This is a genomic window from Bacillus sp. FSL M7-1345, from assembly GCF_038006985.1.
GTDB classification, from domain to species: domain Bacteria; phylum Bacillota; class Bacilli; order Bacillales; family Bacillaceae_G; genus Bacillus_A; species Bacillus_A cereus_U.
Map to the genome: position 1 here is coordinate 4,686,396 of NZ_JBBOWG010000001.1, position 230,686 is coordinate 4,917,081.

A 230,686-nucleotide genomic window follows, 5' to 3' on the forward strand; every position below is an offset into this window, starting at 1 on the left:
CTTCACGCTCAATAAACCCAAATCCCTTTTCTGCATTGAACCACTTTACTCGTCCTTGCATGTTCATTCCATTCCCTTCACTCTTAAAATCAGGGCATCCGCCCCATATTTTGACTATAACGAATGACAAGACTGTAAGTCAAAGAAGATCTGTCGTCTTTTTATTATTCCTTTCGACATTCACATATTAACCTCTACAAAGCGTCAAACAAGAAACTTCTCTCGCTCCTCGATCATACAAAAGGCTTCCAATTTGCCTAACAGTAATTCCTGTCGTATACACATCATCCACGATTAAAACATGTTGCTCATGAAACATCTCTTCTCCCTGAAAATAAAAAGGATTAACCCCCGATATCCTTTCTTTACGTTTCTTCTTACTTTGTTTTTCTGTTTCTATTCTTCTTAATGATGTACAAAACATTTTGATAGGCAAACAAGAAGCTAGTAACTCCGCTTGATTAAAACCACGCTCGTATTCCCGCTCTTCACTAAGAGGGACCGGAATGGCAACTGAAACATTCGCAAAATATTTTTGAAAAAGACTTCGAAAAGGCTGATGAAAAATATGCACTAATTCAGCATCTCCTCGAAATTTAAACTGTGCTAATATTTCTTTCATCCCTTCATCATACACATACAACGAACGATTTATGAGCGGTGGAAACCTCTGCTCGTTCGTCCACCTTATGCAATCCATGCAAATATCCCCGTTTTTATATTCAGCTGGTACAAGTTCTAAAGGCCGACCACACTCCTTGCAAATATCCCCTATAATATAGGAAAGTTTTTGTTCACATCTATCACATATATACTTTTTATGAAGCTTAACAAAAAAAGTGTACCAACTAATCGCATATGAAATATACTCATCACAAAGTAGACAATGCATCAATCTATCAATCCTTGTTCTTTAGCATTCTTATTCATACTTTGAATATGTTTTTTCGCACGCACCATCGCCTCTGTCTTTCCATAATGAAAATAGATGACATCTCCATTCGGTTCATCAGAGCTTCTGCCAGCACGCCCTGCAATTTGAACGAGAGCACTTTCTGAAAATATTTCTTCCTCAGCTCCTAAAACTGCCACTTGTAAATTTTTCACAGTTACTCCTCGTTCCAAAATTGTCGTTGTAACTAATAAAGGGATTTCTCCCTTTCTGAAAGCTGCTACCTTCTCTTTTCTCGCCGGATCTTCTGCATGCACACCGTCAATTTGATTGTTTAATGATTTTAATAACTGACTAATTTCTTCTACATATCGCACATGAGGAACAAATAGAAAAATGGGGTATCGTTTAGATAAGTACATATTTAACCATTGTAATAAAGCACGAGGAATTTTTTTACGCATAAGACCCTTTTTCCAATTTCCGCACCACCGAAATATCGGGACTGGCAATGGATGACGATGATAACGTCCTGAAATAATAACCCCTTTTTGCTTACCATTCCGCAATTTACGCTTCCACTTTTCATCTGGAGTTGCAGTTAAATAAATACGTGCTGCCTCCTCTTTCATCGCTTCGTTTACTGCATAATGCAACATCTTATCCGCATGATACGGAAAAGCATCTATCTCATCTACAATCATGACATGGAACGCCCTATAATAACGTAACAATTGATGTGTAGTTGCAACGATTAACGCCGCATCTTTTTCTCGGTCTAAACTCCCTCCGTATAAAGCAGCTACATTTATATTTGGAAACACTTCTTGTAACCTTGGTGCTAATTCAAGTACAACGTCCGTTCTCGGCGTTGCAATACAAACTCTCTCTCCCTTTTGTAGTGCCTCTGCAATTCCGCGAAACAACATTTCTGTTTTTCCAGCCCCGCACACCGCCCAAATAAAAAATGATTCTTTCTGCTTAACAGCGTCAACGACACTTTGCGCCGCTAACTCCTGACCAGCAGACAAAACACCTTCCCACTGTAACGGATTCAAATAATTTTCTCCGCTTATTTCAGCAATCCCGCGAACAAGTACAGCACATTCACTTACCCTGCCCATCGTTATGCACTTCCGGCAAAAGGTGCATACTTTACTGCACCTTTTGCATAGAAACGATGCAAATAGTCTCTGCTCTATATTTCCGCAGCGCTGGCACATATATTTTGAAGATTTCTTAATTACCCCTTGTACACAAACGACGTCTCGATTCTCTTTCAAATGATCCAATTTATCCTGTAACTCTGAAGAAAGTTCTTCTAACAATAACTGTCTACCAGCTAACATCATCAATAGCCACCTCCAGCACTACTATAAATCCTTCTCTTTATCTCGTAAAAACACAAAAAAGCCGATAACCTACTTATAAAATAGTAAGCTATCGACTTTATACACGTTTTTTATTCAATTATAAATCCTATAATCGACCGTAACCTAAGAAATGTTTTTGGTTGTAGCTACTGCTTAAGCTAGAGTAAGCAATCCCTTTATCACCAGCATGAATCATTTGGTCGTTACCAACGTAAATACCGATGTGAGATGGACCTGCTTTATAAGTACCTTGGAAGAATACTAAATCTCCAGGTTGTGGGCTACTTACTCTAGAAACTGAGTTCCAGTAACCTGCAACGTCTTGACGACCTACACCATAAATGTAAGAAATGAATCCACTACAGTCAAAACCACCGTTTGATGGAGATGCACTTCCCCAAACATATGGCATACCTAAATATTTTTGTGCTTTACCAATTACGCCACCCGCATTTGAAGCTGGTGCTGGTGCTGGTGCTGGCTTTTCTTTTTTAGGTGCTTCTTTTTTAGGCTCTTCTTTTTGAGCTTGTCCAGCATTGTTCGCTGGAGCAGCTTGCTGTGCAGGCGCTTGCGCTGGTGCTGGCGCAGCTTGTTGAGCTTGCGCTTCTTTAGCAGCTTGTTCTGCTTGTTTTTGAGCAGCAGCTTCTTGTGCAGCTTTTTCTTGCGCTTCTTTTTCAGCGATTTGTTGTAATTTTAATGCCTGTTGTTCAAGCTCTTTCAATTGACCTTCCGTACTTGTCATTGTAGTTACAACTGTATCCATTTTACCACTTAAATCGTTTACCGCTGTTGCTTTTTTCTCTTTTTCAGCGTCAAGTTCTTTCTTAGCAGTTTCAATTTGAGATTGTGCTTCTTTTAATTCTTTTTGTTTTTCTTTTACTGTCTCAACATCTTTTTTCACGTTCACTTGATCTTCTTGTTGTGTTTTCATGATATCTTCGTCAGATTCCATAATTTTAGACACAGAAGCTAAACGATCAACTAAATCTGCAACGTTTTTAGAGTTTACAAGAACTTCTGTTACAATGTTCGTGTTCGGTTGTTCTTGTAGTGCAACTAAACGTTTTCTTAATAACTCTTCACGTTTTGCAATCTTTGTTTGTAGTTCTGCAATATCTTTATTTTTATTTTCAATTAATTGCTCAGTATCAGAAACTTTTTTTGTTGTTTCATCAAGTTTTGAAGCGTTCTCTTGAACAGACTTATCCAATCCTTGGATTGTTTTGTTTAAGTCATTCATTTGTTTTTGTAATTCATCACGTTCTTGTTGTTGTTTATGTAAAGTATCATTTTGTGTGTTAATTTGTGATTTCACGTCAGAAATTTTATCTTCTGCAAATACATTTGGTGTTAGCCCTGAAAACATTAACCCTGCAACTAGTGCGCAAGATGCCATTTTTAGCTTTTTCATTTTATTTTTTACACCGCTTTCTTTTTTCGTTTTCCGTATATAACCTATTAAAATTTATACCATAATTCGGGAGTTTTTTTGCTAATGTTACGGTTTTGTAAAATAAATGTAATATTACATTTATCTCTATAGCAAAGTATATCTAAATTTGTATATATATGTAGAATTTCAAGAGCCTTATGCCGTTTTTTATAGAATTGAAAAAAACGTAAGGGAATCCCTTACGTTTTGAAAATACTCCAATATGAACGAGATAGAAACGTTACTTCATCCATTTCTCAGCCCAATTTTGGACCTCATCCATAACACTTTCCAACGCTTTCCCTTTATCAGTTAAACCGTACTCGATTCTAACTGGTACTTCTGGGTAAACACTACGAACTACAATACCTTCACCTTCTAATTCCTTTAAACGTTCTGACAACATACGATCGCTCATATTCGGTATAATATCTGCGATTTCTCTGAAACGTTTCGGCTCTTCAAGCAAAGATTTAATAATTAAGCCAGTCCATTTCTTACTAAGCATTGTAAAAGCTGACTCAAACTTTGGACATAAACAAGAATTATGCTCCATATGTTTCACCTCTCTTCTATTATAAGATAGTTTCTTGTAAAAAGTAAGTAATAAAACTTTCCTCATTATTTAATTTTACGTACATTTTACCATTTCCAGATATTAACTTGTCAAATCCCCGTAAAATATCCGTAAAAAAACCCTCTTCAAGTAAGAGAGCTTTTATATCTTTATCATTTCGTATACCAACCTAAACCAAGCGCACCTTCACCTAAATGCGTCCCAATTACAGCTCCGAAATAACTCGTGCGAATTGTAACATGAGGATATATCTCTTCTAATTCTTGTTTCCATTCATTAGCTTCCTCTTCACGATTCGCATGAATAATAACAGCTTCCATAGGTACACCTTTATTTGCCTGCTCATCAAAGATTTCAACGATACGCTTTAACGCTTTTTTACGCGTACGAATTTTTTCGAATGGAATAATTACTTTATCTCTAAAGTATAATACTGGTTTTACTTGTAACAAACTACCGATGAAAGCTTGTGCGCTATTTAATCTTCCACCACGTTGTAAATGATGTAAATCATCCACTACAAAATAAGCATCCATCGTTTGCTTCATTTCATCAAAGCGAGCGATAATCTCTTCTGGGGCTTTCCCTTCACTTACTAATTTCGCCCCTTCACGCACGTAAAATCCTTGTACTTCACAACTAATTTCAGAGTCGTACGTATATACATCAATACCATCTACCATCTGTCCAGCTGTCGTTGCTGTTTGGTATGTACCACTAATTCCACTGGAAAGGTGAATGCTAATAACTGCATCATATTCTTTAGATAACTCTTCATATAGCTCTAAAAACTTTCCAATTGCTGGTTGCGAAGTTTTCGGAAGATCTTCTTGTTCACGTACTTTTACATAAAAATCATTCGCTGAAACTTCAGCCTCTTCTTGATAAGATTCCGTTCCAAACACAACGTTTAATGGAATCATATATATATTGAGTTCATCACGAATATGCTTCGGTATATATGCTGTACTATCGGTAACAATAGCTGTTTTCATTTTCGTACCTGCCTTATAAAAAATTTTTATCCCCTAATTTTACACGAAAACTAGAAAAGGTGCATCCATACATAAAAATGCCGGTTAGAAACTACAATCACCCGCTCGACAAATTACAACAAAAAAATAAAATACTCACCAAAAATTTCAACATATTTATAAAAAATGTTTGAATATAAAAACAACCGCTTTTAAAATGTAAAGTACTAGTTATTTTGAAAGATAGGGGCGTATACCATTGTTATTACAATATTTAACAATCAAAGGCTACGGTGAGCACGAAATCATCATTCAAAAATCAAGATTCATTTGCTATGTGAGTCGCGCCACAACGGAAGAGGAAGCTCAAGCATTTATACAAAAAATAAAAAAACAGCATTGGAATGCAACACATAATTGTTCCGCATATTTAATCGGCGAACAAGATCAAATTCAAAAAGCGAACGATGACGGTGAACCGAGCGGCACAGCTGGTGTACCTATGTTAGAGGTATTAAAAAAACGAGGTCTAAAAGATACTGTCGTCGTCGTTACGCGCTATTTTGGCGGCATTAAACTTGGTGCTGGCGGATTAATTCGCGCATATGGAAAATGTACAAGTGAAGGTCTTAACCATGTAGGCGTTGTTGAACGAAAACTAATGCGCGTTATGCAAACAGAAATTGATTACACTTTGCTTGGTAAAGTTGAAAATGAATTACGCAATTCAGAATATGCCATTAAAGATATACATTATCTAGAAAATGTCACATTTGATACGTATGTAGAAGAGGACAAAAAACAACCATTCACAGATTGGATGATTGAATTAACAAACGGGAAGTGTACAATTACAGAAGGAGATATGTTGTACTTAGAACAAGACTTTATCTAAGAATAGCTAACGTATCGCCTTTAAAGATTAATGTAGTGAATTAATTCCCTACAAATGAACTAAGGAGATTATATATGGAAGAGCGTTATAATCATCTCCAAAATAGCAGAATAAAAAAGAAACGTAGAAGAAAGTTTTTCTTCTTTCTTATTTTCGCATTTTTATTTGGTAGCGTAGGACTTTATATGTTAAATTCCTACACTTCTCTCATGGGGATGTACAGTGGATTTGCTCGTGAAAAATCGGATTTAAGAACCGAAGATGTAAAAATTACAAAGGAACCATTTACAATCCTCATTATGGGAATAGAGGATTATGCAACAGACGGTCAAAATGGTCGTACAGACTCATTAATGTTTGCGACAGTCAATCCGAAAACTCAAAAGGTTTCGCTTATGAGTATTCCTCGTGATACTCGCGTTCCAATCGTTGGAAAGAACAAAGAAGACAAAATTAACGCTGCGCATGCTTACGGTGGAGAAAAAATGGCAATCAAAACTGTCGAAGGTTTTCTAAAAGTTCCTGTAGACCATTATATTAAAATCGATTTCCAAGGCTTTAAAGGTATCGTTGATGCTGTTGGCGGTGTTACCGTTGATGTCCCTTTCGATTTCTGGGAACGTTCTGACGTGGATTACTACAAAAAAATCCAATTTAAGCAGGGACAGCAAAACTTAAACGGTGAAGAAGCACTCGCTTACGTCCGTATGCGAAAGCAGGATCCAAACGGCGATTATGGTCGGGCCGCTAGACAAAGACAATTACTAGCCGCTGTCGCTCAAAAATTAAATTCCGCCTCTACTGTATTTAAAATTAAAGATTTAACGACTGTCGTTGGAAAATATATAAAAACCGACATTCCTATTTCAGACGGACTTGCTCTTTACAATAAAATATCTGGATTTGATCCTTCTACCATACAAACGTTAAAACTTGAAGGAGAAGACAAAAAAATAGGTGGTATTTATTACTTCCTTCCAGATCCAATCAGTGTAGAGACGGTACGTAAGGAAATTGAAAAAGAAATAGGGGAAAAAGAACAAGCCCCAACAGAGACTACGAAAAATGAGAATACAAATTCCGATTCAAATTCTAACTCCAGCGCAAAAGCAAAGAAGGAACCGAGCGAGAACAAAACACCTCCTCCTCCCCCTCCTTCTACAAATGCTCATGCAGAGTGGATTATGAGAAATCAGCAATAAAAAAGAGCCAAATCGCATCACATACGATTTGGCTCTTTTTATTTCCCGCAATTGTTGTGGGCCAATAATAAACGGAAGATACAAACCCCATTTATTAAAGTTTCACTCTACTTGTTGAAGTGTTGTAAAATCGCTTCTACAATACGCTCTGATGCACGACCATCGCCGTAAGGGTTAGATGCTTTCGTCATCTTATCATGAGCTTCTTTATCAGATAACAACTCATCAGCAAGACCAAAGATTGTCTCTTCATCTGTTCCTGCTAATTTCAGCGTACCTGCTTCGATACCTTCTGGGCGTTCCGTCGTGTCACGAAGGACAAGAACTGGCACACCTAGTGATGGTGCTTCCTCTTGTACACCACCAGAATCAGTTAACATTAAGTATGAACGAGCTGCAACGTTATGGAAATCGATTACATCTAGCGGCTCAATTAAATGAATGCGGCTATGCTCGCCTAAAATATCATTCGCTATTTCGCGAACAACAGGATTCATATGAACAGGGTATACAACTTGTACATCTTCGTGCTTATCAACAAGACGCTTAATTGCACGGAACATATTGCGCATTGGTTCTCCTAAATTTTCACGACGGTGTGCTGTCATAAGTACAAGACGATCATTTCCAAGTTTCTCTAACACCGAATGGCTATAAGTTTCTTTTACAGTTGTCTTCAGTGCATCGATCGCTGTATTTCCTGTTATGAAAATGCGTGACTCATCTTTATTTTCTTTTTGTAAGTTCGTTGCTGATTTTGTTGTAGGTGAGAAATGAAGATCCGCCATTACACCTGTTAGTTGGCGATTCATCTCTTCTGGATATGGAGAATACTTATCCCATGTACGAAGTCCTGCTTCAACATGTCCTACTGGAATTTGATTATAGAAAGCAGCTAAGCTTGCAATAAATGTCGTCGTTGTATCACCATGCACAAGTACGATATCAGGCTTCGCTTCTTTCATTACTTTATCTAAGCCTTCTAAACCACGTGTTGTAATATCAATTAACGTTTGACGATCTTTCATGATATTCAAATCGAAATCTGGCGTAATTCCAAAGATATTTAATACTTGATCTAACATTTGACGGTGTTGTGCTGTTACAGTCACAATTGATTCAATCTTTTCTGGGTGCTTTTGCAACTCTAATACAAGAGGTGCCATTTTAATTGCTTCTGGTCGTGTCCCGAAAATTGTCATTACTTTTAAGCGTTCAGTCATTTCATTGCCTCTTTTCTTTCACTAGTTAAAACTTCTATTATCGCATATAAAAATATGCATGTAAAAATACACTTTTTAACGCGCCTGAGAAACATTACTATTACAGACGTCTTTTCGCCCAACTGAGTAATAATTTAATCCATGCTCCTCGGCATCCTCATTAGTATAACAATTTCTCCCATCAAATAGAATAGGTTCCCTCATAAGCTGTGCATACTTTTCTAGCGGATAATTTCGAATTGATTCCCATTCTGTTACGATAAAAACTGCATGTGCCTCTCTAATCGATTCATCTATACACTCAGCGTATCGTATCGTATTTCCAAATAGACTTCTTACATTTTGAATAGCTTGCGGGTCATATAAAACCACATCCGCACCTATATTAATTAATTCTTCTATTATAATAAGAGATGGCGCTTCCCTAATATCGTCAGTATTCGGTTTGAATGCTGCACCAAGAACCGCAATTTGCTTCTTCTTCATATCTATAATTTTCTTCGCTTTTTCAACTAACAACAACTGTTGTTTATTATTCACTTCAATGACTGCTTTCAACAAGCGAAAATCATGAGAAACATTCCCTGCAATTTGCACCAGTGCTTTCGTATCTTTTGGAAAACAAGATCCTCCATATCCGATGCCTGCATTTAAAAAAGATGCACCAATTCTCTTATCCATCCCCATCCCTGTAGCTACATCTAATATATCCGCACCCACTTGCTCACATATATTAGAAATTTCATTAATAAAGCTAATCTTCGTAGCTAAAAAAGCATTAGATGCATATTTAATCATCTCAGCACTTCGAATATCTGTAATATACGTTTGTAAGCTTAATTTGCTGTACAAATTCTCTACTTTCCTTGCAGCTTCTTCACTACATGCTCCAATTACGATACGATCACCATGAAAAAAATCATAAATACCAGAACCTTCTCTTAAAAACTCTGGATTCGATACAATACATAATTCATGTCTACCTTGTAGTTTCTCCTCAATCCATTCTCTCATTACATCATTTGTCCCTACAGGAACCGTACTTTTCGTAACAACAATAATATCGTTATTCACATATGTTCCAATATCATCACAAGCACTACGAATATACGTTAAATCTGCTGTTCCATCTAATAAAGATGGCGTTCCAACTGCAATAAATATAAACTCTACATTATTAAATGCCGTTGATTTACTTGCTGTAAAAGTTAAATGATTATTCTCGTATGCTTCATTTATTAATTCACTTAATCCACATTCATAAATAGGTAACTCGCCTTGTTTAATCCGTTCAATTTTTTCACTATTTATATCGAAACATGTGACTGAATGTCCCAATCTCGCCAATCCTACTCCCGTAATCAATCCAACATATCCGGTACCTATTATCGTAATTTTCATTTTCCTTTCGCACAGGAATATACATAAGAAAATATACGAATACACAGAATTCTCCCTGTGCTTCCCCCTCTCACACTAAAAATGAGAAAACTCTTTCACTTCTTTATTATATGAATTGTTTTTTTATTCTTTTTTAAGATTTTGTAAAGTTAAATGATGCAATATATACAAAATGTAAATTCCCACATTTTAACACGGAACTTACTCAATTTTACGTGCAACACTTATAATACTGAAACAAAAGTCATCGCTATATGAGAGGGAAGTACAATGTCACATTACAAGCCACAATATGAGATCAACCTTCTCAAAGGACACAACATTCCATATCCAATTGTCATATATTCTATTCACTCCCCTTTACAGCCAAAAGAAAAAAAGATTGAATTCTAATCTTTTTGTGATACCATATGTTATGAGCCTGTAAATAAACATCATAATTTTCAGATAAATACAATTAGAAAAATTACGTTAAACTATAAAGGGTGGGGTATTAATGGACTCACAAGTGATTTATGCCATTTTGGCATCTTTCATCACTGTACTCGTCGTTACTCCTTTAGTTATTAAATTAGCTTTCAAAATAGGAGCAACAGACAAGCCAAATGCGCGTAAAGTACACCAAAAAATTATGCCTCGTCTTGGCGGGTTAGCAATTTTCATCGGTGTAGCCGTAGGATTTGTTGTCGGTGGATTGTACGAACAAAGAATGTTATCGATAACTTTAGGTGCTATCATCATTGTTATCATCGGGATTTTAGATGATATGTACGAACTATCTGCGAAGGTAAAATTCGGTGGACAACTATTAGTTGCCATCATGATTGTAAAAAGTGGATTATTAGTGCAAGTATTATATATTCCAATTCTCGGAGATACTGAACTCGGATGGCTTGCTTATCCAATTACTGTATTTTGGATTGTAGGTATTACAAATGCCATCAACTTAATTGATGGATTAGATGGATTATCCGCAGGGATTTCATCTATCGTACTTGCAACGCTAGCATATATGGCCTTCACTAGCCCATGGGGTACTGGAGCAGCTATTATATTACCTCTAGCACTGATTACATTAGCAAGTACAATTGGATTTTTATTCTACAACTTCCATCCAGCAAAAATTTTCATGGGAGATACAGGAGCACTATTTTTAGGATACTGTATTTCTGTTATATCGTTACTTGGATTATACAAAAGCGTAACGTTATTCAGTTTTATCGTTCCAATCATTATTTTAGGTGTACCTATATTTGATACGACGTTTGCAATCATCCGCCGTATCGTAAATAAAAAGCCTATTTCAGCACCTGATAAATCGCATTTACATCACCGTTTGCTTGCAATGGGATTCTCTCATCGTAAAACGGTACTAATTATTTACGCATTGGGTATTTTCTTTAGTGTAAATGCAATTATTTTCAGTAGTGCAACATTATGGTTATCCATTATTCTTCTTTTCATTTTAATCTTCTTTACAGAAATCATTGCTGAAGTAATCGGTCTTGTACACGAACGTTACAAACCAATTATTTCCTTCTATAAAAAAGTGAAAAAACGCGAAGACTAATTGTAGTATAGCCTTTACTATTATGAAATATTCAAATAGCACCCTCTTCCAAGGAAGAGGGTGCTATTTTTTGTTTTTTATTCCTTATTTCCTATTTCCAAAATATAGATTGTTTGAGAGTGCCTCTATTGGAGAAAGATATACGTATATCGAAGGTAACGAAAAAAGTATCAAATTTTCATTTTTACATCTTGATTGTCAAACTGAGGGTGAATGTTATGCTCAAGCGATTACTTCAATGTATAATTTTATTTTTAACTATTACTATGTACGCATCATCTAATACAAAAGCAACTACAGACATTCAAGCAGAAGATTACCAAAGCACTCAAACTACCTCTCCTACAAAAAAAATTGCGTACTTAACATTTGATGACGGACCAAATAAATACACACCACAAATTTTAAATATTTTAAAAGCGAAGAACGGAAAAGCAACTTTCTTCGTTATTGGTGGAAAAGTGCCACATTATAAAAAAACGATGGAGCGATTGATTAAAGATGGACATTATATCGGTCTCCATAGTATGTCACATGATGTAAAACGTCTTTATACTGGCGATCCATCTGTTTTAATTGCAGAAATGGAGCAAACCCAAAACATCGTCCAGCAAGTTACACATTTAAATACACATCTCGTTCGTGTCCCATACGGTAGCATGCCTTACTTAAAAAAGAATTACCGCGACGCACTCGTATCCGCCCAGTATAAAATGTGGGATTGGACAATTGATACATATGACTGGAAAAGCTATGATAATCCTTCCGCAATACTAGAAAGAGTACGAAATCAAAGCGATGAACAAGTAGAGGTTATTTTAATGCATGATTCTAGTGTCACAGTGCAAATACTCCCAAAAGTAATTGATTATTTGCAATCACAAGGATATAAGCTACTTCCCTACAATCCATCTTCCCATCTCGAAGTGAATTTTTGGAAAGACACAAGATTGTAACAGCTTTAGTGCCTATGTACTAAAGCTGTTTTATCCCGCTATTTGCGGGCAGTAAGACTCCCACCTCAAAATTCAGTTGGAACAAAGAAGTTAGGTGGGAGATCAACTGCCCGTAAACGCCCGATTGGTGAAGGCTAATAATCAGTGGGGATGAACAAAAACCCCACTGATTAAAGTTTCACTTTATTTTTCTCTTCCCACACTTCCCATTTTTGTGTAAAATTTTAAATAGTGATGAAGTTTCGAGGTGAATAGAAATGAAACGAATAGATCTCATTTTTAACGCAATACAAAAAGGGAATTATACAGAAGGTGTAACAGCATCAGAACTCGCTACACTTCTACAGTTAGACCGTGCAAATGTTAGTAGCGATTTAAACAAGCTTGTGAAAGATAATCGTTTATTAAAAACGAGTACACGCCCTGTCCGTTTTTATATAGAAACGAACACTTCATTGGAAACGCATTCAACAAAGGGCACTTCATTAGATACATTTGCTATTGAAAATACAAGCCTAAAAATTGCAATTGAAAAAGCAAAAGCTTCTATTCTCTATCCTCCAAACGGTATGCATACTTTACTACTTGGAGAAACAGGTGTCGGAAAATCGATGTTCGCTTCTTTAATGCACGAATACGCAATTGAAGTGGAACAACTTCCAAAAGATGCACCTTTTATCGTCTTTAACTGTGCTGATTATGCAAACAATCCACAACTACTACTTGGACAGTTATTTGGGATAAAAAAAGGAGCTTACACAGGTGCCAGTGATCAAAAAGGATTAATTGAAAAAGCACATGAAGGAATTCTTTTCTTAGATGAAGTACATCGCCTTCCTCCAGAGGGACAAGAAATGCTTTTCACCTTTATTGACCGCGGGGTATACCGCCGCCTTGGAGAAACAGAAAATGAACGTAAGGCACGAGTGTTGATTATTACTGCAACAACCGAAGAACCAAATTCATTTTTACTAAAAACATTTACAAGACGTATTCCGATGACCGTTACGCTTCCACCACTTCGTGAGCGAACACATAAAGAACGGTTTGCCTTACTACAGCTATTTTTCACAAATGAAGCAATTCGTCTAAGGAAAGAGATTCATGTTAGTCCAAATACAATGCGCGCTTTCGTCTTTTACAATTGTCCAAATAACATCGGCCAATTGAAAACGGACGTACAAATTGCCTGTGCGAAAGCTTATTCTGATTTCGTAACAAAAAAACGTGATTCTGTCTGTGTTTCAAGTACAGATTTACCTTGGTATATGAAAGAAGGATTATTTATTGAAAGAAAGAGCCGTCATCTATATCAAATACCAAATGAAACATTTGTATTTACAGGTGATGAAGGTTGGAGTAAGCATACAGTAGAACCCGAAGGAAGTCGCTCTTCTATTTACGATTATATTGATTATAAATATGAGGAACTTCAAGCACGAGGCATTGAAGAGGAAGAATTAGAATTATTAATAGAAAATGATATTCAAAGCTTTTTCGTCCAATACTTTAACCAAATATCTAAAAAAACAAGTCATGAAAATGTTTTTAAAATTGTGGATCGTAATATCGTTTCCGTATGTGAAAAAATTGCGGAACTAGCTGAAAAATATTTATCTAAAACTTTCGATGAAAAAGTGTTTCTCGCTTTAAGTTTACATGTACAGACAACTCTACAACGTTTGCAGGGCGGGAAACAAATTCACCACCCACAATTAAATCAAATTCGTACGAAATATAAAGAAGCTTTTTCCGTAGCTATGCAATGTATTCAGCTATTAGAAGAAGAATTACAAATAACAATGCCTATTGATGAAGCTGGCTTTTTAACAATGTTCTTCGTTGTTGATCCAATTCCTGCCTCACAAACAGAAGTAAAAGTATTAATATTAGCACACGGTAATGGCATCGCAACAGAAATGGCAAACGTTTCAAACGAACTTCTCGGTATCGATGAAGTAACTGGTATCGATATGCCCTTGCATGAATCACCAAAAGACTTCTTAGAGCGTGTTAAAGTGTATATGAACACACTTCAAAATGTAAACGGGCTTCTCTTACTTGTTGATATGGGATCTCTCGCTTATATTGGTGATATATTAGAAACTGAATTCAAAATCCCTGTCCGTGTTCTTTCAATGACGAGTACACCACACGCACTAGAAGCAGCTCGAAAAGCTCAGCTTGGCTATTCACTAGATGCACTATACGAAACAGTGAAGAACTTAACGCCGTTCTATTTAAACGTACAGGAAGAAAAGAAAAAGCCACTATCGCCAATGAAATCCGTGATTTTAACAGCTTGTTTAACTGGCGAAGGAAGTGCTTTAGCAATTCAAAAAATGTTAGAGAACTATTTACGCTTTGATAAAGACTTAATTGAAATTATTCCGATTAGCATCGTTCATGAAAAAGATTTAACGAAAATGATCGAGAACATAAAAAAAGAGCGTAATATCATTTGTATCGTCACGAATTTCGATGTGCAAGTACCTTGCTTAACATATCATTTCCAAGACATTGTGAACTACACAGCTATTCAACCAATTCAAGAATTGATTACGTATGAAGAAACATATGCGAAAATGGCTGATATTCTTGAACAACAAATGCAGCGTAACGATGGGGCATTACTTATTAAAACAATTCGTTATGCATTAAATACAATTCAGGAATTGATTTCTTTACAGCTAACTCCCGACAGTTTAATGGGTGTGATTTTGCATATGAGCTGCATGGTTGACCGTCTTCAAAAAGGCGAAAGTCTCCTCCCTCATCCTGATAAAGAGAAACGAAGACAAGATGAGTACTGGATGTATATGAAAGTGAAAAAAGCACTGCAGCCTATCGAAAATACATTTGAAATACAAATACCAGATGACGAAGTATTTTATATAATGGACTTCTTCATCAAAAATCAACCTGTAAAAAATTAAACTAGGCAATATTTTAGAGTAGTACCTAATACGTAGTAAGTGAAATTATATCGGCGATTCGACATAGGCTATCGACTTACCGACAATAATTGATAAACATGGCACCCATTATAATTAGAAAAGGCTGTTCCAAAATGTTTTTTGGACAGCCTTTTCGCTTACTTCTTTACTTCCCTCATTCTACCCCTTATTTCTCCCTTTTTATTAGATTTCGTATTAACATTTACATATACATTTGCTTGCATTATCTCTTGAAACAAGCTGTCAAATGCTCTCCCCTGTAAAGGCCCTTCAAAATCCTCCACTTTAGCTACACCAGTAACGACTCCTTCATTCACACTAATTCCTTGCTCTAATGGACCAAACAAGCTTAAAACAACTGGACCAATTTGATTCGCTTTCCCTAAATGAATTTGGCATGACGTGATTTTTTTTATGTTTTTTAATATGACCCGATATTGCAACTTCTTTAAATCTTCACTAAAAATGAGCTCTGTTACACCGTAAGCTTCTGTATTTACAGGAGGTACTTCCCTCTTTCCTGTTAACCTAGCAAAGAAATGTGTTGTCATACGGGCATTCTCCTCATATAAATTTCCCAGCACTACTTCTACTACTTTATGGTTTAGACATAATCATTTATGACTTTTTCAAATTTTAATTACGAAGAAAAGATTCACACAATCTTTACATTAAAATCGTTTCTTTTGCTTTACTCCCTCTTGTATAATGCATTTAGAAAAACAGTCTAGGAGGAAATTTTGAAAAATAATAACTACTCTTTCCAATCATTAATAGAGATTTTCCTCGTATCATTTAAATTAGGACTTACTTCATTTGGTGGTCCCGTCGCCCATCTTGGTTATTTCCACCACGAATACGTGCAAAAAAGAAAATGGATGGATGAACGAAGTTACGGAGACTTAGTAGCGCTATGTCAATTCCTTCCTGGCCCCGCTAGCAGCCAAGTCGGTATGGGAGTTGGGTTATTACGCGGCGGATTATTAGGAGCAATTATTTCATGGATTGGATTCACTCTACCATCTGTGCTCGTTTTAGTTTTCTTCGCTTCCTTCCTTAACCAGTTCGAACTTGGAAGTACAGGCTGGATTCATGGACTGAAACTTGTAGCGGTCGCAATTGTCGCTCATGCAATATGGGGAATGGCTCAAAAGTTAACACCGGACCGAAACCGTGCAACAATCGCAATTGCAACTGCCGCAATCGCCCTATTATGGCCAAGTAGCTGGACACAAGTCATTCTCATTATAGTATCTGGCTTTATCGGCTGGTTTTTATATCGCGACCAACCCGTTAGCCAAGCAAATAAAATAAACGTACCTATTTCAAAAATGGTAGCCATGTCTTGTCTCATCTTATTCTTCGGGCTATTAATACTGCTACCAATGTTACGACCGTACTCTTATTTCATCTCTTTATTTGACAGCTTCTATCGCTCTGGTGCACTTGTATTCGGAGGAGGGCACGTCGTACTTCCTCTTCTTGAAAGTGAGTTTGTACAAAACGGGATGATGACAAAAGAACAATTTCTAGCTGGATACGGATTAACACAAGCAGTTCCAGGGCCACTATTTACATTCGCTTCTTATATAGGAGCAGTGCTAAATGGAACCGCCGGAGCAGTTATTGCAACGATCGCTATCTTTCTTCCTGCCTTCCTGCTCGTTGTTGGCGTTTTACCGTTTTGGGACAGTGTAAGGAGAGTATCTTACATACAAGGTGCACTACTTGGAGTAAACGCAACCGTTGTCGGCATTTTACTTGCAGCTTTTTATGATCCAATTTGGACGAGTACAATTATGAATTCTGTAGATTTCATTTTTGCTTCTCTTCTATTTTGCTTACTCGCTTTTTGGAAAACACCACCTTGGGTTATCGTTATACTCGGAGCCTTCGGTGGATATGTTCTATCCATTTTGTAAGCACAAAAAACGACGGCCCCATTTAGCCGTCGTTTTCCTATTAAAACTTCACAAGCTCTATTCCCTCAGGCAATTCGCTCTCCGTTAAAATACGCAACTCTTTCACGCGATCCATTACGTAAGAAGAACGTTTCATAAGCTCTGGGTCAATATAAGCTGGATGCACCATAATTTCTACCGTTTGCTCGTCCTGCACTCTTTCCTTTAACTTCACAAAATAATCTTCCGTCACACCGTCAGCGTAAAAATCACTGTAAAACACATCTGAAAATGGGTGCACCGCTCGCTCTTCTTCACAACGACGAATTGGAACATTATATTTACTTGCTAAGCTCTCAAGAACGTCGTGTAAAAGCGGTAATCCATGCACGTGATGATGACTATCTAAATGAGTTGGTGTTAAACCGTAAGACAAAAATTTCTCAATTTGAGCCGTCCACTCTCTTTCAACCTCTTCTGGATTTATATTGCCTTCCCATACAACACTTTGTTTATGAAACAATCCATCGCTACTCACAAGTGATGGAACGTCTTTAAGAAGCGGTTCTCCTGCCGTTAATACGAGATGCACTCCTACTCCTAACGTTTTATACTCTTTCGCCAAACGTACGGCATGCTCTGTCCCTGGCATATTCATCATCATCGTTGTTGAATTTACAAGCCCGTTTTTATGTCCATCAATAATTCCGTAATTCGTACCTTCTGTAAGACCGAAATCATCTGCATTTACAATTAGCTTAATCATCGCAATACCTCCTACTAGAATAAAAAAAAGCGGGCTAAATAGCGCCGCTTTATTTCTCTATCTTCTTAAAAAATTGTGGAAGATGTTCTTTATGTGCTTCCAACATTTCATCTAAAATTTGTTTTGCAACTTTATCTGATGGTACAAGTGGGTTAATTGTCATAGCAAGCAGCGCCTTATGATAATCCCCTGTAATAGCAGCTTCAATTGTTGTGCGCTCAAATGATTTAATTTGCTGTACTAAACCGCGAACTGGTACCGGTAAGTCTCCTACCGCAATTGGTTTTGGACCTTCTTTCGTAATAATACAGTTCACTTCAACAGCCGAATCATGTGGCAAGCTTGCAATTGTTCCGTTGTTTCGTGTATTAACAGGCTGGATATCACCTTTATTATTATAAATAGACGTAATTAAGCTACATGCTGCGTCACTATAATAAGCTCCGCCACGTTTTTCTAATTGTGGTGGTTTAATATCTAAATTCGGGTCTTTATATAACTCGAATAAATCATTTTCTAATTGTTTTACTACTTCTGCACGTGTACCTTTTTCAATCGAAGCTTCTTTCTCTTCTTCTAACATTTCACGTGTTTTATAGTAGTAACGATGGTATGGACATGGAATAGCGCGAAGACCACGAATGAAATCTGGCTCCCAGTTAAGCGCAGCGATGTTTTCCATCGTAATTTGCTTTTCTGGATCTGTTACAAGTTCTAATACACGATCCATTACGCTTACGCCATCCAAGTATACATCTAATCCGTATACCATATGGTTTAAACCAGCGAAATCAACATGGACACGGCTTGCATCTACTTCAAGTAATCTTGCAAGACCCATGCGAATTCCAATTGGAACGTTACATAAGCCAACTACTCTTTGGATATTCGTGTAGCGGAGTACAGCTTCCGTTACCATACCTGCTGGATTTGCGAAGTTAATAAGCCATGCATTTGGACATAGTTCCTCCATGTCCTTACAAATATCTAAAATAACAGGAATCGTTCTCAGCGCTTTGAACAAACCACCAGGACCGTTCGTTTCCTGACCAATTACATCATATTTTAATGGAATTGCTTCATCTTTTGCACGTGCTTCTAATAAACCAACGCGAAGCTGTGTTGTTACGAAGTCAGCATCTTTTAATGCCTCACGGCGATCAAGTGTTAAATGGATATCAATTGGTAAACCTGATTTTTTCACCATACGTTTCGCTAAGTTACCAACGATTTCTAACTTTTCTTTTCCTGCCTCAATATCTACTAACCAAATTTCACGAACAGGAAGCTCGTCATAACGTTTAATAAATCCTTCAATTAACTCTGGTGTATAACTAGAGCCACCGCCGATTGTAGCAATTTTAATTCCAGTCATGCTTTATTCCCCTTTCGCTTCTAGCTTTTTATAAAGGTCAATAAATTCTGCTGCTAATTCTTTTACTGTAATAGAATTCATTAAATGATCTTGTGCATGAATTAAAAGAACACTAATCTCTGTTTTTTCCCCTCTTGCTTCTGATTGTATGAGCTCTGTTTGGAAATGATGCGCTTCATTAATCGCTTCTTTCGCCTTTACCATCGCTTCATCTGCTTCCGCCATTTTCCCCTGTTTGGCAAATTGAAGTGCCTCCATTGCAAAGCTTCGTGCATTACCACTATTTAAAATCAATTGGAATGGAATTTGTTCTGCTGTAGTCATCATAATTACCGCCCTCTCTATTATGGTTCAACCGATTTAAATACCCCTTCAGTTTGAACATGTCTATTAAATTATTATTTTATTAATGATTGTTTGGTGTTCTTGTAGATGGGTCTCATCTTTTTGAACATGATATAAAGGTAATTGTTCTCACAGATAATGTTATCTGTGAGAACAATCTCTATGTTACATAGGTACAGAGTTGTTATTTCCTTGCGCTGCTGCTTTTTCAGTACGAACAACTGAACGGTCAGATAACACAACGAATGGATAATAGATTACCATTGCAATTACAAAGTTGAATAACTGTAGAATCGCACCAGAAATATGTCCACCTGTTACAAGATAACCACTAATAATTGGTGGTGTTGCCCATGGAATCATCACAACTGTTTTTGGTACCCAACCAATAGATATAGCTGTATAAGAAGTAATTACTAATACAATTGGTGTTAGGATAAACGGTAAGAATAAAATTGGATTTAAAATAATTGGTGTACCAAAGATTACTGGTTCGTTAATGTTGAATGCACCTGGACCAATTGATAGACGAGATACACCACGTAGTTGTGCACTTTTCGCTACAAGTAATACAACTACTAAGAACGCTAATGTTGCACCAGAACCACCAAGATATACGAAAGTATCAAAGAATGGTTTTGTAACAATGTTTGGAACATCAAATGCAGATGTGCCACCTTTGAATAAATTAATATTTTTCTCTAATGCTGGTAAGTATAATGGCTCAATAATACCACCAACGATATTTGGACCATGTAAACCGAAGAACCAAAGAAGATGAACAAGGAATACAATGACAATTGCACTTGGTAATGTCCCTGCTAAACTTTGCAATGGTAATTGAATCGTATTAAAGATAAATTCATGAACACTTGTACCAGCTAATTTCACTGCTAATTGAATACCTGCAACTGCTGTTAAGATAACAAATGCAGGAACTAAAGCTGCGAAAGATCTTAAAACTGCCGGTGGTACTCCATCAGGCATTTTAAATGTAATTTCTCTTTGTACAAAGAAACGGAATACTTCAGTAACAAGGAGTGCCACGATAATTGCTACGAATAACCCTTGTGCACCTGTCCAAGCTAAGTTCAATCCGCCTTCTTTCGGTGTTGTTGGCGTAAGAATAATTAACGCACCAAATGAAATAATACCTGCTGACAAACCATCAACGCCGTAAGATTTTGCTAAATTATAACTTGTTGTAAATGCTATGATGAGTGCTAGAATTGCGAAAGAACCAGTCCACATTCCACCGCCAACTTGTTTCCACGTTTCGCCAAACAAACCTTTCATGAAATCTTGGAAAGCTTCAGATGGAAAACCATTAATTAGTGATGCCAGTGCACCAACTAAAATAAGTGGCATAACTGCAATAAATCCATCACGGATCGCAGCTAAGTGACGTTGCGATCCGATTTTACCAGCGACAGGAACAATATACTTCTCCATAAATGCAATAAATTTTTGCATTTCGCTTCCCCCCTAATTATTTTTTAAGTGTTAACGCGTGATCTAAAACTGCTTCTCCATTCATCATGCCGTAGTGCATTGGATTAATAACATCGACTCCAACGTTTTTCTCATCGGCAAGCGTTTTCATTGTAGAAAGCATGTAACGAACTTGTGGTCCTAATAATAGTACATCTGCTTGATCAATATTGTTTTTTACTGCATCCCCAGATACAGCCCAAATCTTACCTTCTAGACCACGAGCTTTTGCAGCCGCTTCCATTTTTGTAACTAGTAAACTTGTAGACATCCCTGCTGAACAACATAATAAAATATTCATTTATAAATCCCCCTTGTGTGGTATAAAAAATTTATGTTTTTTATTTTTCTTTACGCTATTTATTAATGCAATTAGCGTGCCAACTTTTTAAAACGCCTAAAATCAGCGTTTTTTCGAACAATTCATTTGTGTGTTACCGCTTTCAAACAGTGTGTCACCCGAAAAACACACAGTGTGTTATAAAACAACACGCTTTTAACACATAACTGTATGAAAATAGATTAGTGTTTAGTTGTCTAGTTGTATTTAAAACAAAAAACACTAAATTTTTTTAAAGCGTGAAAAATATAATAACGAAAAATATAATATTTCGACTCAAATCAAAAACAAATACCTATTCAAGACACTCGTCTACCTATTGTCCAGTCAAACTCTATTAAATTACATAGAATAGAATAAAATAAAGTATTTCGAAAGGGGATTCCAATGCCAAAGCATAGAAAAAAGAATAGAATGAAAATTTATAGAATACAGTTTCAAAATAAATGGTATAAACATGAGGAGGGTTCTGAACTAGATTCAAACACGTATAAACTAGACAAACAGGACACTGAAGATACGCAAGACAAACAAGATAAACAGGACAAACAAGACAAACCAGGTAAACAAGACAAACAAGATAAGCAAGACAAGCAAGATAAACAAGACAAGCAAGATAAACAAGACAAGCAAGATAAACAAGACAAGCAAGATAAACAGGACAAACAAGATAAGCAAGACAAACCAGATAAACAGGACAAACCAGGTAAACAAGACAAACAAGACAAACAAGATAAGCAAGACAAACAAGATAAACAAGACAAACCAGGTAAACCAGGTAAACAAGACAAACAAGACAAACAAGATAAGCAAGATAAACAAGACAAACCAGGTAAACCAGGTAAACAAGACAAACAAGATAAACAAGAAAAACAAGATAAACAAGACAAACAAGATAAACAAGACAAGCAAGATAAACAAGACAAGCAAGATAAACAAGACAAGCAAGATAAACAAGACAAGCAAGATAAACAAGACAAGCAAGATAAACAAGACAAGCAAGACAAACCAGATAAACAAGATAAACAAGACAAACCAGATAAACAAGACAAGCAGGACAAACCAGATAAACAAGACAAGCAAGACAAGCAGGACAAACCAGATAAACACGATAAGCAAGATAAACAGGACGAAGACGAGGATGAAGACGAGGACGAAGACGATAAGCAAGTACAATCGGAAAATGTAATAATAGTACCAACAGATTCGCACAGCTTAGATATATGGGATGAAATTTCACTAAAAGAAATACAAGCTGGCGAACATACAAGTTTATTTGAAGAAAAAAGCAATTATCAAAACATTAACTTACTCCAAGTAAGCGATATTCGTCTATATTTGGATAAACAGCTACAATTTAGTTCCGTCGATGAGCAAATCTATCATGAGGCACTAGTTCATCCGATTATGTCAAAGGTAATAGATCCAAAGCGTGTTCTCATATTAGGCGGTGGCGATGGTCTTGCTTTAAGAGAGGTTTTAAAATATGAAACTGTTATCCATGTAGACCTCGTTGACTTAGACGAAGAAATGATTAAGATGGCTCGCAATGTTCCAGAATTAGTTTCTTTAAACCAACAGGCATTTTTTGATGATCGTGCAAATGTACATGTATGTGACGCAAAAGAATTTCTGAAATCTCCTTCCTCTTTATACGATGTAATTATTATTGATTTTCCGGATCCAGCGACAGAGTTATTAAGCACTTTATATACAAGTGAAATTTTTGCTCGTATAGCTACGTTCCTAACAGAGGATGGCGCATTTGTCTGCCAATCTAATTCGCCTGCTGATGCACCTCTTGTATATTGGGGTATCGGTAACACAATTGAACATGCCGGATTAATTGTAAAAAGCTATCATATAATTGTTCCTTCTTTCGGAACTGACTGGGGATTTCATATTGCTGCTAACTCCTCGTTTGTACTTGATCAAATTGAACAATTATACGTAGTACCAGTTCCTCGAACATTACCTTCTCTTCTTGCTCCTTTATTTCAATTTAAAGAAGAACATTTAGAGCACCGCAATAATGCCGTTTTAAATTCAGAATCGGACCTTACTCTACATCATTGCTATCAACAAGAAATGAAGTTCTAATAATATTTTGACAAGGAAGGGAAAGTATATGGAATATTCTACGTTTGGGCGTCATATAATAGTAGATTTATGGGGCGTAGATTTTTCTCTATTAAATGATATTCATTTTTTAGAGCATCATTTAGTTGCCGCTGCGAATCGCTCTGGTGCCCATGTTTTAAATGTAAGTAACAAGGAATTCCACCCATATGGAGTTACGGTATTAATTTTATTGTCAGAAAGCCATCTCTCTATTCACACTTATCCTGAAAAGAAATTCGCAGCAATTGATTGTTATACTTGCGGCATATCTGTTGATCCTCAAAAAGCCATTGATTCTATAATAAGCGTATTAAAACCAGAACGTATGCATATAAAAAAATTAATTCGTGGTGTAGGAGAATTTGTTACTATCGATTAGTTATCATCCCCATTTATCCATGAAGAAGGAGGCTTGTTAATATAAAAATACCATCAGTGGAACTTATAACACTCCACTGATGGTAAGCACACATACATAGTCTATTCACCCCGCATTAACGGGCAGTAAAACTCCCACCTCAAAATTCGGCTGGAGCAAAGAAGTTAGGTGGGAGATCCACTGCCCGTAAACGCCCGATTGGTTCAACTAATAATCAGTGGGGGATGAACAAAACCCCCACTGATTAAAGTTTCACTTTATCTTAATTGATGATTGAATTTTGCTATTTTTCGTTTCCAATATAAAGTCAGCATAAACCTGGAAATATTAAATACAATCATCCATAGGTGGCCCTCTTTTCGTCATAACTGTCTCTTTTAAAAACATAAAAAAACCTTGCATACGCAAGGTTCATTCAGCTACTCACATCTTCCTATATAATTCTACAAACTCACTCGCCAATTCCTTCACTGTAATTGCATTCATTAAATGATCTTGCGCATGTACCATCAGCAGGGTAACTTCTGTCTTTTCCCCGCCAGCTTCTTTCTGTATGAGCTCTGTTTGTAAGCGGTGCGCCTCTTGCAATTCATTTAAAGCTTCTTGTAGTTTAGCTTCCGCTTCCTGAAATTCACCGCGCTTTGCGCAATCAATTGCTTCCATTGAACAGCTTCTCGCATTTCCCCCATGCAAAATTAAATGAAAAGCTTTCGTCTCTATCGTATCCATTTTAGTTCTTTACTCCCCCTTTTCTTCCGCTACTTTTTGTTTATCCCATATTTTTAAGAATGGCAAGTAAATAAAGAATGCAAGCGCAAAGTTAACGAGTTGCAAAACAACCCCTGAAATTTTCCCGCCTGACCCTAAATATCCACTAAAAAGAATAGGTGTAGTCCAAGGTACAGCAGCTCCACTCGGACGTGCAACCCATCCCCATTCCATTGCGAAATAAGAAACAACCGTTAATACGACTGGCACCAATATAAATGGAATAAGTAAAAGTGGGTTCATTACAATCGGCATTCCGAAAGTCACCATTTCATTAATATTAAAAATACCAGGTGCAATCGACAATCGTCCTAAACTTTTCAATTGCTGACTTCGCGCAAATAATAACATTCCTACAACTAAAGCAAGTGTTGCACCAGAACCGCCCATATAAATCCATAAGTCAAAGAACTGCGCAGTAATCGTATTCGGTACATCTTGCCCAGCCTGAAAAGCAATTCGGTTTTGGTCCATTAACGACAACCAAATCGGGCTCATTACACCACCAACAATTGCAGCGCCATGAATTCCACACGCCCAAAGTACATGGACAATAATAACGGCTATTACCGCGCCCCAAAGACTGGCACCAAGTGCACTAAGTGGTTCTTGTAAAATTTTCCCCACAATATTATGGATGCTGCCGAAAGAAGTATTTTCTATCATTAAGCGCAAGATCCAAATAACAGTTACAACAATAAATCCTGGAACGAGTGCTGCAAATGAACGTGTCACAGCTGGCGGTACTGTTTCTGGCATTTTTATAATCAGCTTTTTTTGTACAATAAATCTATAAAGTTCAGTAGATATAAGTGCTATAATCATCGCAACGAATAACCCTTGGCTTCCCATTAAAACAGCTGGTATAGCCCCTTCTATAAGTACACTTTCCTTCGTACTTGGTATTATATATGCAACTTGAAATGGAGTTGCAAGTAAGAATGTCACAAGTGATAACGCCCCTGCCGCTAATGCATCGACCTTATAGTATCCTCCAAGTCTGTAAGCGATTCCAAAAGTGGCTATTAAAGACATTATATTAAATGTTGCGCTAACTGGATACCCCAAAGCCTTTTGCCAACTCTCCCCAAACAATCCTGCCATAAAATCATTATACCCTGGTATGGGTAAAGCGCTAATAATTAGAAAAAAAGATCCGATAATCAAGAAAGGCATCGTCAAAATAATCCCATCACGAATCGCTTGCAAATGTCTCTGCTCTGCAACCTTTCCTGCTACTGGCATCACATATTTCTCTAAAAACTTTATCATCTATCCCACTCTCCTCATGGTTTCATTGACAAAGCTGCTTGTAAGATAGCTTCTCCATTACAAAGCCCATAATGGACAGATTGAATGACATCAACAGGTATTCCTTTCTCCTTACATAATTCTTTCATTTTCGGTAATAAATAACGTACTTGCGGTCCAAGTAAAAGTACATCTGCATCATCGATATGATTTCGCACTTCTGAACCTGATACAGCCCAAATCTTTACCTCTATCCCCCTTGCCTGTGCCGCTTTCTCCATTTTTGCAACTATCAAACTGGAAGACATTCCCGCTGCACAGCAAAGCAAAATATTCATCCTGTTTCCCTCCCTCTTTTTCTAAACCTAAGGTATGATACAGCCCTTTCCACCACTAGGTTACAAATATATATGTCTAGATTTCTAACTGTATGCCGAGCTTAAAAACAAAAATTTCTCGGTTTTCACGCTATTCCATCTATCCGTATTTTCCTAGTAAAGAAGTCTCTAACTCGCTATAATGATTCAGTATGATTTTTTATAATCGATAGGAGGGTATATTTATGAAGGCATATCGCTTTCCGCTTATTTTATTATCTTCTATCCTAATTGGTGGTTTCATTGGTTATTTCATGGGTGCCGATGCAGTTGCTTTAAAGCCGCTTGGTGACATTTTCTTAAACTTAATGTTTACGATTGTTGTACCGTTAGTGTTCTTTAGCATCGCGTCATCTATTGCTAATATGGATGGATTAAAACGTTTCGGTAAAATTATGTCTAGTATGGCTGGAACTTTCTTATTTACAAGTATTTTAGCTGCTATTTTTATGATTATTATTGTGAAAGTATTCCCGCCAGCACAAGGTGTTGTATTAGAACTAACACAGCCTGATAAAGCTGAAAAGGCAGTTAGTGTTGCTGATCAAATTGTCGGTATCCTAACAGTATCAGACTTTTCAAAGTTACTATCTCGTGAGAACATGCTAGCTCTTATTTTCTTCTCTATCTTAATGGGGGTTGCAACTTCAGCAGTTGGTGAAAAAGGGAAACCATTCGCTACATTCTTACAAGCTGGTGCAGAAATTTCAATGAAAGTTGTATCTTTCATTATGTACTACGCTCCAATCGGACTAGCTGCCTACTTCGCAGCATTAGTTGGTGAATTCGGACCACAACTTCTTGGAACTTACTTCCGAGCAGCAATGGTATACTATCCGGCTTCTCTTATTTACTTCTTTGTATTCTTTACATTCTATGCGTACCTTGCAGGTCGCAAACAAGGTGTACAAGTATTTTGGAAGAACATGGTCTCTCCTACAGTTACATCACTTGCAACTTGTAGTAGTGCCGCAAGTATTCCAGCGAACTTAGAAGCAACGAAGAAAATGGGTATTTCTTCTGACGTTCGTGAAACAGTTGTCCTTCTTGGATCTACACTTCATAAAGACGGATCTGTTTTAGGCGGGGTATTAAAAATTTCTTTCTTATTCGGTATTTTCAACATGGAATTCGAAGGACCGAAAACATTAGCAATTGCACTTGTTGTTTCTCTATTAGTAGGAACAGTAATGGGTGCTATTCCGGGCGGAGGTATGATTGGTGAAATGTTAATCGTTTCTCTATACGGATTCCCACCAGAAGCATTGCCAATTATCGCCGCAATTAGTACAATCATCGATCCTCCTGCAACAGTGTTAAACGTAACAGGAGATAACGCTTGTGCCGTAATGACAGCTCGTCTTGTAGAAGGTAAAAACTGGATCAAAAATAAATTTGCTTAATATATGGAAAGAGGATGCTCGTTGGAGCATCCTCTTTTTGGTGTTATTTTTCAGTGAATCGATATATCTGAAAAATCGTTGATATATTTGAATTTGTGATAGATATATTAGCAAAACCGTTAATATAATTCCATCCCGCCACAAATTTGTTATAATCTTCACAAATATTCCACACCTTTCATCCTTTCTCCGTACTATAATCATGTATGGAAAAGGAGATGTACACGATGACACAAAGCGCACCAGAATTTAAAGTTTTGCAAAGCATTGCATTTCTTGCTGTCGTTTTGCAAAGTTCCTTATTATATACAATGAATCAAGGAAATGTCTTACTCGAGCAATCCCTCATTATGGGCATGCTATTTAATCTTGCAAAATTTTCAGCACCTGCATTCATATTTATCGTCGGCTTCCATTTAATTCGGCAATATACGAAGCAACTCGTTTACAAAGAATATATTTATGAAAAAGCCACACATTTACTCATCCCTTATTTCTTCTGGTCTATTCTTTATCTAGTAACAACAAACGATGTCATTACACTACAAGGCGGAATAAAAAGTTTATTACTCGGAACAGCTGCACCTCATCTTTGGTACGTTATTATGATGTTCCAAATTCACTTATTGTTCCCGTTACTATGCACACTATTTTATTGGTTTCAAAAACGAACAGAAAATAAAAAAGACATATATAAATATATGACCATTTTCGCTTGTCTATATTTCTTCTTAATGTGGTACTCTTCTCACTACATTTTTAATGGAGAGAAACTGACTAGTTCAACCATTTTACATTATACAGATCGTTCCTTCTTCTTCTACTCATTCTATTTCGTCATGGGAGGAATAGCTGCTGTAGCATTACAAACTTGGCGTATATTTGTCATGAAACATATTCCGCTTATAACAATCTTATTTTTCATCTTATTTTTATTCATCAATTATGAGTTATTTAGTTTTTACGGCGCCAATTCTATTCATTTAACCGTTTCTACTTATTTAAAACCGTCCATGTTTCTATATATCGTATGCGAAATTATGATACTGTACGTGTTATCTATTATGATTGTAAAACGAAGAGGCTTATTATATAAAACGTTAAAATTTATCGGAAACTATACGTACGGCGCCTATTTAGCCCACTTTTTCTTTTTACATATAGGCACAAAGTTTCTTTCTCTATTTGCACTACAAGAAAACACAATATTATATAGTCTATTACTATTTTCAGTAACAGCCGTACTTTCTATATTCACAATGGTCATTTGCAGTACACTACCATTTCATATATGGGTTACAGGGCCTTCCCCTACGACAAATATGAAATGGGCGAAGATTGCCATTCGGAAAAATCATGAAAAAGTATTTAAACCATATATTTGATATACTAGTATTTCATATAAGAAAAGAAAGCAGGAGACACCTATGATTAATCAAATTGGACAAATTATGTTATATGTAAATAACCAAGATGAATCAGTACAATTTTGGACAGAAACAGTAGGATTCCAAATCGTTGCGGAAGAAAATAACGGACAAGGATTTCGCTGGATTGAAATTGCGCTGGCAAAAGAAGCTGGAACAAGCATTGTCCTTCACGATAAGGCGTTAATTGCGAAGATGCAACCTGAATTAAACTTAAATACACCTTCACTTATGTTCTTCTCTAATAACTTAGATCAACTGTATAAAGATCTTTCTGAGAAAAATGTTACGGTTGGACAAGTTGTAGATTTACCTACTGGTAGAGCATTCAATTTTGCTGATAATGAAAACAATTACTTTGCGGTAATGGAAAAGAAATAAGAAAAAAGTGCCACCCCTAGGGTGGCACTCTATTTTTTACTCTTCTCCAATTCAATTTCAGCTAGAAGTGGTAGTACGTTATCGAAAATATGTGTATTATTATTCTCACCTGTTACATATCCACCATAATATCTACTAAATACATTATCATTTCGGAATGTAGTCATCCGCTCATACAATTCCTTCGCAAACTTTGTATCACCTGTTTGTAGTACGTACAAAATTGTTAATCCGTAAGATGCTGGTGATTCATAGTTCACAGCTTGTTTTCCCGTTTCTAAGTTATAACGTCCGTATAACTTTCCGTCTTCGCGAAATTTCTTCTTTATAAATTCTAAATAAGCATCTGATGAAAGACCGCCTAAACTGCGATGATAAGCAACGTATGATTGATCAATAAGATTCACTTCTTTATCGTACGTAAATGTACCATCTTCTTTATACTCTTTCGGAAATGCCCAACCCTCTCTCGGATAATCAGCTAAAAACTGAACAACTTCCTGATACTGCTGTGCAGAAATTTTTCCGTACTTTTTCATATAAGAGAATGCATGAGGATTTATGTAAGATGTTGTTGTAAACTTATTTTGTTTACCTGCATCTGCATCATAATAATCCACGTAATAATTATCTTTTTTATTATAACGAAGTACAGCATTGCTCAATTGGTCAGCAAGGTTTTTATAGCGCTCTTCCTTGTACATTTCATAAGCACGATATAATTGTTCAATAATACGAAGATCATCTATAAGTGCATTTGTGGCTGACTGCATTTCTCCCTTTTCAGAGATTTTCCATAAAACGATGTGTTCCTTATGTACAAAATTATTTTGAATGACCTTTACTTGCTCATCAAATAGTGACTGATCATCTTTATCAAGCGTATATTGTAACCATAGTCCTGCCGATTCTGATAAAGCTTCACGGCCCTTCGCTTCACCCATTCCTGTCTTTGTATCCTCTAAACGGTACGTTGCAAGTGTCCCATTTTCATTTACCATATGCCTTAAAATAAAATGCTCCGTACGGTTTCCTTGTAAAGCCGACCAAAATACAATTCCGACTAATACGATTAAGAAAACAACTCCAAACCCTATATATAAACGTTTTCGCAAGCTTTTCACCTCCCTATTAAGGCTAACCTTAATTTTAACAGAACATACGAAAATTTAAAAAAGACAATCCGTTAGATTGTCTCTCCCACCTTATCCTTCGCAAACCTCTTTAGAAGGTCTATATAGCGATTCCACAAGTCGATCATATTCACGACGCGTAATTTCTTTATTATACAACTTTAATAATAAATCTCTATGCTCTCTTGAAAATGCCATCTTTTTAATGACTTCAGGATACATAAAACATCCTCTCCATTTCACATAAACTTCTTCATCTCGGAAATAGAACTTACGTTCGCATAAAAGATTATAAAAGATTCAGCCATAAAAAACAAACAAAATATTATCAAATTTTAATTTCTTTCTCTTGGGAATATTCCAACATTATATTACCATACTCATTTTTTAAATACATATATATTTTTGGTAGTTTTTTGAATAAATCTTCCAATTCAATCAGAAAATAATGGCAAAAAAGAAGAGGAGTATACATATGGATACCGTAACATTAGCAAGGGCATTTTTTGGTTCTTCATTAGCATTCCACATCATCTTTGCAACGCTTGGAGTCGGGCTTTCTTTAATGATTTTTATAAGTGAAATACTCTATCACTGGAAGAAAGATTCCGACTATGCCATTATGGCAAAAAGATGGACAAAGGCTTTTGCTATCCTTCTCGGTGTAGCAATTCCAACTGGAACAATTGTTGGTGTACAAATTTCGCTTCTTTGGCCTGGTTTCGCCAAAATTGTTGGTCAAGTTATTTCCGTTCCGTTTCAAATTGAGATTTTCGCCTTCTTTTTAGAGGCTTTATTCATGTCTATTTATGTATATGCAGCTGATAAACTACCTCCAGTTATGAGATTAATCTCGCTATTTTTCGTTATGATTGGTGCCACTGCATCCGCCGTGCTTATTACATCAGCAAATACATGGATGAACACACCTGCGGGCTTTTCAATGGGGCCAGATGGCTCAGTTTTTAACGTTGATCCGTGGAAAGCTTTCTTTAATCCAAGCTTTGGCACAAGTGCATTCCATGTCGTTATTACAGCCTATACAACTGGAGCAGCTGTTATCGCTTCTATCGCTGGATTTAAATTATTAAAGAAAAATTTAAGTGCGCGTGAAATTGCTTACCATAAAAAAGGATTACTGTTAGGGCTTGTCGTTACATTTATCACTGGTGCTACGATGTGGCTTTCAGGACACGAATCTGCTATTGCCTTACATAAACATTCACCTGAAAAACTAGCATCTGCTGAAGCTTTGTTTGAAACGACATCACACGCTCCGTTATCGCTTGGCGGGGTTGTGGATCCTAACACACTTGAACTAAACTATGCACTCGAAATTCCGAACATGCTTAGCTTATTAGTAGGACTAGACCCTAACACCGTTGTAAAAGGTCTAAAGGAATTTCCGCAAGAAACGTGGCCACCATTTTACACACATACACTGTTCAACTTAATGGTCGGCACTGCTGCCTTTACCTTTGCAGTTGCAGCTATTGCCCTCTTATATTGGCACTTTGTTTACCGAAAAAAAGGAGTAGAGTTACCGAAGTGGCTTCTTTGGGGAGCTGCCGCATGTGGACCCGTTATGTTGCTCGGTATTGAATTCGGATGGATCTTTAGTTGTAGTGGTCGTCAGCCATGGACAATTTATGGCATGCAACGCACGGTAGATGCTTCTACACGCGCTGATTTCGTCGGTCCTTTATTTGTTTTATTCATCATTTTATATATTGGACTCGGTATTTTAACAGTCTTTGTACTACGGACATTCTTTAAGAAACATCCGTTAAAGAATGATTTACATCACGAAGGAGGCGATTCTCGTGCATGAGGAAAGCATTGCAATCATCATCTTATGGGCTCTTATTTTCGTATATAGCATACTAGGGTCTATTGATTTTGGAGCTGGTTTTTGGGGCATGGTATACGCTAAACACCCGACGCTTGCTGCCAAGCTTGCTAATCGGTACTTATCACCAACTTGGGAAGTAACAAATACGTTTCTTGTCTTTGTCGTTGTCGCTTTTCTCGGTTTCTTTCCAAAAGCAGCCTTTACCCTGGCAACGGTTATGTTTGTACCAGTTATGTTAATTTTAGTACTCGTTGCGATTCGCAGTACATTTATGGTATTCGCTTACTCCCTGCCAAAGTACCAACACCTTCTTCGGATTATTTCAGGTATTACGGGACTCTTAATCCCAGCTCTATTAATTACCGTGCTGCCCGTTACAGAAGGTGCCTATATTACGATGTCTGAAGGAAAAGAAGTGCTCCTTTACGGAAAACTTCTTTCTAGTCCCGTTATTTATTGTTATATGCTCTTTGGACTAACTTCGGAACTCTTTCTATCCTCTCTCTTTCTTGCTGATTTTGCTAGGGAACAAGGTTCTGAAGATACGTACCGAATTTATAGAAGAAATGCCATCATACTTGGTCCTGCAACGCTCGTGACTGCTATTATCGCTCTCGTTGTAATGGACCCTGAAACACACTGGCTTATGCAAGGACTAATAAAGCAATTCCCATGGTTTACAGTCTCTATCATTTTATTTGTTATCGGATATTCCTCCCTTTGGTGGACAAATAAGAAGTATGGCACACTAGGCTTTCCTCGCATTGCAGTTTTAGCTGTCGTCGCTCAATATGCATTTGCAAGCTACGCTTACGGCGTCGCCCATTTACCGTATATCATTTATCCGGACGTAACTGTATTTACAAGCTTTACGACGGTCGAAACATTCTATGCACTTCTTATTCTTTACGCAATCGGGATTGCAATTTTACTACCCGGATTCATTTTCTTCTGGAATTTATTCTTGAAGGATCGAACTTTTTTGAAGGAAAAATAATAAAGTGAAACTTTAATCAGTGGGGGTTTTGTTCATCCCCCACTGATTATTAGCCTTCACCAATCGGGCGTTTACGGGCAGTTGATCTCCCACCTAACTTCTTTGCTCCAGCCGAATTTTGAGGTGGGAGTCTTACTGCCCGACAAATAGCGGGATAAATGAGGGGCATTCGTACATAGAATGCCCCTCATTTATTAGACGTCTCTCCTACTAGTTATTACACTACCACTGATACTTGTCCTATAGCTCAAAGAACACATATTCACTCTATTCCATTATATGCCTAGTTCTTCTTATTTCCTGCTGAATATACTAGCAATATAAACTTGAGACAAGCTACATTTGTTCAAGGGAAAATAGAAAGGTAGGTTAAATATGAGCATTGAAATATGGATTACTATTATTGTATTCTTCTTAACAATGATTGTTGTCTTTTGGCGACCCCGTGGCTTAAATGAGGCATGGCCGGCAGCAGTCGGCGCTGGCATTATCCTCATTACTGGACTTGTATCAAAACCAGACGTCATGGACATTATAAGTAAAATCGGCGGTGCCTCTATAACGATACTAGCGACCATCGTTATGGCGGTTATATTAGAAAGCTTCGGCTTCTTCCACTGGTCCGCAGCAAAACTTGCAAATTTAGCAAAGGGCTCCGGTCGCCGTTTATACTGGTATATTCAATTATTATGTTTTCTTATGACACTTTTATTCAATAACGACGGTAGTATTTTAATTACAACACCGATTTTGATTTTACTTCTGAAAAACCTTCAATTAAAACCTCATCAACAAATCCCTTATTTATTAAGCGGTGCTTTAATCGCCACTGCATCTAGTGCACCAATCGGTGTAAGTAATATCGTAAACTTAATCGCATTAAATATTGTTAATATGACTCTTTATATGCATACAGCTATGATGTTTGTACCTGCAACACTAGGACTACTGTTTATGTCATGGCTCATGTATACAGTTTTAAAGAAAAAACTCCCGAAAAAATTACCTGTTTCTTCATATGATATTGAAGAGATTTTTTTCACGAAAAACTTCCATCCATTAAAAGGAAAAAATTCTGTTGATACAAAACAAAAACGTACAAAATTCATGTTAAAAGTATTAGGCTTCGTCTTCCTTATGCGCTGTCTTCTATTCGTTGCATCCTTCTTATCGATTCCAATCGAAATTGTTGCTGTACTCGGTTCACTCGTTCTTCTCATCTGGAGATGGTACTACTTACGAACAAACCCAGTCGATATTTTGAAAAAGACACCGTGGCACATTTTAATTTTCGCTTTCTCTATGTATGTAATTATTTACGGGCTTCATAACGCAGGATTAACAGCGGCACTTGTAAGTTGGCTCGAACCAGTTGTAAGTCAGCATCTACTCTATGCCAGCTTTGCAATGGGCGGACTCGTTTCCCTCCTCTCTAACGTCTTCAATAACCACCCTGCACTTATGATTGGTACCATTACGTTAACGGAAATGGGCCTAGATCCAGTCACATTAAAAACTATCTATCTCGCAAATATCATTGGTAGTGACATCGGTTCACTATTATTACCAATCGGTACGCTAGCTTCCCTCATTTGGATGTATATACTAAGACAAAACAAAATTAAAGTGAAATGGAAAGATTATTTAAGCGTATCTCTCATCGTAATCCCACTCACAACAGTCGTCACATTATTCCTCTTATACTACTGGGTACACTTATTCTTCTCCTTATAGACAACAGAAGCCCCCTTTGCTACCGTCTTAGCAAAGGGGGCTTCTTCTATATTTAAGTTAGGTACAGTGTGATCAATCAAGTAAAGAGGTGTAACGTATTATTGATATAAATGACTACCAATTTCTTTGAATTCTACCGCTTTCTCTTTCATTCCTTTTTCAATTGCTTCTGTCGTTTCTAAATCATTTTCTTTCGCATATTCACGAATATCATGCGAAATTCTCATACTACAAAACTTCGGGCCACACATTGAACAGAAATGAGCTGTTTTCGCCCCTTCTGCTGGCAACGTTTCATCATGGTACTCCATCGCACGTTCAGGATCTAAAGATAAATTAAATTGATCGCGCCAACGGAATTCAAATCGTGCTTTCGAAAGTGCATCATCACGCTGATGAGCCGTTTTATGCCCTTTCGCAAGATCGGCTGCATGCGCAGCGATTTTGTACGTAATAACCCCTTCGCGAACATCATCTTTGTTCGGTAAGCCTAAATGTTCTTTCGGAGTTACATAACAAAGCATCGCCGTTCCAAACCAGCCGATCATCGCAGCACCAATCGCTGAAGTAATATGATCATAACCTGGTGCAATATCTGTCGTTAACGGCCCAAGTGTATAGAACGGCGCGCCCTGACAAATATCAAGTTCTTTCTCCATATTTTCTTTAATTAAATGCATCGGTACATGCCCAGGTCCTTCAATCATAACTTGCACATCATGTTTCCAAGCGATTTTTGTTAATTCACCAAGTGTTTCAAGCTCAGAAAACTGTGCTTCGTCATTTGCATCTGCAATAGAACCTGGACGTAATCCATCTCCAAGAGAGAACGAAACATCGTACTGCTTCATAATTTCACAAATCTCTTCAAAATGAGTATATAGGAAGTTTTCTTTATGATGGAATAAACACCACTGTGCCATAATCGAACCACCGCGCGAAACAATACCTGTCATACGCTTTGCAGTAATTGGAATGTAACGAAGTAATACACCAGCGTGAATCGTGAAGTAATCCACGCCTTGCTCCGCCTGCTCAATTAACGTATCACGGTATACTTCCCACGTTAAATCCTCTGCAATTCCGTTTACTTTTTCAAGCGCTTGATAAATTGGCACAGTTCCAACTGGTACCGGAGCATTACGAATAATCCACTCACGCGTTGTATGAATGTTTTTACCTGTAGATAAATCCATAATCGTATCTGCACCCCAGCGAGTCGCCCACGTCATCTTCTCTACTTCTTCTGCAATAGAAGACGATACAGCAGAGTTTCCGATATTTGCATTTACCTTTACGTGGAAATTACGTCCAATTATCATCGGTTCCGCTTCAGGATGGTTAATGTTCGCCGGTAAAATCGCACGACCTTCTGCAATCTCCTTACGAACAAATTCAGGCTCTACCCCTTCACGAATCGCAACATATTCCATCTCAGACGTAATAATGCCATTACGCGCATAATGCATTTGCGAAACATTTGCACCTTGCTTCGCTCTAAGCGGCTTACGATCCATTTGCGGGAAAACAGGTGTATGTTTTGAAGCCACTTTCACACCGTCATCCTCTGGTTTTACTTCGCGCCCTTCGTATTCTTCTACATCACCACGCCCCAGGGTCCAAGAGTGGCGCGGCGTTGGAATCCCTTTTTCCAGCTCCACTTGATACCCTGGATCTGTATAAGGTCCACTCGTATCATACACACGGATTGGCGGATTTTGAACACCGTTCGTATCGCTTTGTTCAATCTCGCGCATCGGCACTTTCATACCTTCACGTGGCCCATCCACATACACTTTCTTACTTCCTGGTAAACTCGATTTCAATTCAATTTGCTCTGCAGAAACAGACTGTTTCATAACCTTTATTGCCCCCCTGTTCGTGACAAGGACGAGATATGGCCAGCGTATGCCAAAATAAAAAGAGCCAGGTCCATAAAAAAATAAGGACCTGGCTCATAAAGACATAATTATGTAAAGCCGTTAACTTCCCTACGCTGGTACGAGCCAGATCAGGTCCAAAGGGTTAAGAAGTTCACACGCTTCTCTCTCAGCCTACGCATACGTTAGGCACCCCTAGTTTATCACTGATTTAATTTTCAATACTTTCCCATCATAACCTATAATCTGAAAAATGCAAAGGTTATTTCTTTTTTGTTTACGGAATCATCCACGTTAAATAATAAGCCTGCACATACGTCATAATCCCAATAATAGTAACGAAGAATAAACTATGCTTCAATGTAAAGCGGAACAAATCTGACTCTTTCCCAGCAAGTCCAACTGCCGCACAAGCAATCGCAATTGATTGCGGAGAAATCATTTTACCTGTTACACCGCCCGTTGTATTTGCTGCAACGAGAAGCACTTCAGATACACCGACTTGCTGCGCTGTAATTGCTTGTAAATTCGAAAACAGTGCGTTCGCTGACGTATCTGATCCTGTTAAGAATACCCCAATCCAGCCTAAGAATGGTGAGAAGAACGGGAATAGTCCGCCAGTTCCTGCAAGTGCTAACGCTAATGTAGAAGATAAACCAGAATAGTTTGCGATAAATGCGAATCCTAATACGAATCCAATAGATAGAATTGGCATTTTTAGTTCGTTTAATGTTTCTTTAAATGTGGCTACTGCATCTTTTGCACTCATTTTCAAAATAAAGATAGAAATGATACAAGCAATTAAAATTGCTGTTCCAGTCGCTGATAAAACATCTAATTTCAAGATTGCTTCATAAGGTGTTGGTTTATTTACAATTGGCTCTGCTTTCATTACTAAATTGTGCAAGCCTGGAACTTCAAATTTAAATACGAGACTTTCTAAAGCACCACCTGGAGCGAATAATGCTTTAAAGAAACTTTGGCTCCAAATGACTACCATCACAGTTAAAATAATGAACGGAGACCATGCTTTTACTACTTTTCCTACTGTTAGTTTCGGCATAGATGTCGTCGTTGCTGCTACTTCACTATTTGCTTCTTTAGACTGATAAATTTCTTTCGGCTGCCAAACTTTTAAGAATAGCGATAAACTTACTAAACTTACAAGCGCTGACGTAATATCAGGAAGTTCTGGTCCTAAAAACGTCGCTGTAATAAACTGTGTAATTGCAAATGAACTACCGGCTACAAATAAAGCAGGCCACGTTTGTCTTACTCCTTTAAAACCATCCATTAAAAATACGATAAAGAACGGAACAAATAAAGATAAGAACGGTAATTGATGCCCAGCCATTTGTCCAATTTTATGTGGATCAATGCCTGTTACTTGTCCAGCAACTGTAATCGGAATCCCCATCGCTCCGAACGCTACTGGTGCAGTATTTGCGATTAAACAAAGACCTGCTGCATATAAAGGATTTAGCCCAAGACCTGCAAGAAGCGCTGCCGTAATCGCTACTGGTGCACCAAATCCTGCTGCCCCTTCCAAAAATGCTCCAAATGAAAATCCGATTAAAATAACGAGTAAACGATGGTCATTCGTAATGGATAATACAGATGCACGAATGACATCAAATTGACCTGTTTTCACAGAAATTTTATATAAAAATACTGACATAATGATAATCCACGCAATTGGCCATAATCCGTATAAGAAACCGTATCCGGTCGCGGCCATTGCCATTGTGAATGGCATTTTATACGCAAATAAAGCCACCAAAATCGTTAATACAACTGTAATAAATCCTGCCACATACCCCTTCATGCGGAAAACTGCTAAAGCTAAGAAAAAAAAGATGATTGGAATAAGTGCGACTGCTGCCGAAATCCAAATGTTACCGAACGGATCGTAAACTTGTGTCCATGTGTTCATTGTTCTCTCCCCCTAAAGAATCCCCTTTTAAATAGATATAACCTTATCAATAGACTATCAGGTCATCATACCTTTAAGTCTAAAAAAATATAAACGCCTACGAAAACGTTTTCATTAATTTTATCACACCAATTTTCATTTAAAAAGATTTTTTTGAAAATTTTATCATTTAAACAGAAAATCTTACAAAAACGTCACGTTCTTGTAATGTTAATCGATAGGAAGCTTACCAAATTTACTGCATACTAAAGGTATAACAACGGACATTACTTATGAGGTGATATATATGAACGGAAACAAAATATTAGCAGCTTTATCATACTTTAGTGTATTATTTGCGCCTATCTTATTCCCTATTATCGTGTGGATTGTGGGTGATTCTGAAACGAAACCACATGCAAAACGTGCTCTATGGACACATATTATTCCAAGCATTGCTTCATTTATTGGATTAGTTATTTTAGGAATTATGGGCATCGGATCTGATCAACCAGACGTAACACTTGGAATTGGAGCAATCATCGTCTTATGCATTTGCGGAATCATTAGCTTATACTACTTCATTTGGAATATCGTGAAAGGGATTAAGGTACTGAAAGCTTAGTTTTAAACAAACGTTTGATTAAAAAGAAACTGTCGCATAATCGTAAATGAAATTTTATCGGCGATTCGACAAGAGTAACCTACCTATTAATAAGAAAAAAACCGTCCCAAAATACCTTTTGGGACGGTTTTTTTATCTTCTGCGTTTCTTCTTTTTTCTCATCATTTTCTTTCGGCGCGTATTTGCTTTATCCGCTATAATGTGGAGCGTACTCGCCACAACAATTCCCATTACAAACGTTACAATTTCAACCTCGTATTCCTTCGTAATTTCTATTAAATTTCCGTCGAACGCTATTATATTTAATAGGAATAAAAACGGAGAAAACACGATTAACATATATGCAATACGAATAATATCACCAATTATAATCGTATGTGTGAAGAAGGAACGATGGGGCATTACGCTCCTATATGGATACCAAAAAATGCGCAGGAATCCCCATTTATTATACGCATTACTGTACGTATCTAAATCCGGTGTTAAAAATGAAGTACCTACTAAAAAGCCAATTGCAAAAGTTAATAAAAAATCAAAATTTGTTAATCCATACGAAAAGAGCATAAACAAAACAACCGGAAGGGATATTAAGTTTATTTTCGTATGCGTTCTTCCTGATGGCATAATGCACTTCCTCGCTTACGTTCGCCCTGTCATCCGACAGGTCTCACCTATTGATCTAATTTTTGATCGATAAATGATGTGTCTATATCCGAACCAAACCATTCTGCCAACTTCACTCGTGCCTTATCTTTCACTTCTTCATTTACGTATATCGATGCTTGTAATAGTGCGGCCATTAACGCACCTAAATCATCCGTATAACCAACTCCAGCAACGAAATCTGGGATTGCATCAATCGGTGCAATGAAATAAGCAAGTGCTCCGATTACAATAATTTTCACTCGTTTTGGAACATCCGGTCTTTGCAAAACGTAAAACAACAATAAACTCGCATAGATTACCGACTGCCCTGCCTGCTTCGCAACATGTTTTATTTTCTTCCAAAACGCTTCAACTGAAAATTTTTGTTTCATTCAAAAGCCTCCCTATTTTTCAAAAGAAATAAGCTACAATATGTTATGTTATCAGTAAAAGTTCATCAAAATTACACATAATCTATCAATGAAATTTCATTGTAACAAACAAAACCAAAAAGAACAAGTGTTCGTTAATTTTTTCGTATTTTCCTTCATATAATAGTTTTCTAGACAACCACTTAAAGATTTCTATTCCATATTTCTCAACCAAAAAACTTTCAATTCCGCTTAACATTCTTTTCTATTTTTGTTATATTTTCTAGTTGACGAGCAGATAAACGAATGTTAAAGTTTTCTCTGGTAGTGACAAATCACATACAAAAAATGTAAAATGTTATAGTGTTTCTCAGAAATGAATTTTGTTGTATAATACAGAAATGACGTTATGCTTATGAGCAGCACAAGAAACCAAAAAGGGTATGCATAGTTAAAGTCGTATATGGGTGAATATAGAAACTCTAATTATGACCAAGAAAACTATGTATTTTTTATTTTAACATTTTTCGCTCCAAAATCGACCAAGCCTGATAGAGAAAGGGTGGAAATGAATGAAAGAAACCATGAAATCGCAATTTCAAAATGTGCGTTTCACTTTATTCGTAGCTTTGGCCGTATGGCTAAAAACCTACATCATTACACGCACTAGCTTCGATTTAAAACTTGAATCGTTCATGCAAGAATTCATTTTATTCATTAGTCCATTAGCAGCATCATTACTGTTTGTGGGTCTTGCATTATTTGCAAAAGGGAAAAAACGGAACTATATAGCACTAGGAATTAACTTTATCTTAACGTTCATTCTTGTTGGTAACGTAATGTTCTACGGATTCTACAATGACTTCGTTACTTTACCAGTACTAGGACAAACGTCTAATTTCGGAAGTTTAGGTTCTAGTGTGAAAGAATTATTTAACTACAAAATCATCCTTGCATTTGCGGATATTATCGTATTCTTCGTTCTATTGAAGAAGAAGAAAGTGTTTGCACCGACAGAACGTGTAGCACGCCCGATGCGTTCCCTATACTTCGTGTCAACGGTTGCTATTTTCTGCGTAAACCTAGGATTTGCAGAAGCTGAGCGTCCAGAACTATTAACACGTTCATTCGACCGCGTTATGCTTGTTAAAAACCTAGGATTATATGTACACCAAGCATACGATCTTGGCTTACAAGCAAAATCAAGTTCACAAAAAGCGTTTGCTGATAGTAGTAAATTGCAAGAAGCAGAAAACTATGTGAAAACAACACAAAGTAAACCAGATCCAAATATGTTTGGTACTGCAAAAGGGAAAAACGTAATTGTTGTCTCTCTTGAATCATTACAAACATTCTTAATTGGTGCGCAAGTTAACGGACAAGAAGTTACACCATTCCTAAACCAATTTGCGAAAGAAAGTTATTACTTCGATAACTTCTTCCATCAAACTGGGCAAGGTAAAACGTCTGATGCTGAATTCTTAGTAGATACTTCACTATATCCACTAGACCGCGGTGCTGTATTCTTCACAAATGGTAACAACGAATATACAGCAACTCCAGAAATTTTACGTCAGCAAGGATACTACACTGCAGTATTCCACGCAAACAACGCAACATTCTGGAACCGTAATATTATGTATCCGGCACTTGGTTATGATCGTTACTACAACGAGCTTGACTACAAGATTACGCCAGAAACAAAATTGAACTGGGGACTAAAAGATATCGAATACTTCGATCAGTCTGTCGATATGTTAAAACAAGTGAAGCAACCGTTCTACACTCGCTTCCTTTCTTTAACAAACCATTACCCATTCACTTATGATGACAGTACGAAATTAATCGACGAATACAATTCTGGTGATGGTGTATTTGACCGCTATATGGTAACAGCTCGCTACTTAGACGAAGCAATGAAACACTTTATTGAGCGTCTAAAAGCTGAAGGTATTTACGACAACTCTGTTATCGTATTCTACGGTGACCATTATGGTATTTCTGAAAACCATAACCGTGCAATGGCACAGTTCTTAGGAAAAGAAGAAATTACTACGTTTGACCATATGAACTTACAAAAAACACCGATGTTTATTCACGTTCCAGGTCAAACAGAAGGTAAAACAATTTCAAAACCAACTGGTGAAATTGACATTAAACCAACAATTCTAAACCTACTTGGTGTAGATTCTACTAATGACATTCAATTCGGTCATGACGTATTCTCACCAGACAATAAAGGATTCGTTGTTCTTCGTGACGGTAGCTTCATTACAGATAAGTACATGTACACAAACAGTACATTCTACGACCGTAACACAGGTGAAGTTGTACAATTACCAAAAGAAGAAGCTCAACCAATGATTGATCGTGCACAAAATGAACTAAACATGTCAGACAAAATCATTGGAGGCGACTTACTTCGCTTCTCTGAAAGCAATAAGATCAAAACTGGTGAAGTAAAAACGGCTATTAAAGAAGACAAGAAGAGCGCTGAGTAATCTCAGCCTCTTTTTTTATTTTCCTCTCTACAAATTCTTCTATACATTAACTTTAAAATTACATAACCTTCATCTAATATTTACACCACATTAACGAAACATCTTTATAATAAAATATGTAAACGAGATTCCACATATTTCTTATCTCTCATCTTTAATAAGATCCCTTAGAGAAATATGCGCATCATTTGTTTTCAACTTTCTTATAATTGTCTTTCCAAGTGTTTTGTTTGCATAAATGAAACCTTTAAAGACGATGTCCCTATGAAAGATAGCTACCCTCCTTGTGCAACATTCCATACGAATGTTGCTTTTTTTTTTCAAAAAGCAGGATTCTTATTTCTCATTTTCGAATTTGTATATACAAAATGCTATAAATCACCACTACTTCTCTATGATTTACAAATACATATACGTCATATGTAGAGAATTGCTTACATAAAAATTACTATAGTGATTTTTATTCATGTACTAACGAAAGGATGGGACGAAAATTGGCATACGAAAGATTTGTACTATGGAATGATGCAGTTATTGATACAACGAAACATCGCGCGTACATAGAACTTGAAGAAAGAGGTTTACAATTTGGCGATGGAGTCTATGAAGTTATTCGCCTTTATAACGGAAACTTTCACTTATTAGACCCACATTTAACAAGATTATATCGATCCATGGAAGAAATAGAATTATCACTCTCTTTCTCAAAAGCCGAACTCATCACCTTACTCTACAAATTAATTGAAAACAATAATTTCCACGAAGACGGAACAATTTACTTACAAGTATCTCGTGGTGTACAAGCTCGAGCACATGCATTCTCATATGACACATCTCCGACAATCTATGCTTATATTTCAAAAAAAGAAAGACCATCTTTATGGATTGAATACGGTGTACGTGCTATATCAGAACCTGATACACGCTGGCTCCGCTGTGATATTAAATCGCTAAATTTATTACCAAATGTATTAGCTTATACGAAAGCTGAACGCAAAGGGTGTAAAGAAGCACTTCTCGTACGAAATGGTATTGTAACGGAAGGTAGCCATTCTAACTTCTTTCTCATAAAAAACGGAACGCTATATACACATCCAGCTAATCATCTTATTTTAAACGGAATTATTCGTCAGTACGTCCTTTCTTTAGCTAACACCCTTCAACTTCCTGTACAAGAAGAGCTTTTCAGCGTTCGCGATGTTTATCAAGCCGATGAATGCTTCTTTACGGGAACGACTATTGAAATTTTGCCGATGACCCATCTCGATGGAACTGCGATTCAAGATGGTCAAGTTGGCCCTATCACCAAATTACTACAAAGGTCATTTTCTCAAAGTCTTTTAAAATCCAACAGCACATCTTCCTAAATACGAATAATCTTCTCATTTTCCACATCAAATATATGTATTTAAATGGAAATCAAGGTGTGAATTTATGCCTTGATTTTTTCTTGTAATCTTTTTGTCATATTCAGATTCCCGCATAAGTCTTGACAGTAATCGACATGCTCTTTAGAATTTTTAACAGTTGGTAAATATTTCTTCACTACATTACAGACAGAAAGGAATCGACAAATTATGAAAAAATACCTTGCCGGTCTTGCGGCAGTGTCTGTAGCAGGAGGAGCAGCACCTACACTTGATAGTGTTCAAGCTGCCCCTGAACAAAATACACAAAGAGCTGCTACACAAACTGTCCAAGCTTCCGCATCAAACAATTCATCATATACGGTGAATGCTAGCGTGCTACATGTTCGCGCAGGATCAAGTACTTCTCACGACGTCATCTCTCGCGTTTATAATGGTCAATCATTAAACGTAATTGGAGAAGAAAATGGTTGGTTCAAAATTAACCATAATGGACAAACAGGCTATGTTAGTGGCGAATTTGTATCAAAAAATGGTGCAAAAACAAATAACAATGTAAGTACAGGTGGCAACAATAAAGTTACTGCTGATGTATTACGTGTACGTACAGCTCCTAACACTTCTAGTTCTGTTTCAGGACGTGTATATGAAGGACAAACTTTAAACGTAATTGGAGAAGAAAATGGTTGGGTGAAAATCAACCATAACGGACAAACTGGTTATGTTAGTAGCCAATTTGTATCAGGCGCTTCTTCAAATACTGGCTCTACAAGCAATAACAACAATAGTAACAATGAAGCAACTGTTCAACCAGCAAGCGGAAACTATACAGTAAATGTATCTTCCCTTCGCGTTCGTACAGGTCCTAGCACTTCTCATCCAACTGTAGGTTCTGTTAAACAAGGACAAGTAGTACAAGTTGTAGGCGAAGTTCAAGATTGGTTCAAAATCAATTACGCAGGACAAACAGCTTACTTAAGCAAAGACTACGTAACAAAAGGCGGTTCTAACGAAAACGTCACTCAAGGTAACAACCAAGAGCAAAATAATAATGGAACTGTTCAAACTGGTGGTACTTACGTCGTTAACGCAACATCTCTACGTGTTCGTACAGGCCCTGCTGCTTACCATAGTGTAATTGGCGGCGTGTTAAATGGTACAACATTAAACGTAGTTGGATCTGAAAACGGCTGGTTTAAAGTAAACTACCAAGGAAAAACAGGCTATGTTAGTAGCGAATTTGTAAAATTCGTTAAAGGTGGCACTGCTACTCCTGAACAACCGAAACAACCTGATCAAGGTGCAATTGGCGACTACTACATTAATGCTTCTGCACTAAATGTACGTAGCGGCGAAGGTACAAATTATAGAATCATAGGCGCACTTCCACAAGGACAGAAGGTTCAAGTAATCTCTGAAAACTCTGGATGGAGCAAAATTAACTACAACGGTCAAACTGGTTACATCGGAACACGTTTCCTATCTAAAACACCAGTTGGCGGCGCAGTAGATAATAAGCCTAACGACAATCAAAATAACAATCAAAATCAAAATAACAACAACAATAATAATAGCGGTGATAGTTCTTCTCTACTTGCATACGCGAAATCTATGCAAGGCGTACCATACGTTTGGGGCGGTACTTCTGCTAATGGTGTTGACTGCAGTGGTTATATCTACCACGTATTTAAGAAATTTGGTCATAACATTAGCCGCCAAAGTGTTGCTGGATATTGGAGCAGCTTATCACAAACTTCAAATCCACAACCAGGTGACTTAATTTATTTCAAAGACACTTATAAAAAAGGCCCTTCTCACATGGGTATCTACCTTGGCGGGGGATCATTTATCCAATCTGGAGATAAAGGTGTAGCAATCGCTTCATTAAACAATTCTTATTGGAAAAGCCATTTCTTAGGGTATACGAAAGCACCTTAAGTTATAGTTTCAGAGCCTTCTAGTTTACTAGAAGGCTCTTTTTATTATGTGTTCCCTATATCCCCCTCCTTTTACTCTCTATCCATGAAAAAATAATGTATCCATTTTCCTATTTCGTACACTATATTCCATGAAAATTGTCCAAAACGTTATCATAATGAATATATTTCCACAAAAAACATAACCTATTTCATGTCAATTCATTTCATATGTGTTTTTTCAAAGAATTTTCTTTTTATTTAAACTTTTCGTTAGACGTTTGACCTCCGATGTCCATTATGATAAGTTACTTAAGATGTTATATTCGCAAAAGTATAGACAACTGGTTTATACACTTTTTTACTATGAGGAAGGAGCATACACTGCATGAATATTTTATGGGGAATTGGCGGCGTGATTGGAGTATTAGCAATCGCTTTCTTATTATCTTCCAACCGCAAAGCTATTAATTGGCGCACAATTTTAATCGCGCTAGCATTACAAATGACATTTTCATTTATTGTATTACGATGGGATGCTGGAAAAGCAGGCTTAAAAATTGCTGCTGACGGTGTTCAAGGATTAATCAATTTTTCTTACGAGGGAATTAAGTTCGTTGCTGGGGATTTAGTCAACGCAAAAGGACCTTGGGGATTTATCTTCGTTATTCAAGCACTACTTCCAATTGTATTTATTAGTTCATTAGTTGCAATCTTATATTACTTAGGTATTATGCAGAAATTAGTTAGTTTCATTGGTGGTGCATTAAGTAAACTTCTTGGAACTTCTAAGGCAGAAAGCTTAAATGCAGTAACGACTGTATTTTTAGGACAAACAGAAGCACCAATTTTAATTAAACCTTACTTAGCACGTTTAACTAACAGTGAGTTCTTCACTATTATGGTAAGTGGTATGACAGCTGTTGCCGGATCGGTTCTTGTCGGCTATGCAGCGATGGGCATTCCGTTAGAGCATTTATTAGCAGCAGCAATTATGGCAGCTCCATCAAGTTTATTAATTGCAAAACTAATTATGCCAGAAACAGAAAAAGTAGATAATAACGTTGAACTTTCTACAGAACGTGAAGATGCGAACGTTATTGACGCAGCTGCACGCGGTGCATCTGAAGGTATGCAACTTGTTATTAACGTAGCGGCAATGTTAATGGCTTTCATCGCATTAATCGCTTTATTAAATGGTCTATTAGGATTGGTTGGTTCTTGGTTCGATATTAAACTTAGCCTTGATTTAATCTTCGGTTACTTACTATCACCATTTGCAATCTTGATCGGTGTTTCACCAGGCGAAGCCGTACAAGCAGCAAGTTTCATCGGTCAAAAACTTGCAATCAACGAATTCGTTGCATATGCAAACTTAGGACCACACATGGCAGAGTTCTCTGCAAAAACAAATATGATTTTAACATTCGCAATCTGTGGTTTTGCAAACTTCTCTTCTATCGCAATTCAATTAGGTGTAACAGGAACGTTAGCTCCTACTCGCCGTAAACAAATTGCACAATTAGGGATTAAAGCAGTTATCGCTGGTACACTAGCGAACTTCTTAAACGCAGCAGTTGCAGGTATGATGTTCCTATAAATTCATGAAAGCCTCCTTTTTAAAAAGGAGGCTTTTTTATATAGTATAAACATAATTTTTATATATATTAAATCCTTTATGTCTAGATGTATATACAATATGTTACAATAATTAGTATGTCTGTTTATTTTTTCTTGTACAAGAGAGATACTACTTGATGTCGCTCGCTAAAAAAGGACTTCCAGCTACATGGTCCATTTCTTAATAATTGTGCATACTACAAATATCCAGCACGAATTATCTTTAAGGAGGAACGTTTCGTGAAAGATAAGTCCTATAAAGTCCTCTCTATGTGGATTTTACAAATTTTATTTTATTTTACTACTGTACATGTGACGAAATATGAGCACGCGCTCATTTTTACAATTATATATGTCATCATAAATGTACTATTCCTATTTTTAGCTGATAAAACAGCATTTATTTTCTTCATACTGGGAACCATTATTTCAGTATTCTATTTATTTTATGAAGCATGGCTTCACTTATGGAGTACATCAGATCAATGGGAATATATTATTACCCACTTCCTGATGGCAGCTAACTTCTTCATTGTTTATATTTCAACCCATCTATTAAAAAAGGTTATCCTTAAAAATAAAGAGTTAACTGAACGAGTGAGAGTGCTTGAGCAATACATTGGAGAATCAAAATTATTAACAAGACAAGAATTCGAAAGACGACAAGCATTATTAACAACTGCGATGAATCGTCGTAATGAAACAGGCATTATCATTTTCTTCGATTTCACTTCCTTTAGTAAATATACGAAGGAAAGCGTCATGGATCGTGTAGCTTCATTATTAGTTGATACAGTCAGAGCTGACTTTGACCTTGCTGCTGAATACGACAGCAATACACTGGTTATTTTACTACAAAACACAAATGAAGCCGGTGCTGATATTGTAATGAACCGCCTAAAGCCAAAAATGGAGCAATGGCTTGCTAATGAGGCAATCCAAGACATGAAAATTTCACGAGAGCAAATTGGAAACAAAGGACCGACATTATTATGATGACACTCGTTATACTCCTTTTATTCCTTCTGTTCTGCGTACTCGTTTTCTGGATCAGCATCACATTTTCAATTAAATATGTATTGATTTTTACCGCCTTTCTATTCTCGGCTTTACTCGTTTATTACTCTTTCTTAACAATTGCGGGCTTAATTCATCGAAATAGTAAACGAAAAGATCGTACGCTAGAACATTATCCAAGTGTAGATATTTTAATACCCGCTCATAATGAAGGGGTTGTTATTAAAGATACATTAGAAGCAATGGCAAAGATTGAATACCCAGGCAAACTAAACGTTTATTTATTAAACGATAACTCTCAAGATGAAACACCTGAAATTGGCGATGATTTCGACAAAGCTTATGCTCATATTCATCACATTCGTGTACCACCTGGCGAGCCGAAAGGAAAATCGCGTGTATTAAACTACGGCCTTAGCATTTCGGACGGTGAATATTTCTGTGTTTATGATGCAGATAATCAACCTGAACCACATGCACTGCGAATGCTCGTAGAACATGCTGAAACAACCCAGGATGCCGTTGGAGCAGTTGGACACGTTCGTACAGTAAATGAAAAAAGAAATTGGCTTACACGAATGATTTCATTAGAATTTCAGATTTTCCAGCTCCTTATGCAATCTGGACGCTGGCTATTATTCCAAACAGGTTCACTAACCGGAACAAATATGCTTCTTCGTCGTTCCGCATTAGAAGAACTTGGCGGCTATGACCCTTATGCAATCGCAGAGGATGCCGAATTAACATTAAGAATTACCCAAAAGGGCTATCTCTTACCAATCGTCCCGGAATCGATTACATGGGAACAAGAACCTGAGCATTTAAACATTCTTATTAAACAGCGTACACGTTGGCTTCAAGGAAACTTATACATTTTAGAAAAAATGTTTTCTTCGTTAAGCTTCTTTAAAGGGAAACTTCTCGTCCATTCCTTACAACAAGTTTTAGTGTATGTCGTATTTTGGCTATTCCTAATCATTTCAAACGTTTGGTTTGTAATTGGACTGCTCGGCATATTCCAAATTCAATATAGCATTCCATTACTATTTATGTGGTATGTCGCATATATTACATATGTTTCTCAATTATTTAGTGCCCAGAGCGTCGAACGAACCTTTACACCGATCAACATTTTCATAAGCGTCATTATGTACTTTACGTACGCACAGCTCTTTACGTATTTGTTTATTCGCAGTCTCATTCTTTACTTACGCGCAAAGAGCAAGAAACAAGTAATTGGTTGGGATAAAACAGTACGATTTAAAAAAGAAAAATAGATTTCATTAAAAAATAAGCACAGAGCGCCGTATGCTCTGTGCTTATTTTTTACCGTAATACTATATATCAGACAATACCCCTTAGCAGAAAGTTATTTCACGTCCATCCCCCAACGAACGATCGACCTTCATTTATATACGAAAAAGTGATTGCTATTTTTGTAGAACCAATTGCTTCTCTTGATGCTCTTTACGAGTTTCAGTCTTCGGTTCCGTGCTTTCTTGGGCATTTCGATGTGCCACACGTTTCAAGCAAATATGCTTCCACTTTCTTTCGTAACGTTTCATTATTCTAGTTGTCCCCCTTGAATGCGATTTAAAACTATTTGAAATCGCTTACAGGAAATAATATAGCACATATACATAAAAGTGACAACACATTTCCGACATATTTTTGTCACAAATATGAATATAATGTGTAAAATATCGGATATTGTCGAACCATATCGATTTTTCTTTTTAAATTACCGATATCTATAGTATTCCGTAACAAAGTAATGCTTTTCCTACAATAGGATAGAACAGTGAAAAAGGACTGCCGACATTCGACAGTCCTAATACTATTTATATATACAGAATTTTTTTCTTCTATTATTAATGTTGTTTCATACGCCCTTCTTTTTGCAACTCTTTAAATAGTGCTGCAATCATAAAGAAAATAACAAATACAAATGGGAATGCCGCAATAATCGACGCAGTTTGCAGCGCCTCTAATCCACCGACATACAATAAGGTCGAAGCTATCGCCGCTAGAACAATACCCCAAACCATTTTGATGCGATTTGGTGGGTTTAAGCTACCATGTGTCGTTAACATCGCTAGAACAAACGTAGCAGAGTCTGCCGATGTAATAAAGAATGTTGAAATAAGTAAAATAGCTAACACACATAAAGCCGGGCCCATACTACCCATCTGGTCTAACATAGCAAATAATCCTACTTCTGTGCCCATTTCTTTAATTTGGCCATATATATTCGCCCCGTCGAACAATTCCATATGAATACCTGTTCCTCCGAAAACAGAGAACCAAAGTGCACCAATTACTGTTGGTACGAGTAACACACCAATAACAAATTCACGAATTGTACGCCCGCGTGACACACGAGCAATAAACGTACCTACGAATGGTGACCATGCAATCCACCATGCCCAGTAGAAAATTGTCCATGACTGAATCCATTGATTTCCGCCTTCATTTAATGGACTTAAACGGAAACTCATACTTGGTAATTCTTGAATGTATGATCCGATTGTTGAAGTGAAATAATTCATAATAAAGTTTGTTGGACCTGCAAATAATACAATTATCATAAGTGCAAACGCTAAAATAATATTCGCATTACTTAAATATTTAATTCCTTTATCGAGTCCCGTTTGTGCAGATAGCATATAAAGAACAGTTACAATTCCGATGATTACTAGCTGTGTCGGTAATGAGTTTGGAATGGATGTTAAATAACTAACACCACCCGCAATTTGCTTTGCCCCAAGTCCTAATGATGTTGCCACACCAAATACTGTCGCAAATACAGCTAGAACATCAAACATATGTGCAATACGGCCATGTTCACCGCCTTTAAATAGTGGACCCACTGTCGCACTAATTGTACTTGCTCTTCCTTTTCTAAATGTAAAATACGCAATACATAATGCTACAAGTGCATATAATCCCCACGGATGTAATCCCCAGTGGAAAAATGAGAAACGAAGTGCAAGACGTGCACTCTCTTCAGTCGCACCCTCTCCAAACGGAGGTGTGTATAAATGATTCAATGGTTCTGCAACGCCCCAGAAAACCAAACCGATTCCCATACCGGCACTAAATAACATAGCAAACCATGTCATATAACTATAATCAGGTTCATCATCATCTTTACCTAAACGAATCGAACCGTACTTAGAAACAATTAAGAAAATAGCAATTCCTAAGAAAATAGAAACGGAAATAATATAGAACCATCCAAACTTACTAACTAACGCAGCTTGAATTGCAGTCGTTACATTTCCTAAGCTACCTTTTCCAATAATAGATTCGGGAATAATCCCCCAAAGTGTAAATGTAATACATAATGTTAATGAGACAATAAATGTTTTCGTCAGTTTCCTCATCAAATCCCCCTTCGTATGTTTCATTTCTTGTGAATATCATAAATTCCGATGTGTTAAATCGGATAGAAAACCATAGTTTTTTGTGGTGATTTTCTTTCGGCTCTCTCAAGTTTGCCTTCACCAATTAGAGTTCTTATGGACAGCCTTACCTTCCGTACAACCTTTTCACTCTGCAAGAGCTACAAGATTGGAATACTACTGTCAAATTGTGTGAGAAAAATGCGGATGGGAAGAGATTTTCCCAAAAAAGGATGTGTTACAGTTTTAAAAAAGGGCAGATTTATTCTTTATAACCCTTTCTTCTTGTAACAATTATGCGGTTTTTTTGCTAGTATATAGCGCGTGTTTATAACTTCACAAACGAGATGTTTATGTTTATATAACTATATTACCCATAAAACGGTAAAATACTCAAGGAATGTAACTGTATAGTAATCATTTTGTAACACATTAGTAATACTTTTATCTCCACTGAAAAAAAATGTTGTAGTAAAAATTTTGACTATAACTATAAACCTACTAAAAGTACGGAGTGAAAAACGCTTCCCTCTAATTCTAGCTATATTACAAATTGTTAACGACTTATTACGAATGGTTTGTAATTGTGTGTTTTCCCAAAATCCGAAAAAATCTGTTGCTATAATGAGGACACGAAAACAAACGCAATGGAGGCTATCATGAAAAAATTAATTGGAATAGCAACAGCAGCAGTTTTTGGTCTTGGGATTTTCACCGCATCTGCTAACGCAGAAACTGTTGTAAAAACAGACGTACTAAATGTACGAGAAAACCCTACTACTGAATCAAAAGTTGTCGGTAAATTACAGAATGGTCATAAATTAGATGTTCTAAATACAGAAAACGGATGGTCACAAATCAAATTAGATGGTAAAGACGCATTCGTAAGTACAGAGTTTACAAAGAACTCTTACTATGTAACAGCTAACGTATTAAATGTACGTGCTGAAGCGAACACAAACTCAGAAATTCTTGGAACGCTTAAGAAAGACGATATGATCGAAACAACGAACCAAGTACAAAATGAGTGGTTACAATTTGAATATAACGGGAAAACGGCTTATGTTCATGTTCCTTTCTTAACAGGTACAGCACCTGTTATCGAGAAACAAGAAACGCCTGCTCCTGCTAAAGCTCAAGCGCCAGCTAAGGCTCAAGCACCTGCACCAGTAAAAACAGCTGCTAAGCCTGCTGTGAAAGCTGCTGAAACTAGCGAACCTTCTAATGGTCGTGAGTTAACAGTTGTAGCTACAGCATATACAGCTCATCCGAGCGAAAACGGTGGCACATACGGCGGCCGTGTATTAACTGCAATGGGTCATGACCTAACAGCGAACCCAAACATGAAAATGATCGCTGTTGACCCGAAAGTAATCCCATTAGGATCTAAAGTATGGGTTGAAGGTTATGGAGAAGCAATCGCTGGTGATACTGGCGGTGCAATTAAAGGTAACCGTATCGACATTCTACTTGGATCAGATAGCGCTTCTCAAAAATGGGGACGCAAAACTGTTAAAGTGAAAATTTTAAAATAACCAATGACTGCTAAAGCCGGTTCTCTTTATTGAGAGCTGGCTTTTATTTTTTATATAATACATATAAGGAGGTGACGTCCATGAATTTACAAGCTAAGATAGACTGGGTCGGTACACCAAAACCGTACATATATAAAGATGATATAACATATGATGCTATCGCAATTGACTTCTCACTCACAAATGATGACAATCGCTATAAATTAATTGTGCTCAAGTCTGAAGAAAATACACATTACAAAATCGTACAATATGGAATAAAGCCAGGCTCTCAAAAGCCATTTCCTATTGATATTCCATTCGAGCAAAACATGTTACCAATTATAAAACAAATATTACATGATCCATATGTAAAAGCGGTATTACAAGAATCACGCTCTTAATTCCCAAAAAGGATGTTCCTAGTAGGAAAGTTCAACTAGGCAACATCCTTTTTTGTAATCCAAATTTCATTTTTTCTGTTTTGAGCATTTTTTGTTTATAATGGTAAAGGAAAGAAATCTGTGTACGGAGGAATATTATGCTGCAAGACTCAATTACGAAAGATGAAATTATGATGATTGCGAATGAATTCGTTCAAGGGCTTGATCCACAGCAAGTTGCTGATCAGGAGCATGTCGCTACAGCTCGGCACCTATATCGTAGTGGTGTTGTCTATAACGTTGACTTTGATGGCTATACACTATCCGGAACTGTAAATGCTGAAGGCAGTGTATATAGCGTTCACATCCCGATTCGTAATGTCACTGAAAGCTATTGCGATTGCTTCGCGCCAACGCAATGTCAGCATATGCTTGCTGTGTTACTATCTGCAGCTTCTAGTTTTGGGCAGGTAGGAGATGTATTAACTTTATTCAAAAATAATACAAAACCTTCTCTTCCTCCTATTCGAACTGCACGACAAGTATTGCAATCATCAGCTTTTGAAGAAATGGATTATAAAAGTTGGCAAACATACTTTGAAAATGAATATGAATCATTTAAAAAAGAACAAGCGCGGCTCACTTATAAACAAATGTATTTTCTTATGAGTCTTTTTACAGACTTCTATACAAAATTAGAGCGGAAGGCTCCGCGCATCGTTGCTATTCATGAATTATTTAAGTTGCACGCGGCACTTTATTGCTTTCAAAAATTATTAGAAGAAATTCAAGAATTTGAAGCAAACAAACTATATTCTTATCACCAACCAGTTAACGTCGTTCGCCTATTCGTTGATAAAGTTGAATCTACCGTTAGGGACCTAAAAACAGAGGAGATTCCAGAAGAATCCAAACCGATTTTACAAGAAACAGCTCGGCTCATACATGAAGCATTCTTCTCTACCGATGCCTATACACAAGAGCGATTCTTCATTTATCGTCACGTATGGGGTGAACTGTTAAGAACAGAAGAGCAGCTACAAGAAGAAGAAAAACGAATCGATACTAAAATCAATCCACTTTCCAAAGCATTAGCATCTTCTCATCTGCTCTTTTTAAATAATGAAGACTTATCGGCAATGGAATTACTCAAAAAACAGCCTGCTTCTGTTGTGAGCCTTTACTTCTATTGGTTAGAAGAGTTATTAAGTGCGATGCAGTGGGACCGTGCTAAAAGCTGGCTTTCCTTTACTTATAAACAAGTAAAAGAAACGATAACGGAACAAGAGAATACCGTCTTCATACAAGATATCGTTCGATTATTTGTGATGATGTATGAGACATATGCAACGCATACGAATGAACAAGCGGGATTAGAAATGATTTTACAAGAACTATTACCGTATAGTTTCACAAATTATGAACAATATGTACTTGCGAAGAAACAATACCATGCATGGACGGAACTTCAGCTCTTATATGGATTCGAAGTAATCGAACTTTTGAAAGAACCATTGAAAGATATTGAAAAAGAAGCGCCCGAAGCAGCACTTCCTCTTTATCACCATGCCGCAATGGAAGCAATTGAAGAGCGAAATCGCAAATCATATAAACGTGCCGTTCGTTACTTAAAGAAATTACGGATGCTTTATAAACGACTGAAGCGAACTGATGAATGGGATGCTTTCATTATTCATATCGCTAACTTACATTCACGTCTGCGTGCACTACAAGAGGAATTACGGAGAGGAAAATTAATCGATGATCATACAAACTGAAGTAACAATTAGGCTCCAGCACGTTAGTCAAGGTTGGTTCCTTTGGGGAGAAGATGATAGCGGTACGCTCTTATCCGTAGCAACTTGGAAAAAAAATGCATTCGCATGGCACTCTACTTCCTTCTACGGAACGTTTTTAAAAGAAGCAACGTATGAGGGAAAACAAGGCGTTATGTTAACGAATGCACAGGCATTTGAATACATCGCAAATAAACCGATGAATTCATTTGCAAATATGCAAATGAACGGTCCTATTACGGCACTTACAAAGGACGCAAGTGAATTATGGGACGCTTTCGTCAGCGGCAGCTTCGCACCTGACATGAAGCATTGGTCTCAGCAGCCATCTTGGAAAGTTCAGAATACTTCAATTGAAGATGACATGTTAGCATCGCTTTTCTCTGCCGCTGTGAACGAAAGTATTTTGCAAGATGCTCGCTCAAATGACGGATGGGAAGATGCAAAGAGACTATATGAACATTACGACTTTACGAAAAGGCAATTGGAAGCAGCACTACATGAAGAAGATTGGCTTCGAAAAATTGGTTACATTGAAGATGACCTTCCATTTACAGTCGGCTTAAGACTACAAGAACCGCAAGAAGAACTTGAAATGTGGAAGCTTGAAACAATCGTTACACCAAAACGTGGTGCGCATCGCATATATGTATATGAAAGTATCGATTCCTTGCCAAAACGATGGCACGATTACGAAGAACGGATTCTTGAAACACAAGAAGGATTCAGTAAGCTCGTACCGTGGCTAAAAGAGGACGACAAATTCCGAGAAGAACTCTTTGAAACGGAAGCTTGGAACTTCTTAACCGAAGCAAGTAATGAATTACTCGCAGCAGGCATTACAATTCTACTACCATCATGGTGGCAAAATTTAAAAGCAACAAAACCGAGGTTACGCGTTCAACTGAAGCAAAGTACAGCACAAACACAGTCTTTCTTCGGCATGAATACGCTCGTTAATTTCGACTGGCGCATTTCAACGGACGGAATTGATTTATCAGAAAGCGAATTTTTCGAACTCGTTGAGCAGAACAAACGTCTTTTCAATTTAAATGGTCAATGGATGAGACTTGATCCTGCCTTCATTGAAGAAGTAAGAAAACTAATGCACCGTGCCGATAAATATGGACTAGAAATGAAAGACGTGTTGCAGCAACATTTATCTAGCACGGCGGAAACAGAAATTGTAGAAGACGATAGTCCGTTTAGCGATATTGAAATCGAACTAGATGGATATTATGAAGAACTTTTCCAAAAGCTTCTGCACATTGGAGATATTCCAAAAGTAGATACACCATCTTCGCTACAAGCAACACTCCGCCCGTATCAACAACACGGGATTGAATGGTTGCTATACTTACGAAAGCTTGGATTTGGGGCATTATTAGCCGATGATATGGGACTTGGAAAAAGTATTCAAACGATAACTTACTTACTATACGCTAAAGAAAACAATCTCCAAACAGGTCCTGCATTAATTGTGGCACCAACATCAGTCCTTGGAAATTGGCAAAAAGAATTTGAGCGTTTCGCACCAAGTTTACGTGTTCAGTTACACTATGGTAGTAACCGAGCTAAGGATGAGTCATTTAAAGATTTTCTTCAATCAGCAGATGTTATATTAACTTCTTATGCATTAGCTCAGCTTGATGAAGAAGAACTTAGTACGTTATGCTGGGACGCTGTTATTTTAGACGAAGCACAAAATATAAAAAACCCACATACGAAACAGTCGAAAGCAGTAAGAAACTTACAAGCAAATCATAAAATTGCTTTGACCGGTACACCGATGGAAAACCGACTTGCTGAGCTTTGGTCTATTTTCGACTTTATCAATCATGGGTATCTCGGAAGCTTAGGACAATTCCAGCGCCGCTTCGTCACACCGATTGAAAAGGACCGCGATGAAGGAAAAATCCAGCAAGTTCAGCGGTTTATCTCGCCGTTTTTACTGCGTCGTACGAAGAAAGATCAAACAGTTGCATTAAACTTACCAGATAAACAAGAACAGAAAGCTTATTGTTCACTAACTGGTGAACAGGCTTCCTTATACGAACAACTTGTTCAAGATACATTGCAAAATGTAGAAGGATTAAGCGGAATTGAAAGACGCGGATTTATATTACTTATGCTGAACAAGCTAAAACAAATTTGTAACCATCCAGCCCTTTATTTGAAAGAAGAAGAACCACAAAATATCGTCGAGCGCTCTATGAAAACAAAAACGGTAATGGAGCTCATCGAAAATATAAAAGACCAAAATGAAAGTTGCTTAATCTTCACTCAGTACATTGGCATGGGGAACATGCTAAAAAGTATGTTAGAAGAAACATTCGGTCAGCGCGTCCTCTTCTTAAACGGGAGCGTACCGAAGAAAGAGCGTGACAAGATGATTGAGCAGTTCCAAAACGGAACGTATGACATCTTCATCTTATCGTTAAAGGCTGGTGGAACAGGATTAAACTTAACTGCTGCCAACCATGTCATTCACTATGACCGTTGGTGGAATCCAGCTGTAGAAAACCAAGCAACAGACCGTGCTTATCGCATCGGTCAAAAACGCTTCGTTCACGTTCATAAACTTATTACAACAGGAACACTTGAAGAGAAAATTGATGAAATGTTAGAACGAAAACAATCATTAAACAACGCCGTCATTACAAGCGATAGTTGGATGACCGAGCTATCAACAGACGAACTAAAAGAATTACTTGGCGTATAAAGTGAAACTTTAATCAGTGGGGGTTTTGTTCATCCCCCACTGATTATTAGCCTTCACCAATCGGGCGTTTACGGGCTGTTAATCTCCCACCTAACTTCTTTGCTCCAGCTGAATTTTGAGGTGGGAGTTTTACTGCCCGGCGAATAGCGGGATAAAGTGGATGTTTCTATTCCCACAAATAGCGGGATAAATAAAAAAGGAGCAAATCTCTAACTGAGATTAGCTCCTTTTTCTATGCCAAAACCAATTGCTTATTATAATTCCTGTTAACCCGCCGCACGTATCAAGCAATGAATCTTGCCACATCGGTGTACGGTCTCCCGTAAACCATTGATGAATTTCATCGAATGTTGCATACCCTGCAACGAAAAGGAGGGCGTATGCAAAGCACCTTTTTCTCGAATAACCCGATCGATGAAAAGCATAATACGTCAATGAACCGAGCATAAAGAACACCATAAAATGAGCACCTTTACGAAGGAAAAACTCAACAAATCCACCTACACCTTTATTTGCAATACTAACAGGCGTACCTCCGCCATAATCGATAGATACCCATGAAAAATGCTCTTTCACAAACTCAACATTTATATATTGCTCAATATCCGAGCGCATATCCTGTTTTTTATATGGCTGTGCTGAAGAATAGAAAATAATCCCCATCCATAGTAATACAGGAATCCAAAATAACCATTTACGATTCATTCTCCCGAAAGCTCCTCTCTCAGTCTTTTAAGAGTACCAAAAAAAAGAAAAAATTTCACGCCAAAACATGACATTTACCCCCTATTTATAAAGTGAAAGGGGGTGATAAACATGGCAGTTGAAACAATCGTAATGGATTTAACTTTACGCCTTGTATTAAACGGAGGATTAGACAAAAACGGTAAAACAATTTTTAAGAACAAGCAATTCAAACGTGTGAAAACAAATGCAGATTTAGGAAAAGTGCATGAAGTAGCACGCGCTCTTGCTTCACTACAACAATCATCACTTCACGCTGTACAACTTGTAAGCACGTCAGATCTTTCTAACCTGTAATTAAAAAGGAGGGAATAAAGCATGCAGGTACTAGAGTTAGTTTTCGTAAAAGAAGATGGAAAAACAGTTGTCTTTTCTATCGATAATCCCATTACACCAGTAAATGAACTAGTCGTAAATCAAGTAATGGATACCATTCTTTCTTCATCTGTATTTTCATCAATTGGTGAAAATACTCGTAAAAAAGGAGCTCGCCTCATAGAAAAAAATGTATCTGAGGTTCAGATCACTCCGTAAATCAAAAAGATGAATCTGCATTATTTTGCAGATTCGTCTTTTTTCTTCGGCATTTCAATTGGAATAAAGATGTTTGAAAAACCAACACAAACATACTTATAATTCTCTCCGCCTAAATCAAACTCTGTCGTATATGTTGAGAAGAAAATATAATCATTTCGCTTTGTATAATGTTCGATTAATAATCCAACTTGTGGTTCAACATACTTATTTGCCAATTTCTTTCCCGCTGATGCTAAGTCGCCAAGTATACCCTCTTTATTTTCTTTCTCAACCTCTTCTAACTTCTTACTCACATCATTACGCTTCATAAATTGTTTTGCTGCCCAATCCGTATATTCTCCCTTACCCGGATTACTGTTTGCTAAATAAACTAAGAGAACAACAGCTAGAGCCATAATAATATACTTTTTTTTCATACTATATCACCGCCTACTCTTTTCTATTTTCATATATATGTACAAGCGATGCAAATTAGAAAGACTATCATCTATTGATTGTAAACGAACCGTAAAAATTTACAATACGAAACAAAAGATTAACAATGATTTTACATTATTCGTATATAATTATATTCAGAATACTAATTTTATAAGGGAGGATTTTAGAATCATGAATAATGAAAATGATATTTTTATTTCTAGTTCTACAATGATGCTCGAACCTTGCAAACACCCTTATTACCGGACAAAAATGATCGACAGTAGCGGCAACCCCCTGCACTCTTGCCAAACAGCTATCCAACTCATAAAGAAATCTTGTCTAACACATGTTCATTCTACTTATCAAGGTAGACGTCGTGCAGTCCAAATAAACTTTAAGCTCAAACAAAATGTTCCAATTCCGATTAATCATAAAGAATATATTTGTGCTTTCCCAACAGAATCTCCTTCTTCTCCAAACTGCATTTGGCTGTTCTATAACCATATAGAGGAGATAGAGTTTTCCAAAAAAACTAACAAGGCTAACATTCATTTTTTTAACGGAACTACCATAACAATACAAATAGGTTCTCATAAGTTACAGCAACAATTTTTCAAATCTGGACATATATTATCCCGAATGAACATAAAAGATTCACTACACTTAAAAAAAACCTTGCCACATTTACTACCTTAATGTAAATAGAATGGAACGCAATATTTCCTTTGCCTTCCATTCTACTTATTGTTCTTATCCCCTTACACTATCTCTCATTTTCTCAAGTGCTTGTCGATATACCCATCTCACTTGATAGTACGTCATCCCCATTTCAGACGCTATCTCTCCCATATTTTTCCCTGAGAAAAATCGCTCTGAAATGATGTGCCTCTCCCTCTCATCTAACACACTCATAAAGTCCTTCGCTCTCGTTCCCGTATCTTCACACTCAAATCGTTCCTCATAATCATCCGTGCATACATACCGCTCTTGCACTACGCATTCTTTCTTCAACCTTTCCAATATATAACCACGTACCGTTACAACCGCATAAGCAGGAAAACTACCTTTCTCCTCCTCATACCTTTCATACGCATGCCAAAGACCAATTAAACCACATTGATAATACTCTTCATAATCTTGATAAATATTTAACCTCTTTATTTGATTTACAATCATACCTTCATACAAAACAACCGTATCTGTAAAAGTCGCTGGCTTCACACAGTGCCCGTTTCTAAAAGGTATACCTCTTTAGTATTCCGCGGTACCTCTACAATATAAAATGAGAAAGGAAATTTCATTGTGGGTAATTTCAAATAATACTGCCAGTATTTGAAATTACACTAGGCAGTATTTGAAATTCTGCTTGGGGTATTTGAAATAGGGGTAAAAATAAAAAAGGTGACTCTCGGAAGAGTCACCTTTTAATCCAATCATATTATACAGGCATACCTGGTAAAAACGCCGCAATTAACATAACAATTGCCGCTAAGAATACTGCCTTAATAATGAATAAAACGATAATCGGAACAGCTGCTTTCACTTTACTTAATCCAGCTGTAACTTGTAATCCCAACCAAATTAATACTAAATTCCATAAATAGAACAATTCAATCGTATTACCGATTCCATATGCCATTGAACCTTGTTCAAATAATGGCCCCAAGCTTGTATATTGCGTTGCTCCACCATCTAAAATTAAAGCTATAACGCCATTAATAAGTCCACCAAGAATAAGAACAATATTCGCATATATAACAATCGTTAATATTTTTTTATAAGACGTATCATTTCCAAAGAACATCATAAATATTTTATAAATAGCTGCGACAAATAATGCACCAATCATTGCTCCAACAAAACCAGATCCAATCCCATAAATAACTTCTGATGTAATTGAACTCTGGCCAGCAAGTTCACCTAATTCTTTCTGCATTTTAATCATTTCAGGTGATGTGTTCACAACATATGTCGTCAAACCACCTACAAGTCCTTGTAACAATGCAACTAGGAAGAACATACCCCAAACTTTCTCACTCGTTTTCATTCTCTCAAACTGCAAACCTGGAGATGTAATCATTCCAAATAATGACGGCTTCTCTCCGCCAACTTTTTGCGTATTCAAATTCGCTTCCATCATAACGCCTCCTTCTATTTATATAACCCGTTCTAACGGGCGGTTCACATCCTCATGCAAGAGGCTACGAACCGCCCACTAGAACGGTAATGTGTAGTAGAGAACCCTTCTCTACTACACTAATAATTTACTCATAACGAAGTGCTTCAATTGGATCTAATTTCGCAGCTTTGTTCGCTGGAATTAATCCGAAGATAATACCTAGTGTCATAGAGAACAATACGCCCCCAACGACAACTTCCCATGAAACGAGCGGTGGCCACTTCGCAAATGTGGAAACGATATATGCCCCGCCATACCCAAGACCAATTCCGATTAAACCACCTAGAAGCGTTAACATAACGGCTTCAATTAAAAACTGTAATAAAATTTTACTACGTGTTGCACCAAGCGCTTTACGCACCCCAATTTCACGTGTACGCTCCGTTACAGATACAAGCATGATATTCATAACCCCGATACCACCAACGACTAATGAAATACCAGCGATACCACCGATGATCATCGTCATAATACCTGTCATTTTTGAAATACCTTCTTGAATTTCTTTTAAATTCATAACCTCGTATTTACCAGTTGTATCACTTGGTTTACGACTATTTAACACATCGGCAGCTTTTTTACCTGCTTGCTCTAAATTATCTACATTTTTTGCTTGAACAGAAATATTTTGAATTTCATCTTTTCCATACAGTGTCGGCCATAATGAAATTGGAACTAGTGCTTCTGATGGTCCCATTCCCATAAACTCATTATCTGATTTATAGACACCAATAATTTGCATCGGTTGACCCTTCATTTCAATAATTTTACCGACTGGATTGGCATCCTTAAACATCTTTTCTTCCATTTGCTTACTAATCATGACAACGTTATTACCTTGATCCACATCTGATTCCTGTAAAGAACGTCCTTTTAACAACTTTACTTTATTTACTGCAAAGTACTCACTGTCTAATCCAGTAATATTCACCATTTCTATTTTATCTTCAATATCAATTGGTTCCATACTTGAATTTGTTGTTACAACATGTGCGATCTCTGGAATTTTTTTAATTTCAAAAATATCTTCCTCAGTTATCTTCGGTGCCTCTACCATTTCCATACCGAATGGATCATTCATATCTGCACTATAATGAATCGGAACCGTTTGATTACCTGACCCAACAAATTGTGATTTCAGTGCCGCTTCCCCGCCCTGCCCAATCGCAACGACAGTAATAATAGAACCAACACCGATAATAATACCGAGCATCGTCAGAGCTGAGCGTAGTTTATGAGCTAAAATAGAAGATAAGGCAATTTTCATACTATCTAGTAAGCTCATACCGCACACCTTCTATCTTCTGTAATTTTCCCATCCCTTAGTACAATGCGACGAGAAGAATAAGCAGCTACTTCCTCTTCATGCGTAACCATAACAATCGTCGTACCTTCTGCATTGAGCTTCGTGAAAATATCCATAACTTGTGCACCAGACTTCGTATCAAGTGCACCTGTCGGCTCATCGGCCATAATGAACGTCGGATTATTTGCAATCGATCTCGCAATCGCTACACGTTGCTTCTGTCCACCTGATAACTCACTAGGTAAATGGTGTACTCTATCTGATAATCCAACTTTTCCAAGCGCTTCAAGAGCTCTCTGACGACGCTCTGCTTTCTTCACCCCACCGTAGATGAGCGGAAGTTCAACGTTTTCCACTGCGGAAAGACGCGGAAGTAAATTAAAATGCTGGAACACAAAGCCGATATATTCATTACGAATTAAAGCTAGTTTTGACTCGTCTGCTGTTAAGATATTCACATCATTCAGCATATATTCGCCTTCTGTTGGACGATCTAAACAACCGATAATATTCATAAGCGTTGATTTACCAGAACCAGACGGTCCCATAATAGAAACGAACTCACCGCTTTGAATCGTTAAACTAATACCATGTAAAATTGGTACTGCCAATTTACCTTGATAATATGTTTTGGAAATATTGTTTAACGTAATCATTTCTCTTTCACTTCCATTCCGTCATACACGTTGTCGGAAGGATTTTTAACCACCTTTTGCCCCACTGTTGTGCCTTCTACAATCTCTGTCCAGTCTCCATCAGTAGCACCTTTTTTCACATTTTGTTTACGAAGCTTTCCTTTCTCTTCGATATAAACAAATGCATCTTCGCCTTTTTCTACAATGCTCTTAGTTGGAACAGCAATCATCGTTTTGTTCTCTAAGCTTACTTGCAGAGAAACGTGATAACCTGGAGATAAACCATCTTGGCTGTCAAGACTTGCTTTATATGTATACTGAGACATATTTTGAGTTCCTTCACCAGCAGCTTGAGCCATCTCTGCACTCGTTGGGAATTCACTTACTTCCGTAATCTTACCTGTCCACTTCTTCTTATTATTTGCTTTCGCAGTTACAGTGAACGTTTGATCTTTTTGAATTTGTGACTTTTGAAGCTCTGTTAAAGTCCCTTGAACTTGGAACGGATCTTTAGAAGCAACTTGCAAGAATGCTTTCCCTTGACCACCTAATGCCTGAGATGAACTTTGTGCCGCATCTTTGTCTAACTTTTGTACAACACCCGTAAAGTTACTATAAATCGTAAGTTCCTTCTGCTTTTTATTTAACTCTTCTTTTTGCAACTTCCCTTTTTCTTTCTCAAGATCAGTTGTCTTTTGTGCCATTTCTAACTCACTTACTTGCTCTTCCATTGGGTCTGTTACTTCTTTTCCAGCCCCACTATCTTTTACCTTCTTAATTTCTTTCTTCAATGAATCAATCTTCTTTTTCCCTTGATCATAACGCATATCAGCCATCTTCTGATCAAGATCAGCTTGCTTCATTTGAAGATTAATTTCTTCATTATCATAAGAGAATAATTTCGTTCCTTTTTCTACTTCTTGTCCTTCTTTCACTGCAATATCTTTCACTTTTCCTTTAGTCGGATCCGCATAGAAACTTTCAATATTTCCTGGCTTCACTTGACCAGAAATTAATTTCGTATTATTAAGCTTACGCTCTGTCACTTTCTCAAAACTTACAGCATCTGTCTTCGCCGTACCTTTCTTCTTACCTTGCATAACAAAAATATTAACTGCTGCAACAATAACAATTAGTGCAATAACTCCGATGATAATCCATTTCTTCTTCTTGTTTGGAGTACGAACCGTATTTGGTAACATAGTCTCTCTCCTTTTATATCTTATAGTTTAATAGATATTTAACTATATAAAACTTTCTGAAAACAAGAGTTCCACTTACATTGTTACACTCATTTTACAAAGTTTTACACAATCATTTATATTGTAACAAAAATACCAATGATTAGAAATATGACATCCTATCTTTTAAGATAGTTTTAAGGAAAAGAAAAATCCAATTTAAATTAGTTTTTTTGTATTTAGATGATACATTTTCATCTTACACAACATCAATTCCATGCTCCCTCATTTTTGTCATATATATTTGACATTTTATTTTTCCAAGTGTAGAGTGTCATATATATATGACACTTCGGTACACGAAGCCTACAACTATTAATAGGAGGTTTATATTTGAATAACGTTAAAAACTATCGAAAATCTGAAGGCCTGTCTCAGCTAGAATTAGCTAAAAAAGTTAATGTGGCTAGACAGACAATAAACTTAATTGAAAACAATAAATATAATCCTTCTTTAGCTTTATGTATCGAATTAGCAAAAGCGTTAAAAACAGATTTAAACAGCCTATTTTGGGAGGGAGATTAAATGATGAAAATTGAATGGAAAGAAAAAGTTTATAATAATTTTATTGGAACAATTAGTGAAAGAGATGAGTATCAAAAACAAGAAATCAATAAAGAATTAGCTATAGCTGGAATTGGTTTATGGTGGTTAAATATGTTGGTAATGCTTATTATGTTACTCGTCGATACTATGAACCATACAATATCTATAGGCACTATATTTATTTTTCTGATTAATATGATTTACACTAATTATTTAATCTTTAAATTGAAAAAGAAGGGCCTAAATGATACTGAGTGTGCAACAGAAGAAGAGTATTTAAAACATAAAAAGACATTAAAAAAAGCTGGCTTAAAAGCAGGTGCACTTTGGGGATTCCAAATGTTTGTATTTATGACTTATATCCTTCCTTATTTAGGTTCAGAAGAAATCTCTGTCTCTTTATTTGATGTTGTACTTTGGGGCTGTGCTGGGGCTTTTTTCGGTCTATCCATGTATATAATCGCTTTATTAAATCTAAAAAAATTATATTAAATAACTAGCCCCTCAGTAACTGAAAGTGCTATTTATTATATAAGCGATTTACACATAAAACTTTAATTTTACATATGGTCGTCCTTTCGATTATTAAAAAAGCGATCCAAAATAATAATTGGATCGCTTTTCTGAATAAACTATTACGCCACTTTAGGACCTTTTCTCTCATGTCCACGTTGCACGATAAATAAGAATACTGTTGATAAAATACCGCCTGCTAATAGTAAGATGAAACAGCCGTCCCAGCCAGAACGATCAACAATAACACCAATTGCTGCGTTTGCTACAAGACTTCCACCTACATAACCGAACAGACCACACATACCAACTGTTGTACCTACTGCAAATTTTGGTACTAATTCCATCGCACTTAAACCGATTAAAAATTGTGGTACGTAAATTAAACAACCGATAATAGAAACTGCAATACTTACAACAAGTACGCTAGATGCTTGCCAATATACAACCGTACCAACAACAACTCCAGCCATACTCATAATACATAGTGGCATACGTTTTCCTTTAAATAACTTATCACTTAAAAGGCCAACGATTAATGAACTTGGAATTGCCATACCTTCAAAAATCGCGTATGCAGCATGCGCTTCTGTTTTTGAAAAACCTTTAACTGTTGTTAAATAAAGTGGAACCCAGTTAATAACACCGAAACGAATTAAGTAGACAAATGCATTCGCAATACATAAATACCAAACGAACTTATTTGTCACTACATATTTCATTAAAATTTCTTTTGGTGACATCTTATTAGCATTATCTGCTTTTTCAAGATTTTCATAATCATTACGATACTCATCAATTGGAGGAAGACCTTCAGATTCTGGTGTATCCTTCGCATTAATCCAAACAAGAACTGCAATTACCATTGCGATAATTGCTGGGAAAATAAATACTCCGCCCTGCCAATTATTTTCACCGAAAATACCTACACCAATTCCGACAAGGGGCGGCACTAGCATTCCGCCAACGTTATGTGAAATATTCCAAATACCTGTTTTCGTACCACGTTCTTTCTTCGAGAACCATTTCGTCATAACGATACTACAAGGTGGTGCTCCCATACCTTGTACAATACCATTTAGGACAAGTAATGTAACAATCATCCCAAATGAAGATGCAAAACCGAAACAAATATTTACAAGCCCTGATAAGAATAATCCGACTGCGATAAAGCGCTGGGCGAAAGCTTTATCTGATAAATTCCCCATAAAGAACTTACTAAATCCATAAACAATTGCCATTACTGAACCTAGTAATCCAATTTCAGCTGTACTAAAACCATATTCTTGTACTAAATACGTACTTGATAACGTAAAGTTACTGCGCACTAAATAATAAGCAGCATATCCAACTGAAATTCCAATTAGTACACGAATACGCAGTAATGTATATACTTTAGCGATCATATCCGCTGGTAATCTCTCAATTGCAGGTGCTGGCTTAAGCCATTTAAACATATACTCTCGTCTCCTTTTCTCACTTTTGAGAGAGACGCTGTCTATTCCATATCTCGATTATCCCACTATTTGATATATTTTTGTTCGTCCTTCTAACTGGCTGACCTTCTATCTCTTTCTGATTCTTCGCAAACATCGTTGGTACGCCAAACGAAACTTTTTCTAAAATGTGCCCCGCTTCTTCTGATAAACAATAATCAATAAATAAGTCCGCAATAAAACCACTCGGTGCACGCTTCAGTTTCGAAATCGCATTAACAGATAACCCTGTTTGCTCAGGTTCATTACTTACAATAGGAAAGCCTTGTTTCTGAAGCATTCTCTGATCTCCCGCAAAATTGATGCCTATCATATATTCACCGCTCGCAACCAGTTCTGCGGGCATATAACCATTCACCGTTACTTCACCAACTTGCCTTGCAAGATTCTTAACATACTCTTTCGCTTCTCTTTCACCTAAAGTATCAATAAGTGATTGAAACAAAGTATATGCTGTGCCGGAAACATTTGGATCAGGCATTGCAATCTTACCCGTATATACCGGATCTAATAAATCTTGCCACCTTGATGGATATGGAAGACCGAGCGGCGCTATTTCTTCATTCCACCGCTCTTTATTAATCGCAATTGCCAGTTTCTCCACCTCATAACCGTACCAATAACCGTCTTTATCTTTAACAGTCTTTGAAATACGATTCGCATGCTGGCTCGTAATAGGAATAGAAAGGTTCTTTTGCTTCATCATTTGATGCGCATCCACTGTACCGCCAATAATAATATCCGCCTTCGGATTTCCGGCTTCCTCTTCCACTCTCCGAAGAAGTTCTTCTGTCGATAGACGAATAAATTCATATGTACACCCGCGTTGTTTACAAAATGACGAAAGCAAAGCTTCACCAACTTCCTCACGAGCCGCTACATACGCAACGAGATGACGATCATCCAAAATAGGGAGACCACTTTTATTATATTTAATAGAGGTTGTATCTCGAGAGCAACTAGACATCGCTCCTCCGATTATTAGCAAAAAGAAGAAAAAGGCTATCTTTCTCATGACACACTCTCCTTTACAAATAACTCTGCTAGGGAGCCCTTCATATACATGACATTCCCGTTATTATCACCGAGATATTGCACAACAAAGTACGATGGATACACAGAAATCGTCAGAATATCTTCACGCTCATTCTTTATACGCTTACCTGTTTTATAAGCGGTAATATAAGCAATCGGCTCATTCTGTGATTGTAATAATTTCTGAATTTCTCCGTAATCTGTAATTTGCTTTGCGTATCGAATAGAATCAAATATTTGCGTAAGATCTATAGTACGTATTACATCCCCTTGCCTCACTACAACTTCCTTTGCCTCCGCAAAGAAATTACTAATGCGCTCTGGTGTATAATACAGACTTAACAAATACGTTTGAAATGCTGAGATCATCGGATCCGTGCCATTCTTTCCGTATACATTAGCCTCATACTGGAACAAGTCACCTACTGCAAAAGTACGTTTATGTCCATTCAAGTACGTTACTTCTCCAGTAAATACTTGTTCTTGATTCTTAGCTTCTCTCGGCTCTATTCGAATTCGGTCAAAGAATGAAACAATCGTATGCAACCGAACTTCATCCGTTACAACAATTTCTCCCCACTTCTCATGCCTTACTTTCACTTCAGTAGGAAGGGATTCATTCACTCTTTGTAAAACGGCTTGTTTGTCATCCACAATTGTGATTCGATTATATATTTGCTTCTCAATAACATAAAACAAAATAAGAGAAACGATCATACAAAAGACAAACACAAGAATTTGAAATGATAGCCTTTTCATTTCTGCCTACCTCCAAGATAAAAAAACGTTGTTTCGAAAATACCGCATAATTGTTTCATAAATGTATCATTTAACCGCTTTCAAGTTTTTTATGTCTTCCATCCGTCTCGGAAGTAAAAATGTCATACATATTATAGTTCCCATTTCTTCACTACTCTCAATTCGCATACTTCCGCCTTGCTTTTTCATAATCTCCTGACAAATGTATAAGCCATAACCATTCCCATAACTAGAAGGAAGCACCTTACCTTCCGGAGACTCATTCCATTCTGCAAGCACACCTTCATCCATACCAATACCATCATCATGAACAAAAACCTTTGCTTCCTGCTCATTTATAATTACATTCATACGAACTTGCGTAGCATCACTATATTTAATCGCATTATCAAGCACATTCAAGAAAATTTGCTTCGTCTTATCAAAATCCGCAACGACGTGTACTTCCGTTAACTCATTCATAACTGCAATTTCAAACTGCTGCAACCTGAGTTTCACAATCGAAATTGCTTCTTCTGCTAACTCTTTAATATTCACGACCGTAGGTGACACTTCAAACGTACTCGTCCCGTACTTTGAAGACTTAAGTAATTCCTCTACAAGTGATAATAGACGCTCACTTTCTACAGACACATAACGGAGGCTCTCCTGCACATCTTCCTTCGACTGTAACTTTGGAATTAAATCTACATAACCGATAATTGCCGTAAGCGGTGTTTTCAGCTCATGCGTAATGCGGTCCAAGAAATCTTTCTGTTTCTCTTTCTCTTCCTTCAGCTGCTTAATATGCAGCTCAATCCCATCAGCCATCGCATTAAAGGACGCTGAAAGCTGCGCAATTTCCACATACTCATTTAACTCAATCTTACTTTCATAATCTCCATTCGCAAGCCGATGTGCCATTTGCCTTAACTGATCAATCGGTTTATGGAGAGACTTCGCCAAACGAATCGCAAAGAAAACACCAGCAGCTACTAAACAAAGAGACGTCATTAAAAACGTCCAACTCACATTTGTTAAAACTTTCTTCTCATCCGTTAACTCATTTATAAAACGAATACTACCAATGACATCGTTTCCATAATAAACCGGACTTGAAAACAAAAGAATTGGAGCTGGGTCTCCCTCCTCGAAAACATAAGATTTCTTTCCCTTCAAAGAACTCCCAATGTCAATATTCCGATGAAGTAACGCTCCCTTTTGTGTATCTGCAACAACATCCCCATTCTTCCCAATCATCTGCACCCGGACATCCATTCGCTTCGCTAAATACGAAGCAATTAAAAGCGAATTAGGACCTAGCGTCTCTACTTCTGCTTCCTTCTCTAAATAATTCATCGTATAAATTTGCGCTTCCACACTTAACTTTTCTAAGGAATCTGCCGCATTATGATACACATTCTTCTCCAGTGCAATATAAACAACGGCATACAAAAGAACAAGAATTGGAATCAACAATCCAACTATCCCAAACACCATATTTCGTTTTAAAGACATATCATCACCTTTTAGCAATCAAGCTTATACCCAACACCATAAATTGTCTTAATATACTCCCCGCTCTTCCCTAGTTTCTTCCTAAGCCTTTGCACCATAATATCAACCGCTCTCGTATTTCCGATATACTCAAACCCCCATACCTTCTCAAGCAACTCATCTCTCATGAATACACGCTGCGGATTCGAAACAAACAACTGACATAAATTAAACTCTCGGTACGTTAACTGAATCTCCTGCCCACTCACATGAAGCTTTCTTTCCTTTGGACAAATAAGTAAATCACCAGCCCCAATCACCTCATGATTTAAAGGAACTTCCTTCTTCTTCACGCGCCGCGCCATATTCTTCACCCGAAGAATAAGCTCCGCATAATTAAAGGGCTTCGTCACATAATCATCAGCTCCAAGCTGAAGACCAAGTAACTTATCATTCATCTGACTCTTCGCTGTCAACATAAGCACCGGAATATCACGATCCTTCTCCCGGAATAAACGTAATAACTCATACCCATCCGTATCAGGAAGCATCACATCTAAAATAAGTACATCCGGCTGCTCATTCCATCTCTCTAAAGCTTCTCTCCCATCAGCCGCCGTCAATACTTCATACCCTTCCATCTCTAACTGCATCCGAATCAAATTACGAATACTCGATTCATCATCTACTACAAGTATTTTCATCATTCTCCTCCTTCCATCCTGTATTATAGTACAGTTTAGTATAGCAAAAATAAGACAAAAAAAGAGAGGGTATTGTCGAACATGTATTGAACGACAGTACCCTCTCTCATTTATTAAACTTATTTTTCATACCCATTAGGTTTCTTTTGATGCCAATCCCACGCATGCTCAATAATTGTCTTCACATTTACGTACTCAGGATTCCATCCTAACTTCTCTTTTGCCTTTTGAGAAGAAGCTACTAAACGTGCTGGATCTCCCGCACGGCGTGGCGCTACCTCAGCTGGAATCTCATGATTCGTAACTTCACGAACTGCATCAACGATTTCTTTTACACTAAAGCCATTACCATTTCCTAAGTTGTAGAAATCACTTTCTCCACCATTTTGCAGGTCCTTAAGCCCTAAGAAATGAGCTGTCACTAAATCTTCAACATGAATATAATCACGGATACAAGTACCATCTGGTGTATTATAATCATCACCAAACATCATAATCTTCTCACGTTGACCTAACGCCACTTGTAAAACAAGAGGAATTAAATGAGTCTCTGGACGGTGATCTTCCCCAATAATACCACTTGGCGTTGCGCCAGCCACATTAAAGTATCTGAAAATCTTATATCTTAAATTTGAAGCTTGGCTATACCAATGAAGCATCTTCTCAATCGCTAACTTCGTCTCTCCGTACGTATTCGTCGGATTTGTCATCGTTTCCTCAGTAATAAGGTCTACATCTACCTCACCATACGTTGCCGCAGTAGAAGAGAAAATAAACTTATCTACTTTAAACTCATCCATTACTTCTAGCAAGCAAAGTGCACCATACACATTATTATTATAATATTGAAGAGGCTTCTCCATACTAACTCCAACTAAAGAATCAGCTGCAAAATGCATAACCGCCTCAATATTTTCTTGTTTAAAAACATCTCTTAAAAATGCTTTATCACGAAGGTCACCGTTATAAAACTTCGCACCTTCCGTAATCGCGTCTTCATGACCAGTTTGTAAGTTATCTACTACTACTACCGATAAACCTTCATCCACTAATTTTTTCACAGCGTGAGAACCGATATAACCAGCTCCGCCACAGATTAGAATTGAATTCATTGTCTTCCTCCTACATATATTAGGATTTCTTACTTTCTTATTATAAAAGGTATACGATTGCTCGTATACCTTTTGTGTACCTTTCATTACTTAGCCACAAAATAATCCGTTACATATTGTGCCCAAACTTCATGCCCTTTAGCACTTGGGAAACCGAACTCCTCTTGTAAGTACGGTAAAATTGCTTTCGTTGTTGCATCAGGCCACGCTCCCCAATGATCAACATATGTATAACCATTTTGCGTCGCAAATTGTTTTAACGCTTCAATCGATTTCGGATAATTCTTCGCACCATACACTGGGTTTGGTGGTTGAATCATAATTGTAGCGCCCTTTGCACTAGTAGACAGTGCCTGTACAAACTTCTGTGTATTCACAACAGAATTTCCATTACCAGTTTTACTATTATCAGTAATAAATGGTGGCTCAAATAAAATTACATCTGGATTGTCTTTCGCAATCTCTTTATCGCGTTTATTCGTGATTAATTCCTCTGTACTTTCACCCTTATATTCCTTTACCGTCACATTCCATAAACCTTTACCGTAAGAAGCCTCTAAATTAGCAGTGAACTTAGCTACCCAAGCATCTTTTTCAGATGAAGAAGCTTCATCACCAACAATAACAAGATTTACAGCCTTTTTATCCGCAGCAGCTTTCTTTAACTTTCCTTTCACCGCATCAGGTAAGTTCTTTGCGTACGCTTCATTAAAAGATGCCTTTGCATCTTGTTTTTTCTCTTCTTTCTTCGCTCCGTTATCTTTCACTTCAGCCTTTGTTTTCGTTACTTCACTCGTTTGCCCTGTTGCATTCGCAATCTTTTTATTCCAATATAGTTTACCGCTCACAACCGAAGCAATAAACAATACAAAAATAAATAGGACAAGTACTGCTTTCTTATTCATCGATTCACCTCATCTATTAATCTCACAATATATAATACTAATATAAATCTACGCAAAAATAAACCCAACTCCTTCCAAAGGAGTTGGGTTCAATAAACATTACTTCGTTAATTCAAGATGTGCTCTTAACTTGTTCGTTAAATCTTGTTTTGCTGCATCTGGAACATAGTAGTACCAAATACCATCAGCGGCTTTGTGCCCGTCACCTGGGATTTGGATTTCTTCGCTATTTTGCATGCAATCTTTATAGTTCTTTTGAATATCAAACATTTGCTCTTGAGTTAAGCTTGTTTTTACGTTTTTCTCAATTGCTTTTAATACATCACCATAGCTTGCTAAAGAAGATACGCTTGCACCTTTTTTAATTACCCCTTGGATAACTTGACGTTGACGCATTTGACGTCCGAAATCACCGCGTGGATCTTCGTAACGCATACGAGTATACTTTAATGCTGCTTCGCCATCTAAATGAATTTCACCTTTAGCAAAGTGAGTCTCTCTTGATGTAAAATCTAAATCATTATTTACATCAACACCACCAACAGCATCTACAATATCTTTAAATCCAGCCATATTTACTTCAATATAATGATCGACTGGTACATTAAGAAAATTCTCTACTGTTTTTACAGTCATATCAATGCCACCGAAAGCATAGGCATGGTTAATTTTATCTTTTTTACCTTTACCTACAATCTCCGTATAAGAGTCTCGTGGGATACTTGTAATCTTCATAGATTTTGTTTTTGGGTTTAAGGTAAATAACATAAGTGAATCAGATCTACCTGTTCCATTATCTTCTTGATCTACACCCATCAGTAAAATAGATATAGGTTTATTATCTGCAATCTCTACTTTCTTATCTCGTTTGTCAGACTTATCACGATCTAACGGTTTGTGTACTGTATTTAACGTATTAGATACATTAGAGTAAACAGTATATGCATATACACCACCAGCAATAATAAGAACACCAATGATGCCTAAAATCCAAAATAGAATCTTTTTCTTCATCGTTTTTCCCTCTTTCAATTAACAATTTCAATACAATTAATCTTAGTCCATATAATACTATAAGGGTATGCACATTAATTGTAAATAACTTGTAAACTAAATGCTACGCTCATCCTTTATTAAGAGAGACATGTACACTTACAAATCAGGAATTCAAAAATAAAGCCTCATAATCATTCACTATTTTCTCCCACGAATACTCATGAATAATTCGCTCTTTTGCCTTTTCACTTAACTTATCAATGTCTTCTTGGGGATATTGCTCTACTTCATGAATTAAGTGAGCTAGACTTCCTTCTTCTTTAGAAAAATAAACCGCACCTTTTCCCCCAACCTCTTTATTAAATACTACGTCTAAAAGTATATTCAATTTCGTAGATGCTAATGCTTCTAATAATGATGGATTCGTTCCACCCACTTCATGGCCATGGAAATAGGCAAATGCATCTTCCCGAATTTTTCTTAATAAGTCTTGGTCATATACAGTACCAACGAATTTAATACGAGGATCCTTATTAAAATTCGTTTTTGCCAATAATTCTTGATAAAATTGATTTTCTTCAACATTAGAAATAATAACAAAATCCTTTTTAGAATTGGATTTCATAAATTCACGAACCATTAATTCATAGTTATTCTCTGGGACAAAACGGCCAACTACTAAATAATATTCGTTCACAGTCACATCATGTTGCTTATACCATTCAATTAACGTGCTGTCATCCTCTTTTAAAGGAGAAGCTGTAACATCTGCACCATAGGCAATAAATGCTGTCTTTGGTTCATGCTTTTTATAATCCTTTTGGATATAAGACTCAATACCTTTAGAATCACATACCAATAAATCAGCATGCTTGACCATTAGATTTTCGGAAATTTTCCAATAAGATCTAATAGCTGGACTCCACTTACTTCTTTTCCATTCGTGACCATCTGGATTTACGAAGACTTTAACACCCATTTTTTCTAACTTCTTTTTATAGAAAGAGAAAAATGGGCCAATACGACATGCGAGTATATATACAATACAGCTTTTAAGATTATTTTTTTTAATATAACTAATACATTCTCTCAAACTAAATATGTCATATGCTACAGCTTTTGCACTTCCAATTTCAGGAGTCTTCACATTGAAGCATCTCGACTTATTATGCTGAAATTCTTCATTATTATCTGCTAAACAAGATACATGATACTGAATATCTTCACTTTGCTTCCGTTCCGTTAAATACTCTACAAACGTTTCGAAACCCCCATACTTTGCCGGAATTCCTTTCGATCCAATAATAAATACATGTTTCATCTATTCTTCTACTCCCGCTCTTACCTCTTGATATAGGTTTATTATTTTTTTAGTATGCTGTTCCATTAAATGTGGAAAATCCAATTTCAATAGATTTTCATTTACATAGTCTAATAATGAAGTATCATCAAGAATCATTGATAATTTATCAATAATATCATGCCTATTTACTTTATAAATAAAGCCGGTTTCTCCATTTTGTATTAAGTCCTTAAAACCAACATATTCAGAGACCATAATTGGAACACCATACGATTGCGCTTCTAAACCAATAAACCCAAAAGTTTCCTTCCAAATACTAGGGATAATTAACAAATCAACTTCATTAAAAATATCTTTTAACTGGCTATAATTATATCGACCATAAAATGTATAATATTCTGGGTTATATGTGTCTGGATCATTTACAAAATCACCATAAACCCCTAAGTGCCAATTAATATATCCCTTTTCCTTTAAAGAATCCAATTTATCTTTCAAAGAATAAAACCCTTTATAAGTATCTATAGGCCCTAAATATCCTAATTTAACTAAAGAGTTGTCTCTTTTTTTAACACTACGCTCTTGACGATAATCAAAAATATCTTGATGGCTAATAGGAACTATCTTCCCGCTCACATCAAGATATTTTTCAAACTGTTCCTTTGCTATAGAACTATTGAAATGGAAGTAATCTATCAACTTAAATATTGTTAAATAATAATTCCGCAATTCCATATACTGCTTCGCTAAATCCACATCTATTTCTTCAACCTCTTGTTCCACACTAGAAGCTACAGTATTATTTTTAGTTTGATTCTTTTTAATTTTTCTCAGTGACTTCACTATAGTACTATCTTTTAAATAACGATATGGATAAGATTGCATCACACCAATCATTGGAAGACTTAATGCATTCACATTACATTCTATACAGCTTTTTCCAACATTAAAATCATTACAAATGTTACCTTTTGAATCCATCAAATTCACTTTTGGGCAAAGACCAAAATAATCATGTGTAGTAAATACGACTTTTATGCCTAATCTCTTTGCCGTTTCAAATAATTCCATATGTATCCCCATTAAGGTATGCACATGGATTACCTCTGGGTTTAACTCCCCTAAAAATTCCTCATACACTTTATGATCTATTCCCTTCATAAAATGCTCAGGTTGATTAATACCATTTAGTAGAGGAATTGGTAAAGGATTAATTAATTCGTATACCGATATGTTCCCATATGGTTTATTTTTCTTAATAGCTGTCCCTTTCGAAAGGGTGAATTTCCCTGGATACAAAAGAAATACTTGATGCCCTTGTCCTTGTGAATGCATTAAATCTACTGAGTATTTCGTTAAACCACCTGTGCGATAAGGTGGTAATCCCAGTGAAATATGCAATATTTTCAATTTGTTCTCTCCTTAGTTTCCGTTCGACTTTTTACAATTTTCACAGGATTTCCTACGGCGATGCTAAAAGGTGGGATATCTTTATTCACTAAAGTATTAGCACCTATTACACAGCCATTTCCTACTCTAACTCCATCTAAGAAAACCGCCCCAGATCCTATCCAGCAATCATCTCCAACGATTATACCTTTATTAGTAACACCTTGTTCTTTAATTGGAATGTCTAATCTATCAAAATTATGGTTTTCTGAATGAAATCTAACGTTTTGTCCCATAATGACATTTTTCCCGATTCTAATTCCACCTGCTGCTCCAAAAAAGCTAAAATCTCCAATACCACTATTGTCTCCAATAACCATACCTTTTCCAAGGTGCTTCAGGCTCCCTGAACATGCAACAATTGTATACGAACCAATTTTTACATTATTTCCAATCTTAAGTCCTTCTTTAGATAAACCATCTAAAGATACGTAATTATCTAAAGTGATTCCATTACCCAACTCAATTGCATTTTTATTTTTTAAAATCACTCTTCTTCCTATAAATAACACCTTTCCACACTTCTTTAAGCCGATACGTTTAAAAAGACCACGCCATAAACTTATTGCCCTAGAAGAAACAATACTTAGTATATTAATAGTTTTTATACTACTATCTAACTTATATTCTGTTTTCTTTAACTTGCTTATAAGAAAATTCAAAAATGAAATCATACGCAATTATAATCCTCTTATTTCTAATTTTTTAAATACTATCAACATCTCAGAATAGAAACTAACATCGGGTTGTATAAAATTTAAAAATAAAAGAGATAAGTTATTCAAAAACTTATCTCTTTTGCTTAATAAACGGCTTAATTCAAATTTTATAATGAAGAATATTGCTTAGCAAAATAACCCTGATATTCTCCTGATACAATCGCTTTCCACCATTCTTCATTATCTAAATACCACTGGATTGTTTGAGCAATTCCCGTTTCAAATGTGTAAGTTGGTTTCCAACCTAATTTCTCTAGCTTTGTTGGATCAATTGCATAGCGCTTATCATGGCCTAATCGATCTTGGACGAACTCGATTAGCTCTTCAGACTTACCAAGCGTACTAATAATTGTTTTAACTACTTCTAAATTTGTACGTTCATTATGCCCGCCAACGTTATACACTTCGCCATTTACACCTTCATGCATAACTAAATCAATTGCAGCACAATGATCAATAACGTGTAACCAGTCGCGTATATTTTTACCATCTCCATATACGGGAACTTTTTCATCATTTAATACACGTGAAATTGTTAATGGAATTAACTTTTCTGGGAAATGGAACGGTCCATAGTTATTCGAACAACGTGTAATATTAATTGGTAAACCAAATGTTTCATGATACGCTCTAACCAATAGGTCAGAAGAAGCCTTACTTGCACTATATGGGCTATTTGGTTGTAAAGGCGTTTCCTCTGTAAAGAATGTAGTTGGATTAAAATCTAATTCGCCATATACTTCATCTGTTGATACGTGAACAAATTTAGTAATACCATATGCCTTGGCTGCATCTAATAATACTTGTGTCCCTAATACATTTGTACTAATAAATACTTCAGGTTCAGCAATAGAACGATCAACATGACTCTCTGCAGCAAAATGAACAACATAATCAAATTTTTCTGTTTCAAATAAATTATTTACCGCTTGGCGGTCTACAATATCAACCTTAGCAAATGAATAATTATTTTTTTCTTCAATTTCTTTATGTTTCGTTAAATCTCCTGCATACGTTAATACATCTAAGTTAACAATATGACAATCAGGATATTTATTTACCATATACTGTACAAAGTTTCCTCCAATAAATCCTGCTCCACCTGTCACTAATACCTTCTTTTTTTCCACCTTATTTCACCTCTTGTTGTAATTGCGTAATATAATGTTTTACCGCTTCTTGCCAAGCTGGTAATGGTTTAAATCCATTATCGATTAGTTTTTGTTTGGACATACGTGAATTTTTTGGACGTACCGCACGAGTAGGGTACTCTTCTGTTGTAATACTATTTACCTTCACGTCTTTACCAGCAATCTCAAAGATTTCTTCTGCAAAATCAGCCCAACTACAGAATCCTTCATTTGTTGCATGGTATGTACCATACTTGTTGGTTACCACCATATCTATTAGCAAACGAGCTAAGTCATATGTATAAGTCGGTGAACCTATTTGATCTCCCACAACGTTCAGTTCATCACGTGTTTCACCTAAACGAAGCATTGTTTTAATAAAGTTGTTTCCGTTAATTCCAAATACCCATGAAATACGCACAATAAAATTGTTATCTATTAGACTTCTAACAACTTTTTCTCCCTCATACTTTGTTAAACCGTAGTAACCAACCGGATTAGGCGCATCAGTTTCCACAAATTCATGGGTTCCTTCTCCGTCAAATACATAATCTGTACTAATATAAACAAATTTAGCATTTAACTTTTTTGCTGCTGTAGCAAGGTATTTTGTGCCGTCTACGTTAACATTCCAACAAAGGTCTTTATCATCTTCAGATTTATCAACAGCCGTGTATGCTGCGCAATGAATAATTGCATCTGGTTTTACGTTATCTACAAATTCGTAAACCGCAGATTCATTTGTAATATCTAAATCCTCTATTCCAATACCTTGCATTTCTAGTCCTTGCTTCTCTCCACGTTTTACTACGTCATATCCAAGCTGACCATTATAGCCGGTTACTAAAATTTTCATTTTTTTACTCCCCGTATACAAAGTTAGTTTCTGCTTCTTTTAGTGAAGGTGCTTTTTCATCCTTTTCAGATAACACTGGTTGAATTTCCATTGGCCACTCAACACCAATTTCAGCGTCGTTCCAAACAATGCCTCGATCACATTCAGGAGCATATAATTCATCAACTTTATACTGAACCTCAACATCATCCGTTAATGTCATAAATCCATGTGCAAATCCTTTTGGAACTAATAACTGTTTTTTATTTTCTGCACTTAGCTCAATACCGAACCATTGACCGTACGTAGGACTTCCCTTACGAATATCGACTGCTACATCAAATATTGATCCACGTGTACAACGTACAAGCTTAGTTTGTGCTTTAGGATTTAACTGATAGTGTAAACCACGAAGTGTTCCTTTTGTTGCAGAAAATGATTGATTGTCTTGTACAAATTGCAAATCAATTCCAGCTTCTTTCATTGCCTTATCGCTATAAGTTTCCATAAACCAACCACGATGATCTCCAAATACTTTTGGCTCAATTACTTTTACGCCTAACAAATTTGTATCTAAAACTTTCATTATGTTCACTCCAAATTAGTATTTAATACTACCGTTTGCTACTTTTAATAAATATTGACCATAGCCATTTTTAGAGCACTGATCGCCTGATTCAATTAGAGTTTCTTTATTAATCCATCCATTAATATATCCAATCTCTTCAAGAGCTGCGATTTTAATTCCTTGATGGTCCTCAACTGTTTTTACAAAGTTAGTGGCATCCACAAGACTTTGATGTGTACCTGTATCTAACCATGTATAGCCACGACCTAATAATTCAACCTCTAATTCACCATTATTTAAATATGCTTCATTTATAGATGTAATTTCTAATTCACCACGTACCGATGGTTTAACATTCTTCGCAATTTCAACTACACGATTATCATAGAAATATAAACCAGTAATTGCATAATTTGATTTTGGCTCTTTCGGTTTTTCTTCTACACTCAATACTTTCCCGTTATCATCAAATTCAACTACACCAAAACGCTCTGGATCATGTACATGGTAACCAAATACTGTCGCTCCACTTTCTTTCTGGGCTGCACGCTGTAACATTTTGCGCATTCCACTACCATAATAAATGTTATCCCCTAGCACCATCGCTACAGAATCATCACCAATAAACTCTTCACCAATAATAAACGCCTGCGCTAATCCATCTGGACTTGGTTGCACTTTATATTGTAGAGAAATCCCAAATTGAGATCCATCTCCTAGTAAGGATTCAAAACGTGGTGTATCCTCAGGTGTTGAAATAATTAAAATTTCACGAATCCCTGCTAACATCAATGTAGATAATGGGTAATAAATCATTGGTTTATCGTATATCGGTAATAGTTGTTTACTTGTAACCATTGTTAATGGATATAATCTCGTTCCACTTCCACCTGCTAAAATAATGCCCTTCATATTTATGCCTCCTACTTCTACAAAAAGAAAAGAAAGGTACCCATAAAAAATACCTCTCTCATCAATCTCTAAATTAAGCTTTTTAAATTTTATTTTTATAATACTTAACATACAAAATCATCAAACTAAGATACATCCAAAAGAATAACAATGTATGAATTGGAGTAAAATTACAAATAAATATTAAAGAAATAAAACCAGCTATTATACCTGTAATATAGCTATGAAATTTCTCATCTTTATCTCTCTTAGAAAAAGCATGAATTTTTATACATTCTACAAATGTAATTATAATAGGAATAAAAAATAACAACACACCTATTAAACCACTATCATTTAAAATAATAATGATTATATTAGAAATCCATACTCTTTCACCAAATTCCTTAAAGCTGAAGTATCCATTTCCTATAAAAGGATTATGACTCCATTGCTCGAGAGCAAATGAATATTCGTTTATTCTTGAAACAGCCGTATCACTTTTAGGATTAAACAAATCAGTTATCTTTGTTAAAAATAGTCCTTCACTACCGCTTAAACTATCAAAAGATTTACTAACAATCCCAACCCCGACATATAAAATAACCAATATTAAGATTAATATTAAAAAACTTTTAATATTAGACAACCTTTTCCTGTAATTCCAGACGATAAATATGCTTCCTATAAAAGTACCAATCCATGCAGATCGAGTCCAACTTAAAATCAATGCTCCAAAAAGTACTAATATTGAAAGTAAAAGTAACATATTATATCTTTTATATACACCCGATAAAAAATTCGCAATAACTATTAATAAAGAAATACTTATATACGTCGCATATATGTTTGCCTCATCAAACGTTCCTTTAACGGATACACTAAACCCCTGTTGACCATGCATTAACCCACCAATATCCATACTCAGATTGAGATATAAGAGGTAAGCTATTGTACCATAAATTGCTTCCATGACACCAAATAACCAAAATGCTACGAAAGTGGTTCGAAATAATTTTTCTTTTGGAAAGTTAAACACACATATTATCAATAAAAATACTAATAAATTACTGGACAGAGTTATTAGCCCTTTTAAAGAATCAGAGATTACTTCACTTCTATAAGTAGAAACTAGCCAATTTTGACATAAGAATAATATGACAAAATACAAATAATAATGTATCTCGATTCTCAAATTCAAAATTAAGATTAATGATATAACACTACCCAAAAATATAAATAACATAATATTTTCAGGCCTAATTGTAATAGCATCCTTATATAAATAAATACCACTCATAATAGAAGAGGCAAACATAATAATCCATAACTTATGGCCTAATTCTTGAGATTTATATTGAATTGTCATAAAAAATATCCTTTTATATACCTTTAGTTATTTTTCTTTTTACCTTTATTGCATCAATACCCGCTAATAATACTTTAGACACCCTACTTCTTTTGCTATATGAATAATTTTTCAAGAAAATAGATCTTACAGCTTCTTTAATAATTCTATAAAACATATAAAGGTATGCTTTAATATAAGAACCCTCATAATTCTTGATTACAAAAATAAATGCGTTCCTGATATTATAATAGTAGACCATTGGGGATAAATTATCTTCTCCTCCAGATGAAGCAGAGACCTTATGGTACACAACAGACTCTGGAATATATAGTATCTTATAACCCGATTTTTTCACTCTAGTATTCCAATCCGTTTCCTCATAATATAAAAAGTAGCCTTCGTCCATATAACCTACAGTTTCTAAAATTTCCCTTTTAAACGCCAAACTGCAACCATTAGCAAAATCAACTTCTTTTTTATTACTATACTCTTTTCCATCCATATCTCTTAACCCTATATGCCTAACTCTACCTGTGCTTAGATCAACTTGACCACCTGCATACCATACAAGGTTGGAGTCATGATAAAGAATCTTAGAACCCACAATTCCAACATCTAAATTATTTTTCAATTCATTAATTAATGGTGTCAACGTATTATAAGTAGATATAGCATCATTATTTAATAACCAGAAATATTTATAGCCCATTTCATATGCTTTTTTAATTGCTACATTATTGCCACCAGCAAAACCTAAATTTTTCCCCGTTTGGATTGCATCAATATTAAAATTAAACTCTCCGTCCTCAATATATCCTTTTAATTTTTCAAAAGAATCATCCTGAGAATCGTTATCTACTAAAAAAACATCAAATTTTTCACTTTCAATTTCCTCTAAAGATTTGAGACAATCGAATGTATCAAAAAATGAATTCCAATTTAAAATAATAACTGCAATTCTAGAATCTGCGACCATTTCACTACCTCACTACTCTTTTATTCTATTCCCTTGAAGTAATCTATTATTAAATTACTAGATAATAATCCTTTTCTACGATAAGAGTGGAAGAATTCCTTTTTCTTCTTTATATCTTCCGTATAAATTTCCCAATCATTTTCCGAAGCTCTTTCCAATATACCAAGTAAATCTGCAAAATTATTTATTTTAGGACCTGGCGTAATCGAATTATATTCAAAGTATAAATCTCGATCAGTTTCAATATAATTTTCATAATCAAAGCAATAAAATAAAATAGGTCTTTCTAAAAGTAAGTAATCAATATAACAACTAGAATAGTCTGTTATTAATATATCAGCAAACTTTAACAGCATTTGCGTATCATAAGTTTCATTAGTAATATCAATAATATTACTATAATTATCTAACGCTTCATTCTCCATTCTATGATAGTAATGCTTTTTAATAACAAACAACACATCATTTTTCACACAAAAATCATTTAAAATTTCCAGTTCGAAATTCCTAGATATATCCATACCTACTCTACCTTCTTTTCTATGAGTAGGCATATATAGTATAACCTTTTTAGATCGCAATTTTTCGGGGAACCCAAAATCTTCTAATTCCTCATTATAAAATACATCATTTCTAGGTTGACCTAATTCTAAAATTTGATTTCTATTCTGTCTAAATGCACTTGCATATATCATTGATATTTCATCACTAGGGGATATTATATATTTATTTTTTTCAGGCATAAAAAATAATAAATTATTTATCGAATCAATACATCGTTTAAACTTGTTTTTGGTATAAACATTTGTAATTTCATCATCATATACAATTTTCTTTATAGGTATTCCATGCCATAAATTCACATGTATTGCTCCTCCTAAAAATTCCGGACAAAGATCATATGGAGAGACTGTTGTAAAATATATCCCACATCGTAACTGGGCTAGTATACCCTTTATACTATATGCCATATATACTTCATACCCTAATTCACTTATAGAATTATAGACATCTCTATTTTTTGTAATCCATATTGCTCGAATATCTACAATTTCTTGAGAACTAATATATAGATATTTACTATTATCCGAAAATTTGTTCCCCTCCCAACTTCCAAAAACATAAATTTTTCTATTTCTGGGTATTAATTTGGAAACATTAAATATTATTATGCTATATAATTTTTTTATAATCTTTTTTATCATACACTATACCTTCTATGCATTTTTTGTCTAACTTAAAGTAACTTCTTTCTAAGTATATAACTTATTACTTGAGTATCTTTTTCTTCACTCCATAAAGCCTTATAAATAAAACCACCAATTGCGTTAAAATAAGTATCGCTGTAATCATATACATATTCATGCCAGGAATAAAAATCATTATTAATAGCACTACCATGTGAATTATAGAAGCTATAATTACACTATAATTCGCATATTTCACATGTCCAAAAGCTGCTAACAATGGATATCCAAACAGCATACTTGGGATAGATATAAATGTAGCAATTAACATTAGTTTCAGTATAATACTACTAATTAAATATTCTTGTTTAAAAATCATTAAAATTACTTCATCACTAAATATATAAAGTAACCCACATCCTATTGCACTCAAAAATAAAACTACACAAAATATTTTTTTAAACAATTTCAAATCTTTACTTCTGGACATATAAGGATAGATAGTATCAATAATTATAGAAACACCTACATTGATAATATTAACTATTTTTTCTGCAATCGAATAATATCCAACAGCTGTATTACCAAATAAAAAACCAATTACTATGGAATTGGTTGTAGTATACACACTAACTGATACTCGAGAAGTAAAATATTGTACGCTTTCCTTAAAATAAGAATATATTATTTTACACTTAGGGATCTCAAACTTTATCTTGAACATTTTAAAGGATAGATACACCCCAATTATCCCTGAAATGATATAACCTACTGAATTTAACAAAGGTACATAAAATACATCTTCTTTTGAATTTACAAAAATAAATATCATTATTGTAAAAGTAGATTTTGCTATCACATACAATATTGTTGTATATTTCATTTTTTCCATACCTTGAAATAACCAAACCGGGAATAAGGTATAACCGACTACAACTCCAAAATTCAGAAGATAAATATACCAATATTCGTTAAATTTACCTACTACTAAAATAAGTATAATAAAGAAAATAAAACTCAATATTAACAATAATATTTTCAAAATCATTACCGAGCTAAATATCTCATTAACTTTTGATTTATTATCTCTATTCACAGAAATATTTTTAGTAGCAGATAAATTAAATCCAAAATCAACTATAATCATAAAGTATTGAATAAATGCTTGTGAAAACATAGTTAACCCAAACATCTCTGTTCCAAGTGTCTTACTTAAATACGGAATAGTTAATAACGGTAAAATCAAATTAACAAATTGCATGAGTGAAAGCGCAAGAAAATTACTTTTTAATTTTTTTACATTAGACATTTTTCTCTCCTAATCACATGCACTTTAATTCTAATTTTATTTTCGTAGTTGATATTCCTTGAGTACGTGGAAAATAAACCACCTGACAATTTTCTTTTAAAAAATCAAACTGCCCTTCCCAATCATCTCCCATTACAAAGATATCAGCATCATGTTCAATTACATCTAGAACTTTTTGTTGCCAATCTTTTTCTGGAATTACCTCGTCTACGAATTTCAAAGATTCGACTAACAATTTTCTTTCTTCATACGAAAAATATGATTTTTTTCCTTTAAGCAGATTGAACTCATCAGTAGAAATTCCAACTATTAAATAATCCCCCAAATCCTTAGCTCTTTTCAATATATTTATATGGCCACTATGTAACAAATCAAAAGTACCATAAGTAATCACTTTTTTCATAACTACACCTTCTTTATTGAATTAATAACCACTTTGAGAACTGCATACAACTTTTATCGTCTTAATAATTATTTTCATATCATAAATAATATTTCTATTCTGTATATATTCCAAATCTAATTGTACCATTTCATTAAATCCAACACTGTTTCTCGCACTCACTTGCCACAGTCCCGTACAACCTGGTGTAACAATTAATCGCTGTTTATCATAATCAGTGTATTCATTTACCTCTCTTGGTAACGGAGGTCTGGGTCCAACTAAACTCATATCCCCTTTTAAAACATTTAGTAACTGGGGGAGTTCATCAATGCTCGTTTTTCGAATAAATTTCCCGAGTTTTGTTACACGTGGGTCATCTTTCATTTTAAACATAGCACCCGATACTTCATTATGCTGTAATAAATCTTTTAATCGTTCTTCCGCATCTGTTACCATTGAACGGAATTTATACATTCCAAATTCCTTTCCATCTTTTCCAACACGAATTTGTTTAAAAAAAACAGAGCCTTTCGGATCTTCCAACTTAATCAATATAGTAACAATAATAAAAACAGGTGACAGCAAAAAAATACCGCATAACGTACCAAACATATCCATTAAACGCTTCATAAATAAATACAATCCATTTTGATTTATTTCTTCAGCAGCAAGTAATCCTTGTTCCTTTACAGTTCCACTTGATACTTTCGTTAAGGCCAATGCCTTTCCACCTCACTTTATACATATGTATTTTCTTTTTTTACAATTTCATTCATATACTGCATTAATTCATTTTTTAACTCTGCATGCTGCAATGCCATCTCTATCGTCGTCTTAATAAACCCGAACTTCTCCCCAACATCATAACGAGTTCCTTCAAAGTCATAAGCAAACACACGTTGAATTTCATTTAAACGTTGAATCGCATCTGTTAACTGAATCTCTCCACCAGCACCTGTTTGTTGATTTTCAAGGAACGTAAAAATTTCAGGCGTTAATACGTAACGTCCCATAATTGCTAAATTAGATGGTGCCGTTCCTTGAGCTGGTTTCTCTACAAATTGACGCACTTGATAACGACGGTCATTTTGTTCAGTTGGATCGATAATACCGTAACGATGTGTCTCATTTTCTGGCACCGTTTGTACACCAATTACAGATGATTGCGTTCCTTCATATTGATCCATTAGTTGTCGTAAACATGGCGTTTCAGCTTGTACAATATCATCACCAAGTAATACTGCAAATGGCTCGTTTCCAATAAATTTACGTGCACACCATACCGCATGTCCTAAACCTTTTGGTTCTTTTTGTCTTATGTAATGAATATTAATTTTTGAAGATGCTTGTACTTTTTCAAGCATTTCATATTTCCCTTTTTCGAGTAGGTTTTGTTCTAATTCAAAAGAATGATCAAAATGATCTTCAATTGCACGTTTTCCTTTTCCAGTAACAATAATAATATCTTCAATTCCTGATTCTATCGCTTCTTCTACTATGTATTGAATTGTCGGTTTATCGACGATTGGCAACATTTCTTTCGGCATTGCTTTCGTTGCTGGTAAAAACCTTGTCCCAAGTCCAGCAGCGGGTATAATCGCTTTTCTTACTTTTTTCAAATCTAGTACCCCCATAAACATTATTTTATCTATATGTAGCAATAACAAAAACCCTACCTATAGAGTCATTTTTATAACTCCATAGGTAGAGTTTCTATTATAAATAAATTATGGGCATCTAACCCAACCTCACATCATACTCCCGACGACAAGCGTCTAAGGTAGGCAAGAAATAAAAATTTCTACCCACAGCACGACCGAGTGCCCCCCTTGATAACGGTTAGGAGACATCACCAAATCTCTTCAATTAAAAAATACCGAACAATTTTTTACGACGAATTTGTTCCGGATCTTCTTTATAAATTGCTTTTCCGCTAATTAATAAATACGGATTTTCTTTTAAATCACTCATCACGTTCATTCCGAATTCTTTTCCAATTAATTCGTAGCTTTCCGCTAAATGAAACCCTCTTGACGTCGTGTTATGTGCATCTGATGCGATCATATGCGTTAAATTATGCTCAACAAGTTGTGATGAAAACTTTTTGATTTTTTTACCGAATTTCCCCAGTAAACTACCTGCCGTTACTTGTGTTAATGCACCTTTATTTACAAGGTTATATAACTTATCTGGTCGCTCAATTAGTTCAGCATTCCGTTCCGGATGAACGATAATTGGGATCATCCCTTTAACACGCAGTTCATATAATAGTTGTTCTGCATAACGAGGTACATGATTAGATGGGAACTCAATTAATATGTATTTATCTGTTTCGTTTAAAGTAACAATTTTATCAGCTTCATAGTCTTCTAATAAATCACCATATAACCTGACCTCTTGTCCAGGCAAAATCTTTAGCGGAATATCATGTTGTTGTAGTTCATCATTTAATTGTTTCACTTGATGAATAATAGAAGTACGTTCATTTATATATTTTCCATTTTGATGGTGTGGTGTTGCGACAATTGTATGAATTCCTTCTTGAACAGCTTTTTGCGCCATCGCTAAACTATCTGTTACTGTTTGCGCACCGTCATCGATGCCAGGTAAAATGTGACAATGTAAATCAATCATTCTTCTCATCCTCCCTCTCGTATACAAATCTTTTTTCCCTTGAATATGAGATAAATCTCATATTCAAGGGAAAAAAGGAGATATGTTCTTACCATATCTCACTCTATTAGTTAGTTTGCACCGTAGTAATAATATGAGCCTTGTTCGCTTTCACGATCGTTCAGAACAACGCCTAACAATTTACCTTTTGCAGATTCTAATAATCCTTTTGCTTTTACCGCTGTTTCCTTTTCTGTCGATTCACTACGAACGACAAGAATGGATGCATCACATACATTCGCCATAATTTGTGCGTCTGTTACAGCTAAAATTGGTGGTAAATCAAAAATAACTAAGTCATACATACTATATACTTGAGCAAGGAGTTCTTGCATTGATTTCGAACCTAATAATTCCGCTGGATTTGGCGGGATTGGGCCACACGCTAAAAAGTGTAAATTCTCTACAGCTGTCGTTTGCACACACTTCTCTAAACGTTCACTATGTGTTAATACATTCGTTAAACCGAAAATATTATCAACTTGGAACATTTGATGCATCGCCGGTTTACGCATATCTGCATCAATTAATAATACTTTCTTTCCTTGTTGAGCGAAAACAACTGCCATATTCGCTGTCGTTGTCGTTTTCCCTTCACTTGGATTCGCTGACGTTACTATCAATGAATGTAAATTTGTATCCACAGACGCAAATTCAATATTTGTTCGAATATTACGATATTGTTCTGAAATTGGTGATTTCGGTTGTTGATGAGCAATTAATTGACGACGTTGACGTTGATTTTTTTTCTTTTTAAATAAACTATTAAGAGCCAATTGTTTGTCCCCTCACTTTTCTTGATGATGGAGCATGTGATTTCACGTTCGTTGTTTCTTCATCCATACGAGCTACAATACCTAATACTGGTAAGCCAAGTAAGTTTTCTACATCTTCTTCTTTTTTCACTGTGTTATCTAAGTATTCTAGTAAGAATGCAAGACCAACTGCAGCCATTAAACCAACAACAAAAGCAATTGCTACATTTAACATCGGGCGTGGTTTAATTGGAGATTGATTTTCTCCAACTTCTGCTTTCGATAATACCGTTACGTTATCGACATTCATAATTTTTGCAACTTCACCTTTAAATACATCTGCCGTTGCATTTGCGATATCACGAGCTACTTTCGGATCTTTATCCTCAGCTGTTACCGAAATGACCTGTGAATCTTTTTCATTTGCAACATTAATTTTTCCTGTTAAAGCTTGCGCTGTCATATTTAAATTTAATTTTTCATTCACTTGATCTAAGATTACTGGACTTTTAATAATAACCTTATATGTATTCGTTAATTGAATATTCGTTTGAACTTCACCGGCTTGAAACATTGAACCTTCTTGCTTCTTCTGATTCACAAGAATTTGCGTTGAAGATTGGTAGATTGGTGTTATGAAGAAAAAGCTAATGATAGCACTTACAATAGCTACACCAAAGGCGATTACGAGGATCATTGCTAAACGTTTTTTCAAAATATGAAATAACTCTTTTAAACTAATTGTTTCTTCCATAAGTTCCTCCAACTTTCTAAAATTTGCACATAAGAAAAATTATAACATATAATCTTATATTTTTTTATTTTAGTAATATCTATGTATGATTGTTATTTAAAAACATATATAATCTTACAAAATAATCTTAAATATGACAACACATTCCATAGAATTTCCAAAATTTCCATTGTATCATTTTTTTTGTATAATGCAATAAAAAACTATTATATAACTCAAAAAAGCCAATAAAAATACTTATTGGCTTTAAAAATTATTATATTAGACATTATTTTCTAATAATATCCATATTGTTCCTTTTCTTCTCTTTTGTCATTCAGTACAACACCAAGCAGTTTACCAGATGCCTTATCTAAAATTTGTTTTGCTTTTACTATTTTATCTTTTTCTGTTTTTTCACTGCGCACGACAAGTATGACTCCATCACATTTGTTCGCAAGTATTTGTGCATCGGTAACCGCAAGAGTAGGCGGTGTGTCTATTAAAATAATATCAAACATGTTATATGCTTCTAGTAATACCTCGTCCATTACTCGATTTCCTAACAGTTCTGCTGGGTTTGGTGGTATTGGACCTGACGCCATTAAGTATACATTCTCTATCTCTGTTTTTTGAATGCATTGCATTAATTTTGCTTGTCCTAATAATACGTTCGTTAATCCATTTGAATGATGAATTGCAAATAAGTTTTGTATCGTCGGCTTACGTAAGTCAGCTCCGATTACTAAAACTTTCTTTCCTTGTTGACCGAAAACAACTGCTAAGTTTGCAACTGTCGTCGTTTTTCCGTCACCTGGATTTGCTGAAGTGACAATAAGAGAACGCATATTATGATCTACAGATGTAAATTCAATATTTGTACGAATGTTACGGTATTGTTCTGCAATACGCGATTTAGGCTCTTTATGTGTAATTAATTGTTTTAATGGCTTTCTTTTTTTTCTCCCGAACATGTTCCTAGTCTCCTTTTTTAAATGCGACCCTTTATATGCTCGATGCACACGCCCATTTCATTCATGATCGATATATTACGCTTTTTATCTACTTATTTCCACTGGTAAATCCGTCCATTCTCTCCCATATCCCACCATACTCCATGCCATTCTATTTTGTCCTATATAAAGATCGTAACAATATGACAATAGCTTCATTTCTTTTATACCTTTATCATTTATCTCAAAAGCGAGATAAATGATAAAGGTATTATATGGTAATTCAAATTAGTTGTAAACTAATTTTCTGACTAGTTTGTACTTTTATATTTATATCGATATATACAGTAAATAAAAAAATCTTCCTGTATTTTCACAAGAAGATTTTTTTATTCTATCTATTCTTTTTTATCACCAATTGCAAATGTAATTTCAGCTTCGCACGCAACTTCACCATCCACTGTTGCGATTGCTTTTCCTTTTCCGATTGGACCACGTACGCGCGTCATTTCTACTTCTAAACGAAGTTGATCACCTGGGCGCACTTGTTTTTTGAAACGACAGTTGTCGATGCCTGCGAAGAAAGCAAGTCTGCCGCGGTTTTCTTCTTTCTTTAATACAGCAACTGCACCAACTTGCGCTAATGCTTCTACAATAAGTACACCAGGCATAACCGCATAATCTGGGAAGTGTCCATTAAAGAACTCCTCGTTTGCAGATACATTTTTAATTCCAACTGCTCTTTTCCCCTCATCCACTTCTAATATTTTATCAACAAGTAAAAATGGATAGCGGTGAGGAATGATTTCTTTAATTTGTTCTATATTTAGCATGTAACAATCGCCCCTTTTGTAATATTGGTCTTACCACTTGGACATATTGTTATTATCCCATTTTGTTTATTATTTGTCATTATAAAGTACTACTTTACTTCCTATTATAAAAAAATGCACACACTCTATTCCATTAAAATAGTTGCACTTCCCAGCAACTGACACGGAGGTAGAAAAGAGTGTATGCCCAAATTAGGGAAAGGCAATATGTATTCGAACATTTTTTGCCTTAATGTCGTATTCGACTCATTATATTACAAACGTTTTCAAATATGGAAATATTAAATTTAACCATATATATGAATATTTTACCTGTTTTCTCTATTTTTCTCTATTTTTCTTCTATTTTCTTAATAAATTAAAAAAATATAAAGATATAAAAAAATAAAAAGGACCAAGGTTTGATACCTTAGTCCTTCTCACTTTATCCCGATTGGTGAAGGCTAATAATCAGCGGGGGATGAACCTCCCACTGATTAAAGTTTCACTTTACTTCAATGCACGACGTGGTAATTTATCGATATTCTCTAACATAATACCTGTACCAATAGCAACACATTGCATTGGGTTTTCAGCGATTAATACTGGTACCTTTAATTCTTCTGCTAGAAGCATGTCGATACCGTGTAATAAAGCTCCACCGCCTGTTAGAATAACACCGCGGTCGATAATGTCCGCAGATAGTTCTGGTGGTGTACGCTCTAGTACGCCTTTTGCAGCTTGTACAATGATAGCTGCGTCTTCTTTTAGTGCTTCTGTAATTTCTTCAGAGCATACTGTAATTGTACGTGGTAAACCTGTTACCATGTCACGTCCGCGAATTTCAAGCTCTTCACTACGTGCACCTGGGAATACTGTACCAACTTTAATTTTAATATTTTCTGAAGTACGTTCTCCAATTAATAACTTATACTTACGTTTAACGTAGTTTAAGATTTCCATATCAAACTTATCGCCAGCCATTTTGATAGAGGAAGAGGTAACAATATCACCCATAGAAAGTACGGCAATATCTGTTGTACCTCCACCAATATCAACAACCATGTTTCCGCTTGGTTGGAAGATTTCCATACCAGCACCAACTGCGGCTACTTTTGGTTCTTCTTCTAAAAATACTGTTTTACCACCTGAACGTTCAGCAGCCTCACGAATTGCTTTTTGCTCTACAGATGTGATATTTGTTGGACAGCAAATTAAAATACGAGGTTTTGAAAAGAAGCTCTTCACGTCCAATTTGTTAATGAAATACTTTAGCATTGCTTCTGTAATGTCGAAATCTGCGATTACACCATCTTTAAGTGGACGAATTGCCACAATATTACCAGGTGTACGTCCCACCATACTTCTTGCTTCTTCACCTACTGCTAATACTTTTCCACTATTACGATCAATTGCCACAACAGATGGCTCATTTAATACAATACCCTTACCTTTAACATGAATTAATACGTTAGCCGTACCTAGGTCAATTCCGATATCTCGCGCAAACATTCCCGTCATTTCCTCCTCGATATTCAAAATCAGGTTACACCCGAATTCTTTTACACCTAATTTCTGATTTTATCATAAATTTAACAGAAACGTAATATTCGCAAAAAGAATTCTTCTGAAAATTATTACCGAATTCGCAAGGAATGTTTGCTATTTTAGATTTATTGGCGCACAGGGTTTTCTGTATCTTCTTTTCGATACTTCTGCTTTGTTGCTTCTCCTCCTCTTAAATGACGAATAGACTTATGATAATCAAGAATTTCCTTCACTTCATTTGCGAGCTCTGGATTAATTTCTGGCAAACGTTCTGTTAAGTCTTTATGGACTGTACTCTTTGATACCCCAAACTCCTTTGCGATTACACGCACTGTCTTTCTTGTCTCCACGATATACTTGCCAATCTTGATAGTTCTCTCTTTGATGTAATCGTGCACACCACTCGCCTCCCTAAATTGGATGTGAGAAGTGTGAAATGAGACTCGCTGCATACGACTATGAAGTAAATGTGAGTGCTGTTTGTAAGCGTTAAACATTCTTGGATTTATAATGAAATGATTCACGATTTCTCACCTCAAACACTCTCTTTGCATTGGTTTATACCATTGTATTGCCCGCACTACTGATATATGCTACATGTTCACTATTTTTGCGGACTAAGTTAAGAAAAATTACGTTTTTTTGTGAGAAATACGTTAACAATGACAATTATGGCGAAAAAAAGTGACACCTCTTTATAAAAGGTGTCACTCTTCTCTTTCATACTCTTCTTCTAACAACTGATGGTGGGGGACTTCTTTCTTACCGGCAATATAATAATATAAAGCGAATAAAACAAACAATAAAATGATAGCAATCGACAGAACAGATAAAAATGACACAGTATCCCCTCCCTTTTGTAATATATATTCGAGAATCTCGTCATTTTTCCTTGTTATTGCAACTTTTTTCTCGAAATTGATTATTTTTATATGAAAATAAAAAAATCAGCTCTCCTAATGAGAACTGATTTTTTCACTTTATTATTCTTGTGAAGAAGAACCGTTAGATGATTCTGTAGAACCATTCGTTGATTTTTCTTCTTTTTGAGATTTCTCATCTTGTTTGCCATTCGTCTCTTTATCACTAGTCGAGCCGCTTGTTGATTTCTCTTCTTTTTGAGATTTCTCATCTTGTTTGCCGTTCGTCTCTTTATCACTAGTCGAACCGCTTGTTGATTTCTCTTCTTTTTGAGACTTATCTTCTGGTTTATTTTCTGGTTTCGTGCTTGTTGACTTTTCTTCTTTTTGAGATTTGTCATCAGCTTTTTTACCAGAAGCATTTGTCGCCTTTGCAGCACCTGCATCAGCTTTAATTTCTGCAACTGATTTATTTAAATAACGCTCAGGGTTCACAGCCACATTGTCTTTACGTACTTCAAAGTGAACGTAAGAACCAGCCTCTTTATTCATTGCATTTAGACCTGATTTTCCTAACACTTCACCTTGCGCAACTCTTGCACCTTTTTCTACTTTCACATTGCCTAAGCTTTGATAAGATGCTGCTATACCATTTCCACTATCTACTGTTACAACATAACCAAGAAGTGAATCTTTTTCAGCCTTCGTTACTGTACCACTTAAAGCAGCTGTAACATCAAATTCTTTTCCGTTTTTCGCAGCAATGTCAATTCCTTTATTCGGGGAATATGTGTTGTTATAAAAGACAAGTGCTTTTTCTTGTTCCGCCTCTGATGCTGCATCTTCATAGAATTTCTTCTGTACTACTACTTCTGCATTTACTGCAGCTGGCATTTTCACTACTTCTGAAGATTTTGTTACCGGTACTGCTGGATCTTCCGTTTGTGTATACGGTGTTGCTTGATCTTGGTTCGGAGCTTTCTTTGGATTAGCTCCCTGGAACCATAGCGCAACCATTAAGATTACCGCCGCACAAGCAATGTATAGTGCCGGAAACACCCATCTTTTTTGAAATAAATGTACTACCTTTTGTGACTTTTTACTATTTCTTCCTCGCATTCCATCATCACCTCAGCAATCATTTTGAACAATATTCACTCATCCTATACAACCTATAACTAATTACTTTTCGACAAAATCTGTAAAAATATGTATAAGAATTGCAGAATTTCCGAGGAAATGATGAAAAAAGAAAAAACTGAGCGTTTGAGCTCAGTTTTTAGTCCATTTGTTTCTTTTTATATACGATCAAACATGCAATAAGCGAAAGAATGAACCAAACTGTAATGTTCAACACATGACCACCCATACTACTAAAACTAGCTCCATCTACTAAACTGCTCATCGCTTTTGTAATATGAGATGTTGGAAGATATTCAATCATCGTCTTAATTGTTTTATTTTCGACAAATGGCTCAAATTGTACAGCTAAATACATCGTCATTAAAATAGGCATTCCGATTAATGATGTTTGCGGTACAGAAGATGCAAGTAATCCAATCATTGTTCCCATCGCGATAAATAAAATAATTCCACATAAGAATATCAATCCTACCAATGGAAGATTTATATTTAATTGATCTAAAATGAATAAATTCGCAATACAAATGATCATCGTCAGACCAGCTGTTAATAGACTCTTTCCAAGAAGAACTTCAACAGAAGATGCTGGCGATAACATTAACACACGTAATGTATGTTTTTCTTTTTCTTCTGCAATTACCATAGATTGAACAAAACCTGCGACAAACAGGAGAGACATTATAGTAGTAGTACCCAACACTTGCTTGCCCACTCCAAATTTGCTATATATAACCGAAAATATAAGTGGTAAAGATGCCATTAACAACACTTGTGAATTTGTCTTAAAATCTTGTACCTCTTTCCTAAAAATAGCTGATACACGTCTCATTGAAAATGTCATTATAATCCCCTCCCAGTAACTTCAATAAAGATATCGCCTAGCGTTGGTTCGTGTGAATGAATAGATAGTAATTCGCCTTTTTTCATCCATTCTGAAATGCGTTTTGCTCCTAATTCATCTTTTTGTACCGTTTCTTTTTGTTTATCTTTTAACACAACCTGTATTTGATCTTTCGCGTATTGCAAGCGAAGGTTTTCAGGTGTATCAAGCGCTACTATTTCGCCCCCACAAAGGAAGGCAATGCGGTTACAAAGCGTCTCTGCTTCGTCCATGTTGTGCGTTGTTAAGAAAATCGTTGTTCCTTCTTTATTTAAGTCTTTTAAGATTTTATGAATGTTTTGTACGTTTACCGGATCAAGTGCAGATGTTGGTTCATCTAAGAAGAGGATATCTGGTTTATGAAGAATTGCTCTTGCTAATGTGACGCGCTGCTTCATTCCTTTTGATAATTTTTTCACTTGTGTTTTTTTATCATCCAATAAGTTCACTTGTGTTAGCACTTCATCAATTCGTTCTTTTTTGCAATCGTATAAGTCACAAAATAATAGTAAGTTATCATAAATGCTAAGTCTTTCATATAAGCCGCTATTGTCTGTTAAAATACCGATTCGTTTGTAATCAATGCTACTTGGTCCTTTAATGTCTTTACCTAATACTCTTACAGTTCCAACGCTATGAAGCATTTGAGATGTTAATATTTTTACTGTTGTCGTTTTCCCAGATCCACTCGGTCCGAGGAATCCGAAAATTTCTCCTTGCTTCACCTCAATATTTACATTTCGAAGTGCTGTTTTTCCATCGAAACTTTTCATTACATCTTTCATTTCAATTGCCAATGTCATTTCGTCATCCCCTTTGTTTTTCTTTTTATAGATGAAAGTCGCTTTAGCTCTTTTCGTTTGTTTGTTTCGCTTTTCTTGACTCAATCATATGAAAAACAGAGGGGTTACGCAGTAAAATGCCGGTAAAAGGAGTATTTTTACCGGTGAATGAATCCTATTTTGAGCTTATTGAAGCGTTTTTCATAGCCCAATTACACCTTTTAATTCATCCATTCGTCCTTTCGAAAGCGGAATGGAGCTTTTCCGTTCATCATCCAAAATTAAACTAAAACTATTTCGTGTCCAAGTAATAACTTCTCGTACTCTTTGTAAATTAACGAGGTACGAGCGATGACATCTGAAGAATCCGAATCCTGTTAATCTCGCTTCTAATTCACTTAATGTTAATGCGCATACGAAATCGCCTTCCCGAACATGAATATGTGTCACTCCATTTTGCGTTTCAATGAAATGAATCTCCATCGGATCAAGTAAAATGATTTTATCATTCACTTTCGCTGGAATTCTTTCTAACTTCATTTGCGGAATCATTTGAACTACTTTTTCTCGATCGATCTCTTCAACTTCTTCTTGCTCAATTTCCACCTTTTTCACACCGTCTTGGTTTAATATATATACATCTTCTGTTAGCGAGAGCGCATCTGATAAGAAGGAGGACGTAATAAAGATCGCCTTTCCTTGCTCTTTCATTTTCATAATTGCTTTTCGAATAATGATTGTACTTTCTGTATCTACATTTTGCTCTGGCTCTTCCAAAATAACTAAATCCGGATTATGAATCATAACTCGCCCAATATGAAGGCGCCGTTTCTCTGAAAATGACAATTTTTCTATTTTAACGTTTAACTTATCTAGGAGACCGACATATTGTACTACCTCTTCCATACTCATATTGAATTCATACAGACCTAACAAAAACTTGAAGTACTCCTTCACCTTCAAACGGTCGTATGCTTCATCTTTCAAAAAACAAAAACCGATGCGTGAATATACTTTCTTCCCAATTGGCTCCCCTTCGAACAACACACTGCCCGAAGAAGCCTCTTCTTCCCCGATAATAATACGGTGCAACACTTTAGCTGTATGATTATTGCATTGCAAAACAACACATTGTCCTTTTTCAACCTCCAGTTCAATTGCTGGTAACTGGCTCGTCTTCCCTAACTGTTTCAACTCCAATAACGCCATTCTGTCTCCCCCAAATGTTTTTTATCTTATTATACCAAACAGTTAATGGAAAATTATGATATTTTATACAACGTCACTTAAAATACGTCAACAAAGAAGGCCATCCATGTTAAAGGATAGCCTTCTTCTCTATTTCTGCTCCACCATATAAGTTTTCAACTGATCACGAAGTGCTCTTTTTAAGAATTTCCCTACAGATGTTTTCGGAATTTCATTTACGAATAAAATATCATCTGACATAAAGAGTACCTTCCATTTTTTTCTACAAATAATGACAAAAGGGGTGCCCCATAAGTCGAACTTTCCGACTAGGCGACAACCCTTTATATTTTCTCCTTACTGAACAATACCATAGCAACTGAAATTATATTAACGATTTTTCGAATATATCTATCATAACTTACAATATATCAACGATTTTTTAAATATATCTATCGTTACTCACAATATATCAACGATTCGACGAGGAATATCGATTTACCGATAAAGTTTTACAATAGTAGCAACCTATATAATAAAGGTGTATGTGCACCATCATCTCTATTTTTTCACCATCAATTTCCCTTCATAATCGTTCATCGTTTTAATTTCGATTCCTTTATAATAATGAGCGACGATATCTGTATATTTCTTACCTTCTTGTGCCATACCATTCGCACCATACTGGCTCATACCAACGCCGTGACCGAAACCTTTCGTCTTAACGATGATGTTATCTCCTTCTTGTTTCCACGTAAAGTCTGAGGAGCGTAAATCTAACTTTTCACGTACTTGTTTTCCCGTTAATGTTTTCCCTTGAAATGCTACACCCTTTACACGCTTTCCTTCCGTAAGGTCCTTAATGTTTCCAACCTTTCCGTCTGCCAGCACCTTCACACCGAGGCGTTTTTGAAAGTCAGCTACTGTGAATGTTTGTTCACTCGTAAATTTCGGAGAGGCTTGATCCCACGGACTATCTACGCTTTTCAAATACGGATAATCATTCCCCCAATAATCAGCTGCATTTTCTGTTCGGCCGTTACTCGTTGAGAAGAAGGATGCTGAAATTGGTTTTCCGTCATACGTTAAAACTTGTCCTGCGGTTTTCGAAACGGCTTCCTCAATTTTCTTTAAATTACTTTCGTAGTTATTACCCCATTGTTTCTTCAATTCCTCTTTGCTTTTGTACACTTGATCTTTCACCGTATCTGTCACGTCCGCATTGTTTTTCTTACCACCGCTTAGCATACGCTGCACTACAAATGTTCTTGCTGCTAATGCCTGCGCCTTTAGCGCCTCTATTTCAAAGCTGGCATTCATCTCAGAAGCTACTACACCGGCCACATACTCCTCCATAGGTAATGTTTCTACCTTCTTCTGCTGATCACGATATACAGCAACTTGAACCGCTGTATCCACTTTCCCTGGAGCTGGTATACTTTCTATCGCTGGAGGAGTTTTAGAAGCTGCTTCTTCCCCTACTTTTGCTTTCGCAAACGGAATAACAAGAGCAGCAGGTACAATGATAACGAGCGCTATTAGGAGCGCTACTGTAATGAAAAGTGGCTTTGAAAATTTCATCCTATTCCCCCAATATAAAGTTGGATTCCTTTCATTCTTATGGAACTACGGGATTTTTTAGAACATACTTGGGGGTATCGATATAAAGTGAAACTTTAATAAGGTGGAGTTTTGAGGTGGGGGTCTTAATGAACACAAATAGCGGGATAAAAAGAAAATTTTCTAAATATTTTCACTGAGACGTGCATAAGTATAGAATTTATTGACTATAACAGTAATAACCCAAAAAAAAATAGCCTCTACGTCAAAAGACATAGAGACTACTTCAATTAAGCGTGAAGATCAGAAACTTCTTGTTCTTTCACTTCTTCTACTTTTTCGTTTACACGTTCAATAGTTGCACCTAATGCAGCTAATTTCTTATGGAAATCTACATAACCACGGTCAAGATGTTTTAACTCTGTTACACGAGTATAACCTTCTGATACTAAACCAGCTAAGATTAATGCTGCTGCAGCACGTAAATCAGTTGCGCCTACTTCAGCACCTTGTAAGCTACTTGGACCGTTCATAATTACAGAACGACCTTCGATTTTAATATCAGCATTCATACGACGGAATTCTTCAACGTGCATAAAGCGGTTTTCGAATACCGTTTCTGTAATCATACTTGTTCCATCAGCATGTAGTAATAATGCCATCATTTGTGATTGCATGTCTGTTGGGAAACCTGGATGAGGCATAGTTTTAATATCAACCGCTTTTAACTTATCTGGGCCGATAACACGCACACCTTCATTTTCCTCAATAATTTTAACACCCATTTCTTCCATTTTCGCTGTAATTGAGCGTAAATGTTCAGGCACAGCATTTTCAATTAAGATGTCTCCACCTGTAATTGCCGCTGCAACCATGAATGTTCCTGCTTCAATACGGTCAGGAATAATAGGGTGGTTTGCACCATATAATTTCTCAACGCCTTCAATACGAATCGTTCCAGTTCCAGCTCCGCGTACTTTCGCTCCCATTGCATTTAAGAAGTTAGCTAAGTCAACGATTTCTGGCTCTTTCGCTGCGTTTTCAAGGACTGTTGTCCCTTTTGCTAATGTAGCTGCAGACATAATGTTTTCTGTTGCGCCTACGCTTGGGAAGTCTAAATAAATTTTAGCTCCTTTTAGTTCTCCCTCTACGTGTGCCTCAACAAATCCGTTACCAACTTTTACTTTCGCTCCCATTGCTTCGAAGCCTTTTAAATGTTGGTCAATTGGACGTGAACCAATTGCACATCCACCAGGAAGTGCAATACGAGCACGACCGTTACGTGCTAATAATGGTCCCATTACTTGAACAGATGCACGCATCTTACGTACATACTCAAATGGTGCTTCAATGTTTAATTCTTTAGAAGAATCGATTGTTACTTGGTTATTTTCAAATACGACTTCAGCATTTAAATGACGTAATACCTCGTTAATTGTGTATACATCAGATAATACTGGTACTTCAGATAGTACATTCTTTCCGTCACTCGCTAATAGGGCTGCAGCGATTATAGGTAATACAGCATTTTTTGCGCCCTCAACACGCACTGTGCCGCTTAACCGCTTTCCGCCACGGACGATGATCTTTTCCAAATTATTCCCCTCCGTGTCCTTTTTTCAGTATCTATTCACTCAATACTCAGAAGTTATGATCGGTGTGCCAACCACAATTGTATCTTTGTTGTTTGTAGAACGTATTGCTATTTGCACATTTATTTTCTCTCTATTTGTTGAAAGAGCGTCATTCCACTTTTTATTATATGCGGAGACTGATACAAATGCTCTTTCTTCTATCTGCTCGATCGCTCTTGCTGAAAGATCTTTCAAAACCTGATTGGTTTTATTTTGCAAAACACCTTCAATCTTATCATTCAATACACCTTGAACACAAGTGTAAATTATAGGTTTTTCGCTAAAAATCCCATTCATTCTCTGAACATACTTTGGGTCCCATTTCGCCCCGCTCACTTCAAAAATAATAAAAGTGTTTTCTTTAGTATTTTCCTTACTCCAAGTTACTACTATTCGTTCTTCATGTGAAGAAGATTTTTTATAGGATGTAGCCTTATATCCATCTGGAGATTGTTCTAATTCCCAACTTTCGATGTTTGCCTCTTCCTTCACATCGTTTAACAGTTTTTGAAACGTATGTATATTAGAAATTGTTTTCGTTTCTCGCGCTAACCATGACCACCGCTCTACTTTTGCATCGTTCTTCTCTAAAGCTGCAATCATGCTCTCCATTTTCTGTTCATCGCTTATAGGTTTCATCTCTTTATATCCAACCAAAAATAAAACAACACTTACGATAACGATAAGAATGGCTTTAAACTTCAATTTCATCCCCTCCTATCCCCATTGTTAACGGAGATATGAGGTTCTATACACTTACTTTACTAAATACGTTAAACTCTTTGAATAGCCTAAATAATCAAGGAAAAAGTTACTTACAGATGTCCCAATTGTAATTGTAATTAGGATGAGTAATACTCTCGTCTGCATCACTTTCCCAGATTTCATTAAGCGCTCAATGTGAATACCTTGTAAGGCCCACCACGTAATGGTAATAAATAATAAATGTGAAACAATGGCAATCAGTGCTTGTTGCCCTAAAAGATGTGCCAAAAAATCGACCCCTTTTTTTGCTTGGCTACTACTTACGCAAAATGTAAAAAACGATACCATAAATAAGTAGGAGCCACACTTTTTCACACGCAAATAAGCATCTTACATTTTACATCGTAATTTTCTGTTAAAAAACATATACCTATAGGTGTTTTCATTTGCTGTTACTCCACAATAAAAAGCGTAGAGTACGGACTCTACACCTTTTATTTTTACTATTGTACCACGTTCCCTAAGAAGAAGAAATCTTTCATTAATGGAAAATATTCATAGAAGAAATTGTAACCAATCATCGGCATAATCCCCAGTATTACAATTGAAATTGCGCAAAGACTCATGACAATCTTTATATTTAACGGTAACCGAAGCTTTTCTTCTGTCTCTCCCGTGCGGAAAAACATTTGCTGTAATATCCGGAAGTAATATACGAATGAAATAACTGTTGTCCCCATCATAATAGAAACTAATACGTAATGAGCCGGTTCAACATGAAGTGCCCCTAAAAAGATGTTAATTTTCCCGATGAAACCTGCTGTCCCCGGTATTCCAGCTAACGATAAAATAAAGATCGTCATCACTATAGCTGTAAAGGGAGATCGCTTATATAACCCTGTAAAAATCGTCATATTTTCCTTATCATTTTGTAAGATTAATCCGTGGATGATTGCAAATGCTCCTATATTCATAAGCATATATGCAAGCATATAAAACCACATACTATCCATCGTAAACTGTGATAGCGCTACAAGGGGGACTAGCAAATACCCAGCATGCGCGATACCTGAATAGGCAAATAGACGTTTTACGTTGTATTGTTTTAATGCTACTACGTTCCCAACAATCATCGTAATACTCGCTAGCACCGCAATGTATATGCTCATACGCCCGTATAAAGATTGTGCGTCTCCTTGGATTGCCACACCTGCAAAAACCATTAGGAACAGGCGAGTAATGAGTAAAAACCCGGCAATTTTAGAAATTGTTCCAAGAAAGGCAGTGACAGGTGTAGCGGCTCCCTCATACACATCTGGTGCCCACATATGAAACGGCACTGTTGCAATTTTGAACGAGAGTCCAACGAGCAGTAGTAGAAATGCAAGAGCTAACAATAATTGAATGCCACCAGCCAGCTCTTGCGTAAATACCTTTTGCATTTCCACTATGTTGGTCGACCCTGTAATACCGTATAAATAGCTCATTCCAAAGAGCGTAATTGCTGTTCCAATTCCTCCGTTAATGACGTATTTCATCGCTGCCTCATTTGATGCGCGGTTTCTCTTTCGGATTCCTACTAGAATATACGAAGAAAGCGAGAGCAGTTCTAAACCAACGAACAATGTGATGAAATCAACGCTAGAAGCCATGAACATCGCTCCTAGGAGCGCCATTAAAAACAAGTAATAATATTCTCCTTTATCTTGAATAGGCTCCTTCTTGTCATCGCTCATTGCCATACATAAAACGAGAGCTGCTCCGCCTAACAACAACGTTTTAAACCCTTTTGAAAATCCATCTAGCACAAACGATCCATTTAAAATATCTCCTGCCGGTTCGCTGTATAGCGAAATTAATGACACTATCGCTAACAAGACAGCGGCAATTGCACTAATCGCTACGTACCTATGGTTCAGCTTAAAAAACAAATCACATATGGAAAGAAGGATGGCCGCCCCGAGAATAATGAATTCTGGTACCATGAGATGCCATGATAAGCTAAGTAATGTGTTCATATCCATCCTACTTCACCCCCAATGTTTTCAATGTAGTTTGAAGTGGATCCCCTAGTAGTTCTGGCATTACCCCAATTGCAATAATACAAACAATAAGCACTATAACAGGAACGTACTCCCATCCGTGTATATCAGATTTCACTTCCCATTCTTTCTTACCAAATGTCACTTGAAGTGTCGCTCTTAATACGTATACAGCGGTCAAAATAATTCCAAGTACACCTGCGGCAGCGATAACCGGTTTTCCTTGGAATAAACCGAGAAAGGCAAGGAATTCGCTAATAAATCCAGACATCCCTGGCATTCCAAGCGATGCCATACCGCCCGCTAGGAAGAAACCGCTAAGTACTGGAACACTTTTTGCAAGTCCACCAAGTGCTGTAATATCCGAAGTCCCGAAACGCTCTTCAATAATGCCAAGCAAGAAGAAGAGCAAGGCCGCAATTAAACCGTGAGACACAACTTGGAACAGCGCCCCTTGTGTACCTGGTGCATTTAACGCCGCAAGACCCATTAATACAATGCCCATATGCGAAATACTAGAGTAAGCAAGCACCTTTCTAAAGTCCGTTTGGATGAGTGCTAGAAAGGCCCCGTACAATAAATTAATGACTCCTAAAATCGCAATTAGCGTTGCAAAATCACGAAAATATTCTGGGAATAATCCTTTCCCGAATCGAACAATACCGTATGCGCCAATCTTCAGCAAAACCCCCGCGTGAAGCATAACTACGGCCGGATGCGCTTCTATGTGTACATTGACCATCCAGCGATGCAAAGGGAAAACAGGGAGTTTAATCGCAAAAGCAATCATTATGGCAAGAAACAAGCCGAACTGTAAGCTACTTGAGACAGCCATTCCTCCCCCAGCACCTACACTCGTTAATATTTCTTTAAGCTCCGCAATATTTGTCGTACCTGTTTTCGCAAATAAAACCGAGAAAACGATAAGTAAAATAGCTGATCCAATACCGTTATATATTAAATAACTATATGCAGCCTTTTCACTCGACAATTTCCCCCACTTGCCAATTAATAAAAACATTGGCGGCAACGTAATTTCAAAGAAGATGAAGAACAGCATTAAATTTTGAGCAGCGAAGACACCGAGCATCCCTATTTCTAGCATGAGTAACAGCATGTAGAATGCTTTCAAATTTCTTTTAATAGAAAATGCCGCAATAGCTGCAAGCATCGCTAGAAGGGCTGTGAGCACCATCATTACAAGCGATAAACCATCAATACCAAGCTCGTAATAAATTGAAAACCACCTTTTGTCCACTGCTGTGAAATCCCCAAATTTAATCCATTTCACTTTTTCATCAAATATCGATAAACTCTTTCCTGAAGCGTATGTACAAGCGAGGACGATAGCAATTCCAAATGGAAGCGCCGTTCCGAATAAACCAAGCGCCTGCACTGTACGCGATTCTCGTTTCGGCGTTAATAAAAGCAAGAGAATTCCTAAAAGTGGGGAAAAAATGAAGAACGTTAATAGCAATCCATTCATCGTAAATCCCCTCCCGTATATAACAAAATAATTAGGAGCACTGCGAGCGAAACTGCTGTTACAGTTCCATACACTTGTACATTCCCGTTTTGAAGCCGTGATCCTAGGCCACTCATACCTTTAACGAGTCCAGCAATTAAAACTACGATTCCTTCTACAACGTATACTTCAAATAAGCGAAGCACATGAGCGATTCCTTTCGTAATAGGAAGCACCGTCACATTGTATAGTTCATCCACATAATATTTTTCTTTCAAAAGGTTATAAAGTGGCGTCCCTTCTCCGCCGGCCCAATCTCTAGAGATAGATTTCTTACCATATATGAAATATGCGAGGGCAATTCCAGCGAATGAAACGAGCGTCGCAACAACCATAATCCAAACAGGTCCATGCACTTCCTTCACCTTGAATCCTATATCCTTCGTCAGCCACTCCCCAAGAAACGTCCCGAACCACGGTGTATTTATATAGCCTGCCACTACCGCAAGAACACCAAGGACAATCATCGGATACGTCATGGTGCGAGGCGATTCATGCACCTCTTCCTTCGTCTTTGTTTCCCCTGTAAAGACAAGAAAGTATAGACGGAACATATAAAATGCTGTTAGAAATGCCGCAATTACTGCTAAAACGAATAGAAAGTAATTACCATTCATCCAAGCCGCCGCTAAAATTTCATCTTTACTAAAAAATCCGGAAAGAAGAGGAACACCACTAATTGCAAGTGTGCCTATTAAAAATAGTGCACCGGTTACTTTCATCTTTTTCTGTAAACCGCCCATTTTATTAATGTTTTGCGTATGGACTGCATGAATTACACTTCCTGCTGCCAGAAACAATAATGCTTTAAAAAAGGCATGTGTCGTTAAGTGAAAGATACCAGCTACATAACCAGCAGAGCCTAGCGCAAGCATCATATACCCGAGCTGACTAACTGTAGAATAAGCAAGAACCCTCTTAATATCTGTTTGCACTAGACCAATAGAGGCCGCAAAGATTGCGGTGAAAGCCCCAACGATTGCCACAGTTTGCATCGCTACCGCACTTGCTGAAAATAGCGGAAACATCGTCGCTACTAAATATACGCCGGCTGCAACCATCGTTGCCGCGTGAATAAGTGCCGAAACAGGCGTCGGTCCTTCCATTGCATCTGGCAACCATGTATGAAGCGGGAACTGACCCGATTTCCCCATCGCACCGATAAAAATTAATATCGCCGTTATTGTAATCATAGAAGGAGAGAGGTCGCCCGTATGAATCGCTTTAAAAATCGCGTCATATTCAAAACTACCTGCGTGCCAAAAAATTAAAATCATCCCAACAAATAGCCCAACATCCCCAATGCGTGTCATAATAAAAGCCTTTTTCGCAGCAGCCTTCGCTTCTTCTTTAAAGAAATAAAAACCGATAAGTAAAAACGAACCAAGGCCGACTAACTCCCAAAATATATAAAGCTGTAATAAATTCGTCGATATAACTAGCCCAAGCATCGCAAATGTAAAGAGCCCTAAATATGCATAAAAGGTTGATAATCTGGTGTCACCTTTCATATAACCTTTTGAGTACACATGTACAAGAAAACTCACAAGCGTAACGATAAACAACATTAAAGCTCCTAATGCGGTAACTTCAAAACCAAATGATATATCTATATCTCCTACCCTAAGCCATACCCACTTATGCTTCACTGCCTCGGATGAAAACCGTTCTATTAGTACCACTACCGCGGATATAAAGGAGAGAAAGGTAAAGAAAATACCTAGTACACTACTTCCCTCTCTAATTTTCTTCCCGAACACAATAAGTAACAAAAATGAAACAAGCGGGAAAAGCGGTATGAGCCATGCATAATCAATCATTGTTTCCTTCCCCCTTTTCGGTCACAATGCTATCCTTTGAGCGTATCCATCTCATCTACATGAACTGTCGGGCGATTACGGTACAAAGCAATCAAAATTGCAAGACCTACCGCTGCCTCCGCTGCCGCTACAGACATCGTAAACAGCGAAAAAATTTGTCCTGTTAAATTCGGAAACAAGCCTAATTTACTAAACGCTACTAAATTTAAATTGGCCGCGTTTAGCATCAATTCGATACAAACTAATACAATTACTGTATTTCGCTTTGTTAAAGCTCCAAATAAGCCGATGCAAAACAAAATAATCGCAAGTGTTAAATACGCAGAAGCTGGAACGCTACTCATGGGGAATCCTCCTCTCCCTCATCCTTCTTCGCAAGGATAATCGCTCCTACAAGTGCTACAAGTAAAAGAACTGAGGTTAACTCAAATGGAATAATATATTTTGAATAGAGAAGTGTACCGATTTGAAGTGTGTTGTTTTCATGGAGAGGTAAACTTCCTTGTGTGCTTTGATTTGAAAAATCGATACTATTAACAGCGAAATACATAACTGCTCCAAATGCTACAACCGCAAAGAAGATAATCCATTTTCGAAGAGTAAGGCGCGATTCATTTTCCGCGTTATGTTTCGTTAACATAATGCCAAAAATCATAATAATAGTGATCGCACCAGAGTAAAGTAAAATTTGTGCAACTCCGATAAATTCGGCTGATAAGAGAAAGTACAAACCCGCAATGCTAAGGAACGTAAGCACAAGGGCCAGCATCATATGCATTACTTTCGTTAAATTCAGCATAAGAACGCCGCCGATAATCGCAGACAAGGATAATATAAAGAAAGCTACAAACTCGCCATTCATGCTTTATTCTCCTTCCTGACGTTCTCGTCGTTCTCGTCAAGCCACTGCAAATTTTTAAATAAATCATCACGTGAATACTCTGCGAGTTCAAAGTTATTTGTCATTACAATCGCCTCTGTCGGGCAAACTTCTGTACATAAATCGCAAAGAATACAAATTTCAAAATTAATATCATACGTGTCGATAATTTTTCCTTTTTTTGTAGGATCAGGATGTTTTTTTCCTGTTAATTGAATGCAATCTGTCGGACAAATGTTGGAACACTGATTACAAACAATACATTTCTCTGGATAAAACTTTTGAATACCTCGAAAGCGGTCTGGTAATGGCAACGGTTGATTTGGATAATCATACGTCACCTTTTTCTTACTCAAATTACTAAGCGTATATTTTAACCCTTTAAATAGTCCTTTCATCTCTTGCTGGCACCCCCTTCATAGATTAGAAGAATAGCTCCTTAATCAATGCCGTTAAGAAAATATTTGCAAGCGCGATCGGTAATAATACTTTCCATCCAAACTCCATTAACTGGTCACCTCTTATACGTGGGAACGTAACGCGGAACCAAATCAATAGAAAGACCACACTGCTGAATTTCAAAGCAAACCATACGGCTCCTGGAATAAATCCAAGGAACATAACTGGATTCCATCCGCCTAAAAAGAGTACTGTAATTAAAGATGCCATTCCGAAGAAATATACATACTCTGAAAGCATGAAAAACGCCCAGCGAAACCCTGAGTATTCCGTATGGTATCCTGAAACAAGTTCTGACTCCGCTTCTGGTAAATCAAACGGCGTCCTATTTAACTCTGCAACTGCCGCGATTAAGAAAATGACGAAACCGATTGGCTGTGCGAAAATGTACCATACCTTCTCCTGCGCCGCTACAATTTCATTCAAGTTAAGACTACCAGCTAACAAAACGACACCAATTACACTCATCACAAGTGGAATCTCATAAGAAATCATTTGTGCCGCCGCTCGCATCCCTCCTAAAAGGGAATACTTATTATTTGATGCCCATCCCCCGGTCACAACTCCGATCGTCGTAATCCCAGAAACAGCAATGTAATACAGTAACCCTACGCCAATATCCGCGAACTGAAATTTATCAGTAAACGGGATAACCGCAAGCACCATAAACGCTGGTGCGAATGCAATAACAGGCGCTAATATAAACAACGGTTTATCAGCAGCTTTCGGAATGCTATCTTCTTTTAATAACAGTTTCAAAACATCAGCTACCGTTTGGAGTAAACCGAACCGGCCCCCAACTTGGTTTGGCCCAATCCGTCCTTGCATAAATCCCATCACTTTCCGTTCTGCCAAAATACCGTATGTAACGAAGCCAAGGACTGCAAATAATAGAAGCACCGCTAACCCGAAAAAAATGAAGAAATTCGTCCAGCTTGAAGGTGATTGTAAGAGCGTCTCAATCATTAGCCGTCAACCTCCCCAAGTACAATATCAACCCCACCTAAAATCGTAATTAAATTGGCGATATTTTCACCTTTCAATAATTTCGGTAGGATTTGCAAATTATAAAAAGACGGTCTACGAAATTTCAAACGGTACGGCTCTTTCTTTCCATCACTAGCAATATAACAGCCAATCTCTCCACGCGGTGACTCTATACGGACGAACGCTTCTCCCTTAGGTGCCTTAATAATTTTCGGGACTTTCGCCAGCACAGCGCCGTCTTTCGGGAACTGCTCGGCTGCTTGCTCAATAATTTTCAATGACTCCTCAATTTCCTCCATCCGGCAAACGTAGCGATCCCAAGCATCTCCCACGCTCCCAACAGGAACATCAAAGTCAAAACGATCATAAATAGAATACGGCTCATCTTTACGAAGATCCCATTTTACCCCCGTGCACCGTAAATTCGCTCCGCTTAAAGAATATGAAATCGCCTCTTCCGCGTTATATATACCAACGCCTTTCACACGATTTAAGAAAATTTCATTTCCGCTAACGAGATCGTGGTAACCTGCCAATTGCTCTCTCATATATGGAACAAACTCTTTCACCTTTTCAATCCAGCCGTCTGGCGCATCCCACTTCACGCCGCCAACTCTCATATAGTTAAAAGTAAGCCTTGCACCGCACAATTCAGTTAATAAATTTATAATCATCTCTCGTTCACGAAAGGCGTATAGAAACGGGCTAACCGCTCCTATATCAAGCAAGTTCGTTCCCCACCAGACGAGATGGCTCGCAACTCTCCCAAGCTCCATCGCAAGCACCCGTAAATATTCAGCACGCTCTGGAATCTCAAGATCCATCATCGTCTCTACAGCATGGCAAAGGACGTAATTATTCGTCATCGCTGATAGATAGTCCATTCGATCTGTATACGGGATAATTTGCGTATATTGTAAGCTCTCAGCGATCTTTTCTGTTCCGCGATGCAAATATCCGATAACCGGTGTAGCCTCTTTAATAATTTCCCCGTCAATCTTAATTACAAGCCGAAACACACCATGTGTACTCGGGTGCTGCGGTCCTACATTTAAGAGCATCTCTTCCGTACGGATCACAAGCTACACCTCCACATCATACGGTTCATAATCTTTCCTAAGCGGATACCCTACCCAATCATCTGGCATTAAAATGCGAGATAAATTAGGATGACCTTCAAATACAATACCGAGCAAATCATACGCTTCACGCTCCGGCCAATCTGCCCCTTTCCAAAGCGGCGTCACCGATTCTACTTGCGGCGCTTCCCTATCCAGCTTTACCTTCACTGCTACTGACTGTTTCTTTCCATATGAAAATAAATGAACATACACTTCCATATGTGTCACAAAATCCGTCGCATGTAGCTCTGACATATAATCAAAAGCAAGTCCCTCATGGGATCGTAGCAATTCCATCACTTCATAATATTTTGAAGGCTCCACCACAAGCGTTGGAACATCTTTTGAAAGCTTATTAATATAGGAATCTACTAATGCATATTCCCCTATCTTCTCCTTAACAATCTCCACATAGCGATTTAAATATGGTTGGTTAACTGATGGTTCTTCCTGCTGCGGTTCATCTTCTATCTTATTTACAGCTCCCTTTGCCCTTGCCGCAGCAGCGGCTTTCGCTTTCGCGGCTGCAATTGCTTTTGCTTTCTCATCTCCAGAATCCCCATCACCTTGCGAGGATTTCACTTTCGCCAACGCTGCCGCTTTTGCTTTTGCAACTGCTACAGCCTTTGCCTTCGCTTTTGCTTTTTCTTCGTCCGTTACTTCTTCTATTCCTTCTCGCTTCTGCTTCGCTAGTGCCGCCGCTTTTGCTTTGGCTGCTGCTGCGGCTTTCGCCTTCGCTTTTGCTTTTTCTTCGTCCGTTACTTCTTCGTTTCCTTCTCGCTTCTGCTTCGCTAATGCCGCCGCTTTTGCTTTTGCGGCTGCTGCGGCTTTCGCCTTCGCTTTGACTTTTTCTTCGTCCGTTACTTCTTCGTTTCCTTCTCGCTTCTGCTTCGCTAGTGCCGCTACTTTCGCTTTGGCTGCTGCTGCGGCTTTCGCCTTCGCTTCTTCTACATTAAACCCCTTATCTTTTGGTAGCGCTTTCTCGTTTTCTCGATGTTCTTCAAGTTTAGACATTTCCGCCTCATGTTTCGCAGCAAGACGTTTTCGCGCTTCCTCTTTCGCATGACGGGCTGCTTCTCTTTTCATGCTTTCTAAGTCTTTATTTGGATCACTCATTTATTCGTCACCTGCTTCCCGGTCCTTGCCTCGTAACGAATTTTTTCTTTTAATTTATTAATTCCATAAATTAAAGCAGCAGGATTTGGAGGGCATCCAGGAATATACACATCAACTGGTACAATTTGATCTACACCTTTCACAACAGCATACGAATTCACATACGGACCACCGGCTGTTGCACAAGACCCCATCGCAATTACCCACTTTGGTTCAGGCATTTGATCATATAAGCGCCGAACAATAGGCGCCATTTTCTTCGTTACCGTTCCTGACACAATCATGACATCCGATTGTCTTGGTGAAGTCCGAAAAAATGACCCAAATCGATCTAAATCGTAATGTGATGAGCCTACTCCCATCATTTCAATCGCACAGCATGCCAGTCCAAATGTCATCGGCCATAAAGAGTTGCTCCGCGCCCATCCCTTCAACTGTTCCAATGTAGAAAAAAAGATATTTCTTTCTAATTCCGCTCGATCCCGCGGGTGTAATTCCTCAAAATTTATAACCATTGTAACACCTTCTTTTTCCAAGCATACGCTAATCCAACTAGCAACATCACAACAAAAATGAGCATTTCAATCAGTGCAAATAAACCCAGCTTGTCATATGCAACAGCCCATGGGTATAAAAATAAAGTTTCTACATCAAAGATGACGAACAATAAAGCGAAAATATAATAACGAGCATGAAACCGAATATTTGCATCATGAAAAGGCTCAATTCCACTCTCATACGTCGTCGCTTTCGCTGCACTCGGTTTATTTGGACGCAGCTTTTTTCCTAATGTAAGAGCCACTACCGGCAGCAATATACCTAATAGCAAGAAAATCAAAACGATCATATAACTATTTTCATATACACTTGCCATTGTGAAACCCTCCCCCCTGAATTAAGAACAAGTTCACATAGTAAACAATATGTCTTACTTGCATTATTTATTATTTTTAAATTTTTCTAAATAATACAACTATTTAGTCCATTATAGCAAACTTCAAATTCCTATGTCGATATATTGGGAACAGAAACAACAATTAATACTTACTGAGCAAATCTATTTTTACAACTCATAATAAATGTGTAAAATAAATATAGAAGTTCTATATGTTTTTCAAGCAATCCTAAAAAACATAAACTACAAAAAGGTGGTTCTTATGTATATACAGTGGGTGATATAAATGAAAAAACAAACACATGTAAGTATTCTAATAAGCTTTGCATTGTTGTATATAACTATTCATTACGTATCAATGCCCTTTTTATATGAATACGCACTTCCATTTCAAATATTAACTGGAATAAGTACCATATTAATTGATATTACAATTTGTAGTTATATATTTTACTTTTCCAATATGAAACAAGGGTTAGCTCGTTTATTTTGGATGATATTAACTATCGGATCTTTCTCTTATTTCATCGGCGATATAGTAGTTGCTTATCAACGCTTAATTTTGCATGACTACTATACATTCGTTGATCCATCAGACTTTTTTTACTTATTATTTTTAATTAGCTTTGCATTTGCCTTTCTATATGAAATTATTTATGGCCGAGACTTATTGGAGCAGCTTTTTACGATATGTGATATTTGTATTATTGTTACAGCTCAATTTACTTTAAGCTACTATTTGCTTATTGAAAGAACCATTCATATTTTTACAACATCATATATCGACATGTTTGTTCAACTCACGTATCCAATGGCTGATTTACTCTTTCTTTTAATAGGAATCAACCTCTTATTCAGGCCATTATTCTTACTACCAAAACAAGTTGGCGCTCTTCTTGGCAGCTCTTTAATTTTGTATGCTACTACGGATGCTATTTATGCTTATATCAAATACTTCCAGCCCGAGCACTCTATGTTCACAGTTGCTCCATTATATCAAGTAACCCTAGTATTAGTAGCAATCGCTTGTATACTTCACACACAAGAGCCTGAAAAACAAGAACAAGTATTACTAACACCTCAAGTGGGTGAATCAATCCGATTATCATTACCGTATATTTCTGTAGTGATGCTTATTGTTTTTATATTGGTCGAAAATGTTTTTGCACCTATCGTAGTAATTGGACTTATAGTAACTTTCGCCTTCGTTCTCATACGCCATACGTTAGTTCGAAGACAAAATAAAATATTATTGCTAGCACAAATGCAATTCAGCTTAGAACTCGAGAAACAAATCGAACTACGTACAGAAGATTTAGTAGAACAAAAAAATGAGTTATATCATAACCAACAAATGTTTAAATCTTTATACGAGCATCATCCAGATCCAATTTTCACATTAGATTTGTACGGTAATTTTCTCAATGTGAACAACGCTGGAACTACTTTACTCGGTTATCAAACGAATGAATTATTAAACCAACCATACTATTCACTTATGTATGAAGAAGATTTGGAAGAGATCATTAATGCCTTTCGTCACGTTAAAAAAGGGAAATCTATTTCTTTAGAAATACGGGCATATCATAAAAATAGAGATATTTACTACTTGCATGTTACAGCTGTTCCCATCTTTTTAAAGGAACATATTTCTGGGGCCTATTTAATGATTAAAGATATTACAGAAAGCAAGCATCAACAAGAACAAATTAATTTCCTAGCATATCACGATACTTTAACGGAACTTGCAAATCGCCGTTCATTTCATCAGCAGTTAGAAGAAGCACTTGCACGAGCAAAAATATCGAAAAGACCTTTTGCTGTTATGTTTCTAGACCTAGATCGCTTTAAAGTTATTAATGATACACTCGGTCACCGGGTAGGAGATCTCTTATTAATTGCAGTAGCAAAAAGGCTCGAACGAATATCAACACAGAATATGAAACTTGCTCGATTAGCTGGGGATGAGTTCACAATCCTTATCGAAAATTATCAAAAGAGGACAGATGTAAAAAGGATAGCTGATATGATTGTAGTAGCCATGAACGAACCATTCGAAATCGAAAATCAACATTTACGAATCTCACCGAGTATCGGGATTGCCATATACCCTGAAGCAGGAGAAGACCCACTGTCTATTTTACAACATGCCGATATGGCCATGTATGAGGCAAAAAATAAAGGGAAAAATCGTAGCTCTCTTTACACGAAAGAACTATACAAGAAAATGGAACGTAAAGCTCGAATCGAAAAAGATTTGCCACTCGCTTTAGTAAACAACGAATTTTATCTCGTCTATCAACCACAAATTGATACGACAACAAATAAAATTATCGGTGCTGAAGCATTAATACGTTGGAAACATCCACTATTAGGTGACATTTCACCATGTGAGTTCATTCCAATTGTGGAAGAGACTCCGCAGGTCATCCCACTTGGACATTGGGTGCTACAAGAATCTTGTCGTCAACTAAAAATATGGCAAAGTTTTGGATACACAAACTTAAAAATGAGTGTCAATTTATCAGCGAAAGAATTTACACAAAATCAATTCATCGAAAATATTTCACGAATACTAAAGGACGTAAAGATTGACCCGAAAGATGTAACACTTGAACTAACAGAACGAATTGCGATGATTGATGAAAAGGAAACATTATCGAGACTAAAGCAATTAAAAGAATATGGTATTCAAACGTCCCTTGATGACTTCGGTACCGGCTACTCTTCTCTTGCTTATTTATCAATTTTCCCTATCGATACATTAAAGGTACCAAAAGAATTTACACAACTAGCCGATCATCGACCTGAAGAGAGAGCCATCGTTTCCACTATCCTTTCTCTTGCAAATACTTTAAATCTCTCTGTCGTTGCTGAAGGAATTGAAACAGAAAAACAGCTTAAGTTTCTGCAAAAAAACAACTGTAAATACATGCAAGGTTACTATTTCAGTAAACCTCTAACAAGTAAACAGTTTATAAAATTTTTACAAAAAACACCCAGTATGAACCAATAGTTCACACTGGGTGTTTTTTTAAAGTGTTGGAATTTTTTTTTCGTAATATTCCTCTGCAATCTCTTCGTAAAAAGCTGCTGCCGTTGTATAAAAATATGGAATCAACCATAAAAATCCAATCCCTAATGTAATACAACTTAATATAAACCAACCAATAAAACTTAAACATAAAATGAAATACTCCATCTTATGTCCAGCCATCATACGACGACTTTCTGTAATAGCTTGATTTATTGAATACTCAGGATGATCATTTATAATAAAATACGTCATCGCATAAGAAAATGATTTAATAATGCCTGGAATAATAAATAGTAAGCACCATAAGAAAATATAAATGTTTACTACTATATATAATAAAAATGATTTTATAAACTTACTTCCTGCTGTAAACCATCTGAATATATGCCCAATACGCGCTTCTTTTTCACGAATTATATGTAGCGCTAAACAATAACCCCCTAGCGTTAAAGGCCCCAACAGCAATATTGTAATAACCTCTATTGAAAGTGAGCTATTCACTTCTTTCCACTCCCAAACCTGAGAGAGAATGAACTGAATACTAAAACTAAAAACTGAAGTAAGAATCGAAATAAGTAATGTTGCCCCAACAGCTAAGCCCCATTTTCCTTCTAGTGAATCTAGCGCTTCTCCTTTTAAATCACTAATCATAATTAGCCTCCTATACGTAACAATTCCATTAGTATAGCATGTTCCTACTGCAATTCACCTTTTGCAATATAGCGATAAAAATGTGCTGTCGTTGTACCTACATATGGACTAAGCCAAAGAAACCCTATTCCAAGAGTAAGAATCGCTAAAATAGCCCACCCTATGAAGCTAAGCCATAGAAGAAATAAATCTAGTTTATGTCCCTTCATAAGATTCTTACTTTCTTTCATCGCCTGTGAAACGCTATAATCTGGATTTTCAATCATCACATAATACGTCATCGCATAAGAAAAATACATTACAATCATGCCGACAATTGAAATAGCTAATAATACGAAGAAAGCAATTGCAAACGACGTATTCCCTTCTTCACCCAAAAACGCGAATAAACCTAGTAACAACATCGGAATCCATGTACCTGTATATAACAAAATCGCAAGCATTGCCCACATTGTTTTCATCATTCTTTTAAAGCCGCGAAATCCTTCAAATAAATAATCTACTCTAGCATCTTCTCGTTTACTAATTTGTAGCAACACATTCGTATAACCGTACGATGTAATACCATAAGATGCATTACTCAAAATGATCATTATGCAATAAAAGATCCCAAATGTAACACCTGCTCCGATTGATATTGTTTCCTCTTCAAGTGAGCCTGTTAAACCAGCAAATAAGAAAAATATAATAAGTCCTGGAATTAAAAGTATAAGCATTGCAGCCATTGAAACAACATAACTTAAAATAAAATATAAAATCGTTGATCCAACACCTAGTCCCCATTTTCCCTTTAAAGAGTGCGACGCTTCTCGTTTCATTTCACCGATCATTGATTCATCTCCTTTATGAAATATAAATTGTTGTACATTCTCTACTTATACAAACATCAATATAATTATACCGATTTTTCAAATTTATTCCATCCATTAAATTCAGTTCCAGTTTCGACATTTAAATAAAACACAGCTATGCATAACAAATAACTAACCTGCAGTTCTTTTTATTTCTTGATTTTTACCTGGCATGGGGCAGAAAAAAGCCCTGACCGCTTCTATGCATGGCTAGATGCTCTCTCCTACCTAAAAAAGGCGTTTTTTCCTCTTTTAATTTATATCCATAACAAAAAATCCGTAAAGGCAAGAGCCCTTACGGATTTTTTTACTTCATATCAGAAACGTTTAAACGGTTCACAGCACGCTGTAATGCCATTTCTGCACGTCTAAAGTCAACATGTGCTTGTTTCTCTTGCATACGTTGCTCAGCGCGACGTTTCGATTCATTTGCACGATGGATGTCGATATGGTTTGCTTCTTCAGCAGATGATGATAATACAGTTACTTTATCTGGACGAACTTCGATAAAGCCACCGCTTACTGCTACATAATCAGTGTGCCCATCATGTTTCAGACGAACTGCACTAATTTTTAACGGTGCAACAGTTGGAATGTGACCTGGTAAGATCCCCATTTCCCCACTCTCTGCTTTTACACTTACCATTTCTACTTCTTTTTCGTAAACCGGTCCATCAGGAGTTACAATACTGACTGGAAATGTCTTCATAATTCGTCCCTCCTAAGGCCTTACGCCATCATTTTCTTCGCGTTTTCAATAACATCTTCAATGCTACCAACAAGACGGAATGCATCTTCTGGAAGGTCATCATATTTTCCTTCTAGAATTTCTTTGAAACCACTAACTGTATTTTTTACAGGTACGTAAGAACCTTTTTGACCTGTAAACTGCTCAGCTACGTGGAAGTTTTGAGATAAGAAGAATTGAATACGACGAGCACGATGTACAACTAACTTATCTTCTTCAGATAACTCATCCATACCTAAGATAGCGATGATATCTTGAAGCTCTTTATAACGTTGTAAGGTTTGCTGTACTTGACGAGCTACTCCATAATGCTCTTCTCCTACGATTTCTGGAGAAAGTGCACGAGATGTAGATGCTAATGGATCTACGGCTGGGTAAATACCCATTTGTGTTAAACGACGCTCTAAGTTTGTTGTTGCATCTAAGTGAGCGAACGTTGTAGCTGGTGCTGGATCCGTATAGTCATCGGCTGGTACATATACCGCTTGGATAGACGTGATAGATCCTTTATTTGTAGATGTAATACGCTCTTGTAATTGACCCATTTCTGTTGCAAGTGTTGGTTGGTAACCTACCGCAGATGGCATACGACCAAGAAGGGCAGATACTTCAGAACCTGCTTGCGTGAAACGGAAGATGTTATCGATGAACAATAGTACGTCTTGTCCTTGCTCATCACGGAAATGTTCAGCCATTGTTAAGCCTGTTAATGCAACACGTTGACGTGCTCCAGGTGGCTCGTTCATTTGTCCGAATACCATCGCAGTTTTCTTAATTACGCCAGAATCGCTCATTTCGTGGTATAAGTCATTACCCTCACGAGTACGCTCACCTACACCAGCGAATACAGAGATACCACCGTGTTCTTGTGCGATGTTGTTAATTAATTCCTGAATTAATACTGTTTTACCTACACCGGCACCACCGAATAGACCGATCTTACCACCCTTAATGTAAGGGGCAAGTAAATCTACTACTTTAATACCAGTTTCAAGAATTTCTACTTTAGTAGATAACTCTTCGAATGCAGGCGCTTGACGGTGAATTGGATCACGACGTACATCGGCAGGAACTTCACCATCTAAGTCAATTGCATCACCTAATACGTTAAATACACGACCAAGTGTTGCATCACCAACTGGTACAGAGATTGCTTTACCAGTATCTTCTACTTCTGTGCCACGAACAAGTCCATCTGTGGAAGACATCGCAACTGTACGAACTGTGTCATCACCTAAATGAAGTGCAACTTCAAATGTTAAGTTAATGCTTGCTCCGTTTTCGTTGCTTTGTTTTACCGTAAGGGCGTTGTAGATTTCTGGTAGCTTTCCGCCATCAAACTTAACGTCTACAACCGGACCCATGATTTGCGTAACGCGCCCTTTATTCATCGGGTTCCCTCCTAGCTTTCTTTTAATTAGCCAGCTTTCTAAGAGAAGTCGGCTTTTGATTTTTATTAGTTTATAGCTTACGCGACTCTCCTGTTTTGGACGAGCCGCCTACGCTTTTTATTGAATCTAGCTCCAGCGGTTAGAATGTTCGGTGGCTTCGCTTTTTCCTGCGAGGCACAAATCGCCTCTACGTCAAAAGCTCCATCCCCCTCTCATTCTGAACGAACCGCCTACGCTTTTTATTACTATTCTAACGCTGCTACTCCACCAACGATTTCCGTAATTTCTTGCGTAATCGCTGCTTGACGTGCACGGTTGAATGAAAGTGTAAGTGAATCGATAACTTCCATTGCGTTGTCTGTAGCACTCTTCATTGCTGTCATACGCGCCGCGTGCTCACTTGCTTTACCGTCTAGTAATGCACCGTACACTAAGCTTTCTGCGTATTGTGGCAATAATACTTTTAAAATTTCTTCTTCAGAAGGTTCGAATTCATAAGCTGTCGTCGGTTTGTCAGACGCCACATCCGTAAGCGGTAAAATTTTATTCTCCGTTACTTCTTGTGAAATTTTACTTACATAATGATTGTAGTAAATGTACAGCTCATCATAAGCACCATCTGCGAACATCGCAATTGCTCGAGAAGCAATATCTTTAATATCAATAAATGATGGGTGGTCAGATAATCCAACTACTTCATCAATGATGTTAAAGCCGCGACGTTTTAAATAATCACGTCCTAGTCGTCCAAGCACAATAATTGAATATTGGTTTGAATCCATATTATGACGTTCACGAATTACGTTACTTACTGTACGTAATACGTTACTGTTATAACCACCTGCTAGTCCGCGATCAGATGTAATAACGATGTATCCTGTACGCTTTACAGGACGCGCATTTAGCATTGGATGATTAATCCCTTTACTTCCTTGCGCAATGCTCGCTACTACTTCTTGAATCTTTTCCATATACGGAACGAAAGATTTAGCATTTTGCTCTGCACGGTTTAACTTAGATGCAGATACCATCTCCATCGCTTTCGTAATTTGACTCGTTTTCTTTGTCGAGTTAATCTTCGCTTTTATATCGCGTAAAGATGCCACAGGTTTTCACCACCTTTTTTCCGGAAGTTGGCACGATTAGTAAGAATCCTCTTCCTAATCTACGTTGCAAGATATTCTTGCTCATGATTGAAGGAAAAGAATAGGTGCACCTACTCTTTTCCTTTACATAACCGTCAGCAATCTCAAAAGCTGAGATGCCTTTATATGATCTAGCTAAGCCACAGTCGACTTCACTTTTATTTATCTAGCTCCAGCGGCTTGAATGCTCGGTGGCTTCACTTCTTCCTACGAGGCAAAAACCGCCTCTTCGTCAGAAGCTCCATCCCCCTCACATTCAGGACGAGCCGCTTCCGCTTTTATTTATTATTCAGAAGCTACGAATACTTTTTTAAATCCGTTAATTGCTGCTGCAAATTTGTCGTCATCCGCAAGTTTCTTAGTTGTGCGAATTTCGCTTAATAAGTCAGCTGCATTTGAATCTAACCAAGCATGGAATTCTTCTTCGAAACGAGTGATATCTACTACTGGGATATCATCTAGGAATCCACGTGTTAAAGCGTAAAGAATGATAACTTGTTTCTCTACACGTAACGGTTTGTGTAATCCTTGTTTTAATACCTCAACTGTACGAGCACCACGGTTTAATTTCGCTTGTGTTGCTTTATCAAGGTCAGAACCGAACTGAGCGAACGCTTCTAACTCTCGGTAAGATGCAAGGTCAAGACGAAGTGTACCTGATACTTTACTCATTGCTTTAATCTGAGCAGATCCACCTACACGAGATACAGAAGTACCCGCATCGATCGCTGGACGTACGCCAGAGAAGAATAGGTCAGATTGTAAGAAGATTTGTCCATCCGTAATAGAGATTACGTTGGTTGGGATGTAAGCTGATACGTCCCCTGCTTGTGTTTCGATGAAAGGTAGTGCAGTTAAAGAACCGCCGCCTCTTGCATCACTTAATTTTGCTGCACGCTCTAATAAACGAGAATGTAAGTAGAATACATCCCCTGGATATGCTTCACGACCTGGAGGACGACGTAATAGTAATGAAAGCTCACGGTAAGCCGCTGCTTGTTTAGATAAGTCATCATATACTACTAATACGTGTTTACCATTGTACATGAACTCTTCACCCATTGTTACACCAGCATAAGCAGCTAGGTATAATAATGGAGCTGGTTGAGAAGCTGATGCAGTTACAACGATTGTGTAATCTAATGCACCGTGCTTACGTAGTGTTTCTACTACGTTACGTACAGTTGATTCTTTTTGTCCGATAGCTACATAGATACAAACCATATCTTCATCTTTTTGGTTAATGATTGTATCAAGTGCAACTGCTGTTTTACCTGTTTGACGGTCACCGATGATTAACTCACGTTGACCACGGCCAATTGGTACAAGAGCATCGATCGCTTTAATACCTGTTTGAAGTGGCTCATGAACAGATTTACGATCCATTACACCTGGTGCTGGACTTTCGATTGGACGAGTGTTTGTTGTATTGATTGGGCCTAAACCATCAACTGGTTGACCTAATGGGTTTACAACACGACCGATTAGTTCTTTTCCTACTGGTACTTGCATGATGCGACCAGTACGACGAACTTCGTCACCTTCACGGATTTCTGTGTAAGGTCCTAAGATAATGATACCTACGTTGTTTTCCTCTAAGTTTTGTGCTAGTCCCATAACGCCGTTAGAGAACTCTACAAGTTCACCAGCCATAACGTTATCAAGACCATGAGCACGCGCAATACCGTCACCAACTTGGATAACTGTACCAACATCACTAACTTCGATTTCAGACTGATAGTTCTCGATTTGTTGCTTTATCAGTGCGCTAATTTCTTCAGCTCTGATGCTCATGTGCTTCACCCCTATCTATTCTTCATTAATTCACGCTGAATACGTGCTAATTTTCCTTGTAAGCTTCCGTCGTAAATGCGATTTCCAATACGTACTTTAATGCCGCCTAGTAAATCTTCATCTACAACATTTTTCACGCGAATTGCATCTTTTCCTGTTTTTTTTGCAAATGCTTCTGCAATGTTAAGTTTTTCGTCTTCTGATAGAAGACGAATAGAATATACAGTTGCATCCGCTACGTTACGTTCTTCATTAGCAAGAACAACATATTCATCTGCAATTTCAGGTAGGATATCAATACGCTTGTTATCAATTAAAATATATAACGTATTTAAAATAGATTCAGAAACAGATGCGAATACGTTTGCAAGAAACGTTTTCTTCTGCTCTTTTGAAATGTTCGGTTGCGTTAAAAAGCTATGTAGTTCTCCGTTCTTTACATAAACGTTTTGTACAAGGCGTAATTCCTCTTCAAACATTTCTAATACGTGTTTTTCTTTTGCAATTTTGAAAAGAGCGACAGCATAACGTTTTGCTACAATCCCATTGCTCATCGCGCTTCTCCTACTTCTTTAATATAATCGCGAATTAGCTTCACTTGATCTTCTTCTTTCAACTCTTTTTCAATTACTTTAGAAGCAATTTGAACAGATAAAGAAGCGACTTGTTCTTGTAAAGCAGCAATCGCTTGCTCTTTTTCGCGTTGAATTTCTTGTACAGCAGATGTTTTAATTGATTCTGCTTCTTCTTTCGCAGCAGCAACAATAACATCTTTTTGATCTACAGCTTGTTTTTTCGCTCTTTCGATTAACTCTTGTGCTTCAACACGCGATTGTTTTAACATTTCACGTTGTTCTTCTACTAACTTCTTCGCTTCAATGTTACTTCTTTCTGCAGCGTCGATTTCATTAGTAACATGCTCTTCACGTTCTTTCATAATTCCCATTAAAGGACCCCACGCAAATTTGCGTAGCATTACTAATAGAAGTAAGAAAATGAACAATGTATAAGCAATCGTTCCAAATGGAATGGAAGCACCTAATAATAAAGTTGGCACAAGGATTCACTCCCTTCAAAATATCTAAATTGATCCTATGAAAAAAAAAGACATACATTTCGTTCATAAAGCAATGGCGAAGAAAGTTCGGAAAAACACTCTTCGCCATCTATGTAAGGGGAGTCTCCCTTATTTGTTCATTACGATGAAAGCAATAACTACACCGATGATTGGAAGTGCCTCAACTAAAGCAACCCCGATGAACATAATTGTTTGAAGTGCGCCTTTTAATTCTGGTTGACGAGCAACACCTTCGATTGTACGTGATACGATAAGACCGTTACCAATACCTGCACCTAATGCTGATAAACCAATTGCAATTGCAGCTGCGATTACACCTAAACTCATTTAATTTGTCCTCCTTTGTATTATAAAAAAATAAATTTTTTCTTACTTAAATTATATTAATGGTCATGGCTTACTTTATGAGCCATATAAACCATCGTTAACATTACGAAAATAAATGACTGGATTGAACCAACGAATACGCTGAATCCCATCCATGCTAACATCGGTACAAGTGCACCTAATGCTCCAAAGACCGATGCTCCGCCTAACTTAGCAAGTAATCCTAATAAGATTTCACCTGCATAAATGTTACCAAATAAACGAAGACCTAACGTTAATGTGTTAGCAAACTCCTCAATAACCTTTAATGGGAATAAGAATTTCATAGGTTGGAAATAACCTTTAGCATATTCTTTCGTACCCTTCATCTTAATTCCATAATAATGGGTGAGGGTAACTACCATCACGGCTAATGTTAATGCAACTGCTGGATCAGACGTTGGTGATCTCCACCATGCAATATGTTCGCCAGCCTCAACTGTTGAATACATGAATGGTAAACCAAGGAAGTTCGATACGATGATAAACATGATAAGCGTAACGCCAAGCGTTAAGAAACGTCCACCTGTTTTCCAGTCCATCGTACTATTGATAATCCCTTTCACGAAGTCAAACACCCATTCCATGAAATTTTGCATTCCGGTTGGGCGAAGCGCTAAGCTGCGAGTTCCGATAACAGCGATTAAGAAAACAATAACTGCTGCTACAGTAACCATCATAACTGATGACAAATCGAACGTTAAACCTAGAAATTCAACTAATTTACCGTGTTCCACTAGTAATTCACCTCTCTTCCCTGCTCGTATACTCTAAATAAAGAAAATCTATGATCATGACAAGGTATCCTGTCAGCAATCCTACACCTAAGCCCCACATCGCAATTAACTCTTGATATTTGGCTGCAAATAAAATTAATAACCCAATCGTGGCGAATCTTGAATATGTACTTACCGCTGTCGCCTTAAACTTCACGTTTTCTCCATTTGTTACGCGATCTAATAGCTTGTCTGTTCTACGTGCAATGATGCGCAAACTAAGAAAACTGAAAATCGTTCCGATAATCAGCCCAAGAAATACATCCTTGTAAGAGGTAATTCCCCATCCTAGCACTAGAAGCGCAAGCAAGTAGTACATATATTTCTTTTGTCTTTGGACAAGTCCATGTACGTCTATCATCATTGCTCTCCCGAATAGTAATGTTGAATGAGTCGAATCATTGCGTATACCCCTGTTCCTAACCCGAGTAATAACCCTATAATAAGAAACAACGGAAACGTTCCAACCTTATTATCAATCCATTGCCCACCAAAGATTCCAATAAGAATAGAACCAACTAACTGAGCAAGTATTCCTGACATTAAAGCATACGCTTTTATATGGCTGCGATCGTTTTTTTGCAAGGATTCATCCCTCCAATATGTAACCCTCATTCACGATGTGTTAATAATAACTCATTTTTCTGCATAAATTCTATACAAAATAAAAAGTTTACATTTTCGTCACGGAATAGATGCATTTTTGTCACTGAAAGCCCTACCATCTATCCCCGTTGTTAGCATACAATAGGGTATTAACAGTGTCAACGAGAAATCGTAAAAAATCAAAAAATTTGAGTATTAGGCATTTCCTCCCAAAAATGAAAACGTTCCCCTTCTAAATACTGGTTAGAGATATGCAATTTCTAACAGATCTCTCTTTATAATAGAAGAAAATGTTCACAAGTTTGTCACTATTATATTTTTAAGATATAGCGCTTTCCTTCCATAATATAGTGTTCTCTAGACGTAAGACTTCTATATTATATGTGATGTGTATATAACTTATGTTGTATATACCCTGTATATTTATCTCCCCCTCCCCCGTGCGCTGAGGGCGAAAAAAAACGAGAGGGGAATCCCCCTCTCGTCTGTTGTCTTACTTCGTTCCGAATAAACGGTCACCAGCATCACCAAGACCTGGAACTACATAACCATGGTCATTTAACTTCTCATCTAATGCTGCTATATAAATATCAACATCAGGATGCTCTTCCTGTACTACTTTTACTCCTTCTGGAGCAGCTACGATACACATTAATTTAATGTGCTTTGCACCGCGCTTTTTCAGAGAATTAATTGCTTCAGCCGCAGAACCACCTGTTGCTAGCATTGGGTCTAGTACGATAAAGTCACGCTCTTCTACATCCGTTGGAAGTTTCACATAGTATTCTACCGGTTGCAATGTTTCAGGGTCACGGTATAAACCAACGTGTCCTACTTTTGCTGCTGGAATTAATTTCAGAATTCCATCAACCATTCCTAAACCTGCACGTAAAATCGGAATTAAACCAAGTTTTTTACCAGCGATCACTTTTGTTGTCGCTTTGCTTACAGGCGTTTCAATTTCAATGTCTTTAAGTGGAAGGTCACGAGTAATCTCGAAAGCCATTAAGCTTGCTACTTCGTCCACTAATTCACGAAAATCTTTCGTACCTGTATTCTTATCGCGAATATATGTAATCTTATGTTGAATTAACGGGTGATCAAATACATACAGTTTTCCCATGTGAATCTCTCCTTTAGATGATATTCATGCGTTTACACGCTTTTTTACACTATTTACGATTGTAAAGAAAACGCTACTAATATTCAAGGGCAAATTTGGTAAAATCATGATTTTGCGATGAATCTATCTAGTATCTTTACCAATTATGGGAGCTGTATCCTTCATTATATCGCCAAAATTTATTCATCATTTGTATACATACTTTAAAAGCAATATATGTCCACAAAAAAAGACTACTAAAACAATTACGTTTCAGCAGTCTTTTTTAATCTATTATAGATTTGTATACATTGGGAATTTGCTCGTTAACGCTTCTACACGTTTGCGCGCTTCTTCTAGTTCAGCTTCATTCTCATGATTTTTTAATGTATGAGCAATAATTGCTGCAATCTCATCCATTTCTTCTGAACCAAAACCACGAGATGTTACCGCTGCTGTACCGATACGTACGCCGCTTGTTACAAATGGGCTTGCTGTTTCAAATGGAATCGTATTTTTATTCACTGTAATACCAACTTCATCTAATACGTGCTCTGCTACTTTACCCGTAATTTCTAAGTTACGAACATCAATTAAGATTAAATGATTGTCTGTTCCACCAGAAACAAGTGTAAGTCCTTCTTTTTGAAGGCCTTCAGCTAAACGATTCGCATTATTAATGATATTTTGTGCATATGTTTTAAAATCATCTTGTAGTGTCTCACCAAATGCAACAGCTTTTGCAGCAATTACATGCATAAGCGGGCCACCTTGAATACCAGGGAAGATTGATTTATCAATTTGTTTTGCAAATTGTTCTTCACATAAAATCATACCACCACGTGGGCCGCGTAATGTTTTATGTGTTGTTGTTGTAACGAAATGTGCATGTGGTACTGGATTTGGATGTAAACCAGCTGCTACTAAACCAGCGATATGTGCCATATCAACCATTAAGTATGCTCCCACTTCATCTGCAATCTCACGGAATCGTTTGAAATCGATAACACGAGGATATGCACTTGCACCTGCAACGATTAATTTTGGTTTATGTTCTTTCGCTTTTGCTAATACATCATCGTAATTAATGCGATGAGATTCAGCATCCACGCCATATTCTACGAAATTATATTGTACTCCACTGAAGTTAACAGGGCTTCCGTGTGTTAAGTGACCACCATGAGATAAATTCATACCAAGTACTGTATCGCCTTGCTCTAAAATCGTGAAGTATACTGCCATGTTCGCTTGTGCACCAGAATGTGGTTGAACATTTACATGCTCTGCGCCAAAAATTTCTTTCGCGCGATCACGTGCGATATCTTCTACTACGTCTACGTGTTCACAACCACCATAGTAACGTTTTCCAGGATATCCTTCAGCATACTTATTCGTTAAAACAGAACCTTGCGCCTCCATTACTGCTTCACTTACGAAATTTTCCGAAGCAATTAACTCAATCTTTGAACGCTGTCTTCCTAGTTCTGCCTCAATTGCAGCAAATACCTTTTCATCTTGACGTTTTAAATGATTCACCAAAATCCCCCTTTTCTGAACGAATTACATCAATTCCCAATAGTTTTTTCTCATTTATTCAGAAAAAACGAAAATTCAGGTTGTAATTCTTTCGAACCTTCATGTTTTCAACTACATTCTAACATGACTTTCTATATCATAAAAGAAAAAAAAAGACCAAAATTGGTCTTTTCTTTCTTCTATTATAAAGTCAGACTACATACCTTTTACCTTTCGATATAAAGCTGTTATAAGACTTTATAATTTTTCATGTTTAACGACAAGGAATAGCTTCTTCATTTGCCGCATAAACAGCACGTGCCCCACCTATTAGTTTCCCACGTGTTTTCGCCATCGTTACATGCGCACTTCCTATTTCCTTCACACTTGTACGAACCGGTACAGCTACATGCTTTAAATGCATACCGATAAATGTATCACCGATATCCATTCCTGCATCTGCTTTAATAAACTCAATTACTACCGGATCTTTAAAATTGTGATACGCATACGTCGCTAATGCACCACCTGCTGATCTAACAGGCGTAACTGTTACAATTTCAAATTGATATTTCATCGCTACATCTCTCTCAACTACTAAAGCACGATTTAAATGCTCACAACATTGAAACGCCAATTCAATACCTGTTCGTTCTTGAAATTGTTTAAATTCAGAAAAAATCGCCTCTGCCACTTCCATCGTTCCTGATGTTCCAATTCTTTCACCTAGCACTTCGCTCGTGCTACACCCCACTACAAAAATTTGGCCTCTTTGCAGTGAAGCTTGTTCTTGGAAATCAGAAAGCGACATTTGCAGCTGTTCTCTTACCTTTACGATTTCTGTCATTACGCCTCTTCCTTTCACAGGTTGGTTCACCAAATTATATTTCATACTACTTATAGTTAGAATCTATTACTTTGTTTCGTACGTTTTAATTTTTCCTACGCGGTTTTCGTGACGGCCACCTTCATAGTCAGTTGTTAGCCAAATTTTTGCGATATCACGCGCTAGACCAGCTCCAATTACACGCTCGCCCATTGCCAACATGTTAGTGTCATTATGCTCTCTCGTCGCTTTCGCACTGAAAGTATCATGAACTAATGCACAACGAATACCATTTACTTTGTTTGCTGCGATTGACATACCAATGCCTGTCCCGCAAACTAAAATGCCACGATCCACTTCACCATTTGCGACCATTTCTGCTGCCGGAAACGCAAAATCAGGGTAATCAACAGAACCAGCTTCACATTCACAACCTAAATCAATATATTCAATATTTAACTCTTCTAATAAACTTACAAGTTCTTTACGGATATTCATACCGCCGTGATCAGATGCTACTACTACTTTCATTTTTACCCCTCCAAAGTTTCAATCAATTATCTTCATTTCACACTCGCTACCTTAATGGAACGAAGCGATCTCCAATATCGTATTATACACGAAACATCAACCTTCTGAATGTTTTTTCAGTAAAGTTTGTACAAGTTTTTCCATCTCTTCTAACGTTTCTTTATAAATAGAAAGCGATCCGCCAAATGGATCTGAAATATCCTTACTTACACCCTCAGTTAATCCATATAATGTATCCAATTTCTTTTCAACACTCGGATAATGCCCAAGTACAATTTGCTTATGGTTTTCCGTCATTGTTACTACAATATCCGCCCAATCAACTAAAGTATCGTTTACCTGCTGTGCAGCATGATCGATTACAATTCCTTTTTCAGCTAAAGCTTCCTTTACATGTACCGACGCATCGCTTCCAGGATAGGCAAAAACACCAGCAGATTGCACTTCAAATTTACCTTCTCCATAATGACGAAGCAAAGCCTCAGCCATCGGACTACGGCATGTATTTCCAGTGCAAACAAATAACACCCGTTTCATCTAAACCCACCCCTTTTTTTCTGTTTCCTACCATTTATCCCCGATTGGTGAAGGCTAATAATCAGCAGGGGATGAACACCCTCCACTGATTAAAGTTTCACTTTATCATAGCGTACATTAGAATAGAACAAAAGAAATGTGAATATACGAAAGGCGCATTTCTCTTATATTTTTTCTAAGAAAAATGCGCCTTATCCACATATATGTGAAACCCTATTTCCAAGCGCCCAAAGTATTTACCATACATAATGAACACACTACGAAACAAAATAAGGAATCCATTTCATACGAAACAGATTCCTTTCATACAATAATTATTTCATTGTAACTTTCATTACTTCTGTTGAACCTTTTGTAGCTGTTACACCTATAGTTGTCTTAATAGACTCAGCTGCATCTGTGTTTGTAATAACGATTGGAGTAATTGTGCTTTTCGCTTTTTCACGAATTAATTCTAAGTCGAATGAGATTAATTTATCTCCAGCTTTTACAGATTGTCCTTCAGAAACGTGAGCTTCGAAACCTTCACCTTCCATTTTTACAGTTTCTAATCCAACGTGGATTAAAATTTCTGTACCGTTTTTCGCTTTAATTCCAATAGCATGTTTCGTGTGGAATAATTGTACGATTTCACCATCAACTGGAGATACAACTACACCTTCAGTAGGATCGATTGCAACACCGTCACCCATCATACGACCAGCGAATACTGGATCTGGTACTTCTTCAATATTTTTCACTGCTCCAGTTAATGGAGCTACGATTGTTTCTTCATTTGTTTTTGAACCAAAACCGAATAATTTTTTAAACATAGGATAGTCCTCCTTATAATTTACCTAAAAGTTTATAGGGCAATCTCTATTCAAGATCGAAATACACGTAAGACTTCATACTTCGAATGTTATACTGAAAAAACGCTTTCGAAATAAATCATGTCATTACTACTAGACTCTTATTGTAGCGCCTCACAAAATTCCAGTCAATTCTGATTGTCTGAATAACAATAAGAAGTTAACTTCTACTTATATTTTCTCTTTTTTTCACTTACTTGTCTAGAGGTCTTTACTACATTTTATTTTTTGTTATTAATTTGTAAAATTTCTTTCGAATTTTTATTGAAATCCACTTGACTAAAGTAAGTAACTATTTTATTATTACTTACATAAGATAAGTTAATAACTTTTAGGAGGTTTTTGAAATGATGGATATCGGTCTTCTTATTATTCGTCTTATTATAGGAATTACATTCATGGGTCACGGTGCTCAAAAATTATTCGGTTGGTTTGGTGGCTACGGGCTGAAAGGAACAGGTGGCTGGATGGAATCAATCGGCTTACGCCCTGGTGTATTTATGGCATTTATGGCTGGAGCAACTGAACTATTAGGTGGTTTCTTATTCGCAGCAGGTATTTTCACTGTAGTTGGTTCATTATTTATCGTAGGAACAATGTTAGTAGCAATCTTCACAGTTCACGGAAAAAATGGTTACTGGGTAACACAAAATGGATTTGAGTATAATTTAATGTTAATCGCTGTTGCAGTTGGTGTAGCTTTAATCGGCCCTGGTGCTTACGTTTTACTTTAATGTTTATCTCTATTTCGAGATATTTACCAAAAAAGAGGTTACTTCAAATTGAGGTAATCTCTTTTTTGCATCATCAAAAAAATATTATTTTCAGCAGGAGATTCCCATTGATATCTTGTAAACAAACAATAAGTATTCATATTTAGAAAGGGGATTACAACATGTTATCCATTAATCCAAACGAACAAACCGAAAAAGATAATTACAAATTACTAACAGGAAGTATCATTCCACGTCCTGTTGCATTCGTTACTTCTGTAACTAAAGATGGTGTATTGAACGGTGCGCCATATAGTTATTTCAATATCGTCGCTGCCAATCCACCACTTATCTCGGTTTCCGTACAACGCAAAGAAGGAAAACCGAAAGACACTTCCCGAAACGCAATCGAAAAAGGGGAATTTGTCGTACATATTTCTGATGAATCTTACGTAGAAGCGATCAATGAAACAGCAGCCAACCTACCTCCTAATGAAAGTGAAATCGAATTAGCAAAACTAACACCAATCGACAGTGATGTCATTTCAGTACCAGGGGTGAAAGAAGCAAACATTCGAATGGAATGCGTATTAGAACGCGCTATCCCGCTCGGCGGAACCGAAGACTCACCAGCTTGTGATCTACTAATTGGCCGCGTCGTTCGCTTCCACGTCGCAGAACACTTATACGAAAACGGTCGAATTCACGCCGAAGAACTAAAACCAATAAGCCGCCTTGCAGGACACAACTACGCAAAACTAGGAGAACAATTTGAATTAGTGAGGCCAATTTAAAAGTGGAGGCGGCTCATTCAGCTCTGACCAGCTAAGGTTCTTTCGCCCTAAAGGCGCTTTTTGCCTTTCGGGCGGAAGGTTCTTAGTGGCGAAGAGCTAGCCGCCGGAACTAGATATCAACCTAAAGGCGGAAGCGGCTCGCTCAGAATGAGAGGGGATGGAGCTTCTGACGTAGAGGCGCTTTTTGCCTCGCAGGAAGACGCGAAGCCACCGACCATTCTAGCCGCTGGAGCTGGATACAACTAAAAGTGGAAGCGGCTCGTTTAGAATCGTAGGACATTGGAGCTCTCGACCTTGAAGCGCTTTTTGCTTCTAGTGAGAGAGCGAAATGGCCGGAGATTCTAGCCGCTGGAACTGGATACAACTAAAAGCGGAACCTTAGACGCAAGGGCCTAGGAGGTGGAGCTAGATATCACCCTAAAAGCGCGACCGGCTCGTTCAGAATCATAGGGCATTGGAGTCTTTCATTATTCAAATATAAAATCCCCCGCTTAAAGCGGGGGATTTTTTCACTGTAATTCTTCCTTCTTCTCCTCTAATGCAGGTAATTTCTCTTTTTTAGATCTACCCAGCTTTATTACAAAGAAATATAAGGAAAGTAACGTAATAAGGAAAACAATTAAAAATGGATACGGTGAATAAAATGCACGCGCCGCCTCCGATTTTCCTGCAACAAATTTTAATGATTCGATATCTAAAAACTCAGCAAACATTTGTACACCGAGCATACTAAACCAAAAAACAAAAAAACTAATAATAATACCAAAAACTTGCTTTAATCTCGTCATTTGTACCATCCTTTCTATATTTGCGGAGTATTGTATTCAAATGCATAGAAAGGAATTAACTCACCATTCACGAATCAATTTAACCCAACCTAAAACCGCAATTTGCAAAATAACGCCCCAAAAGATAAGCCTACGTAACCACCTTGGAAAAAAAGTGATAAATACGACATACCATTTCAGCAACCTATTCATGTTCTCCACCCTCATATAAAATTATATAGGAAAAAGGAGATACAATCCAAACCCAACAAGAATAATACCACCTACTATTTCACCGTATGTACCAAGCATATTTTTGGCATGGCTACCAAGCAATAAACCCATCCAAGCTAGTAACATACTTATTAGTCCGAACAGTAATATCGTAATAATTGTCTCTGCTCCGTAAATTCCAAGACTAAGACCTACTGAAAAACTATCTATACTGACACCAAATGCAAATACAAATAAACTAATTCCAATTGGAGCAGTTCTAGTCTCTTCCCCTTCTAAAATAGACGAATATACGATATAAAACCCTAGCCCAATTAATAAAATAGCTCCTGCAAAATTCGCGACATCCCCATACCTCTCTGATAGAAAACGTCCTAGTACCATTCCGATAAATGGCATAATAATATGAAATATCCCAATCGTCATACCGATATAAAGGATTTGTCTTAACTTTAATGTTACCATCCCCATACCGAGGCTCACTGAAAATGCATCCATCCCCAGGGCGAATGCCATAATTATTAAAGGTATTAATTGTTCAAGTGTCATTCATATCCCCCCTCGGACGTGCTACTTCACAATATGCTTATCCGAGGAGAAATATTCTGTTTGCTAAAGGTACATTATCATTCAATAATAATCTGATGTCCCGCAGCTTTTGTTAAACGATTCATAATTGCATTTCCTATGCCTTCATTCGGGAATGATTCACTAAAAATAACATCTACTTCACTTGTATCAAACGTTCTAAGCACATCATATAACTTAGTCGCAACGCTGGCTAAATCGCTTCGCACACCACAAGACAATACAACATCTGCACTATACACATGCTGATACTCTTCTGTCGTTAATACACCTACTTTAAACCCTTCTTTCTTCTTCTCATCCACAATACGTTGAATAAACTCACGGGACCCTTCAACAATACTAAGTGGCGCTTTCGGTGCATAATGTGTATATTTCATTCCAGGTGATTTTGGTTTTTCTTTCTCATCCTTTAAAGCTGGATCTAAAGAAACATTTCCTATCACTGCTTCTAATTGCTCCTTCGTAATCCCGCCTGGACGTAAAATCGTCGGAACCTCGCTCGTACAATCAATTACAGTTGACTCAACGCCTACTCCTGTTGCCCCGCCATCAACAATACCAGCAATTTTCCCGTTTAAATCTTCATACACATGAGAAGCTAACGTTGGACTTGGGCGTCCTGAACGATTCGCACTCGGTGCCGCAACAGGCACGTTTGCCTCTTCAATAAGAGCGAGCGCTACTGGATGATCCGGCATCCTCACTCCGACTGTATTAAGTCCGGCCGTAACCCTCTCTGAAATCCCTTTTTTTCTCGGTAAAATGATTGTTAATGGTCCTGGCCAAAAATGCTCCATTAACTTTTCTGCAACCGGCGGAATTTCTCTTACGATACCATCTAACTGAGATTTTGTTCCTATGTGGACAATCAGTGGATTATCGCTCGGTCTCCCTTTCGCTTCAAAAATTTTCGCTATCGCTTCATCATCCATTGCGTTTGCTCCTAACCCATATACCGTTTCCGTTGGGAAGGCCACCGCTTCATTTTCTCTTAATAATCTCGCTGCTTCTTTTAATTGTGGATAATATTTTTTTCTTTCCACAACATTATCCACAACCCACATATTTGTATGCATTTTTTCCCACGTCCTTTTCTACCATGAAATACTTGTCTATTTTTAGTTTACTATGAGATTTATACAAAAGACAAACAAGGTTTATCCACAAAATGTGGATAAACCTTGTTAATCCGTGGATAACTTTGTGAATAGCTGACAATTTAGTATTATTGCATTTAGCTCTTTTATATTTTTACAAAAGTGTTCTAACTGTCGAATTTCCTCTGGCACTTCCTCTTTCTCTATAATGACAAAGTTAAAAAACTGAAAGATTGTCACAGATTGTGGATGATTTGTGAGTAAGTACAATTGTCGAATATCTTTTTCTTTCATATACTGCAAAAACATCTCAAAAAAATATAAGAAAGTCTGTTTATCCACATTAGGTGTGAATAAACAAGAACGGATAAGTGCATTTCCCCCACCTTGTTCATATCCAACTACCGCTCGTATTTCTCCCGCCTCTTCCAAGATCATAAATTGTGCGTACAACTCATTTATTTTATCATCTTTTTTATTAGCTTGTCCGAAAAAAGAATGCAATCTTTCTACATCTGCTTTCGTAGCAAAATACACGTTCTTCATAGTAAATCCCTCCTCATTGATATATATGAGGAAGGATTTGGTAATAGTACTATTTAGAGAATAAAGATGTAAAAACTTCGACGATAAATAATTTAACCTCTGGTTTTTCTTCTTCCTCTTCTACTGTTACATACTCATTTTCCTTTTCTTGTTTTTGCTCCACAGGTTTTTCCACTTTTTCCACAGTTGTTGTTTCTACTTTTTTTACAGGCTGTTCTTCTACTTGCGTTTCATGTTTTACTACTTTCTTTTCCTGGGCTGTTACTTTTTCAGCTTTTTCCGGCTTTACTACTTTCGTTTCTTTCACCTTATCCACTTTCTTCTCCGGTGCATCCACTACTTCCTCATCTGGTTGTCTCACCTGCTCCTCTTCAGGAGATTCAGCTTTCACAACATGTTCTTCTTTCCTTACAGCTGTACCACTTGAAAAATCTAAGAAACACATCGGTGGAAATAATACACACCACCAGTTTGCACCTTCACCTTTTCCAATTGTAATAAGTACCGCTTCATATTCTCCTGCCGGATAAATAAAATTCCCATATACCTTTGTAGGAAACTTCACATTCTTACCGAATTTCACTTGAAATGCCTCTTTACTTCCTTCTCTTTTCAGCGTATTCTCCACTGTCTTTTCAATTTCAGGAATATGATTTTGAATTACTTTTCGCGCTTCTTCAAATGACGTTAAATCCGCTACCCATCCATCAATTTGCGCTTTCACTTCATCACGTACTTTACGTTTTAATGCCTGATCTTTATCGGAATCACTATTAGCTAAAATACGTAATCGAACGGCCTCTTTCGGAATAACAGTAGGCCCTTTTGCATCAGCTTTCATATATCCAAACTGCACAAGTAACTGTGCACCAATTAATAATAAAAGAAAATAAGCAATAACTTGTTTTTTCATTTCCTCCACCGTCCCCTCTACAAACAGTGTGGACAGACTTTCATCTTTCTAAACTATTAAATTCAAAATCTATGTAAAAAACCGATAGAAAAGCATTTTTTCATTGGCGAGAGGGACTGGCCATGTATAGGAGCGGTCAGGGCCTTTTCCTGCCACGCACAAAGTTTTAAAACAAAGACAGGTAACAAAGTGTATGTCCATTTTTATCTTTATGACAGCAATCTATAGGTAATAAGGTGCGTATTTTCACTGGAATAATACTCCTTACCAAAATTCCAAATGAAATGTATGGCTGAGTAGTTACGAATTTTTCATACAAAAAATAGAGTAAGGCTTATACCTTACTCCATCTCTGCAAATACCATGCGATCTTTTCCATTAATGTCAAATACAACTTCAACTTGAGCGCGCGGGAAAGTTTGCTGTAATAATGCTTTCACATCTTCACCTTGCCCTACACCAATTTCAAACGCCACAATCGCCTTTTTCTGTAATACATTCGGCAATTCCTCCATAAAACGACGATAGAAATCTAGTCCATCTTCCCCACCAACAAGCGCACGCTTCGGCTCATGCTCCTTCACAACAGTAGAAAGACCACGCCAATCTTCCTCTGGTATGTACGGAGGATTGGAAACAACAACATCTAACTTCTGACCTGTTTCATAAAACGGAGACAGTAAATCGCCGTGATAGAAAGTTACATCCGCCCCTAAAGTTTTTGCATTTTCTTTTGCAACTTCAATCGACTCCTGCGCGATATCTACTGTATACACATGAAGATTTTTATTTTCTAAAGCGAGCGTAATAGAAATCGCTCCACTACCTGTTCCAATATCCGCTATGTGAAGCTCCTCATTACCGAAATGGCGCTCAATTCTCTCTAGCACCCCAACTATAAGTTCCTCTGTTTCCGGTCTTGGTATCAATACCTCTTCATTTACAAAGAATGAGCGGCCATAAAACATTTCATAACCGAGCATATATTGGATCGGAGTACCTTCTACGTGCTTGTGGATAAATTGTGCAAAACTTTTCTCTTGTTCCGCAGTTATTTCTTCACGCATATTCATGAGCATTCCAGTTCTGTTCGTCTTTAATACATGACAAAGGACAATTTCTCCCGCATTTTCATCTCGTCCATTTTCCTGTAAAAAAGAAGAAGCCCATTTCAGGGCTTCATAGACACGCATTACTCAGCTGCCTCCATCTTTTGAGCCTGATCTTCCATCACTAAGGCATTGATGAAATCATCTAACTTACCTTGTAGGATTTGATCTAGCTTTTGAATCGTTAAACCGATTCGATGGTCTGTAACACGGTTTTGCGGGAAATTATACGTACGAATACGCTCTGAACGATCTCCCGTACCAACAGCTTGTTTACGGTTTTGATCATACTCAGCTTGCGCTTCTTGTCTAAACTTATCATAAACACGTGCGCGTAATACTTTCATCGCTTTTTCTTTATTCTTAATTTGTGATTTCTCATCCTGACAAGATACAACTACACCAGTCGGTAAATGTGTTAAACGTACCGCTGACATCGTTGTATTAACGCTTTGTCCACCAGGGCCACTAGAAGCAAACGTATCAACACGAACATCTTTTTCATGAATATTAATTTCTACTTCTTCTGCCTCTGGTAATACAGCTACAGTTGCTGTAGATGTATGAATACGTCCACCAGATTCCGTTTCAGGAACACGTTGTACACGGTGAGCACCATTCTCGAATTTCAGCTTAGCGAAAGCACCTTTACCGTTAATCATAAAGATAATCTCTTTATATCCACCTAACTCTGTATAGCTCGCTTCGATAATTTCAGTTTTCCAACCTTGCACCTCAGCATAACGGCTATACATACGATATAAATCACCAGCAAATAAAGCTGCCTCGTCACCACCAGCAGCACCACGAACCTCAACGATAACGTTTTTATCATCATTAGGGTCTTTTGGAACAAGTAAAACTTTCAGACGCTCTGATAATACTTTTTCTTGACCTTCTAACTCAGAAACCTCTTCTTTTACCATGTCACGCATATCAGCGTCTAACTTATCTTCTAACATTGCTTTTGCATCTCTTAATTGCTCACGAACATCTTTATACTCACGGTACACCTCTACCGTATCCTGAATATCAGATTGCTCTTTTGAATACTCACGAAGCTTATTTGTATCGCTAATAACCTCTGGGTCACTTAACAACTCATTCAACTTCTCATAACGATCTTCTACAGCTTGCAAACGATCTAACACACCATTCACCTCTACATCCTAGTATCTAATACAAATAGTATATGGTACTTAATCAAAAAAACGCAAATTATATTTAAAAGCACAAGCGGCTCGCTCAGAATGGGAGGAGGTTGGAGCTTCTGACAGAGAGGCGCTCTTTGCCTCGCAGGAAGAAGCGAAACCACCGACCATTCTAGCCGCTGGAGCTAGATAATATTTAAAAGCGCAAGCGGCTCGCTCAGAATAGCTAAGGTTCTCTCGTACAAAAGGTGCTTTTTACCTTGAGTAGCGGAGGTTCTTAGACACGAAGAGCTCGCCACCAATCTTCATCTATTTTCGAAAAAAACCCGCTCTACATAGCGAGTTTCATTTATCTTTGTTTTGTAGGTACTGCATGACAATGACGACAACGTGGTTCATACGATTCTGAAGCCCCAACTAAAATAATTGGATCATCAAATGCCGCTGGTTCTCCATCGATTAAACGTTGCGTACGACTTGCAGGAGATCCACATTCAGAACAAACTGCCTGCAATTTAGTTACATGTTCAGCAATCGCCATCAGCTGAGGAACTTGTCCAAATGGTAGACCACGGAAATCTTGGTCTAATCCAGCTACAATGACACGATAGCCACGATTTGCCAATACTTGCACCACTTCCACAATGTCCCCATCAAAAAATTGTACCTCATCGATTGCAATAACATCCATTTCTTCTGTTACATGGTTAAATATATCTTTTGAAGCTGAAACAGGAACTGCTTTAACCTTTAATCCATTATGTGATACAACATCTTCTTCACTATAACGATTATCAATACATGGTTTAAATACAATCGCATGTTGTTTCGCAAATTGCGTACGGCGTATACGGCGGATGAGCTCTTCTGATTTTCCAGAAAACATACTCCCGCAAATCACTTCAATCCAACCATTTTGATTCATTAAGTACATTGAGCTCTCCTTTCATCTACTTTCCTAATCTAAAGTAGGGTAAAGGTTTAATATTTTCGCAAAAAAAACAGACAAGCGAATACATACACTTGCCTGTTTTATGTTCTTTATTACTTAATACCGTATTTCTTATTGAAGCGGTCAACACGTCCGTCTGCAGTAGCAAACTTCTGACGTCCAGTGTAGAATGGGTGAGAATCAGAACTGATCTCAATTTTTAGTAATGGATAAGTGTTACCATCTTCCCACTCAACAGTTTCGCTAGAGCCTTTTGTAGACCCGCTTAAGAATTTGAAGCCAGTGTTCGTGTCCATAAATACAACTTTATTGTAATTTGGATGGATTCCTGCTTTCATTCTTTTCATCTCCTTCCGCCCTGAATCATTTTCGAAACAGAGTTTTTCATCTTCAGCTGCTTACACAACTATATTGATGAAACACATATGATGAAATTATAACAAGGCTAACTCCATTTTGCAACTACCTGTTTTTGTCTTTTTAAAATTAAAAGTGGAGGCGGCTCGCTCAGAATCGTAGGACACTTCAAGCTCTCGACCCAAATATGATTTTCATCCCAAAAAACAAAATTATTTCCATATATTACTCTCTCTAATATTCCCTTAAAAACATAAAAAACTCGCTTACTACGAAATAAGCGAGTCCCAATCTTTTCCCTTTACTTAGTTGCTACATACCTTTTTGAGTCTGCAACAATGTTTTGTAAAAATTCTTCATTTGTCTTTGTTTGACGAAGTTTACGTAAGAAGCCTTCAACAAAGTCTGGTGTATCACGCATTGTTTTACGAATACCCCATAGTTTGTCTAAATGTTCTTTCGGAATTAATAGGTCTTCTTTACGCGTACCAGAGCGACGAATATCAATCGCTGGGAAGATACGGCGCTCAGCTAATGAGCGATCTAAGTGAAGTTCCATATTTCCAGTTCCTTTAAACTCCTCGTAAATTACATCATCCATACGAGACCCTGTATCAACAAGCGCTGTTGCTAAAATCGTTAAGCTACCGCCCTCTTCGATATTACGCGCAGCCCCGAAGAAACGCTTCGGTCTATGAAAAGCAGCTGGATCAATACCACCCGATAAGGTTCTACCACTCGGTGGAATAACAAGGTTGTAAGCACGCGCTAAACGGGTAATACTATCCATTAAAATGACAACGTCTCTTTTATGTTCTACAAGACGCATTGCACGCTCTAATACAAGCTCAGCTACTTTAATATGATTCTCTGGCACTTCATCAAAAGTAGAACTTACAACATCACCTTTAACAGAACGTTCAATATCTGTTACTTCCTCTGGACGCTCATCAATTAAAAGTACAATTAATTCTGCTTCCGGATGATTTGTTGTAACACTGTGTGCAATTTCTTTTAACAGACTTGTTTTACCAGCCTTTGGAGGCGCAACAATTAAACCACGTTGTCCAAATCCAACTGGTGCGATTAAATCCATGATGCGTGTCGGTAACTTTTTCGTTTCCGTCTCCAATTTCATTTGGCGATCTGGATATAACGGTGTTAATGCAGGGAAATGTACACGCTCTTTTGCTGAGTCTGGATCATCTCCATTTACAGCTTCAACTTGTAGCAATCCAAAATAGCGCTCATTTTCTTTCGGAGGTCGTACTTTACCAGAAACCTTATCTCCATTACGTAAATCGAAACGACGAATTTGCGAAGCCGAGATATAAATATCTTCTGAGCTTGGAGAATAATTGATAGGACGTAAGAATCCAAATCCTTCTGATTGAATAATTTCTAATACGCCTTCCATGAAAAAGAAACCTTCTTTTTCTGCTCGAGCTTTTAAGATAGAGAAGATTAGCTCTTTTTTCGTTAACTTGCTGTAATACGAAATCTTAAATTCCTTCGCAAGCTCGTATAACTCTTTTAATTTCATGTTTTCTAATGCTGCAATTGACAAATTCATTCAGACACCACACTTTAACGTTTTTCTCTTTTCACATGGGTAAAGGGGAAAAATACGGAAGGCAAATAAATAATAATGAAAGGCAATAAGTTCAAGTAGGGTAATATTCACTATTGTAACCCTTTTATCTAGTTTTAATCAATACATTGAAACACAAATACAAGAAGCGAAGACAAGAAAATTTATCTTCGCTTTTCATATTTCTTTCTTTTTTCTACTCGCCTGATTTTAAGGCAGAATAGATAAGGCATTTTTTCTTTTATTTAATCCAGTTCCAGCGGCTAGAATGGTCGGTGGCTTCACTTCTTCCTACGAGACAGAGAGCGCCTCTACGTCTGAAGCTCCATCCCCCTCCCATTCTGAACGAGCCGCTTACGCTTTTTATTTAATAACCAAATTCGGTTTTTTATTTAAGCTATGGCGGCCGTCTACGAAGCGTACTGTGCCTGATTTTGCACGCATAACAAGGGATTGTGTTGTTCCGACGCTACCTTTAAATTGAACGCCTCGTAATAGTTCTCCGTCTGTTACACCTGTTGCTGCAAAGATTGCATCGTCACCTTTTACTAAGTCTTCCATACGAAGGATACGATTGATATCTTCAATACCCATTTTTTTGCAACGCGCTAATTCAGCTTCGTTTTGAGGTAAGAGCTTCCCGTGAATTTCTCCACCTAAGCATTTTAATGCAACCGCAGCTAATACACCTTCAGGTGCTCCACCAGAACCGAATAAAATATCTACACCGGTACGGTCAAATGCTGTATTGATTGCTCCAGCTACATCTCCATCGTTAATTAATTTAATACGAGCACCAGCTTTACGAATTTCTTCGATAATTGCTTGATGACGTGGACGGTTTAAAACTGTCGCTACAACATCTTCGATATCTTTATTTTTCGCTTTCGCAACTGCACGTAAGTTGTCGATAATAGGTGCGTTAATATCAACTGCACCAACCGCTTCTGGACCAACCGCTATTTTATCCATGTACATGTCAGGAGCATGTAACAAATTGCCGTGATCTGCAATTGCAATAACAGCAAGCGCATTCCAGCCGCCAGCCGCTACGATATTGGTCCCTTCTAAAGGATCAACTGCAACGTCTACGCGTGGTCCATATCCTGTACCCAATTTCTCTCCGATATATAGCATTGGCGCTTCATCCATTTCACCTTCGCCAATTACAACTGTACCTTTCATCGGAATTGTATCAAATACATCACGCATAGCTGATGTTGCTGCACCATCTGCCTCATCTTTTTTTCCGAGCCCCATCCAACGCGCTGATGATAATGCTGCAGCCTCTGTTACACGTACTAACTCCATAGATAAACTTCTTTCCACAATAATCCCTCTCCTTTAAGTCTTTATATTTCTGCCGTATTTTGTGAACCGTGTTTTTCTATAAAGTGTACTTCCGTTAGTAGTGATTCTTCGCTCCCCATTAACGGAAGTATCACCACCTTATCCCGATTGGTGAGGGCTAATAATCGGCATGGGATATCCCATACTGATTAAAGTTTCACTTTATGCATTCTTCATTTCTTCAATTTCTTGCTTTGTCATTTGTTCTCGCCAAATGTTTGCACCAAGCCCTTTAAGCTTGTCTACTATATTTTCGTAACCTCGATCAATATGATCAAGTCCCGTTACTTCTGTAATGCCATCTGCCATTAAACCCGCAATAACAAGGGACGCACCAGCTCGTAAGTCACTCGCTTTCACCTTCGCACCTTGCAATAAAACAGGTCCAGTCACAATCGCTGAACGGCCTTCTACTTTAATCTGTGCGTTCATACGGCGCAATTCATCAATATGCTTGAAACGTGCGCTGTAAATTGTATCAGTTACAACTCCTGTTCCATGCGCTTTTGTTAAAAGCGTTGTAAACGGCTGTTGTAAATCTGTTGGAAACCCTGGATATACAAGCGTTTTTACATCAACTACTTTTAACTTTCTATTGCCGTTCACTGTAATTTGGTCATCGTTCGTTTCAACTTGAACACCAGCTTCTCTTAGCTTCGCAGTAACGGATTCTAAATGCTGAGGAATAACATTATCAACTGTTACTTCTCCTCCTGACGCTGCTCCTAAAATCATATACGTACCAGCTTCAATACGATCTGGAATGATAGTGTGGTGACAACCATGTAAAGAATCCACACCATCAATTCGGATTACGTCTGTACCAGCACCTTTAATACGTGCTCCCATACTCGTTAACAATGTAGCTACATCAATAATCTCTGGTTCTTTTGCTGCATTTTCAATAACAGTTCTACCTTTCGCTCGTACAGCCGCTAGCATAATATTAATCGTAGCTCCTACACTAACAACATCTAAATAAATACGCGCTCCACGTAGTTCATCTGCTCTTAAATAAATGGCACCTTGTTCATTTGTAACATGTGCCCCTAACGCTTCAAACCCTTTAATATGCTGATCAATCGGTCGTGGCCCTAAATGACATCCACCTGGAAGCCCAATAACAGCTTTTTTAAAACGGCCAAGCATTGCACCCATTAAATAATAAGAGGCGCGCAATTTTTTCACTTTTCCATTTGGTAAAGGCATCGCAACCATGTTAGAAGGATCGACTACCATCTCTTCTTCCTGCCCATAAGTTACTTTCCCTCCAATTTCCTCTAGTAAGTCTCCTAATATTTTCACGTCCGAAATATTAGGAACGCCACCGATAGTTACTGGAGTATCTGCTAAAATTGTCGCTGGAATTAGTGCAACAGCACTGTTCTTTGCACCACTCACACGAATCGTTCCATTTAAAGCTCTTCCGCCTTCAATTAGCAATTTTTCCATATTGAGCTCCCTTCTTGTGAATGTATTTATCTTCTACTTCTTTATAAGAAGAAGTAGAAGATTCCCCCTTAAGAATCCCAATCACTCTTTCCATCCTGAAACCCAATAAGTAGAAAACCATCACCTGTAGCTCCCCTGCTGTACAAATAGATGAAGATTAACTATTCATCGAATCAAATTCCTCAATTCAGATACTTACCACATTTATTAATAGGACTATGCACATTATTTTCTATATTCGCAAACCAAAAATTCACTTTATAAAATCTTTAGACTTGTTCACGCTTTCATTATACAACGAAAGGAAACCGTCTAAAAGACTAGACGGTTTCCAAAACGGAATTTTATTCTTACGCTTTACCGTTAGAACCGAACTCACGCATTTTACCAGCAACAGTTGCTTTAATAGCGTCGCGGCCAGGTCCAATATATTTACGAGGATCGTAAACTTCTTGGTCTTTGTTTAATGCTTCACGAACAGCTTTTGTAAACTCAATTTGGTTCTCAGTGTTTACGTTAATTTTTGAAGTACCTAAAGAAATAGCTTTTACGATATCAGCAGTTGGGATACCAGTACCACCGTGTAATACTAAAGGTACGCCAGTGAAGTCGCGAACTTGTTCCATTTCAGCGAATCCTAAGTTAGGCTCACCTTTGTAAGGACCGTGTACAGAACCTAAAGCTGGAGCTAGGCAATCGATACCTGTTGCTTCAACAAGGTGTTTACACTCTTCAGGATTAGCGTAGATAACGCCTTCAGCGATGATGTCATCTTCTTGTCCGCCAACTGTACCAAGCTCAGCTTCTACAGATACGTTACGAGCATGTGCGTATTCTACCACTTTTTTAGTAGTTTCAACGTTCTCATCGAATGGGTGGTGAGAAGCGTCGATCATTACAGATGTGAAACCTGCATCGATTGCTTCTTTACATTTTTCGAAGCTTGAACCATGGTCAAGGTGAATCGCTACAGGAACAGAAATGTTCATTTCTTCGATTAAAGCTTTAACCATAGCTACAACTGTTTTGAAACCAGTCATATGACGAGCTGCACCCTCAGATACACCTAAGATTACAGGAGATTTTTCTTCTTCCGCAGCAGCTAAGATAGCTTGAGTCCACTCTAAGTTGTTCATGTTGAATTGACCAACTGCGTATTTTCCTTCTAGTGCTGTGTTTAGCATTTCTTTCATAGAAACTAAAGGCATGGTGAATCCTCCTAAAAAACGTTTTTTGTATCCGATAAGTTCTTATCGCTGGTAGTATGACCAGAATAAGGTAAAATATGTATATTTACATACCGGACTTCTTTCTACACTCAATAGGATAACAACTTGTACTCAAAAACTCAACCGTATTCACCTGCTCAATAGTCCATGTAAACGCTTTTTTCCATATTTTTTATAAAAAATTCATTTTTTACGCCTCTACAGCAAGCTGATCTCTCACTGCTTGACGAATCTCATCAATATCAAACGGTTTAGCAAAGTGCATTAAAGCTCCTAAATCTTTCGCTTCTTGAATCATATCCAATTCTCCATAAGCAGTCATTAAAATCACTTTAATACTCTCATCAATTTCTTTTACATGTTTTAAAATCTCTATACCATCCATACCTGGGATTTTCATATCTAACACTACTAAATCTGGATTATCTTTTTTCACGATATCTAAAGCTTGAAATCCATTCGCTGCTTGAAACGTCTGATAACCTTCTTTTTGGAACACTTCATGCAATAAAACACGAATGCCATATTGATCATCAACGATTAAAATTTTTCCTTCCATAACTCCCAACCTTTCTGTGTAAGTACAAGATTTAAAGCTTCTTATATCTTATCGGTTTATTTTCGCTACTCTTTGCCAAATCCCTTCCTATTCTTTCTTATTTTACCGTTTCCTATTTTGTTATGCCACCCTACTATTTCCCCTTTCCAAAAAAAATAAGCTATAATGAGAACCAGCTAACACGAAAGAAAGGAGCAACAACATGTTAAAAATTTTCTCGACTCAATTAAGTGGATATTTCTCCAGAATTTCTCAAAAAGAAGAAATGAATATAGAAGATAGCGCTCGTCTACTTGCCCAGGCGTTAATTGGTGACGGCTTCATTTACTTGCATGGTACAAACGAAATGGAGGGTATTGTTTCAGAAGCATTATTTGGTGCCGAACCAATGAAACAGGCAAAACGTTTAATAGAAAACGGTGAACTGGCGGCAGTGACTTCTGCGGACCGCGTACTTCTTATTAGTCGTTTTTCGACAGATGAAGAAATTATAACAACCGCGAAAAAACTTCATGAAGACGGCCAATCTATCGTTGGAATCTCGGCTATTCAAGAAGGTGCTGAATCACTGGAACAATATACAGATGTACATATTGATACAAAGCTGTTAAAAGGTCTTATTCCAGATGATGAAGGTAACCGCTACGGGTTCCCAAGTTTAATTATAACTTTATTTGCTTATCACGGATTGAAATTTACAATTGATGAAATGTTAAACGAATATTAAAAAAAGCGCCCTATTTCAGGCGCTTTTTTTTATTACTTGCTCTCTTTATTCGTAATAGAAGCACTTACGAAATCATGGAACAATGGTTGCGGACGGTTTGGACGAGATACAAGTTCTGGATGGAACTGTGCTGCCACGAACCAAGGATGATCTTGTAATTCAATAATTTCCACTAGACGACCGTCTGGGCTTGTACCAGAGAATACAAATCCTTCTTTTTCCATATCTGGACGGAATTGATTGTTGAACTCATAACGATGACGATGACGCTCATATATAACCGGCTCGTTGTAAGCATTGTAAGCATTTGTTTCTTCAGCAAGCTTACATGGGTATAGACCAAGGCGAAGTGTACCACCTAAATCTTCTACATCTTTTTGTTCTGGTAATAAATCGATAATTGCATAAGGTGTGTCAGGATTAATTTCAGAAGAGTTAGCTCCTTCTAATCCTAATACGTTACGTGCAAATTCGATTGATGCAAGTTGCATACCTAAGCAAATTCCTAAGAATGGAACTTTGTTTTCACGAGCATATTGAATTGCAACGATTTTACCTTCTACACCACGATCGCCGAAGCCACCTGGTACAAGGATACCATCTGTGTCGCCAACTAATTCTTTTACGTTCTCTGCTGTTACGTGCTCAGCGTTTACCCATTTCACTTCTACATCTGTGTCGAATGAATAACCTGCATGACGAAGTGCTTCTACAACAGAAATATATGCGTCTTGAAGCTCTACGTATTTACCAACAAGAGCAATTTTTGTTTTCTTAGAAAGGTTACGTACTTTATTAACTAGTGCAGTCCAATCTGTCATATCTGCAGCAGGATTGTCTAATTTTAAGTGATCGCAAACGATTTGGTCCATGTTTTGTTCTTGAAGAGCTAATGGAACCGCATATAAAGTATCTGCATCGCGTGCTTCGATAACTGCTTTTGTATCGATGTCACAGAATAATGCAAGCTTGTCTTTCATGTCCTGAGAAACAGGTAATTCTGTACGAACAACGATAATGTTCGGCTGAATACCTAAGCTGCGAAGCTCTTTAACGCTATGTTGCGTTGGTTTTGTTTTCATTTCACCCGCTGCTTTTAAGTACGGGATTAACGTACAGTGAATGTACATTACATTGTCACGACCGATGTCGCTCTTAATTTGACGAATTGCTTCTAAGAATGGTAGAGACTCGATATCACCAACAGTTCCACCGATTTCTGTAATAACAACGTCGGCGTTTGTTTCGCGACCAGAACGATATACACGTTCTTTAATTTCGTTAGTAATGTGAGGAATAACTTGAACTGTTCCTCCTAAATATTCACCACGACGCTCTTTTTGAAGAACTGAAGAGTAAATTTTACCTGTTGTTACGTTGCTGTATTTATTTAAGTTGATGTCGATAAAACGCTCATAGTGACCTAGGTCTAAGTCCGTTTCTGCACCATCATCTGTTACGAATACCTCACCGTGTTGGTATGGGCTCATAGTCCCTGGGTCTACGTTAATGTATGGATCAAACTTTTGAATAGTTACGTTTAAACCACGATTTTTTAAAAGTCTTCCAAGAGATGCTGCTGTAATACCTTTACCTAAAGACGATACTACACCGCCTGTTACAAAAATATACTTAGTCATGAAAATACTCCCTTCTACTTCGTTGTTATATAATCACCGTTGCAAAGCGCAACGTATGTAGATAACACTGTATCTATCTTATTGTTAGGCTCTTTTTATTTTCTAAACAAAAAACAAAAAAGAAAATTGCTCCCCTCATCACATAAAGTAATAAGTAGGGAGCAATTTTCTTTTATATTTACACTTTAAAAGTATTATCGTCCTTTTTTAAAGAGCCCAAAAATGATTCTACATGGACGATAATGAAAAGTCAAGAACTAACGCTCTTCCTCTTCTTCTTCTTCAGTTTCATCGTACTCAAGTTCTTCTTCTGCGAAGTCTTCATCATCTTCTTCTACATCATCAAGATCATCTTCATCATCTGCGTCTTCTTCTTCAAGAACCTTGTCCAAATCTTCTACATCTTCTTCTTGGTCTGCATTTCCTTCTGCATCGCCGAATTCATCTTCATCTTCTTCGATGTAGTCGTCAAAACCGTCCTCTTCAACTTTACGTTTCTTCTTCGGTTTTGGCTGAGGCAGAATTTCTTCATCAATTTGCTCATATGGGTACCAGCTGCGTAGCCCCCAACGATTTTCTCCTAAATTAATGAAACGTCCATCGATGTTTAAATCTGTATAAAATTGTGCGAGTTTCGTATTAACTTGCCCTTGAGATAGTCCCAGCACTTGAGCGATTTCTTGAACCAACTCGTTGAATGTCGTTGCTTGTCTTTTATTCCCTAAAACGCTATGTACAACTTCAATCATTGAACATTCTTTTAGCTCTTCTGGTGAATATTGCTTAAAATTCACTTATGCGGCACTTCCTTTCTTCAAATATAACCTTATATACAACGGTCTGCTTAAAAAAATCCATACTATTCATTATAAACAAAAGTCGCACAAATATGCTACAAAAAAAAAACGGGAAACTTTATATGGTAATAAAGTGAAACTTTAATCAGTGGGGTTTTGTTCATCCCCCACTGATTATTAGCCTTCACCAATCGGGCGTTTACGGGCGTTTGATCTCCCACCTAACTTCTTTGTTCCAGCCGAATTTTGAGGTGGGAGTCTTACTGCCCACAAATAGCGGGATAAAATTATAATTTGTCCATTCCTTATTTCGGAAACATATGCGCACCTTGCAGTACATACCTAATTTGCATTTCTGTATATTCTTCGAGAGTATACAGTTTTTGCAGGGCCCAACGTCTAAATCCCCACATTTGTCCTTGTATGAAAATATTATGTGCAAGAAGCTGTATTTCCTTTTTATTTAGTGTAAATGTCCCATTTTCCGTACACTGCTCTAAAATATTCTCAAACATCCCGACCATCTGAAACTCTTTTTCTAATACATATGGGAGTGATTCTTTCGGTAAAAAACGTACCTCTTGATACATAATTAATACTTCTTCTTGCAATTCATCCATCACTTTAAAATAATTCGTTATCGCTATCTTTAAGCTTTCTATACTTCCCTTCTCTGTACACACTACTTTCTCTAACCGCTCTTTTACATGTTCATAAATACTATCACAAACTAAATATAATACATCATCTTTTGTGCGAATGTATTCATAAAGTGTTCCGATACTAAATCCAGCCGCTTTCGCAATTTCTCTCGTTGTTGTACGCGGGAATCCTTTTTGCTTAAACAGCTGCACCGCACCTTTAATCATTTGTTCACGCCTTAACGCAACTAATTTTTCATCTTTCACTGACGCATGTACATTATGTTTAACCATCCCTTCACCTCTCTCTATTATTTTTGGAAGTAAAAAGCGTAGGAAAATACCTACGCTTTCGTTCCTACTTCGTTAACATACGAGAAATTACAAGCCTTTGAATCTCTTGTGTTCCCTCATATATTTGTGTAATCTTTGCATCGCGCATATAACGCTCTACTGGATAATCTTTCGTATAACCATAACCACCAAATACTTGTACTGCTTCAGTCGTTACCTTCATCGCTGTATCACCTGCAAATACTTTTGACATCGCTGACTCTTTCCCGTACGGAAGCCCTTCAGATTCAAGCCAAGCCGCTTGATATGTTAAAAGACGCGCTGCCTCTACATCAGTTGCCATATCTGCAAGTTTAAAGCCAATTCCTTGTTGCGCCGCAATCGGCTTCCCAAACTGATGACGTTCTCTTGCATATTCTACAGAAGCATCTAAAGCGGATTGTGCAATCCCAACCGCTTGCGCCGCAATACCATTACGACCGCCATCTAACGTTTGCATCGCAACTTTAAATCCTTGGCCCTCTTCCCCTAGCATATTCTCTACAGGAATACGGCAGTCTTCAAACATAATTTCAGTCGTTGGCGAAGAGCGAATTCCTAACTTACTTTCCTTCTTCCCAACTGAAAACCCTAGCGTATCACTCTCCACAATAAATGCACTCGTGCCGCGCTGCTTCGAATCAGGATCTGTTAATGCAAAAACAACATAAATATCAGCAATGCCGCCATTTGTAATAAAGATTTTCGAACCATTTAAAATGTAATGGTCTCCATCTCGTTTTGCAGTCGTCCTCATTCCACCAGCATCTGATCCAGAGCTTGGTTCTGTTAAGCCATATGCACCAATTTTCTTCCCTTCAGCCATTGGGCGCAAAAACTTTTGTTTTTGCTCTTCCGTTCCAAATTTAAAAATTGGCCATCCAGCAAGTGAAGTATGTGCAGACAACGTTACACCTGTAGAAGCACAAACGCGGGATAACTCTTCAACGGCAATTACATACGCCAAGTAATCGCTTCCAATTCCGCCGTATTCTTCAGGCCACGGAATACCGGTCAAACCAAGCTCTGCCATTTGATCGAATAAAGCGCGATCAAATCGCTCTTCCTCATCACGCTCTGCTGCTGTCGGTGCTACTTCATTCCTTGCAAAATCCCGAACCATTTTCCTTATCATTTCATGTTCTTCTGATAATTTAAAATGCATTCCCGTCTCCCCCTCTGCCTTTTTATAAAGCTCGACTAATTACAAGCTTTTGTATTTCGCTCGTTCCTTCATATATTTGTGTGATCTTCGCATCACGGAAAAATCTTTCTACTGGATAATCTTTCGTATAACCATAACCACCAAATACTTGCACTGCTTCAATCGCAACTTCAACAGCCGTCTTAGAAGCAAATAATTTCGCAATAGAAGCTTCTTTACCGCATGGTAATCCTTGTGCTCTTAGCGATGCCGCTCTGTATACAAGTAATCGCGCTGCTTCTACGCTAGTCGCCATATCTGCAAGTTTGAATCCGATCCCTTGCTGCGCCGCAATTGGCTTTCCGAATTGCTCACGCTCTTTCGCATAATCAATCGCACTTGCAAGCGCCGCTTCCGCGATTCCTAATGCCTGCGCTCCGATTCCAATTCGCCCAACATCTAAATTCGCCATTGCCACCTTAAATCCTTGTCCTTCTTCACCAAGTAAATTCTCAGCCGGCACTTTCATATCTTCAAACGTAAGTTGCACTGTACGAGAACCAAGAAGCCCCATCTTATGCTCATCTTTTCCGATGATTAAGCCTGGTGTATCTTTCTCTACTATAAATGCTGAAATCCCGCTTTTCCCCGCCTCTGGATTTGTAGACGCGAAGACGATATATGTACTTGCTTCACCACCATTTGTAATAAAGACTTTCGATCCATTAATGATGTAGTGATCACCTTTCTTTACAGCTCTTGATTTCAAACTGCCTGCATCTGATCCTGCATTCGGTTCTGTTAGAGCAAATGCGCCTAAATATTCACCAGTCGCCAGTTTAGAAACATACTTCTGCTTCTGTTCTTCTGTTCCGAAATACAAAATCGGATTCATTCCAACTGACGTATGTACAGCTAAAATTACACCGACCGTTGCGCTTACCTTTGAAATTTCTTCAATCGCTAGAATGTAAGAAATAAAATCCATTTCTGCCCCGCCATATTTTGCAGGCGCTGGAATACCCATTAGTCCAAGCTCACCCATCTTTTGCAAAATCTCTTTTGGGAACACCCCTTGTTCCATACTAGGAACAAAGGGAGCTATTTCCTTCTGCGCAAAATCTCGAACCATTTTCCTCATTATTTGTTGCTCTTCAGTAAAGTGAAAATTCATGTACTTCGCCTCCGTTTGCTATATATCTTTTTAATAATTTGGTAAGACCACTACTTTAATAAAGGGAGGAATTTATTCGTAAACGTAGAAACCACGACCCGTTTTACGTCCTAACCATCCTGCATTCACATACTTACGTAATAATGGACATGGGCGATATTTACTATCTCCTAATCCTTCATGCAACACTTCCATAATGTATAAACACGTATCTAAACCGATAAAATCAGCTAATGTAAGTGGTCCCATCGGATGATTCATACCGAGTTTCATTACTTCATCAATCGCTTCTTTCGTCGCTACACCTTCATATAACGTATAGATTGCTTCGTTAATCATCGGTAATAAAATACGGTTCGATACAAACCCTGGGAAATCATTTACTTCAACTGGCACTTTCCCGATTTTTTTCGTAATATCCTCAATCGTTTCGTACACTGCATCATCTGTAGCTAAACCACGAATAATTTCAACGAGTTTCATAACTGGAACTGGATTCATAAAGTGCATGCCGATTACTTTCTCAGGTCGTTTCGTTACCGCTGCAATTTCCGTAATTGGTAGAGATGACGTATTCGTCGCTAAAATTGCGTGTTCTGGAGCAATTTCATCTAGATTCGCAAAAATTTTCTTTTTAATATCCATTTTTTCAACAGCTGCTTCAATAATAAGATCCGCTTCTTTGACACTATTTAAATCGAGCGTCCATGTAAGACGATTTAAAGTCGCTTCTTTCTCTTCTTCCTTCATACGACCTTTTTCTACTTGGCGGGCTAAATTTTTCGAAATAACAGCTAGCCCTCTATCTAATTGCTCTTGCTTTAAATCTTGCACTTTCACATCATAGCCTGCCATTGCACACACTTGTGCGATACCTGAACCCATTTGCCCTGCACCAATTACAACTATTTTTTGTACACCCATTCTTTCTTCCCCCTTAATATAAGTTGTTAATAAACCAAAAATTTCCTGAACGTAAATTAATGAACCTCAATCATCACTGCATCACCTTGACCGCCACCGCTACAAATAGAAGCGATTCCAATTCCGCCGCCGCGCTGCTTCAGTGCATGGATAAGTGTAACGATAATACGTGCTCCGCTCGCTCCAATTGGATGACCCATTGCTACAGCACCGCCATTTACATTCAATTTTTCCGGATCGATCCCTGCGATTTCTGTACTTGCAATTGCTACCGCCGCAAATGCCTCATTGATTTCAAATAGATCTATGTCTTCAATTGTCTTACCTGTCTTTTTCAGCAATTCATTAATTGCATAACCTGGCGTTCTTGGGAAATCCTTCGATTCTACCGCAATCGCCGTATGTGCCAAAATTGTCGCTAATGGCTTTCTTCCTTCTTGCTTCGCTCTGTCCTCGCTCATTAATACAAGCGCAGCACCGCCATCATTTAGTCCAGGGGCATTACCAGCTGTTACTGCCGACGTCTTATCAAAAACAGGCTTTAATTTCGCTAGTTTTTCAATCGTTGTATCTTCACGCGGCGCCTCATCCTTAGCCACGACGATAGGATCGCCTTTTCTTTGCTGAATTGTTACTGGTACAATCTCCTCTTCAAAACGACCTTCCTTATGTGCCGAAACTGCACGTTGATGGCTACGATATGCCCATTCATCTTGTGCTTCGCGGGAGATCCCATCCTCTTTTGCAACTTCTCCGCCATAAACACCCATGTGTATACCTGAAAATGCGCATGTTAAACCGTCTGCAACGTTTAAATCGATAACTTCGTTGTTACCCATTCTGTATCCCCATCTTGCCCCTCGTAAAATGTAAGGGCTGTTACTCATCGATTCCATTCCACCAGCTACAATCAGTGATTGATCACCAGTACGAATAATTTGATCCGCTAATGTAACTGCGCGAAGTCCTGATGCACAAACTTTATTTACTGTTTCTGTCTGCACTTCCCAAGGAATGCCGGCCGCTCTTGCTGCTTGGCGTGATGGAATTTGTCCTTGCCCTCCTTGGATAACCGTTCCAAATATAACTTCTTCAACATCACTAGCGGAAACATTCGCTCTTTCAAGCGCTGCCTTAATTGCGATTCCTCCAAGTTCTGTTGCTTTCACGTCTTTTAAAGTTCCTCCAAATTTTCCAACCGGTGTTCTTGCAGCACTTAAAATAACTGTTTTACTCATGTTTCTTTCCCCCATTTCTTTTTTTAGCACCGAGCGCTCGCTCGGCATTCCTACGTTGAGAAGAGGTGCAATTATTGCACCTCTTTCTAAAGTTGGATGCATGCCTACAAACTACATTGCTTCTTTCTTCTGTCCGATAACTGAGCGTTCTAAAATCTCTGTTACGTCCAGAGTTTGAACTGTTTCTTCAACTTCTTTCGCTTTCGTACCGTCACTAATCATCGTTAAGCAATACGGGCATCCTGTACCGATAATTGACGGCTGCACAGCTAGCGCTTGTTCTGTACGAGCAACGTTAATACGAGAACCTGCCGTTTCTTCCATCCACATTAGGCCACCACCCGCACCACAGCACATTCCCGTTTCACGGTTACGCGCCATTTCTACAAGGTTTACACCTGGAATTGCTTTTAGAATATCGCGCGGTGCTTCGTATACTTCGTTGTATCTTCCTAAGTAACAGGAATCATGATACGTAACTGTCTCTTCAATAGAATGGACAGGTTTTAAACGTCCTTCCTTCACCCACTGAGCTAGTAATTCTGTATGATGATAGACTTCTGCTTGTAAGCCAAAGTCCGGGTACTCATTTTTAAAAGTGTTATAAGCATGAGGGTCAATCGTAACGATTTTCTTCACTCCTGCTTTTTCAAATTCTTCAATATTTTTAGTCGCCATTTCCTGGAATACAAATTCATTTCCAAGGCGGCGCGGTGTATCACCAGAGTTCTTTTCCTTATTACCAAGAATTGCGAATGAAATGCCTGCTTCGTTCATTAGCTTCGCAAATGATATCGCAATCTTCTGACTGCGATTGTCATACGAACCCATTGATCCAACCCAGAATAAGTATTCAAACTCTTCGCCAGCTTTTGATTTCTCCTTTACAGTTGGAACTGTTACTTCATCGTCACCTTGGCGCCATGTTTCACGCTCTTTACGATTCAGTCCCCACGGATTCCCTTGACGCTCAATGTTTGTCATTGCACGCTGCGCTTCCGCGTCCATCTTCCCTTCTGTTAAAACGAGATAGCGGCGTAAATCAATAATTTTGTCAACATGCTCATTCATAACTGGGCACTGGTCCTCACAGTTACGGCACGTTGTACATGCCCAAATCTCTTCTTCTGTAATAACATCTCCGATTAAACTTGGATCGTACGCTAGCGCTGTAGCCGCTGATTCTTGTTGTCCTTTTCCAGCTGCCATCATCGCTAACTGATTTCCTTGTGTATTATTAAAAGCAACAACTGGAACCCACGGTGCTTTTGATGTTACCGCTGCTCCTTTATCAGTTAAATGATCACGAAGTTTTAAAATTAAATCCATCGGTGATAACATTTTCCCTGTTCCTGTTGCCGGACACATATTTGTACAACGACCACATTCGACGCAAGAATATAAGTCGATAAGTTGATTTTGTCTAAAGTCTTCAATTTTACCAACACCGAATGTTTCTTGCGTTTCATCTTCAAAATCGATTTTTTCAAGTTTTCCTGGATTTGAAAGACGACCAAAAAATACGTTAACTGGTCCAGCAATTAAATGCGCATGTTTTGATTGTGGTACATAAACTAAAAACGTTAACAAGATTAATAGATGCACCCACCAAGAGAAATAGAACACTGAAATGGCTACGGTTTCATTTATCCCTGAGAAAACGTAAGCGATTGCAGAAGCGATTGGTTCACTCCACGAAAGCTCTTCGCCATGCCATATAATTCCCATTCCATTACCAAGTAGCACAGAAATCATTAAGCCACCGATAAAGATAAGGACAAGACCTGATTTGAAATTACGTTTTAAACGAACAAGCTTTTCAACATAGCGTCTATGAAAAGCCCAAAAGACTGCAATTAAAATAACAAGTGTGACAATTTCCTGGAAGAATGTAAATGCAGGATATAGTGGTCCAAGTGGAAGATGTGATCCTGGTGCGAGCCCTTTCCAAACGAAGTCAATTGCTCCAAATTGGACAAGAATAAATCCGTAAAAGAACATAACGTGAATGATGCCGCTCTTTTTATCTTTCAGCAGCTTTTTTTGACCGAAAACATTGACCTTAAGGAGATCCCAACGTTCTTTAAAACGACGGTCAAATTCAATCTTTTTTCCTAATTGTATGTAGGCCATCCTCGTTCGTATAAGATATACAAACAAATATCCCGCATAAGCAATAACAGCAATGGCAGCCAGCCAATTAATGATTAGTAAGCTATTCATTTTATGCTACCCCTCTCTTTGTAAGCCCTCTTCCTTTTTTAGAATCTTCGAAAATATATAATTTTCTGAATTGTATCCCCTATTCCCATTATATAATGAGTGAGCATTCAGTCAACAGTTTTTTGTTATACAACAACACATTTTTTAATAAAGCTGTTTATTTCGGTGAAACTATAAAGTGAAACTTTAATCGGCGGGGCTGTTCATACCCAATGATTATTAGCCCACACTAATCGGACTTTTACGGGCAGCCTGCAAATAGCGGGCTAAATTGAACTTTTGATTTGTAAAAAATTGATGGTGAAAAGACCGTGAAGGAGGGAATTTACTTATGTTCTTCTTATCTCTCTTGTTATTAGGCAGCGCTCTCTGGATTACAATCGACCTTTCATACGGGAGAATTCTTCATTTAAAGCGCGTACGCTCTCGTTCTTTCCCTTTACGTCAAAGTGATTTTCGCCTTTATACATACGGAAATGATCTGTACGATGCTCTCTTTACTGATATAAAACAAGCTAAACACCATGTGCACGTCTTATTTTTTATTGTAAAAAACGATGACATAAGTCTTAAATTTTTAAAGTTACTTATCGATAAAGCACAAGAAGGAATTGAAGTAAGACTTTTACTCGACCGGTTTGGAAGTCATTATTTATCAAAAGAAGCGGTTTACTCCCTACAAAAGCATGGTGTCTCTTTTTCATTTTGTCACAAAGTAAAATTTCCTTTTCTTTTCTTTTCTGCCAATCAAAGAAATCATAGAAAAATTACAGTTATTGACGGGAAAATTGGTTATATTGGTGGATTTAATATCGGCGAGGAATATTTAGGGCACAATCAAAAGTTAGGGTTATGGAGAGATTATCATTTACGTCTTACAGGTGAAGGGATACAAGATTTACAAAAACAATTTTTACATGACTGGTTTGATGATACGAACCAAAACTTATTAGATTCCTCTCTTTATTTTCCAGAACAACAACCTGGTGCTATTCTACATCGCTTCATCCCTACTGATGGTGCCTATTTACAAAATACATTTTTACATTTAATCGAAAGCGCGGAAAAAGAACTCTTTATCGGTACACCATATTTTATTCCTGGAAAAAAAATTATGAACGCATTATTAAAAGCACGAAAACGTGGGGTTCAAATAACTATTCTCGTTCCACAAAAGGCAGATCACGCCCTCGTTCGAGAAGCAAAATTCCCATATTGCCGAAAGTTAATACAAGCTGGTTGTAATATTTACGCTTTTCAGCAAGGATTTTTCCACGCAAAAATTATTATAGTAGATGATCATATTTGTGATATCGGAACTGCTAATTTCGATATGAGAAGTTTATATAGTAACCATGAAATCAATTGCCTTTTATACGATAAACATTTCATACAAGAAGTAAAAAGCAAATTCGAGGAAGATTTGGGACGCTCCTCATTACTTTCCTTTGAAGATGTCAGCCCTCTCTCCATTATTGATAGAGGAAAGGAATGGATAGGAACGATACTCGCGTTCTTTTTATAGGGAAATTTCAAGAGCCAAAGAGGTGAATCACATATGATAATGCGATTTGGATATGTCTCACATGCTACGGCATTATGGGACTGTTCGCCTGCCAAAACAATGACATTTACAAGCTGGAAAAAACTAAAAAAACAAGAGCGTGAAGATAAATTATATAATGTCACACTGCAAAATCTAGAACACACAATACGCATCCTTCATTACAATATTGCACACGAAATTCCATTATATCGTTTATCATCTTCTATCGTCCCGCTTGCAACACATCCTGAAGTTGAATTTGATTACATTCAACTATTTGCTCCACTATGGCGTAAAATAGGAGCATTAATTCAAGCACACAATTTACGCGTAAGTTTTCATCCCAATCAATTTACACTATTTACAAGCGACAAACCACATATTACAAATAATGCCATTACAGATATGACCTATCATTATAACGTGTTAAATGCTATGGGAATTGCAGATTCTTCCTACATTAATATCCATGTAGGTGGCGCGTATGGAAATAAGGAGAAGGCAATCGAACGTTTTCATGAAAACATACAACAACTTCCTTACCATATAAAAAGACAAATGACTCTTGAAAATGACGATAAAACATATACAACTTCTGAAACTTTGGCTATTTGTCAAAAAGAAAAAATCCCTTTCGTGTTCGATTATCATCATCACATAGCGAACCTTTGTAATGAACCGCTAGAAGAATTACTTCCTATGATATTTAAAACTTGGTCACATACAAATGTCCTTCCTAAAGTTCATATTTCTTCTCCTAGATCTGAAAAAGAATTTAGGGCCCACGCAGATTATATTGATTTAGAGTTTATTAAACCTTTTTTGCACATTACAAAAAAAATTGATCATGATTTCGATATTATGATTGAAAGTAAACAAAAGGATTTAGCACTTCTTCAGTTAATAGATGAAATCGCTTCTATAAGAGGGATAAAAAGAAAAAACGGCGCAACGTTACAATGGTAATTTGTAACACTGCGCTATTTTTTCAAAAAAAGTAATTCTTATAGCAAAAAACATCCTAATTTATATGCTATTATTTAAATTAGCATTTTCCCCCTGCGATTCAACTTTATTGAAACGGAGTCATAATATGATTAATCAAAAAAAATATGTACAATTTGTCATGATGTATATAATTATATTTTCTCTTTGGATATTCCTTATCCCTAGGGATTTAAATATAAAAGAAATTGGAATTCTCTTCTTATTTTGGTTTGCTACACTCTTTTCTTGCTATTGCTTATATAAAGCAATTAAAAAGATGAAGCACGGTGACAAACTATTTTGGGTTCTAGTACTATGCACTTGTATATGTGGATTAGCTATGGAGATAACTTTATTTCTTCATTCACTTTCTATATATGATCAAGTCATATTCTCATATAAGGCATTGCCTTTTTTCATCATACAATATATTTTGCTCTTTTCTGGCTTTGCTATAAAGTTTATAAAACATTACTCTATTAGAGGCCTTGCACAATTTTCATTCGACAGCATCTTTATTTTTATTATGAATATTTATTTTACCTTAACCTTTATTTTAGATATTTCAAGCTTTCGTATGTTAACGAAGGACACGTGGATTTTGATTGGGTATTTTATTGCACAATCATTAGTAATTTACGCCGTTATTAGTCTATATAGAAGAGAACAATATTCTTCTAGTAGAATTTCGTTAATTATCGGCTTTACTATCATACTTGTACACGGATATATACACCTATTCCAGTTAAACTCAGGAATGAAACCTTCTTCTGAAGTCTCTTACTTAATACATACTGCTTCAATTTTATTAATCGGTTTATCATCCATACTATATATTTTGGATAAACCCATGCAACATGAAACGAAAGCGAAATATTATCGATTCGATTATGTGCGCTTTATATTACCATATTTCAGTATAATCATTACCTTTGCCTTTATTCTTATTCAACCTTGGGATGATAAGTTCATGTTAATCGGTCTCGTATTATCACTCATCTTATTATTCCTACGACAACTTTACATGTGGAAAGATAATCAAGTACTAATCGATACGTACGAACAGTTGACTACACAACTAGAAGGGAAAGTTGAAGAAGGTGCATCTGCGTTATCAAAAAGTGAACAACGTTATACATCTTTATTCGAAGATCATCCTGATGCCGTTTTCTCTTTAAATATGAATGGCATTTTTCAACAATCTAATAAGGCTTGTGAAAGCTTATTTACTGCCTACTATTGTGAAGTCGAAAGCTATTCCCTTCTACACTTTATTGATTTAAAAGACCATGATCTACTAAAGAGAGCTTTACAAATAACTAAAGAAGGTAGACCACAAACTTTAGAGGTTCGTACAAAAGAAAAAGAAGGCTACTACTATTACCTTCACATTACACTCATCCCTACTTTCATAAATAAAGAAGTTGTTGGGATGTTCGGCATAGCACGTGATATTACAACTTTATATGAAAAACAAAAACAAGTAGAACATTTAGCCTTTCATGATGCACTTACAGGACTACCGAATCGCCGGAAATTCGAAAAAGATTTAAAAACGATTTTAAATACAGCTCAAAACAACACTAATGACGTTGCGGTCATGTTCCTCGACTTAGATCGATTTAAAAAAATTAACGATCGACTCGGCCATGATGTTGGGGATCTATTATTAATTGAAGTAGCAAAAAGATTACGTGGATGTTTGCGTTCAAAAGATATCGTTGCCCGCCAAGGCGGAGATGAATTTACGATTCTATTACCAGATATGTACTCTGAAAAAAGTGCTTCTTTTATAGCTGAACAAATTTTAACTATCTTAAATAAGCCTTACTTTATTAAAGATGAAGAACTTTCTGTTACACCGAGTATCGGAATTGCAATGTACCCTGACTACGGAACCGATGTAACCGAATTAATGAAAAATGCAGATATGGCTATGTATCGAGCAAAGGCAAATGGAAAAAACAGATTCGTTTTCTTCTCAAAAGAAATGAGTATTGCTCAAAATGAAATACACTTCCTAGAAGGTGAGCTTTCAAAAGCACTACAACAAAATGAATTTTTCCTTGAATACCAGCCACAAGTAAACACAAAAACAAAACAAATTATCGGTTTTGAGGCGTTAATTCGTTGGAAACACCCAAAACTCGGAATTGTATCACCTGCCCAATTCATCCCTCTAGCAGAGGAGACAGGATTTATTATTGAACTTGGTAACTGGATTTTACGTACCGCCTGCTTAGAAGCAAAAAAGTGGCATAACCAAGGATTTTCTCACTTAAAGGTTGGTGTAAATTTATCTGTTGTTCAATTTAATCACGCAAATTTAATATCAACTATTTCAAAATTCTTGGAAGAAACAGAACTAAAGCCGGAAGCGCTAGATATTGAGATTACGGAAAGTATCGCAATTAATCAAAATCATTCTGTAATTGCTAAACTAGAAGAACTTCAAAATCTCGGTATCCAAATTTCAATTGATGACTTTGGAACTGGTTATAGTTCTTTAGCTTATTTAACGAAATATCCAATCAATACATTAAAAATTGCTCGAGAATTTATTTGTGGAATTACAAATAGCCCTTTAGAAGAAGCCATTATCGCTTCCATTATTACGCTATCAAAAGAATTAAATTTAGAGGTTATTGCGGAAGGTGTAGAAACAGAAGAACAATGGAAGTTTTTACACGAGCAAAACTGTGACCACATTCAAGGATTCCTCTTTAGCAAACCTGTTTCTAGTAAAGATGTTTGGATGTTACTCAACGAAAAAACAACCGTCTAAGTAAGACGGTTGTTTTTTAATATTCAAAAGGTAGATCTGAAGCTAATTGTACCTCTTGATTATTATGAGAAATTACCTGGCTTTTCTCTAAAGCTGTATCTCCTAATGAAATACCCCATGCCATCGCTAACGTTAATAGACTACCAATAAGTAGTTTTTTCATATTCCATCACCCACATTTTTTCTTTTAATATATCATGAAAATTTATCCATACCGTATGCAATTATGCATATCCATTTTTTAGGGTGTTATCTGTTGATTTTATTTGCAAGCGCTTCTTTATATACATGCATTTCTAATATATCAAAAAAGAAACTTGCTTTCTTATATGCATCTTCAATCTCTGCCCTATCATGCTCTAACTTCTCTAGGCATTCACCTCTTTGATAGTATAGCTGTCCAATTAATGCCATACTATTAATCCGGCACGATATTTCAATCGCTTTATTCACTTGATAAAGTGCTTCTTCATATTGGTTATCTAAGTATAATGCTTTCGCGTGATTATATCTTACCTTCACATCGAATTCTTCATTATTATGCAATGTTTCTACTTGCTTTAATATATCCTCAAATAACTCAATACTCTTCTTAAAATAGCCATTTTCAGCATAAATATTTGCAATCGCATTTTCTATATAAAGATTTTGATACACATCTATTCCCGTTAATTGTTGATTTAGTAGCTTTTTTAACTCTAGAATACAATATTCATAATCAATCTTCTTTAGCACATACGCAGATACATGATATTGCCATTGAAGAAACTGCTGAAACTCAGGATGATACTCTTCCTTTTTCAGCTCATTCCATACTTTATTATAAATCTCTTTATATTTCTTTTGCTTAAGAAGTATAATAATTCGATCTTTAAACTGCTTTTTCCTCTCGATATCGGAATAAATGAGTACCTCATAAAAATGAATAATGGGAACTTGTAACTTCGCTGCGATACCTTGCAATATATCCATACTTGGGTATACCGCGCCCGATTCAATTCTGCTCACTTCCGATTGATGACATACATTATCGGAGAGTTGTTTCTGTGTTAATCCTCTCATTACCCTAATTTTCTTTATTTCGCTTCCTAATTTTTCTGCATGCATACTTACTCACCATCCCATTATAACAATCTAATTTTTTAAGTTGTCATACCACTACAATAATGTGAATTCGACAATTTTTGATATGAAATAATGCATAATATATATAAAATTCGGCAAATTCCTCATACAATTCATCTCACATACACAATACAAGATTAGGAGTGTTATAGATGAATTATAGAAAACTTGCTAGTGCTTTCGTTACATTCGGTCTTCTTTGTCCTTTATCAACAGAAGCTATTCACGCTCAAGAATTAGATAAAAATGAAGTGAAAGTTGAAATTGCTCAGCCTGGTTTAACAATCGGAAAATTAACACAACCTCAAAACGATACAAAAGAGAATATTGCTAAAAAGTATTTAAAAGGTGCGGTAAATGGGGCTAAAGCTCAACAAGAGCAAGTTACTACTGAAAAGAATGTCGATTTTCAACCTACAAATACAGAAACAAAAGAAAATCAAACCGAATTACGCCTTGCACAAACATACAAAAACTATAAAGTATATGGTCAAGACCTCATTGTAAAAGTAGATAAAAATGGAGTAATTACAACTGTTAGTGGTAAAGTTGCCCAAAATTTAGACCAACAACTTAATCTTACTATAACAAATTTTTTGTCGAAAAATGAAGTAAAATCTAAATTACGTAATATACTTCAAATTCCAAGTGATGCGACAGAAACAGAATTTTCTAGCGAAACGGTAGTTTATACGAAAAAAGATGGGCACTATACATACGCAACGGTCCTTACATTTACTTATGAAAACAATGAACAAGTTATAAACGGAAATGTAATCATGGACTTACAAACTGGTGAAGTACTTTTCCAAGAAAAGTTTATTAAAAATAAAGAAAATAAAACTATTAATCAAGTAACAGCACCTAAACTATCACCAGCGAAAGAACAAGGAACTGGGAAAAATGCGCTACAAGAAAATGTATTATTTAATATCGCAAAAGGTACTGACGGAAAATTTTATTTAGCTGATTTATCCCGTGGAAATGGTATTTATATTTATAACGCAGACTATGCTGACTCTCTTGGTGGCGATAGCCAAGCCGGTTATCCAGGGACACTTATTTCAAGTAACACTTCGAACTTTGCAGATAAAGAAGCAGCTGGTGTTATGAAAAACATGAGTAATATTTACGACTATTTTAAGAAAGAACATAATCTAAAAAGTTACGATAATAAAGATTCAAAAGTTGTTGCTAGCGTCCACGGATTTGATTCTACTGAAGTTAGTGATGGTGTAAAAGAAAACTATGTAAATGCGTTTTGGCATCCAGGTTGGAATCAAATGGTCTTTGGTGACGGGCTAAATGGAAAATTAACCTCTGCTCTTGACGTAACAGCCCATGAATTTGGACATGCTGTATTTAGTGGTACGACGAAAAATAAAATTGTGCGATATCCAAGTGCTGAAACATCTGCGCTAAATGAAGGTCTAGCAGATTTTTGGGGTACACAAATAGAATATTACGTAAAGAAAGATAAAGGAAATTGGATTATGGGTGATACGTTAGGTGGTCTAACAATTCGTGACATCCCAGGTGAAATTGGTGACGGCGGCAACAAACTATATACAAACTTACAAGATTTCTATAATGATGGAAATAATCAAGAATCTCATGTGAATTCCGGAATCATTAGCCATGTATTATATCAATTAGCTGAAGGTAAAACGTATAACGGTATATCTGTTCAAAGACAAGGAAATGAAAAAGTAAGTAAAGTTGTTATGCGTGCATTGCAAAACTACGCAACTTCAGCAGAAGATTTTGAATCACTTCAATCTCACATTGTACAAGCTGCAAAAGACTTATATGGTAATACGACAGCAACAGAATTCGAAAAGGCTTTCCAAGCACATGGATATAAAGCACTAGCAAAAATTAATAAAGTAGTAGAAGTACAACAAGGAAAATAAGAAAAAAAGAAGTTTACCGACTATAGGTAAACTTCTTTTTATATCCATCCCTTTTCTTCCGCAATTGTAATTGCCTCAATTCTATTTTTCGCGTCGAGCTTCGTTAACACTTCGGAAATATAATTACGTACTGTACCCGGTGAAAGATAAAGTGTTTTCGCAATTTCATTTGCCGTCTTTCCTTCTTTAGCAAGTAACAATACTTCTTTTTCACGATCTGATAATGGATTTTGCTCCTGCCATAAACCAAACATTAAATCTTGAGAAACCTCTCGTTTTCCCTTCATTACATTACGAATTGCTGCGGCTAAATCTTCACTCGGGCTATCTTTTAACAAATATCCGTGCACACCAGCTTTCATCGCCCTTTCAAAATACCCTGGCCTTGCAAATGTTGTTAAAATCATTACTTTGCATAATGATTTTTCTTTCTTTAAAGTTTCAGCAACATCCAATCCACTTTGAATCGGCATTTCAATATCCATAATACTTATATCCGGCTCTAACGATTCAATTAATTTTAACGCCTCTTCCCCGTTCGCAGCTTGCCCAATCACTTCCATATCATCTTCTAAATCAAGTAGGGCTCCTAATGCACCACGAAGCATCCGTTGATCTTCTGCAATAATAATTCGAATCATGCCCTCACCTCATCTTTTCCTGTTCTAATGACAACTGGTACTTTTACTGTTAATAGCGTCCCCGGATTAATCGTATCTAGCTCCACTAGACCGTCAATTAAGGCAATTCGTTCCTTTATACCACGAATGCCGTTTCCATCATGATTTTGCTCCTCTAAACCGACGCCATTATCTTCTACTTTTAAAATCAATTCACCTTGTGATTCTAATATAGAAACAATGCACACTGTCGCCTTACTATGCTTCACTACATTCGTAACTGCCTCACGTAAACACATACCTAAAATATTTTGCTCGATTGGCGATAACGAACTAGAATTAGCCTCCTGCTTTACTTCTAATTCAATATTGGCAGCTTGCAAAATCGCTTTTATTTGCTCAAGTTCTTCTTCCACTGTAATCATACGCATATCAGAAATTAATTCTCTCAGCTGTTTTAAAGCGGTACGAGATGTTTGTGTAATTTCCTTCGCTTCCATACTTGCACGATCTGGATTTTTCACAATTAACTTCTCCACGAGCTGACTTTTCAAAGTAATAAGAGATAATGTGTGTCCTAACGTGTCATGAAGATCTCTTGCAATTCGCTGGCGCTCTTCACGTTTTACTAAGTCTTTAATTTGTTCATTTGCTTCGTTTAATTGATTTTTCAACATCTTTTTCTGATTAAAATTACGCATTCCAAATGGCGTAAGAAGCATTAAAATAAACATTGGAACTATATTCACTAAACTTGTAGTTGTTAACTGCTTAAAATATACGAATATAAAGGATCCAAGCATTGTAATCAACAGTCCTAACAACACTCGAAATACTTTCTTACTTGGCGCAAAGCCCATCGCACTTGCAGTAAAAAAACCAAAAAATATCATAAAGGCATTATAAAATAAGGCAAATAAAAAGATGAGTACCATTTGAATACATGCCCATAAAATGAACGTCTTATTAACAAAATAAAGTTGACGGTATGTGATAATAAAAAGCACCAACATACCGCTCCCTATCCCAAGTTTCCACCCTGATACCTGCGTTAGATGGTAAATCGGAAATAACAGATATACTAACCACATATACGGGAAGAAACCCATATGTTTCGGAAAAATCTCAATCCTCTTCTTCTCTATCATTTATACCGCTTCCTGTCTTTTTCTTATATATATTGATACTACAACAAATATAAGGAAATAACCTCCTAGTACCGCGATATTTTCCCATCCAATTGATTTTCCAGCTACAATATCCCATGCCCCGCTACCAAAATGATATGTTGGTGTCCATTCTCCAATAGTTCTTAATACTTTTGGGAATACTTCAATTGGCATCCATAATCCGCCAACTACAGCTAAGCTCATATTTAAAATATTAGCCAGGCCAGCAGCTGCATCCGCCTTTTTGATTGAACCTATTACTGTTCCGAGTGCTAAAAATGGTGTCACGCCTAATAATAACCATAATCCGGCACCAATCCATTGACCTACTGTTAACTCGACATTATTAATTAATATTCCTGCCATAAAAATAACTAAGATTGAAAAAGCATTCACTACTGTTTGAGCAATAATCTTTGCTGCTAAATATGCTCCCTCTGGAAGTGGTGTAATTTTTAAAAGATGTGTCCATCCTTGCCCTTTTTCCTGAGAAAGTCTCACACCGAAACTAAAAAGTGCAGTCCCTACAATACTGAAAGTCGCCATTGAAATTAAATAATGAGCTTTCCAAGCATCTCCGTTTTGTGGGACTTGAATAACATTTGTGAAAATATAGTAAAACATAACTGGCATTAATAATGAGAAAAAGATAAATAATTTATTACGGAACGTACGCAAAACCTCTATTTTACATTGCATCCATAGTGCTCTCATGCGATTTCCCCCTTCTGATTTGCGACAAACTGTTCAAATGCTTCGTCGAGACTTCCACGTTCAACTGAAATATCAGTTACAGGTAGGTTCTTTTGATAAATTGCTTGTAACGTGGCATCAGTATCCTCCGTTGTTAAAATAATCCGCCCCTCATTTGACTGTACTCCTGTTACATTCGGCAATTCCTTTAACAAGCCCATAGGGATACTTTCTTTCGAATAAAACGAAATCGTTTTTCGAGAAATCGTCGCTTTCATTTCATCTGGCGTACCATCTGCGATGATCTTTCCGTTCGCAAATAATAAAATCCGATCTGCTAAAGCATCTGCCTCTTCTAAATAGTGCGTCGTTAAAATAATCGTTTTCCCTTCACTTGCTAACTTTCTAATCGTTTCCCAAAATGTTTTTCGAGACGTAATATCCATTCCAACTGTCGGCTCATCTAAAAATAACAACTCTGGATTTCCTGCAAGTGCCAGTGCAAAATTTAACCTTCTCTTTTGACCACCTGATAACTTTTCACATCTTTGTTTTCGCTCTGATTCTAAATTTGATAACTGAAGTAATGTTTCTTTCGCTACTGGATTCGTATAATAACTACGGAATAACTCAATTGCCTCATCTACCGTGATACTATCAATCACACTTACTTCTTGCAGCATCGCACCAAGGCTATTACGAACATCTCTATGCTTCGGACTCTTTCCAAATATAGAGACATTCCCTTCTGTCGGATCTTTTAACCCGAGCATCATTGAAATTGTCGTTGTTTTCCCCGCACCATTTGGACCGAGTAATGCTACTATTTGCCCTTTATTTACATGAAATGAAACGTTATTTACTGCTTTTTTATGTTTAAATGTTTTAGAAACACCATTTACTTCAATAATCTTTTCCATCTCTCCACCCCCGCTGTTTCTTATATTTACATTGTATGCGCTGGAAAAGTTAGGAAACAGTATGATGCGTCATGACATCCATATGACAATTGTCATGTATTCTTTATGAGAGGAATCAACCCTTATACCGCACGCGAGTAGCAGTACAAAAATAAACATGATACAATCGGATAAGACATATATTCGAGGAAGGACAGTGGTTTTCATGATTATTCGTAATGAACAAGATTTAGAAGGTTTACGAAAAATCGGCCGCATCGTTGCACTTGCACGCGAAGAAATGAAAAAACAAGCGAAGCCAGGTATGACAACGAAAGAGCTTGATTTAATTGGTAAAAAAGTATTAGACGAGAACGGTGCTATTTCAGCGCCTGAAAAAGAATATAAATTCCCAGGTGTAACTTGCATTAGTGTAAACGAAGAAGTTGCTCACGGCATTCCAAGCGATCGCATATTAAAAGAAGGCGATTTAGTAAACGTAGACGTATCGGCAGCACTTGACGGCTATTATGCAGATACAGGTATCTCATTTGTTCTTGGAGAAGATGAAGAAAAAGAAAAACTTTGCCAAGCTGCAGTAGACTCTTTTTGGGAAGCAATGAAAAAAGTAAAAGCTGGCTCAAAACAAAATCAAATTGGTCGTGCTGTTTCTAACTTTGCACATAAAAGTGGATATAATGTAATCCAAAACTTAACTGGTCACGGTATTGGTCTTAGCTTACACGAAGCTCCAAACCACATCTTAAGCTACTATGATCCAATGGATAATGCGCTTCTAAAAGACGGTCTTGTTATCGCTGTAGAACCATTCATCTCTATGAAAGCTGATCATATCATTGAGCGCGGTGATGATGGTTGGACATTCGTTACACCAGATAAAAGCCTTGTTGCACAATGTGAACATACAGTTGTCGTCACTCGTGGCGAGCCAATTATTTTAACTCAACTATAATCAAAAATAGCCGTTTTGTAGATTCCTTCTACTAAAGCGGCTGTTTTTTTATTATTTTTAAGTATGTAACATCCATATAAACAGAAAGCTTATACAAATAAAAAGGTGATACATCAAAGTATCACCTTTTTAACGGGGTGAGGCTGTCCAAAAGTACGGAAAACTCTTGAACAGCCTCGTATTTTCATATGGATGCCTTACATATATCACTGATGATAATTATGAAATGCGGAAACATAGTTACCATCACATGATTCAAACAAAACAAAAGAAAAGAAATCCTATAACGGATCTCTTTTCCCTACATAATCTAAAGTTTGGGTACACTAGATTCATGCAATGTAGGAGCCTTCAAAACAGAAAGCGATCCTTCATTTAAAATGATAGCATACATATATCCGCTAAAGATATGCAAATGTGCATATAGCGTTTTTTATTTCTCAACATACATTTATTGAAAATTAAGATATATAAAGGTAAAATAAGGTCGTTATCCGTCTTCTTTTGTCAGTCAGAGAGAATAGAAGAATGGGAGAGGAAAAAATGAGAAAATCACTGAAACAAAAAATAGTAAGCTCCTTGCTTGCTGTATCGCTCGCCGTTAGCTTAGCTCCAATCGGACAAGCAAAAGCTGATTCCACGTCAGAAATTACACAGACTCCACCTATTACAAAACAAGTTGATGCAAACCGCGCCATCGAGCATATCCGTTTCTTATCCGAAACAATCGGTCCCCGTCCAGGTGGTACAAAATCAGAAGAATGGGCTTCTCGCTATATTGGTATGAAGCTTAAGTCAATGGGATATGAAGTAGAGTATCAACCCTTTCAAGTTCCGGATCAATACGTTGGATTTATCGAATCACCATTAGAGGCAAAGCGTAATTGGCAAGCTGGTGCTGCTCCCAATTCACTAATTTCTACAGAAGCTGTTACAGCTCCGCTTATCTTTGTTCAAGGTGGTACAAAATTGGACGATATTCCAAATGAGGTAAACGGAAAAATTGTTTTATTCGAAAGAGGTGCCACAGTAGCAGATTATAATAAACAAGTTGAAAATGCTGTTAGTAAAGGGGCAAAAGGTGTTCTTTTATACAGTTTAATTGGAGGTCGTGGAAACTACGGACAAACCTTTAATCCTCGCTTAACTAAAAAGCAGTCTATCCCTGTCTTTGGTCTTGCTTATGCTCAAGGAAATGCGTTTAAAGAAGAAATCGCTAAAAAGGAGACAACAATTCTTTCCCTAAAAGCGAGACATGAATCTAATTTAACATCCCTAAATGTCATCGCTAAAAAGAAACCAAAAAATAGTACAGGTAATGAAAAAGCTGTCGTTGTAAGTTCACACTATGATAGTGTCGTTGGAGCACCTGGGGCAAATGATAATGCTTCTGGTACAGGATTAGTATTAGAATTAGCTCGTGCTTTTCAAAATGTAGAAACTGATAAAGAAATTCGTTTTATTGCTTTTGGTTCTGAGGAAATCGGCTTACTTGGCTCTGATTATTATGTTAATAGTCTGTCCCAAAAGGAACGCGATCGAATTTTAGGTGTTTTTAACGCAGACATGGTTGCAACGAATTATGATAAAGCAAAGAATTTATATGCAATGACTCCTGATGGCTCGACAAACCTTGTAACAGATGCTGCCTTACAAGCAGGTAAACAATTAAATAATGATCTCGTTCTTCAAGGGAAATTTGGCTCTAGTGATCACGTACCATTTGCTGAAGTGGGTATTCCTTCTGCACTATTTATTTGGATGGGCGTCGATAGTTGGAATCCATTAATCTATCATATCGAAAAGGTATATCACACGCCTCAAGATAACGTATTTGAGAACATTTCACCAGAACGTATGAAAATGGCATTAGAGGTCATTGGAACCGGTGTCTATAATACCCTTCAGCCTGCCATGAAAACAGGACAAAAAGCTGCTTAATACTATTTCAAGCTACCGATTAATCGGTGGCTTTTTATTAAGGAAAAATAAATATGTATAACAGCATATTTATTACATAGCGTTCTTACCAAAAAAACATTAATGTATTAATTAAAGTATATTAATTATACGATTTATTGTGCATAATATAAAACGTAATATATTAATGTGGTTACATTATTGAATGGTATTACCATGTAGAATAAAAATTGTAATAATAGTAATTACATCTAATAAAGAAGGCTTTCTACTATGAAAAAATTATTCTTGCAGTTGTGTTAGCTTTAACAGTTATTTTAGGAACAAATGCTTTTATTCCTGAAACAAACGCTGATGCAGCTACTCACGAGCAAAGCTTTACAAAATACTATTTCTAAATTAGCCATAAAAATGGCTATGCATTCATCCAAAACTTAACGGAACATGGTCATTGATCTTAAATCACATGAGATACCACACCACATTCTAAGCTTATGACCCAATGGATAATAGACTTATTGAAAGCGGTTTCGTTATTACTTTAGAGCCGCTTATCTCTATGAAAGCTGACCATATTATTCGGCCGCTGATTGAGCCCAACCTGAAATTGTTCTCTTTTTTCTATAAAAAAACCCTTCAGGTTGCATTCTTCCCTTCACTTTATCGTGAAGTGTTTTTGAATACTTACCTAAAGGGCGTAATATCAATAGTAATTTTTTAATTTGTCTGCTACTCAGATTACAGTGTAATCAATAATCTAAATCTTTTTTATTATTTTATTCGCTGACGAGCGAGTAGGATTCCACCTAAAAGGAATAATACAATACCTCCAAGAATTGAACTCATTTCTGCTGATGTTCCTCCTGTGTTAGGAAGTAATGTTGGCTTATCATTTTCTGTAGTAGGTGGAACTTTTGAATCGCTATTTTTGTCTGTATTTGTGTTTGGATCTGTACTTGGATCTTTTGGATCTGTCTTGCTTGGATCTTTTGGATCTACACCTGGTTCGTCCTTGATTTTTGTATTCGTGATGTCATAACCATTTACTTCGGATTTGTATCCCGCTACTGGTTGTTCTTTCACTTCATACTTGTACGCTACTCCGTTTGCATCATATACTTGTAGTTTTTCAAACGTGTACTTCCAGTTTGTTGCCGCGCTTACTTCTTTCGTGTCAATAACTTTTCCATTTTGTAATAAGTCTACTTTGATGGATACTGGACGATCTATTGCGTTGTTATCATCCCAGACTTTCTTACCACTGATTTCTGTTGTTTCTGTATTTTTGTAAGTGTTCGTAATTGTTGTTCCTTCTACTTTTGTTTCATATCCATTTACTTTTACTTCACTTACTGTGTACGTGTATTCATTTCCTTGTTCATCGTACTTTGGTAGATCTTTGAAGTCGAAACTCCAGTTACCATCCTTATCAGCCTTCACTTCTTTTGTTTGGAACTCTGCTCCATTTTGAAGTAATTGAACTGTGATGCCTTCTGGACGTGTGTTGAACTTATTGTTGTAGTCTTCCCAAACTTTCTTACCACTAAGTTCTGTTGTTTCCGTATTCTTGTAAATGTTTGTAATCGTTGTTCCTTCTACTTTTGTTTTATATCCGTTCACTTTTACTTCATTTACTGTGTACGTGTACGCATTTCCTTGTTCATCGTACTTTGGTAGATCCTTGAAGTCGAAACTCCAGTTACCATCCTTATCAGCCTTCACTTCTTTCGTTTGGAACTCGGTTCCATTTTGAAGCAATTGAACTGTGATACTTTCTGGACGTGTGTTGAACTTATTGTTGTAGTCTTCCCAGACTTTCTTACCACTTAGTTCTGTTGTTTCTGTATTTTTGTAAGTGTTCGTGATTGTTGTTCCGTCCACTTTTGTTTTATATCCGTTCACTTTTACTTCATTTACTGTGTACGTGTACGCATTTCCTTGTTCATCGTACTTTGGTAGATCTTTGAAGTCGAAACTCCAGTTACCATCCTTATCAGCCTTCACTTCTTTTGTTTGGAACTCTGCTCCATTTTGAAGTAATTGAACTGTGATGCCTTCTGGACGTGTGTTGAACTTATTGTTGTAATCTTCCCAAACTTTTTTACCACTAAGTTCTGTTGTTTCTGTATTTTTGTAAGTGTTCGTGATTGTTGTTCCGTCCACTTTTGTTTCATATCCGTTCACTTTTACTTCATTTACTGTGTACGTGTACGCATTTCCTTGTTCATCGTACTTTGGTAGATCTTTGAAGTCGAAACTCCAGTTACCATCCTTATCAGCCTTCACTTCTTTTGTTTGGAACTCTGCTCCATTTTGAAGTAATTGAACTGTGATGCCTTCTGGACGTGTGTTGAACTTATTGTTGTAATCTTCCCAAACTTTTTTACCACTAAGTTCTGTTGTTTCTGTATTTTTGTAAGTGTTCGTGATTGTTGTTCCGTCCACTTTTGTTTCATATCCGTTCACTTTTACTTCATTTACTGTGTACGTGTACGCATTTCCTTGTTCATCGTACTTTGGTAGATCTTTGAAGTCGAAACTCCAGTTACCATCCTTATCAGCCTTCACTTCTTTTGTTTGGAACTCTGCTCCATTTTGAAGTAATTGAACTGTGATGCCTTCTGGACGTGTGTTGAACTTATTGTTGTAGTCTTCCCACACTTTCTTACCACTTAGTTCTGTTGTTTCTGTATTTTTGTAAGTGTTCGTGATTGTTGTTCCGTCCACTTTTGTTTCATATCCGTTCACTTTTACTTCATTTACTGTGTACGTGTACGCATTTCCTTGTTCATCGTACTTTGGTAGATCTTTGAAGTCGAAACTCCAGTTACCATCCTTATCAGCCTTCACTTCTTTTGTTTGGAACTCTGCTCCATTTTGAAGTAATTGAACTGTGATGCCTTCTGGACGTGTGTTGAACTTATTGTTGTAATCTTCCCAAACTTTTTTACCACTAAGTTCTGTTGTTTCTGTATTTTTGTAAGTGTTCGTGATTGTTGTTCCTTCTACTTTTGTTTCATAGTCTTTCACTTTTACTTCACTTACTGTGTACACGAACTCATTTCCTTGTCCATCGTACTTTGGTAGATCTGGGAAACTGAAAGTCCAGTTACCTTTTTCATCAGCTTTCACTTCTTTTGTTTGGAACTCTGTTCCATTTTGAAGCAATTGAACCGTAATACTTTCTGGGCGTTTACCAAACTTGTTGTTGTAGTCTTCCCAGACTTTCTTACCACTTAGTTCTGTTTTGTCCGTATTCTTGTAAGTGTTCGTAATCGTTGTTCCTTCTACTTTTGTTTCGTAGTCTTTCACTTTTACTTCACTTACTGTGTACTTGAATTCATTTCCTTGTCCATCGTACTTTGGTAGATCTTTGAAGCTGAAAGTCCAGTTGCCTTCTTTATCAGCTGTATCAACTTTCACTTCTTTTGTTTGGAACTCTGTTCCATTTTGAAGCAATTGAACCGTGATGCTTTCCGGACGTGTCTTGAATTGGTTGTTGTAGTCTTCCCAGACTTTCTTACCACTTAGTTCTGTTGTTTCTGTATTTTTGTAAGTGTTCGTGATTGTTGTTCCTTCTACTTTTGTTTCGTAGTCTTTCACTTTTACTTCACTTACTGTGTACTTGAATTCATTTCCTTGTCCATCGTACTTTGGTAGATCTTTGAAGTCGAAACTCCAGTTACCATCCTTATCAGCTTTCACTTCTTTCGTTTGGAACTCTGTTCCATTTTGAAGCAATTGAACCGTAATACTTTCTGGGCGTGTTTTGAACTGGTTGTTGTAGTCTTCCCAGACTTTCTTGCCACTTAGTTCTGTTTTATCCGTATTCTTGTAAGTGTTCGTAATCGTTGTTCCTTCTACTTTTGTTTCATAGTCTTTCACTTTTACTTCACTTACTGTGTACACGAACTCATTTCCTTGTCCATCGTACTTTGGTAGATCTGGGAAACTGAAAGTCCAGTTACCTTTTTCATCAGCTTTCACTTCTTTTGTTTGGAACTCTGTTCCATTTTGAAGCAATTGAACCGTAATACTTTCTGGGCGTTTACCAAACTTGTTGTTGTAGTCTTCCCAGACTTTCTTACCACTTAGTTCTGTTTTGTCCGTATTCTTGTAAGTGTTCGTAATCGTTGTTCCTTCTACTTTTGTTTCGTAGTCTTTCACTTTTACTTCACTTACTGTGTACTTGAATTCATTTCCTTGTCCATCGTACTTTGGTAGATCTTTGAAGCTGAAAGTCCAGTTGCCTTCTTTATCAGCTGTATCAACTTTCACTTCTTTTGTTTGGAACTCTGTTCCATTTTGAAGCAATTGAACCGTAATACTTTCTGGGCGTTTACCAAACTTGTTGTTGTAGTCTTCCCAGACTTTCTTACCACTTAGTTCTGTTGTTTCTGTATTTTTGTAAGTGTTCGTGATTGTTGTTCCTTCTACTTTTGTTTCGTAGTCTTTCACTTTTACTTCACTTACTGTGTACTTGAGTTCATTTCCTTGTCCATCGTACTTTGGTAGATCTTTGAAGCTGAAAGTCCAGTTGCCTTCTTTATCAGCTGTATCAACTTTCACTTCTTTTGTTTGGAACTCTGTTCCATTTTGAAGCAATTGAACCGTAATACTTTCTGGGCGTGTTTTGAACTGGTTGTTGTAGTCTTCCCAGACTTTCTTGCCACTTAGTTCTGTTTTATCCGTATTCTTGTAAGTGTTCGTAATCGTTGTTCCTTCTACTTTTGTTTCATAGTCTTTCACTTTTACTTCACTTACTGTGTACACGAACTCATTTCCTTGTCCATCGTACTTTGGTAGATCTGGGAAACTGAAAGTCCAGTTACCTTTTTCATCAGCTTTCACTTCTTTTGTTTGGAACTCTGTTCCATTTTGAAGCAATTGAACCGTAATACTTTCTGGGCGTTTACCAAACTTGTTGTTGTAGTCTTCCCAGACTTTCTTACCACTTAGTTCTGTTTTGTCCGTATTCTTGTAAGTGTTCGTAATCGTTGTTCCTTCTACTTTTGTTTCGTAGTCTTTCACTTTTACTTCACTTACTGTGTACTTGAATTCATTTCCTTGTCCATCGTACTTTGGTAGATCTTTGAAGCTGAAAGTCCAGTTGCCTTCTTTATCAGCTGTATCAACTTTCACTTCTTTTGTTTGGAACTCTGTTCCATTTTGAAGCAATTGAACCGTGATGCTTTCCGGACGTGTCTTGAATTGGTTGTTGTAGTCTTCCCAGACTTTCTTACCACTTAGTTCTGTTGTTTCTGTATTTTTGTAAGTGTTCGTGATTGTTGTTCCTTCTACTTTTGTTTCGTAGTCTTTCACTTTTACTTCACTTACTGTGTACTTGAATTCATTTCCTTGTCCATCGTACTTTGGTAGATCTTTGAAGTCGAAACTCCAGTTACCATCCTTATCAGCTTTCACTTCTTTCGTTTGGAACTCTGTTCCATTTTGAAGCAATTGAACCGTAATACTTTCTGGGCGTGTTTTGAACTGGTTGTTGTAGTCTTCCCAGACTTTCTTGCCACTTAGTTCTGTTTTATCCGTATTCTTGTAAGTGTTCGTAATCGTTGTTCCTTCTACTTTTGTTTCATAGTCTTTCACTTTTACTTCACTTACTGTGTACACGAACTCATTTCCTTGTCCATCGTACTTTGGTAGATCTGGGAAACTGAAAGTCCAGTTACCTTTTTCATCAGCTTTCACTTCTTTTGTTTGGAACTCTGTTCCATTTTGAAGCAATTGAACTGTGATGCTTTCTGGGCGTGTTTTGAACTGGTTGTTGTAGTCTTCCCAGACTTTCTTGCCACTTAGTTCTGTTTTATCCGTATTCTTGTAAGTGTTCGTAATCGTTGTTCCTTCTACTTTTGTTTCATAGTCTTTCACTTTTACTTCACTTACTGTGTACTGGAACTCATTTCCTTGTCCATCGTACTTTGGTAGATCTGGGAAACTGAAAGTCCAGTTACCTTTTTCATCAGCTTTCACTTCTTTTGTTTGGAACTCTGTTCCATTTTGAAGCAATTGAACTGTGATGCTTTCTGGGCGTGTTTTGAACTGGTTGTTGTAGTCTTCCCAGACTTTCTTGCCACTTAGTTCTGTTTTATCCGTATTCTTGTAAGTGTTCGTAATCGTTGTTCCTTCTACTTTTGTTTCATAGTCTTTCACTTTTACTTCACTTACTGTGTACTGGAACTCATTTCCTTGTCCATCGTACTTTGGTAGATCTGGGAAACTGAAAGTCCAGTTACCTTTTTCATCAGCTTTCACTTCTTTTGTTTGGAACTCTGTTCCATTTTGAAGCAATTGAACCGTAATACTTTCTGGGCGTGTTTTGAACTGGTTGTTGTAGTCTTCCCAGACTTTCTTGCCACTTAGTTCTGTTTTATCCGTATTCTTGTAAGTGTTCGTAATCGTTGTTCCTTCTACTTTTGTTTCATAGTCTTTCACTTTTACTTCACTTACTGTGTACACGAACTCATTTCCTTGTCCATCGTACTTTGGTAGATCTGGGAAACTGAAAGTCCAGTTACCTTTTTCATCAGCTTTCACTTCTTTTGTTTGGAACTCTGTTCCATTTTGAAGCAATTGAACTGTGATGCTTTCTGGGCGTGTTTTGAACTGGTTGTTGTAGTCTTCCCAGACTTTCTTGCCACTTAGTTCTGTTTTATCCGTATTCTTGTAAGTGTTCGTAATCGTTGTTCCTTCTACTTTTGTTTCATAGTCTTTCACTTTTACTTCACTTACTGTGTACTGGAACTCATTTCCTTGTCCATCGTACTTTGGTAGATCTGGGAAACTGAAAGTCCAGTTACCTTTTTCATCAGCTTTCACTTCTTTTGTTTGGAACTCTGTTCCATTTTGAAGCAATTGAACTGTGATGCTTTCTGGGCGTGTTTTGAACTGGTTGTTGTAGTCTTCCCAGACTTTCTTGCCACTTAGTTCTGTTGTTTCTGTATTTTTGTAAGTGTTCGTAATCGTTGTTCCTTCTACTTTTGTTTCATAGTCCTTCACTTTTACTTCACTTACTGTGTACGTGTACTCTTGTCCTTTTTCATCATACTTTGGAAGATCTTTGAAACTGAAATTCCAGTCGTCGACAGCCTTATCGCCTTTCACTTCTTGCGTTTTGAACTCTTTTTCATTTTGAAGCAATTGAACCGTAATGCTTTCTGGGCGTTTACCAAACTTGTTGTTGCTGTCTTTCCACGTCTTCGTTCCTGAAACAGATGTAGTTTTCACTTTATTCGAAATCGGTAGTTTAATTCCGTTTACAGCATCTGATGTAACTTCGAAACTTACTTTTGCTTGTGGATCAAAATCAATATAGTCTGGAGCTGAAACTTCTTTCACATAATATTTGCCTGGTGTTAAACCCTTGATTTCGATGATACCTTTTTCATCTGTTGTATATAGATCTCCAACTTGTTCACCCGACTCTTTATACAAATTAAATGAAACATTCGGTATTACTTTTTCTTCATCTTTATCAAGGTGCTTAACAATTTTTAGCGTTCCTTTTGGAACTCCTTCAGCACCACCGCCGGCTGTCCTATTTTCAACTGAGTGGCTATCCGATTCAGTAACTTTATCTTTATTATAAATTTGGTAATCAACCGTATAATCATTCTTAAAGAAATCTTGCATCTTTCCGGTATCCGTTATAGTAGATGTATAAGCAATCGAAAAGGAGGCAAGACGTGCTTTATCCTTATAAAGCACAACTTGAAATGAGTTTTCACCAGTAAAGGTAATCTTTCCATAACCTTTAGATTCAAACTCTTGCAGTGATAAGTACTGACGGCCTAGATAATTATCAATATCTATCCTAAAACTATCTTTATTAAGTATTTGACCTTCTCGTAAATTATCAGTCACAACAATATTATCACTTAACTCTTCTTTATTTAAGTTTGCATTTAAGAACCAACGCACCTCACCTGGCTTCCCTCTCATATCACCAGTTTTATAAAAAAACGGACCCTTTCCAGGATCTGTACCACCACCACTTGTTGGACCGGTAATTATTACAGCTTGCTTATCTAAATTTGTACCGAAATTGGTTTCAATCTCTTTCTTTTGATCTTCTCCTACATTAGCAGCTTGCACGTAAAAGTTTAAATATCCTTTAATATCTTCACGTGTATCTACTTTATCATTAAATGTACATACCACAGTACCTGAATTGACTGTACAAGTACCATAATCACCTAAATCAAACTTTGTGTCCAACCCTATTAATTCTGGAGGCAGTGTTAATGTTAGTGTGTCTCCTGGCTTCAGCCTAACTCCATTTTTTTCACTGAAATTTACAGTTACTTTAGTCTCTTGTCCAATAGAAAGGTTTGTTTTATCAATCTTAAAACTATCCACAAGTCCTACCGTATTTAACTCTTGTGCATTTGCTACAATACCTAAAAAACTCTGACCTATAGTAAACATGAAAATCATTATAATCGAAAAAATCGAAGTAACTCTTTTTAAATACATATTTTATGTTATCCTCCTATAAAATTAAAAATAGATAAATCCTGGTACAAACATACTATGACAAAGATTCTATTATTCAATGTCATTAAACTATTTTACTTAAATATTTTTGATAGCTATTATCATCTTTTTCTCTTTTTTCAACCCTTCTATTGCTTAGAAACTTGAAGTTTGAAGTTTGAAGTCTGACTTTTATATAGATTCATCTCATTTCTCCGACATGTCTAAACTATGTTATTTCTGGTCTATATTGTTTAACAAAAACAGATAAAGAAATTCAAATTACAAATACACATGGACGGACCCTAGAATAACTTCAAAGTCAGAAAAAGACAATTCGAAAAGCACTCACGATAAAACTCATGACAGTCTTTTGTCTTATTATGCCGTAGAGTTCTCGAAATTTCTTCACATCTAGCGCAAACGCTTGCTCTATAAATACAAAAAATTTCATTGCCGGAAAGTATGACCAAGCTACTTCACAGTAAATATACATTTGGTCAACTTCCTTACTTATCCTCCTAAAGAATAACAAGAAGTACCATCTATAATCGAAATTAGCATATCAGCCAAGGAAAGTTCGAACTGTGAAACATACTTGGATACTCGTGTTCTAAAAGATGTTATTGAAGATGCGTTTTCTGCCATTATAATTTGCGGTGAAATTGGCCATATGTTAAAGCCTTTTGTGTTTAGTTACACAGCCGACCTACACACCGAAACAAGTAGAACAAGAAGCGTTCCACCGCCAGCATTATATAATTAAAAACGCTCTGGATGAAGTATTGTTTGCCTATGCAAGATGATAGTCATATTCTCCAAATTTGAATACAGTGGACCGAATTTGGGGGTAAATAAAAAAGAGTATGATTGTCAACTGATTTCATGTAAATCGCATAGAAATACGAAATTCAGCCTTTTCATTTTTGGAGTATATAAATGAGTGTCGAGAAAAAACACTTTGCCTAATGGGTTCCATGGCTATGTCGAAGAATTAAAATGAGCTTATATATGATGATAATATCAAAACCGAGAGATTTATATCCTTTCATTATTTTTTATCAAATCATGAAAACTTCAATTGTACTATATGTACTATTTTAAACATATCCCCCTAGTTTCTTGACTAAGCTGGAAGTTTTCAAGATTAATTACTAATTGGTTAGATGAATTGGTATTTTAGTATTTGGCATAGCTGTAACAATGTTTTTTACAACAATCACACCATTTCCTAGTAACATTCCACCAACTAATAATACATATATGGATTTTTGATAATTTTACCCCCAACAGTCTATTATTCTAGAATCGTTACTAAAAATCAATAGTTAATTGGTATTTTACTATTTTCACTTCATCACCATAACATATATTTGTCACATGTATTTATATTAGAAAACTGAAATAAAAAAAAGAGACAGCTCTGCCATCTCTTTTTTATTTCAGTTTACCCTCATCAAGACGTACGTGAGGTTCTCCCCCATACGTCTTTTCGTTGATCTTCTTTCTTTGACATCTAATCAGTGTATAGGCTGATCAGATGTCTTTATATCAACTTGTATATCATTTCTAAACAAAAATAAGTATCTTTTCTTTTGTCTATTACATTTTTTCTGGTGCAGATACTCCTACGATTGCTAATGCATTTTGAAGTGTAGTGCGTACTGCTTTCATTAATTCGTAACGAGCTTTACTTAATTCTAAGTTATCTTGGTTTAATACTTTTTCTGCATTGTAGAAGCTGTGTAATGCTGCAGCTAATTCAAATGCATAGCTTGTAATGCGGTGTGGCAGACGTTTTTGCGCTGCATCCGCAACTACAGCTGGGAATTCACCAAGTTTTTTCAGTAACTCTACTTCTTTCTCAGAAGTAACAAGTTTGTAATTCACGTCTTCGCCTGTAGCTAATCCTAACTCTTCACCTTGACGAAGGATACTGCATACACGAGCATGAGCATATTGTGCATAGTATACTGGGTTTTCATTAGATTTTGATACAGCTAAGTCCATATCGAAGTCTAAATGAGAATCACCGCTACGCATTGCGAAGAAGTAACGCATTGCGTCCACGCCTACTTCTTCCATAAGCTCACGAAGTGTAACTGCTTTACCTGTACGCTTACTCATTTTCATTTTTTCACCATTTTGGTACAGTTGTACCATTTGGATGATTTCTACTTCAAGTGTTTCTTTATCGTAACCTAGCGCTTGAATAGCAGCTTTCATACGAGGAATGTAACCGTGGTGGTCAGCACCCCAAATGTTGATTAGCTTACCGAAACCACGCTCTAATTTATCACTGTGGTAAGCGATATCTGGCGTCAAGTATGTGTAAGAACCGTCATTTTTAATTAATACACGGTTTTTGTCGTCACCGTAAGTCATTGAACGGAACCAAGTTGCTCCGCCTTCTTCAAAGATTTCGTCACGCTCTTTTAATACAGCAAGAGCCTGATCAATTTTTCCGTTTTTGTATAATGATGTTTCTGAGAACCACACATCGAAGTTAACACGGAAGCTTGCTAAGTCTTTTTGAAGTTTTGCTAACTCATATTTTAAACCGTATGAACGATAGAATTCATAGCTTTCCTCTGCATCAGCTTTTGCATAACGATCGCCAAACTCTTCAGCTAAACGTTTACCGATTCCAATAATGTCCGCACCATGGTAACCGTCTTCTGGCATTTCTTTCTCTAAACCTAAAGCTTGCATGTAACGAGCTTCAACAGAAAGAGCTAAGTTATGAATTTGGTTACCAGCATCATTAATGTAGTACTCACGAGATACATCGTATCCTGCTTTTGCTAATACGTTACATAAAGTGTCACCTACTGCCGCACCACGTGCATGTCCTAAGTGAAGATCGCCTGTTGGATTCGCAGATACGAACTCAATTTGTACTTTTTCACCTTTACCAGTATTCGTTTCACCGTATGCTTCACCAGCGTTAACGATTGTTGGGATTAAGTCTGTTAAGTAGCTATTATCCATGTAGAAGTTAATAAAACCAGGACCAGCGATTTCAATCTTTTCAATAGAAGCTTTTGCTTTATCGAAGTTTGCAACTAATTCTTCTGCAATCATACGAGGTGCTTTTTTCGCAACGCGTGCAAGTTGCATTGCCATATTTGTAGAGAAGTCACCATTTGTTTTATCTTTTGGCGATTCTAATACAACGTTTGGAATTTGTTCTTCTGTCGCTAATTCTGCCTTTAATACAGCAGCTTGAATTTCTTCTTTAATCAATTCTTTTACTTGTTCTAAAGAATTCATTACTTTGCCTCCTTCAAATTAATTGTAATTGTATATCTGCCAGCCTCTTGTTCACTTAGAAGCAATGCGTACGTTAAGAAAAGTTGTCCTTTTTTCTTTTCATCCGACCATTTAAAAAGAACGTTATCAGTTTTCGTTTGCAATGCAAACGTACCAAGCTCACTCGTATACGTACCAGTTGTCCATTCACCTTTCACATGCGTCTGACGCATAGAAATAGCACCTGAACGCATAATGAGAACTTGTTCATCTTGAATTTTAATAATTGTTTTCACTTCGCCTTGTTCGTTCGACTCTTGGAATGTTATATATGTACCTTGACCTTTTACATAGTATTGACCATTTGCTTCAAAAGCAACGGTTTCCTTCCTCGCCCCTTCACGGATTTCTGTTACGAAATGAACGTGTACCGGCAAGCCTGCAAGTTGTTTCTTCACGTCTTGCACACCCTTCAAATGTTATAGATATTAAATACTACTTATAATAAATCACTTTTCCTATCATATCAAAAAAAGACTCTGTCTGTCTGCTGAAAAATCAGGAAAACTCCTTTTCAAAAAATAATTCACCTTCACTTTATTTCATATGTTAAAATGTTTTTTAAATCTAAATATTCTTTCACTTTAAAGGGGTGAATTTGGTGATACCAACAAAATTAAAAAAAGGTGATGAAATAAGGGTTATTTCACCATCTTGTAGTTTAAGTATTGTCTCAAATACGAACCGAGAGCTTGCCACAAAAAGATTAACCGATATGGGCTTTCACGTTACATTCTCAAAAAATGCTGAAGAAATAGATCGCTTTTCTTCATCCTCTATTGCTTCACGAGTTCAAGATTTTCATGAAGCATTTAGAGATCCTAATGTAAAAGCAATTTTGACGACACTTGGCGGATACAACTCTAACGGTTTATTGAAACATCTCGATTATGATTTAATTCGAGAAAATCCGAAGTTTTTCTGCGGTTATTCTGATATTACCGCTTTAACTAACGCGATTTATGCTAAAACAGGCTTAGTTACATATTCAGGTCCTCACTTCTCTTCATTTGGAATGGAGAAAGGCCTCGATTATATGACCGATTACTTTTTAAAATGCTTAACTTCTAATGAGCCTATTGAAATATTTCCGGCTGAAACATGGAGCGATGATTCTTGGTATATTGATCAGGAAAATCGAGAATTTATTAAAAATGAAGGATATGTTTCAATTCAAGAAGGAGAAACTACAGGAGATATTATTGGTGGTAATATGAGCACATTTAATTTACTACAAGGTACGCCATATATGCCTAACTTACAGGACAAAATTTTATTTCTTGAAGAGGATAGTCTAACAGAAAAAGCTACCCTTAAAACTTTTGATCGATATTTACATTCTCTTATGCAGCAACCTGACTTTGAACATGTAAAAGGCATTGTTATAGGAAGAATGCAAAAAGGAGCAGAATGTGCGATAGCAGACATTCAAGAAATGATTGCTTCAAAGGTAGAACTTAAACATATACCTATCATTGCAAATGCTAGTTTTGGGCATACAACTCCTATTTTCACTTTTCCCATTGGCGGAAGAGCAACAATCACTTCTAATACAAAGAGCACATCTATTACAATTTTAACGAATTAAAAAAGGAGCGATTTGTTCGCTCCTTTTAAACTTTTTCTATTTTTTGTAATGCCTTTTGCGGGATTGATTCTTTCGGGATTTCAGCCCATCCTTTTCCTTGCATACCCTTTGCATAAATTTTTATAAAATCACCTGTATGCAATTCACGGTTCACTATTCTTTTAATAATTTGTAGCTTTCCGTCTTCCGTATACCCTTTAAATGTATACAAATATTCATCATCTTTTTTCTCACCTTTATCTATAACTGCATAATAATCTTGTATTTCTTTATTTGAAAAGAAGTTGTCTACAAAAGCATGTACCCCTTCTGTTTTTGTGTTTAAATAATATGCTGTTCCCCCTAAAATAATGGCGAACACAGCTAAAACTTTAATGACCAATTTCATAAATGCGCCTCCTGTTTGCACTTCTTTCTCACTAACCGTATGTCTATACCTGTATTATACGAAAAAAAGCATACTATACTCCATCGAAATGTCTTACACTTCCCTTACATTATTGTAAGGATTTTTCACCTTACAGCAATTTCCGGGCAAAAAGTTTTTCCGTTTAACAAACTTTTATATTATTATTGAATGATACGAATTTTTATTACAAAAATCAAAGGAGACAGTTTTCAAATGGCTATCTTGCAAGGTTTAGCACTATTACTTGTTGTACTCTGTCTATTTACACTTTTTAGTTACCGTGCTCCTTACGGAATGAAAGCAATGGGTGCTTTAGCTAATGCAGCAATCGCGAGTTTTCTTATTGAGGCATTTCACCGTTATATCGGTGGAGAAATGTTTCATAATGACTTTTTACAATCAGTAGGAGAAGCTTCTGGTAGTATGAGCGGTGTCGCAGCGGCGATTTTAGTAGCATTAGCAATCGGTGTTTCACCCGTATACGCTGTTTTAATCGGTATAGCTACTAGTGGGTTCGGTATTTTACCAGGATTTTTCGCTGGATATGTTTGTGCTTTCGTCGTGAAATTTCTCGAAAAGAAATTACCAGCTGGTGTAGAATTTTTAGCAATTCTATTTATTGCCGCACCAATTTCACGTGGAATGGCCATGCTTATGGATCCACTCGTTAACGCAACACTCGGTAAAATCGGTTCTATGATTTCAGTTGCAACTACAGAAAGTCCTATCATTATGGGTATTATGCTTGGTGGATTAATAACAGTTATCTCTACATCTCCATTAAGTTCTATGGCACTAACTGCAATGCTTGGATTAACTGGTTTACCAATGGCAATTGGTAGTCTTGCCGTAGCAGCTTCTGCCCCAATGAACTTCATTTTCTTTAAACGACTAAAAATCTGTTCAAAGAAAGATACAATCGCTGTGGCAATCGAGCCGTTAACACAAGCCGATGTTGTCTCAGCAAACCCAATTCCTATCTATATGACAAACTTTGTTGGCGGTGCGCTTGCCGGTATTATTACGTCGCTATTCCAGCTCGTTAATAATGCACCAGGGACAGCATCACCAATTCCAGGACTTCTCGTGTTGTTCGGATTTAATGATGTAATAAAAGTAACGATTGCTGCCGTATTATGTGGAATCGTTACCACAATTGTTGGATACGTCGGTTCCATTGTGTTCCGCAAATATCCAATCCGTTCTGCTGATGAAATTCGCGGAACTGCTTCGGAAGAGAAAATCGCATAAGAAAAAGAGCTATTCTCATCGTTTGAGAATAGCTCTTTTTTGATGTCTCGTGACGGTAAGTGAAATTATATCAGCGATTTTTCGAATATATCGACCGCAACTTGAATTATATCAGCGATTTTTTAAATATATCGACTTACCGACACATAACGACAAAAGTAAAGGCCTCCTAGTCATCTAGGAGGCCTTTACTCTATCCAGCTACAACGGCTAGAATCTCCGGCCATTTCACACTCTCGTTCGAAGCCAAAAGCGCTTCTCGGTCGAGTGCTCCAATGACCTGCGATTCTGAGCAAGCCGCTTCCGCTTTTATTTTATCCAGTTACGCCTTCTAGACCCTTGCGTCTAAGAACCTTCCCTGCCAAAAGGTAAAAAGCACCTTTTGCAGGAAAGAACCTTAGTCACCGGGTCTAAACAGTCGGCTTCACTTTTATTTCACCCAACCGAGCAGCATTTCCCGCACGAATTTACTTGCTGCGATTGGTGTTTGATCACTATGATCGTAGACTGGAGCTACTTCTACTAAGTCTGCTCCGACTACTTTTATATTTGAATTTGCAATTGCTACGATGGACTCTAATAGTTCTTTAGATGTGATACCTCCAGCTTCTAATGTTCCTGTTCCAGGAGCGTGAGCTGGGTCTAATACGTCGATGTCAATTGTGACATAGACTGGGCGTCCTGCAAGTTTCGGTAATACTTCTTTTAACGGTTCTAATACGTCAAATTTATATAAGTTCATACCTACTTCTTTTGCCCATTCGAATTCTTCCTTCATTCCAGAACGAATACCGAAAGAATATACGTTTTCCGGACCAATTAAATCGCACACTTTACGAATTGGTGTAGAGTGGGATAAAGGCTCTCCCTCATATGACTCACGTAAGTCAGTATGAGCATCCATATGGATGATTGCTAAATCCGGATATTTTTTTGCCATTGCCTTAAAAATTGGCCAAGACACTAAGTGCTCTCCGCCGAGACCTAGTGGAAACTTACCGGCATCTAATAGTTTTGCTACATATTCTTCAATCATGTCTATGCTGCGCTGTGGGTTCCCAAATGGTAATGGAATATCACCCGCATCAAAGTACTTTACCTCTTCTAGTTCACGATCTAAATACGGACTATATTCTTCAAGACCGATTGATACTTCACGAATACGTGCAGGGCCAAAGCGAGATCCTGGACGAAAACTTACTGTCCAATCCATAGGCATCCCATAAATAACCGCCTTTGACTCTTCAAAACTTGGATGACTTTTTATAAATACTTTACCTGAATAAGCTTCATCAAAACGCATACTCTTTTCCTCCTTGTGTGGAACTTAAGGTATCCCAACCTTTCATTATTTCTCAAATTTGGAGCCTATAACTCCTCTTTCTCGATTTACCTGTGCCTTCTTTTTCTTACAAGAAGACTACTTCATTTGTAGCAGTGTAAGTAACTAGCATGTTCAAGCCTTCTAGACAAACACCTTAAATGAGTTACTTACACTTTATTTATTTCAATTTAACGCTCTTACTTAATTAAATCGCCAACAAATTTCGGTAGTGCGAATGCTGCATTGTGTAATTCTTTTGTGTAATATTTCGTTTCGATTTCGTGGAAACGCTCTTCACTTACTTCTAATGGATCATGTTTTTTAGATCCGATCGTGAACGTCCAAAGTCCACTTGGATACGTCGGAATGTTTGCTGTGTATAGACGAGTAATTGGGAAAATCTCTTTTACGTCTTTAAATACAGTTGTAATTAGTTCTGGTGTAAACCAAGGGTTGTCCGTTTGGGCAACGAAAATACCATCTTCTTTTAACGCTTTTGAAATTCCAGCGTAGAAGCCTTTTGTAAATAAGTTTACTGCTGGGCCTACTGGCTCAGTAGAATCTACCATAATTACGTCATATTCGTTTTCGCTTTCTGCGATGTGTAGGAAACCGTCTCCTACTTTTACTTCTACACGTTCATTATCTAATGCACCTGCAATTGATGGTAAGTACTGCTTAGAGTACTCAATTACTTTTCCATCGATTTCAACAAGAGTTGCTTTCTTCACGCTTGGGTGTTTTAACACTTCACGAATAACACCACCATCGCCTCCGCCAACAACTAATACGTTTTCAGGGTTTGGATGTGTAAATAAAGGTACGTGCGCTACCATTTCATGATAAACGAACTCGTCCTTTTCTGTTGTCATAACCATGCCGTCTAAAATAAGCATGTTTCCGAACTCTTCCGTTTCAACCATATCAAGTTTTTGGAATTCTGTTTGCTCCGTATGTAATGTGCGGTTAATACGCGCCGTAATTCCAAAATGCTTTGTTTGTTTTTCAGTGAACCATAGTTCCATCGTACAATCACGCCTTTCGCTGCAAATTTATAATAGGGACATCATTAATGTCCCCTAACAAAAATAAAACAAAACATCCAAAAAGTATAGTTAAAAGTACAAAAATACCGAAAATATATTTTAGTCAGAGGGTTCTAACATATATGCGAAAAAGGTTTGCTCTGTAATAGGAAAGAAAACCCTTTCTTAAGAAAGGGCTTTTGTCTCTATTTCTACCGGTTTACGAATCGGAATTAAGATCATAACGCAACCAACTAACACAACAATTCCACCGACTAAAAACGGGCTTTGCGGCGAAACTGTATGACCGATGACTCCTGATAAAATTGGAGCAATTGCGCCTCCTAACCAACGAACGAAGTTATAAACACCTGATGTAACAGATCTTTCATAAGGTGAAATATCCATTACATAACTTGTAAATAACGCATTGTTTAATCCTGATGCTAATCCAGATAGAACGATTAACACGATTTGTAACCACATAATTTTTACGAAGAATAGTGCAATTAATAACATCGCAAATACGAGTAAACTACCCTTTAACACTGTTTTTGGTTCATATTTACCTTCTAGCTTATGTGCTAAAATTGCTGATCCGTAAGCTAGCGCTAATCCCCATCCACAAAATACAAATCCTAATTGAATAGCAGATAAGTGCATAATAAGTGGTGAATAGGCTAAAACAACGAAAAATCCGTAGTAATATAACATCCCTGAAATGGCACCTTGCATAAACGGTTTATACTTCACCAAGTTAAGTAATTCCCCCATGCCTGCTGCTTTACGCTTCACTTTTCGCTCCGGTTCTTTTACAAAAAAGAAAACTAAAATAAATGCTAAGGAAATTAAAATACTCGTCGCAAAAAATGGGTAACGCCAAGAATGTCCACCTAATATTCCGCCTAATAATGGTCCACCTGCCATCCCTAAACCAATGGCTGCTTCATATAGTCCTACTGCTTCATGAACTTCTTTACTTAATGCAATTAATAATGTCATCGCTGTTGCGAAGAACATCGCATTTCCTAATCCCCACCCAGCGCGGAAAAGAGATAATTGAGCAATCGTTTGCGATATACCACATATAAATGCAAATACAGTCACAATCGCAAGACCAATCGTCATCATTCGTTTATCACCAAATCTTGATGCAAATATTCCAGCTGGTAACATCATAATTGCCATCGTTAAAATATATGATGTAAATAACATCTCGACTTGCCAATGCGATGCACCAATTTGTTCAGCAATACTTGGTAAAATTGGGTCGACTACCCCTATACCTGAAAAGGCAAGGAAGGTAGCCACCACTGTGATCAATCTCCCTAATTTTTGTTTGCTCTCCATTTTGATTACTCTCCTTTTGTATTCTCTAAAAATGTAACTGCACGGCTTAAACTATCCTCTAGCTCTGCCTTCACGCGATGCATTTGCTCCATTTTCTCGTCTAACGTTTGCACTTGTTCTTCAAGCATCTCTTTAATTTCTTGAATCACTTCACGGTCACGCGGATTCTCACTATTTCTTCTTTGTTCCATTCTTTCTTTTAACGATAAGAAATGTTGCATTTCTTGAAGCGTAATTCCTAGCACTTCTTTCGCTTCCACAATCCTTTTAATTCTTGCAATGTCCTCGTCTGTATACAGGCGAATATTCCCTTCACTGCGTTCTGGGGGATGAATTAAACCAATTTCCTCATAATAACGAAGTGTACGCTTTGTTAAACCGACTTGCTTTGTTACTTCATCAATTTTATACATGTGTATTCCTCCCTTCACTGGATTATTACATTTTACGTTAACGTTAACTATTGTGCAACTATTATACTTTTGTAAATGTTTGTCATATGAATTGTATTTTTCTCAAAGCAGTTTCATAATGAAAGAAAAGAGATGATAAGGAGATTTCCAAATGAATAAACCACTTATTTTCGCTCATCGCGGGGTAAAAGGAACACACCCAGAAAATACGATGATTGCCTTCCAAGAGGCTGAACGCATTGGTGCTCACGGAATTGAACTTGATGTTCATCTATCAAAAGATGGTGAACTAGTTGTTATTCATGATGAAACAGTGGACCGTACAACAAATGGCGTGGGACTTGTTTCTGAGAAAACTGTAGAAGAATTACAAGTTTTAGATGCTGGTAGCCATAAAGACCCTTCTTTCCATGAGGCAAAAATCCCAACGTTACGAGAAGTATTTATTTGGCTCTCTACAACAAATTTACAACTTAACATTGAATTAAAAACAGATGTTATTCACTATCCAACTATTGAAGAAAAGGTCGTCGCTCTCGTTCGTGAATATCATCTATCCAATCAAATTGCATTTTCATCATTTAACCACGATTCCGTTTCATTATTAGCAGAAATTGCTCCAGAAATTCCAAGAGCGATTTTGTACGATACACCACTTGCAGATCCTATTGCTGAAGCAAAAAAACGTGGGGCAACTGGATTACATCCAAACTTTCAATTATTAACGAAAGAGTTTGTCCAATTAGCACAGGGGCAAGGATACGTTTTTCGTCCTTACACCATTAATGAATATAAAGATTTACAAACTATGATTGATTACGGCGTAGATGTTATTATTACCGATTGGCCAGCGCGTGCTTTTGAGCTCCTTCCTTAAATGAAGGGGCTCTTTTTATTTTGGAAATTTCATTGTTTAAAATAAACGAAAACCCTCAATACTAATACAATAATGCTTGTATTAATGAGGGGCTGAAAAAGATGGATCAAACTATGAATCCAAAACTTAAAAAATATAAACGTCTTTTCTTCACCGTAATGTTTTCTTGTGTTCTTTTTTTCGTTTTTTCCTTTTTTATTATCATTATAGCTGCAAAAATTATGGGACCTCCCCCTGTTGCGGTTCCGCAAACGAGTGTCTTTTACGCTAATGATGACACTGTTATAGGACAAAGTAATGAAATGCAAAAACGCTATAATGTATCTCTCGATGAAATTTCTCCTTATGTAAAAGGGGCGACACTATCTATTGAAGATCAACGATTCTACAAACATCATGGCTTTGATATGAAGCGCATTGCTGGTGCCATTGTTGCCGATTTAAAAGCAATGGCAAAAGTACAAGGTGCTAGTACTATCACACAACAGTATGCTCGTAACCTATACTTAGATCATGATAAAACGTGGAAGCGTAAACTATTAGAAGCAATGTATACCGTTCGTCTTGAAGTGAACTATAATAAAAATCATATTTTAGAAGGGTATTTAAATACAATTTATTACGGGCATGGTGCTTACGGAATTGAAGCTGCTTCCCGCCTGTATTTCGATAAAACTGCAAAAGAATTAACATTAGCAGAAGCTAGTATGCTCGCCGGCATTCCGAAAGGACCCAGTTTCTACTCTCCCTTTTTAAAAGAAGAGCGTGCTAAAGGGCGTCAATCTCTCATACTAAATGAAATGGTAGAACAAGGGTATATTACAAAACAGCAAGCTGCCTCAGCAAAAAAAGAGACACTTACTTTTGCCTCATTGGATACGAAAAAAGTTGCAGAAATTGCACCTTATTTCCAAGATGCTGTACAAGCTTCCCTTCTTCGTGATATCGGATTAGATGAGCAAGCCTTACAGCGAGGTGGTTTGCGTATTTATACAACGCTAGACCCTAAATTACAATCTGTAGCAGAGCAAGCTGTAAAAAATCATATACCTGAAACAACAAACATCCAAACTGCCCTCGTCTCTATGAATCCAAAAACGGGTGAAGTGGCTGCCCTTGTTGGTGGAACTGATTATAATACGAGTCAATTTAACAGGGCTACACAAGCCGCTCGTCAGCCCGGTTCTACATTTAAGCCGTTCCTATATTATGCAGCCTTAGAACGAGGATTCACCCCTGCCACACGCTTAAAAAGCGAATACACGGTATTCACTTTAGGTGACGGTGTTTCAAAGTATAAACCAAAAAACTATAAAAACTATTATGCAGACGATTTTGTGACAATGGCACAAGCACTCGCTGTTTCTGATAACGTATATGCTGTGAAGACGAATTTATTTTTAGGCGAAGACATTCTTACAAAAACAGCGAAGCAATTCGGCATCGCTAGCGCATTAAAAGATGTTCCGTCTCTCGCTCTCGGCACATCTCCTGTAAAGCCAATTGAAATGGTCAATGCTTATAGCATGTTTGCAAACGGCGGGAAAGAAGTAAAACCAATCTTTATAAGGCGCATCGTTGATCATGAAGGAAATATGCTATACGATGCTCATTTAGAAAGTAAACAAGTTCTAGATAAAAGCAAAGCTTTTGTGATGGAAGAAATGATGACAGGTATGTTTAATAAAAAACTAAGCAGTTATGCCGCTGTGACCGGTCAATCGATGTTATCAAAACTATCAAGAACATATGCCGGGAAATCTGGCTCTACAGAAACTGATAGTTGGATGATTGGATTTACCCCGCAACTTGTAACAGGGGTTTGGATTGGATACGATCAACCCAAATCCATTTCAAATGTAGCAGAACAAGGATACGCGAAAAAAATATGGACCGATACAATGGAAAAAGGATTAGATGGACAGCCTAAAAAAGAGTTCAAACAACCAACAGATGTTGTTGCTGTCGACGTTAACCCTGAAAACGGTAAGATTGCGACAAAAAATTGTCCCATTTCTGTGAAGATGTATTTCGCAAAAGGTACAGAGCCAACAGAGTACTGTATGGATCACGTTGATGGTAAGGAAGAATTCGAAAAGGTTAGTGAAGAAAAGAAAAAGACGGGTTGGTGGAAAAAATATCTCCCGTGGTAAGAAAGAAGGCTATTGATATTTCTTGTCGAATCGCTGATATATTTTCATATCCCATAGTCCTATTCACAAAATAAAAAGGATGCCTCACTAGTCAAAAATCGACTAATGAGACATCCTTTTCTTTTATTCACCTAATAATGCACGTCGCAATTCTTCACTAGATTCATTCCAAATTGCTTCATTATGCTCTTTTAAGAATGTACCAAGTACTTTTTTAGATGATTCATCCATATGATCAATCATGATGTGACGCTTTAGTGATTTATCCATTTTGTTTACATGCTCTGGAAGTGATTTATATCCGCGGCGAATTTCACGATCAACTGTCATTTCACAAGCAGTTACACCTGCGTAATATGCACCGTTTGGTGTTCTTTCAATCGTTACCCAAACAAGCCAAAATGGTTTTCCGTTTGGAACTTCATCTTTATTTGTTAAAAACTTAATTCCTTTTTCTACTGTACTACGTGCATGCATCGCACCGATATCAACGAACGCAGTTTTCTCTAATACATCAACAAATACAGGAGAAATATTTTCTAGGCTTAATGCCCCAACACCAAATCCACCATGTCCATCTGTGGAGTCATTCTTCACGATATTAAAACCGATTTTTTTCTTTTTCTCTGTCATATGTAAATTCCTCCTCACTTAATAATTATAGGAGCCCGAAAATAGGCGCAATGATACTTTGTAAAAATACTAATACATACGGAATAACTACATTGAAAATAGGCTGAATTGTGTAATTGCTAAGCGGTGTAATAACAAGAATTAATAACGCAATTGATCCATACTTTTCATACTGTGTCATTTTCGCACGAATATTTGCTGGTGCTAAATCTTCCACAACGCGATACCCATCAAGTGGTGGAATCGGTAATAAGTTAAATACAAGTAAAACAATATTAAGCCCAATGAAAATTTGGAAGAACTGACTTAACGTATCTGCTACTGCAGGTGGAACCGCATCTAACACACCAAACGTTATTAAGCTATACCAAATAATTAAACCAATTGCACTTAAAATAAGATTACTTATCGGTCCCGCAATAGAAACTAATATTCCCGCAAGACGCGGTCTTTTAAAGTTATACGGGTTAACAGGCACTGGTCTTGCCCAACCGAATCCAAGAATTAATACAGCAATCATCCCGATAGGATCTAAATGAGCCATCGGTGATAACGTTAACCGTCCTTGTTTCTTTGCTGTATCGTCTCCAAATTTATATGCAACATACGCATGTGCAAATTCATGCACAGATAGTGCAATAATAATCGCCATTGCTACCAATGGAATTTGGTGCAACGGATATCTAAATAACTGATCCATAGTTCATCTCCTCTTCAATATGTCCAAAAAAGAAATTATTTGTTTTTCCGATTGTTCTTCCTCATAATCCGCTATAATAAGAGTGTAACTTACATAAAAGGAGCGATTGTACATGCCATACGTAACAGTGAAAATGCTAGAAGGACGCACAGAAGAACAAAAGAAAGCTCTTGCTGAGAAAGTAACAGCAGCAGTAAGCGAAACAACTGGTGCTCCTGAAGAAAACATCGTTGTTTTCATCGAAGAAATGTCTAAAAACCATTATGCAGTTGGCGGAAAACGCTTAAGCGACAAATAATTTCAAGTTTTTTCATAAGAAGCAGCTCTTAGCTGCTTCTTATTTCTTTCCTTCTAACAACTCGATAATTCTCTCTTTATATTTTCCTTTTCTTCCATCTTCATAGATTAAATCATGTGGATAGAATAGCTTTTGATCCGTTCGCTTCTTACCTGTAATCGCCTCAACAATATCCGATTCACGCGAAAGCTCTCTAAGTTCCCCGTTCGGCATAAGAAGTAAAATTGGCAGACGCTCTTCTTCTTCTCCTGCGCGGTAAAAGTCATACGGTAAATCCGATGTTGAATCAACAACTAAATAATACTCTGGATCTAGTCCAATCTTTTTAAATAAGCTACTTAATTCCATCCAATTATCTAAACCGTGTTTATCTGTAAACTCTACATATTTAAATAGATTTCGATTCATAAAACGGCGACATAAGTCACTTAAAATTGGATCTTCTTCATCTTGCCATACTTGGAAGTAATAATACATTACGTTCTCGTCTAGCTTTAAATAGTCCTCTACTGTTACTTCTTCTTCAAATAAAGAATAGAAATGAACAGGATGATATTTAAACGCATAATACTTCTCATGCAGTGATTTAGCTCGGTGTAAAATCTTCGTTAAAATTACTTCTGCACTACGTGTTACTGGATGGAAATATACTTGCCAATACATTTGATAACGACTCATAATATAATGTTCTACAGCATGCATACCACTATTTTTAATGACAACTTGATTACCATACGGGCGCATGACACGCAGTATACGTTCCATATCAAAGTTCCCATACTTTACACCAGTAAAATATGCATCTCTTAATAAATAATCCATACGATCAGCATCAATTTGGCTTGAAATCATACTAATCGCTAATTTATTAGTAGATGTTTTCGCAATTACATCTGCTACCTTTTGCGGGAAATCTTTATCCACACGGCTTAATACACGATTAATTTCCGTATCACCAACGATAATCTTTTGCGTAAATTTCTCATGATCTAACGAAAATACTTTTTCAAACGAATGAGAAAATGGGCCGTGACCAACATCATGAAGTAATGAAGCACATAAACATAACAATCTATCTTCAGCATTCCAATTTGGTCTGCCATCAAACACATCATCAATCATACGACGAATAATTTCATATACACCTAACGAATGAGTAAAGCGACTATGCTCTGCACCGTGAAATGTAAAAAATGTCGTTCCAAGCTGCTTAATACGGCGCAAGCGTTGAAATTCTTTCGTTCCGATTAAATCCCAAATAACGCGATCACGCACGTGCACATATTTATGTACTGGGTCTTTAAACACTTTTGTTTCGCTGAGTTTGTCGTTTAAATATACCACTTTCCGACATCCCCCTTTCTTTACTGCATTCTTACTATATATTATAAACGATATAGGAAACAGAAAGAAATGAAAGACTATATTAATTCCTGTTATATAAAGAAAAATCACTTTTACCGACGTAAAAGTGATTTTTCTTTATATATTATTTTCCTAAAACAAATTCAGCAACTTCGTCTAGGATCATTTCTTTACCTAGTGGGAAGTATCCTTTGTTTAGGTCTTCATTGCTAATTGTGAATACGTGATTATTTTTAACAGCGTTCATGTTTTTCCAAATTGATTCTTCTTGGAATTCTTTTAGACGCTGAGAACCGTCACCAGTTGTAAATACGAATAAGTAATCTGGGTTGTAATCGATTAAAGCTTCTTTTTGTACTTGTACTAGCGGTTTATCAGTTGGTGTACCTTTAACTGCTGGTAATTTTAAGTCATTAAAGATTACGCTACCGTAACCGTAGTCACCGTATACGCGGAAAGCATTTGGATATGCAGCCATTTTCATGAATGTTGCATCACCAGTTTTAGCGATGATTTTGTCATGTAATTTGCTTGCTTTTTCATCATACTGTTTGAACCATTCTTTTGTTTCTTTCTCTTTACCGAAGATTTGACCTACTTCTTCGAATTTTGGACGCCATTGGTCTAATGGAGTTTTTAACATAACTGTTGGTGCAATTTTAGATAATTGATCATAAATCTTTTCTTGACGATTGTTTACAAGAATTAAGTCTGGTTTTGCAGCAGCTACTGCCTCGATGTTAATTTTATCGCCCCAAGCAGAACCTACTGGTTTCACACCTTCTAATTTCTTTGCAATATGTCCATCAATTTTTTCTTGTGTTGTATTTGCAGTAATAATCGGTTTCATGCCGAAAATTAATAATTCTTCTGTTGAACCACTAAGGTCAGCAATTTTCTTTGGATTTGCAGGGATTTTAATTTCCCCTTTTGCGTGTTGTACAGTGCGCTCTTCAGTTTTCGTATCCTTCGCATCTGCTTTCTTTTCTTCTTCTTTGTTAGAACAAGCTGCAAATAGTACAGAAGTAACAACTAGTACCATTGCTAATAGTGCCATTTTAAAATTCTTCATATTCCCACTCCTTCTAGCTGTATTTCTCTTATAATTTGCATGTAACTATAAGAAACGAAAACAACATTTAATTAATATATTTTTATTAATTGTTGTTTATAGCCCGTTCTAACGGGCGTTCAACTTCCCATCCATGGGTAAGAAGTTCAACGTCCATTAGAACTCCCCCTCTCACCTCTTTAAGAGGGGGACATTCTATTAATTATGCTTTTTTACGCAATTGATTATTAATCATCGCTAAATCGTATGTTAAACAAATTGGTTTACAGTTTACTGGACATGGAACGATTTGAGCTTCAATCTCAAATACATTTCGAAGCGTTTCACTTGTCATAACCTCATCTGGCGTTCCTTGTTTCATTAACTTCCCAGCTTTTAATGCAATCATATGATCAGAGAAACGAGAAGCATGATTTAAATCATGAATAACCATAACAATCGTTCTGCCTTCTTCTTTGTTTAACTTCTTCAGTAAGTTTAATACTTCAAGTTGATGAGCCATATCTAAGTATGTTGTTGGTTCATCTAACACGAGTAAATCTGTTCCTTGTGCAAGAGCCATCGCAATCCATACACGTTGACGCTGACCACCTGATAAAGCTTCTGCTGGACGATTTGCGAATTCTGTCATCCCAGTCACTTCAAGTGCCCAGTGAATGTAGCGATAATCCTCTTCTTTCAATGTTCCAAATCCTTTTTGATGAGGAAAACGTCCATATGAAACAAGTTCAAACACAGTAAGGCCTGTTGGCACTTCTGCAGTTTGTGGTAAAATCGCCATTTTCTTTGCGATTTCTTTCGTTGGCTGTTTCTCAATTGCTTTTCCATCAAGATAAACAGTACCTCGTTTTGCTTTCAAAATACGAGAAGCCGTTTTTAATAATGTAGATTTCCCACAACCATTTGGTCCAATAATCGTTGTAATTTGCCCTTCCGGAATTTCAACTGTTAATCCATCTATAATTAACCCTTCATTATAGCCAACAGATACCGCATCAACTGCTAAAGTTGCCATACAAAAAGCCTCCCTTTATTTTGTCCTCATAAGTAAATATATGAAATATGGTGCGCCAATTACAGAAATAACAAGACCGACCGGTATTTCTGAAGTTGGTAACACACTTCTTGAGATTACATCTGCAAATAAAAGCAAGAACGTTCCTATTAATGCAGCCGTTGGTAACATAATTTGATGTTTACCACCAACGAGGCTTCTCGCTAAATGCGGAGCCATTAAACCGATAAAACCGATTCCGCCCGCAACAGCAACAGATGCACCAGCTAAACAAACTGCAATAAATAATAATTTACGTCTTTCCTTTTCTACGTTTACACCAAGGCCAACTGCTGTAGAGTCGCCTAAATTCATTACATTTAATATGTGCGCTTTACTAATGGCAAGTGGCAAGAAAATAACCATCCATGGGAGTACACTTAATACGAACTTCCAATCTGTTCCCCATAAACTTCCTGCCAACCAAATTGTTGCAAAGCGGAAATCATTAGATGTCATCTTCATAGAAAAAATTAAACTAACAGCACCAAATCCGGCTGCAACAGCGATACCAACAAGAATTAATCGAGTGGATGAAACACCGTCTTTCCATGCTAGTAAATAAATAATAATCGCCGCTAATATCGCTCCTACTAGTGCGAAGAATGGAAGGATAAATACAGATAAAAATGTACCAGTTCCAACTTTCCCAAAGAAAAAGTAGACGAATACAACAACTGTTAATCCCGCTCCGGCGTTAATACCTATAATACCTGGATCAGCAAGTGGGTTTCGTGATAACCCTTGCAAAATTGCACCTGACATAGCTAACGCAGAACCAACTAATATAGCTATAACCATACGTGGCATACGAAATTCAAATAAAATAACAGATTGATCTTCTGCACCTAATCCAACCAATGACTTTAATACATCTATTGGAGGTATTTTAAATGTTCCTGTATTTAAACTTATTAAAAATATAGCAACGATTAATCCTACTAAAATCGTTAAAATAGAAACGTTCTTTTTTGTTAAGACGCTCGTCCTCACATTTTTCCTCTCCCTTCGTTACGTGCTAAGTAGAGGAAGAATGGCACCCCAATTAGCGCTGTAATTGCTCCAATTGGCGTTTCAAATGGTGGATTAATAACGCGAGATAACATATCTGCACATTCAATTAACAATCCACCTAAGACTGCAGAACATGGAATAACCCATCTATAATCTGAGCCTACAAGGAAACGAGTCATATGCGGAATTACAAGTCCAACAAATCCAACTGATCCTGCCATAGAAACCGCAGAACCCGTTAATACAAGAACAAGTACTGTTCCGATAAATTTAATTAATGTCGTATTTTGACCAAGTCCAATCGCAATTTCTTCACCAAAGCTTAAAATTGTAATATATCTCGACATCATAATTGCTATGACGAGACAAACAAGGCCAATCGGTACTAACATATTAATACTTTGCCATTTCACTCCGGCAACACCGCCTGCATTCCACATACTTACCTCTTGGGCAAGGTTGAAATACAATGCAATTCCAGATGAAATTGCCCCTAATAAAGCACTAATTGCTGCACCAGCTAAAGCTAATTTCACAGGCGTTAATCCACCTGGTGAAGAAGACCCAATACCATATACAATGCTCGCTCCAAACGCAGCTCCAATAAAAGATGCGATAACGAACATTAAATAAGGTGAATTAGGAAAGAATGCATACATAATTGCAATCCCGAATACTGCACCATCTGTAATCCCCATTAACGATGGGGATGCAAGTGGATTTCGTGTCATACCTTGCATAATTGCTCCTGATACCGCTAAAAAGGCACCTGCAACTACGCCCCCTATTGCTCTAGGCATACGAAGTTCTTGAATTACGTTATGATGCGTTATAGACCCATCAAACTGAAATACAGCTTGCCAAACGGTCTTTAAACTAATATCTGCTGCACCAAACGAAATAGAAACTGCCATGCTTAAAGCTAACAAAATTGTGCCTGCTATTAAAATAATAGAAGCAACGAGCGGTCTGCTCTTAATCTCTTTAACATTCACATCTTGCTGTTCTATACTCCTTGCGCTCGCTTCCATCCCTCAACCATCCTAACCAACAACATATATTTAATAAAATGAAATTTATTCTCAAATAATAATAAAAAAATTAGGTGAATTGACATTCTCATGATAATGATTCTCAGAATCAGACACTTTCTATTCTACCTACCACGTCAAAAGACTGTCAACCATTATTTTGAAATACGAATTCATACAAAGCGCTATCTTATGGACATAAAAAAAGAAGAGTAATCTGTTCACTCTTCTTTTTCTTACTTATTTAACTTTGCTTCAATTTTTACAATTAATTCGTCTTCTGTTGGAGCCGCAACTGGACGATTATTTACAAACGCGAATGATTTTTTACGACCAGGGCCACAGTAAGACTGACATGCAACCTCAATCGTTGCACATGAATCTACTTTTTTTAACTTCGGAATCAACGTTTTAACGTTCGTTGCCTGACAATCATCACACACACGAAATTCGTTTCCCATTATATAACACTTCCTCTATTTTAAACTTTTCACAAGTACATTTAAAAATAAACACTAAATGGTATTTTACCGCTCTTTGAAGCTTGTTGCAAGTCTCCGGGCGTAGCTCTATTCCTATATAAGGCTACCTATTTTTTATATTTTCTCCTTCAAAAGCTTCCATCATTCATAGCCATATTTCTTCTCTTCATTGAAATCTACCATATTTTTAAAAGCTTTGTATAAAAGCTCATTTTTTTGCCCATTATAAAAATAGGAAGTTCATAAAAAGAAAGGGAGTTGAATCTATGAAAGTAAGACAAGATGCTTGGACAGACGAGGACGATTTATTACTTGCTGAAACGGTGCTTCGCCATGTTCGAGAAGGAAGTACTCAGTTAAATGCATTTGAAGAAGTAGGTGATCAGTTAAATCGCACATCTGCTGCTTGTGGTTTCCGCTGGAATGCTGTTGTTCGCTATAGCTATGAACAAGCTCTTCAACTAGCAAAAAAACATCGTAAAGATAAAATGCGTGCTGCGGGCGGTGAACAGGCAAAAAAACGTTTGCTTTATACACCACCAGCTTCAGAGGCGATAACTGATTATGAAGAACACGTACCGTATGAAACAGCTGTTCAATATACAGAAGCTATTCCATATCAAAAGCCGACTGTTCCTGCTTCAAAAAACTCAATAACAATGCAAGATGTTATTTACTTTTTACAAACAGTTGGATCTTCAAATATAAAAGTAACAGCTCTTGAAAACGAGAATACGAGATTGAAACAAGAAATTAAGGCGCAAATCTTGCGAAATGAAGAACTAGAAAAGAAACTAGAAAAATTAGAACAACAATCTCATACTGTACAAGAGGATTACGAAACACTTATGAATATTATGAACCGTGCTCGTAAATTAGCAGTAATGGATGATGAGGAACGCTCACAAACATCTTTCCGCATGGATCGAAACGGTAACTTAGAAAAAATTGCAGAATAAAAAGGATGCATGCAATGCATCCTTTTTATCCTTTCACTTCAAAATCCCCCTTTATATCCGAGAAAACCCCTTTCTTCATTTTTTGCTATAATAGAGGTTGTCATTTTATAAATAAGGGGTTAGTTATATGAGCAATTCCCGTTCGATTTTATCTCAGCCAGAGTGGCGTATTGTGGACCAGTCTAGTTTAGGACCAACATTCCATGCACTGCAGTCATTCGCAATGGATGACACGTTATGCACAAGTATTGGAAATGGTCTATCCGCTGCAACAATGCGCTCTTGGGTTCATCACAATACAATTGTTCTTGGCATTCAAGATTCACGCCTACCGCATTTAGAAGAAGGTATTTCCTTTTTAAAAGAAAACGACTTTAATGTTATCGTTCGTAATTCCGGTGGACTTGCGGTCGTACTTGATGAAGGTGTTTTAAACGTATCACTTTTATTCCAAGAAACAGAAAAAGGTATCGACATCGATCTTGGATACGATACGATGTGGCATTTAATTAAGGAAATGTTAAAAGATTACGATGTTACTATCGAGGCAAAAGAAATTGTTGGTTCTTATTGTCCTGGTAGCTATGATTTGAGCATTCGCGATCAGAAATTTGCTGGTATTTCTCAGCGTCGTATTCGCGGAGGCGTTGCTGTACAAATTTACTTATGTGCGACAGGAAGCGGATCTGAGCGTGCCGCACTCGTTCGTGATTTTTACAACATAGCAATTCAAAACGAAAAAACACGATTTACGTATCCTGAAATCGTGCCGAGTACGATGGCTTCACTATCTGAATTACTTGGCGAAACAATTACAGTGCAAGATTTAATGATGCGCCTTTTAAAAACGTTGCAACAATTCGCTCCAAAGTTAACACCATCTCAACTCACAGTAGATGAAGTTCCTTTATATGAGACGAATTTACAACGTATTATTGACCGTAATAATAAGGCACTTGGTTTAGAAAAATAAAAAAGACCACCCTCATTTCAAAAGAAATAGGGTGGTCTTTTTTCATATTAATTCATTATAGAATTAAAGTGCTTGAGCTGCTGTAATTAAAGCTAACTTATACACTTCTTCTTCGTTACATCCACGAGATAGATCATTTACAGGCATGTTTAAGCCTTGTAAGATTGGTCCTACTGCTTCGAAGTTACCTAAGCGTTGAGCGATTTTGTAGCCGATATTACCAGCTTCTAGGCTTGGGAATACGAATACGTTAGCATCACCTTTAATTGTAGAACCTGGAGCTTTCTTCTCAGCTACAGATGGTACGAATGCAGCATCGAATTGGAATTCTCCATCTAAAGCTAATTCAGGAGCCATTTCTTTTGCAATGCGAGTTGCTTCTACAACTTTTTCTGTTTCTGGAGATTTCGCAGAACCTTTTGTAGAGAAGCTTAACATAGCAACGCGTGGGTCAATACCGAATAGTTCAGCAGTTTTCGCACTTTCGATACCAATTTCAGCTAAATCTTGGCTGTTTGGTGCAATGTTAATTGCGCAATCAGCGAATACATACTTCTCTTCTTCACGTACCATGATGAATACGCCTGAAGTTTTTGTAACGCCTGGTTTTGTTTTAATAATTTGAAGTGCTGGACGAACTGTATCAGCTGTAGAGTGAGCTGCACCACTTACTAAACCTTGTGCTTTGCCCATGTATACAAGCATTGTACCGAAGTAGTTTTCGTCTTTAAGGATTTTACGAGCGTCTTCTTCCGTTGCTTTACCTTTACGGCGTTCAACGAAAGATGCTACCATTGCATCCATCTCTTCGTATGTAGCTGGATCGTAAATATCAACGCCTGCTAATGTTAAGTTCATGCTAGCAGCTTTTGCGCTAATTTCTTCTTTATTACCAACTAAAATTGGTTTTACTAACTCTTCTTTTGCTAAACGCTCTGCAGCGCCTAAAATTCTTTCATCAGTTCCTTCAGGAAGTACGATAGAAATGCCTTTTCCTTGAACTTTTTCTTTTACTGCTGTAAATAAATTGCTCACGAATAAACCCTCCTACAAATGTTAAAAACTAATCTACCTTTAAGAATACTTCTTTTCAGCTATATTTTAAACTTATAGCTCCCAAAAAATAGATAAAATGAAAATGATTATATTTTCATAAAATTCAGCCGGAAAATAAAGCCTACTTAAGCCTTATTTTCTCCCGTTTTTCAGTAAATATAAATGTGACAGTTTTATGCACCGAAACTTTATGTAGATGTTTTTAATCCTATATATGCTATAGTTAACGTGTAAAATATCATTAACTGAGGTGAATAGAATGAGTGAAGCAACAACAACGTTAGATGGCTGGTATTGTTTACATGATTTACGTTCTATTGATTGGGCAGCATGGAAAACATTATCTAGTGACGAACGCGGACAAGCAGTGTCTGAATTTTTAAATGTCGTTGAAAAATGGAACGAAGTAGCTACTGCAAAAAAAGGCAGTCATGCAATGTATACAGTTGTTGGTCAAAAAGCAGATATTATGCTTATGATCTTACGTCCAACAATGGAAGAGTTAAATGAAATCGAAACAGAATTAAATAAAACAACATTAGCTGAATATTTAGTTCCTGCATATTCTTACGTATCTGTTGTTGAACTAAGCAACTATCTTCCAGCTGATGAAGACCCATACCAAAACCCACAAGTCTTAGCTCGCTTATATCCTGAGTTACCGAAAGCAAATCACATTTGCTTCTATCCAATGGATAAGCGTCGCCAAGGTAATGATAACTGGTATATGCTTCCTATGGATGAACGTAAGAAACTTATGTACAGTCATAGCAAAATCGGTCGCCAGTACGCAGGTAAAGTGCGCCAAGTTATTTCAGGATCAGTTGGATTTGACGATTTTGAGTGGGGCGTAACATTATTTGCTGACGATGTTCTTCAATTTAAGAAACTTATATATGAAATGCGCTTCGATGAAGTAAGTGCTCGCTACGGTGAATTTGGAACATTCTTTGTCGGAAACATTTTACCAAGCGAAAAAGTAACAACATTTTTACACATATAATATAAAAAAGGAACGAAATTCGTTCCTTTTTTTATTACCCTCTACATTTACCTGCAAAAACCTTCTTTTCTCTGCAAATTTGAACAAAAATCGACAAATTCTTTTCAAATTTCTTGTAAGATTGTAACCTTTTCACATCCAAATTTATGCTAAAATGGTACGAGCTATATGCTAATAACGATGCGAAGGTGATAATGTATATGAAGAAAATCTTGTCTATTTCACTATTGTTTCTATTGTCATTTTCTTCCTTAGGAGTAACAACATCCCATGCGGAAGAAAAAATACATATAGAGGCAGCTGCTGCACTTCTATTTGATGCAGATACAGGAAAAATACTGCATGAACAAAATCCAGATGAACTACTAGCCATCGCTAGTATGTCAAAATTAATTGTTGTTTATGCCGTATTAGAAGCAATTAAAGAAGGAAAAATCACTTGGGATACGAAAGTAAACATTTCTGATTACGCTTATGAAGTTTCACGTAATAATGAATTCTCTAACGTACCGTTCGAAAAGGGACGCCAATATACTGTAAGAGAATTATATCATTCTATCGTTATCTTCTCTGCGAATGGATCTAGTATTGCTTTAGCAGAATTACTTGCAGGAAGTGAAAAGAACTTCTTAAATCTTGCAAATGAACATGCGAAAAAACTAGGGTTAAAGAAATATAAATTTGTAAACGCTACAGGGTTAAACAACACTGATTTAAAAGGAAAACACCCTGAAGGAACTGATCCGAATGGAGAAAACTCCATGTCAGCTCGCGATATGGGTATTCTTTCAAAAACAATTATTACAAAGTATCCAGAAATGCTAGAGGATACAAAACAAAGATTTAGAAACTTCCCAGATAATCATCCGAAACCAATTCGTATGGAAAATTGGAACTGGATGTTACCAGGTGCTGCTTTCTCTTATGAAGGAGCTGATGGTTTAAAAACAGGAAGTTCTGATACCGCTGGATACGGATTCACTATTACAGCAAAACGCGGTGATTTACGTCTTATTTCTGTTATTATTAAAACAAAATCAATGGACGAACGTTTCACAGAATCTCGCGCATTAATTGAATATGGGTTTAATAACTTCGAAAAACAGAAATTAAAAGTAGATAAAAATAACAAAATTTCTGTAGTAAAAGGAAAAGAAGACTACGTAACAGTTGCACCAGAAAAAGAAGTAACAGTAGTTACTGCAAAAGGTAGCAAATCACCTTACAAAATTTCTACTGAAGCAGATAAATCACTTGCTGAAGATGGGCATTTAGTTGCTCCTATTAAGAAAGATGCAAAAGTAGGTTCAATCGTTTTAGAATCAACTGATAAATACGGTTTCTTAGACGGAAATAAAAGTATGAAAGTTACTGCAAAAACGACTGAAGAAGTAGAAAAAGCAAATTGGTTCGTATTAACAATGCGTTCAATTGGCGATTTCTTCTCAAACTTATGGTCTAAAGTATTTTAATGATGAAAAGCTAGCTCACGCTAGCTTTTTTTATTTTCCCCTCTAGATGTAAAACTTCGTTTGGTTGTCATATCTGCGTCCTTTTTCTCATACGTATGAACTAGTAATTGTTCCACACTTCATCTAGAAATGAACCTCTTTCTACAAGGCATTCCAAAAAGAGAGGTGACACATAATGGGTGTTATCGCGTATAACGAAGAAGATGTTAAGTTATTAGCTAGACTGATGCGTGCTGAAGCCGAAGGAGAAGGCCAACAAGGGATGTTAATGGTCGGAAACGTTGGGGTAAATCGTGTCCGCGGAAATTGTTTAGATTTCAAAAAAATACGTAATTTACGTCAAATGGTTTATCAAAATCCTGGTGGTTTTGAGGCAACTCAAAAAGGGTATTTTTATCAACGAGCGAGAGAACAAGATATCGCATTGGCAAGACGGACTATTCAGGGACAACGTTTTTGGCCCGCCAACTTTGCCTTATGGTTCTTTAGACCTGAAGGCCCTTGCCCACCAACTTGGTATGACCAACAAAATTCTGGTCGCTTTAAAAAGCACTGCTTCTTCCAACCATCTGGTGGAGATTGTCCAGGCGTATATTAAGGAATGAAAATGGGGAGGGATTTTTGAATGGCACAGCAACAAAACCCGTACTACGGAACAGGTTTTTATCAACCATCTGGAACTTATGTACAACCGCAACAAATGACCCCACAACAACAGCAACAACAGCAACAACAGCAACAGCAACAGCAACAGCAAGCAATGCAACAACAAGCTGCTCAAGCTCAACTTGCAGTTTCTCAAGGGATGTTACCACTAGAGCAATCGTATATTGAAAACATCCTTCGTTTAAACAAAGGTAAACCAGCTACAGTTGTAATGACTTATGAACGTGGTAGTTCGCTTGGTACACAATCTTATACTGGGATCATCGAGGCAGCTGGTCGTGATCATATCGTTATTAGTGAACCGAAATCTGGAAAACGCTTTTTACTACTAATGATTTACTTAGATTATGTAGAATTCCCAGGAGAAATTACGTATTTACCTAGTCAACAAGCAACTTATGCTCCAAGACCATAAACAAAAGCTGGCAAATGCCAGCTTTTGTTTTTTATAACCCTTTTACAACTGCAGTTCCGACTAAAATCCACGCCACAATAAACGCTACACCACCAAGGGGTGTAATTGGGCCAAAGAATTTAATACCTGTTGTACTTAATGCATAAAGACTGCCTGAGAACATAATAATCCCAGCTACCATAAGCCAACCCGCGGTGCTTAAAAGTGATGATTGCATTTTGTCCATTAATAGAGCAACTACGAATAAGCCACCTGCATGAAACATTTGATATGTAACGCCCGTCTTCCACACTTCTAACATTTTTGCAGAAATTTTATTTTCTAAACCATGTGCTCCAAAAGCCCCTAATGCAACAGATAGTCCCGCTGCAATACAACCTAGTAAAAAGAAAATTTTCATCTTAATTCCCCTTTTTTACCTTTATCATAAGCAATTTTTACATATAAGCCAAACGATTTTACTTTTAAAAGTCAAATAAAGATTTACCGTTTGCATCCTTTTCTTTTATATATACTTTTTCTCCAGAAACCGGCATAACTGGTTGAACTGTCGTCATAGGCTGAGACCCGATTACTTGTGTTTGAACTTGTGGTTCTCTATACGTAGAAGGCCCCACTTGTTCATCCAATAATAAATCACATAAAGCACGTACAACTAATAAGTGTTCTTTTGATTGTTGTCCTTCACTACTTTTTGCCTTTGCAATTTCATTCGCCATTTTATTTAAAATCTTATCACTAGATACTTGCATTCCTTGTCACCTCTTACTTTGTAGTTCTTTCTCAAATTGCCCCAGTTTCTCCACTGAACCAAATACTATTATCATATCATGTTCTTGCAGTTTTTCCTGCCCCGTTGGATTATGGATAATATCCCCATCCCTTAAAATTGCTAAAATTGTTACATCAAATTGATTTCTCACATTACTCTCTAGTAACGATTTACTGGCTAAGATAGAATCTTTACCAACTTGAATTTCTTCAATTACAAAGGATTGTTCTATTCCATACAATACTGTATCAATATAATGAACTGTTAACGGATTCGCAATACCTTTTGCGATATGAATACCTGCCATACTAGATGGATTAATAACCTTATTTGCACCAGCGCGCCGTAATTTCTCTTCTGTTTCTGGCTTTTCAGCTCTTGCTACAATTTTAATTGCACCATTAAGCCCTCTTGCCGTTAATGTAATAAATACATTTTCAGCATCGTTTGCTACGATAGCCACTAGACCCGCTGCCTTCGAAATTCCCGCATTATGTAACACTTGATCTTCAGTTGCATCCCCATGTACATATAAAAGCTTTTCCTGTTCGAATATACTTTCATCTTTATCCACAACTACAAATGGGATTTTCTTTTCCTGTAATTCATGTACAACTTGAAGCCCTACTCTTCCGCAACCACATACTATAATATGCTTTTGTAACTGCGCTATTTGTTTATCCATCTTCTTCCTCCGCACTGCATGAAATAAGTTACCCTCAATGATCATAGCTGCTACTACCCCCATTGCATACGTAACGATACCGACGCCGACAGGTATAATAAGGAGCGCAAAAAATTTCCCTGCCTGTGTTACGGGCACTACATCACCATATCCAACCGTTAATACAGTAATCATCGTCATCCAAAATGCTTGAAACAAACTAATTTCTTCAATTGTCATAAATCCTAGCGTCCCTAGAATTACAACAAAGGTCATACATATAACTGCTATCCATAATTGCTTACGTGCATTCATATTATATTTCAACTCTTTTCTCTATCTACAATCTTTGCCAAAGGAAATGAAATACCTATATACTAGAAACGGAATCTATGAAAGAGGTTGATATAATGAAGCTATTTCTTTCTGCCTTACAATGGGCACTATTTATTTTAGCTGGAAGTCTTATTGTACCAATTAGTGTCGCAACTAGTTACGGCCTCGACGGCGCTGAAGCTATCGCGTTTGTACAAAGGACATTATTTGTTCTCGGTTTTGCCGGCCTACTGCAAGCTATATTCGGTCATAAACTTCCTATTCAAGAAGGTCCCGCAGGCCTTTGGTGGGGAATTTTCTCCCTGTATGCAAGTTTAGGCGTCGTATTATTTGGATCAAGCAATGAAACACTTAAGGTCCTTCAGTACGCTTTCCTACTAAGCGGAATTATTTGTATTATTCTTAGTGTTTTTGGACTTATCGATAAACTAGTTCGCTACTTTACACCTACAGTAATTGGAACGTATTTATTCCTTCTTGTCGCACAACTTAGTGGCTCCTTCTTAAAAGGCATGTTTGGCCTTGATGGACAACATACAGAAGTACAGCCAAAGGTATTTATTCTTTCACTCATTGTTATTTTACTATCTTTTTTCATTATGAAGCTACCTATTATTGGACAATATTCCGTTCTTTTCAGTATCGTCTGCGGCTGGATATTATTCGCGTGCTTCGGATTATCTAATCCAGTAACACCTGTGACAGATATAATTCGTCTTCCATCTCTATTTGTTTTCGGAATGCCCCGCATTGAATGGAACATGGCAATTACGGTAGTTTTCGTCACACTATTACTTCTAACAAATATGTTAGCAAGTATTCGCGTTGTACAAAAGGTTGTTTCAAAGTATGAAGAAGATTCTGCTCCAGATCGCTTCAAACAAGCTGGCATTATAACAGGAATAAATCAATTACTAGGCGGTCTATTTTCAGCCATTGGTCCTGTTGCCATTTCTGGATCAGCAGGATTTATCGCAACAACAAATATTTATAAACGCCTCCCATTTATGTTAGGGTCAAGCTTTATCATTCTTGTTAGTATATTCCCAAAGATTACTTCATTCTTTGCAGCAATCCCCGTTGCAGTTGGGTATGCTGCGATTTACCCTGTATTTGCAAGCATGATTGGTCTCGCTTTTCGTGAATATGACACTGTACAAAATAAAGAACAATTATTTAAAGTAGCAGGTCTTTCAATCTTTACGGGAATCGGAGTTATGTTCGTTCCAGCTGGAGCATTTTCTACGCTGCCGCCATTTTTAGCATCATTTTTAAGTAACGGTCTCATTCTTGGATCTGTAATGGCTATCTTGTTGGAAATACTATTTTCTCGTTCGCACGAAAAACAACTATCGTAAATTGGAAAACTTCCATTATTGCACTCTATCTTTAGAGTTGTTACGATAATGATAAAGTGAAACTTTAATCAGTGGGGGTTTTGTTCACCCCCCACTGATTATTAGTTGAACCAATCGGGCGTTTACGGGCAGTTGATCTCCCACCTAACTTCTTTGCTCCAGCTGAATTTTGAGGTGGGAGTCTTACTGCCCACAAATAGCGGGATAAATTGTCATGGGCAACACGCTCATGATAATTTATACTAACAATGCAGAACTTCTCCTAATTTCATGTAAAGAGGTTCGATGTCTTACTATATATTCCCCAAGATCTTCATAAAAATTTATTTCTATTCCAACAAAGAAAGGAATTTTCTATATGACTTATAAAATGATTGTTTTAGATTTAGATGATACTTTATTACGCGATGACCATACCATTTCACCTCGTACGAAAGAGGCTTTAATGACAGCACAAGAACAAGGAGTTAAAGTTGTACTTGCTTCTGGGCGCCCAACTTTTGGTATGCGCAATGTTGCAAAAGAACTTCTTTTAGAAGAATACGGTAGCTTCATTCTATCTTTTAACGGTGCTAAAATTATTAACTGTAAAACAAATGAAGAAATCTTTAGTAGCACGCTATCTCCTGAAATCGTTCACAACCTATTTGAAATTAGTAAAACTGAAGATGTATGGATTCATACTTATATTGGTGATGATATCGTAACAGAAGAAAATAATCCGTATACTGAAATTGAGGGCGACATTACTGGTATGCCAATTGTTGTAGTAGATGATTTTAAAGCTGCTGTTAAAGAGCCTGTAGTAAAAGTATTAATGAATAAAGAAGCTGAACGCCTTGTTGAAGTAGAAAAGAAACTACAAAAACAACTAGAAGGTCAATTAAGCGTTATGCGCTCTAAACCATTCTTCTTAGAATTCACTGAATATGGTGTTACAAAAGGAACGAGCTTAAACCAATTAATCCAAAAACTTGGTATTAAACGCGAAGAAGTTATCGCAATGGGCGATAGCTATAACGATCAAGCGATGATTGAATTTGCCGGTCTTGGCGTTGCGATGGGCAATGCACCAGATGATATTAAAGAAATCGCAAACTATGTGACAGATACAAATATGAACGATGGCGTTGCAAAAGTTGTAGAGAAGTTCGTACTAAAAAGAGAAGTACTTGTTTAATATTTTCACTCATAAAACCTATTTGAAGTCAAATACTTCAAATAGGTTTTTATTTAAATTACATTGCTTTTGTGACTATATTTTGAACTTTGCACTATTCTCGTAGTGTAAAGTTTCTTTTTGTATATAATGGAACAAAATAGACTATTTTATTTTGAAAAAGAATACAAATTTACTATATACAAGCATACGTTAAAGGAGGCTATTTCATGTTATCTACACCAATCGGACGATTAAGAGCAATCGGCTTAGTTGAGGGGATTTCTTTCCTATTACTATTATTTGTAGCAATGCCATTAAAATATTTTGCAGGGTTTGCAACAGCTGTTAAAATTACAGGTATGGCTCATGGCGTTTTATTCGTACTATTCATCTTTGCGGTAATTCAAGTAACAATCGTACACCGTAAAACAATTTTATGGGCACTTGGTGCACTTGTTGCATCAGTTATCCCATTTGGTACGTTTGTACTAGATGCAAAACTAAAAAATGAACAGTAATAGTAAAAAGGTAGTTAACAATTGTTAGCTACCTTTTTTGCGTTTATATATTCGAAATTTGCCAATCGATTTCTTTTTCATCCATGTTAGATAAAATCTCATTTACTTTAGAGTACGGCTTACTTCCAAAGAAACCACGTCTTGCTGATAATGGGCTTGGATGTACGGACTCGATAATATGATGATTCGTATTCGTAATTAAATTTTTCTTCGCCTGAGCATGGCGTCCCCATAATATGAAAACAACTGGCTTTTCACGTTCATTTAATAGCTCAATTACGCGATCTGTGAAATGCTCCCATCCTTTTCCTTTATGAGAATTCGCCTCACCTTGACGAACCGTTAACACAGTATTTAATAGTAAAACCCCTTGCTCCGCCCATTTTACTAAATAACCGTTATTCGGAATTTCATAACCGTATTCATCTCGCAGTTCTTTATACATATTTAACAAAGATGGCGGCGTTTTAATACCAGGTTGTACCGAAAAACTTAAACCATGTGCTTGATTCGGTCCATGATATGGGTCTTGTCCTAAAATAACGACCTTTGTATTTTCATAACTTGTATACTGAAGAGCGTTAAAAATATCTTCTTTCTTTGGATAAATCACATGCTCCTCATACTCTTCTTTTAAAAAATTAGCTAAAGCTTGATAGTATTCTTTCTCAAATTCTGACCCCAGTAATGGTCCCCAATCATTCTGCAAAATGTTTTCCATGCCTTCACTTCCTATCCAATTAATTCACCATATCCTGCCTTGTAAATACTACAAATGAAATGATAAGAGATACTACTGCCCAAACCGTTAAATTCATTAAAGAAAATCCCATTGATAATCCTTGCAATGCAGGCAGTTTTCCTGATAAATAATCCGTTAACGATAAGTTGACACTAAAAATGTATTTCGCACCTTCCCAAGACGTTGCGAATGAACTTAAAATGCCCCCTGCGATTAACGCAGCTAACATAACGCCCATTCCAGCTGGTGTATTTCGAATTAAAACAGAAACCATAAATGATATAGTTCCAACCACAATGGCAACAAACCAAGCTAATCCGTACGCCATTAAAATGTATTGCCACTGCGGAATAAGATGGACAAAGTTCGTATTTAATGTCTCCTTATCAATGACGAATCCTGTTAAAACAGGTAAGTTCCATCCAGAGTATCCAAATACAATCCCTGATAATGCGTAAGCAAATAAACCGACAAGAAGCAATATGAGCGAAATGAAAAATAGCATCGTCACATATTTACTAAGGAGTATTTTCCAGCGTCGAATAGGCCTCGTCAGAAGCATTTTCATCGTACCATCGCTTCGTTCTCCTGAAACAATATCAATGGCGACAATCATAACAAGCAATGGAATAAATAACGTTATTCCTTGTTCAATAAACGCCCTCACAAATGTTGGTGCCCCTGGTGCAGTCGGATTAATATTATGATCTAAATAATATTGTTGCTGTTCCACTCTTACTTTTAGCCAATCACGCCATTCTTCTGGCAATCTAGAATTGTTCAAGCGGTTTTGGGAATCAACAATTTGTTGCTGTAATGATACTTTCCAATCGGTCGTACCAAGCCTTTTTTGCGTTGTTTCTATTTCACGATACTGAGCATACACAAAAAGCGGAATCAAGATTGCTAAAATAAGCATGACAACAACAATCCGTTTCTTACGATAAATCTTTTCTGATTCATTTAAAACTAGATTCGCAAATTCACGCATGTTGCTCACCCCTTGTGAGTTCAATAAATAAATCTTCTAGCGTAAATACAAGCTCTTTGACGCTATGTACATCTATCTCGTTTTCCACAAAGTGCTTATTCCAAACACTAATAGACGCAACATCCATACGACATAGTAAACGCTCATCTTCTATACTAACTTCCTCTACCTCTTCAGCAGCATCTAACATGTCTTTCGCTTTGGAAACCGGTGTAACGACCCATTCCACACGATCACTCGCTGTTTTGATCAACTCTTCAATAGGTGCAACTGTTATCATTTTTCCTTTATGAATAATAGCCACACGGTCACATATCATTTGCACTTCACTTAATAAGTGACTCGAAATAAATACACTCATATTTTCTTCTTTTACAAGCTTATGTATAAATTCCCTAAGTTCTCTAATCCCAGCTGGATCTAAACCATTCGTCGGTTCATCTAATATGAGCAATTTCGGATTTCCAAGTAGCGCCTGTGCAATTCCAAGGCGCTGCTTCATACCAAGGGAATATGTTTTTACCTTATCGTGAATACGCTCATCTAAATGAACCATTTTTGCAATTTCAATAATACGTTCATCTGATATATCACCAAGCATGCGCGCAAATTGCTTTAAGTTTTCCCATCCCGTTAAATATGTATAAAGCTCTGGGTTTTCAACGATACTTCCAATTTGACGCATCGCTTCTCTGAAATTTTCCTTAATAGAATAACCACCAATAGAAATAGTACCTTCTGTCGCTTTAATCAGTCCGACTAACATTCGAATTGTTGTCGTTTTCCCGGCTCCGTTCGGCCCTAAGAAGCCAAACACTTCTCCTTGTTTTACATCAAATGAAATGTCTTCTACAAGTGTCTTCTTTCCCATTACCTTCTTCACGTCTCGTACGGAAAGTATCATCGTCATTTTATCCCTCCTTGTTCTAGTTTTAATTTACTTACGACGTTTTGGACTAATCGCTCTGCCATATATGTGTAGCCGACTTCATTCGGATGAAAATGATCGGAGTATAATAAATCTTTTCCGCGATTTTGGAATAAATCAAATGTCGGTGTAATATATACATTTTTATCATTTAATGCTAACTTCTCTAAAGAAGCATTCCAATCAACAACAATATTTGATGAACCTCTTAAATCTTCTACATCCTCAAAAGGATTGTATAAACCTAGCCAAAAAATAGGGCTATCTGTATTTAATTTACGAATTTCTTCTATAATTTTCTTTGCCTCATTTTGAAACGTTTCCGTATCAGGACGATATGTCTCTAAATCTATTTTTCCGAGCGATTCCCATCCTGGGAATAAATCATTTCCTCCAATTGTTAAAACAATTACATCTGCTTGCTTAATTGAATATTGAGCTCCGCTACCCTCTAGTTGTTTTAATAAATCCGGCATTTTTGCGCCACTAACTGCCAAATTGGTTAGTGCAACTTTTTGTTTATAATCTTTTTGTAAATCCTCTTTCATTCGTCCAATATAGCCAATTCCTTCTTTGTCACCAACGCCGCGCGTTAATGAATCACCTAAACTAACTATTTGTAACGTTCCCGTTTTCTTTTTCTCTTTTGCCACTACGTCAGTCTTCGTAATTAATTTTGAAGCTTTCGGATTTAATACATCATTCACACCCGAAACAAAACCGTATGCAAATAAACAGAAAGACGCAATTGTAATGAGTAGAATTACTTTTACTAATTTTGATCTCATATCAAAACCCCTTTTAGCCCCTATAGATTGTCCATAATTATACCAAACGAATTTTCGAAAAGCGATTTTCATACCTTCTCTATTATGTCGTTTCCCTATCTACCAATTCTGGCAATAACTCTACATGCTTCACATCTATTTCCTCATCATTAATCTTTTCATATAATAATTCAAATGCCTTTACACCAACATTTTTACTAGAATGCGAAATCGTCGTAATACCTAATATATTTGCCACTTCTTGATCATCACATCCGATAATCGTAATATCCTCTGGGATACGAATTCCTTGTTTTTTCGCCTCCGTTACCATTCCTGCAGCAATATGATTGCAAGATACAAGAAACGCCGTCGGTTTTACAGACATATTAGCCCATTCTCTGACTACATTGCGCCCATCTTCCACCGTAAAACAGCCTTTAAACTTCCAGGCATCTAACGGTGTTACAACAATCTGTTGAAGTGAATCCTCATACGCCTTTTTTCGCCTTTGACTATTAATGCTATTACTTCTTCCAATGCAATATCCGATACGTGTATGACCAGCATCTATTAAGCTTTTCATCCCGCGCAAAAATACTTTGTAGTAATCAATATGTACACTTGAAATGAAATTCGAATCTATTTCCTCACACATCACAATTGGACCAAACTTCGTATACTCTTCAAGTTTTTCCTTACTATTTGTCCGTGAACATATAATTACTCCATCAAGCTTTTTCATTTTTAACATATGTAAAATTTCAAGCTCTTTTTCTTCGCTATAATTTGTCTGGCAAAGCATCATATTATAATTGTTCTTTGCGGTTTCCTTTGATATCCCCCCAATAATGGCACTGTAATATTGATCATTTACGTGCGGCAATAAAACGCCAATTACATTCGTTTTTCCTTTCACTAAATGAATAGCATTCACATTTTGCGTATAATTTAATTCTTCTATAATCGCTAAAATCTCTTTTCGTTTCTGTTCATTCACATACGGATGATTATTGAGTACACGTGAAACAGTTGAAACAGATACCCCAGCAAGTTCAGCAATCTTTCTTATATTCGTCATCTTATTCTCCCCTTCCCCTCAAAAATTCTCGCTTGACCTGGTAAGCTTTCCACAGTATATCCTTTCTTAGCAAATACATTTTGAAAGGATATACAACTATGCTTCGATTCAAATTAGAATATATATTTTTCATTGGCGGTTTACTCATTCTCGCCATCGGCATTAATATGATGACGACAATTACTTCCTTTGGACTTAGCCCTTATGATTCCTTCTTTATTGCACTATATCAAAATTTCGGGATAAGTATTGGTTTTTGGATTTTCATGATTAACTTTGTTTTTACCCTGATCGTACTCTTTTGGGACAAAAAACAAATTACAATCGGCACAATTGTCACAATGATTCTTATTTCTCTTTTTGTTGATTGGGTTGGTTCTATTACGACTATTATGGACGCTATCCGCTCTCTTCCAAAATATATAACACTTATTTCTGGAAATCTATTCGTCGGAGCCGGAATTGGTCTTTACGTCTCTACTAATCTTTGCGCGGCACCTCAAGAGGCTTTCGTTTTAACTGTTGCTGAGAAAAAGAAATGGACATTTAGAAGAACAGAAATTTCATTAGCTTTTTTATTTTTAACACTAAGCTTCTTATTAGATGGGCCAATCTATTTTGGAACAATTATCTTATCCTTTACAACAGGTTGGATTATTCAAGCATTTATTCAAGTTGGTACGCAGATTTTAAATAGAAAAAACCCTATTAAGCAAGCCGCTTAATAGGGTTTTTTCTATTTATTGGAAGAGATACTACTTAGCATCTCCTTCAATTCGATAGTTTGCTTTCACACAATCTATTTCTTCATACGATTGCAATGTATGTAGAATGTACTCATAATCCGCAAGAGAAGCACGATGCGTTACAATTACGATTTCTGCTTTCCCTTTCTCTTCAAGTGGCATTTGAATAATCTTTTCAAAACTAACACCGCGCTCAGAGAACAATGATGTAATTTTTGCAAACACACCAATTTCGTCTTTCACATGAAGTCTTAAAAACTTTTTCACAATAATTTCATCTGACTCTTTTAGTACCTTTTTATACTGCGGGGATACCGCACTATTTCCGTTTACACCTAGCCTAATATTTTGCATTACAGCAACTAGGTCAGAAACAACAGCTGTCGCTGTCGGTAAGCTTCCTGCTCCCGGACCATAAAACATCGTTTCTCCTACCGCTTCACCATACACATAGACAGCATTATATTCATTTTGCACTGCCGCAAGAGGGTGTGCATTTGGAAGTAAAGTTGGCTCAACTGTAACCTCTAATTTCTCGCCATCTCGCTTTGCAAGACCAATTAATTTAATTGTATAGCCTAAGCTCTTACTATATTCAATATCTTCTGCTGTAATAGAAGTAATTCCTTTTACCTTCACATCTCCAAGCTCTACATTTGTAGAGAAACCGAGAGTAGCCAAAATCGTCATTTTTCTTGCCGCATCTAAACCTTCTACGTCTGATGTTGGATCTGCTTCTGCAAATCCAAGCTGCTGAGCTTCTTTTAACACGTCGTTATATGCTCTCCCTTCGTCTGACATTTTCGTCAAAATAAAATTTGTCGTTCCATTTACAATTCCCATTACTTTCGTAATAAGATCTGAAGAAAGTCCTTCTACGATGCTTCGTAAAATTGGAATCCCTCCAGCTACACTTGCTTCATAAAATAAATCAGCCTTGTTATCTTTTGCTACCGCTAAGAGTTCCGCTCCGTGTAACGCCATTAAATCTTTATTTGCAGTCACAACGTGCTTCCCTCCTTTTAAAGCCTGTAAAATATATGCTTTCGCATCATCAATGCCGCCCATTACTTCGATGACAACATCAATATTAGGATTATCTAAAATTTCATTCACATCTTGTGTTAATAGAGTAGAAGGTACCTCTACCTCTCTCTCTTTCTCAATATTTTGCACCAACACTTTCGTTACTCTCACTGGACAACCGACTTGATGTATAAGTCGTTCTTGATGATCTGTAATAATACGAACTACACCACTACCAACTGTCCCAAGACCTAATAAGCCCACTTGAATTTCTTTCATAATACTGTCCACCCCTCAAAAATTGTGTTTAGATGCCATTATATAGACAAAAAATCTGAAAAACAATGTATTTTGAACATTCGGAAAAATAAGGGTTAATCTTTACAAATAAAACGCTACCACGTGTTACACAATCATTATTTACAATATATAAGGGGTTTCTTGATACACGTAATAATTCAGCCAATTAGAGAATAATAAATTCCCATGACTCCTCCACCTAACAAGTGGCTTCTCATCTGGATTATTATGTTTAAAATAATTTTTTGGCACATCAATATTTAACCCTTTTTGTCGGTCCCGTTCGTATTCTTCCTTTAACGTATCACAACTATATTCACTGTGTCCCAGTGCGAAAACTTGCCTTCCCTCTTGCCCAATAACAAGATGAACACCCGCTTCTTCAGAATTGGCTAATAACGTTAATTCTTTCACTTTTTCAATATCGCTCTCTCGTACTTCTGTATGACGAGAATGCGGAGCAAAAAACACTTCATCAAACCCTTGTAACAATTTCACATGTTGCTCGCGAACCTCATGTTCAAATACACCAAACATTTTTTCCGCAAGAGGATACTTCGGCACACCATAGTGATAATACAAACCAGCTTGTGCCCCCCAGCAAATATGAAGCGTAGATGTTACATTTGTTTTTGAATACTCCATAATACGTCCAAGCTCTTCCCAATAATCTACTTCTTCAAAAGAAAGAGTTTCAACTGGTGCTCCTGTAATAATGAGTCCATCAAATTTTTCATTCTCAATATCACGGAATGTTTTATAGAAGCTCGTTAAATGGTCCTGTGCTACATTGCGAGACAGATGCGATTCCATATGAAGTAAATGAACATCTAATTGCAACGGTGTATTTCCAATTAAACGAAGTAATTGCGCCTCTGTTTCTTGCTTTGTAGGCATTAAATTTAATATAGCAATTTTCAAAGCACGTATATCTTGTGTTACTGCTCGCTCCTTCGTCATTACAAAAATATTTTCCTTCTGCAATACTTTGCGAGCTGGTAAATCTTTATCAATTATGATCGGCATGTTGTTTGCCTCCGACTAGCGCTGCTTCTAAATCTGCAATAATATCAGAAACATCTTCTATACCGACCGATAAACGGATTAAATCAGATGTAACGCCAGCTAAACGCTGATTTTCTGCGCTTAATTGTCTGTGCGTCGTACTAGCGGGATGTATTACACAAGTTCTTGCATCAGCTACATGCGTTACAAGAGTTGCGAGTTTTACATTTGCGATAAATTCTTTTGCTGCTTCTAATCCGCCCTTAATACCAAATGTTAAAACTCCACTAGCACCTTTTTTCAAATACTTTTGTGCTAACGAGTAATTTTCATTACTATCTAACCCTGGATAATTCACCCATTCAATGCGATCATGATTAGCAAGCCACTTAGCAACTTCGAGAGCATTTTCACTATGACGCTCCATTCGTAAATGCAATGTTTCCAGGCCAATGTTGCTAATATATGCATTGAATGGGCTCATACAGTTTCCGTAGTCTCTTAATAATTGAACACGCGCTTTCACAATATACGCTGCTGCTCCAAAATTTTGAACATAGCTTACACCGTGATAACTCGGATCAGGTTCGACAAGCTCAGGATATTTTCCATTTGTCCAATCGAAGTTCCCTCCATCTATTACAATGCCGCCTAGAGAACTTGCATGGCCATCAATATATTTCGTTGTAGAATGGACAATGATATTTGCCCCATGTTCAAACGCCTGGCATAAATAAGGTGTCGCTAATGTATTATCAACGATAAAAGGTACTTCTAATTCTTTTGCTGCCGCTGAAAGTTCTTTGAAATTCAAAACGTTCATTGCTGGATTTCCTAACGATTCTGCATAAACAAGTTTTGTCTTATCATTAGCAAGTGCCGCAATTTCATCTGCTGTTAAATTAGGATTAAAGAACGTAACATCAATGCCAAGCTTGCGCAAACTCACTCCAAATAAATTAAACGTTCCTCCGTAAACAGTTGAAGAACAAAGTAAATGGTCTCCACTACTGCAAATATTTAAAACCGCAAGCATAATAGCTGCCTGCCCAGAAGCTGTTGCAACAGCCCCTACACCGCCTTCTAAATCTGATAACTTCTGCTCAAATGCAGCTAGAGTAGGATTTCCAATACGCGTATATATATATCCTTCTGCCTCTAAATTAAATAGTGCTGCTAAATCATCTGACGTATCGTATTTATACGTTGTACTTTGATAAAGTGGCAAAACACGCGGCTCACCATTTTTTGGCGTATAGCCACCTTGCACACAAATCGTTCCTTTCCCCCATGATTCTCCCATCTCTCATTCTCCTTTCTTTTAATGCAAAATAAAAAACTGCTCCTTTCCTGAAAACAAGAAAGGAGCAGTTTGAAGACACGCTCTAAGGCTCTTTCTTATCTCTCAGGATTATTACCTGCAGGATTTGGCACAATTCCGTTATACGGCTGTTGCCAAGGTTTCATCGGGCCTGTCCCTCCACCTTTTCTTGATAAGACTATGCAATTACCGTTGATTTTATAGCAATAATTTCCTAATGTCAAATAGTTTTTCTGAATGTTCTAAATTAAATGTAAGGAATTTAATTTAAACAGCAAAAGAAATATATTCCATATTCATTTGAAAAAGACCTTTTAAAAACTCCGATCAATATATAGAATTAAATAAGTGGTTTAACCGCGTTGGTTTCAAATTTTTATGAGAACCTAATATATTGAATAAGCCAACCCCTCAAAAAGATACTATATATATTCAATTCATTTCACACTAGCATATTTAATCCTTTCTACATTAAAACTTACATAACGGAGGTACAACATGACAAATAAAAAGGACATGCACTATATACTCGTCCTATATGGCATTCTTTTAGGCGCTATAGTAGGAGCTACAGTCTGGTTATTTTTAGTTACAATAAATATCGGAATTCACTTTATTTGGGGATACTTACCTACTATTTTCTCTTCTCCTCCTTATTACACCATTTGTGTAACAATCATCGGTGGTATCCTTGTTGGTTTAACACAAAAATACTTCGGTACATATCCACGTCTTATGCCGGAAGTGATGGCTGAATATAAAAAAACAGGTAGAATTGAATACAGTTTTGTACATAAAGCTACTTTAACTGCGATTATCGTTTTAATATTTGGAGCTAGCTTAGGACCAGAAGCTGCACTTGTTGGAATTATCGGTGGACTTTGTACATGGGTAGGAGATCGCTTTAAATTTGCTTTAAAGGGAATGAATGAACTAACAGAGGTTGGAATTGGTGCTACTTTAAGTGTCATTTTTAATGCACCATTATTCGGTTACTTAGCTCCGAATGAAGATGAGGGTGAACAAATTAATGAATTTTCGAAAGGAAAAAAAGCAATTGTATATTTAGCTACCACTTTTGCCGGTTTTTCCGTTTACTTATTACTTAGTAAACTCGATAATCGTGGATCCTTTATTGTTGATTTCGGGGAAGGGTCTCTTGCTCTTAATGAATGGATCGCCTTTCTACCACTTGCTAGTATTGGTGCTATAGTTGGTTTCTTTTATTTCAAATTAGAATTCATATTAGAGAAATTAATCCACCCCTTCAGGGAATACAAAGTATCACTTGGAATTATCGGTGGTATTTTATTAGGGGTTACAGGAACTTTTCTTCCGTACACGTTATTTTCAGGGGAACATCAATTAAAAGATTTAGTCGTTGAATGGAGCCATTTATCCTTCTGGGTACTACTTCTTTCAGGGGTTTTAAAATTATGTATTACTGCCGTTTGTTTAAATACGGGTTGGCGCGGCGGACATATTTTCCCCATTATATTTGCTGGATCAAGTATCGGATACGCTATAGCTTCTATTCTGCCTATAGATCCCATATCTTCTGTAGCCATCGTCACAACAGCTATTTCAAGCTATGCATTAAGAAAACCAATAGCTATAACATTACTATTACTCATGTTTTTCCCGCTCAATTTATTATTACCGATGCTCGGGGCTGCGGCAATTGGCAATGCATTTCCGCTTCCTAAACATAACGAAACTACAAATTAATATAAAAAAACAGCATTAACATGTAAATGTTAATGCTGTTTTTTCGAGTGACGATTATGTTTTTAATTAAAATTTACTTGCTACTTTAGCCGCTTCTTCAAGACCTACTGCAATGATCTCTTCTGCTTTATCTGGGAATTGATTATGTCCTTCGATAACTACTGTTTCCATGTTTGTTGCGCCGAAGAAGCCCATCATGCTTGCTACATATTTAACAGCCATTTCCATTTCAGCTGCTGGTCCTTCAGAATATACGCCGCCGCGTGCATTTAATAACGCAATCTTCTTATCTCCAATAAGCCCAACTGGACCTTCTGGTGTATATTTAAACGTTTTACCAGCACGGTTTAAATAATCAATATACGTGTGTAATACGGCTGGAATCGTTAAGTTCCATAATGGGAAACCGAAAACTACTTTATCAGCTTCTAGAAATTGATTTAAATACTTATCAGCAACTGCTACCACTTTTGCTTCTTCTTCTGTTAAATCAAATCCTCTACCTGCTTTGAATGTACTATTAATCATATCTACGCCTACATATGGTAATTCTTCTTTATATAAATCAAGTTCTACTACTGTATCATTTGGATGTGCTTCTTTATAGTTTGCTAAAAATGCCTCGTATAATCTCACACTTACTGCTTGTTCCGCTGGGCGGTTGTTTGCTTTTACAAATAAAACTGTTGCCATTGTTTTTCCTCCTAATACTCACTCTTATGTTGTTATATATCACTTACGAAAAAGGGTACTCCCTTGTAATTGCTGTTGCTTACAAATATATTCTATCTTTATATCAAGACAATTACGTCCTCACATAGACGTATTTTTCCATAAAAAAAGTCCACCTTCTAAAGGCGAACTAGGTCTTACGACTTTTGTCTTATACAATTCCATTTTTCACTGCATATAATGCTGCTTGTGTGCGATCGGATAAATGTAACTTACTCAAAATACTACTCATATGAGCTTTTACCGTTTTTTCTGTAATAACTAAAACAGAAGCGATTTCTTTATTACTCATCCCTTTCGCCAATAGCTGCAATACTTCATTTTCTCTCGCTGTTAACACATCCACTTGAACGGAAGGTTCTTCTTCTTTTTCTTCCTGTGGTAATGTTTGAGAAAGAAGGGCATTTGCTATATCTGGATGTAATTGAATATTACCTTTATACGCGCTTCGAATAGCTTCAACAAGCTGATCTGGTTCTATATCTTTTAAAATATAACCGCTCGCCCCAGCTTTTAGTGCCGGCAATACATGAGCTTGATCAGAAAAACTAGTTAATACAATTACTTTCACGTTTGGATATTCTTTTTTAATACAAGCTGTTGCCTCAATTCCATCCATCTCAGGCATATATAAATCCATTAATACGACATCTGGACTCGTTTCGCCTACTTTCACCAACGCTTCTTTCCCATTGTTTGCTTCCCCAACTAATTCAAAATCTTCCTGTGTGCTTAGAAAAAATGCCAATCCTTTTAAAACAACTGTATGATCATCAACTAACAATACTTTTATTTTCACAAACTTCCCTCATTTTTACATCATAATGGTACATTTACTTTTACACTCGTTCGTTTCTTACTACTTACAATTTTAATTGTTCCACCAACTAATTCTACTCTTTCACGCATCGTAGTCATACCGAGTGATTTCTTCTCTTTTATATCCTTTTCTACAAAACCATTTCCTTGATCGACTATTTCTAATGATACATTTTTCTCCGTCACTTTGAAATAAATCGTCGCTTCTCCTACATTCGCATGCTTACTTACGTTATTTAAAGCTTCTTGTCCAATTCGCCATAGCGCTTCTTCTACTACACGCGGCAAATCACGCACACCTGTAACCTGTTCCCGAATTTTCAATCCTAAACTTTCACCATATTGCTTTAAAGCTGGTAATAACCCTTTCTCTAATCCAGCCGGACGGAGTTGCCAAATTAACGTTCTCATTTCTTTTAAGGCACCTTGTGCTAATTCACGCATCTCATACAAAGACTGATCTACCTTTTCATTTTGGCCCTTTAAGACAGCTTCAGCGCCTTTCGTCATAAACGTTAATGAAAACAACTTTTGTGAAACAGAATCATGTAAATCTCTAGCTAAACGATTACGCTCTTCCATTCGTACAAGTTCGCGGCGTTTTTCATTTAATCTTAAGTTCTCTATCATTAATGAAATATGATTTGCTAACGCTTGTACTACATCTATCGTATTTATATCAAATTCTCCATTATTCGAACTTACACTTAATACTCCAAATATATGATCTTGAATATGTATCGGAATAGCGATAACTGCCCTATTGGGATGCTCTATATTACCAACCTGACTCTTCAACAAGACAGACTCTTCTTTTTCCAACGCTTCCTGTGCTGCCGCCCTCAAATCCTCTTGTAGTTCACCCGTCTTATATGCGGCCCTTACGACAAGTTCATTTTCTTCTCTACTAAAGAATACGACTTGCTCCCATAGAAATAAGCTCCCTATTTGCTTTACAATCTCCTCTGGTAATGCATTAAATTTATGAATTGTCCTTAAAGCTTGAATAAAGCGTTCTAACTTTACATAATAATGAGCTCTTCTCTTTTCATTTTCATACAGTTTTGTACGCTTTAACGCTGTTCCAATTTGAAAGGCAACTGATTGTAATAGTACTAATTCTTCTTCAGAAAAATGCGTTTTACCTGGGCTAGCTACATTTAATACGCCAAATTCGTCTCCACCTGCTTTGAGCGGTACTGTCGCATGATGCACAATCCCTTCTGTATCTCCCCAGTTGTATTCAATTGCATTATTAATTCTCTTACATTCAATAATATTAACCGCTCGCTCTAATTTCCCTTCCACAAAGCTGTATAGGCACCAGCAATTCCCCTCACACATCGGCCGTTTATTTTTGAATCTCAATCCCTCTGGTAATTGGTAATCAATTAATTTCGTATATCTGCCATTTTCATCCGCAAGAAAAATCCATCCTGTCGTTAAACCAGTTACATTCAATAGCTTTTCCAGCACAGCTTGAAGTACGTGATATGTATCATTTGAGGTATTCAACGTTTCTGCAATTTCTTTTAATATAACTAATTCATTTGTACGATTCTCTTGAAACATAATTCGTCTCCTACATACAAGATTTTAAATAGTACTTAACATAAATCATCTACTTTTCACTTTGTACTTATTCGTAACATTGATATAATAGTGAAAACATAGTTTTCATTATATCACTTGAGGGGGCTTTCATAATGACATTAAATAAGGCACTTACAATCGCTGGTTCTGACACAAGTGGCGGTGCTGGTATACAAGCAGATTTAAAAACATTCCAAGAACTTGGCGTATATGGAATGACATCTCTTACAACAATCGTAACAATGGACCCACATAACGGTTGGGCACATAACGTATTCCCAATTGCGGCTTCTACATTAAAACCACAATTAGAAACAACAATTGAAGGTGTTGGCGTAGATGCTTTAAAAACAGGTATGCTTGGATCAGTAGAAATTATCGAAATGGTTGCAGAAACAATTGAAAAGCATAATTTCGAAAATGTAGTAGTTGATCCTGTTATGGTATGTAAAGGAGCTGACGAAGCATTACATCCTGAAACGAATGATTGCTTACGTGACGTTCTTGTCCCAAAAGCATTAGTTGTAACGCCAAACCTATTTGAAGCATATCAATTAAGTGGTGTGAAAATTAATTCTCTTGAGGACATGAAAGAAGCTGCAAAAAAAATCCACGCTTTAGGTGCTAAATACGTACTGATTAAAGGTGGTAGCAAACTAGGCACAGAAACTGCTATTGATGTGTTATATGACGGCGAAACATTCGATCTTCTAGAATCAGAAAAGATTGATACGACAAATACACACGGTGCAGGTTGTACATATTCTGCTGCAATTACAGCAGAACTTGCAAAAGGAAAAACTGTGAAAGAAGCAGTAAAAACCGCGAAAGAATTCATCACAGCTGCAATTCGTCATTCATTTAAGATTAACGAATACGTAGGACCAACACATCACGGTGCATATCGTAAATTCGTTGCACCGAAAGAACTTGTCTAACATAAAGCTTTTTATTAATAAATTTAAAAATAGATTAAAACCCACAGAACAATAAATGTCTGTGGGTTTTAATCTATTTTGCAGAAATGTTTTAAGTACTCCCCGAATTCCTATGATGCTGAACTAACCTTGTTTCTACCATTTCTTTTTGAATAATATAACGCATCATCCGCTGATTGAATAAATTGATCAGGTGATTTTTTATACTCTGAAATTCCGACAGAAACTGTAATTTTAATTTTTTTCCCATTTTGCAGTTGGAATGAATGCTTTTCAACAGCTAGTCGAATTTGTTCCCCTATACGAGTTCCAAATGCTACTCTCTTTTTTGGTAACAACAGAGCAAACTCTTCGCCACCCTTTCGAAAGACTAAATTTGGGAATGGTGCATTCTCTAACAAAATACGTCCTAGTTGTTTTAACACTTCATCTCCAGCAGGATGACCGTACGTATCATTTACATACTTAAAGTGATCAATATCGATAAGTAATAAACAAAGTGAATCATTTTTCATATGCTTGCTACCAATATGACGATTCATCTCGAAATCAAACTGCCTTACATTTCCTAGATTCGTTAATGCATCTATCGTTGCATAATGCTTCATCGTTTGAAATAATTCATTGGATTGCAATACGTAACTTGCACTTACAAATGTGATGTATGCCGCTACAATACAACAAACTAAATATAAAACCACTACATATATATCCTTAAATAAAATATAAAGTGGTAGTATTAAAATAGACAAACTGTACACATTAAACCATATCCATTTTGTAAATATAGAAATCTTCATCCGCCAAATGAGGGTAATGCCAATCCCTATTGCCACGATAGTATAGCAAGCCAATTCAGAGGCTAAAGAATACTCAGTAAAAAATACCCGCGTTATTAAAATGATCATAACTGTTATACTACTAGCTATTGGGCCACCAATTATAACTGCCAAAATAACTGCTAAATAACGTAAATCCAACATAATCTTTTCAATATGTACACCAAAATGCATCAATAATATACTTAATATTCCAGTTAAAATGCCGATCAAACATTTCTGCCAAAAAGAGAACCCTTCTTTTAACGGCTTATCTCTTAAAAGCTGAGCACCTACAAAGATAAAGGAAAGAATGATTGTCATATTTACA

At 36.9% G+C, this 230,686-nt stretch carries 218 protein-coding genes, 1 pseudogene and 2 riboswitches (2 of these 221 only partly in view); of the genes and pseudogenes, 58 read left to right on the forward strand and 161 right to left on the reverse strand.

Annotation, left to right across the window (positions count from 1 at the left end; translation table 11 throughout):
• The 6 genes from cspC to MHB76_RS24655 form a co-directional block, all read right to left on the reverse strand.
• Positions 1-61: the 5' end (the start) of a cold shock protein CspC gene (gene cspC, locus MHB76_RS24630; RefSeq protein ID WP_033710669.1), read on the reverse strand. The gene continues 137 nt to the left of window position 1, outside the view; 61 of the gene's 198 nt are visible here — the first part of the coding sequence; the start codon lies at positions 59-61; its stop codon lies beyond the left edge, outside the window.
• 126 nt (positions 62-187) lie between these two features.
• Entirely contained in the window at positions 188-892 is a 705-nt protein-coding gene (locus tag MHB76_RS24635; RefSeq protein WP_002112877.1) for a ComF family protein, read from the reverse strand.
• Positions 892-2,241, reverse strand: a complete 1,350-nt coding sequence (gene comFA / locus MHB76_RS24640; protein ID WP_139358320.1) for an ATP-dependent helicase ComFA — start codon at positions 2,239-2,241, stop codon at positions 892-894. Before comFA ends, MHB76_RS24635 begins: the two co-directional genes overlap by 1 nt.
• Before the next feature lie 130 nt (positions 2,242-2,371).
• Positions 2,372-3,676, reverse strand: a complete 1,305-nt coding sequence (locus tag MHB76_RS24645; RefSeq protein ID WP_078173380.1) for a C40 family peptidase — start codon at positions 3,674-3,676, stop codon at positions 2,372-2,374.
• Between the two features lie 262 nt (positions 3,677-3,938).
• A complete protein-coding gene (locus MHB76_RS24650; protein ID WP_002159869.1) occupies positions 3,939-4,253 on the reverse strand; it encodes a winged helix-turn-helix transcriptional regulator in 315 nt (104 codons plus the stop codon).
• Between the two features lie 173 nt (positions 4,254-4,426).
• Positions 4,427-5,269: a DegV family protein gene (locus MHB76_RS24655; protein WP_002112883.1), complete on the reverse strand. Its 843-nt coding sequence runs from the start codon at positions 5,267-5,269 to the stop codon at positions 4,427-4,429.
• A 238-nt stretch (positions 5,270-5,507) separates the two neighbouring features.
• Here MHB76_RS24655 and MHB76_RS24660 point away from each other — a divergent pair, with 238 nt between their 5' ends.
• A complete protein-coding gene (locus MHB76_RS24660; protein WP_340987923.1) occupies positions 5,508-6,143 on the forward strand; it encodes a YigZ family protein in 636 nt (211 codons plus the stop codon).
• Positions 6,144-6,217: 74 nt separating this feature from the next.
• Positions 6,218-7,345: an LCP family protein gene (locus tag MHB76_RS24665; protein WP_078173378.1), complete on the forward strand. Its 1,128-nt coding sequence runs from the start codon at positions 6,218-6,220 to the stop codon at positions 7,343-7,345.
• A gap of 107 nt (positions 7,346-7,452) precedes the next feature.
• On the opposite strand, the gene wecB is transcribed toward MHB76_RS24665, so the two are convergent.
• Both wecB and MHB76_RS24675 read right to left on the reverse strand, forming a co-directional pair.
• Positions 7,453-8,568, reverse strand: a complete 1,116-nt coding sequence (wecB, locus tag MHB76_RS24670; protein ID WP_016106630.1) for a non-hydrolyzing UDP-N-acetylglucosamine 2-epimerase — start codon at positions 8,566-8,568, stop codon at positions 7,453-7,455.
• A gap of 75 nt (positions 8,569-8,643) precedes the next feature.
• Complete coding sequence (locus MHB76_RS24675; RefSeq protein ID WP_078173377.1) at positions 8,644-10,014, reverse strand: UDP-glucose dehydrogenase family protein; 1,371 nt, start codon at positions 10,012-10,014, stop codon at positions 8,644-8,646.
• 451 nt (positions 10,015-10,465) lie between these two features.
• Between MHB76_RS24675 and MHB76_RS24680 the strand changes: the two genes are divergently transcribed.
• The 3 genes from MHB76_RS24680 (at position 10,466) to MHB76_RS24690 (ending at position 15,431) form a co-directional block, all read left to right on the forward strand.
• Positions 10,466-11,539, forward strand: coding sequence for a glycosyltransferase family 4 protein (locus MHB76_RS24680; RefSeq protein WP_000378307.1), 1,074 nt, complete (start codon positions 10,466-10,468; stop codon positions 11,537-11,539).
• A 218-nt stretch (positions 11,540-11,757) separates the two neighbouring features.
• Entirely contained in the window at positions 11,758-12,495 is a 738-nt protein-coding gene (locus MHB76_RS24685; RefSeq protein WP_078173376.1) for a polysaccharide deacetylase family protein, read from the forward strand.
• A gap of 257 nt (positions 12,496-12,752) precedes the next feature.
• Positions 12,753-15,431, forward strand: coding sequence for a PRD domain-containing protein (locus MHB76_RS24690; protein ID WP_078173375.1), 2,679 nt, complete (start codon positions 12,753-12,755; stop codon positions 15,429-15,431).
• A 158-nt stretch (positions 15,432-15,589) separates the two neighbouring features.
• Here MHB76_RS24690 and exsM read toward each other — a convergent pair whose 3' ends face one another.
• On the reverse strand, positions 15,590-16,003 hold the full coding sequence (gene exsM, locus MHB76_RS24695; protein ID WP_078173374.1) for an exosporium regulatory protein ExsM: 414 nt from the start codon (positions 16,001-16,003) through the stop codon (positions 15,590-15,592).
• 189 nt (positions 16,004-16,192) lie between these two features.
• Between exsM and MHB76_RS24700 the strand changes: the two genes are divergently transcribed.
• The gene (locus tag MHB76_RS24700) at positions 16,193-17,374 is read left to right on the forward strand and encodes a chromate transporter (RefSeq protein WP_078173373.1); all 1,182 of its coding nucleotides are present in this window, start codon (positions 16,193-16,195) and stop codon (positions 17,372-17,374) included.
• A gap of 40 nt (positions 17,375-17,414) precedes the next feature.
• Here the strand turns inward: MHB76_RS24700 and chbG are convergent, their stop codons facing one another.
• The 5 genes from chbG to MHB76_RS24725 form a co-directional block, all read right to left on the reverse strand.
• Positions 17,415-18,119 (reverse strand): chitin disaccharide deacetylase, encoded by a 705-nt coding sequence (gene chbG, locus MHB76_RS24705; RefSeq protein ID WP_078173372.1) that lies wholly within the window; start codon positions 18,117-18,119, stop codon positions 17,415-17,417.
• A gap of 49 nt (positions 18,120-18,168) precedes the next feature.
• Positions 18,169-19,494 carry a 6-phospho-beta-glucosidase gene (celF, locus tag MHB76_RS24710; protein ID WP_078173371.1) on the reverse strand — a complete coding sequence of 442 codons (1,326 nt, stop codon included), beginning with the start codon at positions 19,492-19,494 and terminating at the stop codon, positions 18,169-18,171.
• 3 nt (positions 19,495-19,497) lie between these two features.
• Positions 19,498-19,821, reverse strand: a complete 324-nt coding sequence (locus tag MHB76_RS24715; RefSeq protein WP_000989054.1) for a PTS lactose/cellobiose transporter subunit IIA — start codon at positions 19,819-19,821, stop codon at positions 19,498-19,500.
• Between the two features lie 183 nt (positions 19,822-20,004).
• Positions 20,005-21,312 (reverse strand): PTS cellobiose transporter subunit IIC, encoded by a 1,308-nt coding sequence (gene celB / locus MHB76_RS24720; protein WP_078173370.1) that lies wholly within the window; start codon positions 21,310-21,312, stop codon positions 20,005-20,007.
• 16 nt (positions 21,313-21,328) lie between these two features.
• Entirely contained in the window at positions 21,329-21,631 is a 303-nt protein-coding gene (locus tag MHB76_RS24725; protein ID WP_001023565.1) for a PTS sugar transporter subunit IIB, read from the reverse strand.
• Between the two features lie 426 nt (positions 21,632-22,057).
• On the opposite strand from MHB76_RS24725, the gene MHB76_RS24730 reads away from it, so the two are divergent.
• Entirely contained in the window at positions 22,058-23,770 is a 1,713-nt protein-coding gene (locus MHB76_RS24730; protein WP_340987930.1) for a polyamine aminopropyltransferase, read from the forward strand.
• A gap of 28 nt (positions 23,771-23,798) precedes the next feature.
• Positions 23,799-24,170 (forward strand): adenosylmethionine decarboxylase, encoded by a 372-nt coding sequence (speD, locus tag MHB76_RS24735; protein ID WP_078173369.1) that lies wholly within the window; start codon positions 23,799-23,801, stop codon positions 24,168-24,170.
• Positions 24,171-24,593: 423 nt separating this feature from the next.
• Here speD and MHB76_RS24740 read toward each other — a convergent pair whose 3' ends face one another.
• From MHB76_RS24740 to MHB76_RS24750, 3 genes are read right to left on the reverse strand one after another with little or no spacing between them, the layout of a single operon-like run.
• Complete coding sequence (locus MHB76_RS24740; RefSeq protein WP_199709411.1) at positions 24,594-24,899, reverse strand: PTS lactose/cellobiose transporter subunit IIA; 306 nt, start codon at positions 24,897-24,899, stop codon at positions 24,594-24,596.
• Positions 24,900-24,908: 9 nt separating this feature from the next.
• A complete protein-coding gene (gene celB / locus MHB76_RS24745; RefSeq protein WP_204208524.1) occupies positions 24,909-26,210 on the reverse strand; it encodes a PTS cellobiose transporter subunit IIC in 1,302 nt (433 codons plus the stop codon).
• A gap of 14 nt (positions 26,211-26,224) precedes the next feature.
• A complete protein-coding gene (locus tag MHB76_RS24750) occupies positions 26,225-26,527 on the reverse strand; it encodes a PTS sugar transporter subunit IIB (RefSeq protein WP_078173367.1) in 303 nt (100 codons plus the stop codon).
• A gap of 224 nt (positions 26,528-26,751) precedes the next feature.
• Between MHB76_RS24750 and MHB76_RS24755 the strand changes: the two genes are divergently transcribed.
• From MHB76_RS24755 to MHB76_RS24765, 3 genes are all read left to right on the forward strand, one after another.
• Positions 26,752-27,969, forward strand: a complete 1,218-nt coding sequence (locus MHB76_RS24755; protein WP_002112907.1) for a dicarboxylate/amino acid:cation symporter — start codon at positions 26,752-26,754, stop codon at positions 27,967-27,969.
• Between the two features lie 227 nt (positions 27,970-28,196).
• Positions 28,197-29,354 carry an acyltransferase family protein gene (locus MHB76_RS24760; protein ID WP_199660473.1) on the forward strand — a complete coding sequence of 386 codons (1,158 nt, stop codon included), beginning with the start codon at positions 28,197-28,199 and terminating at the stop codon, positions 29,352-29,354.
• 42 nt (positions 29,355-29,396) lie between these two features.
• Entirely contained in the window at positions 29,397-29,777 is a 381-nt protein-coding gene (locus MHB76_RS24765) for a VOC family protein (RefSeq protein WP_002159850.1), read from the forward strand.
• Positions 29,778-29,806: 29 nt separating this feature from the next.
• Here the strand turns inward: MHB76_RS24765 and MHB76_RS24770 are convergent, their stop codons facing one another.
• Positions 29,807-30,892: a transcriptional regulator gene (locus tag MHB76_RS24770; RefSeq protein ID WP_340987937.1), complete on the reverse strand. Its 1,086-nt coding sequence runs from the start codon at positions 30,890-30,892 to the stop codon at positions 29,807-29,809.
• A gap of 90 nt (positions 30,893-30,982) precedes the next feature.
• Complete coding sequence (locus MHB76_RS24775; RefSeq protein WP_002144831.1) at positions 30,983-31,132, reverse strand: hypothetical protein; 150 nt, start codon at positions 31,130-31,132, stop codon at positions 30,983-30,985.
• 253 nt (positions 31,133-31,385) lie between these two features.
• On the opposite strand from MHB76_RS24775, the gene cydA reads away from it, so the two are divergent.
• The 3 genes from cydA to MHB76_RS24790 all read left to right on the forward strand — a co-directional run bounded on the left by cydA (position 31,386) and on the right by MHB76_RS24790 (position 35,493).
• Positions 31,386-32,741, forward strand: a complete 1,356-nt coding sequence (gene cydA / locus MHB76_RS24780; RefSeq protein WP_078173364.1) for a cytochrome ubiquinol oxidase subunit I — start codon at positions 31,386-31,388, stop codon at positions 32,739-32,741.
• Positions 32,734-33,759: a cytochrome d ubiquinol oxidase subunit II gene (locus MHB76_RS24785; protein WP_002089640.1), complete on the forward strand. Its 1,026-nt coding sequence runs from the start codon at positions 32,734-32,736 to the stop codon at positions 33,757-33,759. Before cydA ends, MHB76_RS24785 begins: the two co-directional genes overlap by 8 nt.
• Positions 33,760-34,134: 375 nt before the next feature.
• The gene (locus tag MHB76_RS24790; protein ID WP_078174885.1) at positions 34,135-35,493 is read left to right on the forward strand and encodes an arsenic transporter; all 1,359 of its coding nucleotides are present in this window, start codon (positions 34,135-34,137) and stop codon (positions 35,491-35,493) included.
• A 98-nt stretch (positions 35,494-35,591) separates the two neighbouring features.
• Here the strand turns inward: MHB76_RS24790 and thiC are convergent, their stop codons facing one another.
• Positions 35,592-37,352, reverse strand: a complete 1,761-nt coding sequence (gene thiC / locus MHB76_RS24795; protein WP_078174884.1) for a phosphomethylpyrimidine synthase ThiC — start codon at positions 37,350-37,352, stop codon at positions 35,592-35,594.
• A 112-nt stretch (positions 37,353-37,464) separates the two neighbouring features.
• A riboswitch (TPP riboswitch) is annotated at positions 37,465-37,580 on the reverse strand.
• A 70-nt stretch (positions 37,581-37,650) separates the two neighbouring features.
• A complete protein-coding gene (lldP, locus tag MHB76_RS24800; protein WP_016106648.1) occupies positions 37,651-39,306 on the reverse strand; it encodes an L-lactate permease in 1,656 nt (551 codons plus the stop codon).
• A gap of 286 nt (positions 39,307-39,592) precedes the next feature.
• Between lldP and MHB76_RS24805 the strand changes: the two genes are divergently transcribed.
• Positions 39,593-39,910, forward strand: coding sequence for a DUF4870 domain-containing protein (locus MHB76_RS24805; RefSeq protein WP_002159844.1), 318 nt, complete (start codon positions 39,593-39,595; stop codon positions 39,908-39,910).
• Positions 39,911-40,042: 132 nt separating this feature from the next.
• On the opposite strand, the gene MHB76_RS24810 is transcribed toward MHB76_RS24805, so the two are convergent.
• Together MHB76_RS24810 and MHB76_RS24815 are read right to left on the reverse strand one after the other, a co-directional pair.
• The gene (locus MHB76_RS24810; protein ID WP_016106650.1) at positions 40,043-40,534 is read right to left on the reverse strand and encodes a metal-binding protein; all 492 of its coding nucleotides are present in this window, start codon (positions 40,532-40,534) and stop codon (positions 40,043-40,045) included.
• A 47-nt stretch (positions 40,535-40,581) separates the two neighbouring features.
• Complete coding sequence (locus tag MHB76_RS24815; RefSeq protein WP_078174883.1) at positions 40,582-40,947, reverse strand: YkvA family protein; 366 nt, start codon at positions 40,945-40,947, stop codon at positions 40,582-40,584.
• 551 nt (positions 40,948-41,498) lie between these two features.
• Between MHB76_RS24815 and MHB76_RS24820 the strand changes: the two genes are divergently transcribed.
• The 6 genes from MHB76_RS24820 to MHB76_RS24845 all read left to right on the forward strand — a co-directional run bounded on the left by MHB76_RS24820 (position 41,499) and on the right by MHB76_RS24845 (position 50,624).
• Complete coding sequence (locus tag MHB76_RS24820; RefSeq protein WP_016106651.1) at positions 41,499-43,427, forward strand: LTA synthase family protein; 1,929 nt, start codon at positions 41,499-41,501, stop codon at positions 43,425-43,427.
• 482 nt (positions 43,428-43,909) lie between these two features.
• Complete coding sequence (locus MHB76_RS24825) at positions 43,910-44,794, forward strand: D-amino-acid transaminase (protein WP_078174881.1); 885 nt, start codon at positions 43,910-43,912, stop codon at positions 44,792-44,794.
• Positions 44,795-45,004: 210 nt separating this feature from the next.
• Positions 45,005-46,732, forward strand: a complete 1,728-nt coding sequence (locus MHB76_RS24830) for a C40 family peptidase (RefSeq protein ID WP_078174880.1) — start codon at positions 45,005-45,007, stop codon at positions 46,730-46,732.
• A gap of 366 nt (positions 46,733-47,098) precedes the next feature.
• Complete coding sequence (locus MHB76_RS24835; RefSeq protein WP_070170689.1) at positions 47,099-48,310, forward strand: NupC/NupG family nucleoside CNT transporter; 1,212 nt, start codon at positions 47,099-47,101, stop codon at positions 48,308-48,310.
• Positions 48,311-48,570: 260 nt separating this feature from the next.
• Positions 48,571-49,326 (forward strand): diguanylate cyclase domain-containing protein, encoded by a 756-nt coding sequence (locus MHB76_RS24840; RefSeq protein ID WP_340987943.1) that lies wholly within the window; start codon positions 48,571-48,573, stop codon positions 49,324-49,326.
• A complete protein-coding gene (locus tag MHB76_RS24845) occupies positions 49,323-50,624 on the forward strand; it encodes a glycosyltransferase family 2 protein (protein WP_078174878.1) in 1,302 nt (433 codons plus the stop codon). The genes MHB76_RS24840 and MHB76_RS24845 overlap by 4 nt, the downstream gene beginning before the upstream one ends.
• A 153-nt stretch (positions 50,625-50,777) precedes the next feature.
• Here the strand turns inward: MHB76_RS24845 and MHB76_RS24850 are convergent, their stop codons facing one another.
• Entirely contained in the window at positions 50,778-50,912 is a 135-nt protein-coding gene (locus tag MHB76_RS24850; RefSeq protein ID WP_002068447.1) for a hypothetical protein, read from the reverse strand.
• Between the two features lie 306 nt (positions 50,913-51,218).
• On the reverse strand, positions 51,219-52,733 hold the full coding sequence (gene opuD, locus MHB76_RS24855; protein WP_078174877.1) for a glycine betaine transporter OpuD: 1,515 nt from the start codon (positions 52,731-52,733) through the stop codon (positions 51,219-51,221).
• A 677-nt stretch (positions 52,734-53,410) separates the two neighbouring features.
• On the opposite strand from opuD, the gene MHB76_RS24860 reads away from it, so the two are divergent.
• From MHB76_RS24860 to MHB76_RS24875, 4 genes are all read left to right on the forward strand, one after another.
• Entirely contained in the window at positions 53,411-54,286 is an 876-nt protein-coding gene (locus MHB76_RS24860) for a cell wall-binding protein EntA (protein ID WP_070170693.1), read from the forward strand.
• Between the two features lie 80 nt (positions 54,287-54,366).
• Complete coding sequence (locus MHB76_RS24865; RefSeq protein WP_078174876.1) at positions 54,367-54,669, forward strand: DUF3910 family protein; 303 nt, start codon at positions 54,367-54,369, stop codon at positions 54,667-54,669.
• 137 nt (positions 54,670-54,806) lie between these two features.
• The gene (locus MHB76_RS24870) at positions 54,807-56,426 is read left to right on the forward strand and encodes an SWIM zinc finger family protein (protein WP_070129191.1); all 1,620 of its coding nucleotides are present in this window, start codon (positions 54,807-54,809) and stop codon (positions 56,424-56,426) included.
• Positions 56,410-59,166, forward strand: a complete 2,757-nt coding sequence (locus MHB76_RS24875; protein WP_016106660.1) for a DEAD/DEAH box helicase — start codon at positions 56,410-56,412, stop codon at positions 59,164-59,166. Before MHB76_RS24870 ends, MHB76_RS24875 begins: the two co-directional genes overlap by 17 nt.
• Before the next feature lie 219 nt (positions 59,167-59,385).
• Here the strand turns inward: MHB76_RS24875 and MHB76_RS24880 are convergent, their stop codons facing one another.
• Positions 59,386-59,871 carry a VanZ family protein gene (locus MHB76_RS24880; RefSeq protein WP_002068432.1) on the reverse strand — a complete coding sequence of 162 codons (486 nt, stop codon included), beginning with the start codon at positions 59,869-59,871 and terminating at the stop codon, positions 59,386-59,388.
• Between the two features lie 111 nt (positions 59,872-59,982).
• Between MHB76_RS24880 and MHB76_RS24885 the strand changes: the two genes are divergently transcribed.
• Both MHB76_RS24885 and MHB76_RS24890 read left to right on the forward strand, forming a co-directional pair.
• Entirely contained in the window at positions 59,983-60,207 is a 225-nt protein-coding gene (locus MHB76_RS24885; RefSeq protein WP_204208509.1) for a DUF1659 domain-containing protein, read from the forward strand.
• Positions 60,208-60,228: 21 nt separating this feature from the next.
• Positions 60,229-60,444, forward strand: a complete 216-nt coding sequence (locus tag MHB76_RS24890; RefSeq protein ID WP_002159825.1) for a DUF2922 domain-containing protein — start codon at positions 60,229-60,231, stop codon at positions 60,442-60,444.
• A 20-nt stretch (positions 60,445-60,464) separates the two neighbouring features.
• Here the strand turns inward: MHB76_RS24890 and MHB76_RS24895 are convergent, their stop codons facing one another.
• A complete protein-coding gene (locus tag MHB76_RS24895; RefSeq protein ID WP_002034805.1) occupies positions 60,465-60,863 on the reverse strand; it encodes a DUF4359 domain-containing protein in 399 nt (132 codons plus the stop codon).
• 193 nt (positions 60,864-61,056) lie between these two features.
• Between MHB76_RS24895 and MHB76_RS24900 the strand changes: the two genes are divergently transcribed.
• Positions 61,057-61,563 (forward strand): competence protein ComK, encoded by a 507-nt coding sequence (locus MHB76_RS24900; protein WP_078174874.1) that lies wholly within the window; start codon positions 61,057-61,059, stop codon positions 61,561-61,563.
• A gap of 54 nt (positions 61,564-61,617) precedes the next feature.
• Here the strand turns inward: MHB76_RS24900 and MHB76_RS24905 are convergent, their stop codons facing one another.
• The 5 genes from MHB76_RS24905 to MHB76_RS24925 form a co-directional block, all read right to left on the reverse strand.
• Positions 61,618-62,088 carry a sigma-70 family RNA polymerase sigma factor gene (locus MHB76_RS24905; RefSeq protein ID WP_002159823.1) on the reverse strand — a complete coding sequence of 157 codons (471 nt, stop codon included), beginning with the start codon at positions 62,086-62,088 and terminating at the stop codon, positions 61,618-61,620.
• 217 nt (positions 62,089-62,305) lie between these two features.
• On the reverse strand, positions 62,306-63,004 hold the full coding sequence (locus MHB76_RS24910) for a Yip1 family protein (RefSeq protein WP_016106666.1): 699 nt from the start codon (positions 63,002-63,004) through the stop codon (positions 62,306-62,308).
• 127 nt (positions 63,005-63,131) lie between these two features.
• Positions 63,132-64,331, reverse strand: a complete 1,200-nt coding sequence (locus MHB76_RS24915) for an ABC transporter permease (protein ID WP_002159821.1) — start codon at positions 64,329-64,331, stop codon at positions 63,132-63,134.
• Positions 64,328-65,008: an ABC transporter ATP-binding protein gene (locus MHB76_RS24920; protein WP_002159820.1), complete on the reverse strand. Its 681-nt coding sequence runs from the start codon at positions 65,006-65,008 to the stop codon at positions 64,328-64,330. Before MHB76_RS24920 ends, MHB76_RS24915 begins: the two co-directional genes overlap by 4 nt.
• The gene (locus MHB76_RS24925; RefSeq protein WP_016093602.1) at positions 65,005-66,189 is read right to left on the reverse strand and encodes an efflux RND transporter periplasmic adaptor subunit; all 1,185 of its coding nucleotides are present in this window, start codon (positions 66,187-66,189) and stop codon (positions 65,005-65,007) included. The genes MHB76_RS24920 and MHB76_RS24925 overlap by 4 nt, the downstream gene beginning before the upstream one ends.
• A gap of 372 nt (positions 66,190-66,561) precedes the next feature.
• Here MHB76_RS24925 and MHB76_RS24930 point away from each other — a divergent pair, with 372 nt between their 5' ends.
• Positions 66,562-66,753, forward strand: a complete 192-nt coding sequence (locus MHB76_RS24930; protein ID WP_002089683.1) for a helix-turn-helix transcriptional regulator — start codon at positions 66,562-66,564, stop codon at positions 66,751-66,753.
• A complete protein-coding gene (locus MHB76_RS24935) occupies positions 66,754-67,266 on the forward strand; it encodes a DUF3278 domain-containing protein (RefSeq protein WP_016106667.1) in 513 nt (170 codons plus the stop codon). It abuts the gene before it with no gap.
• 143 nt (positions 67,267-67,409) lie between these two features.
• On the opposite strand, the gene MHB76_RS24940 is transcribed toward MHB76_RS24935, so the two are convergent.
• The 49 genes from MHB76_RS24940 to nuoA form a co-directional block, all read right to left on the reverse strand.
• Positions 67,410-68,744 carry an MFS transporter gene (locus tag MHB76_RS24940; protein WP_002112963.1) on the reverse strand — a complete coding sequence of 445 codons (1,335 nt, stop codon included), beginning with the start codon at positions 68,742-68,744 and terminating at the stop codon, positions 67,410-67,412.
• 19 nt (positions 68,745-68,763) lie between these two features.
• Positions 68,764-69,798 carry an ABC transporter substrate-binding protein gene (locus MHB76_RS24945; protein WP_340987958.1) on the reverse strand — a complete coding sequence of 345 codons (1,035 nt, stop codon included), beginning with the start codon at positions 69,796-69,798 and terminating at the stop codon, positions 68,764-68,766.
• The gene (locus MHB76_RS24950) at positions 69,795-70,577 is read right to left on the reverse strand and encodes a DUF3919 family protein (RefSeq protein WP_340987960.1); all 783 of its coding nucleotides are present in this window, start codon (positions 70,575-70,577) and stop codon (positions 69,795-69,797) included. The genes MHB76_RS24945 and MHB76_RS24950 overlap by 4 nt, the downstream gene beginning before the upstream one ends.
• 66 nt (positions 70,578-70,643) lie before the next feature.
• On the reverse strand, positions 70,644-72,074 hold the full coding sequence (locus MHB76_RS24955; RefSeq protein ID WP_340987962.1) for a HAMP domain-containing sensor histidine kinase: 1,431 nt from the start codon (positions 72,072-72,074) through the stop codon (positions 70,644-70,646).
• 11 nt (positions 72,075-72,085) lie between these two features.
• Positions 72,086-72,757: a response regulator transcription factor gene (locus tag MHB76_RS24960; RefSeq protein ID WP_002159814.1), complete on the reverse strand. Its 672-nt coding sequence runs from the start codon at positions 72,755-72,757 to the stop codon at positions 72,086-72,088.
• Positions 72,758-72,876: 119 nt separating this feature from the next.
• Positions 72,877-73,869 (reverse strand): UDP-glucose 4-epimerase GalE, encoded by a 993-nt coding sequence (galE, locus tag MHB76_RS24965; protein WP_340987964.1) that lies wholly within the window; start codon positions 73,867-73,869, stop codon positions 72,877-72,879.
• Positions 73,870-73,955: 86 nt separating this feature from the next.
• Positions 73,956-74,774 (reverse strand): SGNH/GDSL hydrolase family protein, encoded by an 819-nt coding sequence (locus MHB76_RS24970; protein WP_340987965.1) that lies wholly within the window; start codon positions 74,772-74,774, stop codon positions 73,956-73,958.
• Between the two features lie 99 nt (positions 74,775-74,873).
• The gene (gene tagU, locus MHB76_RS24975) at positions 74,874-75,788 is read right to left on the reverse strand and encodes a polyisoprenyl-teichoic acid--peptidoglycan teichoic acid transferase TagU (RefSeq protein ID WP_340987967.1); all 915 of its coding nucleotides are present in this window, start codon (positions 75,786-75,788) and stop codon (positions 74,874-74,876) included.
• A gap of 145 nt (positions 75,789-75,933) precedes the next feature.
• The gene (cps2T, locus tag MHB76_RS24980) at positions 75,934-77,091 is read right to left on the reverse strand and encodes a beta 1-4 rhamnosyltransferase Cps2T (RefSeq protein WP_340987969.1); all 1,158 of its coding nucleotides are present in this window, start codon (positions 77,089-77,091) and stop codon (positions 75,934-75,936) included.
• Positions 77,092-78,483 carry a glycosyltransferase gene (locus tag MHB76_RS24985; protein ID WP_340987971.1) on the reverse strand — a complete coding sequence of 464 codons (1,392 nt, stop codon included), beginning with the start codon at positions 78,481-78,483 and terminating at the stop codon, positions 77,092-77,094.
• Positions 78,480-79,196: an acyltransferase gene (locus tag MHB76_RS24990; protein ID WP_340988233.1), complete on the reverse strand. Its 717-nt coding sequence runs from the start codon at positions 79,194-79,196 to the stop codon at positions 78,480-78,482. Before MHB76_RS24990 ends, MHB76_RS24985 begins: the two co-directional genes overlap by 4 nt.
• Positions 79,197-79,348: 152 nt before the next feature.
• Positions 79,349-80,371, reverse strand: coding sequence for a dTDP-glucose 4,6-dehydratase (gene rfbB, locus MHB76_RS24995; RefSeq protein ID WP_340987974.1), 1,023 nt, complete (start codon positions 80,369-80,371; stop codon positions 79,349-79,351).
• A 1-nt stretch (position 80,372) separates the two neighbouring features.
• Positions 80,373-81,227, reverse strand: a complete 855-nt coding sequence (rfbD, locus tag MHB76_RS25000; RefSeq protein ID WP_340987975.1) for a dTDP-4-dehydrorhamnose reductase — start codon at positions 81,225-81,227, stop codon at positions 80,373-80,375.
• A gap of 4 nt (positions 81,228-81,231) precedes the next feature.
• Positions 81,232-81,792, reverse strand: coding sequence for a dTDP-4-dehydrorhamnose 3,5-epimerase (rfbC, locus tag MHB76_RS25005; protein ID WP_030029423.1), 561 nt, complete (start codon positions 81,790-81,792; stop codon positions 81,232-81,234).
• A 15-nt stretch (positions 81,793-81,807) separates the two neighbouring features.
• A complete protein-coding gene (rfbA, locus tag MHB76_RS25010) occupies positions 81,808-82,686 on the reverse strand; it encodes a glucose-1-phosphate thymidylyltransferase RfbA (protein ID WP_340987977.1) in 879 nt (292 codons plus the stop codon).
• An 82-nt stretch (positions 82,687-82,768) separates the two neighbouring features.
• Positions 82,769-84,034 (reverse strand): O-antigen ligase family protein, encoded by a 1,266-nt coding sequence (locus MHB76_RS25015; protein WP_340987979.1) that lies wholly within the window; start codon positions 84,032-84,034, stop codon positions 82,769-82,771.
• 13 nt (positions 84,035-84,047) lie between these two features.
• Complete coding sequence (locus MHB76_RS25020; protein ID WP_340987980.1) at positions 84,048-84,992, reverse strand: glycosyltransferase family 2 protein; 945 nt, start codon at positions 84,990-84,992, stop codon at positions 84,048-84,050.
• 20 nt (positions 84,993-85,012) lie between these two features.
• Positions 85,013-86,197 carry a CDP-glycerol glycerophosphotransferase family protein gene (locus tag MHB76_RS25025; RefSeq protein WP_340987982.1) on the reverse strand — a complete coding sequence of 395 codons (1,185 nt, stop codon included), beginning with the start codon at positions 86,195-86,197 and terminating at the stop codon, positions 85,013-85,015.
• A 64-nt stretch (positions 86,198-86,261) separates the two neighbouring features.
• The gene (locus tag MHB76_RS25030; protein ID WP_340987984.1) at positions 86,262-87,488 is read right to left on the reverse strand and encodes an oligosaccharide flippase family protein; all 1,227 of its coding nucleotides are present in this window, start codon (positions 87,486-87,488) and stop codon (positions 86,262-86,264) included.
• A 13-nt stretch (positions 87,489-87,501) separates the two neighbouring features.
• Positions 87,502-87,891, reverse strand: coding sequence for a glycerol-3-phosphate cytidylyltransferase (gene tagD / locus MHB76_RS25035; RefSeq protein ID WP_340987986.1), 390 nt, complete (start codon positions 87,889-87,891; stop codon positions 87,502-87,504).
• Positions 87,892-87,912: 21 nt separating this feature from the next.
• A complete protein-coding gene (locus tag MHB76_RS25040) occupies positions 87,913-88,593 on the reverse strand; it encodes a sugar transferase (RefSeq protein ID WP_340987988.1) in 681 nt (226 codons plus the stop codon).
• Positions 88,594-88,610: 17 nt separating this feature from the next.
• A complete protein-coding gene (gene bpsC, locus MHB76_RS25045) occupies positions 88,611-89,492 on the reverse strand; it encodes a UTP--glucose-1-phosphate uridylyltransferase BpsC (protein WP_340987990.1) in 882 nt (293 codons plus the stop codon).
• 247 nt (positions 89,493-89,739) lie between these two features.
• A complete protein-coding gene (locus MHB76_RS25050) occupies positions 89,740-90,507 on the reverse strand; it encodes a tyrosine-protein phosphatase (RefSeq protein ID WP_340987992.1) in 768 nt (255 codons plus the stop codon).
• A 110-nt stretch (positions 90,508-90,617) separates the two neighbouring features.
• The gene (locus tag MHB76_RS25055) at positions 90,618-91,322 is read right to left on the reverse strand and encodes a CpsD/CapB family tyrosine-protein kinase (protein WP_199715284.1); all 705 of its coding nucleotides are present in this window, start codon (positions 91,320-91,322) and stop codon (positions 90,618-90,620) included.
• Positions 91,312-92,055, reverse strand: a complete 744-nt coding sequence (locus tag MHB76_RS25060) for a YveK family protein (protein WP_199715285.1) — start codon at positions 92,053-92,055, stop codon at positions 91,312-91,314. The genes MHB76_RS25055 and MHB76_RS25060 overlap by 11 nt, the downstream gene beginning before the upstream one ends.
• A 275-nt stretch (positions 92,056-92,330) precedes the next feature.
• Positions 92,331-93,008: a CpsD/CapB family tyrosine-protein kinase gene (locus MHB76_RS25065; protein WP_340987997.1), complete on the reverse strand. Its 678-nt coding sequence runs from the start codon at positions 93,006-93,008 to the stop codon at positions 92,331-92,333.
• A gap of 377 nt (positions 93,009-93,385) precedes the next feature.
• Positions 93,386-93,820 carry a 3-hydroxyacyl-ACP dehydratase FabZ gene (gene fabZ, locus MHB76_RS25070; RefSeq protein ID WP_000931959.1) on the reverse strand — a complete coding sequence of 145 codons (435 nt, stop codon included), beginning with the start codon at positions 93,818-93,820 and terminating at the stop codon, positions 93,386-93,388.
• Positions 93,821-94,309: 489 nt separating this feature from the next.
• The gene (locus tag MHB76_RS25075) at positions 94,310-95,311 is read right to left on the reverse strand and encodes a rod shape-determining protein (RefSeq protein ID WP_016106696.1); all 1,002 of its coding nucleotides are present in this window, start codon (positions 95,309-95,311) and stop codon (positions 94,310-94,312) included.
• Positions 95,312-95,472: 161 nt separating this feature from the next.
• The gene (gene spoIIID / locus MHB76_RS25080) at positions 95,473-95,745 is read right to left on the reverse strand and encodes a sporulation transcriptional regulator SpoIIID (RefSeq protein WP_002089714.1); all 273 of its coding nucleotides are present in this window, start codon (positions 95,743-95,745) and stop codon (positions 95,473-95,475) included.
• A gap of 309 nt (positions 95,746-96,054) precedes the next feature.
• Positions 96,055-96,189: a hypothetical protein gene (locus MHB76_RS25085; RefSeq protein WP_002016211.1), complete on the reverse strand. Its 135-nt coding sequence runs from the start codon at positions 96,187-96,189 to the stop codon at positions 96,055-96,057.
• Positions 96,190-96,330: 141 nt separating this feature from the next.
• Positions 96,331-97,326, reverse strand: coding sequence for a M23 family metallopeptidase (locus MHB76_RS25090; RefSeq protein WP_340987999.1), 996 nt, complete (start codon positions 97,324-97,326; stop codon positions 96,331-96,333).
• A 160-nt stretch (positions 97,327-97,486) separates the two neighbouring features.
• Positions 97,487-98,191 (reverse strand): ABC transporter permease, encoded by a 705-nt coding sequence (locus MHB76_RS25095; RefSeq protein WP_340988001.1) that lies wholly within the window; start codon positions 98,189-98,191, stop codon positions 97,487-97,489.
• Positions 98,191-99,033, reverse strand: coding sequence for an ABC transporter ATP-binding protein (locus tag MHB76_RS25100; protein WP_340988003.1), 843 nt, complete (start codon positions 99,031-99,033; stop codon positions 98,191-98,193). Before MHB76_RS25100 ends, MHB76_RS25095 begins: the two co-directional genes overlap by 1 nt.
• A gap of 180 nt (positions 99,034-99,213) precedes the next feature.
• Entirely contained in the window at positions 99,214-100,221 is a 1,008-nt protein-coding gene (locus tag MHB76_RS25105) for a LytTR family transcriptional regulator DNA-binding domain-containing protein (RefSeq protein WP_340988005.1), read from the reverse strand.
• Positions 100,222-100,761: 540 nt separating this feature from the next.
• On the reverse strand, positions 100,762-101,781 hold the full coding sequence (gene spoIID, locus MHB76_RS25110) for a stage II sporulation protein D (protein WP_340988007.1): 1,020 nt from the start codon (positions 101,779-101,781) through the stop codon (positions 100,762-100,764).
• A 269-nt stretch (positions 101,782-102,050) separates the two neighbouring features.
• Positions 102,051-103,355: a UDP-N-acetylglucosamine 1-carboxyvinyltransferase gene (murA, locus tag MHB76_RS25115; protein ID WP_002068497.1), complete on the reverse strand. Its 1,305-nt coding sequence runs from the start codon at positions 103,353-103,355 to the stop codon at positions 102,051-102,053.
• A gap of 39 nt (positions 103,356-103,394) precedes the next feature.
• Positions 103,395-104,099 carry a YwmB family TATA-box binding protein gene (locus tag MHB76_RS25120; RefSeq protein ID WP_002159793.1) on the reverse strand — a complete coding sequence of 235 codons (705 nt, stop codon included), beginning with the start codon at positions 104,097-104,099 and terminating at the stop codon, positions 103,395-103,397.
• A gap of 51 nt (positions 104,100-104,150) precedes the next feature.
• The gene (locus MHB76_RS25125; protein WP_002113021.1) at positions 104,151-104,387 is read right to left on the reverse strand and encodes a DUF1146 family protein; all 237 of its coding nucleotides are present in this window, start codon (positions 104,385-104,387) and stop codon (positions 104,151-104,153) included.
• A gap of 215 nt (positions 104,388-104,602) precedes the next feature.
• Positions 104,603-106,117: an NADH-quinone oxidoreductase subunit NuoN gene (nuoN, locus tag MHB76_RS25130; protein WP_340988236.1), complete on the reverse strand. Its 1,515-nt coding sequence runs from the start codon at positions 106,115-106,117 to the stop codon at positions 104,603-104,605.
• Positions 106,118-106,124: 7 nt separating this feature from the next.
• Complete coding sequence (locus tag MHB76_RS25135) at positions 106,125-107,627, reverse strand: NADH-quinone oxidoreductase subunit M (protein WP_078174838.1); 1,503 nt, start codon at positions 107,625-107,627, stop codon at positions 106,125-106,127.
• The gene (gene nuoL, locus MHB76_RS25140) at positions 107,624-109,486 is read right to left on the reverse strand and encodes an NADH-quinone oxidoreductase subunit L (protein WP_340988009.1); all 1,863 of its coding nucleotides are present in this window, start codon (positions 109,484-109,486) and stop codon (positions 107,624-107,626) included. The genes MHB76_RS25135 and nuoL overlap by 4 nt, the downstream gene beginning before the upstream one ends.
• Before the next feature lie 29 nt (positions 109,487-109,515).
• Positions 109,516-109,830, reverse strand: a complete 315-nt coding sequence (gene nuoK, locus MHB76_RS25145; RefSeq protein WP_000100081.1) for an NADH-quinone oxidoreductase subunit NuoK — start codon at positions 109,828-109,830, stop codon at positions 109,516-109,518.
• Positions 109,827-110,348, reverse strand: coding sequence for an NADH-quinone oxidoreductase subunit J (locus MHB76_RS25150; protein WP_002159789.1), 522 nt, complete (start codon positions 110,346-110,348; stop codon positions 109,827-109,829). Before MHB76_RS25150 ends, nuoK begins: the two co-directional genes overlap by 4 nt.
• The gene (gene nuoI / locus MHB76_RS25155) at positions 110,345-110,764 is read right to left on the reverse strand and encodes an NADH-quinone oxidoreductase subunit NuoI (protein WP_000677191.1); all 420 of its coding nucleotides are present in this window, start codon (positions 110,762-110,764) and stop codon (positions 110,345-110,347) included. Before nuoI ends, MHB76_RS25150 begins: the two co-directional genes overlap by 4 nt.
• A gap of 25 nt (positions 110,765-110,789) precedes the next feature.
• The gene (nuoH, locus tag MHB76_RS25160) at positions 110,790-111,791 is read right to left on the reverse strand and encodes an NADH-quinone oxidoreductase subunit NuoH (protein ID WP_002144750.1); all 1,002 of its coding nucleotides are present in this window, start codon (positions 111,789-111,791) and stop codon (positions 110,790-110,792) included.
• The gene (gene nuoD, locus MHB76_RS25165; protein ID WP_070170719.1) at positions 111,791-112,891 is read right to left on the reverse strand and encodes an NADH-quinone oxidoreductase subunit NuoD; all 1,101 of its coding nucleotides are present in this window, start codon (positions 112,889-112,891) and stop codon (positions 111,791-111,793) included. The genes nuoH and nuoD overlap by 1 nt, the downstream gene beginning before the upstream one ends.
• A 3-nt stretch (positions 112,892-112,894) precedes the next feature.
• The gene (locus tag MHB76_RS25170) at positions 112,895-114,049 is read right to left on the reverse strand and encodes an NADH-quinone oxidoreductase subunit C (protein ID WP_340988014.1); all 1,155 of its coding nucleotides are present in this window, start codon (positions 114,047-114,049) and stop codon (positions 112,895-112,897) included.
• Positions 114,046-114,564 (reverse strand): NADH-quinone oxidoreductase subunit NuoB, encoded by a 519-nt coding sequence (gene nuoB / locus MHB76_RS25175; protein WP_002113032.1) that lies wholly within the window; start codon positions 114,562-114,564, stop codon positions 114,046-114,048. Before nuoB ends, MHB76_RS25170 begins: the two co-directional genes overlap by 4 nt.
• Positions 114,555-114,923: an NADH-quinone oxidoreductase subunit NuoA gene (gene nuoA, locus MHB76_RS25180; RefSeq protein ID WP_340988016.1), complete on the reverse strand. Its 369-nt coding sequence runs from the start codon at positions 114,921-114,923 to the stop codon at positions 114,555-114,557. Before nuoA ends, nuoB begins: the two co-directional genes overlap by 10 nt.
• 307 nt (positions 114,924-115,230) lie before the next feature.
• Between nuoA and MHB76_RS25185 the strand changes: the two genes are divergently transcribed.
• On the forward strand, positions 115,231-117,960 hold the full coding sequence (locus MHB76_RS25185) for a putative bifunctional diguanylate cyclase/phosphodiesterase (protein WP_078174947.1): 2,730 nt from the start codon (positions 115,231-115,233) through the stop codon (positions 117,958-117,960).
• Between the two features lie 18 nt (positions 117,961-117,978).
• Here MHB76_RS25185 and MHB76_RS25190 read toward each other — a convergent pair whose 3' ends face one another.
• The 19 genes from MHB76_RS25190 to MHB76_RS25280 all read right to left on the reverse strand — a co-directional run bounded on the left by MHB76_RS25190 (position 117,979) and on the right by MHB76_RS25280 (position 132,710).
• The gene (locus tag MHB76_RS25190; protein ID WP_078174948.1) at positions 117,979-118,632 is read right to left on the reverse strand and encodes a DUF975 family protein; all 654 of its coding nucleotides are present in this window, start codon (positions 118,630-118,632) and stop codon (positions 117,979-117,981) included.
• A gap of 44 nt (positions 118,633-118,676) precedes the next feature.
• Positions 118,677-119,462, reverse strand: coding sequence for a DUF975 family protein (locus MHB76_RS25195; protein ID WP_340988019.1), 786 nt, complete (start codon positions 119,460-119,462; stop codon positions 118,677-118,679).
• A 328-nt stretch (positions 119,463-119,790) separates the two neighbouring features.
• Positions 119,791-120,192, reverse strand: a complete 402-nt coding sequence (gene atpC / locus MHB76_RS25200) for a F0F1 ATP synthase subunit epsilon (RefSeq protein ID WP_002113040.1) — start codon at positions 120,190-120,192, stop codon at positions 119,791-119,793.
• A gap of 20 nt (positions 120,193-120,212) precedes the next feature.
• A complete protein-coding gene (gene atpD, locus MHB76_RS25205) occupies positions 120,213-121,622 on the reverse strand; it encodes a F0F1 ATP synthase subunit beta (protein WP_002089736.1) in 1,410 nt (469 codons plus the stop codon).
• Positions 121,623-121,867: 245 nt separating this feature from the next.
• Positions 121,868-122,728, reverse strand: a complete 861-nt coding sequence (gene atpG / locus MHB76_RS25210; RefSeq protein WP_002159783.1) for a F0F1 ATP synthase subunit gamma — start codon at positions 122,726-122,728, stop codon at positions 121,868-121,870.
• Positions 122,729-123,052: 324 nt separating this feature from the next.
• Positions 123,053-124,561 carry a F0F1 ATP synthase subunit alpha gene (gene atpA, locus MHB76_RS25215; RefSeq protein ID WP_002113043.1) on the reverse strand — a complete coding sequence of 503 codons (1,509 nt, stop codon included), beginning with the start codon at positions 124,559-124,561 and terminating at the stop codon, positions 123,053-123,055.
• An 11-nt stretch (positions 124,562-124,572) separates the two neighbouring features.
• Positions 124,573-125,115 carry a F0F1 ATP synthase subunit delta gene (gene atpH / locus MHB76_RS25220; RefSeq protein ID WP_002113044.1) on the reverse strand — a complete coding sequence of 181 codons (543 nt, stop codon included), beginning with the start codon at positions 125,113-125,115 and terminating at the stop codon, positions 124,573-124,575.
• Positions 125,112-125,618 carry a F0F1 ATP synthase subunit B gene (gene atpF, locus MHB76_RS25225; RefSeq protein ID WP_002144739.1) on the reverse strand — a complete coding sequence of 169 codons (507 nt, stop codon included), beginning with the start codon at positions 125,616-125,618 and terminating at the stop codon, positions 125,112-125,114. The genes atpH and atpF overlap by 4 nt, the downstream gene beginning before the upstream one ends.
• A gap of 129 nt (positions 125,619-125,747) precedes the next feature.
• A complete protein-coding gene (gene atpE, locus MHB76_RS25230) occupies positions 125,748-125,966 on the reverse strand; it encodes a F0F1 ATP synthase subunit C (RefSeq protein WP_000052064.1) in 219 nt (72 codons plus the stop codon).
• Between the two features lie 56 nt (positions 125,967-126,022).
• Positions 126,023-126,742 carry a F0F1 ATP synthase subunit A gene (gene atpB, locus MHB76_RS25235; RefSeq protein ID WP_002159782.1) on the reverse strand — a complete coding sequence of 240 codons (720 nt, stop codon included), beginning with the start codon at positions 126,740-126,742 and terminating at the stop codon, positions 126,023-126,025.
• Positions 126,743-126,749: 7 nt separating this feature from the next.
• The gene (locus tag MHB76_RS25240) at positions 126,750-127,142 is read right to left on the reverse strand and encodes an ATP synthase subunit I (RefSeq protein WP_002016288.1); all 393 of its coding nucleotides are present in this window, start codon (positions 127,140-127,142) and stop codon (positions 126,750-126,752) included.
• Positions 127,142-127,366 carry an AtpZ/AtpI family protein gene (locus MHB76_RS25245; protein WP_002089742.1) on the reverse strand — a complete coding sequence of 75 codons (225 nt, stop codon included), beginning with the start codon at positions 127,364-127,366 and terminating at the stop codon, positions 127,142-127,144. The genes MHB76_RS25240 and MHB76_RS25245 overlap by 1 nt, the downstream gene beginning before the upstream one ends.
• Positions 127,367-127,392: 26 nt before the next feature.
• Positions 127,393-127,506, reverse strand: a complete 114-nt coding sequence (locus MHB76_RS25250) for a DUF4024 domain-containing protein (RefSeq protein WP_000232963.1) — start codon at positions 127,504-127,506, stop codon at positions 127,393-127,395.
• A 374-nt stretch (positions 127,507-127,880) separates the two neighbouring features.
• Positions 127,881-128,510: a uracil phosphoribosyltransferase gene (gene upp, locus MHB76_RS25255; RefSeq protein WP_002113046.1), complete on the reverse strand. Its 630-nt coding sequence runs from the start codon at positions 128,508-128,510 to the stop codon at positions 127,881-127,883.
• A 273-nt stretch (positions 128,511-128,783) separates the two neighbouring features.
• Positions 128,784-130,025 (reverse strand): serine hydroxymethyltransferase, encoded by a 1,242-nt coding sequence (gene glyA / locus MHB76_RS25260; protein WP_002159781.1) that lies wholly within the window; start codon positions 130,023-130,025, stop codon positions 128,784-128,786.
• A 253-nt stretch (positions 130,026-130,278) separates the two neighbouring features.
• Complete coding sequence (locus MHB76_RS25265; protein ID WP_002159780.1) at positions 130,279-130,851, reverse strand: TIGR01440 family protein; 573 nt, start codon at positions 130,849-130,851, stop codon at positions 130,279-130,281.
• 66 nt (positions 130,852-130,917) lie between these two features.
• Entirely contained in the window at positions 130,918-131,361 is a 444-nt protein-coding gene (rpiB, locus tag MHB76_RS25270) for a ribose 5-phosphate isomerase B (protein WP_000869917.1), read from the reverse strand.
• A gap of 96 nt (positions 131,362-131,457) precedes the next feature.
• Positions 131,458-131,898 carry a low molecular weight protein arginine phosphatase gene (locus MHB76_RS25275; protein ID WP_016106715.1) on the reverse strand — a complete coding sequence of 147 codons (441 nt, stop codon included), beginning with the start codon at positions 131,896-131,898 and terminating at the stop codon, positions 131,458-131,460.
• Positions 131,899-132,212: 314 nt separating this feature from the next.
• Positions 132,213-132,710: a PTS sugar transporter subunit IIA gene (locus tag MHB76_RS25280; protein ID WP_002159778.1), complete on the reverse strand. Its 498-nt coding sequence runs from the start codon at positions 132,708-132,710 to the stop codon at positions 132,213-132,215.
• 386 nt (positions 132,711-133,096) lie between these two features.
• On the opposite strand from MHB76_RS25280, the gene MHB76_RS25285 reads away from it, so the two are divergent.
• A complete protein-coding gene (locus MHB76_RS25285) occupies positions 133,097-133,483 on the forward strand; it encodes a DoxX family protein (protein WP_002144734.1) in 387 nt (128 codons plus the stop codon).
• Between the two features lie 161 nt (positions 133,484-133,644).
• Positions 133,645-134,256, forward strand: a complete 612-nt coding sequence (locus MHB76_RS25290; RefSeq protein WP_016106716.1) for a flavin reductase family protein — start codon at positions 133,645-133,647, stop codon at positions 134,254-134,256.
• Positions 134,257-134,765: 509 nt separating this feature from the next.
• Here the strand turns inward: MHB76_RS25290 and MHB76_RS25295 are convergent.
• The 15 genes from MHB76_RS25295 to spo0F form a co-directional block, all read right to left on the reverse strand.
• Positions 134,766-135,044 carry a DUF3935 domain-containing protein gene (locus tag MHB76_RS25295; RefSeq protein WP_002159775.1) on the reverse strand — a complete coding sequence of 93 codons (279 nt, stop codon included), beginning with the start codon at positions 135,042-135,044 and terminating at the stop codon, positions 134,766-134,768.
• A 60-nt stretch (positions 135,045-135,104) separates the two neighbouring features.
• On the reverse strand, positions 135,105-135,236 hold the full coding sequence (locus MHB76_RS25300) for a hypothetical protein (RefSeq protein WP_016100275.1): 132 nt from the start codon (positions 135,234-135,236) through the stop codon (positions 135,105-135,107).
• 21 nt (positions 135,237-135,257) lie between these two features.
• On the reverse strand, positions 135,258-135,806 hold the full coding sequence (locus tag MHB76_RS25305; RefSeq protein WP_002159774.1) for a manganese efflux pump MntP: 549 nt from the start codon (positions 135,804-135,806) through the stop codon (positions 135,258-135,260).
• A 77-nt stretch (positions 135,807-135,883) separates the two neighbouring features.
• Positions 135,884-136,924: an L-threonylcarbamoyladenylate synthase gene (locus MHB76_RS25310; RefSeq protein WP_340988025.1), complete on the reverse strand. Its 1,041-nt coding sequence runs from the start codon at positions 136,922-136,924 to the stop codon at positions 135,884-135,886.
• Between the two features lie 108 nt (positions 136,925-137,032).
• On the reverse strand, positions 137,033-137,491 hold the full coding sequence (locus tag MHB76_RS25315) for a mechanosensitive ion channel protein (protein ID WP_340988027.1): 459 nt from the start codon (positions 137,489-137,491) through the stop codon (positions 137,033-137,035).
• Positions 137,492-137,540: 49 nt separating this feature from the next.
• Complete coding sequence (gene spoIIR / locus MHB76_RS25320; protein WP_340988029.1) at positions 137,541-138,404, reverse strand: stage II sporulation protein R; 864 nt, start codon at positions 138,402-138,404, stop codon at positions 137,541-137,543.
• Positions 138,405-138,745: 341 nt separating this feature from the next.
• Positions 138,746-139,597 carry a peptide chain release factor N(5)-glutamine methyltransferase gene (gene prmC / locus MHB76_RS25325; RefSeq protein WP_002159772.1) on the reverse strand — a complete coding sequence of 284 codons (852 nt, stop codon included), beginning with the start codon at positions 139,595-139,597 and terminating at the stop codon, positions 138,746-138,748.
• Positions 139,597-140,664: a peptide chain release factor 1 gene (prfA, locus tag MHB76_RS25330; protein WP_002144724.1), complete on the reverse strand. Its 1,068-nt coding sequence runs from the start codon at positions 140,662-140,664 to the stop codon at positions 139,597-139,599. Before prfA ends, prmC begins: the two co-directional genes overlap by 1 nt.
• A gap of 349 nt (positions 140,665-141,013) precedes the next feature.
• Positions 141,014-141,598, reverse strand: a complete 585-nt coding sequence (locus MHB76_RS25335) for a thymidine kinase (protein WP_002016305.1) — start codon at positions 141,596-141,598, stop codon at positions 141,014-141,016.
• Between the two features lie 110 nt (positions 141,599-141,708).
• Positions 141,709-141,954 carry a type B 50S ribosomal protein L31 gene (locus tag MHB76_RS25340; protein ID WP_000643447.1) on the reverse strand — a complete coding sequence of 82 codons (246 nt, stop codon included), beginning with the start codon at positions 141,952-141,954 and terminating at the stop codon, positions 141,709-141,711.
• Between the two features lie 320 nt (positions 141,955-142,274).
• Positions 142,275-143,546, reverse strand: coding sequence for a transcription termination factor Rho (gene rho, locus MHB76_RS25345; protein WP_002159771.1), 1,272 nt, complete (start codon positions 143,544-143,546; stop codon positions 142,275-142,277).
• Positions 143,547-143,927: 381 nt separating this feature from the next.
• A complete protein-coding gene (glpX, locus tag MHB76_RS25350) occupies positions 143,928-144,893 on the reverse strand; it encodes a class II fructose-bisphosphatase (RefSeq protein ID WP_078174951.1) in 966 nt (321 codons plus the stop codon).
• 183 nt (positions 144,894-145,076) lie between these two features.
• Complete coding sequence (gene murA / locus MHB76_RS25355) at positions 145,077-146,366, reverse strand: UDP-N-acetylglucosamine 1-carboxyvinyltransferase (RefSeq protein ID WP_078174952.1); 1,290 nt, start codon at positions 146,364-146,366, stop codon at positions 145,077-145,079.
• A gap of 350 nt (positions 146,367-146,716) precedes the next feature.
• Positions 146,717-147,574, reverse strand: a complete 858-nt coding sequence (locus MHB76_RS25360; RefSeq protein ID WP_002159768.1) for a class II fructose-bisphosphate aldolase — start codon at positions 147,572-147,574, stop codon at positions 146,717-146,719.
• Between the two features lie 211 nt (positions 147,575-147,785).
• Positions 147,786-148,154, reverse strand: a complete 369-nt coding sequence (gene spo0F, locus MHB76_RS25365; protein WP_000398592.1) for a sporulation initiation phosphotransferase Spo0F — start codon at positions 148,152-148,154, stop codon at positions 147,786-147,788.
• A 202-nt stretch (positions 148,155-148,356) separates the two neighbouring features.
• Here spo0F and MHB76_RS25370 point away from each other — a divergent pair, with 202 nt between their 5' ends.
• A complete protein-coding gene (locus MHB76_RS25370) occupies positions 148,357-148,881 on the forward strand; it encodes a DUF2529 domain-containing protein (protein WP_002159767.1) in 525 nt (174 codons plus the stop codon).
• Positions 148,882-148,913: 32 nt separating this feature from the next.
• Here MHB76_RS25370 and pyrG read toward each other — a convergent pair whose 3' ends face one another.
• The 8 genes from pyrG to MHB76_RS25410 all read right to left on the reverse strand — a co-directional run bounded on the left by pyrG (position 148,914) and on the right by MHB76_RS25410 (position 158,995).
• Positions 148,914-150,521, reverse strand: coding sequence for a CTP synthase (pyrG, locus tag MHB76_RS25375; RefSeq protein WP_016106722.1), 1,608 nt, complete (start codon positions 150,519-150,521; stop codon positions 148,914-148,916).
• 257 nt (positions 150,522-150,778) lie between these two features.
• Positions 150,779-151,315: a DNA-directed RNA polymerase subunit delta gene (gene rpoE / locus MHB76_RS25380; RefSeq protein WP_016106723.1), complete on the reverse strand. Its 537-nt coding sequence runs from the start codon at positions 151,313-151,315 to the stop codon at positions 150,779-150,781.
• A 308-nt stretch (positions 151,316-151,623) separates the two neighbouring features.
• Positions 151,624-152,253: a TetR/AcrR family transcriptional regulator gene (locus MHB76_RS25385; protein ID WP_002159764.1), complete on the reverse strand. Its 630-nt coding sequence runs from the start codon at positions 152,251-152,253 to the stop codon at positions 151,624-151,626.
• Between the two features lie 64 nt (positions 152,254-152,317).
• A complete protein-coding gene (gene acdA / locus MHB76_RS25390) occupies positions 152,318-153,457 on the reverse strand; it encodes an acyl-CoA dehydrogenase AcdA (RefSeq protein ID WP_002159763.1) in 1,140 nt (379 codons plus the stop codon).
• Between the two features lie 22 nt (positions 153,458-153,479).
• Positions 153,480-154,610 carry an acyl-CoA dehydrogenase gene (locus tag MHB76_RS25395; protein WP_078179527.1) on the reverse strand — a complete coding sequence of 377 codons (1,131 nt, stop codon included), beginning with the start codon at positions 154,608-154,610 and terminating at the stop codon, positions 153,480-153,482.
• 72 nt (positions 154,611-154,682) lie between these two features.
• Entirely contained in the window at positions 154,683-155,534 is an 852-nt protein-coding gene (locus MHB76_RS25400; RefSeq protein WP_002113074.1) for a 3-hydroxybutyryl-CoA dehydrogenase, read from the reverse strand.
• Between the two features lie 56 nt (positions 155,535-155,590).
• The gene (locus MHB76_RS25405) at positions 155,591-156,874 is read right to left on the reverse strand and encodes an acetyl-CoA C-acetyltransferase (RefSeq protein ID WP_340988036.1); all 1,284 of its coding nucleotides are present in this window, start codon (positions 156,872-156,874) and stop codon (positions 155,591-155,593) included.
• A gap of 9 nt (positions 156,875-156,883) precedes the next feature.
• Positions 156,884-158,995: a heterodisulfide reductase-related iron-sulfur binding cluster gene (locus MHB76_RS25410; protein WP_002198758.1), complete on the reverse strand. Its 2,112-nt coding sequence runs from the start codon at positions 158,993-158,995 to the stop codon at positions 156,884-156,886.
• 331 nt (positions 158,996-159,326) lie between these two features.
• On the opposite strand from MHB76_RS25410, the gene cls reads away from it, so the two are divergent.
• From cls to MHB76_RS25425, 3 genes are all read left to right on the forward strand, one after another.
• Positions 159,327-160,520, forward strand: a complete 1,194-nt coding sequence (cls, locus tag MHB76_RS25415) for a cardiolipin synthase (RefSeq protein WP_340988038.1) — start codon at positions 159,327-159,329, stop codon at positions 160,518-160,520.
• Positions 160,521-160,553: 33 nt separating this feature from the next.
• On the forward strand, positions 160,554-161,507 hold the full coding sequence (uvsE, locus tag MHB76_RS25420; RefSeq protein ID WP_199660334.1) for a UV DNA damage repair endonuclease UvsE: 954 nt from the start codon (positions 160,554-160,556) through the stop codon (positions 161,505-161,507).
• 127 nt (positions 161,508-161,634) lie between these two features.
• Positions 161,635-164,313 carry a DUF4084 domain-containing protein gene (locus tag MHB76_RS25425; RefSeq protein WP_340988042.1) on the forward strand — a complete coding sequence of 893 codons (2,679 nt, stop codon included), beginning with the start codon at positions 161,635-161,637 and terminating at the stop codon, positions 164,311-164,313.
• Between the two features lie 16 nt (positions 164,314-164,329).
• Here MHB76_RS25425 and MHB76_RS25430 read toward each other — a convergent pair whose 3' ends face one another.
• Together MHB76_RS25430 and MHB76_RS25435 are read right to left on the reverse strand one after the other, a co-directional pair.
• Positions 164,330-164,476 carry a quorum-sensing peptide PapR gene (locus tag MHB76_RS25430; protein WP_033714914.1) on the reverse strand — a complete coding sequence of 49 codons (147 nt, stop codon included), beginning with the start codon at positions 164,474-164,476 and terminating at the stop codon, positions 164,330-164,332.
• 86 nt (positions 164,477-164,562) lie between these two features.
• A complete protein-coding gene (locus MHB76_RS25435) occupies positions 164,563-165,420 on the reverse strand; it encodes a helix-turn-helix domain-containing protein (RefSeq protein WP_340988044.1) in 858 nt (285 codons plus the stop codon).
• A gap of 170 nt (positions 165,421-165,590) precedes the next feature.
• Between MHB76_RS25435 and MHB76_RS25440 the strand changes: the two genes are divergently transcribed.
• The gene (locus MHB76_RS25440) at positions 165,591-167,351 is read left to right on the forward strand and encodes a M4 family metallopeptidase (protein WP_340988046.1); all 1,761 of its coding nucleotides are present in this window, start codon (positions 165,591-165,593) and stop codon (positions 167,349-167,351) included.
• A gap of 38 nt (positions 167,352-167,389) precedes the next feature.
• On the opposite strand, the gene MHB76_RS25445 is transcribed toward MHB76_RS25440, so the two are convergent.
• From MHB76_RS25445 to MHB76_RS25460, 4 genes are read right to left on the reverse strand one after another with little or no spacing between them, the layout of a single operon-like run.
• The gene (locus MHB76_RS25445) at positions 167,390-167,992 is read right to left on the reverse strand and encodes a response regulator transcription factor (protein ID WP_340988048.1); all 603 of its coding nucleotides are present in this window, start codon (positions 167,990-167,992) and stop codon (positions 167,390-167,392) included.
• A complete protein-coding gene (locus tag MHB76_RS25450) occupies positions 167,989-169,119 on the reverse strand; it encodes a sensor histidine kinase (RefSeq protein WP_340988050.1) in 1,131 nt (376 codons plus the stop codon). Before MHB76_RS25450 ends, MHB76_RS25445 begins: the two co-directional genes overlap by 4 nt.
• Entirely contained in the window at positions 169,120-169,854 is a 735-nt protein-coding gene (locus MHB76_RS25455; RefSeq protein WP_002113090.1) for an ABC transporter permease, read from the reverse strand. It abuts the gene before it with no gap.
• Positions 169,851-170,753, reverse strand: coding sequence for an ABC transporter ATP-binding protein (locus MHB76_RS25460; RefSeq protein WP_016106734.1), 903 nt, complete (start codon positions 170,751-170,753; stop codon positions 169,851-169,853). Before MHB76_RS25460 ends, MHB76_RS25455 begins: the two co-directional genes overlap by 4 nt.
• 157 nt (positions 170,754-170,910) lie before the next feature.
• Here MHB76_RS25460 and map point away from each other — a divergent pair, with 157 nt between their 5' ends.
• The 3 genes and pseudogenes from map to MHB76_RS25475 all read left to right on the forward strand — a co-directional run.
• On the forward strand, positions 170,911-171,705 hold the full coding sequence (map, locus tag MHB76_RS25465; protein ID WP_078174962.1) for a type I methionyl aminopeptidase: 795 nt from the start codon (positions 170,911-170,913) through the stop codon (positions 171,703-171,705).
• Between the two features lie 543 nt (positions 171,706-172,248).
• Positions 172,249-173,646, forward strand: coding sequence for a M28 family metallopeptidase (locus MHB76_RS25470; RefSeq protein ID WP_078174964.1), 1,398 nt, complete (start codon positions 172,249-172,251; stop codon positions 173,644-173,646).
• Between the two features lie 380 nt (positions 173,647-174,026).
• A pseudogene (locus tag MHB76_RS25475) lies at positions 174,027-174,205 on the forward strand (type I methionyl aminopeptidase); the annotation flags it as partial.
• Between the two features lie 191 nt (positions 174,206-174,396).
• Here the strand turns inward: MHB76_RS25475 and MHB76_RS25480 are convergent.
• The 3 genes from MHB76_RS25480 to MHB76_RS25490 form a co-directional block, all read right to left on the reverse strand.
• A complete protein-coding gene (locus tag MHB76_RS25480) occupies positions 174,397-182,115 on the reverse strand; it encodes a Cna B-type domain-containing protein (protein ID WP_340988054.1) in 7,719 nt (2,572 codons plus the stop codon).
• 1,602 nt (positions 182,116-183,717) lie between these two features.
• On the reverse strand, positions 183,718-185,388 hold the full coding sequence (argS, locus tag MHB76_RS25485; protein WP_016106739.1) for an arginine--tRNA ligase: 1,671 nt from the start codon (positions 185,386-185,388) through the stop codon (positions 183,718-183,720).
• Entirely contained in the window at positions 185,388-185,825 is a 438-nt protein-coding gene (locus tag MHB76_RS25490) for a DUF1934 domain-containing protein (RefSeq protein ID WP_016106740.1), read from the reverse strand. The genes argS and MHB76_RS25490 overlap by 1 nt, the downstream gene beginning before the upstream one ends.
• Positions 185,826-186,028: 203 nt before the next feature.
• Here MHB76_RS25490 and MHB76_RS25495 point away from each other — a divergent pair, with 203 nt between their 5' ends.
• Positions 186,029-187,015: a S66 family peptidase gene (locus MHB76_RS25495; protein WP_078174655.1), complete on the forward strand. Its 987-nt coding sequence runs from the start codon at positions 186,029-186,031 to the stop codon at positions 187,013-187,015.
• A gap of 25 nt (positions 187,016-187,040) precedes the next feature.
• Here the strand turns inward: MHB76_RS25495 and MHB76_RS25500 are convergent, their stop codons facing one another.
• Complete coding sequence (locus MHB76_RS25500) at positions 187,041-187,403, reverse strand: YxeA family protein (RefSeq protein WP_002113100.1); 363 nt, start codon at positions 187,401-187,403, stop codon at positions 187,041-187,043.
• Positions 187,404-187,637: 234 nt separating this feature from the next.
• Here MHB76_RS25500 and MHB76_RS25505 point away from each other — a divergent pair, with 234 nt between their 5' ends.
• A complete protein-coding gene (locus MHB76_RS25505) occupies positions 187,638-188,675 on the forward strand; it encodes a PTS sugar transporter subunit IIC (protein ID WP_078174654.1) in 1,038 nt (345 codons plus the stop codon).
• Between the two features lie 430 nt (positions 188,676-189,105).
• Here the strand turns inward: MHB76_RS25505 and speB are convergent, their stop codons facing one another.
• The 4 genes from speB to MHB76_RS25525 form a co-directional block, all read right to left on the reverse strand.
• Entirely contained in the window at positions 189,106-189,978 is an 873-nt protein-coding gene (gene speB, locus MHB76_RS25510; RefSeq protein WP_016106742.1) for an agmatinase, read from the reverse strand.
• A gap of 218 nt (positions 189,979-190,196) precedes the next feature.
• The gene (speE, locus tag MHB76_RS25515) at positions 190,197-191,024 is read right to left on the reverse strand and encodes a polyamine aminopropyltransferase (protein ID WP_000424696.1); all 828 of its coding nucleotides are present in this window, start codon (positions 191,022-191,024) and stop codon (positions 190,197-190,199) included.
• A gap of 186 nt (positions 191,025-191,210) precedes the next feature.
• Positions 191,211-192,374, reverse strand: coding sequence for an MFS transporter (locus tag MHB76_RS25520; RefSeq protein WP_078174653.1), 1,164 nt, complete (start codon positions 192,372-192,374; stop codon positions 191,211-191,213).
• A gap of 5 nt (positions 192,375-192,379) precedes the next feature.
• Positions 192,380-192,787, reverse strand: a complete 408-nt coding sequence (locus MHB76_RS25525; protein ID WP_002159740.1) for a MerR family transcriptional regulator — start codon at positions 192,785-192,787, stop codon at positions 192,380-192,382.
• Between the two features lie 151 nt (positions 192,788-192,938).
• Here MHB76_RS25525 and MHB76_RS25530 point away from each other — a divergent pair, with 151 nt between their 5' ends.
• Positions 192,939-193,664 carry a glycerophosphodiester phosphodiesterase gene (locus MHB76_RS25530; RefSeq protein ID WP_078174652.1) on the forward strand — a complete coding sequence of 242 codons (726 nt, stop codon included), beginning with the start codon at positions 192,939-192,941 and terminating at the stop codon, positions 193,662-193,664.
• Positions 193,665-193,765: 101 nt separating this feature from the next.
• Positions 193,766-195,817 (forward strand): transglycosylase domain-containing protein, encoded by a 2,052-nt coding sequence (locus MHB76_RS25535; RefSeq protein WP_078174651.1) that lies wholly within the window; start codon positions 193,766-193,768, stop codon positions 195,815-195,817.
• 123 nt (positions 195,818-195,940) lie between these two features.
• Here the strand turns inward: MHB76_RS25535 and MHB76_RS25540 are convergent, their stop codons facing one another.
• Together MHB76_RS25540 and MHB76_RS25545 are read right to left on the reverse strand one after the other, a co-directional pair.
• Positions 195,941-196,450 carry a YwhD family protein gene (locus MHB76_RS25540; RefSeq protein ID WP_002113108.1) on the reverse strand — a complete coding sequence of 170 codons (510 nt, stop codon included), beginning with the start codon at positions 196,448-196,450 and terminating at the stop codon, positions 195,941-195,943.
• 25 nt (positions 196,451-196,475) lie between these two features.
• The gene (locus MHB76_RS25545) at positions 196,476-197,150 is read right to left on the reverse strand and encodes a site-2 protease family protein (RefSeq protein WP_002113109.1); all 675 of its coding nucleotides are present in this window, start codon (positions 197,148-197,150) and stop codon (positions 196,476-196,478) included.
• Positions 197,151-197,262: 112 nt separating this feature from the next.
• On the opposite strand from MHB76_RS25545, the gene MHB76_RS25550 reads away from it, so the two are divergent.
• Positions 197,263-197,448 (forward strand): 2-hydroxymuconate tautomerase, encoded by a 186-nt coding sequence (locus tag MHB76_RS25550; RefSeq protein WP_001147171.1) that lies wholly within the window; start codon positions 197,263-197,265, stop codon positions 197,446-197,448.
• A gap of 39 nt (positions 197,449-197,487) precedes the next feature.
• On the opposite strand, the gene MHB76_RS25555 is transcribed toward MHB76_RS25550, so the two are convergent.
• From MHB76_RS25555 to MHB76_RS25580, 6 genes are all read right to left on the reverse strand, one after another.
• Entirely contained in the window at positions 197,488-198,792 is a 1,305-nt protein-coding gene (locus MHB76_RS25555; RefSeq protein ID WP_002113111.1) for an HD domain-containing protein, read from the reverse strand.
• Between the two features lie 145 nt (positions 198,793-198,937).
• Positions 198,938-199,885, reverse strand: a complete 948-nt coding sequence (locus MHB76_RS25560; protein ID WP_016106745.1) for an ABC transporter substrate-binding protein — start codon at positions 199,883-199,885, stop codon at positions 198,938-198,940.
• 202 nt (positions 199,886-200,087) lie between these two features.
• On the reverse strand, positions 200,088-200,900 hold the full coding sequence (locus MHB76_RS25565) for an ABC transporter ATP-binding protein (RefSeq protein WP_000212073.1): 813 nt from the start codon (positions 200,898-200,900) through the stop codon (positions 200,088-200,090).
• Positions 200,901-200,915: 15 nt separating this feature from the next.
• Positions 200,916-201,932 carry a FecCD family ABC transporter permease gene (locus tag MHB76_RS25570; RefSeq protein WP_002159735.1) on the reverse strand — a complete coding sequence of 339 codons (1,017 nt, stop codon included), beginning with the start codon at positions 201,930-201,932 and terminating at the stop codon, positions 200,916-200,918.
• Entirely contained in the window at positions 201,929-202,984 is a 1,056-nt protein-coding gene (locus MHB76_RS25575) for a FecCD family ABC transporter permease (protein WP_002113119.1), read from the reverse strand. Before MHB76_RS25575 ends, MHB76_RS25570 begins: the two co-directional genes overlap by 4 nt.
• Before the next feature lie 236 nt (positions 202,985-203,220).
• Positions 203,221-203,445, reverse strand: coding sequence for a DUF1450 domain-containing protein (locus MHB76_RS25580; protein ID WP_000526075.1), 225 nt, complete (start codon positions 203,443-203,445; stop codon positions 203,221-203,223).
• A gap of 287 nt (positions 203,446-203,732) precedes the next feature.
• Between MHB76_RS25580 and MHB76_RS25585 the strand changes: the two genes are divergently transcribed.
• Both MHB76_RS25585 and MHB76_RS25590 read left to right on the forward strand, forming a co-directional pair.
• Positions 203,733-204,425, forward strand: coding sequence for an RsfA family transcriptional regulator (locus tag MHB76_RS25585; RefSeq protein WP_078174648.1), 693 nt, complete (start codon positions 203,733-203,735; stop codon positions 204,423-204,425).
• 127 nt (positions 204,426-204,552) lie between these two features.
• A complete protein-coding gene (locus MHB76_RS25590) occupies positions 204,553-205,398 on the forward strand; it encodes a lipoate--protein ligase family protein (RefSeq protein ID WP_340988067.1) in 846 nt (281 codons plus the stop codon).
• Positions 205,399-205,461: 63 nt separating this feature from the next.
• Here MHB76_RS25590 and pta read toward each other — a convergent pair whose 3' ends face one another.
• Positions 205,462-206,433: a phosphate acetyltransferase gene (gene pta / locus MHB76_RS25595; RefSeq protein ID WP_002113123.1), complete on the reverse strand. Its 972-nt coding sequence runs from the start codon at positions 206,431-206,433 to the stop codon at positions 205,462-205,464.
• Between the two features lie 280 nt (positions 206,434-206,713).
• Here pta and hemQ point away from each other — a divergent pair, with 280 nt between their 5' ends.
• The 4 genes from hemQ (at position 206,714) to gerQ (ending at position 210,010) form a co-directional block, all read left to right on the forward strand.
• The gene (gene hemQ, locus MHB76_RS25600; protein WP_002113124.1) at positions 206,714-207,457 is read left to right on the forward strand and encodes a hydrogen peroxide-dependent heme synthase; all 744 of its coding nucleotides are present in this window, start codon (positions 206,714-206,716) and stop codon (positions 207,455-207,457) included.
• Positions 207,458-207,651: 194 nt separating this feature from the next.
• On the forward strand, positions 207,652-208,929 hold the full coding sequence (locus MHB76_RS25605; RefSeq protein ID WP_078174645.1) for a serine hydrolase: 1,278 nt from the start codon (positions 207,652-207,654) through the stop codon (positions 208,927-208,929).
• Positions 208,930-209,104: 175 nt separating this feature from the next.
• Entirely contained in the window at positions 209,105-209,527 is a 423-nt protein-coding gene (gene cwlJ, locus MHB76_RS25610; protein ID WP_000538158.1) for a cell wall hydrolase CwlJ, read from the forward strand.
• 27 nt (positions 209,528-209,554) lie between these two features.
• The gene (gerQ, locus tag MHB76_RS25615; RefSeq protein WP_340988072.1) at positions 209,555-210,010 is read left to right on the forward strand and encodes a spore coat protein GerQ; all 456 of its coding nucleotides are present in this window, start codon (positions 209,555-209,557) and stop codon (positions 210,008-210,010) included.
• 31 nt (positions 210,011-210,041) lie between these two features.
• On the opposite strand, the gene MHB76_RS25620 is transcribed toward gerQ, so the two are convergent.
• The 3 genes from MHB76_RS25620 to MHB76_RS25630 form a co-directional block, all read right to left on the reverse strand.
• A complete protein-coding gene (locus tag MHB76_RS25620) occupies positions 210,042-210,410 on the reverse strand; it encodes a DUF423 domain-containing protein (protein WP_002016371.1) in 369 nt (122 codons plus the stop codon).
• Positions 210,411-210,474: 64 nt separating this feature from the next.
• Complete coding sequence (locus tag MHB76_RS25625; RefSeq protein WP_078174643.1) at positions 210,475-210,762, reverse strand: YwdI family protein; 288 nt, start codon at positions 210,760-210,762, stop codon at positions 210,475-210,477.
• A 6-nt stretch (positions 210,763-210,768) separates the two neighbouring features.
• On the reverse strand, positions 210,769-211,761 hold the full coding sequence (locus tag MHB76_RS25630; RefSeq protein WP_002113127.1) for a potassium channel family protein: 993 nt from the start codon (positions 211,759-211,761) through the stop codon (positions 210,769-210,771).
• A gap of 95 nt (positions 211,762-211,856) precedes the next feature.
• On the opposite strand from MHB76_RS25630, the gene MHB76_RS25635 reads away from it, so the two are divergent.
• The 3 genes from MHB76_RS25635 to MHB76_RS25645 all read left to right on the forward strand — a co-directional run bounded on the left by MHB76_RS25635 (position 211,857) and on the right by MHB76_RS25645 (position 214,820).
• Entirely contained in the window at positions 211,857-213,140 is a 1,284-nt protein-coding gene (locus MHB76_RS25635; RefSeq protein WP_016106751.1) for a purine/pyrimidine permease, read from the forward strand.
• A 358-nt stretch (positions 213,141-213,498) separates the two neighbouring features.
• Positions 213,499-214,320: a Cof-type HAD-IIB family hydrolase gene (locus MHB76_RS25640; protein WP_199673555.1), complete on the forward strand. Its 822-nt coding sequence runs from the start codon at positions 213,499-213,501 to the stop codon at positions 214,318-214,320.
• A gap of 209 nt (positions 214,321-214,529) precedes the next feature.
• On the forward strand, positions 214,530-214,820 hold the full coding sequence (locus MHB76_RS25645; RefSeq protein WP_002113131.1) for a DUF3817 domain-containing protein: 291 nt from the start codon (positions 214,530-214,532) through the stop codon (positions 214,818-214,820).
• A 43-nt stretch (positions 214,821-214,863) separates the two neighbouring features.
• On the opposite strand, the gene MHB76_RS25650 is transcribed toward MHB76_RS25645, so the two are convergent.
• From MHB76_RS25650 to MHB76_RS25670, 5 genes are read right to left on the reverse strand one after another with little or no spacing between them, the layout of a single operon-like run.
• The gene (locus MHB76_RS25650; protein ID WP_016106753.1) at positions 214,864-215,541 is read right to left on the reverse strand and encodes a uracil-DNA glycosylase; all 678 of its coding nucleotides are present in this window, start codon (positions 215,539-215,541) and stop codon (positions 214,864-214,866) included.
• A gap of 19 nt (positions 215,542-215,560) precedes the next feature.
• Complete coding sequence (locus MHB76_RS25655) at positions 215,561-216,553, reverse strand: ABC transporter permease (RefSeq protein WP_002113133.1); 993 nt, start codon at positions 216,551-216,553, stop codon at positions 215,561-215,563.
• Positions 216,546-217,463, reverse strand: a complete 918-nt coding sequence (locus MHB76_RS25660) for an ABC transporter ATP-binding protein (RefSeq protein ID WP_002113137.1) — start codon at positions 217,461-217,463, stop codon at positions 216,546-216,548. The genes MHB76_RS25655 and MHB76_RS25660 overlap by 8 nt, the downstream gene beginning before the upstream one ends.
• The gene (locus tag MHB76_RS25665; RefSeq protein ID WP_002159725.1) at positions 217,460-218,341 is read right to left on the reverse strand and encodes an SGNH/GDSL hydrolase family protein; all 882 of its coding nucleotides are present in this window, start codon (positions 218,339-218,341) and stop codon (positions 217,460-217,462) included. Before MHB76_RS25665 ends, MHB76_RS25660 begins: the two co-directional genes overlap by 4 nt.
• A gap of 10 nt (positions 218,342-218,351) precedes the next feature.
• Positions 218,352-219,329: a LacI family DNA-binding transcriptional regulator gene (locus tag MHB76_RS25670; RefSeq protein ID WP_078174639.1), complete on the reverse strand. Its 978-nt coding sequence runs from the start codon at positions 219,327-219,329 to the stop codon at positions 218,352-218,354.
• 98 nt (positions 219,330-219,427) lie between these two features.
• On the opposite strand from MHB76_RS25670, the gene MHB76_RS25675 reads away from it, so the two are divergent.
• The gene (locus tag MHB76_RS25675) at positions 219,428-220,054 is read left to right on the forward strand and encodes a YczE/YyaS/YitT family protein (protein WP_078174638.1); all 627 of its coding nucleotides are present in this window, start codon (positions 219,428-219,430) and stop codon (positions 220,052-220,054) included.
• Positions 220,055-220,084: 30 nt separating this feature from the next.
• Here the strand turns inward: MHB76_RS25675 and MHB76_RS25680 are convergent, their stop codons facing one another.
• The 3 genes from MHB76_RS25680 to MHB76_RS25690 form a co-directional block, all read right to left on the reverse strand.
• Positions 220,085-221,380, reverse strand: a complete 1,296-nt coding sequence (locus MHB76_RS25680; RefSeq protein WP_078174637.1) for a homoserine dehydrogenase — start codon at positions 221,378-221,380, stop codon at positions 220,085-220,087.
• 141 nt (positions 221,381-221,521) lie between these two features.
• On the reverse strand, positions 221,522-222,427 hold the full coding sequence (gene metA, locus MHB76_RS25685; protein WP_340988081.1) for a homoserine O-acetyltransferase MetA: 906 nt from the start codon (positions 222,425-222,427) through the stop codon (positions 221,522-221,524).
• Positions 222,411-223,709: a bifunctional O-acetylhomoserine aminocarboxypropyltransferase/cysteine synthase gene (locus MHB76_RS25690; protein WP_002068601.1), complete on the reverse strand. Its 1,299-nt coding sequence runs from the start codon at positions 223,707-223,709 to the stop codon at positions 222,411-222,413. The genes metA and MHB76_RS25690 overlap by 17 nt, the downstream gene beginning before the upstream one ends.
• 92 nt (positions 223,710-223,801) lie before the next feature.
• Positions 223,802-223,906: riboswitch (SAM riboswitch) on the reverse strand.
• Between the two features lie 319 nt (positions 223,907-224,225).
• Between MHB76_RS25690 and MHB76_RS25695 the strand changes: the two genes are divergently transcribed.
• Positions 224,226-225,455 (forward strand): chloride channel protein, encoded by a 1,230-nt coding sequence (locus MHB76_RS25695; protein ID WP_078174635.1) that lies wholly within the window; start codon positions 224,226-224,228, stop codon positions 225,453-225,455.
• A gap of 66 nt (positions 225,456-225,521) precedes the next feature.
• Here the strand turns inward: MHB76_RS25695 and MHB76_RS25700 are convergent, their stop codons facing one another.
• The 3 genes from MHB76_RS25700 to MHB76_RS25710 all read right to left on the reverse strand — a co-directional run bounded on the left by MHB76_RS25700 (position 225,522) and on the right by MHB76_RS25710 (position 228,578).
• Positions 225,522-226,148, reverse strand: a complete 627-nt coding sequence (locus MHB76_RS25700) for an FMN-dependent NADH-azoreductase (RefSeq protein WP_078174634.1) — start codon at positions 226,146-226,148, stop codon at positions 225,522-225,524.
• A gap of 190 nt (positions 226,149-226,338) precedes the next feature.
• Positions 226,339-226,986, reverse strand: coding sequence for a response regulator (locus MHB76_RS25705; protein WP_002016393.1), 648 nt, complete (start codon positions 226,984-226,986; stop codon positions 226,339-226,341).
• 20 nt (positions 226,987-227,006) lie between these two features.
• Entirely contained in the window at positions 227,007-228,578 is a 1,572-nt protein-coding gene (locus MHB76_RS25710) for a GAF domain-containing sensor histidine kinase (RefSeq protein WP_340988084.1), read from the reverse strand.
• A 134-nt stretch (positions 228,579-228,712) separates the two neighbouring features.
• On the opposite strand from MHB76_RS25710, the gene pdxK reads away from it, so the two are divergent.
• Positions 228,713-229,537, forward strand: coding sequence for a pyridoxine/pyridoxal/pyridoxamine kinase (gene pdxK / locus MHB76_RS25715; RefSeq protein ID WP_002113152.1), 825 nt, complete (start codon positions 228,713-228,715; stop codon positions 229,535-229,537).
• A 110-nt stretch (positions 229,538-229,647) separates the two neighbouring features.
• Here pdxK and MHB76_RS25720 read toward each other — a convergent pair whose 3' ends face one another.
• On the reverse strand, positions 229,648-230,686 hold the 3' portion of the coding sequence (locus MHB76_RS25720) for a diguanylate cyclase (RefSeq protein WP_078174632.1). Its footprint extends 17 nt past the window's final position; only the last 1,039 of its 1,056 coding nucleotides appear in the window; its start codon lies beyond the right edge, outside the window; it ends in the stop codon at positions 229,648-229,650.

Coding starts and splice junctions, on each gene's coding strand:
- MHB76_RS24655 (WP_002112883.1), bottom strand. CDS start 5,269: ATGAAAACAGCTATTGTTACCGATAGTACAGCATATATACCGAAGCAT.
- MHB76_RS24805 (WP_002159844.1), top strand. CDS start 39,593: ATGAACGGAAACAAAATATTAGCAGCTTTATCATACTTTAGTGTATTA.
- speE (WP_000424696.1), bottom strand. CDS start 191,024: ATGGAACTATGGTTCACTGAAAAACAAACAAAGCATTTTGGAATTACG.
- MHB76_RS25605 (WP_078174645.1), top strand. CDS start 207,652: ATGTATATGAAGAAAATCTTGTCTATTTCACTATTGTTTCTATTGTCA.
- MHB76_RS24920 (WP_002159820.1), bottom strand. CDS start 65,008: ATGATTACGTTAAACAATATTTCCAAAACATATTATCAAGGTAAATTG.
- wecB (WP_016106630.1), bottom strand. CDS start 8,568: ATGACTGAACGCTTAAAAGTAATGACAATTTTCGGGACACGACCAGAA.
- MHB76_RS25695 (WP_078174635.1), top strand. CDS start 224,226: ATGACAAATAAAAAGGACATGCACTATATACTCGTCCTATATGGCATT.
- MHB76_RS25340 (WP_000643447.1), bottom strand. CDS start 141,954: ATGAAAGCAGGAATCCATCCAAATTACAATAAAGTTGTATTTATGGAC.
- nuoL (WP_340988009.1), bottom strand. CDS start 109,486: ATGATTGATTATGCATGGCTCATACCGCTTTTCCCGCTTGTTTCATTT.
- nuoB (WP_002113032.1), bottom strand. CDS start 114,564: ATGGTTATAAATTTTGAGGAATTACACCCGCGGGATCGAGCGGAATTA.
- MHB76_RS24645 (WP_078173380.1), bottom strand. CDS start 3,676: ATGAAAAAGCTAAAAATGGCATCTTGCGCACTAGTTGCAGGGTTAATG.
- MHB76_RS25450 (WP_340988050.1), bottom strand. CDS start 169,119: ATGATAGAGAAGAAGAGGATTGAGATTTTTCCGAAACATATGGGTTTC.
- MHB76_RS24895 (WP_002034805.1), bottom strand. CDS start 60,863: ATGAAAAAAAAGTATATTATTATGGCTCTAGCTGTTGTTCTCTTAGTT.
- MHB76_RS25410 (WP_002198758.1), bottom strand. CDS start 158,995: ATGAATAGCTTACTAATCATTAATTGGCTGGCTGCCATTGCTGTTATT.
- MHB76_RS24665 (WP_078173378.1), top strand. CDS start 6,218: ATGGAAGAGCGTTATAATCATCTCCAAAATAGCAGAATAAAAAAGAAA.
- MHB76_RS24900 (WP_078174874.1), top strand. CDS start 61,057: ATGAATAATGAAAATGATATTTTTATTTCTAGTTCTACAATGATGCTC.
- MHB76_RS25335 (WP_002016305.1), bottom strand. CDS start 141,598: ATGTACTTAATGAATCAAAATGGTTGGATTGAAGTGATTTGCGGGAGT.
- atpC (WP_002113040.1), bottom strand. CDS start 120,192: ATGAAGACATTTCCAGTCAGTATTGTAACTCCTGATGGACCGGTTTAC.
- upp (WP_002113046.1), bottom strand. CDS start 128,510: ATGGGAAAACTGTATGTATTTGATCACCCGTTAATTCAACATAAGATT.
- atpD (WP_002089736.1), bottom strand. CDS start 121,622: ATGAATAAAGGGCGCGTTACGCAAATCATGGGTCCGGTTGTAGACGTT.
- MHB76_RS25445 (WP_340988048.1), bottom strand. CDS start 167,992: ATGATTCGAATTATTATTGCAGAAGATCAACGGATGCTTCGTGGTGCA.
- MHB76_RS25580 (WP_000526075.1), bottom strand. CDS start 203,445: ATGGGAAACGAATTTCGTGTGTGTGATGATTGTCAGGCAACGAACGTT.
- celF (WP_078173371.1), bottom strand. CDS start 19,494: ATGACTGGAATTAAAATTGCTACAATCGGCGGTGGCTCTAGTTATACA.
- MHB76_RS25435 (WP_340988044.1), bottom strand. CDS start 165,420: ATGCATGCAGAAAAATTAGGAAGCGAAATAAAGAAAATTAGGGTAATG.
- nuoN (WP_340988236.1), bottom strand. CDS start 106,117: ATGAACACATTACTTAGCTTATCATGGCATCTCATGGTACCAGAATTC.
- MHB76_RS25500 (WP_002113100.1), bottom strand. CDS start 187,403: ATGAAATTGGTCATTAAAGTTTTAGCTGTGTTCGCCATTATTTTAGGG.
- nuoI (WP_000677191.1), bottom strand. CDS start 110,764: ATGAAAGGACTATTTAAAGGGTTAAAATATACGCTTAGTAATTTGAGT.
- MHB76_RS25195 (WP_340988019.1), bottom strand. CDS start 119,462: ATGATCGGTGAAATGAAACGAGAAGCGTCGCACTCTTTAAAGGGAAAA.
- MHB76_RS25265 (WP_002159780.1), bottom strand. CDS start 130,851: ATGACAGAAATCGTAAAGGTAAGAGAACAGCTGCAAATGTCGCTTTCT.
- tagU (WP_340987967.1), bottom strand. CDS start 75,788: ATGAAGAAAAAGATTCTATTTTGGATTTTAGGCATCATTGGTGTTCTT.
- MHB76_RS24815 (WP_078174883.1), bottom strand. CDS start 40,947: ATGAAACAAAAATTTTCAGTTGAAGCGTTTTGGAAGAAAATAAAACAT.
- MHB76_RS25690 (WP_002068601.1), bottom strand. CDS start 223,709: ATGGGAGAATCATGGGGGAAAGGAACGATTTGTGTGCAAGGTGGCTAT.
- pdxK (WP_002113152.1), top strand. CDS start 228,713: ATGACATTAAATAAGGCACTTACAATCGCTGGTTCTGACACAAGTGGC.
- MHB76_RS25065 (WP_340987997.1), bottom strand. CDS start 93,008: ATGTTCGGGAGAAAAAAAAGAAAGCCATTAAAACAATTAATTACACAT.
- MHB76_RS24880 (WP_002068432.1), bottom strand. CDS start 59,871: ATGAATCGTAAATGGTTATTTTGGATTCCTGTATTACTATGGATGGGG.
- MHB76_RS25015 (WP_340987979.1), bottom strand. CDS start 84,034: ATGACAATTCAATATAAATCTCAAGAATTAGGCCATAAGTTATGGATT.
- MHB76_RS25455 (WP_002113090.1), bottom strand. CDS start 169,854: ATGAGAGCACTATGGATGCAATGTAAAATAGAGGTTTTGCGTACGTTC.
- MHB76_RS25655 (WP_002113133.1), bottom strand. CDS start 216,553: ATGCGTGAATTTGCGAATCTAGTTTTAAATGAATCAGAAAAGATTTAT.
- MHB76_RS24810 (WP_016106650.1), bottom strand. CDS start 40,534: ATGCCATCAGGAAGAACGCATACGAAAATAAACTTAATATCCCTTCCG.
- MHB76_RS25030 (WP_340987984.1), bottom strand. CDS start 87,488: ATGTCTAATGTAAAAAAATTAAAAAGTAATTTTCTTGCGCTTTCACTC.
- MHB76_RS25645 (WP_002113131.1), top strand. CDS start 214,530: ATGTTATCTACACCAATCGGACGATTAAGAGCAATCGGCTTAGTTGAG.
- map (WP_078174962.1), top strand. CDS start 170,911: ATGATACAATCGGATAAGACATATATTCGAGGAAGGACAGTGGTTTTC.
- MHB76_RS24740 (WP_199709411.1), bottom strand. CDS start 24,899: ATGGATACGATAGAGACGAAAGCTTTTCATTTAATTTTGCATGGGGGA.
- MHB76_RS25470 (WP_078174964.1), top strand. CDS start 172,249: ATGAGAAAATCACTGAAACAAAAAATAGTAAGCTCCTTGCTTGCTGTA.
- cls (WP_340988038.1), top strand. CDS start 159,327: ATGTTCTTCTTATCTCTCTTGTTATTAGGCAGCGCTCTCTGGATTACA.
- atpA (WP_002113043.1), bottom strand. CDS start 124,561: ATGAGCATCAGAGCTGAAGAAATTAGCGCACTGATAAAGCAACAAATC.
- MHB76_RS25105 (WP_340988005.1), bottom strand. CDS start 100,221: ATGGCGTTATTGGAGTTGAAACAGTTAGGGAAGACGAGCCAGTTACCA.
- MHB76_RS25575 (WP_002113119.1), bottom strand. CDS start 202,984: ATGGAAGCGAGCGCAAGGAGTATAGAACAGCAAGATGTGAATGTTAAA.
- lldP (WP_016106648.1), bottom strand. CDS start 39,306: ATGAACACATGGACACAAGTTTACGATCCGTTCGGTAACATTTGGATT.
- nuoA (WP_340988016.1), bottom strand. CDS start 114,923: ATGGCAAGTGTATATGAAAATAGTTATATGATCGTTTTGATTTTCTTG.
- speD (WP_078173369.1), top strand. CDS start 23,799: ATGGAATATTCTACGTTTGGGCGTCATATAATAGTAGATTTATGGGGC.
- MHB76_RS24730 (WP_340987930.1), top strand. CDS start 22,058: ATGCCAAAGCATAGAAAAAAGAATAGAATGAAAATTTATAGAATACAG.
- MHB76_RS24765 (WP_002159850.1), top strand. CDS start 29,397: ATGATTAATCAAATTGGACAAATTATGTTATATGTAAATAACCAAGAT.
- rfbD (WP_340987975.1), bottom strand. CDS start 81,227: ATGAAAATTTTAGTAACCGGCTATAATGGTCAGCTTGGATATGACGTA.
- fabZ (WP_000931959.1), bottom strand. CDS start 93,820: ATGCTAAATATAGAACAAATTAAAGAAATCATTCCTCACCGCTATCCA.
- speB (WP_016106742.1), bottom strand. CDS start 189,978: ATGCGTTTTGATGAAGCTTATTCAGGTAAAGTATTTATAAAAAGTCAT.
- MHB76_RS24685 (WP_078173376.1), top strand. CDS start 11,758: ATGCTCAAGCGATTACTTCAATGTATAATTTTATTTTTAACTATTACT.
- MHB76_RS24790 (WP_078174885.1), top strand. CDS start 34,135: ATGAGCATTGAAATATGGATTACTATTATTGTATTCTTCTTAACAATG.
- MHB76_RS24910 (WP_016106666.1), bottom strand. CDS start 63,004: ATGGAAGCGAATTTGAATACGCAAAAAGTTGGCGGAGAGAAGCCGTCA.
- MHB76_RS24830 (WP_078174880.1), top strand. CDS start 45,005: ATGAAAAAATACCTTGCCGGTCTTGCGGCAGTGTCTGTAGCAGGAGGA.
- MHB76_RS25620 (WP_002016371.1), bottom strand. CDS start 210,410: ATGAAAATTTTCTTTTTACTAGGTTGTATTGCAGCGGGACTATCTGTT.
- MHB76_RS25430 (WP_033714914.1), bottom strand. CDS start 164,476: ATGAAAAAACTACTTATTGGTAGTCTATTAACGTTAGCGATGGCATGG.
- MHB76_RS25385 (WP_002159764.1), bottom strand. CDS start 152,253: ATGGTTAAACATAATGTACATGCGTCAGTGAAAGATGAAAAATTAGTT.
- MHB76_RS25640 (WP_199673555.1), top strand. CDS start 213,499: ATGACTTATAAAATGATTGTTTTAGATTTAGATGATACTTTATTACGC.
- pyrG (WP_016106722.1), bottom strand. CDS start 150,521: ATGACTAAGTATATTTTTGTAACAGGCGGTGTAGTATCGTCTTTAGGT.
- MHB76_RS24860 (WP_070170693.1), top strand. CDS start 53,411: ATGAAAAAATTAATTGGAATAGCAACAGCAGCAGTTTTTGGTCTTGGG.
- MHB76_RS25560 (WP_016106745.1), bottom strand. CDS start 199,885: ATGAAGAATTTTAAAATGGCACTATTAGCAATGGTACTAGTTGTTACT.
- MHB76_RS25480 (WP_340988054.1), bottom strand. CDS start 182,115: ATGTATTTAAAAAGAGTTACTTCGATTTTTTCGATTATAATGATTTTC.
- MHB76_RS24635 (WP_002112877.1), bottom strand. CDS start 892: ATGCATTGTCTACTTTGTGATGAGTATATTTCATATGCGATTAGTTGG.
- MHB76_RS24960 (WP_002159814.1), bottom strand. CDS start 72,757: ATGAAAATACTTGTAGTAGATGATGAATCGAGTATTCGTAATTTGATT.
- MHB76_RS25395 (WP_078179527.1), bottom strand. CDS start 154,610: ATGAATTTTCACTTTACTGAAGAGCAACAAATAATGAGGAAAATGGTT.
- MHB76_RS24955 (WP_340987962.1), bottom strand. CDS start 72,074: ATGTCTTTAAAACGAAATATGGTGTTTGGGATAGTTGGATTGTTGATT.
- MHB76_RS25635 (WP_016106751.1), top strand. CDS start 211,857: ATGAAGCTATTTCTTTCTGCCTTACAATGGGCACTATTTATTTTAGCT.
- MHB76_RS25240 (WP_002016288.1), bottom strand. CDS start 127,142: ATGATAGACGTACATGGACTTGTCCAAAGACAAAAGAAATATATGTAC.
- MHB76_RS25050 (WP_340987992.1), bottom strand. CDS start 90,507: ATGATTGATTTACATTGTCACATTTTACCTGGCATCGATGACGGTGCG.
- cwlJ (WP_000538158.1), top strand. CDS start 209,105: ATGGGTGTTATCGCGTATAACGAAGAAGATGTTAAGTTATTAGCTAGA.
- galE (WP_340987964.1), bottom strand. CDS start 73,869: ATGAATTCAATTCTAATCTGTGGCGGAGCTGGTTATATCGGTTCTCAC.
- MHB76_RS25295 (WP_002159775.1), bottom strand. CDS start 135,044: ATGACGAGATTAAAGCAAGTTTTTGGTATTATTATTAGTTTTTTTGTT.
- MHB76_RS25075 (WP_016106696.1), bottom strand. CDS start 95,311: ATGTTTGCGCGAGATATCGGAATTGACCTAGGTACGGCTAACGTATTA.
- MHB76_RS24725 (WP_001023565.1), bottom strand. CDS start 21,631: ATGAATATTTTATTATGTTGTTCAGCAGGGATGTCTACAAGTTTACTA.
- MHB76_RS25090 (WP_340987999.1), bottom strand. CDS start 97,326: ATGCGAGGAAGAAATAGTAAAAAGTCACAAAAGGTAGTACATTTATTT.
- MHB76_RS24970 (WP_340987965.1), bottom strand. CDS start 74,774: ATGAATAAGAAAGCAGTACTTGTCCTATTTATTTTTGTATTGTTTATT.
- MHB76_RS25625 (WP_078174643.1), bottom strand. CDS start 210,762: ATGCAAGTATCTAGTGATAAGATTTTAAATAAAATGGCGAATGAAATT.
- murA (WP_078174952.1), bottom strand. CDS start 146,366: ATGGAAAAATTGCTAATTGAAGGCGGAAGAGCTTTAAATGGAACGATT.
- MHB76_RS25545 (WP_002113109.1), bottom strand. CDS start 197,150: ATGGATCAGTTATTTAGATATCCGTTGCACCAAATTCCATTGGTAGCA.
- MHB76_RS25660 (WP_002113137.1), bottom strand. CDS start 217,463: ATGACGATGATACTTTCCGTACGAGACGTGAAGAAGGTAATGGGAAAG.
- MHB76_RS25290 (WP_016106716.1), top strand. CDS start 133,645: ATGTTATCCATTAATCCAAACGAACAAACCGAAAAAGATAATTACAAA.
- MHB76_RS25680 (WP_078174637.1), bottom strand. CDS start 221,380: ATGAAAGAAATTCAAGTGGGCTTATTAGGTCTTGGGACAGTTGGTAGT.
- MHB76_RS25280 (WP_002159778.1), bottom strand. CDS start 132,710: ATGTTTAAAAAATTATTCGGTTTTGGTTCAAAAACAAATGAAGAAACA.
- rho (WP_002159771.1), bottom strand. CDS start 143,546: ATGAATTTGTCAATTGCAGCATTAGAAAACATGAAATTAAAAGAGTTA.
- MHB76_RS25185 (WP_078174947.1), top strand. CDS start 115,231: ATGAAAAAACAAACACATGTAAGTATTCTAATAAGCTTTGCATTGTTG.
- MHB76_RS24945 (WP_340987958.1), bottom strand. CDS start 69,798: ATGAGAAAGATAGCCTTTTTCTTCTTTTTGCTAATAATCGGAGGAGCG.
- MHB76_RS25095 (WP_340988001.1), bottom strand. CDS start 98,191: ATGACATTTTCAATGAGACGTGTATCAGCTATTTTTAGGAAAGAGGTA.
- MHB76_RS25710 (WP_340988084.1), bottom strand. CDS start 228,578: ATGTTTCAAGAGAATCGTACAAATGAATTAGTTATATTAAAAGAAATT.
- MHB76_RS25360 (WP_002159768.1), bottom strand. CDS start 147,574: ATGCCTTTAGTTTCTATGAAAGAAATGCTAAACACAGCACTAGAAGGA.
- celB (WP_204208524.1), bottom strand. CDS start 26,210: ATGATAAAGTTTTTAGAGAAATATGTGATGCCAGTAGCAGGAAAGGTT.
- uvsE (WP_199660334.1), top strand. CDS start 160,554: ATGATAATGCGATTTGGATATGTCTCACATGCTACGGCATTATGGGAC.
- tagD (WP_340987986.1), bottom strand. CDS start 87,891: ATGAAAAAAGTGATTACTTATGGTACTTTTGATTTGTTACATAGTGGC.
- nuoH (WP_002144750.1), bottom strand. CDS start 111,791: ATGATTGAGACGCTCTTACAATCACCTTCAAGCTGGACGAATTTCTTC.
- MHB76_RS24875 (WP_016106660.1), top strand. CDS start 56,410: ATGATCATACAAACTGAAGTAACAATTAGGCTCCAGCACGTTAGTCAA.
- nuoK (WP_000100081.1), bottom strand. CDS start 109,830: ATGAGTAGCGTTCCAGCTTCTGCGTATTTAACACTTGCGATTATTTTG.
- argS (WP_016106739.1), bottom strand. CDS start 185,388: ATGAATTCTTTAGAACAAGTAAAAGAATTGATTAAAGAAGAAATTCAA.
- MHB76_RS24750 (WP_078173367.1), bottom strand. CDS start 26,527: ATGAATATTTTGCTTTGCTGTGCAGCGGGAATGTCTTCCAGTTTGATA.
- MHB76_RS24835 (WP_070170689.1), top strand. CDS start 47,099: ATGAATATTTTATGGGGAATTGGCGGCGTGATTGGAGTATTAGCAATC.
- MHB76_RS25550 (WP_001147171.1), top strand. CDS start 197,263: ATGCCATACGTAACAGTGAAAATGCTAGAAGGACGCACAGAAGAACAA.
- MHB76_RS24940 (WP_002112963.1), bottom strand. CDS start 68,744: ATGTTTAAATGGCTTAAGCCAGCACCTGCAATTGAGAGATTACCAGCG.
- MHB76_RS24715 (WP_000989054.1), bottom strand. CDS start 19,821: ATGATGACTACAGCAGAACAAATTCCATTCCAATTGATTTTAAATAGT.
- MHB76_RS25665 (WP_002159725.1), bottom strand. CDS start 218,341: ATGAAAATCGCTTTTCGAAAATTCGTTTGGTATAATTATGGACAATCT.
- MHB76_RS25590 (WP_340988067.1), top strand. CDS start 204,553: ATGAGCAATTCCCGTTCGATTTTATCTCAGCCAGAGTGGCGTATTGTG.
- MHB76_RS24755 (WP_002112907.1), top strand. CDS start 26,752: ATGAAGGCATATCGCTTTCCGCTTATTTTATTATCTTCTATCCTAATT.
- chbG (WP_078173372.1), bottom strand. CDS start 18,119: ATGATTAAGCTAATTGTAAATGCAGATGATTTCGGTCTTACAGAAGGT.
- MHB76_RS24820 (WP_016106651.1), top strand. CDS start 41,499: ATGAAAGAAACCATGAAATCGCAATTTCAAAATGTGCGTTTCACTTTA.
- MHB76_RS25535 (WP_078174651.1), top strand. CDS start 193,766: ATGGATCAAACTATGAATCCAAAACTTAAAAAATATAAACGTCTTTTC.
- MHB76_RS25285 (WP_002144734.1), top strand. CDS start 133,097: ATGATGGATATCGGTCTTCTTATTATTCGTCTTATTATAGGAATTACA.
- MHB76_RS25060 (WP_199715285.1), bottom strand. CDS start 92,055: ATGGAAGAAACAATTAGTTTAAAAGAGTTATTTCATATTTTGAAAAAA.
- atpE (WP_000052064.1), bottom strand. CDS start 125,966: ATGAGTTTAGGTGTAATCGCAGCTGCAATTGCAATTGGTTTATCAGCA.
- MHB76_RS24760 (WP_199660473.1), top strand. CDS start 28,197: ATGACACAAAGCGCACCAGAATTTAAAGTTTTGCAAAGCATTGCATTT.
- MHB76_RS25150 (WP_002159789.1), bottom strand. CDS start 110,348: ATGAATGGCGAGTTTGTAGCTTTCTTTATATTATCCTTGTCTGCGATT.
- MHB76_RS24990 (WP_340988233.1), bottom strand. CDS start 79,196: ATGATTTCATTTTTGAATTTTCTTATAAGCAAGTTAAAGAAAACAGAA.
- MHB76_RS25400 (WP_002113074.1), bottom strand. CDS start 155,534: ATGGGTGTACAAAAAATAGTTGTAATTGGTGCAGGGCAAATGGGTTCA.
- MHB76_RS24825 (WP_078174881.1), top strand. CDS start 43,910: ATGGGACGAAAATTGGCATACGAAAGATTTGTACTATGGAATGATGCA.
- MHB76_RS25305 (WP_002159774.1), bottom strand. CDS start 135,806: ATGACACTTGAACAATTAATACCTTTAATAATTATGGCATTCGCCCTG.
- MHB76_RS25525 (WP_002159740.1), bottom strand. CDS start 192,787: ATGTATAAAATTGATGAAGTAACAAAGCAAGTCGGTTTAACAAAGCGT.
- MHB76_RS25020 (WP_340987980.1), bottom strand. CDS start 84,992: ATGGTCGCAGATTCTAGAATTGCAGTTATTATTTTAAATTGGAATTCA.
- MHB76_RS24925 (WP_016093602.1), bottom strand. CDS start 66,189: ATGTTACCAAATACGGTTCGTACTCCAAACAAGAAGAAGAAATGGATT.
- celB (WP_078173370.1), bottom strand. CDS start 21,312: ATGCAAAAATTTATTGCATTTATGGAGAAGTATATTGTTCCTGTCGCT.
- MHB76_RS25520 (WP_078174653.1), bottom strand. CDS start 192,374: ATGGAGAGCAAACAAAAATTAGGGAGATTGATCACAGTGGTGGCTACC.
- prmC (WP_002159772.1), bottom strand. CDS start 139,597: ATGCGTGTCTATGAAGCCCTGAAATGGGCTTCTTCTTTTTTACAGGAA.
- MHB76_RS25585 (WP_078174648.1), top strand. CDS start 203,733: ATGAAAGTAAGACAAGATGCTTGGACAGACGAGGACGATTTATTACTT.
- MHB76_RS24775 (WP_002144831.1), bottom strand. CDS start 31,132: ATGTATCCTGAAGTCATTAAAAAGATGGCATTTTCAAGAGAGCATAGA.
- spoIID (WP_340988007.1), bottom strand. CDS start 101,781: ATGAAATTTTCAAAGCCACTTTTCATTACAGTAGCGCTCCTAATAGCG.
- acdA (WP_002159763.1), bottom strand. CDS start 153,457: ATGCATTTTAAATTATCAGAAGAACATGAAATGATAAGGAAAATGGTT.
- gerQ (WP_340988072.1), top strand. CDS start 209,555: ATGGCACAGCAACAAAACCCGTACTACGGAACAGGTTTTTATCAACCA.
- thiC (WP_078174884.1), bottom strand. CDS start 37,352: ATGAAACAGTCTGTTTCTGCAGAGCAAATTGAATTGAAATCGAGTTTA.
- MHB76_RS24870 (WP_070129191.1), top strand. CDS start 54,807: ATGCTGCAAGACTCAATTACGAAAGATGAAATTATGATGATTGCGAAT.
- MHB76_RS25190 (WP_078174948.1), bottom strand. CDS start 118,632: ATGATTAGTGATTTAAAAGGAGAAGCGCTAGATTCACTAGAAGGAAAA.
- MHB76_RS24865 (WP_078174876.1), top strand. CDS start 54,367: ATGAATTTACAAGCTAAGATAGACTGGGTCGGTACACCAAAACCGTAC.
- MHB76_RS25460 (WP_016106734.1), bottom strand. CDS start 170,753: ATGGAAAAGATTATTGAAGTAAATGGTGTTTCTAAAACATTTAAACAT.
- MHB76_RS24915 (WP_002159821.1), bottom strand. CDS start 64,331: ATGAGCTTACTAGATAGTATGAAAATTGCCTTATCTTCTATTTTAGCT.
- MHB76_RS24650 (WP_002159869.1), bottom strand. CDS start 4,253: ATGGAGCATAATTCTTGTTTATGTCCAAAGTTTGAGTCAGCTTTTACA.
- MHB76_RS25530 (WP_078174652.1), top strand. CDS start 192,939: ATGAATAAACCACTTATTTTCGCTCATCGCGGGGTAAAAGGAACACAC.
- MHB76_RS25315 (WP_340988027.1), bottom strand. CDS start 137,491: ATGAAGAACGTGTATTTTGCTACGAAAGCAGATGTAGAAAGATTGCAT.
- exsM (WP_078173374.1), bottom strand. CDS start 16,003: ATGACAACACATTTCTTTGCTAGGTTAACAGGAAAGAGGGAAGTACCT.
- cydA (WP_078173364.1), top strand. CDS start 31,386: ATGGATACCGTAACATTAGCAAGGGCATTTTTTGGTTCTTCATTAGCA.
- MHB76_RS25505 (WP_078174654.1), top strand. CDS start 187,638: ATGGCTATCTTGCAAGGTTTAGCACTATTACTTGTTGTACTCTGTCTA.
- MHB76_RS25250 (WP_000232963.1), bottom strand. CDS start 127,506: ATGGTAGGGCTTTCAGTGACAAAAATGCATCTATTCCGTGACGAAAAT.
- MHB76_RS25700 (WP_078174634.1), bottom strand. CDS start 226,148: ATGGCAACAGTTTTATTTGTAAAAGCAAACAACCGCCCAGCGGAACAA.
- cps2T (WP_340987969.1), bottom strand. CDS start 77,091: ATGAAACATGTATTTATTATTGGATCGAAAGGAATTCCGGCAAAGTAT.
- MHB76_RS24950 (WP_340987960.1), bottom strand. CDS start 70,577: ATGAAAAGGCTATCATTTCAAATTCTTGTGTTTGTCTTTTGTATGATC.
- atpH (WP_002113044.1), bottom strand. CDS start 125,115: ATGAGCAATGGGATTGTAGCAAAACGTTATGCTGTCGCTCTTTTCAAA.
- MHB76_RS24690 (WP_078173375.1), top strand. CDS start 12,753: ATGAAACGAATAGATCTCATTTTTAACGCAATACAAAAAGGGAATTAT.
- MHB76_RS24935 (WP_016106667.1), top strand. CDS start 66,754: ATGATGAAAATTGAATGGAAAGAAAAAGTTTATAATAATTTTATTGGA.
- MHB76_RS25100 (WP_340988003.1), bottom strand. CDS start 99,033: ATGACATTGGCAATTGAAATGAAAGATGTAATGAAAAGTTTCGATGGA.
- rpiB (WP_000869917.1), bottom strand. CDS start 131,361: ATGAAAGTAGTAGTAGCATCTGATCACGGCGGTATGAATATCCGTAAA.
- rfbA (WP_340987977.1), bottom strand. CDS start 82,686: ATGAAGGGCATTATTTTAGCAGGTGGAAGTGGAACGAGATTATATCCA.
- MHB76_RS25540 (WP_002113108.1), bottom strand. CDS start 196,450: ATGACAGAGAAAAAGAAAAAAATCGGTTTTAATATCGTGAAGAATGAC.
- hemQ (WP_002113124.1), top strand. CDS start 206,714: ATGAGTGAAGCAACAACAACGTTAGATGGCTGGTATTGTTTACATGAT.
- opuD (WP_078174877.1), bottom strand. CDS start 52,733: ATGAGGAAACTGACGAAAACATTTATTGTCTCATTAACATTATGTATT.
- MHB76_RS25370 (WP_002159767.1), top strand. CDS start 148,357: ATGTTAAAAATTTTCTCGACTCAATTAAGTGGATATTTCTCCAGAATT.
- MHB76_RS24890 (WP_002159825.1), top strand. CDS start 60,229: ATGCAGGTACTAGAGTTAGTTTTCGTAAAAGAAGATGGAAAAACAGTT.
- spoIIR (WP_340988029.1), bottom strand. CDS start 138,404: ATGAAAAAACAAGTTATTGCTTATTTTCTTTTATTATTAATTGGTGCA.
- MHB76_RS25405 (WP_340988036.1), bottom strand. CDS start 156,874: ATGCATCCAACTTTAGAAAGAGGTGCAATAATTGCACCTCTTCTCAAC.
- MHB76_RS25275 (WP_016106715.1), bottom strand. CDS start 131,898: ATGAAACGGGTGTTATTTGTTTGCACTGGAAATACATGCCGTAGTCCG.
- MHB76_RS25425 (WP_340988042.1), top strand. CDS start 161,635: ATGATTAATCAAAAAAAATATGTACAATTTGTCATGATGTATATAATT.
- MHB76_RS24845 (WP_078174878.1), top strand. CDS start 49,323: ATGATGACACTCGTTATACTCCTTTTATTCCTTCTGTTCTGCGTACTC.
- MHB76_RS24680 (WP_000378307.1), top strand. CDS start 10,466: ATGGACTCACAAGTGATTTATGCCATTTTGGCATCTTTCATCACTGTA.
- MHB76_RS25310 (WP_340988025.1), bottom strand. CDS start 136,924: ATGCATACAAATATGTGGGTTGTGGATAATGTTGTGGAAAGAAAAAAA.
- metA (WP_340988081.1), bottom strand. CDS start 222,427: ATGCCGATCATAATTGATAAAGATTTACCAGCTCGCAAAGTATTGCAG.
- MHB76_RS25300 (WP_016100275.1), bottom strand. CDS start 135,236: ATGAATAGGTTGCTGAAATGGTATGTCGTATTTATCACTTTTTTTCCA.
- MHB76_RS25675 (WP_078174638.1), top strand. CDS start 219,428: ATGCTTCGATTCAAATTAGAATATATATTTTTCATTGGCGGTTTACTC.
- MHB76_RS25565 (WP_000212073.1), bottom strand. CDS start 200,900: ATGGCAACTTTAGCAGTTGATGCGGTATCTGTTGGCTATAATGAAGGG.
- MHB76_RS25135 (WP_078174838.1), bottom strand. CDS start 107,627: ATGAATGGATTGCTATTAACGTTCTTCATTTTTTCCCCACTTTTAGGA.
- MHB76_RS25440 (WP_340988046.1), top strand. CDS start 165,591: ATGAATTATAGAAAACTTGCTAGTGCTTTCGTTACATTCGGTCTTCTT.
- MHB76_RS25025 (WP_340987982.1), bottom strand. CDS start 86,197: ATGATAAAAAAGATTATAAAAAAATTATATAGCATAATAATATTTAAT.
- MHB76_RS24885 (WP_204208509.1), top strand. CDS start 59,983: ATGGCAGTTGAAACAATCGTAATGGATTTAACTTTACGCCTTGTATTA.
- MHB76_RS25650 (WP_016106753.1), bottom strand. CDS start 215,541: ATGGAAAACATTTTGCAGAATGATTGGGGACCATTACTGGGGTCAGAA.
- spo0F (WP_000398592.1), bottom strand. CDS start 148,154: ATGGAAGGAAAAATTTTAATCGTTGATGATCAATATGGCATTCGTGTT.
- MHB76_RS25630 (WP_002113127.1), bottom strand. CDS start 211,761: ATGAATGCACGTAAGCAATTATGGATAGCAGTTATATGTATGACCTTT.
- MHB76_RS24850 (WP_002068447.1), bottom strand. CDS start 50,912: ATGAAACGTTACGAAAGAAAGTGGAAGCATATTTGCTTGAAACGTGTG.
- MHB76_RS25170 (WP_340988014.1), bottom strand. CDS start 114,049: ATGAGTGATCCAAATAAAGACTTAGAAAGCATGAAAAGAGAAGCAGCC.
- rfbC (WP_030029423.1), bottom strand. CDS start 81,792: ATGAAAGTTTTAGATACAAATTTGTTAGGCGTAAAAGTAATTGAGCCA.
- MHB76_RS25670 (WP_078174639.1), bottom strand. CDS start 219,329: ATGACGAATATAAGAAAGATTGCTGAACTTGCTGGGGTATCTGTTTCA.
- comFA (WP_139358320.1), bottom strand. CDS start 2,241: ATGTTAGCTGGTAGACAGTTATTGTTAGAAGAACTTTCTTCAGAGTTA.